At 33.0% G+C, this 192,994-nt stretch carries 196 protein-coding genes, 1 tRNA gene, 5 pseudogenes and 1 riboswitch; of the genes and pseudogenes, 43 read left to right on the top strand and 159 right to left on the bottom strand.

The annotated features are described in order from the left end of the window. Positions 1-118 precede the first annotated feature (118 nt). The 30 genes from D9V42_RS09185 to D9V42_RS09045 form a co-directional block, all read right to left on the bottom strand. Positions 119-394 (bottom strand): holin, encoded by a 276-nt coding sequence (locus D9V42_RS09185; protein ID WP_122064616.1) that lies wholly within the window; start codon positions 392-394, stop codon positions 119-121. Between the two features lie 173 nt (positions 395-567). Continuing rightward, complete coding sequence (locus D9V42_RS09180; RefSeq protein ID WP_233665387.1) at positions 568-921, bottom strand: hypothetical protein; 354 nt, start codon at positions 919-921, stop codon at positions 568-570. A 33-nt stretch (positions 922-954) separates the two neighbouring features. Continuing rightward, a complete protein-coding gene (locus D9V42_RS09175) occupies positions 955-1,137 on the bottom strand; it encodes an XkdX family protein (RefSeq protein ID WP_411847817.1) in 183 nt (60 codons plus the stop codon). Next, positions 1,130-1,480 (bottom strand): DUF2977 domain-containing protein, encoded by a 351-nt coding sequence (locus D9V42_RS09170; protein ID WP_122064614.1) that lies wholly within the window; start codon positions 1,478-1,480, stop codon positions 1,130-1,132. The genes D9V42_RS09175 and D9V42_RS09170 overlap by 8 nt, the downstream gene beginning before the upstream one ends. Further along, positions 1,480-2,934 (bottom strand): BppU family phage baseplate upper protein, encoded by a 1,455-nt coding sequence (locus D9V42_RS09165; RefSeq protein WP_122064612.1) that lies wholly within the window; start codon positions 2,932-2,934, stop codon positions 1,480-1,482. Before D9V42_RS09165 ends, D9V42_RS09170 begins: the two co-directional genes overlap by 1 nt. Before the next feature lie 12 nt (positions 2,935-2,946). Then, positions 2,947-4,872: a phage baseplate protein gene (locus tag D9V42_RS09160; protein WP_122064610.1), complete on the bottom strand. Its 1,926-nt coding sequence runs from the start codon at positions 4,870-4,872 to the stop codon at positions 2,947-2,949. A 32-nt stretch (positions 4,873-4,904) separates the two neighbouring features. Next, positions 4,905-5,477: a hypothetical protein gene (locus tag D9V42_RS09155; protein ID WP_122064608.1), complete on the bottom strand. Its 573-nt coding sequence runs from the start codon at positions 5,475-5,477 to the stop codon at positions 4,905-4,907. Beyond that, positions 5,470-7,056 carry a prophage endopeptidase tail family protein gene (locus D9V42_RS09150; protein WP_122064606.1) on the bottom strand — a complete coding sequence of 529 codons (1,587 nt, stop codon included), beginning with the start codon at positions 7,054-7,056 and terminating at the stop codon, positions 5,470-5,472. The genes D9V42_RS09155 and D9V42_RS09150 overlap by 8 nt, the downstream gene beginning before the upstream one ends. Before the next feature lie 8 nt (positions 7,057-7,064). Beyond that, positions 7,065-7,889, bottom strand: coding sequence for a phage tail domain-containing protein (locus D9V42_RS09145; RefSeq protein ID WP_122064604.1), 825 nt, complete (start codon positions 7,887-7,889; stop codon positions 7,065-7,067). A 14-nt stretch (positions 7,890-7,903) separates the two neighbouring features. Further along, complete coding sequence (locus D9V42_RS09140) at positions 7,904-13,303, bottom strand: peptidoglycan DD-metalloendopeptidase family protein (protein ID WP_122064602.1); 5,400 nt, start codon at positions 13,301-13,303, stop codon at positions 7,904-7,906. 41 nt (positions 13,304-13,344) lie between these two features. Further along, the gene (locus D9V42_RS09135) at positions 13,345-13,545 is read right to left on the bottom strand and encodes a hypothetical protein (RefSeq protein ID WP_122064600.1); all 201 of its coding nucleotides are present in this window, start codon (positions 13,543-13,545) and stop codon (positions 13,345-13,347) included. 41 nt (positions 13,546-13,586) lie between these two features. Further along, positions 13,587-13,913 carry a phage tail assembly chaperone G gene (gene gpG / locus D9V42_RS09130; protein ID WP_122064598.1) on the bottom strand — a complete coding sequence of 109 codons (327 nt, stop codon included), beginning with the start codon at positions 13,911-13,913 and terminating at the stop codon, positions 13,587-13,589. A 107-nt stretch (positions 13,914-14,020) separates the two neighbouring features. Next, a complete protein-coding gene (locus D9V42_RS09125; protein WP_122064596.1) occupies positions 14,021-14,665 on the bottom strand; it encodes a major tail protein in 645 nt (214 codons plus the stop codon). 61 nt (positions 14,666-14,726) lie between these two features. Continuing rightward, on the bottom strand, positions 14,727-15,128 hold the full coding sequence (locus D9V42_RS09120) for a hypothetical protein (protein WP_244204782.1): 402 nt from the start codon (positions 15,126-15,128) through the stop codon (positions 14,727-14,729). 9 nt (positions 15,129-15,137) lie between these two features. Beyond that, complete coding sequence (locus D9V42_RS09115; RefSeq protein WP_122064592.1) at positions 15,138-15,533, bottom strand: hypothetical protein; 396 nt, start codon at positions 15,531-15,533, stop codon at positions 15,138-15,140. Next, positions 15,530-15,883 carry a phage head-tail adapter protein gene (locus D9V42_RS09110; RefSeq protein WP_122064590.1) on the bottom strand — a complete coding sequence of 118 codons (354 nt, stop codon included), beginning with the start codon at positions 15,881-15,883 and terminating at the stop codon, positions 15,530-15,532. The genes D9V42_RS09115 and D9V42_RS09110 overlap by 4 nt, the downstream gene beginning before the upstream one ends. After that, complete coding sequence (locus tag D9V42_RS09105; RefSeq protein ID WP_122064588.1) at positions 15,867-16,154, bottom strand: hypothetical protein; 288 nt, start codon at positions 16,152-16,154, stop codon at positions 15,867-15,869. The genes D9V42_RS09110 and D9V42_RS09105 overlap by 17 nt, the downstream gene beginning before the upstream one ends. A gap of 5 nt (positions 16,155-16,159) precedes the next feature. Further along, on the bottom strand, positions 16,160-16,330 hold the full coding sequence (locus tag D9V42_RS15295; RefSeq protein ID WP_167456100.1) for a hypothetical protein: 171 nt from the start codon (positions 16,328-16,330) through the stop codon (positions 16,160-16,162). 17 nt (positions 16,331-16,347) lie between these two features. Continuing rightward, entirely contained in the window at positions 16,348-17,565 is a 1,218-nt protein-coding gene (locus D9V42_RS09100; protein ID WP_233665399.1) for a phage major capsid protein, read from the bottom strand. Between the two features lie 14 nt (positions 17,566-17,579). Continuing rightward, complete coding sequence (locus D9V42_RS09095; RefSeq protein ID WP_122064584.1) at positions 17,580-18,365, bottom strand: head maturation protease, ClpP-related; 786 nt, start codon at positions 18,363-18,365, stop codon at positions 17,580-17,582. Then, complete coding sequence (locus D9V42_RS09090; protein ID WP_122064582.1) at positions 18,355-19,518, bottom strand: phage portal protein; 1,164 nt, start codon at positions 19,516-19,518, stop codon at positions 18,355-18,357. Before D9V42_RS09090 ends, D9V42_RS09095 begins: the two co-directional genes overlap by 11 nt. Before the next feature lie 11 nt (positions 19,519-19,529). After that, the gene (locus D9V42_RS09085) at positions 19,530-21,182 is read right to left on the bottom strand and encodes a terminase TerL endonuclease subunit (protein ID WP_122064580.1); all 1,653 of its coding nucleotides are present in this window, start codon (positions 21,180-21,182) and stop codon (positions 19,530-19,532) included. Then, positions 21,179-21,544, bottom strand: coding sequence for a hypothetical protein (locus D9V42_RS09080; RefSeq protein WP_122064578.1), 366 nt, complete (start codon positions 21,542-21,544; stop codon positions 21,179-21,181). Before D9V42_RS09080 ends, D9V42_RS09085 begins: the two co-directional genes overlap by 4 nt. A gap of 142 nt (positions 21,545-21,686) precedes the next feature. Next, the gene (locus D9V42_RS09075; protein ID WP_122064576.1) at positions 21,687-21,998 is read right to left on the bottom strand and encodes an HNH endonuclease; all 312 of its coding nucleotides are present in this window, start codon (positions 21,996-21,998) and stop codon (positions 21,687-21,689) included. Between the two features lie 264 nt (positions 21,999-22,262). Then, positions 22,263-22,682, bottom strand: coding sequence for a hypothetical protein (locus D9V42_RS09070; RefSeq protein ID WP_122064574.1), 420 nt, complete (start codon positions 22,680-22,682; stop codon positions 22,263-22,265). Positions 22,683-22,974: 292 nt separating this feature from the next. Then, on the bottom strand, positions 22,975-23,142 hold the full coding sequence (locus tag D9V42_RS09065) for a DUF1514 family protein (protein ID WP_158593188.1): 168 nt from the start codon (positions 23,140-23,142) through the stop codon (positions 22,975-22,977). 5 nt (positions 23,143-23,147) lie between these two features. Beyond that, positions 23,148-23,288, bottom strand: a complete 141-nt coding sequence (rinB, locus tag D9V42_RS09060) for a transcriptional activator RinB (protein WP_122064571.1) — start codon at positions 23,286-23,288, stop codon at positions 23,148-23,150. Then, the gene (locus tag D9V42_RS09055) at positions 23,285-23,479 is read right to left on the bottom strand and encodes a hypothetical protein (protein ID WP_158593187.1); all 195 of its coding nucleotides are present in this window, start codon (positions 23,477-23,479) and stop codon (positions 23,285-23,287) included. Before D9V42_RS09055 ends, rinB begins: the two co-directional genes overlap by 4 nt. Next, a complete protein-coding gene (locus D9V42_RS09050) occupies positions 23,476-23,742 on the bottom strand; it encodes a hypothetical protein (protein ID WP_122064567.1) in 267 nt (88 codons plus the stop codon). The genes D9V42_RS09055 and D9V42_RS09050 overlap by 4 nt, the downstream gene beginning before the upstream one ends. Before the next feature lie 43 nt (positions 23,743-23,785). Further along, a complete protein-coding gene (locus D9V42_RS09045; RefSeq protein WP_267920974.1) occupies positions 23,786-23,953 on the bottom strand; it encodes a DUF1381 domain-containing protein in 168 nt (55 codons plus the stop codon). A 113-nt stretch (positions 23,954-24,066) separates the two neighbouring features. On the opposite strand from D9V42_RS09045, the gene D9V42_RS09040 reads away from it, so the two are divergent. Continuing rightward, positions 24,067-24,822, top strand: coding sequence for a CPBP family intramembrane glutamic endopeptidase (locus D9V42_RS09040; RefSeq protein WP_122064563.1), 756 nt, complete (start codon positions 24,067-24,069; stop codon positions 24,820-24,822). Positions 24,823-24,876: 54 nt separating this feature from the next. Here the strand turns inward: D9V42_RS09040 and D9V42_RS09035 are convergent, their stop codons facing one another. Beyond that, the gene (locus D9V42_RS09035; RefSeq protein WP_107606929.1) at positions 24,877-25,176 is read right to left on the bottom strand and encodes a MazG-like family protein; all 300 of its coding nucleotides are present in this window, start codon (positions 25,174-25,176) and stop codon (positions 24,877-24,879) included. Positions 25,177-25,234: 58 nt separating this feature from the next. Here D9V42_RS09035 and D9V42_RS09030 point away from each other — a divergent pair, with 58 nt between their 5' ends. Then, entirely contained in the window at positions 25,235-25,594 is a 360-nt protein-coding gene (locus D9V42_RS09030) for a hypothetical protein (RefSeq protein ID WP_122064561.1), read from the top strand. Here the strand turns inward: D9V42_RS09030 and D9V42_RS09025 are convergent. The 17 genes and pseudogenes from D9V42_RS09025 to D9V42_RS08945 all read right to left on the bottom strand — a co-directional run bounded on the left by D9V42_RS09025 (position 25,578) and on the right by D9V42_RS08945 (position 34,182). Further along, complete coding sequence (locus D9V42_RS09025; RefSeq protein WP_122064559.1) at positions 25,578-25,796, bottom strand: Thoeris anti-defense Tad2 family protein; 219 nt, start codon at positions 25,794-25,796, stop codon at positions 25,578-25,580. The genes D9V42_RS09030 and D9V42_RS09025 overlap by 17 nt on opposite strands. Beyond that, positions 25,797-26,225: a hypothetical protein gene (locus D9V42_RS09020; RefSeq protein ID WP_122064548.1), complete on the bottom strand. Its 429-nt coding sequence runs from the start codon at positions 26,223-26,225 to the stop codon at positions 25,797-25,799. Then, a pseudogene (locus D9V42_RS09015) lies at positions 26,222-26,446 on the bottom strand (DUF3310 domain-containing protein); the annotation flags it as partial. The gene D9V42_RS09020 and the pseudogene D9V42_RS09015, both read right to left, overlap by 4 nt. A gap of 432 nt (positions 26,447-26,878) precedes the next feature. Continuing rightward, positions 26,879-27,400: a hypothetical protein gene (locus tag D9V42_RS09010; protein WP_122064546.1), complete on the bottom strand. Its 522-nt coding sequence runs from the start codon at positions 27,398-27,400 to the stop codon at positions 26,879-26,881. Positions 27,401-27,413: 13 nt separating this feature from the next. Then, complete coding sequence (locus tag D9V42_RS09005; protein WP_122064544.1) at positions 27,414-27,602, bottom strand: hypothetical protein; 189 nt, start codon at positions 27,600-27,602, stop codon at positions 27,414-27,416. 49 nt (positions 27,603-27,651) lie between these two features. Beyond that, a complete protein-coding gene (locus tag D9V42_RS09000; protein WP_233665400.1) occupies positions 27,652-27,879 on the bottom strand; it encodes a pathogenicity island protein in 228 nt (75 codons plus the stop codon). 289 nt (positions 27,880-28,168) lie between these two features. Then, positions 28,169-29,497 carry a DNA primase family protein gene (locus tag D9V42_RS08995; protein WP_122064542.1) on the bottom strand — a complete coding sequence of 443 codons (1,329 nt, stop codon included), beginning with the start codon at positions 29,495-29,497 and terminating at the stop codon, positions 28,169-28,171. Between the two features lie 14 nt (positions 29,498-29,511). Then, positions 29,512-30,399, bottom strand: a complete 888-nt coding sequence (locus D9V42_RS08990; RefSeq protein WP_122064540.1) for a hypothetical protein — start codon at positions 30,397-30,399, stop codon at positions 29,512-29,514. Beyond that, entirely contained in the window at positions 30,389-30,589 is a 201-nt protein-coding gene (locus D9V42_RS08985) for a hypothetical protein (RefSeq protein WP_122064538.1), read from the bottom strand. The genes D9V42_RS08990 and D9V42_RS08985 overlap by 11 nt, the downstream gene beginning before the upstream one ends. Before the next feature lie 14 nt (positions 30,590-30,603). Beyond that, a complete protein-coding gene (locus tag D9V42_RS08980; RefSeq protein ID WP_122064536.1) occupies positions 30,604-31,005 on the bottom strand; it encodes a single-stranded DNA-binding protein in 402 nt (133 codons plus the stop codon). Beyond that, the gene (locus D9V42_RS08975; RefSeq protein ID WP_122064534.1) at positions 31,005-31,628 is read right to left on the bottom strand and encodes a Sak single strand annealing protein; all 624 of its coding nucleotides are present in this window, start codon (positions 31,626-31,628) and stop codon (positions 31,005-31,007) included. Before D9V42_RS08975 ends, D9V42_RS08980 begins: the two co-directional genes overlap by 1 nt. After that, on the bottom strand, positions 31,625-31,846 hold the full coding sequence (locus D9V42_RS08970) for a DUF2483 family protein (protein ID WP_122064532.1): 222 nt from the start codon (positions 31,844-31,846) through the stop codon (positions 31,625-31,627). The genes D9V42_RS08975 and D9V42_RS08970 overlap by 4 nt, the downstream gene beginning before the upstream one ends. After that, entirely contained in the window at positions 31,846-33,054 is a 1,209-nt protein-coding gene (locus D9V42_RS08965; RefSeq protein WP_122064530.1) for a helicase-related protein, read from the bottom strand. Before D9V42_RS08965 ends, D9V42_RS08970 begins: the two co-directional genes overlap by 1 nt. Then, on the bottom strand, positions 33,051-33,413 hold the full coding sequence (locus D9V42_RS08960) for a PDDEXK family nuclease (protein WP_158593186.1): 363 nt from the start codon (positions 33,411-33,413) through the stop codon (positions 33,051-33,053). Before D9V42_RS08960 ends, D9V42_RS08965 begins: the two co-directional genes overlap by 4 nt. 60 nt (positions 33,414-33,473) lie before the next feature. After that, complete coding sequence (locus D9V42_RS08955) at positions 33,474-33,653, bottom strand: hypothetical protein (RefSeq protein ID WP_122064526.1); 180 nt, start codon at positions 33,651-33,653, stop codon at positions 33,474-33,476. A gap of 11 nt (positions 33,654-33,664) precedes the next feature. After that, a complete protein-coding gene (locus D9V42_RS08950; protein WP_122064524.1) occupies positions 33,665-33,928 on the bottom strand; it encodes a helix-turn-helix domain-containing protein in 264 nt (87 codons plus the stop codon). 14 nt (positions 33,929-33,942) lie between these two features. After that, entirely contained in the window at positions 33,943-34,182 is a 240-nt protein-coding gene (locus D9V42_RS08945; RefSeq protein WP_122064522.1) for a helix-turn-helix domain-containing protein, read from the bottom strand. Between the two features lie 175 nt (positions 34,183-34,357). Between D9V42_RS08945 and D9V42_RS08940 the strand changes: the two genes are divergently transcribed. The 4 genes from D9V42_RS08940 (at position 34,358) to D9V42_RS08925 (ending at position 36,967) form a co-directional block, all read left to right on the top strand. Next, complete coding sequence (locus tag D9V42_RS08940) at positions 34,358-34,699, top strand: helix-turn-helix domain-containing protein (RefSeq protein WP_122064520.1); 342 nt, start codon at positions 34,358-34,360, stop codon at positions 34,697-34,699. A gap of 4 nt (positions 34,700-34,703) precedes the next feature. Then, complete coding sequence (locus D9V42_RS08935) at positions 34,704-35,168, top strand: ImmA/IrrE family metallo-endopeptidase (protein WP_122064518.1); 465 nt, start codon at positions 34,704-34,706, stop codon at positions 35,166-35,168. A 13-nt stretch (positions 35,169-35,181) separates the two neighbouring features. Beyond that, positions 35,182-35,679, top strand: a complete 498-nt coding sequence (locus tag D9V42_RS15460) for a hypothetical protein (protein WP_233665403.1) — start codon at positions 35,182-35,184, stop codon at positions 35,677-35,679. 82 nt (positions 35,680-35,761) lie between these two features. Continuing rightward, on the top strand, positions 35,762-36,967 hold the full coding sequence (locus D9V42_RS08925) for a tyrosine-type recombinase/integrase (protein ID WP_122064516.1): 1,206 nt from the start codon (positions 35,762-35,764) through the stop codon (positions 36,965-36,967). An 89-nt stretch (positions 36,968-37,056) separates the two neighbouring features. Here D9V42_RS08925 and priA read toward each other — a convergent pair whose 3' ends face one another. From priA to gmk, 4 genes are all read right to left on the bottom strand, one after another. Continuing rightward, positions 37,057-39,465, bottom strand: coding sequence for a primosomal protein N' (priA, locus tag D9V42_RS08920; protein ID WP_122064514.1), 2,409 nt, complete (start codon positions 39,463-39,465; stop codon positions 37,057-37,059). A 1-nt stretch (position 39,466) separates the two neighbouring features. Then, positions 39,467-40,675 carry a bifunctional phosphopantothenoylcysteine decarboxylase/phosphopantothenate--cysteine ligase CoaBC gene (coaBC, locus tag D9V42_RS08915; protein ID WP_122064512.1) on the bottom strand — a complete coding sequence of 403 codons (1,209 nt, stop codon included), beginning with the start codon at positions 40,673-40,675 and terminating at the stop codon, positions 39,467-39,469. Positions 40,676-41,131: 456 nt separating this feature from the next. After that, entirely contained in the window at positions 41,132-41,344 is a 213-nt protein-coding gene (gene rpoZ, locus D9V42_RS08910) for a DNA-directed RNA polymerase subunit omega (RefSeq protein WP_029377521.1), read from the bottom strand. Continuing rightward, the gene (gene gmk / locus D9V42_RS08905; protein ID WP_017724241.1) at positions 41,344-41,967 is read right to left on the bottom strand and encodes a guanylate kinase; all 624 of its coding nucleotides are present in this window, start codon (positions 41,965-41,967) and stop codon (positions 41,344-41,346) included. The genes rpoZ and gmk overlap by 1 nt, the downstream gene beginning before the upstream one ends. A gap of 159 nt (positions 41,968-42,126) precedes the next feature. Here gmk and D9V42_RS08900 point away from each other — a divergent pair, with 159 nt between their 5' ends. Continuing rightward, a complete protein-coding gene (locus D9V42_RS08900; RefSeq protein ID WP_122064510.1) occupies positions 42,127-43,824 on the top strand; it encodes an Rqc2 family fibronectin-binding protein in 1,698 nt (565 codons plus the stop codon). Positions 43,825-44,176: 352 nt separating this feature from the next. Further along, positions 44,177-44,334, top strand: a pseudogene (locus tag D9V42_RS15290) (IS5/IS1182 family transposase); the annotation flags it as partial. Between the two features lie 24 nt (positions 44,335-44,358). Here D9V42_RS15290 and D9V42_RS08890 read toward each other — a convergent pair. Together D9V42_RS08890 and D9V42_RS08885 are read right to left on the bottom strand one after the other, a co-directional pair. Then, positions 44,359-44,766 carry a VOC family protein gene (locus D9V42_RS08890; RefSeq protein ID WP_107555775.1) on the bottom strand — a complete coding sequence of 136 codons (408 nt, stop codon included), beginning with the start codon at positions 44,764-44,766 and terminating at the stop codon, positions 44,359-44,361. Between the two features lie 149 nt (positions 44,767-44,915). Next, positions 44,916-45,770, bottom strand: coding sequence for a YitT family protein (locus D9V42_RS08885; RefSeq protein WP_122064508.1), 855 nt, complete (start codon positions 45,768-45,770; stop codon positions 44,916-44,918). A gap of 822 nt (positions 45,771-46,592) precedes the next feature. On the opposite strand from D9V42_RS08885, the gene D9V42_RS08880 reads away from it, so the two are divergent. Beyond that, the gene (locus D9V42_RS08880; RefSeq protein WP_122064506.1) at positions 46,593-47,492 is read left to right on the top strand and encodes an Mph(C) family macrolide 2'-phosphotransferase; all 900 of its coding nucleotides are present in this window, start codon (positions 46,593-46,595) and stop codon (positions 47,490-47,492) included. A 400-nt stretch (positions 47,493-47,892) separates the two neighbouring features. Here the strand turns inward: D9V42_RS08880 and D9V42_RS08875 are convergent, their stop codons facing one another. The 29 genes from D9V42_RS08875 to bshC form a co-directional block, all read right to left on the bottom strand. Next, a complete protein-coding gene (locus D9V42_RS08875; RefSeq protein ID WP_122064504.1) occupies positions 47,893-48,075 on the bottom strand; it encodes a hypothetical protein in 183 nt (60 codons plus the stop codon). A 22-nt stretch (positions 48,076-48,097) separates the two neighbouring features. Then, positions 48,098-48,709: an orotate phosphoribosyltransferase gene (pyrE, locus tag D9V42_RS08870; RefSeq protein ID WP_122064502.1), complete on the bottom strand. Its 612-nt coding sequence runs from the start codon at positions 48,707-48,709 to the stop codon at positions 48,098-48,100. 1 nt (position 48,710) lies between these two features. After that, complete coding sequence (gene pyrF / locus D9V42_RS08865; RefSeq protein ID WP_122064500.1) at positions 48,711-49,403, bottom strand: orotidine-5'-phosphate decarboxylase; 693 nt, start codon at positions 49,401-49,403, stop codon at positions 48,711-48,713. 104 nt (positions 49,404-49,507) lie between these two features. Next, entirely contained in the window at positions 49,508-52,681 is a 3,174-nt protein-coding gene (carB, locus tag D9V42_RS08860) for a carbamoyl-phosphate synthase large subunit (RefSeq protein WP_107531320.1), read from the bottom strand. Continuing rightward, positions 52,674-53,774, bottom strand: a complete 1,101-nt coding sequence (locus D9V42_RS08855) for a carbamoyl phosphate synthase small subunit (protein WP_122064498.1) — start codon at positions 53,772-53,774, stop codon at positions 52,674-52,676. The genes carB and D9V42_RS08855 overlap by 8 nt, the downstream gene beginning before the upstream one ends. Then, entirely contained in the window at positions 53,774-55,048 is a 1,275-nt protein-coding gene (locus D9V42_RS08850) for a dihydroorotase (protein ID WP_122064496.1), read from the bottom strand. The genes D9V42_RS08855 and D9V42_RS08850 overlap by 1 nt, the downstream gene beginning before the upstream one ends. Continuing rightward, positions 55,045-55,947, bottom strand: coding sequence for an aspartate carbamoyltransferase catalytic subunit (locus D9V42_RS08845; protein WP_119613796.1), 903 nt, complete (start codon positions 55,945-55,947; stop codon positions 55,045-55,047). The genes D9V42_RS08850 and D9V42_RS08845 overlap by 4 nt, the downstream gene beginning before the upstream one ends. Before the next feature lie 31 nt (positions 55,948-55,978). Beyond that, the gene (locus tag D9V42_RS08840; protein ID WP_107555844.1) at positions 55,979-57,283 is read right to left on the bottom strand and encodes a uracil-xanthine permease family protein; all 1,305 of its coding nucleotides are present in this window, start codon (positions 57,281-57,283) and stop codon (positions 55,979-55,981) included. Between the two features lie 278 nt (positions 57,284-57,561). Beyond that, entirely contained in the window at positions 57,562-58,089 is a 528-nt protein-coding gene (gene pyrR / locus D9V42_RS08835; protein ID WP_122064494.1) for a bifunctional pyr operon transcriptional regulator/uracil phosphoribosyltransferase PyrR, read from the bottom strand. Between the two features lie 601 nt (positions 58,090-58,690). Further along, a complete protein-coding gene (locus D9V42_RS08830) occupies positions 58,691-59,608 on the bottom strand; it encodes an RluA family pseudouridine synthase (RefSeq protein WP_107555842.1) in 918 nt (305 codons plus the stop codon). Between the two features lie 12 nt (positions 59,609-59,620). Next, a complete protein-coding gene (gene lspA, locus D9V42_RS08825; RefSeq protein WP_122064492.1) occupies positions 59,621-60,097 on the bottom strand; it encodes a signal peptidase II in 477 nt (158 codons plus the stop codon). Positions 60,098-60,308: 211 nt separating this feature from the next. Next, entirely contained in the window at positions 60,309-61,103 is a 795-nt protein-coding gene (locus D9V42_RS08820; RefSeq protein ID WP_122064490.1) for a VOC family protein, read from the bottom strand. Positions 61,104-61,349: 246 nt separating this feature from the next. Continuing rightward, positions 61,350-64,100: an isoleucine--tRNA ligase gene (ileS, locus tag D9V42_RS08815; protein WP_122064488.1), complete on the bottom strand. Its 2,751-nt coding sequence runs from the start codon at positions 64,098-64,100 to the stop codon at positions 61,350-61,352. A 249-nt stretch (positions 64,101-64,349) separates the two neighbouring features. Beyond that, complete coding sequence (locus D9V42_RS08810; RefSeq protein WP_122064486.1) at positions 64,350-64,967, bottom strand: DivIVA domain-containing protein; 618 nt, start codon at positions 64,965-64,967, stop codon at positions 64,350-64,352. 153 nt (positions 64,968-65,120) lie between these two features. After that, positions 65,121-65,900 (bottom strand): YlmH family RNA-binding protein, encoded by a 780-nt coding sequence (locus D9V42_RS08805; RefSeq protein ID WP_122064485.1) that lies wholly within the window; start codon positions 65,898-65,900, stop codon positions 65,121-65,123. Positions 65,901-65,989: 89 nt separating this feature from the next. Beyond that, positions 65,990-66,280 carry a YggT family protein gene (locus tag D9V42_RS08800; RefSeq protein WP_070050310.1) on the bottom strand — a complete coding sequence of 97 codons (291 nt, stop codon included), beginning with the start codon at positions 66,278-66,280 and terminating at the stop codon, positions 65,990-65,992. A 12-nt stretch (positions 66,281-66,292) separates the two neighbouring features. Further along, complete coding sequence (locus D9V42_RS08795; RefSeq protein WP_017724219.1) at positions 66,293-66,892, bottom strand: cell division protein SepF; 600 nt, start codon at positions 66,890-66,892, stop codon at positions 66,293-66,295. A gap of 5 nt (positions 66,893-66,897) precedes the next feature. Then, positions 66,898-67,572 (bottom strand): YggS family pyridoxal phosphate-dependent enzyme, encoded by a 675-nt coding sequence (locus D9V42_RS08790; RefSeq protein WP_122064483.1) that lies wholly within the window; start codon positions 67,570-67,572, stop codon positions 66,898-66,900. 17 nt (positions 67,573-67,589) lie between these two features. Then, positions 67,590-68,378 carry a peptidoglycan editing factor PgeF gene (gene pgeF, locus D9V42_RS08785; RefSeq protein ID WP_122064481.1) on the bottom strand — a complete coding sequence of 263 codons (789 nt, stop codon included), beginning with the start codon at positions 68,376-68,378 and terminating at the stop codon, positions 67,590-67,592. Between the two features lie 125 nt (positions 68,379-68,503). After that, on the bottom strand, positions 68,504-69,679 hold the full coding sequence (gene ftsZ, locus D9V42_RS08780) for a cell division protein FtsZ (RefSeq protein ID WP_017724216.1): 1,176 nt from the start codon (positions 69,677-69,679) through the stop codon (positions 68,504-68,506). A gap of 29 nt (positions 69,680-69,708) precedes the next feature. Continuing rightward, positions 69,709-71,136 (bottom strand): cell division protein FtsA, encoded by a 1,428-nt coding sequence (gene ftsA / locus D9V42_RS08775; RefSeq protein WP_122064479.1) that lies wholly within the window; start codon positions 71,134-71,136, stop codon positions 69,709-69,711. 105 nt (positions 71,137-71,241) lie between these two features. Beyond that, the gene (locus D9V42_RS08770; protein WP_122064477.1) at positions 71,242-72,129 is read right to left on the bottom strand and encodes a cell division protein FtsQ/DivIB; all 888 of its coding nucleotides are present in this window, start codon (positions 72,127-72,129) and stop codon (positions 71,242-71,244) included. A gap of 15 nt (positions 72,130-72,144) precedes the next feature. Beyond that, complete coding sequence (gene murD, locus D9V42_RS08765) at positions 72,145-73,494, bottom strand: UDP-N-acetylmuramoyl-L-alanine--D-glutamate ligase (RefSeq protein ID WP_122064475.1); 1,350 nt, start codon at positions 73,492-73,494, stop codon at positions 72,145-72,147. Between the two features lies 1 nt (position 73,495). Then, entirely contained in the window at positions 73,496-74,461 is a 966-nt protein-coding gene (mraY, locus tag D9V42_RS08760) for a phospho-N-acetylmuramoyl-pentapeptide-transferase (protein ID WP_107555798.1), read from the bottom strand. Positions 74,462-74,671: 210 nt separating this feature from the next. After that, entirely contained in the window at positions 74,672-76,987 is a 2,316-nt protein-coding gene (locus tag D9V42_RS08755) for a penicillin-binding protein (protein ID WP_122064473.1), read from the bottom strand. Continuing rightward, positions 76,968-77,360, bottom strand: a complete 393-nt coding sequence (ftsL, locus tag D9V42_RS08750) for a cell division protein FtsL (protein WP_017724210.1) — start codon at positions 77,358-77,360, stop codon at positions 76,968-76,970. Before ftsL ends, D9V42_RS08755 begins: the two co-directional genes overlap by 20 nt. 14 nt (positions 77,361-77,374) lie before the next feature. Continuing rightward, entirely contained in the window at positions 77,375-78,310 is a 936-nt protein-coding gene (rsmH, locus tag D9V42_RS08745; RefSeq protein WP_107531865.1) for a 16S rRNA (cytosine(1402)-N(4))-methyltransferase RsmH, read from the bottom strand. A 15-nt stretch (positions 78,311-78,325) separates the two neighbouring features. Further along, positions 78,326-78,757 (bottom strand): division/cell wall cluster transcriptional repressor MraZ, encoded by a 432-nt coding sequence (mraZ, locus tag D9V42_RS08740; protein ID WP_017724208.1) that lies wholly within the window; start codon positions 78,755-78,757, stop codon positions 78,326-78,328. A 148-nt stretch (positions 78,758-78,905) separates the two neighbouring features. Then, the gene (gene bshC / locus D9V42_RS08735) at positions 78,906-80,519 is read right to left on the bottom strand and encodes a bacillithiol biosynthesis cysteine-adding enzyme BshC (protein WP_122064472.1); all 1,614 of its coding nucleotides are present in this window, start codon (positions 80,517-80,519) and stop codon (positions 78,906-78,908) included. Positions 80,520-80,791: 272 nt separating this feature from the next. Between bshC and D9V42_RS08730 the strand changes: the two genes are divergently transcribed. Continuing rightward, entirely contained in the window at positions 80,792-81,238 is a 447-nt protein-coding gene (locus D9V42_RS08730) for an N-acetyltransferase (RefSeq protein ID WP_107555794.1), read from the top strand. A gap of 135 nt (positions 81,239-81,373) precedes the next feature. On the opposite strand, the gene D9V42_RS08725 is transcribed toward D9V42_RS08730, so the two are convergent. The 9 genes from D9V42_RS08725 to D9V42_RS08685 all read right to left on the bottom strand — a co-directional run bounded on the left by D9V42_RS08725 (position 81,374) and on the right by D9V42_RS08685 (position 87,182). Beyond that, on the bottom strand, positions 81,374-82,060 hold the full coding sequence (locus D9V42_RS08725) for a YjjG family noncanonical pyrimidine nucleotidase (protein WP_107555793.1): 687 nt from the start codon (positions 82,058-82,060) through the stop codon (positions 81,374-81,376). 115 nt (positions 82,061-82,175) lie between these two features. Beyond that, the gene (locus D9V42_RS08720; protein WP_107531955.1) at positions 82,176-82,310 is read right to left on the bottom strand and encodes a beta-class phenol-soluble modulin; all 135 of its coding nucleotides are present in this window, start codon (positions 82,308-82,310) and stop codon (positions 82,176-82,178) included. 44 nt (positions 82,311-82,354) lie between these two features. After that, complete coding sequence (locus tag D9V42_RS08715; RefSeq protein ID WP_037556990.1) at positions 82,355-82,489, bottom strand: beta-class phenol-soluble modulin; 135 nt, start codon at positions 82,487-82,489, stop codon at positions 82,355-82,357. A gap of 51 nt (positions 82,490-82,540) precedes the next feature. After that, positions 82,541-82,675, bottom strand: a complete 135-nt coding sequence (locus D9V42_RS08710; protein WP_107531955.1) for a beta-class phenol-soluble modulin — start codon at positions 82,673-82,675, stop codon at positions 82,541-82,543. 44 nt (positions 82,676-82,719) lie between these two features. Beyond that, complete coding sequence (locus D9V42_RS08705) at positions 82,720-82,854, bottom strand: beta-class phenol-soluble modulin (RefSeq protein ID WP_037556990.1); 135 nt, start codon at positions 82,852-82,854, stop codon at positions 82,720-82,722. Between the two features lie 46 nt (positions 82,855-82,900). Beyond that, on the bottom strand, positions 82,901-83,035 hold the full coding sequence (locus tag D9V42_RS08700; protein WP_039066869.1) for a beta-class phenol-soluble modulin: 135 nt from the start codon (positions 83,033-83,035) through the stop codon (positions 82,901-82,903). Between the two features lie 657 nt (positions 83,036-83,692). Continuing rightward, the gene (locus D9V42_RS08695; RefSeq protein WP_122064470.1) at positions 83,693-85,576 is read right to left on the bottom strand and encodes a DUF5776 domain-containing protein; all 1,884 of its coding nucleotides are present in this window, start codon (positions 85,574-85,576) and stop codon (positions 83,693-83,695) included. A gap of 757 nt (positions 85,577-86,333) precedes the next feature. Continuing rightward, complete coding sequence (locus D9V42_RS08690) at positions 86,334-86,582, bottom strand: GlsB/YeaQ/YmgE family stress response membrane protein (RefSeq protein WP_122064468.1); 249 nt, start codon at positions 86,580-86,582, stop codon at positions 86,334-86,336. A 492-nt stretch (positions 86,583-87,074) separates the two neighbouring features. Continuing rightward, positions 87,075-87,182 (bottom strand): putative holin-like toxin, encoded by a 108-nt coding sequence (locus tag D9V42_RS08685; RefSeq protein WP_081325011.1) that lies wholly within the window; start codon positions 87,180-87,182, stop codon positions 87,075-87,077. A 704-nt stretch (positions 87,183-87,886) separates the two neighbouring features. Between D9V42_RS08685 and D9V42_RS08680 the strand changes: the two genes are divergently transcribed. The 3 genes and pseudogenes from D9V42_RS08680 (at position 87,887) to D9V42_RS08670 (ending at position 89,672) form a co-directional block, all read left to right on the top strand. Beyond that, on the top strand, positions 87,887-88,414 hold the full coding sequence (locus tag D9V42_RS08680; protein WP_122064466.1) for an Ltp family lipoprotein: 528 nt from the start codon (positions 87,887-87,889) through the stop codon (positions 88,412-88,414). A gap of 12 nt (positions 88,415-88,426) precedes the next feature. After that, positions 88,427-89,059 carry a hypothetical protein gene (locus D9V42_RS08675; RefSeq protein WP_122064464.1) on the top strand — a complete coding sequence of 211 codons (633 nt, stop codon included), beginning with the start codon at positions 88,427-88,429 and terminating at the stop codon, positions 89,057-89,059. 59 nt (positions 89,060-89,118) lie between these two features. Beyond that, positions 89,119-89,672, top strand: a pseudogene (locus tag D9V42_RS08670) (site-specific integrase). Between the two features lie 52 nt (positions 89,673-89,724). Here D9V42_RS08670 and D9V42_RS08665 read toward each other — a convergent pair. From D9V42_RS08665 to zapA, 13 genes are all read right to left on the bottom strand, one after another. Beyond that, a tRNA-Arg gene (locus tag D9V42_RS08665) sits at positions 89,725-89,798 on the bottom strand. Positions 89,799-90,118: 320 nt separating this feature from the next. After that, on the bottom strand, positions 90,119-90,628 hold the full coding sequence (locus D9V42_RS08660) for a YfcE family phosphodiesterase (protein ID WP_107555953.1): 510 nt from the start codon (positions 90,626-90,628) through the stop codon (positions 90,119-90,121). Continuing rightward, positions 90,628-91,209, bottom strand: coding sequence for an XTP/dITP diphosphatase (locus tag D9V42_RS08655; protein WP_122064462.1), 582 nt, complete (start codon positions 91,207-91,209; stop codon positions 90,628-90,630). Before D9V42_RS08655 ends, D9V42_RS08660 begins: the two co-directional genes overlap by 1 nt. 11 nt (positions 91,210-91,220) lie before the next feature. Further along, on the bottom strand, positions 91,221-92,021 hold the full coding sequence (gene racE, locus D9V42_RS08650; RefSeq protein WP_122064460.1) for a glutamate racemase: 801 nt from the start codon (positions 92,019-92,021) through the stop codon (positions 91,221-91,223). Between the two features lie 209 nt (positions 92,022-92,230). Next, a complete protein-coding gene (sdhB, locus tag D9V42_RS08645) occupies positions 92,231-93,043 on the bottom strand; it encodes a succinate dehydrogenase iron-sulfur subunit (protein ID WP_029379029.1) in 813 nt (270 codons plus the stop codon). Between the two features lie 2 nt (positions 93,044-93,045). Beyond that, entirely contained in the window at positions 93,046-94,809 is a 1,764-nt protein-coding gene (gene sdhA / locus D9V42_RS08640) for a succinate dehydrogenase flavoprotein subunit (RefSeq protein ID WP_122064458.1), read from the bottom strand. A 45-nt stretch (positions 94,810-94,854) separates the two neighbouring features. Then, positions 94,855-95,466: a succinate dehydrogenase cytochrome b558 subunit gene (locus D9V42_RS08635; RefSeq protein ID WP_122064456.1), complete on the bottom strand. Its 612-nt coding sequence runs from the start codon at positions 95,464-95,466 to the stop codon at positions 94,855-94,857. Positions 95,467-95,795: 329 nt separating this feature from the next. Continuing rightward, positions 95,796-97,583, bottom strand: a complete 1,788-nt coding sequence (gene uvrC, locus D9V42_RS08630; protein WP_122064454.1) for an excinuclease ABC subunit UvrC — start codon at positions 97,581-97,583, stop codon at positions 95,796-95,798. Between the two features lie 333 nt (positions 97,584-97,916). Further along, positions 97,917-98,231 carry a thioredoxin gene (gene trxA, locus D9V42_RS08625; protein ID WP_017724191.1) on the bottom strand — a complete coding sequence of 105 codons (315 nt, stop codon included), beginning with the start codon at positions 98,229-98,231 and terminating at the stop codon, positions 97,917-97,919. 81 nt (positions 98,232-98,312) lie between these two features. Next, positions 98,313-100,661: an endonuclease MutS2 gene (locus tag D9V42_RS08620; protein ID WP_122064452.1), complete on the bottom strand. Its 2,349-nt coding sequence runs from the start codon at positions 100,659-100,661 to the stop codon at positions 98,313-98,315. Positions 100,662-100,670: 9 nt separating this feature from the next. Next, a complete protein-coding gene (gene polX, locus D9V42_RS08615) occupies positions 100,671-102,383 on the bottom strand; it encodes a DNA polymerase/3'-5' exonuclease PolX (protein ID WP_122064450.1) in 1,713 nt (570 codons plus the stop codon). A 116-nt stretch (positions 102,384-102,499) separates the two neighbouring features. Further along, positions 102,500-103,021: a CvpA family protein gene (locus tag D9V42_RS08610; protein WP_122064448.1), complete on the bottom strand. Its 522-nt coding sequence runs from the start codon at positions 103,019-103,021 to the stop codon at positions 102,500-102,502. Beyond that, entirely contained in the window at positions 103,021-103,287 is a 267-nt protein-coding gene (gene zapA / locus D9V42_RS08605; RefSeq protein ID WP_017724187.1) for a cell division protein ZapA, read from the bottom strand. Before zapA ends, D9V42_RS08610 begins: the two co-directional genes overlap by 1 nt. A 310-nt stretch (positions 103,288-103,597) precedes the next feature. Here zapA and rnhC point away from each other — a divergent pair, with 310 nt between their 5' ends. Continuing rightward, positions 103,598-104,527 (top strand): ribonuclease HIII, encoded by a 930-nt coding sequence (rnhC, locus tag D9V42_RS08600; protein ID WP_122064446.1) that lies wholly within the window; start codon positions 103,598-103,600, stop codon positions 104,525-104,527. A 311-nt stretch (positions 104,528-104,838) separates the two neighbouring features. On the opposite strand, the gene pheT is transcribed toward rnhC, so the two are convergent. The 6 genes from pheT to D9V42_RS08570 form a co-directional block, all read right to left on the bottom strand. Continuing rightward, entirely contained in the window at positions 104,839-107,241 is a 2,403-nt protein-coding gene (pheT, locus tag D9V42_RS08595) for a phenylalanine--tRNA ligase subunit beta (RefSeq protein WP_122064444.1), read from the bottom strand. Next, positions 107,241-108,299, bottom strand: coding sequence for a phenylalanine--tRNA ligase subunit alpha (pheS, locus tag D9V42_RS08590; protein ID WP_017724184.1), 1,059 nt, complete (start codon positions 108,297-108,299; stop codon positions 107,241-107,243). The genes pheT and pheS overlap by 1 nt, the downstream gene beginning before the upstream one ends. Before the next feature lie 329 nt (positions 108,300-108,628). After that, the gene (locus tag D9V42_RS08585) at positions 108,629-109,369 is read right to left on the bottom strand and encodes a TrmH family RNA methyltransferase (protein ID WP_122064442.1); all 741 of its coding nucleotides are present in this window, start codon (positions 109,367-109,369) and stop codon (positions 108,629-108,631) included. A 26-nt stretch (positions 109,370-109,395) separates the two neighbouring features. Continuing rightward, a complete protein-coding gene (locus D9V42_RS08580) occupies positions 109,396-110,340 on the bottom strand; it encodes a M23 family metallopeptidase (protein WP_233665374.1) in 945 nt (314 codons plus the stop codon). Between the two features lie 129 nt (positions 110,341-110,469). Continuing rightward, positions 110,470-110,643, bottom strand: coding sequence for a 50S ribosomal protein L32 (gene rpmF / locus D9V42_RS08575; protein WP_017724181.1), 174 nt, complete (start codon positions 110,641-110,643; stop codon positions 110,470-110,472). A gap of 80 nt (positions 110,644-110,723) precedes the next feature. Next, positions 110,724-111,272, bottom strand: coding sequence for a YceD family protein (locus D9V42_RS08570; RefSeq protein ID WP_017724180.1), 549 nt, complete (start codon positions 111,270-111,272; stop codon positions 110,724-110,726). 126 nt (positions 111,273-111,398) lie between these two features. Here D9V42_RS08570 and D9V42_RS08565 point away from each other — a divergent pair, with 126 nt between their 5' ends. Continuing rightward, a complete protein-coding gene (locus D9V42_RS08565; RefSeq protein ID WP_122064440.1) occupies positions 111,399-112,532 on the top strand; it encodes a nucleotidyltransferase in 1,134 nt (377 codons plus the stop codon). A 118-nt stretch (positions 112,533-112,650) separates the two neighbouring features. On the opposite strand, the gene coaD is transcribed toward D9V42_RS08565, so the two are convergent. Together coaD and rsmD are read right to left on the bottom strand one after the other, a co-directional pair. Next, entirely contained in the window at positions 112,651-113,136 is a 486-nt protein-coding gene (coaD, locus tag D9V42_RS08560) for a pantetheine-phosphate adenylyltransferase (protein WP_107529717.1), read from the bottom strand. Position 113,137: 1 nt separating this feature from the next. After that, on the bottom strand, positions 113,138-113,680 hold the full coding sequence (gene rsmD, locus D9V42_RS08555) for a 16S rRNA (guanine(966)-N(2))-methyltransferase RsmD (RefSeq protein WP_107555868.1): 543 nt from the start codon (positions 113,678-113,680) through the stop codon (positions 113,138-113,140). Positions 113,681-113,752: 72 nt separating this feature from the next. Here rsmD and D9V42_RS08550 point away from each other — a divergent pair, with 72 nt between their 5' ends. Further along, positions 113,753-114,142, top strand: coding sequence for a DUF7147 family protein (locus D9V42_RS08550; RefSeq protein ID WP_107529719.1), 390 nt, complete (start codon positions 113,753-113,755; stop codon positions 114,140-114,142). Positions 114,143-114,261: 119 nt separating this feature from the next. On the opposite strand, the gene D9V42_RS08545 is transcribed toward D9V42_RS08550, so the two are convergent. Next, entirely contained in the window at positions 114,262-114,513 is a 252-nt protein-coding gene (locus D9V42_RS08545; RefSeq protein ID WP_107555870.1) for a YlbG family protein, read from the bottom strand. A 184-nt stretch (positions 114,514-114,697) separates the two neighbouring features. Between D9V42_RS08545 and D9V42_RS08540 the strand changes: the two genes are divergently transcribed. After that, positions 114,698-115,564 (top strand): glycerophosphodiester phosphodiesterase family protein, encoded by an 867-nt coding sequence (locus tag D9V42_RS08540; protein ID WP_244204783.1) that lies wholly within the window; start codon positions 114,698-114,700, stop codon positions 115,562-115,564. 59 nt (positions 115,565-115,623) lie between these two features. Here the strand turns inward: D9V42_RS08540 and D9V42_RS08535 are convergent, their stop codons facing one another. Beyond that, positions 115,624-116,058: a YlbF/YmcA family competence regulator gene (locus D9V42_RS08535; RefSeq protein ID WP_122064436.1), complete on the bottom strand. Its 435-nt coding sequence runs from the start codon at positions 116,056-116,058 to the stop codon at positions 115,624-115,626. Between the two features lie 17 nt (positions 116,059-116,075). Further along, entirely contained in the window at positions 116,076-117,125 is a 1,050-nt protein-coding gene (locus tag D9V42_RS08530; protein ID WP_122064434.1) for a CAP-associated domain-containing protein, read from the bottom strand. A gap of 187 nt (positions 117,126-117,312) precedes the next feature. Between D9V42_RS08530 and D9V42_RS08525 the strand changes: the two are divergent. Further along, positions 117,313-119,570 (top strand): annotated as a pseudogene (locus tag D9V42_RS08525) (ATP-binding cassette domain-containing protein). A gap of 383 nt (positions 119,571-119,953) precedes the next feature. On the opposite strand, the gene D9V42_RS08520 reads toward D9V42_RS08525, so the two are convergent. Further along, positions 119,954-120,415 (bottom strand): DUF420 domain-containing protein, encoded by a 462-nt coding sequence (locus tag D9V42_RS08520; protein WP_039066909.1) that lies wholly within the window; start codon positions 120,413-120,415, stop codon positions 119,954-119,956. 24 nt (positions 120,416-120,439) lie between these two features. Beyond that, entirely contained in the window at positions 120,440-121,351 is a 912-nt protein-coding gene (gene cyoE, locus D9V42_RS08515) for a heme o synthase (RefSeq protein ID WP_017724168.1), read from the bottom strand. A gap of 286 nt (positions 121,352-121,637) precedes the next feature. Here cyoE and D9V42_RS08510 point away from each other — a divergent pair, with 286 nt between their 5' ends. Next, positions 121,638-122,546 (top strand): COX15/CtaA family protein, encoded by a 909-nt coding sequence (locus D9V42_RS08510; RefSeq protein WP_122064432.1) that lies wholly within the window; start codon positions 121,638-121,640, stop codon positions 122,544-122,546. A gap of 665 nt (positions 122,547-123,211) precedes the next feature. Here D9V42_RS08510 and D9V42_RS08505 read toward each other — a convergent pair. The 3 genes from D9V42_RS08505 to D9V42_RS08495 form a co-directional block, all read right to left on the bottom strand. Beyond that, the gene (locus tag D9V42_RS08505; RefSeq protein WP_167456099.1) at positions 123,212-126,667 is read right to left on the bottom strand and encodes a pyruvate carboxylase; all 3,456 of its coding nucleotides are present in this window, start codon (positions 126,665-126,667) and stop codon (positions 123,212-123,214) included. 360 nt (positions 126,668-127,027) lie between these two features. Continuing rightward, on the bottom strand, positions 127,028-128,263 hold the full coding sequence (gene ftsW / locus D9V42_RS08500; RefSeq protein WP_122064428.1) for a cell division peptidoglycan polymerase FtsW: 1,236 nt from the start codon (positions 128,261-128,263) through the stop codon (positions 127,028-127,030). Between the two features lie 370 nt (positions 128,264-128,633). Beyond that, entirely contained in the window at positions 128,634-128,909 is a 276-nt protein-coding gene (locus D9V42_RS08495; protein ID WP_017724164.1) for an Fpa/YlaN family protein, read from the bottom strand. Between the two features lie 349 nt (positions 128,910-129,258). Between D9V42_RS08495 and D9V42_RS08490 the strand changes: the two genes are divergently transcribed. Then, the gene (locus tag D9V42_RS08490; protein WP_119613209.1) at positions 129,259-129,741 is read left to right on the top strand and encodes a hypothetical protein; all 483 of its coding nucleotides are present in this window, start codon (positions 129,259-129,261) and stop codon (positions 129,739-129,741) included. A 1-nt stretch (position 129,742) separates the two neighbouring features. Then, a complete protein-coding gene (locus D9V42_RS08485; RefSeq protein WP_017724162.1) occupies positions 129,743-129,916 on the top strand; it encodes a DUF2197 domain-containing protein in 174 nt (57 codons plus the stop codon). Between the two features lie 369 nt (positions 129,917-130,285). Here the strand turns inward: D9V42_RS08485 and typA are convergent, their stop codons facing one another. Beyond that, entirely contained in the window at positions 130,286-132,133 is a 1,848-nt protein-coding gene (typA, locus tag D9V42_RS08480) for a translational GTPase TypA (RefSeq protein WP_107555788.1), read from the bottom strand. Between the two features lie 99 nt (positions 132,134-132,232). Between typA and D9V42_RS08475 the strand changes: the two genes are divergently transcribed. After that, entirely contained in the window at positions 132,233-132,424 is a 192-nt protein-coding gene (locus tag D9V42_RS08475; RefSeq protein ID WP_017724160.1) for a DUF5325 family protein, read from the top strand. 102 nt (positions 132,425-132,526) lie between these two features. Here D9V42_RS08475 and D9V42_RS08470 read toward each other — a convergent pair whose 3' ends face one another. Continuing rightward, positions 132,527-133,342, bottom strand: a complete 816-nt coding sequence (locus tag D9V42_RS08470; RefSeq protein ID WP_122064426.1) for an inositol monophosphatase family protein — start codon at positions 133,340-133,342, stop codon at positions 132,527-132,529. A gap of 266 nt (positions 133,343-133,608) precedes the next feature. Between D9V42_RS08470 and D9V42_RS08465 the strand changes: the two genes are divergently transcribed. After that, a complete protein-coding gene (locus tag D9V42_RS08465) occupies positions 133,609-134,220 on the top strand; it encodes a YktB family protein (protein ID WP_107555786.1) in 612 nt (203 codons plus the stop codon). A gap of 617 nt (positions 134,221-134,837) precedes the next feature. Here D9V42_RS08465 and D9V42_RS08460 read toward each other — a convergent pair. Then, positions 134,838-135,347, bottom strand: coding sequence for a DUF4064 domain-containing protein (locus tag D9V42_RS08460; protein WP_107555785.1), 510 nt, complete (start codon positions 135,345-135,347; stop codon positions 134,838-134,840). Positions 135,348-135,550: 203 nt separating this feature from the next. Here D9V42_RS08460 and D9V42_RS08455 point away from each other — a divergent pair, with 203 nt between their 5' ends. Beyond that, a complete protein-coding gene (locus D9V42_RS08455; RefSeq protein WP_122064424.1) occupies positions 135,551-136,906 on the top strand; it encodes an Nramp family divalent metal transporter in 1,356 nt (451 codons plus the stop codon). A gap of 97 nt (positions 136,907-137,003) precedes the next feature. On the opposite strand, the gene auxB is transcribed toward D9V42_RS08455, so the two are convergent. From auxB to D9V42_RS08395, 12 genes are all read right to left on the bottom strand, one after another. Then, positions 137,004-138,194, bottom strand: coding sequence for a lipoteichoic acid stability factor AuxB (gene auxB, locus D9V42_RS08450; protein WP_122064422.1), 1,191 nt, complete (start codon positions 138,192-138,194; stop codon positions 137,004-137,006). A gap of 72 nt (positions 138,195-138,266) precedes the next feature. Further along, complete coding sequence (locus tag D9V42_RS08445) at positions 138,267-139,340, bottom strand: ABC transporter substrate-binding protein (RefSeq protein WP_122064420.1); 1,074 nt, start codon at positions 139,338-139,340, stop codon at positions 138,267-138,269. After that, a complete protein-coding gene (locus D9V42_RS08440) occupies positions 139,337-140,149 on the bottom strand; it encodes an ABC transporter permease (protein ID WP_122064418.1) in 813 nt (270 codons plus the stop codon). The genes D9V42_RS08445 and D9V42_RS08440 overlap by 4 nt, the downstream gene beginning before the upstream one ends. A 5-nt stretch (positions 140,150-140,154) precedes the next feature. Next, entirely contained in the window at positions 140,155-140,958 is an 804-nt protein-coding gene (locus tag D9V42_RS08435; RefSeq protein ID WP_107555780.1) for an ABC transporter permease, read from the bottom strand. Continuing rightward, positions 140,951-142,045 carry an ABC transporter ATP-binding protein gene (locus D9V42_RS08430; RefSeq protein WP_122064416.1) on the bottom strand — a complete coding sequence of 365 codons (1,095 nt, stop codon included), beginning with the start codon at positions 142,043-142,045 and terminating at the stop codon, positions 140,951-140,953. The genes D9V42_RS08435 and D9V42_RS08430 overlap by 8 nt, the downstream gene beginning before the upstream one ends. Before the next feature lie 12 nt (positions 142,046-142,057). Beyond that, on the bottom strand, positions 142,058-142,597 hold the full coding sequence (locus D9V42_RS08425) for a helix-turn-helix domain-containing protein (protein ID WP_122064414.1): 540 nt from the start codon (positions 142,595-142,597) through the stop codon (positions 142,058-142,060). Between the two features lie 167 nt (positions 142,598-142,764). Beyond that, complete coding sequence (locus D9V42_RS08420) at positions 142,765-143,037, bottom strand: UPF0223 family protein (protein ID WP_017724149.1); 273 nt, start codon at positions 143,035-143,037, stop codon at positions 142,765-142,767. Between the two features lie 261 nt (positions 143,038-143,298). Further along, positions 143,299-144,705 (bottom strand): dihydrolipoyl dehydrogenase, encoded by a 1,407-nt coding sequence (gene lpdA / locus D9V42_RS08415; RefSeq protein WP_107529741.1) that lies wholly within the window; start codon positions 144,703-144,705, stop codon positions 143,299-143,301. A 3-nt stretch (positions 144,706-144,708) separates the two neighbouring features. After that, positions 144,709-146,007 carry a dihydrolipoamide acetyltransferase family protein gene (locus D9V42_RS08410; protein WP_107555853.1) on the bottom strand — a complete coding sequence of 433 codons (1,299 nt, stop codon included), beginning with the start codon at positions 146,005-146,007 and terminating at the stop codon, positions 144,709-144,711. A 133-nt stretch (positions 146,008-146,140) separates the two neighbouring features. After that, positions 146,141-147,118 carry an alpha-ketoacid dehydrogenase subunit beta gene (locus tag D9V42_RS08405; protein ID WP_017724146.1) on the bottom strand — a complete coding sequence of 326 codons (978 nt, stop codon included), beginning with the start codon at positions 147,116-147,118 and terminating at the stop codon, positions 146,141-146,143. Between the two features lie 3 nt (positions 147,119-147,121). Beyond that, positions 147,122-148,234, bottom strand: coding sequence for a pyruvate dehydrogenase (acetyl-transferring) E1 component subunit alpha (gene pdhA / locus D9V42_RS08400; protein ID WP_107555854.1), 1,113 nt, complete (start codon positions 148,232-148,234; stop codon positions 147,122-147,124). Between the two features lie 266 nt (positions 148,235-148,500). After that, a complete protein-coding gene (locus D9V42_RS08395; RefSeq protein ID WP_122064412.1) occupies positions 148,501-149,127 on the bottom strand; it encodes a YkyA family protein in 627 nt (208 codons plus the stop codon). Positions 149,128-149,250: 123 nt separating this feature from the next. Here D9V42_RS08395 and def point away from each other — a divergent pair, with 123 nt between their 5' ends. Next, entirely contained in the window at positions 149,251-149,802 is a 552-nt protein-coding gene (gene def, locus D9V42_RS08390; RefSeq protein WP_107555856.1) for a peptide deformylase, read from the top strand. 62 nt (positions 149,803-149,864) lie between these two features. Here the strand turns inward: def and D9V42_RS08385 are convergent, their stop codons facing one another. Then, positions 149,865-150,137 (bottom strand): hypothetical protein, encoded by a 273-nt coding sequence (locus tag D9V42_RS08385; RefSeq protein ID WP_107529746.1) that lies wholly within the window; start codon positions 150,135-150,137, stop codon positions 149,865-149,867. A 503-nt stretch (positions 150,138-150,640) separates the two neighbouring features. Here D9V42_RS08385 and D9V42_RS08380 point away from each other — a divergent pair. Both D9V42_RS08380 and rnjA read left to right on the top strand, forming a co-directional pair. Further along, on the top strand, positions 150,641-150,856 hold the full coding sequence (locus D9V42_RS08380) for a DNA-dependent RNA polymerase subunit epsilon (RefSeq protein WP_017724141.1): 216 nt from the start codon (positions 150,641-150,643) through the stop codon (positions 150,854-150,856). After that, positions 150,856-152,724 (top strand): ribonuclease J1, encoded by a 1,869-nt coding sequence (gene rnjA / locus D9V42_RS08375; RefSeq protein WP_107555857.1) that lies wholly within the window; start codon positions 150,856-150,858, stop codon positions 152,722-152,724. The genes D9V42_RS08380 and rnjA overlap by 1 nt, the downstream gene beginning before the upstream one ends. Positions 152,725-153,028: 304 nt before the next feature. Here the strand turns inward: rnjA and D9V42_RS08370 are convergent, their stop codons facing one another. The 3 genes from D9V42_RS08370 to D9V42_RS08360 all read right to left on the bottom strand — a co-directional run bounded on the left by D9V42_RS08370 (position 153,029) and on the right by D9V42_RS08360 (position 156,154). After that, the gene (locus D9V42_RS08370) at positions 153,029-153,688 is read right to left on the bottom strand and encodes a potassium channel family protein (protein WP_017724139.1); all 660 of its coding nucleotides are present in this window, start codon (positions 153,686-153,688) and stop codon (positions 153,029-153,031) included. Positions 153,689-153,785: 97 nt separating this feature from the next. After that, complete coding sequence (locus D9V42_RS08365; protein WP_107555858.1) at positions 153,786-154,802, bottom strand: cytochrome d ubiquinol oxidase subunit II; 1,017 nt, start codon at positions 154,800-154,802, stop codon at positions 153,786-153,788. After that, positions 154,799-156,154, bottom strand: coding sequence for a cytochrome ubiquinol oxidase subunit I (locus D9V42_RS08360; RefSeq protein ID WP_107555863.1), 1,356 nt, complete (start codon positions 156,152-156,154; stop codon positions 154,799-154,801). Before D9V42_RS08360 ends, D9V42_RS08365 begins: the two co-directional genes overlap by 4 nt. A 198-nt stretch (positions 156,155-156,352) precedes the next feature. On the opposite strand from D9V42_RS08360, the gene D9V42_RS08355 reads away from it, so the two are divergent. Next, positions 156,353-156,583, top strand: coding sequence for a glutaredoxin family protein (locus D9V42_RS08355; protein ID WP_107555859.1), 231 nt, complete (start codon positions 156,353-156,355; stop codon positions 156,581-156,583). Between the two features lie 203 nt (positions 156,584-156,786). On the opposite strand, the gene ptsP is transcribed toward D9V42_RS08355, so the two are convergent. From ptsP to auxA, 5 genes are all read right to left on the bottom strand, one after another. Further along, positions 156,787-158,502, bottom strand: a complete 1,716-nt coding sequence (gene ptsP / locus D9V42_RS08350; RefSeq protein ID WP_122064410.1) for a phosphoenolpyruvate--protein phosphotransferase — start codon at positions 158,500-158,502, stop codon at positions 156,787-156,789. A 2-nt stretch (positions 158,503-158,504) separates the two neighbouring features. Beyond that, positions 158,505-158,771 carry a phosphocarrier protein HPr gene (locus D9V42_RS08345; protein ID WP_017724134.1) on the bottom strand — a complete coding sequence of 89 codons (267 nt, stop codon included), beginning with the start codon at positions 158,769-158,771 and terminating at the stop codon, positions 158,505-158,507. Between the two features lie 164 nt (positions 158,772-158,935). Further along, a complete protein-coding gene (locus tag D9V42_RS08340; RefSeq protein ID WP_122064408.1) occupies positions 158,936-159,478 on the bottom strand; it encodes a DUF697 domain-containing protein in 543 nt (180 codons plus the stop codon). A gap of 59 nt (positions 159,479-159,537) precedes the next feature. Continuing rightward, positions 159,538-160,707 (bottom strand): class I SAM-dependent rRNA methyltransferase, encoded by a 1,170-nt coding sequence (locus D9V42_RS08335; RefSeq protein ID WP_122064406.1) that lies wholly within the window; start codon positions 160,705-160,707, stop codon positions 159,538-159,540. Between the two features lie 313 nt (positions 160,708-161,020). After that, positions 161,021-162,322 carry a lipoteichoic acid stability factor AuxA gene (auxA, locus tag D9V42_RS08330; RefSeq protein WP_122064404.1) on the bottom strand — a complete coding sequence of 434 codons (1,302 nt, stop codon included), beginning with the start codon at positions 162,320-162,322 and terminating at the stop codon, positions 161,021-161,023. 242 nt (positions 162,323-162,564) lie between these two features. Between auxA and graF the strand changes: the two genes are divergently transcribed. From graF to D9V42_RS08315, 4 genes are all read left to right on the top strand, one after another. Then, on the top strand, positions 162,565-162,699 hold the full coding sequence (gene graF / locus D9V42_RS15340) for a glycopeptide resistance-associated protein GraF (RefSeq protein ID WP_017724130.1): 135 nt from the start codon (positions 162,565-162,567) through the stop codon (positions 162,697-162,699). Between the two features lie 370 nt (positions 162,700-163,069). Then, positions 163,070-163,171: riboswitch (TPP riboswitch) on the top strand. A gap of 79 nt (positions 163,172-163,250) precedes the next feature. After that, positions 163,251-163,826: an ECF transporter S component gene (locus D9V42_RS08325; RefSeq protein WP_107555427.1), complete on the top strand. Its 576-nt coding sequence runs from the start codon at positions 163,251-163,253 to the stop codon at positions 163,824-163,826. Positions 163,827-163,838: 12 nt separating this feature from the next. Further along, a complete protein-coding gene (locus D9V42_RS08320; RefSeq protein ID WP_122064402.1) occupies positions 163,839-165,248 on the top strand; it encodes an ABC transporter ATP-binding protein in 1,410 nt (469 codons plus the stop codon). Next, positions 165,241-166,047: an energy-coupling factor transporter transmembrane component T family protein gene (locus tag D9V42_RS08315; protein WP_107555429.1), complete on the top strand. Its 807-nt coding sequence runs from the start codon at positions 165,241-165,243 to the stop codon at positions 166,045-166,047. The genes D9V42_RS08320 and D9V42_RS08315 overlap by 8 nt, the downstream gene beginning before the upstream one ends. A 109-nt stretch (positions 166,048-166,156) precedes the next feature. On the opposite strand, the gene purD is transcribed toward D9V42_RS08315, so the two are convergent. Genes purD through purE form a run of 11 tightly spaced genes read right to left on the bottom strand, consistent with a single transcriptional unit; the run spans position 166,157 to position 177,385 of the window. Then, on the bottom strand, positions 166,157-167,395 hold the full coding sequence (gene purD / locus D9V42_RS08310; RefSeq protein ID WP_122064399.1) for a phosphoribosylamine--glycine ligase: 1,239 nt from the start codon (positions 167,393-167,395) through the stop codon (positions 166,157-166,159). 20 nt (positions 167,396-167,415) lie between these two features. Then, positions 167,416-168,894 carry a bifunctional phosphoribosylaminoimidazolecarboxamide formyltransferase/IMP cyclohydrolase gene (gene purH / locus D9V42_RS08305; protein WP_122064397.1) on the bottom strand — a complete coding sequence of 493 codons (1,479 nt, stop codon included), beginning with the start codon at positions 168,892-168,894 and terminating at the stop codon, positions 167,416-167,418. 15 nt (positions 168,895-168,909) lie between these two features. Continuing rightward, on the bottom strand, positions 168,910-169,476 hold the full coding sequence (gene purN, locus D9V42_RS08300) for a phosphoribosylglycinamide formyltransferase (RefSeq protein ID WP_017724124.1): 567 nt from the start codon (positions 169,474-169,476) through the stop codon (positions 168,910-168,912). Between the two features lie 2 nt (positions 169,477-169,478). Then, entirely contained in the window at positions 169,479-170,507 is a 1,029-nt protein-coding gene (purM, locus tag D9V42_RS08295; RefSeq protein WP_122064395.1) for a phosphoribosylformylglycinamidine cyclo-ligase, read from the bottom strand. After that, positions 170,500-171,987, bottom strand: coding sequence for an amidophosphoribosyltransferase (purF, locus tag D9V42_RS08290; protein WP_107555421.1), 1,488 nt, complete (start codon positions 171,985-171,987; stop codon positions 170,500-170,502). The genes purM and purF overlap by 8 nt, the downstream gene beginning before the upstream one ends. After that, a complete protein-coding gene (purL, locus tag D9V42_RS08285) occupies positions 171,966-174,155 on the bottom strand; it encodes a phosphoribosylformylglycinamidine synthase subunit PurL (RefSeq protein ID WP_122064393.1) in 2,190 nt (729 codons plus the stop codon). The genes purF and purL overlap by 22 nt, the downstream gene beginning before the upstream one ends. Next, on the bottom strand, positions 174,148-174,819 hold the full coding sequence (gene purQ / locus D9V42_RS08280; RefSeq protein ID WP_107555419.1) for a phosphoribosylformylglycinamidine synthase I: 672 nt from the start codon (positions 174,817-174,819) through the stop codon (positions 174,148-174,150). Before purQ ends, purL begins: the two co-directional genes overlap by 8 nt. Next, positions 174,819-175,079, bottom strand: a complete 261-nt coding sequence (gene purS, locus D9V42_RS08275; protein WP_122064391.1) for a phosphoribosylformylglycinamidine synthase subunit PurS — start codon at positions 175,077-175,079, stop codon at positions 174,819-174,821. Before purS ends, purQ begins: the two co-directional genes overlap by 1 nt. Before the next feature lie 2 nt (positions 175,080-175,081). Continuing rightward, positions 175,082-175,783, bottom strand: coding sequence for a phosphoribosylaminoimidazolesuccinocarboxamide synthase (gene purC, locus D9V42_RS08270; protein WP_122064389.1), 702 nt, complete (start codon positions 175,781-175,783; stop codon positions 175,082-175,084). Then, the gene (purK, locus tag D9V42_RS08265) at positions 175,783-176,916 is read right to left on the bottom strand and encodes a 5-(carboxyamino)imidazole ribonucleotide synthase (protein ID WP_122064386.1); all 1,134 of its coding nucleotides are present in this window, start codon (positions 176,914-176,916) and stop codon (positions 175,783-175,785) included. The genes purC and purK overlap by 1 nt, the downstream gene beginning before the upstream one ends. Next, positions 176,903-177,385: a 5-(carboxyamino)imidazole ribonucleotide mutase gene (gene purE, locus D9V42_RS08260; RefSeq protein ID WP_029379097.1), complete on the bottom strand. Its 483-nt coding sequence runs from the start codon at positions 177,383-177,385 to the stop codon at positions 176,903-176,905. Before purE ends, purK begins: the two co-directional genes overlap by 14 nt. 202 nt (positions 177,386-177,587) lie before the next feature. Between purE and folD the strand changes: the two genes are divergently transcribed. Beyond that, positions 177,588-178,445, top strand: coding sequence for a bifunctional methylenetetrahydrofolate dehydrogenase/methenyltetrahydrofolate cyclohydrolase FolD (folD, locus tag D9V42_RS08255; protein WP_122064385.1), 858 nt, complete (start codon positions 177,588-177,590; stop codon positions 178,443-178,445). 465 nt (positions 178,446-178,910) lie between these two features. Here folD and D9V42_RS08250 read toward each other — a convergent pair whose 3' ends face one another. After that, positions 178,911-180,056, bottom strand: a complete 1,146-nt coding sequence (locus tag D9V42_RS08250; RefSeq protein ID WP_122064383.1) for a globin domain-containing protein — start codon at positions 180,054-180,056, stop codon at positions 178,911-178,913. Positions 180,057-180,298: 242 nt separating this feature from the next. Here D9V42_RS08250 and D9V42_RS08245 point away from each other — a divergent pair, with 242 nt between their 5' ends. The 6 genes from D9V42_RS08245 to rihC all read left to right on the top strand — a co-directional run bounded on the left by D9V42_RS08245 (position 180,299) and on the right by rihC (position 185,953). Beyond that, positions 180,299-180,616 (top strand): immunoglobulin-like domain-containing protein, encoded by a 318-nt coding sequence (locus D9V42_RS08245; RefSeq protein WP_017724113.1) that lies wholly within the window; start codon positions 180,299-180,301, stop codon positions 180,614-180,616. A gap of 265 nt (positions 180,617-180,881) precedes the next feature. Then, positions 180,882-182,003, top strand: a complete 1,122-nt coding sequence (qoxA, locus tag D9V42_RS08240; RefSeq protein ID WP_107529769.1) for a cytochrome aa3 quinol oxidase subunit II — start codon at positions 180,882-180,884, stop codon at positions 182,001-182,003. Continuing rightward, positions 182,003-183,991, top strand: a complete 1,989-nt coding sequence (qoxB, locus tag D9V42_RS08235; protein WP_107555414.1) for a cytochrome aa3 quinol oxidase subunit I — start codon at positions 182,003-182,005, stop codon at positions 183,989-183,991. Before qoxA ends, qoxB begins: the two co-directional genes overlap by 1 nt. Continuing rightward, a complete protein-coding gene (qoxC, locus tag D9V42_RS08230; protein ID WP_107555413.1) occupies positions 183,981-184,586 on the top strand; it encodes a cytochrome aa3 quinol oxidase subunit III in 606 nt (201 codons plus the stop codon). Before qoxB ends, qoxC begins: the two co-directional genes overlap by 11 nt. Next, entirely contained in the window at positions 184,583-184,873 is a 291-nt protein-coding gene (gene qoxD / locus D9V42_RS08225) for a cytochrome aa3 quinol oxidase subunit IV (protein ID WP_017724109.1), read from the top strand. The genes qoxC and qoxD overlap by 4 nt, the downstream gene beginning before the upstream one ends. 171 nt (positions 184,874-185,044) lie before the next feature. Then, positions 185,045-185,953, top strand: coding sequence for a ribonucleoside hydrolase RihC (gene rihC / locus D9V42_RS08220; RefSeq protein ID WP_107555412.1), 909 nt, complete (start codon positions 185,045-185,047; stop codon positions 185,951-185,953). A 106-nt stretch (positions 185,954-186,059) separates the two neighbouring features. Here rihC and D9V42_RS08215 read toward each other — a convergent pair whose 3' ends face one another. Further along, positions 186,060-187,235: a serine hydrolase domain-containing protein gene (locus D9V42_RS08215; RefSeq protein ID WP_122064381.1), complete on the bottom strand. Its 1,176-nt coding sequence runs from the start codon at positions 187,233-187,235 to the stop codon at positions 186,060-186,062. Between the two features lie 19 nt (positions 187,236-187,254). Continuing rightward, on the bottom strand, positions 187,255-188,916 hold the full coding sequence (locus D9V42_RS08210; protein ID WP_122064379.1) for a phospho-sugar mutase: 1,662 nt from the start codon (positions 188,914-188,916) through the stop codon (positions 187,255-187,257). A 454-nt stretch (positions 188,917-189,370) separates the two neighbouring features. Between D9V42_RS08210 and D9V42_RS08205 the strand changes: the two genes are divergently transcribed. From D9V42_RS08205 to D9V42_RS08190, 4 genes and pseudogenes are all read left to right on the top strand, one after another. Continuing rightward, positions 189,371-190,690 carry an LCP family protein gene (locus tag D9V42_RS08205; protein ID WP_107556272.1) on the top strand — a complete coding sequence of 440 codons (1,320 nt, stop codon included), beginning with the start codon at positions 189,371-189,373 and terminating at the stop codon, positions 190,688-190,690. Positions 190,691-190,711: 21 nt separating this feature from the next. Continuing rightward, positions 190,712-191,182: a DUF2538 family protein gene (locus tag D9V42_RS08200; RefSeq protein ID WP_017724104.1), complete on the top strand. Its 471-nt coding sequence runs from the start codon at positions 190,712-190,714 to the stop codon at positions 191,180-191,182. A gap of 70 nt (positions 191,183-191,252) precedes the next feature. After that, on the top strand, positions 191,253-191,675 hold the full coding sequence (locus D9V42_RS08195; RefSeq protein WP_107556270.1) for a GNAT family N-acetyltransferase: 423 nt from the start codon (positions 191,253-191,255) through the stop codon (positions 191,673-191,675). A gap of 233 nt (positions 191,676-191,908) precedes the next feature. Then, positions 191,909-192,994: pseudogene (locus D9V42_RS08190) on the top strand (GW dipeptide domain-containing protein); the annotation flags it as partial.

Below are 192,994 nucleotides of genomic sequence, written 5' to 3'. Positions count from 1 at the left end.
TCTTGTACCAATTGTTAGTAATTGATATCTAACTGGTACGCCTTTCCATGTCTCTACCATACTAAATTCCTCCAAATATAATTTATGGCCATGACTGCTCTATCATGACCACGTTGGATTATTGATTTGATTGTTTATTATTTTTATTCTTGAACGTTTCCCAAATACCTGTGGCCATGAGTCCACTTATTAACCCTGCTAGCAAACGACCAGCTACCGATAATTCACTTACAATTTCTGGTATAAATATTGTTATGCCGCCTATGACTATTCCAATTACCATTGAAACAATTGGTATAAAGTTCTTAGGTATTGTCTTCGTTCTTTTAATAACTTCCGTTAATGCGATTGTGATAACTGAGATAATCCCAGCAAATGCGATAATTTGTTCCATTTATAATTCCTCCTAATTAATATAAAAAGCCGACCCGAAGGTCGACTTTTAAAAATCTAATTATTACTTACATACTCCAAACCAAAAACACGTCCAAAAATCAGCTCCTAATGTAAAACTAGTTAAAAGTTCTAGCATAATGTTTCACCTCCCCTCAATATAATGAGATTAATTTATAATCCTAACCACATTCTTATGGCAGCATAAACAATTGAGGTTACAATAGTGAAAATCCCACTTATGATTAGCCACGTTAATTTGTTAAGTAATTTTTTATTATCTTCTCTTTCTTTATTGATAGAGTCTAAAGTAAAATCCATTTTTTGATTTGTTAATTCCTGTGTATGTTGTCCTCTCTCTATTTCTTTCAAGGAATCATACAGTTTTTCAATTGAATTTTGAAAATTTTTTCTATCTTCTTTTTGGGCTTCTTCTATCTTTCGAAGACGCTTATCATTGTATCTATCTTTATCTTCTAAGATACCTACACGTCGTTCTATATCTTTTGTTCCGTCCGCACTCAACATGACACCCACTTTCTATATAATAAAAGTCACAAGCTATTCAGCCTGTGACTCTGGATATTTTTCATTTGTTATTAATGCATAATCCTCTCGATCAATAGCTAGCATATCTACATACCATTTAATATCTTCGTTTGTTAAACAATTCCAATCATACATTTGTTTTATTTCTTTAACTGTGGGCGAAATCAATGCATCCATTTTATTTTTATCACTCATTAGCTCCCACCTCTTTATTAAGTTTTTCTTCTAATTCTTTAAATTTATTTTCTAAAGAAACAATTTTTAAGTTACTTTGGACACTTTGTTTTTGTAATGTAGCAACCATTATTCGAAGGCTGTCTATATCTTGTGGTGGATTATCGATAACCATTGTTTCACTTTCTTCTTTGTAACTTGTATTTACTTTTATTTCTCCGTCTCTATATAAATAGTATCCAGGTTTAAAAGTTTCCACAAAATTACTTGGCAAACCTTCATCGCTGATTTCAATATCTCCATCAAAACCACCAACGATAGCAAACGCAATAATGATGTCAGAGCTATTTACTAATATTCTCATTATTTCCACCCCTCTATACGTTGGATAATATAGGCATTCCTATTTGCACCTGAACTAGTTCCTGAAACACTATCGAAAGAAACGTCATTCGCTAATTTTAATGTTGTCCCATTTGTAACATCAATCTTTAACTCATATGTTCCTAATAATAATCCGTCACTATCTCGTAAATTATCACGTTGTATCACTATATTTTTATCTATAGATCCTGTTAATACTACTTCGTTAAATGTACCTCCTGGATATATCCCTGAGATAATAATCATACTGTAATCATATAAATCACCTAATAAGTTAAAATCACTCCCTACAGTAGAAACTGTTCCGATATACAAAACTCCATGTTGAGAGGATATTTTATCATCTGTATAACTATTAGCATTAGACTCTGCTGTGTTTGCTTTGTTTTGAGAACCTTGTTTTGACTCCAAATCCAACAATGCATTTTCCCAATCATTCCACTCATTGTAATATCTCATTACATATGTGTTGTTAGAATTATATGGTTTGAATGTAATACGTTTCACAGTTTCGTCACGTTGCTCAACAATCGTAAATCCTGCTGTGGAACTTGCTCCTGTAATAGGAGTGTTTGTTGTATAATAAAAACCAGGTTTCAATTCTCTTAATTTATTTAAATCATTCCCTAATGAAACTTGTGTATGATTTCCTGTATCACTAGTCAATTTATATTTCTGCCAATTCTCCGATTCACCCTGAGTCACAATGTCACTATCAACTAATTTTTGTTCAAATTCTTCTACTTTCGTATCTATATATGATTTATCTTCGCTGAACTGTGTGGTGTAATTATCTCCTGTTGTTGTCATTTCATTTAACTTTTCAGTGTGATTTGAGTTGTACTCTGTTAACTTATCATCTGATAATTTATTAAGTTGATTGACTCCGTCTGTAGCTGCTTGATTAACCATAGTTACGTAATCTTGCATATTCGCAAAATCTTCATTCAATTTTGCCATTGTGTCTGAAACTTCATCACGTAATTGTGCAAAAAGCTTTATTTCTCTTAATTTCTCAGAAGCAGGAATTGCACTTAATAAATCTTCTGCTACTTCAAAACTAAACTTTCGTTGTACCACTACTTCTTCACGATCTTTAGTAGCTACATATACTTGACCTGCCACAGTCTTAGCAACTGTCATAAATTCTGTAGGGATTGTATAGCTTACAACCCCGTTTAATTCATCAATAATTTCAAAACTACCATCAACAACTTCCGTACTATCTACAATATAATTAACCCCTGATTCAAGCTTAATAAAAACTTCCACATTCTCTTTACTTAAAGATAACGGGAAGTCATTTCGTGTAATTTTAAATTGTAATACTGCTGTATTTTTGTCTTGATTCCAAAATTGAACATTTAAATTTGATAGACTTTGGTATTGCGCAGTTGTTTCTAAATTTACATTTACTATTTTATCCATAGACATAAAGTTAACCTCCTAAATTGATTTACCATCCATTAACGTCCACGGTGATGTACGTTCGTTTTTACTATTGCTGAAATAAGCTATATATATTTGCACCGAAGCTGTAGTTGTAACACGTGTTAATGTTACTCTAAAAACATAAGGGCTAATGTTTTCAACTAAAGCTGTCATTCCTACTCCTGTAATTGGTAAACCTAGTAATTCTTTACTTCTTGAAGCTGAAATATACCATGTTTTATCACTAATAATTCCAATTTGATTTATATTAGTAATGTGGTCTGGTACATATTCAAAAGGTCCACCCATTGAGCGAGTACCGATATGATTCCAATTTGTAGCATCATTTGAATTTGAAAACTTATTAATAGAAACAATTCTTGTAAACTGCATTATATCTCGAACGAATGTACTTCTTGTTAACGTTTGTTTTACTTGCCCAGCTTGGTTTGGAGCAGAAACTGTTAGCCAATATCCTGCATCTCTCATTTCCTTTGGTAAAGGGAAATCAGTTAAATTTTTAATATCCACTGTATATAAGTAATATTCACCAGCTTCAATAATATCTGATAACTTTGTAAAATTATGGACTGGTAAGGTTTTTGTACGCCCTCCTGTTTCCATTAATGATTGTGGTGTAGCTTGTGCAGTAAGCTTATCGTACACATCACGCATAAAAATACCGTGAATCTCATGTGAACGATAATTCCCAGCGCCAACTGTCACGCCTACTAATAATGCTTTCTTCCCTGTTCCTTCATCATAATATAATTGCATACCCTCTGCTTCTTGGAAATCACCTGGATAAAGGTTACCAGTTTTGCCAATATTTGCTTCTTTTTGATATTTCTGTTTACCTGTTTTAAGGTCAAACACGGTTAAGAAATTGGGATTCTCTGGTTTAGAATCCCCAGTATATAAATACAATTCTCCTTCTCCAAATTCTATACCTTGCATAGGTTGTGAACCATCACCACCACCCGTCAATTGTCTAGGTAAGTCGAATTTATATAAAACATTATCAATTCTGTTATCTACATCTTCCAAACTTCTTATTTCAACGTAATTAGATGCATTTCTTGCGTCCCATTCACTAGATGGGTATTGAATACGATATAAAATCAAACCTTCTTGCTGATTAATTACAGGTGTAATATAAGGTAATTCAGGGTGTCCTGTGAAAACTTCTTCCATATCATAATCGCCATAACCAATAGTTATATCTGGTCTAAAACTGAAACGTACAACTTTTCCAAAACCTTCGTGATCATTAATATAAGAATAAATCCAAAATTTATCATCTTTCCATCTATATCCGTTGTGGGTACCATGTCCTCCACCTTCAATATACATTTGTGATATAAACTGACCATTAGATTTTAGCTTTGAAATCTTATAACCTTCGCTATAAACTTGCGTCATATAAATCAACCCAGTTTGATTATCTAAGTAAAAGCTCTGCATTACTGAGTTTGTCCATGGGGATAAATTAGTTAAATACTGCCAATTCTGTTTTGGAATATCAAAAGCAAATTCTTGTGCTAAAACTTGTTCTTTTGCATCGTTTACTGACTTTAATACTTCTTCTTTATCTATTTCAAATCTAGTCGAATCTGATTGTAGTCTATCAAACAATGTAGTGTGGCTAACACCTTCGTTATCTAATCTAGCGTCTTTAACTTCTTGTAAACTATTCTTGCCTTTACTTAAAACCAAATTATTATAACGTTTATTAATAATATCTAATCCACGTTCTACGGTTTTAAATCTTTTATCTGTTATTTGTTGCGAACCGTGCGCATTGACTTCATCTGTTTTATGATAGATGAATTGATTATAAAATTCATTTACAAATGTTTCTGTTCTTAAAAAATTGGTATGCAGTTGTTGCCTAAAGTCTTTGCCCAAAGTTAACTCAAGGCTTTTTTGAAGTCTTAGCATTCCCATTACTCCCATCTTATTTTAAATTTACATCACAAAATAAAAGTATGATGTAGTGGATACCATTGCGTTGATGTAGGTGAATCAATAGAGGAATTTTGCATAGTAATTATTCCACTTGTATTTATGCTCATTCTTGTAAAATTTGGTTTTCCTGAAACAATAGAAGTGTTTTGTACAAAATATAGATTTGTACTTATTTTGCTAGATATAAAAGAATTTAACGAACCTATCGTTACACCACTCGATGAGGTGATTCCTTTTACAGCTCCTTTTACAGATAAAAAACTAGTATTATTTAAAGTTATAAGCCTAGCTTGAGGAACTGTACCACTACTATAAATTTCAATTCCTGTAGCTAAAGTTATATCTTTCCAACCTGTATCACTAACAGTTGGTATATTAGCTACTAAGTCTTTTAAACTATTTAATTGTATCTGTAGATCATTTACATTCGTACTTACACCAGAAATATCGTCTTTTATTCCATCAATATTTAAATCAGTTAATCCATCCGGTACACCTTGCAACCCTTCGATATGACAAAGTGGATAAAAATTAACATCATTATCATCTTTCATAAATATAATTGGTTCATTAGCCATCAGATAACACACTCCCCACTACATCAGTAAAATAATTACTTGTAACATTCTTGTTTACGTTCCAATTACCTTTAGCAATTGAACTTGTAGCTCTTTTCATTCTCATATCTATTTGATTTTGAATATCAATAATATCTTTTTTAGCATTACTAAATTCCACTTCTACAGGTTGTTGTATGAGTGGATGGAATCTTGTTATTTTCACTATTTTTAAATCAACATTAAATTTAAGTGGTTTATGGATGAATCTAACAATGTTATTTTCTTTTAGATCATCATTTCCTATATACATCCTATCGTTATCATTCCCTAAATAGTTAGTTGTCAGTTCAATAGTCGGTTCATCATTTAACTGTTCTATTAAAGATTTTCTCAATTGTTCTTTTGTAGTTGCATTTTCATCAAAAACTGTAGGAGCAGTCATTTTACCGAAAGACTCATACGTATTTGGTGAAATATATTCATCCCATGTGTAGTAAACATCTTTACCTTTTAACGCAGCTGTTAAATTTAGTACATTAGATTTTTCAGTACCTACATACATAACTGGTTTTGTTTTATAACTTACTTCAGGGTCAGCACCTTTAAATACTGCCTTAAATGTATGCTTGCCTTTTTCTAAATCCTTAGCAATTACAATTTGAGTGGTTCTTGATGTTTTACTGTAACAACTATAAGTGCCTATTTTTCTATCATCAAAGTAGACATCAATTAACCCACCACGGGACATTTTTTTAAGTCCCCATGTCAGAGTTTCATTCCCCCATTTACATTCAAATGTTTTTGTATAATAACTACCTGGTGTATCTACTCGCCAAGTACCTTCTTTATGAAAGTTTCCTTTATAAGTTAAATTAGGTGGTTTAATTGGATTATAATTATTTGTTTCAGACTTAGTTTTTTTCTTACCATAACCTTTTATATGTGTTTTCATATCAGTTGTGGTTATACTAGCTGTAAGTTCATCATTATTTCCACCATATATAATAGGTATATCTGAATATTCATAAAAAGAATCAGGTTGATAAAAATAGATTTTTTTATTATCTGCAAAATATATATAATTGAAATATTCAGCGCCCGAAACAATAAATTCCATGCCGTTTTGTCCACCTAGTTCAGATACAGGTGCAACATCACTAAAGTGACCAATGATTTCATACTCAAAACCAAGTTCGTTATTATTGAAACCAAAATCCAAGTATTGTTTCAAGGTGTAATTAGGGGCGTTTTCTTCATCAGTAACATCTATATTCAATTCTTCACTCTCTATATCTTTATCAACAAAATGATTTTGAAACTCCATAAAAATATGCTTAGCGACAATGTCGTTAAGCACAGTTTGACTATCGTATTTTAATGAAGTTGATTTAATAACATAATATTGTCCCTCATAAATAATGTAATTTTCATTTACCAGCATATCGAAAATATCTTCTTTGCCACTTGCTTTAAAGGCAGTGAAAGAGATGGAACGTTCATTGTTTATTTCATATTCATATTTAAATGAACCTAAATCATAGTCTGTTAACATTTCACCATAATTACCGAATCTGTTCATTAATATTAATTCCTTCATCTTTTCACCTACCTATATATAAAATCAAATTGAAATTCTGTAGTTATTTTTGTTAGTCCATTACCTTCTATTTCAATGTTATTGAAACCAGGTAATAGCTCTATCCATTCCCAATTAGTGTTAATACCGACACGTTCACTATCAAGAATCGGATGAACACCATTTATAGTTAATATTTGATATTCTTTCAACGCGCCACTATATATAAAAGTTTGTCCAGTCATATGATTTGTCATTTTAAATCCATTTGGAGCATTAGCTTTGATTCTTATAATTAACTTATGATGCAACGGATCTATTTTGTCGTAACTTCCATTCCATATTTCAAATCTTTTATTAGTATGTTTGTAACTAATTTCTCTATCAGTTATTAATCCACCTTCAAATTGCCAGTAGTCAGTAAGAAAATTAACATCTAACGTATCTCTTAACGATTCTGAAAACCCTTTATAAACATTAAATGTCACTTCAAATTCACCCGCTTTAGTACCCACATCGGTTATAGCATTACCTTCACACTGTACAGCGTACTTTTTTCCTGGCATAAAAGAATGGACAATATAATAAGGCTCCCTTCTAAAAAGGAGCCCTCTCATTTTTTCTTTCATTAAGTTATAATCATTTAAATCATGACCTTTATAATAAAATCGAAGTATTAATTTAAATGGACCAAAAGTGCTAGGCCCCACCAATACACCATCGCGACCTTTAATTTCCAGTGTGTTAGTTCGAACATCAACATCTTCTTCTTTATAATCGAACACTTTTAGGTACGGCAAATCAGTTATCATATAATCAAAATTATCATTGAACATACGTACAGTTTGCTTCAAGTATAAACACCTCCCTAAATACCATAGTTATAACTTCTCATTCTTTGTTTTGTACCCATAGCTTGTGCGACATCATCCGTGTTAAATCCTTTAGGCTGTTGCTCAATATTTTGTGTACTAGAGACCAATTGCGCTAAATAATTAATTGCTTGTTGCATTTGGTTAATTTGTTCATCTTGACGTTCAACAACTTTTCTAAGCATTGTATCATCATTTGATGTATTAGGCGTTTTCATAGAGTTAGGTCGCTTGTTACCTGTTGTTGATTTACCGCCTTGGATATCTTGTGCAGCTAAAGCTAATAATTTCATAGCATCATTACGTTTACTTGGGTCAGTAGGAATTATCCACTCAGGGTGACCCGCTTCAGCGATATTATACCAACCTGAATCTTTTATTAATCCACCAGTAGCAAATCTACGAGCACCAGATGGACCCCAACCACTTTTTCCGTATGGTAAGTCTCTGCGCCAATTTTTATTATTGAAGAAAGCAAGTAATTGATCATAACCTGATTTAATATTCGTATGACCTTTCATAGCGTATGACTTAAATGTACTAGGAACATACTGTAATAAACCTTGTGCAGGTGTTCCTCTTAAGTTATTAATATCTCCAATATTCCCCTGAGTTACTCCTGCATCTCCGTTTGACTCACGTTGAATTTGTGCAATAATTCCGTTTCTCTCTCGATTGCTAAGTTTCACTTTCATTTTCTTGGCAGCCTTGTCTATTGTACTTCCCCATGCTGAAGGTTTTTTCTTACCTCCACCACCAAGTCCTTTTAGCCATTCAAGAACATTAGATTGGGGAACTCCTTTTTTATTAAGTTGGAAGTGAAGATGTCCACTACCTGCAGTGAAATTACCTGTGTTACCTGACTTAGCTATTAAATCACCAACACCGACTCTTTGACCTTTCTTAACAAGTTGTTTAGATAAATGCATATATTGATTGGTTAATCCTTTACCAATATCTATTTCTATGGATTTACCGCCACCGTAATCATTCCATACTTTTGAAACCTTACCACCAGCGACAGCTTTAACATTAGTTCCAGGAGTCATACCAAAGTCAACACCATAGTGTTTACCGCCATTGAACCCTAAACCACCAGTATAATTACCAAACTTTTGCCATATATCATGTTTTAATAACCAAGCTGCGTCACCTTCGCCACCTGCTGCGTCTTCCATCCACCCTTTAATTAGGCTTTTTGCAGCATCTTTTAATTTGCCAAACATACCTTTCATCATATCGAATGGTAAACTAGCATCTTTAGAAATACCAAATGCATTCATATTCACACCAAAAGCATCAAGTATATTATTTAATAATTTTCCTGGTTTACCTACCCAGTCCATAACATCTCCGACTTTATCGCCCAGCCATTTTTTGCCTTTACCAATGGCTTTAGCGGATGCCTCTAATGCTTTTTGTGTATTTTCTTTAATACCATGTGCTGTGTCAGAAACACCTTCGCCAAAATCACCAGCTATATTTTTAGTTTTGTCCCAAAGATTTTCATCTTTCTTCTTAGTTCCATTTGCAAATCTAGGTAAAGTTCCATTTGCAAATGCTGGATTACTGTTACTTAACATAGAGTGCGTTTGAGCTCCATTATATACGGTTGACCCTTGAGGAAGGTATGTTGTTGTATCTCTATTTGGTGTGATGGCTGTTTTACCGTTACGATATTTAATCATTTCATGACGGAATCCACCTGGTCCGTTACCTTGACCTTTATCGCCTACAGTTGCAAGAGTATCCCTTGCTATTTTTCCATTTTTAACAACATTTTTAGTAGCATTAGTATGTTCAGTACCTGTGTGGAGTTTAATTTTAGGTAACTTATCCATACCAAGTTTTCCACCGACCCAGTTGACACCATCAATTAGTTTATTAAGACCTTTTTTCACGGCATCTACCATGCCGGTAATGTGTCCTTTAATTTTATCAATAATACCTTTTAGTCCGTTCTTCATATTATTGAAAGTCTTCTTAACAGAACCCCATAGTTTGGAAGCTATATCAGTTACTTTACCTTTGATAGATTCCCAAGAGTCAATCAAATTATTTTTCACTTTACTTATTATGCTTTTTATACCATTACGCATATTGTTAAAAGTATTTCTTACGCTATTCCATAAAGTTTTTGCTAAAGAAATAACTTTATTTTTAATAGCTGTCCATACATCGTATAAGAATTTCCTTATACTTCTCGTAATAGAATTCACACTATTTTTTAAGTTATTGAACATACTTTTAACGCCGTTCCACAAAGCTTTAGCTCTTGAAACAACGCCATTTTTTATATTTGTCCATAGTTTTAAAGCAAAGTTTTTAATTGCATTAAAAATTGAAACTACACTACTCCTTAAGGAGTTAAACGCAGCTTTAACACCATTCCATAAGGACTTAGCTCTAGAAATTACAGCATTTTTTACAGTAGTCCATACTTTGATTGAGAAGTTTTTAACAGCATTAAAAATTGAAATTACACCGTTTTTCAGTGCGTTAAACGTTGTTTTAACTCCTGCCCAAAGTAATTTAACTGCTTTTACTACACCATTTTTTATAGCGTTCCATACAGCAATTGAAAATTTCTTCACTGCATTAAAGACAGTCATAACGACAGTTTTAATTAAATTTATATATAGTTTCATTGCTGTAATCCAAAGTTTAACGATATTAATTACACCTGTTTTTATCGCATTCCAAACCCATAGTGCAGCCGCTTTAATTCCATTCCATATTGCAGACAAAATATTTTTTAATGTCTGTATTGGATTTTGTATAGCAAACTTAATACCATTCCATGTAGCAATGGCTGCTGTTTTCAACCCATTCCAAACTGCAATACTTACCGTTTTAATTCCATTCCATATTCCAATAATATAAGGTTTTAAGAAACCAAACACCGATATGGCAGTAGCTTTAATTTGATTCCAAGCATTAATAACGAAATTACGGAAAGTTTCGTTGTTCTTCCACAGATATACAATACCTGCAACTAGTGCAGTAATCGCAGTAATAACTAATCCTATAGGACCTGTCATAAATTTAATAGCTAAACCTAAACCTCTGGTTGCTAAAGTTGCTGCTTTTGTAACACTTGTCCACACGACAGTTGCTGCTGCAGCGACTTTTGACTTGACTGCTTGTCCCATTTGAGCAACGGTTAAGCCTTTAGTAGCATACATATATGCTAAGGCGGTTGTTTGTGCTGCACTCATAACACCACGGTATACTACTGTTGCTGCTCTTGCTACACCAGTGGCTATAGATACACCACCCATTACAGTTCTATATACACCCCACATGGGAATAATAGCTGCTAATGCTCCACCTACAGCAGTTAATATACCTGTCATCATACCCATAGTATTATTAGCTGTAGCACCTTTAGCGATAAATCCAGTAATAGCAGTTGTAATACTAAGCATCACTGATCCAACTGGAGCCATACCTTTAACTAAACCAACAATAATGTTTCCAATGTTTTTAAGTAACTGCCAAACTTTAGGACCATTTTCATTTAAATACGCTATAAAGTTTTTAAATCCCTCAGTAGAAGATAAATTAGCTGCCCAATCTTTAAACGTCTTAGTCACGCCTGCCATTCCTTGCATTACCGTTTGTGAATGACCACTAAAAGCTTGAAAAAGACTTATTATACCGCTAAATACATTACCAAATATTTGCCCTACAATCGGTAAATTCGTTTTTGTATATTGAATGAACTGTGCAATTCCTTTATCTGTGCTAGCACTATTTGCCCATGCATTGAATTTATTAGCTAAACTTTCTATACCTTTACCAGTCCATGTAAATAGGGGTCCAAATTGTGTGAACATATTTGTAAGTCCATCACCTACACGCATTGCAGCATTTAATAAATTTTGAAATATTGGAGGGCCGATATTATTAATGAGTTTGAAGGCATTTTGAGCATTTTCTGAAGATGTAACCCAATTACGCATTTCTTTGGATGCACTAGCTATCTTATTTGTAGTTTGTGTAATAAATGGTGTTAATTTTGTTAAGGCAATTCTCGCAATATTAATACCGTTTGCCATTGTATTAAATATAGCTGCTTGATTTGCTTTAACTAAATCTTTCCATTGGTTTTGCAAACCACTTAATACACTTTGATAGTTTCTAACTTCATTTGTAACGCGTATTTCGCCATCTTCTAACATCTTTAATGCTGTTGTAGCTTGACCACTGAATGCCATAACGCCACCCAAAGCAACACCATATGCACCACCTAAACCAATTGCACCACCAGCAGCTGCAGTTGCAGCACCACCGATACCAGCGATAGCACTTACTGCGCTACCAGCAATAGGAATAATTGTAGAAATATTTGCGACTAAACCACCCATGGTAATGCCTTTAACGACATATCCAACATTTCTAAAACTATTACCGATTTTATTAATTTTAGCATTAACTTCTTCCCAACGCTGACCCATTGCACTTGCTGCTACACCAATACCACCAATAATAGTTTGTTTACGTTGTAACTCTGACAATTCATCATTAGTTTCATTAATACGGTTCTGTAATACGTTATATGCTAAAGCATTTTCATAAACTTCTTTTTCTGCTTTATCTAACTTAGCTGGTAACTGACCAACTTCACGATTCAATGATGCATATGATTTTTCGGCATTAGTTGCTTCTTTTTTAGCTTCAGTCATTGCAGTTTTAGCACTAACCATAGCATCATTATTTGCATCACTGAATTTTTGCAGTTCATTCTTTGCATTAGCTGTGGCAACTTTAGATTCGTTTAAATCTTTTTTAGCACTGTCTACTGCTTTAGAAAGATTATTGTAGTTAACCTTTGCCTTAGTTAATTGATTGCTTAAAGAAGTTAATTCTTGTTTAGATGCTTTACCTGACTCACTCAATTCTTTGAATTCTTGTTCTAATTCGTCTACAGAACTTTTAGCATTTTTCATTTTAGCACCCAGTGCTGTAACAGTGTTTTGCATTTGTTTCTGAGCATTTTGTGCGGATTTAACATTAGTTTGATGTTCTTTTAACTCATTATTCATCTTATCGTATGAGTCGCTTAAAGAATCATATCGTTTCTTAGCGTTTTGAGCATTTACAGCTGACTCTTTTAATTTGTCTGACATGTTTTCTTGTGCGCTTCTCAGTTTGTCCAATTTCTTTTGAGATTGCTCACTTGCACGCCCTTGTTGGGTTAACTTTTTGTTTAAACCTTCAAGTTCTGTCCCATATTTATCTACTGATTTTTCAGCTTTGTCAAAAGTAGAGAGATTAGCTTTCATTTGAGCATCTGCTGTTTTTAATTTACGTTGTAAATTAGCCATTCCACGATCTATATCACTCGTATCAATACCCAAGTCAATCGTAAAACCTTGTATATCTCCTGCCATGTCTTCACTCTCCTTTCATTTTAGATATAAAAAAAGAGCCGTTAACTGGAAGCTCTAGGGTCTTTCCCAGTTATTGCTCCTATCAACGACTCACTTGCGCTAACTTTTTTAACTTTACTTTCTTTCTTGTTTTTATTATTTAAGATACGAAGCATTTCGAATATTTCAGCATCGTCTATTTCTGACATTTTCCAACCAGCTTCTAACAAATCCTGATAAACAACCTCAACGTTTTTAGCCATCTTTTCAAAAGTTAAGTCTTCTTTTGTTAGCGAATCATCATTTATTTTTTCTTTCCCGTGTCTTCATTAGCGCCGCTTACTTCAGTAATAATTGTTTCAAAGTATTTTTCGCCATCAACACCGTCTTGTAGTTCATCCACAGTAAATTGATTGTTATATAAATCTTCTACAATCATTTTTTCTATTTGATCTAAAGTTTCTTCGAATTTGTCTGCTTGTTCAATACTTAATCCTTCAGGATTGGTACTTAAAGCACTCATTCTCATAGATAAACGTGTACCTTTACGTGCTTGCTTACCAGTAAATCCACCTTGTTTATAAAACTTTTTCTCTTCACCATTGATATTTAATACTAATGCGTTTGACATAATTTATTACTCCTTTTTCATCGGGTTTTCTGTTCGACCGATTATTTTTTATTATTTTTTATTATTTTTGTATACAAAAATAGGCGACCGAAGTCGCCTTAAATCATTTATGCAATTGGTTCATCTGCAGGTTGTTCTTCAGAAGGTTGTTCAGTTCCTGTATTATTTCCAGTCTTTCCAAAAATAGATTGAAAAACAGTATCCTTACCTTCACTTGAACCTTTTGGTTCATATGCCATCATTACTGCTAAATCTTCATCAAATCCACCAACACTACGTTCCATGAATTGACCTTCAATTTCATCAGAACCGAATTCTACACCATCTTCTTTAGTCTGACCTTCTTTATTTGGACGTGTAAATACCCCTTTGGATAAACCAAACCATTCCATAGACCCGTCTTCCATAGTTCTTGGTATTGCTACGGCTGTGTAAGTAATACCACTAGAATTACCAAAACCATATACATTTGTATTTGTTTCATGTTCAATTAAACCTAACAAATCTTTTTGAACATCAATTGGTAATTTATGGAAAGTAAGAGACAATGTTGTTTCTCCAGCTGATTTAGCAATCTCAGCTACTTTATTTGAACCATATGCTCTTTCTAATTCTTCACCGAATTCTAGTGACATCTCTTGAACGTAATCTACGTCTTTGATGTCTCCAATTTGTATTGAGCCATCTGGTTGCTCAGTTAAAACTGCGTAATACATTTTTCCTAAACCTGTTGCAGCATTATATCTACCCATTTAAAATTCCTCCTTAAATTTAGGCATAAAAAATAGCCCTCCGTATTTACGAAAGGCTTGCCTATTCAATTAAATCTTTATCTATGTGTCTTAAGTGCTCAATTGTATATGGATTACCACGATACCTTCGGGCATCCATATAAATTTTTATATCTTTATCATATTGATCTATACCGTCTTGTTGGCGAAAACCAATTTCCCATAAAGTTTTACGAATTTCTTCCTGTATTAATTTTACTTGGTCATAATTAGAACCACGTACATCAATTTGATATAAATACTCAGTTGATAAATTAGTATCACTTGCATAAGTCGATGGTTGAGGCGCAATTAATGGACTGATTAAGATATAGGTGTTAGTTGTATCTGCTGTTTCATCATAATGATACGCTCGAACACGACCTGTACAATGCTGAGCAATTGTTGCGTTTTTTAATAAATATTTTTGTAAAGTTTTCAACATATCAAACATTTACAGTTCACCTTCTAACGTTTCTTTAATTATTTGTTGATATGGTTTCTCTGTCATAAACATAGTTCGAGCAATTGCACCTTTACCTTTAGGGTTAGGTTGTTTAACAGAACCATATTCATTAAGATGAATAATAGCGTAACGATTCATTGAACCTTCCCAATGTATTTTCACCATACGAACTTTCCCGTGGATATAATAAGGGTCAGTGACACTTATTTCATCTATACTTGCTCCAGTATCTTTAAATATTTGGAAATTATCTTTCATAACTCCTACAAAATATTTAGAACCTAGCTTTAACGCTTTATCTTGCGCTTTTATCATTTGTGCCTCTCCATATTGTTCTTTAATCTTTCGTAGTAAGTTATGAGTGCCTCTTATCTCTACACTCATGATGTAATATATTCACCGATAATTTTTATATTTGCGTGAGATTCAGTGTCATCATCAACTTGTATAATATTGAATTTCTTCCCTTTATATCTTGGTAATTCGATTTCAAAATACATATCATCTGTTATTTCATATTCCATTGCATACCATGTAATCATCGTTATTGTTGCTTTATTATCTGTCATGTCCAAATCTTTTTGAGAAGGAGGATAAACATTCGCAAAACATTGGTAATAAACTTCTTCCACACTTTCACCTGGAAAAAAGTCATCACTAGGTTTTGCTATATAAAAAATAACCGGTGTGCGCATTTCGCCACCAGTTACCAATTGTCTACGTGATTGCGCCATCTTCAGGCACCTCCATATTCATAATTTGAAATTGGACTATACTAGATAAAAAGTTATCATGAAATTCTTCTAATTTATCATTTAATACATACCTTGTACGCTCATATACTAATTCACGACCAAGTGAGTATTCTTCTATATTAAAATTGCCACACTTAGCTTTTATATCGCTAAAGGAAAGCTCTAAATCAATTTTTATTCTATCGTCTTCCATGTTATAGAATATACGATTACGTTTTTTAAATTCTTCTACATGAGTGTCAGTAATCAATTACATCACTTCTTTTCTTGAATGCGTTTTAAAAAAGGACCATCAAAACCTTTATCAGATAAAGTTTTTTCAACTTCATCTGAACGTTTAACAGTCATTTCTACTTCTTCATCCTTTTTCAATTTCTTACCAATTTGTGTATCTTGATAAGGCTTTACAACTTTAAATTTCGCCATTGTTAAACTCTCCTTTCTTATGCTTCAGGTGTTGGTGTTTCAGTACCACCATCAGTTGGTGCACCATGTGATGAGAAGTCTACATCATAAACAAAAGATGTTTTATTATCATCAGGTTCAGCATATAAGAATTGTTTCGCCGTATATAAATCCATATCTTCTAAAGCAAGTGTTTGGTCAAATTCACGTACAATAACTTCACTACCTGCGTAGAAATGATAACGTGATTTATCGTAAGCAACTGCTTTACCTTTAGGTACAAATTCACTTTGTTCAAACGTTACATTAAATGGAATAGGACTAACAAATGCTCCGTTGTGTACTTGCATGAAAGCAACACCAGTATAAATGTAATCCACTGGGTTTAATCCAATAACAACATTGTTTAAAACATTTGCACCTTTCGTTCTTTTAACATTACCGTCTTTATCATAATATTCTTTAATGGATAAATTGCTAATGATATTCCCAATTTCTTTAATAGCAATTTCAGGCGTTTCTAATGTTAATTTACCTGCACTTGCCTTAGCTGACACTGCACCGTTTGTACGGTTGATTTCATTTAATAAACCGACTGGTTGGTCTTTAGCTTTACCTTCACCTTGAATCGCTGTTTTTTCAATAGCTACAGCAAAAGCTTCTTTAATTTGTGCACGTACAAAACGGTCTACCCACTGTACACCAGCATCTTTTAAATCTTTAGGTACTACTACGAAAGCAGTGGCTTTACCTAGAGAAATATCTTGTTCATAGAATGACGCCTCTAATTGACCACGAATTTCTCCAAAGATTTTGCCCCAAACAACTTGTCCTTCAGTTACCGAACGAATGACACGTGTTTTTAAACCCGTACGCTCAATATTAATATGTTTCAATAATGGGTGGTCAGTTTCAATGTCTTCAAAAATACGATCTACAACCGTCTCAGGTAATAGCTCTCCATCTTTCCAGTTTGTATCAGTATTAACATGGTCTTCAGTTACTAACGCGTTATAGAATTTCTTTTCTTCGTTCGTTAAACGATTCACATTACGTGAATTCAATACCGCATTATCTCCTGTTTCGTTTTTAATATCTTTTCGAATTGTATTAGCCAATTCCTCACTATATGCATTCATATACTCGGTATATTTAGCTTTAACTTCCTCATCTGTTGCTTCTGGATTCATATTTGAAAACTCTTGTAAAAGTTTTTGTGAATTTTCGAATCCTGGTTTGTTTTCAAGATTAATCATAATTTTACTCTCCTTTATTTTGTATTCATGTTAAATAGCCTTGCAAAACTATTTTGTGGTGGTTCTGGTTGTTTAGGTTCATTAGGCTCTTTTGTATCTTCACCTTCATTACCTTTTTTAACTTCTTCTAAAATTTCTTCAAGTTTATCCATTACATCTTCCACAGTGAAGTCTTTAGATTGTTTTTCCGGTTCCTGAGGTTCTCCAGGTCCTGCATTTCTGTGACGTCTAGTCATTTGATTGTCACCTCCTAATAAAACTGATGTAGCTGCCGCTGCAACTCTTGTGTTTTTAGTAATATTATCTATAAGGCCAATACTTTCTGCTTCTTTAGCTGTAAACCATGTTTCTTCATCCATATATTGTCGAAGAAGCGCATGATCTATGTCTGGGTTCTTATCAACATAGCTATTAAATACAACTGAATTAATTCTTTCTAATGAATCAGCTTGTTTCTTAAATTCATTAGAATCTCCAGTAACATTTGTCCACGCATTATGAATCATTAGGACAGCATTGTTAGGCATATTAATAGTATCTCCAGCCATTGCAATCACTGAAGCAATACTTGCTGCTAAACCGTCTACATTCACAGTAATATGGGCATTGTGACGCCTTAGCATGTTATAAATAGCTACGCCACTGAATACATCACCACCATTTGAATTTATATTTATAATAATCTCTTCTTCATCGCTCATTTCTTTCAATTGGTCTTTAATTGTTTGTGGGCTAACAGTCATGCCTTCAACAGTCACATTGTCGATAAAACCATAAATATCGATTTCGTTATTGCTCATCTATATCACCTCCTTCGTTATCTGTAGACTCTTCATCTATAGTTTGATAGTTTTTAGTGATTATGAATTTCTGCATTTCTTCACTACCTATAGGTTCATAACCTGTAAGTTCACGAATTTCATCCCTATTAAAAGAACCACTAGCAATGAGTTTGTCGACTGCTTCACTCACTTCTAATGGTCCTTTTTGATCTATTGAAATTGCTTTAATTCGTTTACCTTCTTTATAACCGCGTTCACTAAATAATTTTGCATTTAGTTCATCTGTAATCTTTTCAATGATTGGTTTGATACAAAATTTCATATAATTATTCGTCATCGCTTCTATATCAGCAGTTTCTCCGTTAATCAAACCAACTGGTATACCAAGATTTCGTGCAACGTAACTAAGTAACTGGTTAGGCACCTTGGCTAAATCATCAATTTGAGATGAGTTTTTAGCATTACTAGATGTATGTTCTTCGTATTTATAACCTTTTTGAACAGGTACAACTGCAATATCATTACTTTCGAAAGCTTTATAAGCATTATTTATAAACCTCTGCATGTCATCATTACTAGCGTTAGTTAATGGAGTGTTCGCATCCATACTTATAGTCGCTCGTATTTGATTATTCATTAAATTAGACTTAATTAATCGACCAAATATATCGCCATAATCACTAAACAATCCGTATAACATTTCAGTTATTGAATCATTATTGTATTCAAGATATATAACATCACTCATTTTAAAAGTACGTTCAAATTCATATTCTCCTACAACGACATGTTCAAATATGTCATCGTATAAAGCATATTCTTCTCTGTGGAAGTCGTCAGCAATGATTAAATCTTTTTTATCCGTAACCACAATTAATACTTCGTTGTCATAAATTAACTTCCTAATAACCTTTTGCCAAAATGTAGCAGCACTTTCATCGGTATTAGGACGGACATTTAACTTATAATGTGTTGTTGAATTTGAATCCTTTTTACCATTCTCGATTATCTCGAATTTTGTTTGACTAATTGTTCTAGCAATATGATTAATGCATGTATCTAACGCCCAACGCTTTATATAAGCTTTATGTGAAGTTTCTCTTAATAATTCAAAATCATAACTAGATTCAATTGCTTCATTACGTCCCATTATCCTATCGAATATACTCAATTTATCACCTCCTAAAAGCTAATATCTGCCATAATAAATGGTTGATCATATTCTAATATTTCATCTGCACGATATAACGCATGCAGCATGGCATGGAATCCATCAGTTTTACGTCTTACCTCATCTTTTTTGATATATTTCTTACTACCATCTGGTTGCATTTTTACCGCAACATTATTAGTAAACCAACGCATTAAAGGATTATCTCCAAAAGTAATCTGTTTTTTTGCAAACATCGTATCTATACGTGGTGCTAATAAACCATGTATAGCAGTTGGATTCTTAATAACTTCTAAAGGTATACCAGCATCTTCAAATGGTCTACGTACAATGTCTGTTCTAAAGTTATCTGATATGACTTTAGTAAGGTTATAGTATTGTTGCTGTTCTTGAAACCAACTTACAATGTATGAAATGTCAATAACATCATCGTCCACAATAGTTAAAAGCCCATCATCCGCCCATTGTTCTATAGGTGGCTCTAAATGTGTTGTTTCTAAGAATTCACGACGTATAAATGAATGTGTCTTCCAATAGTATTGGTCATTCTCTCTAAACAACAAGCCCACACTGGCAAAGTCTCTAACTAATGCATAGTCAAGACCACCAATGCAGGCTTTATTTTGCAATTCAGGAAACGATTTATTTGTCGCTTTAATTTCTTCCCAAGGTGCAACCACACTTTCAGGATCTTGCTCAGGCAAGTTCATTCTTTTAGTTACAAATTCTGGTTTGTTTGAACGGTTAGTATTTAAAATGTTGTATTCTTCTTTAATTTTACGTTTTAAATTTTTAGCATAGCCAGTAAGTGGTGGATGTAACATTGGATTTGATTTCTCCCACATTAATTCATCATCTATTTCTTTAGCATCATCTAATTTACAGTAAAACGGAAAAATTCTATCCTCACTATTTTTACCAGCCAATACCTCTAACACTCTATCTTTCATTCCATCCATAAAACCTTCACGTACATAACCATCAGTAGAAATATAAAACGTTCTATCATGTGGCACTTTACCGAGACCACCACGTTTTACATTTACCATATCAGAAGTTTCATATACGGCTATCTCATCAAAAATAACACAACCTTCACGACCGCCATCTTTGGTTTTAGTGTTAGATGTGTTGTATTTAATAATAGAACTAGTTGCTCTATTTTTTATTTCTGTTTTACTAACTTCATATGGCGCTTTAGGTCTTTCACCTGTTTTATTGCGTTTATTTTCAAGTAACACGTCATATATTTCATTAAATGATGTTTTAGCTTGGTCTTCACTGTTAGCAACGATAGATATATCGTATTTTTTAATTCCATGTATGGGTGTAGTCATGAAATCACTAATAGCACTGATAAATCCATTCTTACCAGCACCGCGTCCCATGAATAATGCAAATTCTGTAAAATATGGTGTATCACTTTCATCATCCATTAAAAATATAAAAGCAATAATAAACTTTTGAAATGGCTGTACTGGAAAGTACCATTTATTAATGAACTTAATACATTTATCAATTTTTTCATTATCAAAATGAATATTATCTTTTGTAAGAACTTCATTCTCTAAATAATTTACTAAATCAATACGTTCTTGATTAAATACAATCTCACCGTTTCGCCATTGTTGAATATATTCATCTACATATTTATTTTTAATCATACATAATCATCAACAGGTTCATCTGTTTCAACCGGCCTAGCTTCTTTAGGTAATAAGTCAGTTAATTGTTTAATGGCACGCTGATAAGATTGGTCACGCGTATTATATAACCTTGCAACAGGTCTCTCGCGCTCATAAGCCGGTACATTTTGAGATTGTTGAAACAAATCATATTCGCCATTTTCTTGTATGTCGTCCCACATGTAATTGAGCATGACTCTATTCCTTGCTGCTTGCTTAATCAGACCTTGTGCAACTTTTAATTTCTCATTAGGTAAGTCTTTGTATACCTCGAGAAGTCTTTTTTCTTCTTTTTTAACCAATCTCTCTCGTTCATGTCGCTGTTCTTCAGTTAATTCCATATTTTCACTCCTTTCTGCTAATAGAGGTAGGGGGTATGGGTTATATGTGTAGTTTTGTGAAAAATTCACAAAGTCGAGCCCACTCGCCGTTCTCCCATTCAGGAAATAATCGGGAAATGAATTTACCGGGGGGCGTGTTTATTTACCACAATTCATCTTCCCATTTATTTTCTTTAGGTTTAAATTGATTACCTCCGTATTGAAATCGTGTATGTCTTTTGTTATGACATGCTTTACATAATGTTCTTAAATTATCTGGTTCAAGTTTCAGGTCTGGTCTATCTTGTAATTCTTCTATATGATCTATCTCTAAACCTTCAGTAGTCACCTTACCTTCTTCTTTACACCAACAGCATTCATAATTATCACGTTTCAATACATATATACGAACATCTTCCCATGCTTTGCTATTATAGAAACGTTTACGTTCTTTGTATTCATTATAGTCAATCATAAGGTTAAGCTCCTTAGTGTGAGTTATGTATGTTAACTCATATGAGTACATCCTCATGACTGTTAACTTAAAGGGGAAAGTATAATTGATTCATGTGATGATACTCATATCAGTAAGCATATAAAGAAAGACACACCACTAAGTGATGTGCCTACTTATAACATAGTATTGATAGGTACTGGAACGATGAGTACTTATCCCATATGGATATTATATACCGAAGTATATTCATATACCTAATAGTGTCAGAAGTGTCCTAATATGTCATAACTGTCCTGATGTGTCACAACTGTCATTTTGCATATAATATAACTTATCAATGATTTCCTTACGTCTATCTCCATAAGTATTCTTATTCATCTCAGCTTCTGGTAATATCTCGTGGCGCTTATATCCTTTCATTACTTCTAGAAATATAAAGTCATCCTCATTCAACTTATCTTGACAGTTATTAATAAATGCTATCTTATCCATCTTACTTTGCACGTGCCTATGAGCTTTCTCTCTAGCAAGTACAACTGATTCCACCTTACTACTATTCATTCCTTGTGGCTTAGGTAGTGTAGCTTCTATACCATACTGCGCTATACTATTGCTATCTACATCAGGTAGTATCATAGCCAATGTATTACATGTACTTCTAAAGTTATCAATCATATCTCTTATCTGTTCCTTTGTATACATATGTTACCTCCCAATTTATACAGAAAATATATTATCTTTACTATCAACAACTACAACCTCATAAACACCTATATATTCGTATGTGTCTACAGTGTCATCAATTCTATCTTTAGTAACCTTTCTACCTGGAATAATGAATGCTACTTTATTTTTAGAATCAATTGATATCTTAATCTTTTTTTTCGTATCTATATTTTCTAGTAAAAGTTGGGATTACATTAAATAGTATTAAAGAAAACAACACTACGATAATTAATATATTTATAAATAATTCCATTACAATTCCTCCTAGTTATCCTTTAAATCTCTTCCACTCTTGCATAGCCTTCTCAATATCTTCATCACTTGCCATATAAACGATTGTGTATTTTAACGCTGCTATTTGGTCATTCTTAACACTGTTTGATATGAGTAATAGTATTGTAATGACACCCAATATTATTGATGTGATTATCCACATACGCATTACCTCCACTTACTTATTTCGTAATCCATAGGTACTTTATCGACTGCATCATTAGCAGTGAGTTTGATTAGTATTTTTTCTGTAACGTATTTGCTTAGTTCGTATAGAGTAATGATTAGTAATGTTTTAACTATTCTCATTGTTTGTCCTCCCAAATAGATATAGCTTCTATTTCGCTAATTTTAAGTAATGTCTTTTTATCCCATGTACCAATTACTTTTATATAATCACTGTCTGTTGTATCAAGCCAAGCAGTGAAATCGCTTATACTTGCCATCCAATCTATGTCATATGTGCTTTTTGATTTACTTGTTATTTTTAGTTTCATCATTCGTCCTCCCTAGTTAATTCAGTAGTAAGTTTGTATCCACTATCTTTACAACTTCTAACAATAATTACTGGAACATTATTTCCATACGCTGTTTCTCTCTCAACATTCAAACTCTTACATCTAGGACATTGAAAGAATGTATTGTGTTCAAAATAATCATTGTATTGAATAAAGTGTTTCTTATCTCTGTCTACTGTGAAGATACCGTTTGTCATTAGCATTTGGTCTTTAGTTAACGTTTGTGTTTTATATTCGAAGTTCATCACTAACTGTCCTTTCTGATTTCTTGCAAAACTTTATTATTTTCTAAAAAGTGTTTGATATTTCTAAAGCTCTACCTACTCGATACTTCATTAACGCCTCTTCTTTACTCTCTGCCTCAACCACAGTAAAGGTTTCATTCTCTCGTGCTTGTGTAACGTGAGTGAAGGTGTGACCAGTTGAATCTGTTAGTCTTCGTATTAGGTGTTGCATGATGTCACCATCCTTATAACAAAATTGTTATATTATTTAATTAATATTTACGAAAATACATTTATTTGATAATATTCTTATTAAATAAATATAATTTAAAGGGAGGCTGTTCCATGTATAAGTTATATGATAAATACCCAGTTTTAATATCATCAGTATTTACGCTTTTAATAGTACTTATTCTAAATTCATTAATGAAAATTCTACCGTTCACAAATAATATCAATACCATTATTACTGAATTATTATTAATCTCATTATTGATATTTGTGACCAAAAAATTGAACTTGATTTATATTTTTAAATTTACTTTTTCCTCATTTATTAACGGATTGATTAAAGGCTGGTATGTTATATTATTAGCTTTGTTCTTACTAATACTAGGCTCTGATAGTTTTATTTCTAATAATTTTTCTTTTAAAACGCTCCTGTTAATAATTATTTCAAATTTAATAGTTGGTATATTTGAAGAGTTACTTTGTAGAGGGATTTTATTTAATAAATTCCTTAAATTTTATACACCTTTTAAAGCAGCTATTTTTTCTTCATTAATTTTTGCCTTTGCCCATTTCATAAATTACTTTGACAGTACATCCATTATAGAAGTGACATCACAAATCATTTATGCTTTCTTTCTAGGAGTATTTTTTGCAGCTATATATTACTTCACTCAAAACATTTGGTCAGTAATGCTATTGCATGCTTTGATTGATATAGTTTACGGATTAACCGAAAGTAATAATTTAAACATGGATTTAGCAAGTAGTATAGTGAGTTCTTTTATTGCAATAATTATAGTATCTCCAGCGTTTTTTATAGGCAAAAGAATGTTTAGAATAAATAATAAAACTACAAAGAGCACAAAATAAGTGCTCTTTTTTCATTTCCTCAACACCTCTTTAACTTTCTGTAGTATGTCTTTACTACAAGTCTGATTCTTTGATGAACGTTCCATTGATTGTTTTTCCTTTTCTTCCTTTGATTTCGTCATACGCGTACTGTAAACACTCCTCTAATGTCATTCCATGTTGTTGTGCCAATATAATTAATGTAACGACTGTATCGCCTATACCGTCTTTTAAATCGTCTAATTTGTTACGTGATAATGCTGCACCAACTTCGCCAGCTTCTTCATAGAATTTCAATGCCTGTCTATCTGGATTACCTTTGTCTAGGTTTTTGTCTATACTCCATTGCTCTACTTGTTTGATTAATTCGTTCATATTAATTAGCTCCTATTCTGGTATAATTTATTTATCTATATGTAAAGAGGTGAAAATTATGGAAAATATCGAATTTGAAGAACTTACAAAAGATCAACAATATATTTTGTCAGTAATGTATAAAAAATATCTTGAATGCGTAAAATCAGGTTCAGTTAAGTTGAAATGCAATAATTTTAATGATGCCAAATCACTACATAAAAATTATTTTTCTGAGCTTCATTTTGAAGATGTAGAAAATGATTTAAAAAAACTTAAAAAACAAAATTTTTTACATGGTGTATATGCAGACAACACTATTTTTAATATAACGATGGAAGACAAAACTATTGTTTATTTCGAAAATAAGTTCAAAAATGATATGAAAAAATTAATAGATAGCATTTCTAAAATAGCAAGTATCATCCCTGGTTTATAACTTTCCAATCGTTAGCCATTAAGTCATCGGCAGAAGGTTCCCAATACCTCGTGATATTTTTTCCGTTACTTCCGGTAACGATACATTGTAAAAAACTATCATTTGTAGGCAAAATTTCTGTTCGATGACTTGTTTCCCATTCACTTCTTGTCATAGTAACTAAATGTTTTGTCGCTAACTTAGTTGCATCTTGTATATTCATTTATTCCTTCCTCTCCAATCTATCAATGTAGTTAACCAAATCTATATAGCGACTTACCCCTGGATTGATTTCTGCTTTCAAACGTATGTGGTCGGTTAGGGTAGTATATTGTTTGCTCAACTTTTCAATTACAAAATCTGATTCATCTTGGTTTAGTTCTTCTGTAAATAAATCATTTTGTAATCTAACATTCTCATGCACTAACTCTGACACTCGTTTTTCCAACCTACTAATATTAGCTTTTAACACTGCTATATCATCGATTAGTGTGTCGCGTTCTGCTTTGTATTGGTCGCGTTGTTCTTTAAATATTTTACTCGTACATCTAAAATGTCTGATAGCACTCTCTGTATCAGTAATAGAATCAACTTTTTCTGGTCCGTGTTTTCTCATAAAATCTAATAATTCTTCTTTTGTCGGTTCACTCACTCGCCATCACTCTCCCACTTCTTAATAGCTCTATCCAAATACCAAACAGCCTTTTTCAAATCCTCGACCCCGTTCTTGAAAGGCGCTCGACTTATGTACTTCAAAGCGTTGCCAATGCTGAATGCAATTTTAACGGGATATGTTGCAGTGACTTGCTCAACTATTTCAATGATTTCTATCTTTCCATATGTGTAGTGTGATGGTTTGTTCACGATGTCGTTGGGTTCTTCATTTCCACTCACCAACTTACGCATATCGTTAGGTGTTATTTCATCAAGTTTCACACCTAAATGTTCGCCACGCTTACGTTGTTGTACGTCGTTGGATTGAAGAATATTTCTTCTGAGTTCATCAATTCCTTTTTCCTTTGCTTCCTCTAAAAGTTTTTCATCAACAGTAAATCCACTTAACCCTTTAGAATCATTCAAACGCTCCGTCTTATCTTCGATACTCTTACTCCACAAATCAAAGTAGTTATTATCATCAAAATGGTAAAAGTTACCAAGTGAATCAATGCCTGCTTCATTCTTATCATCTTCGTTAAATATAATTTCATCCACACGTCCAACAACTGTCATACCTTCGTTATGTTCACTTTTACCAATGTCATATACAATGACGTAATCATCTAAATTTAAATCTCTAATTTTCATCTACCTAACCACCTTTGGGAAAATGTCGTTCTCTGCTAAATGCTCAAACCATTTACTTCTACACTTCGCATTCTCAATCATTTGCAGTCGTTCTTGCTCCTTACGCTGTTTAGCTTCTATTCTTGCTAACCTGCGTTCTTCACGTTCTCTGTCTTCACGAGCAAGTCTAATTAATGCAGTGTCATATAGTTCACCCACATCTTTGAGTAAGTTAGTTCCCTTTCTCAATCTGCGATCTAAATCTCTAAATGTTAACCCCTGTTCAAACATTTGCTTTATACCATCTTCACTTAAGAATGCAACCTTACCGTTTGCACTAATACGGGCTTTAAATTCCCCACCCTTGATTACATATCTTTTGTTCAATCTAATAGCGTCTTTAATATCCCAGCCAGTATCTACTCTATTTTGTACTACATGTAATGGCGTACCTTCATCTTTCATTACTTGAACATCTTCATCAGTTAATTGGTAACTACCATTTTGGGTATAAATATATTTATCTATTCCGACTTTAACCATTGTTATCGTCCTCCTAATATCCTCTACTTATTATTTTCGGTTCTTCAAACTCTAGTGGCTTAGCGTCCATGTATTCATCTTTGTTCGTCCACATCTGATTGCTTAACTTTTCAGTTGCTGTGTTGTCATCTTCGTTCTGATTAACGTACACACGCTTTTCTACGTATACGTTGTATCTGATTGTTACGATTTCCTCACTCATTGGAATCACTTCGCTTTCTGATTATTCTGAATAAATTCAAGATAACCTTTTACTCTTTGAATAACTTCTTCAATTCACCATGTGCTATTCGTTTGTAACTTCTACATTTGCTACTATTTAATAGATAAGTTTCTCTCCAGGCTATCCATCTTGTATCTATCCACTCAACATATACTGTGGATGTTTTACTAATAGCACAGAAATATATTTCGTTAGGTATGCCTATTATTAATCCAGCATCTTTAGCTTTTAGGTCATAGTTTTCATTGTGCGACATCGTTTTCCCTTTCTTGCCAAAAACTTGCCAAGATTTTCCAATTTCACTTTATTTTTGGAAATCATAAACCTTTACTCTCCGTTGACTTTACACCCTGAAACAGCATTTCATTTCCAAGATTTCCAAGATTTTGAACTCGTCGCTCATATAATATTTATATGGCTATTGTTATTATATTTTTACTAACTTGAAATTCTTGGAAAAGTTGGAAAGTTTGGAAAGAACGCCGTCATATCAAGGTTTGTTATTTTCGTTTTTGGAAACCTTTTGGAAAGTTTTGGAAATAGAATTACTCAACTTTACTCTTTGATACAAAACACCACTGTGGGTATTCATAATTTTCTACTAATATTTTTCTATCTGTGTAATCTCTGTCGAATATTTTCTTTTTAAATTCTTTTCTAATTAGTGGATTTTTATATCCTTCAAAGTTTGACCAATCTCTGTAATCTTCGTAAGCATCAGTTATTCTAACGCCTTCTATTTCATAATTTTCTAAGAATGCTGCTAATGGATCATTGCTTTTTTTGAAATCTTCCATTTCACTTTGAACGACAGATGGTAAGAAAATGCCATTGTTCTTTAATACTTTTTGTAACCCTTGTAACGCAATGTTAAATAAATACGACTTGGCTTCTTCGGTCGTTACCTTTTCGGGAAGATGTGGGTCTTCTTTTGATGTACCTCTAATACGTGCATTGAATGGTACGATGATTAATCTGTCAAAGACACCATTACTATTCTCATACCAACGTGGAATGCCGTTTGCACTGAATACAAGTTTTGCATAGTTATTAAATGCAAACACGTCTTGTCCTTTGAATGCTGCAAGAACTGGTTCACCTGTTGATAACTTCTTAAAGTTTGATGCATCATCTACACTCTTAAGTGGTATGTCGTCTCCAGCGTTCAATAACTTATGGTGTAAAGAAGAAACATTAAATTGTTCAGTTAAAGCTTGGAGTGAGACGCTTGAAGTGTTTTCATTACCAACTAATGCCTGCATCATTCTTAAAAGTAATGACTTCCCATTTCCTCCACTACCTACAAAGAGAAATGACTTACCTAAAAAGTTTTGTTTGAATAATAAGTAACCAAATATTTGAGTGAACATTTCAACCACTTCGCTATCTTCATTACCGATTGTGAATAAAGTTTCTGTTACAATTTCTGACTTAGCTTCAGCATCATAATTAACATTAAAACAGGCTGTGAATATTAACTTCGGTGTGTGTGGTAACAATTGTTCATTTTTAATATCATAAACACCGTTCTTTAACGGAATGAGATATGGCGTTTCTTCTTCTTTTTCCGGCGCCATTGTTCTTAGGTACTCTAAAACTTCTGATTGCTGCACGCGTCTTAACTTAGGAATCTGAGTCACCATTACGCGTTTAATTAATCTTTCATCATCTAAATAGATACCATCGTTATATATGTGAAGGCGATTGTTTATATTTACTACATAAAATTTGCTCATAATATATTCGGCGAACTCATCATGATGGAATTTAGGTTGCTTATTATCTTCTTTTCTGAAGAATTTCTCTTCGTTTTCTTTTATGGTTTTATCTGTTAACTTTTCTGCAAAGTCATAAATGCTTGTGTCATCTTCCATAATATCCTCCTTCCTCACTTGATAGGGGTATATTGAATGCTATTGTTATTACAATGCGTTTTATATATACCGTTAAAATGATGTAATAATTTTTCCTCATTTAAAGGTGGATGGTTTTGTAAGTTCCACATAGCTAATAATTCATAGGCCACATCTCTACTAAATTTATTTATAAATAAACCTGCAATAGCTTCAGTAGCATGTGTACGCTGGCCATCACCGACACCTTGTAATAGTTGAATCCATTCATCATCTTCTTTGTTTCGTTTATATGTGCCATTCTTACGCATTGTCTCTTGCTGTTCCTCTATGCGTTTCGCATGTTCAACTAGTGGTTGTGGATCTAACAATTCTTCATCACGATAATATATTTTGTATTCTGTTCCATCACTACTTGTAGTAGGTAAATTCATTGCATGACACTGAGATAAACTTGCTGGGTCATAGAATACAATTGATTTACTATCTCCATACTTCTTCTTATCAAGTTCACTTTTCATCTTCAAGAATTTGAGAATGAACAACGTTACTTGTTTATAATGTTCTGATGCTATTTCTTGCTTAAATGGAATACATAATCTATACCGTTGTTCGCTTGCCTTGTGACTATGTGTTGGGTAAATGACATATGAAAATTGAAATCTATCACTTATAAATGTTGGAAAGTTTATTGTATTTGGTATATCATCTACATCAATTGTTATCATGCTTCTAGTTTTAGTTTGTTCATTGTTTCTATACGTGGCATAACCAGCCACCATTACACCTGCACTACCTTTTTCTGAATTCGATTTAACATTTGAAAGTGTATTAATTATTTCTGAGAAAGTTAGTTGATAATGTAATGGGTTGGCTACGTCACTATGGTTCTTAAAATATGTGATGGTATGTTTAACAGTCATCTGAATCAATCACTTTTGTATTACCAGTTTCGTCGAAAACTTTTTCGCAGTCATCACGTAAATCTACTATGTGCCATTTATCGAGATATACTTCTTCTGCTGTTTCTTCTGAAGGTAAGTAATCATAAATATCATCATATATCTGTATAATTTCATTTAATTTTTTAGTTACATAATCTTTATGAGTCATTTGATTCTCCTCCTTTAGAAAGGTAATTCACCTTGTAGGTCATCTGTACCATTAGCAAATGGGTTTGGCTTATTTTGCTTGCTCGATTGATTATTAGATTGTCCCTTGCGTTCAACGAATGTAACCTGATTAACTACTACATCAGTAGTAAATACTTTCTTACCGTCTTTTCCATCGAAACTACCTGTTTGAATAGAACCATTAATCCCCATTTTTTGACCTTTGCTAAAGTTATTAGCTATAATTTCTGCTGTTTTACCAAACGCTTTGCATGTTAAGAAATCTGTTTCATATTCGTCTGTTTGTTTGTTTTTAAAAGGACGTTGTATAGCTAGTCTAAAGTTTGCTACATTGTTGTTCTGTCCTTTAAGTTCTACATCTGCCACTAAGTTTCCTACGCCGTTAAATTGATTCATTATTTATCATCCTTTTCATTCTTTTTGTAATATTGAATTCCATTGTCTAAGCGAACAATCGCTTCTTCTGCATCTGTTGTTGATAGTTTGTTAGGTATATTCATTTTATTTTTCAGTTGTGATTCTGTGACTTTCATAAGTGGTGCTAATATCTTAACTTTTTCGTCTACTTCTTTAATTTCGGAATCACTAGCTGCTTCAAATGGTTGTTCTGGCATTACATCACCGTTGTAGATATATAAACCTAATCCATGTAATGCTGCTGCTTTAACGAAACACCGTTTATATGTTTTGTTAATTTGAAACATATCAGCTTGTTTGTATGGTACTGATTTATTTTTAAAATCTAATACTGGTAATGTTTCAGTTTCAGTCTGACCTTTTATTGTTATAGATACAGTCACACTATATCCCTCTGGAGTAGCTAAATAAGGGACAAAGTATTGTTCAGTTGTTATTTCTGGATGTGGATATTCGTGAACCTTTACTGTGTAATTAGGGTCTACTTTCTTTAATTCTTGATGAGCGTATGACCAAGAAAGGTAAGATAAACCGTTCTTTTTATCTACGTGATCGTTAACATTTAATTGATTCAATTGCTCAAATAATGATTGTTCACTCATTCATAATTCAACTCCTCATATTCAGTTGATTCTTTGACTATTTTTTTAACCGCTACGTGATAATCCATATTTATAGTCGCTTCTTCCATACCATTAAATTCTCTAGCACGTTGTCTGTTAGTTGAATAACTAACTTCCGGATTATTTTCAGTAGGTTTATTTGTGATATATATCGGTATATCTCTATGACGTATGAGATATGTTATTGTTTCTTTCATCACTTAACCTCCTCGAGTAAATATAATTTTTCGTCAAAATCTTGTTTTAGTTCTAAAGCTTTCCACACTTGTGTTTCAATAGTTCCTTTAGTTTTAAATTTGATAATCTCAACTCTGTCATGTCCGCCGTGTCTTATACAACGACCACGTGATTGCTGATATTGTGTGTAGCTATAAGTTGGACAGTAATATATAACTTGGCTAGCATACTTCAATTCGATAGCCGCACTACCAGCTTGAATTTGTACTAATGTGACACTGTTAGTTAAAGTTAATCGTTCTTCTTGTGTTGGTAATTCAAAAGTTTGACCACTAACTTCATAAATTTTCTTGTCTAATTTGTTTATCATTTGTAGTAAGTTATTTTTTTCTTTTGTGAATTGATAAAAGATAACTACATTGTCGTTTGTGCTTTCTAACAATTCTTTTGTATAATCAACTTTTGCTTTTTGGTTAGTTAGGTATCTCAATGTTGCAGCTAGTTTAGGTGGGCTATCCAAAATGACTTGCTCACCATCCACTTTAATAACTCTATCTTTCTCTGCTTTTGTGTATAAGGTAGACTTATTAAATTCAACAAAGCGTTCTGTTACCTGTGGTAAATCAACAAAGTATGATGTTTCTTTCATAGTTGATATGTTTTGCCATAACCTCTCTAATAAATATGTTTTTTGAAAATCTACAATTTGTTTGATTGATCTACCACCAAAATGTTTTGTTTCATATATCGCATGTTTTTTTAAAAACTCTGTTTTGTTCTTATAAAAATCAAAGATGATTAAATAATTCATGAACTTCTCCCAGTTTTCACCAGGAGTTGCAGATAACATTGAAAAGTTTGTAGATGCTTTGCATAGTTTTTGCGCTGCTTTACCTCTATTACTAGTTGGATTCATGAAATAATGAGCTTCATCTAGTATCACAAAGTAGTTTTTATAGTTTTGATATTCTTTAGCAAGCATTGATGATGCTATAATTTCATATTCGATTTCTATATTTTCGTGTTCTTCAACTTTTTTTATTTCGTAATCCCATTCATTACTTTTCTTTTTAGTTGGAGGGCAAACTATAAGTAACGGCTCATTATTTCTGTGTTTCAAGTAGTGGTAAATAGAAATTAATGATTTACCAGAGCTTGTACCTAGCGCAAAGAAATGAGAGGGTTTAGCTTCGTTCAACACTTTTTCTTGTGTTGAATATAAAATCATTGTTTAACTCCCATTTCGTTAGCCATATCAATAGCAGTTTGAATATTTTTCCATGCGCCCTCAGTGATTAATGTGTCGATAGTTTCAATTAAATCTTCTACATAAGAAACATCGTTAGCAACAATCGCTATCGTGCCATGTTGCTTTAATGAATCGATTTGGGCTATTTGAATCGGTTTAACTCTTCCGCCCTTTTCACGTTTAACTTCGATAAATAACGCAATTCCTCTATAGATTGAAAACAAGTCAGGTATGCCCACTGGAACGCCAGGACTTCCACCATGCGTTTTCATAACAAAAGCTCCGTTGTCCTCTAAGAATTTGCGTATTTTGTTCTCAACTTTTTTCTCTGGTCCCAATTGCAAACCTCCCAAGTATGTTATATACTTAATTTGTTAATTTTATTAAATCTTCGACTGTTAAGCGTTGGCGCGCTTAGCGGTCTTTTTTATTGCCTTAAAAAACTCTGGCCAGAACCAACAGTATGCTATGAAGAATGTTGCAAAGTAGATAACTGTTAAATGAGCGAAGTCGTTAGTAAATACTAATGAAAGCATCATTACTAAAACGCCTGTTAAAATTGCTAAAGCTACATTCATGCTATCCCTCCTTATAAATGTTTTTTGTGTCTAGTTTTCAAATATGCTACGAACTTTTCAATATCAATCAGACACATTGTTCCAGAGTAACTAATGTATAGATCTTCAATCCCTTGATTATCTTCGTCATAATCTCGCAAAATGTTATAAGTTGTAGATTGACTAAAATCAAAGAGTTTATGAATGTTAGTAGCTCTTGCGTATAACGGTCTGACAAACACCTCATTACCTGTTAAAGTATTTTCCTGCGTCGGTGGTATTATAACTTTGGGCATTTTGATCACTCCTATTAATTCAATTGTTTTCGTTTCATTTTTGAGACGTTATGATTAAAAAAATATTCATCCATGCTAATATCTAACACTTCACAAATTGCACTAGCCTCATCAATAGTAAAATTACTTTTATTCCGATTGATTTTTTGACTAAATCTAGCGGGGTTCATTCCTATCAAATCAGCAACTTCCTTGTGTCTAATACCTTCTCTTTCAAGCAACACTCTCAATGCTTTGTATCTCTGATGACTCATTATATAACCTCCTTTCGTCTCATTTATGAGATTACACCATGAATAATACACGCTAATTTTTTCGGTGTCAACAAATAAATTTCATTTTTGAGAAAAAAGTTTGTAAAAAGTGTTGCAAATTTGAGAACAAACTTATATAATAAGTTTGTAAAATACAAATCAAGGAGAAATTTATATGACAACTTTCGCAGAAAATTTATTCAAACTTAGAAAATCACACGACCTATCACTAAAAGAATTAAGTGACAGACTTAACAATAAATATGAATTGAAATTTTCTAAAGCATCTATTGATAGATGGGAAAAAGGAATTACAAGCCCATCAATGGATCACGCAAGTGCGTTAGCTGATTATTTTAATATTTCTCTTGATGAATTAAGTGGACGTAAAGACTTACACGTTGAACAACCACAAACAATGGCTGCACACTTAAATGGGGAATTACACAACGAAGAAGATATCAAATACATTATGGGGTTAATCGAGAGATTAAAACGCGAAGATAAAGGGGAATAATTTTATGTCGCAATATGAAAATTTGATGATAAAACACAATTATTTAGAAATTAAAGATACTCACAAATTACCTAAAGGGTACGATGGCTTTTACTCAGATGGTTTTGTACTTATTGATAAATCGTTACCTCAAAATAAGAGGTTGCAAATACTTGCCGAAGAAGTCGCCCACCATAAATTAACTTGGGGAGATATTACTGACCAATCAATATTCAATAACAGAAAATTCGAAGGATATGCTAGACGCCATGCAATGGAACAAATTATTCCACTGGGTGGTATAGTTGATGCATTTAAGCATAATTGCCATAACTTATACGAGATGGCTAATTTTTTTGAGGTTTCGGAAAGTTTTGTACAACAATGTATTGATAACTACAAAAAGAGGTATGGTTTATCCACACTTCATGATGGTTACTTAATCCATTTTGAACCATTACGTGTGTTTGAATATAAAAATATTAAATAAAGGAGAGTATTTAATGACTGAAAAATTAGGTTTTAGAGAAAGTATGACCGATGCAGAAATACAAGCATTGTTTAGAAAAAATCCAGATGCTAAAGATTTTTGGGAAAATCTAGAAATTGATACTAAAAAGGAACTAATTAAAATTTATAAATTAAATAAAAGAGAGTTTCATGAAAATATTCAAGTGAAAATGCAAGAAATAAATCCAGATTATCAAGACGAAAATTTAATTAAAGATAAAGAAGTTCTAGATAAATTTTTTGCTACGCAAGGTATTTATAATCCAAGTAGAACCACGACAGATGCCTTTACTAAGCAAAATATTATGGCTAACTTTGATAAATTTTATCATGCGTTAGGTGCATTCACTTTAAATATGGAAAAACAAGCAATGTATAACTATTATCAAACTCAGCAAAATCAAAACTTTATACAAATTGCTCAAAATGATAAATTAATCAAACAAAACGATGAAATTATTGAACTATTAAAACAAATAGCTAATAAGTAATTTCAGGGCACCCTACTGTGCCCTATATATTTTTTTACTTTTTAACCGAACATAAGTTCTAAAATAAAAGGAGAAATCAATTATGTGGACGGAACAATTCAAAGATAAGGAAGGTAAAATTAAATACCGCTTCTACGAGAAGTATAAGGACCCATATACAGACAAATGGCGCAGAGTTAGTGTTGTAATGAATAAAGATACTAAAGCTTCTCAGAAAGAGGCTATGTTTCAATTAGACGATAAAATAAACGCTAAGTTAGCTAATAATTACAATACTAAATTAGATAGACTAACAATTCATGATTTATTAGACGAATGGTTTGTATATCATAAAAAAACATCAGGTCTTAAGCTTACCACTTTGATTAATTTAGAAGTGAGGATTAGAAATATAAAAAAATATATAGATAAGTCAGTACTTGTAATAAAATTAGATTCAAAATACCTTCAAAACTTTATAAATGAGCTTTCTGAGAACTTTTCTGAAAATCAAATAAGACGTCAATTAAATGATCTAAAAAAAGCTTTAAATTACGCAACGAAATATTACAGTTATACAAACAAACATGTTTTAGATGATATTGATATACCTAAAAAAGCTAAAACACTTGAGGATATAAAAAAAGAAGAACAAAAAATGTATAACTATTTAGAAATGGAACAAGTACTACAAATACGAGATTTCATATTGAATAAAAAGCACTCAGATAAAAGGTTAAATTTTTTAGTTGCTAGTATAATAGAATTGCAAGCGTTAACAGGAATGAGGATTGGAGAACTTCAAGCCTTACAAGAAAATGATGTTGATTTTAAAAATAAAGTTATTCATATAAATGGAACGATACATTGGCTTAAATATGAAAACGGATATGGTTATAAAGATACAACAAAAACAAAGGGCTCAAAAAGACAAATTACAATAAATGAACGTTCTATAAATATTTTAAAGAAAGTTATATTAGAAAACAAAAAACTATTGCAATGGAATGATAGTTATATAAATCGAGGATTCATATTTACTACAAGAACTGGTAATCCCATGTATACCCATAAAATTAATAAGCAGTTAGCAGATGCTGCAGAATCATTAAAAATAAACAAAAAAGTCACATCGCATACTTTTAGACACACGCATATTAGTTTATTAGTAGAAATGAATGTTTCATTAAAAGCAATTATGAAAAGAGTTGGACATACAGATGAAAAAACTACTATTCAGATATACACTCATGTAACAGAAAAAATGGACAAACAGTTAACCGAGAAATTAGAAAACATCCCAAGTTAAACTATCTGCCCTTTTTCTGCCCTTAGTTAATTTTTAACAACCTAACAAATCCTTATAAACACTGGTATTAAGCCAATTATAGCAATATTTCACATCATCATTTGCGGATTTATATCAATCTTTAAGGATAATTTCTCTTTTAAGTATTGATCATGATAATAATCGTCTAAATATTTTAGTGCTTCATGTAATGCAGGTTCGCTTTTATATTTTACTAAAATTTGAAAACGGTATTCATTGTTGATACGAGATAAAGCTGCTGGTGATGGACCAAGTACTAATGCTTTATCCGTTAAATGTTGTAACAAAATTTTATGAATATGTTTCGATGCTTCCATAACTTTTTTCATCTCTTTATGAGCAATGGTAAAATTGATTAAAAAGAAATAAGGTGGATATTTACCCATTTTACGATAATTCATTTCCTTATTAAAAAAAGCTGTATAATCGTTAGCTTGAACATCTTTAATAGCATAATGTTCTGGATTATATGTCTGGATGATAACTTCCCCTTCTTTTTCATGTCTACCAGCTCGACCGGAAACTTGAGTTAATAACTGATACGTTCTTTCACTAGCTCTAAAATCAGGAAGATTCAACATAGTATCAGCATTTAAAACGCCTACTAATGTAATATTAGGAAAATCTAAACCTTTAGCAATCATTTGTGTACCAAGTAAAATATCTCCTTTACCTGCTCCAAAATCATCTAAAAGTTTTTCATGTGCGCCTTTTCTTGAAGTTGTATCCACATCCATACGTATAATACGAGCTTCCTGGAACGCTTCTTGTAATAACTCTTCGACGCGTTGCGTGCCTGTACCTACTTGCCTAATGTGCTCACTTTCACAGTTCGGGCATTTATTGGGAGGCACTTCTTGATGTCCACAGTAATGACATTTAAGTTGATCTGTTGATTTATGATAAGTAAGTGATATATCACAATTTGGACATTGTGGCACATGACCACAATCCCTACATAACATAAATGAAGCATATCCTCTTCGATTCAGGAATAACACGATTTGTTCGTTTTTATCTAATCTTTGTTGTATAGATTTGCGTAATTGCTCAGAAAACATCGAACGATTACCAGAGCTAAGTTCAGTTCTCATATCGACAATTTCAATTTCTGGCAATGCTTGTTGATTTACCCTATTGGGTAGAGATAACAATTCATAAACGCCTTTTTCTGCCCTTGCATATGTTTCAAGACTTGGTGTTGCACTCCCTAAAATTAATGGGCATTGATGATACTGACTGCGCCATTGGGCTATGTCTCTTGCCTGATACCTAGGGTAATCTTCTTGTTTGTATGAAGACTCATGTTCTTCATCAATTATAATCATCCCTAAGTTTTTAAAGGGCGCGAAAACACTTGACCTTGCACCTACGCTTACACTCGCTTTACCGTCTCTAATTTTCTGCCATTCATCATAGCGTTCACCCTTAGACAAACCAGAATGTAATACTGCTACTTCGTCACCGAATCTTCTTTTAAACCTTAAGACCATTTGAGGTGTCAAAGCAATTTCTGGTACTAACATCATCGCTTGTCTTCCTAATTTCAATACTTCTTCAATCGTTTGTAAATAAACCTCGGTCTTTCCTGATCCAGTGACACCATGAAGTAAATAAGTACGTTGTTGGTGCGCCTGAATACTTTCAAGTATAGATTTATAAGCTTCTTGTTGATCATCTGTGAGTTGTTGTTTTTGATCTTGTTCAAAAACACGTGTTTCAAAGGGATCGCGTTCCACAATGGCGTCATATTTTTCTACAAAACCTTTACGCATTAAAGTATCAATACTCGATTTAGAAAAGCCCATCTCTTCTAAATCTTTTAATAGTACCGTATGGTGACGTTCATCTAATAAATAAGCATAGAGATCGTACTGTTTTTTAGATTTTTCCAATGAACCTAAGATGCTATCATAGTCGAACCCCTCAATAATGCTAACGGCACGTTGCTTCTTTTTACTCACATTTTGAGATAAAAGTGTCACTTCAGATACTATACCTTGCTTGAGCAATGGTACTATCTGGCCTAAATCATCATTATACTGAGCTTCTTTATAAGGGTATTGGCCATCCTTATCGAACTTAACTAAAAGTGATTCAGGAACAGCGTCAGCATCTACAATTGAAAAAACTTTTGTATATTTTGCCTTTATAGCACTTGGCAACATTACTTCTAACATTGAAATTCGTTTAGTAACGAAGTAATTATTATACCATTCAGTTAATTGGATTAGTTCTTCTGTTAATTCTGGTTTGATATCTTGTATTTCTTTAATTTCTTTTAATTTTGCGATATCTATATTGCCATCAGGTTGCTCAGTGACTTGCATAACATAACCTTGAATGGTTCTTGGCCCAAATGGAACAATAACTCGCATACCAACCTGAACCATTGACTGTAATCTCGTAGGAATTATATAGTCGAATGTAAAGTCAACGCTCTTGGAAGGTATATCAACAATTACCTTAGCTATCATATTATTGCCACCTTGTTTCTAAACTATTCAGTATGTGCTCCGCTAATTCGACTTTTTTATGTTTTCCTAACGCTACCGTATCACCTGTTTTATAGTACATTGTGTAGTCATTATCATCTGAACTAAAACCAATGGTTCTATCGCCTACATTGTTTGCAATGACTACATCAGCATTTTTATTTTTTAGTTTCTTTTGAGCATATTCTGCTATATTTTGTGTTTCTGCTGCAAATCCTACTAAAAATTGATGTGTTTTATGCTCACCTAAATGCTTTAAAATATCAGGGGTACGTTTAAATGAAACTGACAGTGTACCTTCTTGTTTTTTCAATTTATGTTCAAGTGTATCTACAGGCGCATAGTCTGATACTGCTGCTGCTTTAAACACAATGTCTTGATTTTCGAAACGTGCTTTTACTGCATGGAACATGTCCTCTGCACTTTGAACTTGAACTACTTCTACATTTGCTGGCGGTGTTAAATGAGTTGGTCCTGTAACAAGTGTAACTATAGCACCGCGTTTTGTAAGTGATTCTGCTAACGCATAACCGATTTTACCTGAAGCGCGATTAGATAAATAACGCACAGGATCTAGTTCTTCGACTGTAGGGCCAGCAGTAATCAGCGCACGTTTGCCTTCAAAGCGGCTATTTTTATAAATCGGATTTTGCGTCGCTTCATTAAAATATTGATTCAATCGCTCTACGATTTGTAACGGTTCTTCCATTCTACCTTTTGCAACATAACCACATGCCAAAAAGCCTTCACCCGGTTCTAGGAAATAGTAACCATCTGAACTCAAAGTCGCTAAATTTTGTTGAGTTCTACGATTTTCATACATATGCACATTCATAGCTGGCGCAATGAACTTTGGTGTCTCAGTAGCTAATAATGTAGAAGTCACCATGTCATCAGCAATGCCATTAGCTAATTTTGCAATTGTATTTGCAGTAGCTGGAGCAACAACAATGGCATCAGCCCAATCTCCTAGCGCAACATGTTGTATTTCCTCTGGATTCTGTTCTTTAAAAGTACTTGTATAAACTGGATTTCTACCAATTGCTTGAAACGCTAGTGGTGTAACAAACTCTTGCGCATGATCAGTAAGCATTACTCTTACATCATAATTTGCTTGTGTTAATTTACTAGTTAAATCGATCGCTTTATATGCCGCAATACCACCTGTAACAGCGAGTAATATTCGTTTCATATTATTGTCATTCTCCTTCAAATGAATTAAATATGACTTTTTAAGTCAACATTTTATGTGAAAGCCCAAATTTAAATTTAATGTTTAAGCTTTTAAGAATACTTTAATTACTCATCATTATACACAAATTAATAACTAAATTAAAAAGAGTGAGACGGAAATCTTATTTTCCCAGAATAATTTCGTTACCACACCTGTAAAAGGATGAATCATAGTTAAAAAGTTTTACTTGAAAATAGCAGTTTAAACTAATACTCAAGTATAAGTGCCGCTAGCTCGATAATTAGATAGAGGCTACGCACTAAATCTCTTGCACAAGAAAATTAGCAGTGCTTTATTTAGCGTTTCGGCCTTATCATTAAAAAACCTGAGACATTTGTTAATGTCTCAGGCTCACTTTAAAATTCCACTTTCAAAATGCATATGTTCTATACTCGTATCTCAAGTCTGTTATTTTTAGAAAGATTTTAGGAATAGTTCGTCAGGAAAAACTTCACCGTCAGCAATTTCTTCTAAAGCTTTACCTACAGGTTTTTTTGAAATATATTTATTTAATAATGCAGTTTCAGGTTTTTCATCCAATTCACGTGCACGTTTTGCAGCAGTAGTTGCTACTAAGTATTTTGAGTTTATTTTATCTGTTAATTGGTTTAATGGTGGTTGTAACATTATTTTTTTGCCTCCAGTATCATTTTTCTATATTTTGCTTCAATACGTTCCCTCTTCAAGTGTTCAGCTTCTACTATTGATTGAATACGTTGTTTCGCTAAATCTACTTCATCATTAACAACAACATAGTCGTACAAGTTCATCATTTCAACTTCTCGACGCGCTTCATGCACTCGGCTTTGAATCTTCTCACTGGATTCTGTTCCACGACCTACAAGTCGTTCACGCAAATGATCTAAACTTGGTGGCGCAAGAAAAATAAATAGTGCATCTGGGAATTTTTTGCGCACTTGTTTAGCACCTTCTACTTCAATTTCTAAAAACACATCATTGCCTTGATCCATTGTGTCTTTAACGTATTGTACAGGTGTACCATAATAATTCCCAACAAACTCAGCATATTCTATAAATTGATCTTGTTTAATCAATTCTTCAAATTCTGATTTTGCTTTGAAGAAATAATCAACACCATCGACTTCACCTTCACGCTTATCACGTGTTGTCATCGAAATAGAATACTTATAAGATGTGGACGGATCATCAAATATTTTTTTTCTAACTGTACCTTTTCCAACGCCAGAAGGTCCAGATAGTACAATCAACAAACCTTTCTCATTTTCCATGACTTACTACCTCTCTAAACTGTTCTACTATTATTAGACAATGATACCACAATCTCTAATTAGTTGTATAGCATAGCAAAGGACAAACTTTGACCATGAAGATTTCTTATTGCCATGTTACAATATGATGAATGACTAAAAATAAGGTGGCTGATAGTAATGGCATATGATGGTTTATTCACTAGAAAAATAGTGGAATCTCTTCAATTTCTAGTAGATGGAAGAATTCATAAAATAAATCAACCCGAAAACGACACGATGTTAGTCGTTATTCGACAAAATCGTAAAAATCATCAGCTTCTACTTTCTATCCATCCTAGTTTTACTAGAATGCATTTAACAAATAAAAAATATGATAATCCATTTGACCCACCAATGTTTGCCCGTGTTTTTCGTAAACACATCGAAGGTGGTATTGTTAAAGCAGTAAGACAAATTGGTAATGATAGACGTGTAGAAATAGATGTTCAAAGTAAGGACGAAATCGGTGATACAATTTACCGTACAATCATTTTAGAAATTATGGGCAAACACAGTAATTTAATATTAGTAGATGACAATCGTAAAATTATTGAAGGGTTTAAGCATTTAACACCAAATACTAATCAATATCGTACAGTTATGCCTGGCTTTCAATATGAAGCACCTCCAACTCAAAATAAAATTAATCCTTTTGAAATTTCTGGTGCTGAAGCGTTAAAATATATCGATTTTAATAGTGGAAAAATTGCGAGACAATTGCTCAATCATTTCGAAGGTTTTAGCCCGCTGATAACAAATGAGATTGCAAACCGTAGACAATTTATGACGACACAAACTTTACCGGAAGCTTTTGATGAAGTACTCGAGGAAATTCAAGGTGAGCCCACACCTGTTTTCCATAAAAATCATGAATCTGGAAAAGAAGATTTCTATTTCATGAAATTAGACCAGTTCTATGATGACATAGTACTTTACGACTCACTTCATGATTTATTAGATCGCTATTATGATGCGCGTGGAGAAAGAGAACGTGTTAAACAGCGTGCCAACGACTTAGTAAAATTTGTTCAACAACAACTTCACAAGTCTCAAAATAAATTAAGTAAGTTAATAGATGAACGTGAAGGTACCAAAGAAAAAGAGCAGCAACAATTATTTGGCGAACTTATAACTGCTAATATCTATCGTATTAAGCAGGGAGATGAATCACTTACTGCGCTTAATTATTATAATGGCGAAGAAGTGACGATACCACTTAATCCTACAAAATCACCTGCTGTTAACGCACAAAATTATTATAAAAAATATAATAAATTAAAAACGCGTGAACACGAATTACAACATCAAATTCAATTAACTAAAGAAAATATTACGTACTTTGAAAGTATCGAACAACAACTTACACATATTTCTGTCGATGAAATTGATGATATTCGTGACGAGTTAGCTGATCAAGGATTTATGAAGCAGCGTAAACAAAGCAAGAAGAAAAAGAAACAAACAATGCAAATCCAAGCATATACATCTACAGATGGCGATACAATCTTGGTTGGTAAAAACAATAAACAAAACGATTATTTAACTAATAAACAAGCTAAAAAACATCATCTTTGGTTCCACACTAAAGATATCCCTGGTTCACACGTTGTCATTCTAAGCGATGATCCAAGTGAAGAAACAATTAAAGAAGCTGCAATGTTATCAGCATACTTTTCAAAAGCTGGTAGTTCTGCACAAGTACCAGTTGATTACACTGAAATCAAACATGTTCACAAACCTTCAGGTGCTAAACCTGGTTTCGTAACATACGACAATCAAAAAACACTTTACGCTACCCCAGATTATGATCACATTCAACAATTAAAAGATAAATAGCATAATGGGTCTGGGACATAAATACCCATTCTCAAAATAAAGGACTAATCCGTTTTAAAAAAACGGATTAGTCCCAGACTGTCGACAAAGTCTCCGACTTTGTTGGCAGTTTTTTTGTGCACGCTTTCCAAGGGCACTGCCTTAGCCTGTAGTCTTCGGCTAGCGCTCTTCCCGCAGGAGTCGGCACGTTACAAAATCGTTAAAAATTATGTGTTTTAGTAAAAAATAAGGCCCTTGCGATTAATTTAATAAACACTGCTAAACTAAATTAACGAGGCACCTTTTATATAAAGATGATAATACGATTCAATTTACACTATCAATGGAAACTTCAGTTCTCACTCTCACAACACAAATGATGTGGCTATCACAAAATCAAACACCTTCTTATAAGACGATTAATCATTTTAAAGTAAATCTTAAAGTAGATGCCCTATCAAAATCTTTATTTATTTTCACAGTCAGTGTCTGAAACAAAATCTTAAAAATGATAAGACTATTTTTATAGAATCACTGATTCACTTATGTTTATGATTATTTATTTTCTGGCAGTGCCAATTGGAAATTCACACCAAATTTATCTTGTATCCACGCAAATTCTCTAAAAGGTGGCATTTCTGTTTTAGGCATTAAAATTGCACCGCCACTTTTCAATTTATTAAATAATCTTTCCATTTCAATTGGGTTATCCACAGTTACATATAAAGACATTGCTGGATTCATTTCAATATCTACGCCATTCATGTTGTCAATTGCCATAAACACTTGATCTTTCAATCTAAAAATTGCATGTTGCACTGCCCCAGTGGGCTCATTATCACTTTCACTATAACGGACCAATGCTAATATTTCAGCATCTTCAAAAGTATTTACATATAAATTTATTGCTTCTTCTGCGTTACCGTTAAACATTAAAAAAGTTGTGATTTTTGGTATTGCCATTATTTTACCCCCTATATACTTCTTATCATTAGCATAAAGGATATTTCATAAAAAATCGACAAAGCAAAACAAAAATCAAAAGATTAAATATGCTTTTATAGTCATATCAATAACATAATTCACTAGCGTATCTTAAAAAATATTATCATTTAAGATAAGTTGATAAAGCCATTTCCTAGCACATCCCGTACATCGTGAATAACTAAAAAGGCATTTTCATCTTCTTCATTTACTAATTTTTTTACTCTTGTTACTTGTGATTGAGGAACAACGACATATAACATACTCGTTTCATGCTTACCGTAACCACCTTTACCATTTAATAAAGTAGAGCCTCTACCCGTAAAACTATTAATTCTGTCACTGATGACTTCATTTTTACTAGAAATAACTGTAACTGCTTTTTTAGGATTAAATCCTTCAATTATAAATGAAGTCGCTCTTTCTGTAACAAATAGCATTATGATAGTAAATAGCACATTTATAAGTGGTAACACAAAAAGAAAAGATAGTACGACTAAACCATCTAATACGAAAATAGCTTGGGCTGTTTTTATATCTAAATATTTATTTAACATTTTTGCGATTACAGATGTTCCACCAATGACACCGCCTGCAGCAATAACTAATCCAATACCAACACCGACTAAAACACCACCGAATGTTGCATTTATAACAAAATTATCTATTCCTGTATTAAAGTTTTTAGTTAAATCTAAAAAGATAGAGATAGCTGTATTCGCTATAAATGTATAAACTGCAGTACGTGTACTTAAAAACCTCCAACCAACAATAATAACAATTGTGTTAATAATCAATGATGTAAGTGCAGGTGACCACCCAAACGCATATTTTAATGCGAGCGATATACCGACTGTTCCACCGTCACCTAAATTAGATCCTAATATAAAGCAATTGACCGCTAGAGCACTTACAAACGCCCCTAATATACAAATGATAATATTTTTTGTGTGATCTTTTAACAACTGTTCCAACATTTTCATATAAGTCCCCCTCTTTTAAAATAACTTTTCATAAATAACAACGTGTTTTATAAATTAATTTAAAATGATTGTGCATCAATCTTCAAAAATTATCTTTTATATTGTAAGGCCAAATGTACCACAACCCATAAAGCCTTACTACCTTTAATCGCACACAACTTTTATAATATCATTTAAAGCATTACACCTTAATGACTATTATTGTTATACTTTATTTATCACCATAACGCTTTTACTTTTTACGTTTCACAGTTAAAATATAAATAAAATTGCTGGAGGTATTTTCATGTCTTATTATATTATTCCATTACTTATAGCTGCCTTAGTAATATTAGTGGGCTATATTATTATTAAAATAATGATACGCTAGTTTTAAAATTAAAATGTGAGTTTTAATTAGCTCATTTATTTTAACAACATAAATCAATGCCTCCGTTTAAAATAATGGAGGGTTCTGAACACAAGTAAACCCTATGCCTTAATTTGTATAGGGTTTATTTTTGATATAACTTAAAAGTTGTACCTTAATTTATGTTGAATGATTTTTTAAAGTATTATAATAAAGTAAATAGCATTTATCCATTTTTATAAAGTATGTGATAATAAGATTCTTCACCAAAACTATGTACAATGAATTTAATATCTTTAGTAGATTATATAATGCCAGAAAGTACAATCATTTATAATATAAGAACATAAATCATTTCATACTTTTATATACCAAACTCGTGTAGTCAGTTATCGTTTGCAGATTACGTTAATTTATACCAAGAAGAAAATACGTTTATAAGAAAAATATAATAAAAATAAGGAGACAATAAAATGACTCAACATAATGAAATTATTAAATGTGCAGAAAGACATCAATTACACATCCAACCTAGAACGATTTCATTGAATGAATCAGGCCTTGATTTCCAAGTTGCATTTGGAAAAGATGAACATGGTATAGAATGGGTTTTAAGACTACCGAGAAGACCTGACGTTTATAAACGAACAAAAGCCGAAAAACAAATGGTAGACTTTTTACAGAATAATGTTTCATTTGAAATACCGAAGTGGAAAGTACATGCAAAAGATCTTATTGCTTACCCAAAACTTACAGGTAAACCTGCAGCCACTATAGACCCAGAAATACAAAATTATATCTGGGAAATTGAACACAAACCAGTACCAGAAAACTTTATTAATACATTAGCCGAAACACTGGTAGATTTACACAATATACCAGAAGAAAACATTACCGCAGAGCATATAAAAGTTAAAACTATACAAGAAATTAAAAATGACTTTCAAAGAAGAATGAATAAAGTTAAAGAAACTTATGGCGTAGCAAATGAATTATGGCACAGATGGAAACAATGGCTAGGAAACGACGAACTATGGCCTCGACATACGGCTATCATACATGGAGACTTGCATCCAGGTCATATAATGGTTGATAACCAAGCAAATGTCACGGGCCTTATAGACTGGACTGAAGCAACTCACTCTGACCCATCAATGGACTTTATGGGACACCATCGTGTATTCGGGGAAGAAGGATTAGATCAACTTATAACTGCATACGGTAAAGCTGGTGGTGAAATATGGCCACGAATGAAAGAACATATATTAGAACTTAATGCAGTATTTCCAATGTTTATTGCTGAGTTTGCTATGAAATCAGGAGAAGCAGCATTTGAGAAAATGGCATTGAAAGCGTTAGGTATAGAGGAATAAGAGTTTTAAAATAAGACATATAATTTTATTAAAAATTCAAGCATAGATTGCATAAGTTGTCTCAACGTTGTAAAAGTAATGTAATCGATAATTATCAGAAGTTCATTCACATAAAAACACTGGGCGCAAACTAGATCTTAAGTCATTGCCCGAAGAAAACTTATAAAAAACTGTCGATATTTTGAACCCTTGATTCTGTTAAAAGGGATTTTTCCATGTACTATTTAGTTATTACTATTTAAAGTAGAACTATTATGATGGTTTGTCGTGTATAAACAAGAATGAGACAGAAATTTAATTATTAAAAATTAAATTTCTGTCTCATTCTTTTTATTTCTAAATGCTCAAATATGATGTTAAACCACATTAAAGCGATATAGAAGTCACATTGAGTTCGTTACTATATGTGTCCTTTTTGTTTAATAGTTGATTTAGATTTTTTATAAATATTTTCTTCAGCTGTTTGCATTGAACCGACTTTGTCATAGACTGCATTATCTTGATGTCTATAATCTTGCTCTTTTTTTAAAAATTTGTTTAAGTGTGCGAAATGATTATAAGCTTCTTTCGGGTCATTTGCCATAACATCCCCTCCACTTAGTATATTATGATAAGTTGTCTCTCCAATCAACTAATCTACTAATATCATTGTCAGAAATTTCTCCATTTTCTTTCGCGACTTCTATAAGTTCATTATAATCGCTTAAAGTGTAAAATGGTACTCCAACGTTTTGAAACACTTCATCAGCTTTTTTTAGACCATAAGTAAATATAGCAACCACACCGATAACCTCTGCGCCTGCTTCTCTAAGCGCATTAACAGCAGTAATTGATGAACCACCAGTAGAAATTAAATCTTCTATAACTACAACTTTTTTACCTTGACTTAATGCACCCTCAATTTGGTTTTGCTTACCATGACTTTTACTTTTTGAACGTACATAATTCATCGGTAAATTAAGTACTTCAGATACATAAGCCGCATGCGGAATACCTGCAGTTGCAGTACCAGAAAGTATTTCAACATCTTCAAAATTTGTTTTAATCAATTCACTTAAACCATCTCTAATGTCGCGTCTTACATCTGGATAACCAAGCGTTACGCGATTATCACAATAAATAGGAGATTTAATTCCTGAACTCCACGTAAATGGATCGTTTGGAGATAATGAAACTGCTTTAATATCTAATAATGATTTTGCAATTGCTTTTGCCATTTTACTTCAACCAACTTTCTTTAATTTTATGATAACTTTCGACTGGATTACTACTTTTAGTAATTGGGCGACCTACGACAATATGTGTCGCTCCCATTTCTTTAGCATCTTCAGGTGTTGTTACTCTTTGTTGATCATCTTTTGTCGATTCTAATGGTCTGATACCTGGCGTTACTTTTAAAAACGCTTCTCCTAGTTCACGTTTGAGCAATTCTGCTTCAAGTGGTGAACATACTACACCATCCAATCCAGATGATTGTGCCAACTGGGCATAATTAAGTACCGCGTCTTCAATCGAGCTTTGAATATTTTGTTCATCTCTCAACATTCTTTCAGTTGTAGAAGTCAGCTGTGTTACTGCTATCAGTTTAATGTCAGGGTTATGCTTTTTAAGTCCTGCTAAAGCACTATTCATCATTTCAGTTCCACCGGCAGCATGCACATTTACTAAATCAACATTCAATTTACTTAATCCTTCCATCGCTTTTCCAACAGTGTTTGGAATATCATGCAATTTTAAATCTAAAAAAATATCATGACCACGATCTTTAATCGATGATATCAATTGTGGACCAGTTTGATAAAAAAGTTCCATACCAACTTTTACAAATAATGGTTCTTCAAATCGATCTAAGAATGCATCTACCGCTTCCACAGAATCAAAGTCTAATGCAATAATAGGTAAGTTTCTCATTTTATTTACACCCCAACACTTTAAATTTCTTTATTTACTTATTTAAAAGGTAAAATAGTAATTTATTCAAACACTATTTTACCTTAGATTATTTTAATGCTGTATTACATGTTTTTCATTGTGAAAGTCATACTTTCAAGGACACTTGTTAGTGCGTCTACTGTATCTAACGATGTTAGACAAGGTACACCATTTTCAACAGATGCACGTCTGATTTGGAAGCCATCACGTTCAACTTCTTTTCCTTTTGTCATTGTATTAACGACGATTTGAACTTCACCATTTTGAATGCGAGTTAATAGATCATCTTCGCCACCAATTTTGCCAACGACTTCTGAAGGAATTTGATTTTCAGCTAATTTCTGTGCAGTACCTTCTGTCGCTAAAATTTTATAGCCGACTTCATTTAAGCGATGTGCGATAGATACAATTTCATCTTTATCTTTATCACTTACTGTCATTAACACTGTCCCGTGGTCACTGACTTCCATACCACTGGCAGTTAATCCTTTGTAAAGCGCCTTTTCCATTGTAGAATCTTTCCCCATAACTTCACCCGTTGATTTCATTTCAGGTCCAAGCGTAATATCTACGTTTTTCAATTTATTAAAACTGAAGACCGGTGCTTTGACAAACACGCCATTTGCGTAAGGTTGGATTCCAGCTTCATAACCTAAATTGACAAGTTTTTCTCCCATAATGGAACGCATTGCCAATTGTGCCATTTGAATATCAGTAATCTTACTTAAGAATGGCACCGTACGACTAGCACGTGGATTTACTTCTAAAACATATACACCATCGTGTGCGATAACAAATTGAATATTAATTAATCCGACTATATTTAAACCTTTTGCCAATTTAATAGTAAAGTCTTCTAGCGTATCCATTTCCTCTTGAGTTAATGTTTGTGGTGGGTAAACCGCAATAGAGTCACCTGAGTGAACGCCTGCTCTTTCGATATGCTCCATGATACCTGGAATAATTACAGTCTCTCCATCACATATAGCATCAACTTCAATTTCTTTACCTGTTAAGTATCTATCTACTAATACAGGATGATCTGGGCTAGCTTTAACAGCTTGATTCATGTAGTCTTCTAATTCTGCATCACTATTAACAATCTCCATCGCGCGCCCACCTAATACATAAGATGGTCTTACAACGACTGGATAACCAATGTTCCTTGCATTTTCTAGTGCTTCTTGAGGTGATGTAGCCGTCTTACCATTTGGTTGTGGCACCCCAATTTTATGCAATAACGCTTCAAACTCTTTACGATCTTCTGCTCTATTTAAATCTTCTAATGATGTTCCTAGAATTTGAACGTCATGTTTTGCTAGTTTATCAGCTAAGTTAATCGCTGTTTGACCACCAAATTGAACGACTACCCCTTTAGGTTGTTCTAAATCGATAATATTCATGACATCTTCTTCAGTTAGTGGTTCAAAGTATAATTTATCTGATATTGAAAAGTCAGTTGATACAGTTTCTGGATTATTGTTTACAATAATTGCTTCATAGCCAGCTTGTTGAATCGCCCATACAGCGTGCACCGTTGCATAATCAAATTCAACACCTTGACCAATACGTATTGGACCTGATCCTAGCACTAGAATTTTCTCTTTTTCTGTAACGATAGATTCATTTTCGTATTCGTATGTTCCATAATAATAAGGTGTAGCTGACTCAAATTCTGCAGCGCATGTATCTACCATTTTATATACTGGTGTAATACCGTTTGCTACTCTTAAATCGTGAACTTCAGTTTCTGTCATGTCGAAACGATGCGCAATGACACGGTCGCTAAAGCCATAATTTTTAGCAAATTTCAGGTAATTTATATCACCTTTATTAGCCTTTAAATCATGCTCTATATTAATAATATGTTGGAATTTGTTTAAGAAGAAATAATCTATTTTTGTCATTTCATGAATTTCTTCTAATGTCGTACCTCTGCGGATTGCTTCTCCTATAAAGAATAGACGTTCATCATCTTGGTCTTTGATACGTGATTTAATATAATCTAAATCGAACGTTTCACCATTTGGTAAGCCTAAATGATGTACACCATATTCTAAAGAACGAATCGCTTTAAGTAAGGACTCTTCATATGTTCTTCCGATTGCCATTACTTCTCCTGTTGCTTTCATTTGTGTACCTAGAACACGTTCACCTTTTTCAAATTTATCAAATGGGAAACGTGGAATCTTAGAAATCACGTAGTCTAATGTGGGCTCAAAGGCAGCGTATGACGTTTCAGTAATCGGATTCAACATTTCATCCAACGTCAATCCTACTGCAATTTTGGCAGCTAATTTGGCAATTGGATAACCTGTTGCTTTGGACGCCAACGCAGATGAACGAGATACACGAGGATTCACCTCGATGATATAGTAATCCATAGAATATGGATCCAGTGCAAGTTGTACATTACAACCACCTTCAATACCTAATGCACGTATCACTTTTAATGATACATCACGTAACATTTGATATTCCACATCTGACAACGTTTGACTAGGTGCTACTACGATTGAGTCACCTGTATGTATACCCACAGGGTCAATATTTTCCATATTACAGACAACGATAGCATTGTCATTTTTATCACGCATCACTTCATATTCAATTTCTTTATAGCCCGCGATTGATTTTTCAATTAAACACTGTGTGGCCGGACTATAATGTAAACCATTACCTACGATTTCTTTAAATTCTTCATCGTTATAACAAATGCCACCGCCTGTACCGCCCATTGTAAATGCCGGTCTGACGATTAACGGATAACCAACTTCTTCTTTAAAAGCAAATGCTTGTTCAACTGTATTGACGATATCACTTTCAGGAACCGGTACATTTAGTTCATTCATCAATGTTCTAAATAATTCTCTATCTTCAGCTTGTTGAATCGACTGCAATTCTGTACCTAATAGCTGTACATTATTAGCTTCTAGCTCTCCACTATCATGTAATTGGATTGCCATATTTAATCCTGTTTGACCACCTAATGTAGGTAGGAGTGCATCTGGTTGCTCTTTACGGATAATACGTGCAATAAAATCATGCGTTAATGGTTCAATATACACTTTATCGGCAATTTCAGTATCCGTCATGATTGTAGCGGGATTTGAGTTAACTAATATTACACGATAGCCCTCTTCTTTTAATGCCAAACATGCTTGAGTACCTGCATAATCGAACTCTGCAGCTTGACCGATGATAATTGGTCCTGATCCTATAACTAAAATCGTTTCTATATCTTGACGTTTAGGCATTGATTGTACACTCCTTTGATTTATATTCGTTCATCATATCGATAAATTCATCAAATAAATAATTAGAATCTGATGGTCCCGGACATGCTTCAGGGTGATATTGTACTGAAAAGGCTGGTAATGATTTATGTTTCAAGCCTTCAACTGTGCCATCATTAATAGCAATATGTGTAATTTCTAAATCTGTATTTATTAAAGAATCTTTATCAATTGCATAACCGTGATTTTGACTCGTTAAAGCAATTTTTCCAGTTTTTAAGTCTTTGACTGGATGATTAGCGCCTCTATGACCAAACTTCATTTTGAAAGAAGTCGCGCCTTGAGCTAGTGCAAATAATTGGTGTCCTAGACAAATACCGAAAAATGGAACCTGGCCTAAGATGCCTTGAATCATTTCCACTGCTGTTTCAACCGCTTCAGGGTCACCAGGTCCATTAGATAACATCACACCATCAGGTGACATTCTAATAATTTCTTCTGCAGTGGTGTCATATGGCACTACGGTTACATTACAACCACGTGCATTAAGTTCTCTTACAATATTTTGTTTTTTACCAAAATCAACTAAGACAACACTTAAGCCATAGCCAGTAGATACATAAGGAGATTTTGTAGATACAGTTGTCACTTCATTACGTGGTAATTCTTTTGTTTTTAATTGCGTAACTATTTGCTCAATATCGGCTTTATTATCTGTAAACGCAGCTTTTAGCACGCCGTGTTTTCTAATTTTTCTTGTAATACTTCGTGTATCGACGCCCGAAATGCCTGGTATATCATACTCTACAAGTACTTCGTCAAATGTTTTTTGTTTTCTAAAATTACTTGGTTGGCTGCTGACTTCTTTTACTACAACACCGTTTAAAGTAGGAACTAGTGATTCAAAATCATCTCTATTTATACCGTAATTCCCTATTAAAGGGTAAGTAAATGTAATAATTTGACCGGTATACGAAGGATCTGAAATCGTTTCTTGATAACCTGTCATTGCCGTATTAAAGACAATTTCACCTAGTGTTAAATTATCGGAGCCTATTGCGTATCCTTCATAGTATGAACCATCTTCTAAAACAAGATAACGTTGCTTTAACATTATTTTTCCTCCTTAAATTTAACTTCACCTTCAACCATTGTTAATACTGGTGTTCCATAAACGTTATACCCTATAAATGGCGTGTTACGTCCTTTAGACGCAAAGTCATCTGCGTTGATTTCAGTTTCTTTGTCTAAATTGATAACTGCTAAATCAGCTAAGCCACCTTCTTCTAATTTTCCGTATGGTAAATCAAATGTCTGGGCTGGTTTAATTGTTAAATAATCAACTAATTGTTGTAATGTCCACTTACCATTTTTAACAAAGTGTGTATAAAGTAATGGGAATGCTGTTTCACTACCTACGATACCAAATGGTGCTTTAGTCATTGGTTGATCCTTTTCCTCAGCTGCGTGTGGAGCATGATCTGTTGCGATACAATCAATCGTTCCATCTAGTAAACCTTCAAGCAATGCGTCTCTATCCTCTTTACTTCTTAAAGGAGGATTCATTTTATAAATCGCATCATCTCCTGGAACATCGTCTTCAGTCAATAATAAGTGATGTGGGGTAACTTCAGCAGTTACATGTATGCCTGCTTTTTTAGCATCGCGTATCGCTCTAACACTTTCTTTAGTAGATACATGACAAACGTGATAATGTGCGCCTGCTGCTTCTGCTAATAACACATCTCTGGCTATTTGTACTGCTTCGCAAATATTTGGAATACCTGGTATACCTAAAGATTTGCTACGTTCTCCTTCGTGCATGGCACCACCATAAATCAAGCTGTTATCTTCACAATGTGCTACGACAGCTTTATTAACTTTTGCAGCTTCTTGCATAGCTTCGTACATCATATTTGCTTGCTGCACCCCTACACCATCATCGGTAAAAGCAAATGCACCATTTTGTGCAAGCGTAGAGAAATCAACATGTTCCTTACCTGCTTGTCTCACTGTTATAGCAGCATATGGCAAGACTCTAACCTGCGCATTATCTGCTATCAATTGATTTAAATGATTAAGATTTTCTTCAGAATCTGGTACTGGACGTGTATTTGGCATAGGACAAACTGTAGTGAAACCACCTCTAGCTGCTGCCTTTGTTCCTGTCTCAATCGTTTCTTTATGTTCTCCACCCGGCTCACGTAAATGAACATGAACATCGACTAATCCTGGTGAAACAAATTGTCCTTTGAGGTCGATTTCTTCTGTGTCTGCATCAACATCTATTTGAGGTGCGATTTTCTTAATATATTTCCCATCTATTAAGATTGATACCTTTGTTAGTTCACCGTCTTGTAATATTTGCGCATTTGTTAATAATTTCATTTTGCTGTTGCCCCTTCCATTTGTAAGATATAGTCAATAATTGCCATGCGGATATACATACCATTTTCCATTTGTTTAAAAATACGAGACTTAGGTGCTTCTACAAGCGTATCTTCTATTTCTACGCCTCGATTGACCGGAGCTGGATGCATAATAATCGCTCGATCATTTAGCTTGTTATATCGTTGTTGTGTAAGTCCAAACTGTTCATGGTATTGCGTTGTTTCAAAACTAGCTATTTCACTATCGCCATGTCTCTCGTGTTGTACCCTAAGTAGCATCACGATGTCTATTGAATCAATCACTTCATCTATTTCTACATACGGTGCTTCTAATGTTTCATCTTTCCATGACTCTGGACTTGAAAACATTACATTGGCACCTAAAGCACTTAGACTTTGAAAGTTACTTTTGGCTACACGTGAATTTTTAATATCTCCACAAATTAAAATATTTAAGTTCTCAAATGTTTTGTATTCTTCGTAGATTGTCATAATATCTAATAAACTTTGAGTGGGATGTTGTCCACTTCCGTCACCAGCGTTGATAATTGGGATGTTTAACTTTTCTAACTCATCATAATAATTTGTTTGTGGATGTCGAATTACTAACACATCTGCACCTACTTGTTCTAATGTCTTACAAGTATCATATAGCGATTCACCTTTTTGAACAGAAGATGTATCTGTTTCAAAATCAATTAATTTTAACCCTAATTTTTGTTCGGCTACTAAAAAACTACTTTTCGTGCGTGTGGAATTTTCAAAGAATAAATTTGCTACGAATTTATCATCAAAACAACATGGTTTCACGTCACCATTTTTAAAAGCGCTCGCGCGTTGTATCAATTCATAAATTTCAGTCGTATTTAAGTGTTCCATTGTTAGTAAATTATCCATATTTTTCAGCTCCTTATTATGACAATTTTAATTAATCTACTGGTGTTTCTTTCGGTAAAATCAAATTCAGTGTTATGCCTGCTAAAGCAGCTAATGCCATGCCTTCAATTTCTAAATTAATACCTAGTCCGTTTAAATTAAATACAAGGTTCCCTATTCCTATGACTAAAATGACAGAAGCAATAACCAAATTTCTGTTACTCGCGAAATCCACTTCACTTTCGACTAGCATCCTCAATCCACTAGCGGCGATAATACCAAAGAGTAAAATGGATACTCCACCCATCACTGGCGTTGGTATGGATGAAACCAGTGCGGTGAATTTCCCGACAAATCCTAAAATAATTGCAATTGTTGCAGCGCCACCAATAACATATACACTATATATTTTAGTTATTGCTAGTACACCAATATTTTCCCCATAAGTTGTACTTGGGGGGCCACCAATGATGCTCGCAAACATCGTTGATACACCATCACCGATGATGGACTTATCTAAACCTGGATCTTTAAAAAAGTTGCGGCCTACTATTTTGTTAATTACCATTTGATGTCCAATATGTTCACTAACAGTCACAAACACAATGGGGATTAATACCAATACTAACCCTAAGTGAAATGAAGGTGTGTAATCTTTAAATGGTATGTATACTTCTGGAAATTGTAACCATTTGGCCTCAGCGATGGGCGCAAAGTTTACTAATCCCATAGCAATTGAAACAATATAGCCAGTTACTATGCCGATGAGTACCGGAATTAAAGATAAGAAACCTTTAAAGTAACCTTGCACTATAATCGTTACCAGTAATGTAATCATTGCTACTGCTAAATAACTTAAGTTATAACCTTTCATATCTCCCGAGTTCTCAAACATTGCCATATTGACAGCGGTTGGTGCTAAACTTAAGCCGATAACCATAATAACCGGACCAACAACTACTGGGGGTAATAAGTTCATTAACCAATTTGTCCCACTGATTTTAATTGCTATACCAATCAGAACATACATGACACCACTCATAAAAAGTGCCACAAGCATGTCGCCTAAGCTATGTGAATTTAACCCTGTAATGATTGGCGTTATAAAGGCAAAGCTTGATCCAAGATAAGCAGGTATTTTTGCTTTAGTAATTAAGATATATAACAATGTCCCGATGCCTGATGCTAAAAGTGCCGATGATATGGGTAATCCAGTTAAAAATGGCACAAGTACTGTGGAGCCAAACATTGCAAATAAATGTTGCGTACTCAAGAATGCCCATTGTCCAATTTTAGGTCTATCACCTACATCTAATACTGGTTTGACTGTTCGTTCAAACATTGTTTCATTTTCCATGTTTATGCTTCCTCTCATAAAAAAATCTCTTTACATTGAATTCATGTAAAGAGACTAAAAAGTATATATTATCTGTTTTGATTATAGAAAACTAAGCGTTATTCGTAAGTTAAAACGATAGCTCAATATAATATAATCAAGATAATATGAAGAGGTGTTTGTTTTAAGCACGTAGCTTATTTTTCTAAAAGTCTATAAAAATCCCGTTCAAACAGTCATTTTTTATAGTGACTTTTACCTCTTCCCTTTTTCAGTCTCTCGTACTGAATTAAAAGGTGCTATTCAATTACAACTGCATTTCTATCATCTATTTCTTGGAGAAATACTGATACATCTTCTTCTTTTGCTGTAGGAATATTTTTTCCTACGAAGTCTGCGCGAATCGGTAATTCTCTATGACCTCTGTCTACTAAAGTAGCTAAGCCAATTTTTTGGGGCCTCGCGTACTGTAGAACAGCGTCTAATGAAGCACGCACTGTTCGCCCTGTGTATAAAACATCATCGATTATAACAACAACTTGATTTGTGATATTTACATCTATTTCATACGCTTTATCATCAACTTGATTTATTGTTTGCTCTAAATCATCTCTGAATTGCGTAATATCTATGGTTCCAGTTGGTACAGCTACCTCTTCTATTTGTTCGATCTTTTGTTGTATACGTCTCGCTAAAAATGCACCACGTGTCTTAATGCCTAATAAGATTAAATTATCAGTACCTTTGTTATATTCTAAAATTTCATGTGCAATACGTGTGACTGTTCTTTGTATTGCTGCCTCATCCATAATAACGCGTTCTGACATTTTAAACACCTGCCTTAAATTAAGTGATGATATAAAGAAAACCTCATGTCTTTATTAGACATGAGGTTTAGTTAAAAAGTCTACAAACTTCAAGAGACATCACTCAATAACACGAGATGCTTTCTCTTCCATAGTTAAAAATGATACTATGGCTACTATTGCGTTAAGAAACGATAACTACAACAGTGTTTCTTCATACTTATGAACAAACAGTAAGTTTATAATCTTTTTTATTAAATACATGTCTTCGGAGCCTCTCTGGACTCTCAATTAAAGACGTTCGCTCTTTATTAAACTGTCATCATAATACCATGAATCATATTACCTTGCAAGTCGGTAAACATGAAAATAACAAGTATCCTATAGTAATTGTTACTTCAATTCATCATAAAAGAACAATAAAATTCTTAAGACATAGACTTCATATTCAATATAAAAAACTAATATTTATGATGGTATGCTCACTTCAAAATAGAGACTTCATAGTGGACACTTAAAAATGTAAACTTCAATAGACAAAGAAAAGGTCAATTTCTATATAATCTCAATAGAAATTGACCTTTATTCTTTAGTCGGAGATATTTATATCAAAAGCTTATAATTACTTTTCGCTTCTGCGTAATTCAGTTAATAATTGTTCAAAATCATCTGGTAATGCGGCTGATTTTTCAATATTTTCATGTGTCATTGGATGTTCAAATCCTATTACACCAGCATGTAATGCTTGGCCACCTATATCCATCGTTTTTTTCGGTCCATATTTTGGATCACCAACTAACGGGAAACCAATATATTTCATATGCACACGAATTTGGTGTGTACGGCCGGTTTCTAGAATACACTCGATTAAAGTATATTTATCAAAATGCTCTAATACATTAAAATGTGTAATCGCATCTTTACCATCATCTACAACATCCATAGACTGACGATCGTTCTTATTTCTGCCAATTGGTGCATCAATTGTGCCATAATCATGTGGAATATTACCATGAACCAATGCGACATATTTACGAGTAACTGACTTATTAACTAATTGGTCTACTAAACTACGGTGTGCTATATCATTTTTAGCAACCATTAATAATCCTGATGTATCTTTATCAATACGGTGTACAATACCTGGACGAATTTCACCATTAATTCCTGATAAATTCTTCATTTGATACATCAGACCATTAACTAAAGTACCTGTGTAATGACCTGCTGATGGGTGAACTACCATTCCTTTAGGTTTATATACTATAGCTACATCATCATCTTCATAAAAAATATCTAAATTTAAATTTTCTGGTTGAATATCCGCTTCTACAATTTCTTTTTCAGTCACAACTATATGGTCATTTAACTTTGTCTTGTAGTTAGACTTAATAACTTTATCATTAACTTTTACAAGATTCTCTTTTATCCAATCTTGGATTTGAGTGCGTGACCAATCTGAATTATATTCAGGTAATAACTTATCAATACGTTGACCTGTATCGTTCTGGTCTTCTATCTTAAACTCATGTATTTCCATACGATATCTCTCCTATTCTTCTTTCTTCATATCTGTTAACAAAGCGATTACTATTAACAACACGCCTATGGTCAAACTAGAATCTGCTACATTAAATATCGGGAAATTGTAACCAAAAATATTTGTATCAACAAAATCTACAACTTCTCCATGTAACACACGATCAATAAAATTACCTAATGCTCCTGCAAATAATAAACTAATAGCTACTTGCATTAATAAATGCTGTTTCGCTTCTTTAATGTAAAAAATAATTAATACAACAAGAATTATAATTGTAATAATATAGAAAAAACTCATTTTCCCACTCAATATACCCCAAGCTGCACCATTATTTCGGTGAGAAGTTATATTTAAAAAATTAGGAATTACGTTAAAAGAATCTCCAACTCTCATAGAACTGGCAATAATAAATTTTGTGATTTGATCTAATAATAATATAACGATTGTTATGAATAAAGAAATACTAATGTAGTACTGACGTTTCATGTCTGTACCTCCTATTCTGCGCTCAGTCGCTTTTACAACATCTTTCATTATATCCTAATCAAACTTATAAAAAAAGTTACAGTTTGATTATATATATAAAACTTAATAATTCATAATCAACCATTGATTTAATGCTATATTTTTACATAACATTGATTTAATAAATTTTCTAGTATCATAGTAAAATAGTTTTGTCTTTACTCCACATTAATTACATTACTTTATAAAAATTAAAACGAAACAGTATACCATCTGGTCCTGTAATATGCTTGTGAGTCGTCTCAGGATAGTGATAATCTACACACGCCAACCCATAAGTTTTATGGTTTTCAATACGCTTAATTCGAGAAAACCAATTATTAACTACTATATGTTGGTGATAACCATTAGAAGATAAATACAATGCTGTGTTTGTTTCTAAGGAAGAGGCTTCTAAACCAAAGAAATTTTTATAATACGAAATCACACGCTTTAACTCTATCGTTTTAAGATTAACATATCCAATTATAGTTTCATCAGGAATGCCTTGCCATTTTTCATTTGAAACATAAGTTAATAAATTAGGAACATTGATTGGTTGTGTTTCTAAAACAACCTTGTCATCTTCAAATACCCAATCTTCAATGGGATGATCTACATAAAATTCTAAGCCATTGCCTTCAGGATCCTCTAGAAATAATGACGTTGTAATATCATGCTCTCCACCATTTATAGGTAATTCATACTCACTCAATTGAACGAGCAAATCCGCCAAATCTCTTTTCGATGGTAATCTAATTGCTAAATGAAATAATCCGGCTTCCGAAGTTAATGGTTCTCTACCATAATTGATTTGCTTTAAGGTTAGAAAATGATTTGAATTACCAATTTCATAATGGACAATCGAATATGATTCATTGACTACATTAAGCCCTAAGATATGTTCATAAAATTGTTTCATAGCTTCTTTATCTCTTACATTTAATGTTATGCCATTTACAAAATGTGCACTTTGGTTATGAAACATAAAAAACACCCTTCTAAAATCAAGTTTTACTTAAGTTCTTCTAAATTAGTTTGTCCTGTTCTATTATCAATGTACGCCATCAAAAATAAAGGAAAGGAATCGGAAATATTGAGCGGTAATGACTTTATTTTTTATAACACAAGTTTTAGTATCATACCACTCTAGCAAAGATGAGGCTAAGACATTTAATTATGCCCCAGCCTCATCCAAATCAATATATTCAATTAATAACAACTAGTGTCTCAATTATACTAGTGTTTTGACAACTTCTTGACAACGTGGACACAAGTTATTTAGTTCACCTACAGAACCTAATGATTCACTGTAATTCCAGCAACGCTCACATTTTTCACCATGTGCATGCTCAATGCGAATATCTCCATATTGATATGGTATGCCATCTTCTACATGATCGACTACTTCTGCTTGAGAAGTAATAAATAATTGTTGTAAATCAGCAAATTGTTGTAAGAATGATGTCGCGTCAAAGTTATCATTGCTTCCAATCACAACTTTAGCTTCTAATGATTTACCAATTACTTTTTCGTTACGTGCAACTTCTAATGCACGGTTAACATCATCACGTAATTTCATAAATGTATTCCATCTATCTACAAATTCACGGTCTACTTCAACACGTTCTGGCATATTCGTTAGGTGTACACTTTCTTCCTCAACATGAGGAATATGCGACCAAACCTCTTCAGATGTATGCACTAAGATAGGCGCTAATAATTTCGTCATATCAACTACGATTTGATATAAAACTGTTTGCATACTACGACGTTTATGAGAATCACGTTCTTCAATATAAAGAATATCTTTACCATAATCTAAGTAGAAGTTACTAAGTTCTACATTAATAAAGTTTTGAACTTCTTGGAAGATATCTAAATAGTCATAGTTATCATAGTGGTCTAACGTATTCGCAGTAAACTCACGTAATCTGTTCAATAAATATTTATCCACTTCTAATAAATTAGCTTCAGCGATTGCATCTGTAGCAGGATTATAATCATTTACGTTACCTAACATAAACCTTAAAGTATTTCTAATTTTTCTGTAAACGTCAGAAGTTTGTTTTAAGATTTCGTCTGAAATACGTACGTCTGCTAGATAATCCACACTACTTACCCATAGACGTGCAATATCTGCACCTTTTTGTTTAACAATTTGATCTGGCACAATCACATTGCCTAATGATTTACTCATTTTCTTACCTTCTCCATCCATTACAAAACCATGTGATAATAACATTTTATATGGAGATTGGCCTCTAGTAGCCACGGAAGTCGTAATTGATGAGTTGAACCAACCACGATATTGGTCACTACCTTCAAGATATAAATCAGCTGGATATGATAATTCCGGACGTGCCTCTAGCACACCACGGTGTGATGAACCTGAGTCAAACCAAACATCCATGATATCAGTTTCTTTTGTAAATACACCATTAGGGCTACCTGGATGTGTGAAGCCTTCAGGAAGTAAGTCTTTCGCATCACGCTCAAACCAGATGTTTGAACCATTTGCTTCAAATAAATCAGCCACATGATTAACTGTTTCTGATGTCATGATAATATCACCATTTTCAGCATAAAATACTGGTAATGGTACTCCCCATACACGTTGACGTGAAATTACCCATTCGCCACGGTCACGAATCATGTTATAGATACGTGTTTTACCCCAGTCAACTTTGAATTGTGTCTCATCGATAGCACCTAAAATATCTTGACGTACTTTATCTATAGATGCAAACCATTGTGGTGTCGCTCTAAAGATAACTGGTTTTTTCGTACGCCAGTCATGAGGATAACTATGTGTAATAAATTCTAAATGTAGTAATGCACCATTTTCTTTTAGTAGATCTGTGATTTCTTTGTTCGCTTTATCATAAAACATGCCTTCAAATTGACCAGCTTCATCAGTGAATACACCTTTATCATCTACTGGGCTAATCACAGGTAAATTATATTTTTGACCAACAATATAGTCATCTTCACCATGTCCAGGTGCAGTGTGTACACATCCAGTACCCGCATCAGTAGTGACATGTAAACCGTTAATTACTAATGACTCACGCTCAAAGAATGGATGTTGTGCTTCAACATATTCTAAATCTTTACCTTTAAATTCTTTTTCTAATACTAAAGTATCTTCGTCCCATCCTAAGGCTTCCACAACATCACTCGCTAAATCTTTACCAATGATGTATTTTTGACCATTTACATTGTATTGACCGTAAGTTAAATCAGGATGCACCGTAATCGCCACATTTGATGGCAATGTCCATGGTGTTGTAGTCCAGATAATAAATTTTGCATCTGGATCGACAATACCTTTACCATCTTTAACATCAAATGCTACATAAATAGATGGTGAACGTTTATCTTGATATTCAATTTCCGCTTCTGCTAATGAAGATTCACTTGATGGTGACCAATATACTGGTTTTTTACCTTTATAGATTAAACCTTTATCTGCCATTTCTCCAAATAAACGAATTTGAGCTGCTTCATATTCTGGTTTTAAAGTAATATAAGGGTCATTGAAATCGCCTTTAATACCTAAACGCTTGAAATCTTTTTTCTGATTTTCAATTTGTTCTAATGCAAATGCTTCACATTTTTTTCTGAATTCTGCTACTGACAATTCTTTGCGTTTAACACCTTTTTTAGTTAACGCTTGTTCGATTGGCAAACCATGTGTATCCCAACCTGGCACGTATGGTGCATAGTACCCACGCATTGATTTATAACGTGTGATGATATCTTTTAAAATTTTGTTTAACGCATGTCCCATGTGTAAGTTTCCATTCGCATATGGCGGGCCATCATGTAGAATGTATGATGGATTTCCTTCGTTTTTATCTAATACTTTTTGATAGATGTTTTTTTCATCCCATTCTTCTTGTATCTTAGGCTCTTTATTTGGCAAACCGCCACGCATTGGGAAATCTGTTTTTGGCATTAATAATGTGTCTTTATAGTCCATTTCTATACACTCCTCGTTCGATTTTCATACTTTATTCATTTTAAATAATAAAAAGAACTCTAAGTTCAATTAACAGGGACGATGTATACCGCGTTACCACCCTGATTAACTCAACTTAGAGTTCTCTCATTATCTTTATTACTTTTTGATGACATAACAGTGATATAAGAAACTAACATATGAAAGGCTCCCACTATCCCTAACTCGCTGCGATATGTTTAATGTTTCAAACGCGTCTGTTATCTAATATTATTTATTTTCTGAATCAGCAGCTGATGTTTGGTCGCTAGCACTGGCATGGTTATCTGCTTCTGCTCTAGCTTTCATAGCTTTTTCTTCTTCAGTCAATTCGTTATCGTTTAAATGATTAATGTTTTCTTCAGTAACTTGTTCAGAATCAAGATCGTAATTTAATAAATAATCCCAATCTTCATTTTTAAGTAAATCTAATTGTGCTTCAACCAACATACGGAAACGTGATCTGAAAATTTTGGATTGACGTTTCATATCTTCAGTTTGGAAAGAAAGTCTACGTGCTTTTTCAACTGCATCGTTAACAATTCTATCTGCTTCTGCTTTCGCTTTAGAAACTGTTGCTTCAGCATCTTTTGTCGCAGCTGCCTTAGTTTCTTCTCCTGCTTGTTTGGCGTGAATTAACGCGTCACTTACAGATTGATGTACCTCTTTATATGATTGAATATTACTTTCTTTGTCTTCAATCACTTTTTCCAATTGTACTTTGTCTTCTTTCAAACGTTCAATTTCATTACTAAGTTGTTCTAAATAACTTTCAACTTCTGTAGGCTCAAAACCATTTCTTGCATTTGTAAAAGTTTTATTCTTAATTTCATTTGGTGTAAAAGGCATAAATATCCTCCTTCTATAATACACTATTTTCTCCATTGGTTAAATAACAGAAATAGTGTTTTATCTACAATATGTTTTTATAATATATCATTTACTAAATTGTGCAAAGCGTTAAAGATGTAGTCTCAAATTATATGATAGCTTATTATACCACTATTTGAATAACGTTTTGTAAGAAATTCTAATTTTATCCTTTTTAGTTTTACTGCCTATGTCAGTAATCATAGCTCTACCGAATCCTTGTATTGACAACAAGTCGCCACTATCAAGTTGAAAGTCTGCGGCATCAACCACTGTATGATTTACTTTAACACGTTTTTTGTCTATTAATTGTTTTGCAATAGTTCGAGATTTTCGTATCATATCTTTTAATACAACATCTAACCTTAAGCCACTTACTGTTGTATCAAATGTTTGCCAATTCTCTTTTGATTGTATCATATCTTTTATAGGAATAGAATTAAGTTTAACTGTTGCACCTTTGATTTTATTTAATTCTAATATAATATAAGATTCAAGTTGCTTTGTCAAAGTAAATTGAATCTTATCTGATACAACAATGTCACCTAACTGCTCTCTCTCAATTCCAAGCGACATAATTGTGCCTAAAATATGCTGATGTTGTAGTGTTACAAATTTTTTTGGGTAATCAACTTCAATCAATACAATTTCGAATTCTTCTTTAGTTGGTTCAAAGTAACTTGGCGCAATAAAAGCCCTTTTTCTTTCTGCGTATGGCCCACCATAAAATGTAACGTTCAAATCATCAAAGCTACCTGCAACAACCTCCATTATAAATTGACCACGTGGATCAAGAAATGTTGTCAATACAGGCGCATATTGATCATTGGCACGATTACATTTATCAATAAGTTGATCTATTAAATCATGTTCTTCTTTTCTGAAATGTTGGTAAATATCGATTTGTATCACTCCAAATACAATACAAAGCACCTCTCGTTATTTAACGTTAGGTGCTTGTCATTTATTTTATGTTAGTTCGTTAAGTTTTATACAATCCGTTACATTAGATTCCTTAAAATCAAGTCAAATATGTTTGCTAAACCTCTTTGGAATAGTACAAGTACTACTATTGCAACGATTGATGAAATGTCGATCATCCCAATTGGTGGTATAATTTTACGGAATTGTTCTAAAAACGGCTCATATAACTTTGCTAAAAATTGACCGAATTTATTTTCACGTGCATTGGGAATCCATGACATAACAAAGTATACAATCATCCCATAATAATATATCTGAACCAAGAATAAAATAAAATTAAATATGTTTGCTAATAAACCAATATCCATCTATTTTTACCTCTATTCACCTTGGTATTCCATATTTTCTATTTGATCAGTGATACTTCCTGCAACTTCAACATTGTCAGGTGTACATAAGAATATATCTGATCCAACGCGTTGAATATCTCCGCCAATTGCATAAACAGTACCACTTAAAAAGTCTATAATACGTTTAGCAGAAACTTTATCAATGCGTTGTAAATTTACTAATGTAGCACGACGATTCTTAAGTTCGTCTGCAATATCTTGTGTATCTGAAAAAACACGGGGTTCAAATAAACACATCTTAGAACTTTCTTGTGCAAAATCAAATTGATCTTGTTCTTGATTATTCATATTCACAACGTTCCTTGTATTATTTTTAGATGAACTGTTATTCATTTGATACTTCCTTTCTCCCGATGATTGCTGTAATCTTGTTGATTGTTTCTTGGGAACGGACTGTATTGATCTTGGTTTTTCTGTATAACCATTGTTTGATTGTTCATTAAAGTTGCTTTGAGACTGTGCTTGTTGTTTGTTTTGGTTTCTATTTTGTTCTTCTTCATGCGGCGCTTCTAATTCGTCATCTTCCTCTTCTACAACGAAAAATCCATTAAATAAATCTTTTAAAGCCACGGGGCTCACTCCTCTTTTCCTACAAGTTTAGTCCCAATTCTCACAAACGATGCACCTGCTTCAACGGCTAAATGATAATCATTACTCATTCCCATAGATAGCTCAGTACAAGGTGCATAATTTAAATTGAGCGCTTTAATTTCATCTCTTTTTGTTTTTAATAATTGAAACAAGCTTTTTATATATGGCTCATCTTCAGTTAAAGGAGCCATCGTCATAAGACCAACGATTTCTATATTTTCATATTGCTTTAACGCTTCGATAAAAGTGTTAACCTCTGATAATGAAACACCTTGTTTAGATGATTCACCAGATACATTCACTTGTACAAAACATTTAATTTTATGTTCAGCTCTTTTATCAATTTCTTTTGCTAATTTCAAACGATCTAATGCGTGGAAATAATCAACTTCATTGATAATTTCTTTAACTTTTCTAGTTTGTAAAGAACCTATAAAATGCATTACGGCGTCCTTGGGTAGGGCTGCTTTCTTTTGCTGAAACCCTTCCAAACGATTCTCACCGAAATGTCTAATTCCTGCATTATATGCATCATTAGCTCGGTCTATTGTAACATACTTTGTCACTGCAATCACGTTTGGCATTGTTGAAATATTACCCTTTTCGCAATGTGTTTGTATTTGTTCACTTATACATTTTAAATTATATTGTACGTCCAATTCTATCCACCTCTTCGTTATTGACCAATAAATGCTAACATTCGACCCGTATCTCCTTTTTCTACTCTGTAAGAAAAGAATAATGATAAATCTTCAGATGTCGCATAGTCTGTTATATAAATATTATCTTTAGGAACACCTGCTTTTTCCAGCAATAATGCATTTGCAAGTTTTAAATCAATACCATGTCTATCTGCACCTCTAGTTTTTATATATTGATTAATATCTATCGGTAATTCTTCAAATTTAGACTTTATATCATCGTTAATTTCATAAGAAGTAGACGTTGCTGGCCCAATGACAACATTTAAATCACATAACTCAAAATCTATATGTGACACCATTTCGATGACGATTTGACCAACAGTCCCTCTCCAACCAGCATGTGCAAGACCTATAAAATGATGCTTTTCGCTATAAAAGTAAATAGGTACACAGTCAGCATAACACATTGTAAGCAGAATATTTTCATCATATGTGTACAAACCATCTACACCATGCAAGCGTTCTGTCAGTGAATCAATATTAGTACCTCTATCTTGTTCAGTTACTTCTACAACATGATTTTCATGAGTTTGAATCGGAAAAACCCATTGCTCTCTAGGAAAATCAATTGCAGCAGCGAGCATTTCTTGATGTTGAGTGATACTCTGTTGATTATCATCAATATATCTTGCCATATTAAAGGCGTTTCGAGGGAAAGGACTCAAACCATCTTCTCTTGTTGTTATACCCAATTTTACTTTTTTTAAATAATTGTCCTCATAGTCTAATATATGATGCTTTTTAATAAATTTTTCTTGCATGACCACAAACCTCCATAGGATATATAAAAGCAACATTTTATTATTACTTAAATTTAAAAAAGTCATCAGATCTACTGACCTGATGACACTTTATTATTTAATTTAGTCTACAAAAATTGTTGCGACTAACGTCTAGTTCTTCTTGAACGTCTTTCTTCTCTATTTCTGATGAAACTTGGAATATCATCTTCGTTAGTTGTGTGGGCTCTACTTTCACTCGCACTATCTGATGATGCTTGTGAAGCACCTACTGAACTTGAAGAAATTGTGTCTTCTTTAGTAGTACTTCCGCTTGTTGCACTATTACCAAAACCTGTGTTCGAAGCTTTACGACCTTGTGATGAAGGTTTGTCTTCAAAACCAGTTGCAATAACTGTTACAACGATTTCATCTTGTAATTCTGGGTTAATTACTGTACCAAAAATCATATTCACATCTTCGTCTGCTGCATCTTGCACGATATCAGCTGCTTCTTGCGCTTCGAAAAGTGATAATGATTCTCCACCTGTAATATTCATAAGTACACCTTGCGCACCTACAATAGAAGTTTCTAATAATGGTGAAGAAATTGCTTTTTTAGCAGCTTCTACTGCACGATTTTCACCTGAAGAAACACCAATACCCATTAAAGCTGAACCTTGGTTAGACATAATTGTTTTAACGTCTGCAAAGTCTAAGTTAACTTCACCAGATACAGCGATTAAGTCAGAGATACCTTGAACACCTTGACGTAATACGTTATCTGCTTCTTTGAACGCTTCCATCATTGGTGTTGATTTATCAACGATGTCTAATAAACGATCATTAGGGATAACGATTAATGTATCAACAGCAGCTTTCATTGCTTCAACACCTGCTGCAGCTTGTGTTTGACGTTTACGACCTTCAAAACCAAACGGACGTGTTACAACGCCTACTGTTAATGCGCCCATTTCTTTAGCAATTTTTGCTACAACTGGAGCAGCACCTGTACCAGTACCGCCACCCATACCAGCAGTTACGAATACCATATCTGCGCCTTGGATAGCATCTTCAATTTGTTCACGTGACTCTTCAGCAGCTTTTTTACCAATTTCAGGGTTTGCACCAGCACCTAAACCACGTGTTAATTTTTCACCAATTTGGATTTTAGACTCAGCTTTTGATAAATTTAAAGCTTGTCCATCCGTATTAATTGAAATAAATTCAACATTATTCATACCATGGTCAATCATACGGTTTACAGCGTTATTACCGCCGCCCCCTACACCGATGACTTTTAACGTCGCTAAATGATTAAATCCTTGTTCAAATTCTAACATTTATATTTCCTCCTAGTTTTAATGGCCAATCAATCGAATAGAGATTTCATAAGTTTTTTGAATTTACCTTCTTCTTTGTCTTGAGGTTTACGTTCTTCATCATGATCGATGTTTACTTCGTTATCGTACACCTCTGGCTCTTCTTCTGCTTCAACAGCATTAGTTGCTTCTCTTGACTCAGTTGATGACGTTTGAGGTTCTTCATGTTTGTTCGATTTTTTCTTAAACCAATCAAATCCACTTGATTTTGTACTATGTTCTCTTTCATCAGATTCGATGACTTCTTCCTCGAATTCTTCACTGTCATGATTACTAATTGTAACATAATCTAGTAATTCGTCGAAAGTAATGCTACTAGAAATTGTTGAAATTGCTGATGAGAACTCAGGTTTTCTAATTCCCATTTGTGATGGTGTGTGAATTCTCACTTTCTCACTCACCATATCTTGAAGCAATTCCTTAACTCCTAATAAGTTTGCAGAACCACCTGTGATGACAAAACCACCATTTACTTTTGTAAGTCCTAATTCTTGTAACACTTCAAACACATTAAAGAAAATATCTTCGACGCGTGCTTCAATTATGTCTGCTAAATCTTTTTGGGTAAATTCCGCTTCTTCGTCACTATTGACTTGTTCAACGGTAAACACATCATGATCAGAAGCAGAGTCAAAGAAAGCGTGTCCATATTGATGTTTAATTTTTTCAGCAGTCTCATATGAAGTGTTTAAGCCTGTAGCTATATCTTCAGTAATATCTCGACCTGCCATTTCTAATGCATCTGCATCAACTAATTCACCACGCTCGTAAAATGCAAGTTGCGTGATATCTTCTCCGATATCGATGACACATGCGCCTAATTCTTTTTCAGTAGCTGAAAGCACTGAGCCATAGTTATATGCATCTGAATATACATCAAGTACATCCACACCACATGATTCAACACATTTAATCATATTAATTAATATTGATTTCTGTATTGCAATAACGCCAGCTTCAACTTTCAGACTATGTCTAGCAATCAATTCTTTTGGATCAGAAACTTCATTCTCGCCATCAACAATAAATTTAATTGGGAAAGCGTTAATGATTTCAGTTTCTGGTACGTCATTTTTATCTCGAATACTTTCAAGTACACTTTCAATATGTGTACCATCTAATTCTGTATCTTCATAAAATTCTATTTCATTGGATTCATCAAATACCTCTGTTCCGATAATAGGTAGTTTTAAAAATACTTCCTTAATATCTACTCCTGAAGCAATAGAGGCTTTCTTGATTGTATCTTTAATTGCTTGTTTAGCAATATCGAAATCATCAATAAGACCATTTTTAATCCCACTTGTGTAGGTCTGTCCTGTACCTATCACATTTATACCGTTGTGAAATTTCTCGCCTACTATCGTTTTAACGCTCGATGAACCGATATCTATACTTACGTAATAATGCTCTTCCATAGATAGGCACCTCCTGACAATAACTTATTCAAATTCACACTATTAATAGTTTACAATAGGTTTTGATGCTTGTGAACTATAAAGATAAGTATTTGTCGAAATTTTTTAATTATTTTTGTCCGTTTTCTCATTAATCTTATTTAATGCACTTTGAAGCTCGTCTTTTGCCTTATCTTCTTCTGTTGTACCCTTATCCACATTTTGGTCACTTGAAGATTTTGTAGTGCTACCACCACTATATGGAATAAACGATGCACCTACTGATAAATCAATATATCCCGCTTTTTTTAATTCTCCAGATTCATCACGTTCTAATGATTGTGACATTTGCGGATAGTATTTCATTTTTTTACCAATTGTATTTAAATTGCCAAGAATTTGAATATCATCTGTTGTGAATAATTTGATTTGATTTTGTGCATTTTCTTGAGGGTCAAATTTAATTTCTGCTATCATCCCTCTCACCTTTGCAGGCATTTCAGAAAGCGCTTGTATAATCTTTTCTTTTTTATCTTTTTCAAATCCTTCAAGAATTGGTCCATTATCAGTAGCGTTACCATCATAATCTTCTAACTCTGTACCGTCTTCTAAAACAGGTACATATTTATCTTTCTTTTTAGTTAGAGCTACAATTTGCTTTTCTGACACTTTCACAGTTAACTTATTCGGAAAATGTTTTTTTACTTCTGCATTTTTAATGAGTGTACTTTCTTCAAGTTTGTTTTGAGCTTTCGTGGTGCTATAAGTGTACATTCTCGAATTGTCTTTTACGTTTATAGCTTTATTAATTTGATTCTTAGATATATTATCATTCCCGCTAATCTCTACACTACTAATCTTACTCAAAGGTGTAAACATATAAATCAATATTAAAATAATTATAAATAATAAAACACCAAATACTGAATATTGAATTTGCTTTTGTCTTTTACGTCTTTTTGCTCGTTTCTCTTTTAAGTAATCAGAGTCAAATTCACTAACTTTGTCAGACATTTAATATCACACCCTTTAAAAAGAAGGTAAATTAGCTTGGAAACTCTTAATAAATTTATTTCCACGCTCTTCAAAAGTATTGTACTGATCCCAACTTGCACATGCTGGCGATAATAATACCACGTCATTTGGTTCTATGACAGACTGTATCTTATCTACAGCATCTTGCACATCAGAAGCTGTAATGACGTACTTACCTTGACTTTCACCTAACTTCACGAATTTTTCTTTTGTCTCACCGAAAGTTACCATAACTCTTACATTTTTCATATGTGGAATAAGTTCATCAAAGTCATTGCCACGATCTAGCCCACCACATAACCAAATGATTGGTTGTTTAAATGAATTTAATGCAAATTGTGTAGCCAATGTATTCGTAGCTTTTGAATCATTGTAGTACTTATTCGTTTTATTCGTTCCAATATATTGTAAGCGGTGTTCAATACCTGAGAATGATGTCAAACTATCAATAATTGCTTTAACAGAAACTCCAGAAAGTAATGCAGCCAATACTGCTGCAAGGATATTTTCCAAATTATGTTCACCAGGTAGTACAAGATCATCTATATGAATGATTCTAAATCCTTTAAATACGATGTAGCCACCCTCAACATAAATTCCATCTACTTCTTGATGTGTTGAAAAATAATATGTTTTTGCTTTCAATGACTCAGATTCGATTAAGTGACGTTGATGATAATTACAAATTAAGTAATCATTTTCGGTTTGATTAATATATATTTTTTTCTTAGCATTTTGATAATTTTCTAGTGATTCATGATAGTCAAGATGCGCTGAATATATATTCGTAATTATAGCGATATGAGGTTTATACTTGTCGATACCAAGTAATTGGAAAGACGATAACTCCGTAACCAAATAGTCATCAGCTGTGACTTCTTGCGCTACTTTTGAAGCCACATAACCAATGTTACCTGACAGCTTACCCGTTACCCTACTTTTTTGAAACATATCTCCAATTAATGAAGTGACTGTTGTTTTACCATTTGTACCTGTCACACCGATAATTGGTGCTTCTGATATTAAATAACTTAGTTCTACTTCTGTTAATATTTTCAATCCTTTTTCAGTTGCTGCTTCTATCAGCGGAACATTATATGGAATGCCCGGGTTTTTAAAAATAATCGGGTTACTATCTAACAAGGAAAGTGGGTGTTCTCCACCAATTACAGTAATTCCCATATTTTCTAAATCTATTGCATGTGCATCTTGACTCAAATCTTTACCGTCATTGACGATTACATTTGCACCAAGTTTTTTTAATAATTTCGCAGCTTCATAACCACTTTTCGCTAATCCAATAACTAATACATTTTTATTTTCTAATTCTGTATATTTCAGCAATTTAGTTCACTCCAATCCATAAACCGATGAGTCCTGTAATCAAGCCTACTGTCCAGAATACTGTCGTAACTTTCTTCTCATTCCAACCAATTAATTCGAAATGATGATGCAATGGCGACATTTTGAAAATACGTTTTCCAGTCAATTTGAATGAAGTTACCTGTATCATAACGGATAAGGTTTCTGCCACAAATACAAAACCAATGAAAATCAGTGACAATTCTTGGTTTAGCATAATAGAAATCGTAGCAAATATCCCACCCAAAGCTAAACTGCCTGTGTCTCCCATGAAGACTTTAGCCGGATTTAAATTGAATGGTAAGAAACCAATCAATGCAAAAATCATAATAACACAGAACAATCCGATAGATGTTGCACCTTGTAAGTAAGCCATAATTGCATACATTACAAAGCCAATGATAGATAATCCTGTTGCTAATCCATCTAATCCATCTGTTAAATTAACAGCATTTGAAAACCCTACTTGCCAAAAGACTATGAAAATTACATATGCAATGGAAAGTGGTACTTCAATATTTGTAAATGGCAAATGAATGCCAGTAGAAAAATCAGTTAAGTTAAACACTTGGCTTAAAATAAAGAAGATAACTGCAATACCTATTTGAGCTAAGAATTTTTGCTTACTTGTTAAACCTTCATTGTTTTTCTTTACAACGATGATGTAATCATCAATAAATCCAATCAAACCAAAACCTACTGTTACAAATAATAACAAGATTATAGGATTAGAATTATCCATAAAAATGATTGCTAAAATTGAAGTTACAATAATACTAATCAGAAAAGTTAATCCACCCATTGTAGGTGTACCTGTTTTCTTCATGTGGCTCTGTGGGCCTTCTTCTCTAATGCTTTGTCCAAATTTCATTCGTTTCAACGTTGGTATTAGCACTGGAACTAATATAAACGTGATTAACAGTGCGATAATTGCGAGTAAATAAACCATATTGTGCTCCTTTATTTAATTGGATTAAGTCGTTATGCTTGTCGGTTAGCCTTATGTATTGAGGTTCGTAGCTAATCAATTGAAAGTGTTGCTACTTTATTGCAACGCTCAATGATTAGCCTACTTCTAATTCACACCTCAAAATTGATTACATAATAAGTTTTAAATTCTAATGAAAGCTCTCATTTAGAATAACCAACTTAGCTCAGCCTACGATTCATTGTCTTTTGAATCTTTATTTTCATCTGAGTCTTTGTTTTCTTCTTTATCTTTTGAATCCTTATTGTCTTTAGCGTCTTTTTGGTCATCTGAATCTTTATTCGAATCAGATTCAGCTTTTGAATTTTGACCGTTAACATCTTCCGATGATAACGTTACTTCAATTTTATCTTTGCTGCTTATTTTTTGTCCTTTAGTTACTGATTGGTTCGATACAAATCCGCTACCTTTTGTCGTTACTTTAGTCTTAGTAAGTAACTCAAATGCGACAACCTCTTCTTTCGACCAACCTGTCATATCAGGCATTGTAATATCACTGTCTGTCAGTAATAATACTTTACTGTTAGGCAATACTTCTTTATTAGCGCTCACAGATTGCTTAGTAACTTTTTCTCCATTACCAATAACTATTGGTTTTAAAGACTTACCATTTATTTTATCTTGCGCTTTTTGAGTTTCTTGTCCTTCAACGTTAGGAACTTTACTATATTTCACATCTGAGTTGTCTTTAGAATTTTTATCTCCAACATTTAGATATTTCAGTGTATTTTCCATAATAGGTTTAAATGCTTTACTGACACCCATTTCATAGGCTTCTTGGTCATTTTTCTGGGCTAAACTCATACCAGCATAAACGATTACCTCAGGATCATCTTTGGGTGCATCACCTATAAAGCTAACAAAATATGGGTTTTCACCTTCTGCATAACCACCGTTGTCTGGATCCGCAACTTGTGCTGTACCTGTTTTACCTGCAACATCATAACCATCAATTTGATAGTTTTTAGCATGGCTATCCTCACTATTTACAACTTTATCTAGTTCCGTACGTACTTTTTTAGCAGTATCTTTCGTTATAGGTTTACCATCATATTCTTTCTTACCTTTATAAAAAGTATCTTTGCTAACAGGATTCGTTACGTTATCAACGTACCAAGGCTTAATCATATTACCACCGTTAACGAAGGCAGATTGCGCTTTAAGCATTTGCACTGGTGTTACCGTAGTAGATTGACCAAATGAAGAAGTTTTCTGTTGCGCTTCATTATCCCAAGCGATACCGCCAGTAGCTTCACCATCAAACATGCCGTTGGTAGATTGGCCGAAACCAAATTTCTCATACCAGTCTTTCATTTTATCTGCGCCAACTAAATCTTGCAGGTGCATCATTAATGTGTTAGATGAATATGTGAATCCTAGTGACATTGGAATTTCTCCCCAACCGACTTTGTTCCAGTCAGAAATTTTTGATCCCATGACTTCTCTAGGTTCAGCTGTATATTTTTTATCTGGGTCAAATTTACCTTCTTGAATAGCTGCTGCTAAGCCATAAGATTTAAAGGTTGAACCAGGTTCATACGTGTTTTGATATAAATCATTCGCCCATTTCTTACCAAAGTCTTTTCCTGTTTCTGGATTAAATGTAGGTCGCTGACTAAACGCTAATATTTCACCAGTATGTGCATCCATTACCACAGCGAATAAATCTTTCGGTTTATAATGTTCTACCATGCCATCCAATGCTTCTTCAACAAATACTTGAATATTAGAATCTAGTGTTAAATGTACATCATCGCCACGTTGAGGTGTTTTTTCTTTCTTAGTATTAGGTGCAATATAGCCCCAAATATCATGGATATAAGATAATGCTCCTTTTTGTCCAGATAAATAACTATCAAAAATTTTCTCAACACCCATAGCGCCTTTTAAATCACCGCTATCTGGATCTTTTTGAGCCATTCCAATTAGATGTGATGCAAAGTTGCCATTAGGATAAAAACGTTCAGTCTCTGGATAAAGTGTTACACCAGGTAACTTCATTTTTTCAATCTTTTCTTTTTCTTGATATGTTAAATCAGTTCCTTTTTGTCCAAATTCAACTTGGAACGCTTTTTTATTATCTAATTTGTCTTCAATTTCTTTTGCTGACATATCGATGACTGTTGCTAATTTCTTAGCTGTTTCTTTCTTATCTGTAACGTGTTTTGGCTTATCGCTACCTTCACTTGCTTTTTTATCAACAATAGCAACGACTTTATACCGTTCTACATCTTCTGCCAAAATTTTTCCGTTCCGGTCATAGATTTTTCCACGTTCAGGTTGTTGCTGGCTATTAACTAAATACTTTTCGTTTGCCTTCATGATTAAATCTTCGCCTGAAGAATGTCCAGTTAACATTATATATGAGTATCTTAAAACCAACGTAAAAAAGAGCAGTCCGAATCCAAGAATGAGTAGGACTGCCCCTATTTTACTTTGTTTAATAAGAAACTTGGGTTTTTTTAATCTAATTTTTCGCTTCGCCATTATTACGCACTACCTTTACATTGTCGTTCTTAAGGCTCATTCCTTCGTTTTTGGCCTTATCGTAAATGCGTTCATATGAAGAGTTCTTTTTAATTTCAGATTCTATTGCGCTATTTTCACTTGATTGTTTTTCGATTTTTGTATCTAAATCTGCAATTTTTCCTCGAGTATCATACGCATCCATTTTTAAAGATAGCATATAAATACTTATCAATGCAATTACTGTTATAAGTCCTATGTATAACATTTTCTCAAATTTTGTAAGTTTAACTACGACTTTGCGTTTTACGGTTTTGGGCTGGGTCGACGGTTGCGACTCAGGAATTTGTGTTTCTGGTTCATTATAAGGTTGATATATCTTTTCTACTGCCACTCAACATTCACTCCTTATTTTAATATTTCTGCAACACGTAACTTCGCACTACGCGCTCTATTATTATTTTCTAAATCTTCATCAGTAGCGGTAATAGGTTTACGGTTAACGCGTTTCAATTTAGGTGTGTATGCTTCGGGTATGACTGGCAATCCCCTTGGTACATCTGGCCCCTTTTCGTACTCTTGAAACATTTGCTTGCATAAACGATCTTCCAACGAATGGAAGGTTATGACTGAAATTCTACCATCTACTTTTACTAAATCTATCGCTTGTTCTAATGAGTCTTCAAATGATGATAATTCATCATTTACCGCTATTCTAATTGCTTGGAAAATTCTTTTTGCTGGATGCCCACCTTTTCGCCTTGCTTTGGCAGGTATACCTTCTTTTATGACATCAACAAGTTCTAATGTCGTTTCGATTGGCTGTTGTTCTCTGTTTTGTTCAATGCGTCGGGCAATTTGTTTAGCAAACTTCTCTTCGCCGTAGCGATGGAAAATTTTCACTAATTTTTCAAACTCCCAATCATTAACGACTTCATAGGCTGATAATGATTGGGATTGGTCCATACGCATATCCAACTTCGCATCGTGATGATAACTAAAACCACGCTCAGGAACGTCTAGCTGTGGGCTAGAGACACCTAAGTCGTAATAAATACCATCAACTTTTTCAATATTCAAATCATTTAAAATTTCAGTTAATTTTCTAAAGTTGTTATGGACAAAGGTTACTTTATGCAAATGATCTTTTAAAACTTCTTTTGCATTTTCAATAGCCGTAGTATCTTGATCTATTGCTATCAGTCTTCCTTTGTCACCCAGTTGATTTATTAAATATAGTGCATGACCTGCTCCACCTAATGTACAGTCGACATACACGCCATCTTCTTTTATATTCAAATAATCAATGGTCTCTTTGAGCATTACGCTGACATGATGAAACAAAATAACGCCTCCATATTAAAAATCAAAGTCAATTAAGTCTTCAGCAATATCTTCAAAACTATCTTCAGATTCATCATAGAAGCTGTTCCAAGTTTCTCTATCCCAAATTTCTATTCTATTTGAGACACCTATTACTGTACATTCCTTACTTAAGTTTGCATATTGGCGTAAGTTCTGCGGAATGTTAATACGCCCTTGTTTATCAAGTTCTACTTCAACAGCACCAGAAAAGAACATACGCATAAATTTACGTGCATCTTTCTTAGTCATTGGTAAGGTTTTCATTTTTTCTTCAATAACTTGCCATTCTTCCAAAGTATAACCAAACAAACATTTATCAAGGCCACGAGTGATTATAAAACGCTCATTTAAGTCATAACGAAATTTTGATGGAACAATCATGCGTCCTTTTGTATCCAACTGATGTTCGTATTCTCCCATGAACATTTATAATCACCTCACCTTCTCATATATATAATTTACCACATCTCACCACTATCCTCCACTAATTATACAATATTCACCAAAATTTATCGTTTTACATAAAAAAATGCCCGATTCATCTTTTAGACGAATCGGGCTAAAGCTTGCTGCTCTAAGGTTTAACGATAATATGATCAAAAGTGTAAGAAAGTGGTGGATAGGTGGAGGGATTGAACACATCCATCCCAAAATCATTCATAATTTGTAGCGGATTCCAGATTCTTTCTTGTAATCCTCCCATTGGATGGAGCACTTCACTTAATTCTTTAAAATGTTTAATGCTAATTTCATTTTCTCGTTCAATATTTAATAAATATCTGTTAATTAAATAATCATATTGCTTCTGGTGTATTTCATTATTTTTATCCAATAATTGTTTATTATCATTGTTATCAGCTACTTCAGCTTGCAATGTTTGATATAACTGATCTTGTTGTTCTTTCAAACGTTCTATTTGATTTATAAACTCTTGTGAAGCTTGTGCGCGCACGAACTGCGCTTTGTCATCTTCAATACCTTTTTCGATAATTGAAGTTTTATCCAATTGATATTGTTTAATCAGTTTTTCAGTTCTCTCATATAAATAGCTAATACGTAAACGTGGTAATACAATCGGCATCGTTACATCTAAAGTTTTAAATACACCACTTAATTCAGTCCAATATTTAATTTCACTTGGTCCTCCGACAAAAGCAACTGTATTAAACAACCATTCTTCCATAACTGGTCTAGTAACAACATTATTTGAAAAGCGCTGCGGGTCAGAATCTACTATTTTTAACAATTCCTCTTTTGAAAAATATTTATCTGATTTATTCAAATAAAATTTATCATCTTTAAAAGTTAATAATTGTCTCATATTGTCATCATGCATGAATATATGGACATTCGTATCTGTTTGGATCATTTGTTCTAATCCACTTGCTATGGTTTGCTGTTGTGTCTTTCTAAATGCTTCATCTACTTCACTATGATGTTCAATCATATGCTTTATAAATGGTTGTTCCAAACTTCTTAAATTAGCATCATTTGCATCGATAATTAACAAACCATAAAACTTAAATACTTCGTGTAACAAAGCTTTAAACATATCTGTCCAACTGTCATTCTCTTCAATAATGTCATTACACATTTTTAATAATGGTTTAGAGTGTGCTGTTTCGGTCATTTGTTTAAAAAACTGTTCTAAAGTTTCTTTTAATTGTGCTTTATCGGGATAATACCTAGAAACACTAGTTTCAGGAGGTGTCATTGTATGATATTTTATTTTTTGCAATTTAGCATATTGTGTATTATAGGCATAAGTATGGTTAACTTCATCAAAATCATGGTCTTCCCCAGCAATCCAAAAAACAGGGACCACGTTTTTATCATATTCATTCGATAACTTCTCACTTAATGTAATAATAGAAAAGATTTTATGGAAAGTATATAATGGTCCACCGAACAAACCGGCTTGTTGCCCTCCAATAATCACCTTCGCACCTTCACTTAATAATGCAATATTTCTTTCTTGTTGTTCAGTTAAAGATAAATCACTCATATATTCTTTTATGATATTAGCTAATTCAACTTCTCTACCATTATTAGAAGCTGTTAAGCGTTCATCATAACTCTTTTCATCCATGGCATCTAAGTTATAAAACTGCCTTAGCGTTGAATCACTTTTTTTTAGTTTTGATATAAATTGATCTTTTTCATTGAGTTTTGTCGTCATACAATCCATGCGTAATTCTCCTTATGTTACTCTATTCCTAATCAGTATAAAGTTTATATCCAATATTGACAATTATACGGCTTATAAATATCAAATTTTCAAAATAGAGACTTATTCAATATACCTAAACATTAATGTTGCAACTGTTCAAATTTTTTATGTTTAGATAGATTTAAAAAAGATAATAAATTAACAAAATAGAGTTTCAAGCAGTCATTTTTGTGAAAAAAGTCATAAAATAAGGTATAATAATACTTAATAATACAAAGGGGGAAGATGCGATGACTAGTGTAAAGCGTCTTGATATTAATTACAGAACTGACGAATTATTCGAAGATTTTAGGAACTTTGGCAATGGAGACTTATATTTAGTTGATGAGCTTCGCGGTGAGATGATTGATGCAAGTTCAGATTCACCATTTTATGGCGTTTATGTCGGTGATCGATTAGGTGCAAGGATGGCACTATATCGTAAAGGTGATGTAGAAGAGACACACTTCCCTAATTTCGACGATTATAATGTATTGTGGAAGTTAGAGGTTTTACGTGATTTCCAAAATCGAGGTTACGGTAAAGCATTATTAGATTTCGCTAAGGATCAAGGATTACCAATTAAAGTAATTGCACGTAATCAATCAAAACCATTTTTCATCAAACATGGTTTCACCGATTTAGAAGAAACCAACAAAGAAGGACATGATGTTTTAGTGTGGTCACCAAATCAATAATTTAAATTTATTATAATAAGCGTATACTCTATTAACCACTGTGCACTCATTATAATTCTTTAGAAATACAGAGCAATATAAAAAAGCGGGTCTATGAAATCAATTTTTAAACTTATGATTTCTATCCCGCCTTTTTTATTGAATATGAGCCACTATTTCATCTAATGCAGAAATTGTATAATCAGGTCTTATTGTTGTCTCGTTCACCTTTTTTCGAGGGTTAAACCAGCAAGTTACTATTTCAGCATTTTTGCCTCCTAATATATCAGAAGTCACTGAATCACCGATAATCATTGATTCTTCACGTTTTTCTTCACCAATTTTATCAAATACATAATCAAAAAATTCTGGCATTGGTTTTTGATATCCTGTTTGTTCTGATACAAACACACCCTTAAACCAATGACCGATGTTAGTTTTCTCAATTCTACGTTCCTGTGTTTCTAAAACACCATTAGTGACTATATACAAATCATAATTATCTTTTAGTATATCTAGTGTTTCAACCGTATTTGTAAAATGTTTAATAGGCGCATTAGCTAACTCATCTCTAAATATATAATCTGCTTCTGAACCATCTATTACTAAACCATGTAACTTAAAGTACGCTTCAAACCTTTTACTTAACACTTCATCTTTAGTAAGCTCATTTTTTTGAAATGCATCCCAATGTGCTTGGTTAACTTTCATAAAAACTTCTAAATCTGCTTTATTGGTTTTTAAATTATAATTTTTTGTCAGTTTATCAAATGCGTAAGCTTCAGCATCATGAAAATCTACTAATGTATCATCAAAATCTATCAGCAAATTTTTGATTGTCATTTGAATCCTCCTCCATTCACCACTATTTGTCTTTAATCATTTCAGTATACACATTTTTTACACATAAAAAAATGGCCAAGGTTATCACCCTGACCATTGTATATATTTTGAAAAACTAGAATCCGAATAATTTTGAAACTAAGCCTACACCGTTTTCTACGATGCTTACGATGCTTGTTCCTAATTTAGCGCCGTCTCCTGCGACACCTGCTTGTACTGTTTCTTTGATTGCTTCAAATAATCCTGCCATAATTAATTACCCCTTTAATTTGTATTTTTTTATTTATAAAAGACTTATAGTCCGAATAATTTTCCTACTAAGCTTGCACCGCTTGATACGATATCTACAATGCTTGAACCTAAATCTGCACCACTACCTGATTTTGCTGCTTCTACTGTGTTTGCAATTGCTTCTGCTAATTTAGTCATTTAACATTTCTCCTTTATGAGTTATTAGTATAATTTATTTGAAATTAAAGACTAGAATCCGAATAATTTTGAAACTAAGCCTACACCATTTTCTACGATGCTTACGATGCTTGTTCCTAATTTAGCGCCGTCTCCTGCGACACCTGCTTGTACTGTTTCTTTGATTGCTTCAAATAATCCTGCCATAATTAATTACCCCTTTAATTTGTATTTTTTTATTTATAAAAGACTTATAGTCCGAATAATTTTCCTACTAAGCTTGCACCGCTTGATACGATATCTACAATACTTGAACCTAAATCTGCACCACTACCTGATTTTGCTGCTTCTACTGTGTTTGCAATTGCTTCTGCTAATTTAGTCATTTAAATATCTCCTTTATGAGTTAATTGATTTATATTAAATTAAAATCTAGAATCCGAATAATTTTGATGCTAAACCTACACCATTTTCTACGATACTTACAATGCTTGTCCCTAATTTAGCGCCATCTCCTGCGACACCAGCTTGAACTGTGTTTTTGATTGCTTCGAATAAACCTTCCATTGTAAACACTCCTCGTTAAATTTTAATTATTATGACTGTTTTTATGTTGAAAACGATGCTTTCAATTAATTATTTTGTTTAGCTATCGTTCCTTACATTTACTATAAGATAATACGTAATTAAATTGTCTGTTTTTTCTTACTTAACTATAAATTTGCTTTATCTGTTAATTTATTTGATTTTCGAAACAGTTTTGAATTCCTAAGTGTATTATGCACAATTAAATCAACTACAATTGTGTAAATATTATATTAAAACAGCATTTAGAATTCTTTAATAATATTAGATAATTCAAAAAACCTACTTATGGTGGACCTTTATTTTTAAAAATAGCAATGACCTTTCAAGCATAAGTTGCTCGCTTTAACAATTGCTTTATTCAACATAATAAATGCCACCACCGTTAAATTTAAATATTATAATCTTTTCAGTTAAATATTGGCAGATATTAGGCTCGACTACTGCGTGAAGATCACTAGCCCAAAGACAACAGACTAAGGCAATACCCTCGTAAAACGTGCACAAAAAAACTGCCAACAAAATCAGAGACTTTGTCGACAGTCTAAAGCTATGAAGATATCTATACAGATATCTTCATAGCTTCATTTCCATTCTTAATATTCTATAAATGATTATTGGTCAAATATCTGTGAAAATTTATGTTTCTGTTACAAATTCAAGATTTGCCGTAATAAAGGTGCCACGGTTAGTTTTGAGTCTCGGCGTACCTTTAGACGATAAAACTATTTTTTGAACTTCTAAATTATCACCTGAATTTAAAATATTAACTGGTTCGCCCTCAAAATTTCTATTTTTGTACTCTTTACACTTCTTCAAAACAGTAACATCATTAGGTTTACAATATATATACTTATCTTTCTTGTCTTTATCAACAGGGTATACATTCTTTTTATTAGCAGTTAAATAGTAACCATCAGATGTAATAAACCTTGGAGTGCCTTTAGCAGTTTTCACAACATCCGCAATATCAACCAATTCTCCAATTTCTAAAGTTTCTTTAGCAAGTTGTTTAAATTCAACATCTTCATATAAATTCGCTTTTTTAACAAGCGATACCGAATTCGGTTTATATGTTAAATATTCATTTAAACTATTAGCTTTATTTCTAGACTTTGTCGCTGATACAAACTCGGCTTTAAAGTTTTGTCTGTTTAAACTTGCCCTTTGACTTGCATTAGGTAAATTCATATTCACATAAATTGATTTATATCCATCATAGATTAGAGATATATTGAATGCGAAATCACATTGGTTCAAATCTTCCGTATCGATATAAATATAATTACTATTTATTTCAAAATCGATAGTCACATCATGTATTTCATTATTTATTTCATTCAGCATTACTTTATCAATAATTGTTTGATCATCTTTATATACACGAATTACATCTTTAAAAGCTCCCTCTATTAAATGCGTGCCTTCATATACAGCAAATACTGGATCTTTGATTGGTAAAGCATCACTTAAAGTTTCTGGCATTAAGAAGTGGACTCGATTATTTTCAACAAACTTATTTGCTTTACCACCTTGTTGTAGCATAGTTATCAATTCTATTAATTTTTGATATTCTTTGTTTTTCAAGAATTGATAAATATTTTTAAATGTATCAGTTAGTAAATAATCTTCAATATTTTTACCGTATGATGCTAACATTAGTACCATTTCATCAAATAATTTATAAAATACGGGTTTATTTTCAGCTTTTAAAAACCGATTATTTTTAAATAATCGCGACATATAATCAACTTCGACAATTCGACTAATCGCTTGAAATTCTGCATTACTTGGAAGTTCAAGTTTCAGAACTTCATCTAAAACTGTTAAATTTAATTTAGTTTTTTCAATTATATCCGTTTGTCCAACTAATGATTGATTATAAGTATAACGGTTCACGTGATAGGTCGGTTTAGGATTCATTGAAGCTGTTTGACATTTAGATATTGCTTCTATAAAAAATAATTTATCTTCGCCGTACTTCATATGTTTAAAATAAATTTTGTTATCAATGATAATATCGCGCTTAATTATTTTGCCTGGTGGACCAACTGCTCTGAATATTTTTTCGATTTCGTATGGAACCAAGTGATTATCATTTTTATAAGAACTAAATCTTCCAATTTTCTTTATAGCTTTTTCTGTATGTTTAACGCTTTGGCCAAAAGCTACATCAGAATGATGATCTTTTGCTTGATTTAATAATGTTGGGAGCCCTTCTGGATCTAACCAATCATCAGCATCTAAAAAAGTTATATATTCACCTGTAGCATTCTTCATTCCTACATTTCTAGGTTCAGATGGGCTACCTGTATTTTCAGCTAATTGTATTACCTTTATAAAATCATATTTAGTAGCAAATGATTCAACAATTTCTAATGAATTATCACTTGAACGATCATCAACAAAAATCGCTTCTATTTTATCTTTATTGATATTAAGTTTATTGATAGATTCTATACACGTTTCTAGAAAATACGCTTTGTTGTAAACAGGTACTATGATAGATAGTAATTTTTCCAATTCAATAATCTCCTTCTATATCGTTTTTGTATTAAAACTGTTTATATTGATTATCAAAATATGTATTTCCTTTCGCATTTGAACTACTCAATATGGAGATATGTTTTATACAAACACTTAATTATTTTTTTAAATAAAGCGCCCTAATAAGATAACATAATTTAATCACTTGCAACACAAATAACCTATTTGATATAAATTTAAAATCAAAGTTCTTACTATTAAATCTATTTACACTTTTCAATTTATTTTTAAACAAACATTTTGAGAAAATTACATAAAAAATAACCACCTTCCAAGGGAGAAGGTGGCTCAAAAAGAATGAAGTAATGGAGTACTTCATAACACTATTTTATTACGCACAACAAAATTGTTCAATGCTTTTTACAATAACTTAACATTTCTCTTTTAAAAATCATTAAAATTGATGAGATACAGTAGGAAAGTATTGAACTATATTAAAAATATAAATATGGGGTATTATTTTTTTATAATAAAAACGACGACCTGAGTATAATAAATAATGCTTAGTAAGCAGAGACATAAGTAACGACAAACATCTTATTTCAAGAATATCATTTAAGATTAAACTAAGACTTGTACATTTCCAATTCTTCTTTAACACTAAATTAACCATTTCGTTTAATTCACATTAAAATACAATATTGTAAATAGACAATATTGTTTCACCACTAAAATAAAAAAAGTAAATTATTCCCTCCTAAGAGGCGATTAATTTACTTTTATAAAACATAATTTATTTTCTAATAGCTTTCATCACTAATGAAACAATTAAAATTAAAACAATTGCTCCAATTAAAGCTGGTAAGATTGGCACACCACCTAATACAGGTCCCCATGTACCTAGTAAGCGACTTCCTATTGCAGAACTAATTAATCCCGCAATAATATTCCCAATAATTCCTCCCGGGACGTCTTTGCCTAAAATAATACCAGCAAGCCATCCTATTACGCCACCTACAATAATCATTAATACAAATCCCATAAAAACACTCCTTTTATTTGCTAGACAAATCAATAGACAACTTATAGTTACCTATTTTAATAGTTTTAAAACACGACAAACTCAATAATGACTTGATTTATAAAATAATTTTATACTTAAGTATTCACAATAAACCAATGCTATTAGTTTAATCAAACAGAAAACTTTATTGCCAGCTATCATTTAATACCCCAATAGTGTTTACCAAAACATTTTGTAGCACCCAAGAAATATATACAGTTAATTATACTTTTAGATATAGAAAGTGATATTACCATCTTTAATAGAAAAAGGACATTCATGAGTAGAATAAACAGCCAACATAATGTACAGAATAATAGAATTGATTATATTGTTATACTGTGTTAATTTATAAATAGAAAAAGGGCGACACACTTACGTGTGTCGCCCTAGTAAGCCCGTTAAAAAGACGGTGGCTAGAATTTAATAATGATTAAATAATCATCTCATCCTCGCCAAAGTTAGAGATGGTTATTTTTTATGGCTTGATTTAACAATTGCGATTACTAAACCTAATAAGGTAACGATGAAAGTACCGAAACCTAACATTAAGTGTAGCACTTCTACAATTGAAACCACACAAGGCGTATCCTTTCTAAAGATTTTGTCAGTACTTTCATAAGCACCACCTCACTTTATTCTGAGATTAGCCACCATCTATCCAACTTGCTCATCTTTATATTTTATCATAGAAGTAATATCTCTACTAACGAATTATAGTTTTATTTTATATCATAAAAAAATTATACGTCCACTCATTCTAACTATAGTTTGTTGCTAAATTCCATCTCCCCTAGCTGCAGAAACACTACAAAATCAATATATGCGTTTCTCGTATTTAGAAATAATTTAACTAATAATCTTTATTAAATTGCACACATAATTATATTGCGCTATTTTATAATTTAATTAAAATAATCTGTACAATTAATGCTATAATATTCAATAGGTCAACATCAAAAAATTTATAATTAAAAGTTTTGTAAAATACAAATAATGAAAAATACTTGTATGAACTGAATTACACTAAATCTGAGAAACTATGTATTATATCAATCTCTGAAAAGACTTCATTAAATAACCGTATTGAAATATTTAAAAGTGCCTGCCAAAACATATATGAGTCGGCTATTTTTTTGAGGTTTCGAAAGGTTTTTCACAACAATGTATTGCAAACTATAAAAAATGGTATGGTTTATCCACACTTCACAATGGTTACTTAATTCATTTTTAACCATTAAGTGTGTTTGAATATAAAAAAATTAAATAAAGGGGTATGTAGCATGACAGAAGAACAAAATACAAATGAGCAATGGCAAAAGTTTCAAGAGCATCAAAATCAACAAAAAATGAGCAAAACTAAAAAAGGTTGGTTATGGGGTTGTGGTTCAGGTTGTGGATGTCTAGTTTTGTTAATAATACTTATAATTGGTATAACAGCTTGTACAGCTAATTTCAGTTCAGATAACTCTAATTCTAACTTTAGTAATAGTGATAATAATGCAACATCACAAGAAAAGGCTGCTTTAAATAAAGCTAAGATTTATTCTGATACGATGCATATGTCAAAGCAAGGCATCTATGATCAATTAACCTCAGATTCTGGTGAAAAATTCACAGAAGGAGATGCAGATTATGCGATGAAACATCTAAAAGCTAACTTTAAAGAAAATGCTAAGAAAAAAGCGAAAGATTATGCCGAACAGCAAAGCATGTCACAGGACGCAGTCTATGATCAATTAGTTTCTTCTTATGGCGAAAAATTCACAGAAGAAGAAGCGCAATATGCAGTGGATAATTTAGAAAAATAAGGGGTATGTAGAATGAAAAAAGTTTTAGGTTTATTATTAGCTAGTACATTAGTATTGGGAGCATGTGGGAACAAGGAAGAAAGTAAAGAAGAACCTAAGAAAGAAGCAAAAGCACCCGAGAAAGACAAGAAAAAAGAGAAGAAGAACAATAAACAAAAGAATACTGATAAAAAATCTACTTCTAGTTCAAATGAAGAAAGCGATGAAAATAAGCAAAAAAGTAATACTGAGCACGAAAACACACAAGAAAATAACAGTGAGAATAATCAACAAGCTAATGATGATAAAAATACAAATAACGCTGAAAATCCAAAGCAAGAACAATCTAACAATTCAGAACAAAATATCAGCGATAATCAACAAAGTAGTAATAACCAACAAACTAAACCATCAAATAGCAACAACAGTCAAATGACTGAATCTGAAATATCTGAATGGAATCGAACTAAGCCAACTACACATGATGAATCTCAAATGGGCTATGGCAAAGGTGATTATGAAGTAGCTAGAGAACAAAGCAAACAAGCATGGGATGACCCCAACGCTCACGTAAGTGGACCTGGTTGGGTTGGTAAAAATGAAGGTTATGATAGTTGGGCAAAACGTCAACAAGCAGTACAAGAAACGGCACCACAAAAAAAATAATTAGGGTAGTACGCCTACCCTAATTATTTTTTTACCCCTTTTTAGGAAAACTTAGCCAAATGGCGACATTTACAATCACAAAACGAAAAAAATAAAACTTCTACATCATGGCAGTATGATGTAGAACATCCTAATTTTAAAACTGGTAAAAAAAGTCTGGATTCAAAACTAAAGCAGAAGCACCTAATGCAGCACAACAATTAATCTGGGATTTGGAAGATGGAAATAAAATTGAAGATGCTAAAAAATTCGAAGAATACTTCAAAGATTGGATAATATCAAATGGAAAGGATAAACTTTCAGAAAAGTAACAATATTGGCATTCACACACTTTAGATTTATTTTTAGATCATTTCAGACAAGTGTAATGATTATAAATATTATAAGAAACAAATATCAAAAATTTATATCTAATTACTCCAAATGACAAAATCACCCCTATTCTTTAAGACAAAAACATGCTAGTTATCTTATTAGTAAAGAAATATCAATTGAATATATTAGTAAAAGGTTAGGACATACAAGCATATCTATAACACTTAAGGTTTATAGGTATTTACTTGAAGAACACAAAAAAGAGCAAGGTCAACGCGTCAGAGAATTATTCTCTTGACCCGTATTTGACACTTGCTCTCTCGAAACGTTGATATATCAACGTGTTATAGTGTCCTGGGAGGGATTCGAACCCCCGACCGATGGCTTAGAAGGCCATTGCTCTATCCAGCTGAGCTACCAGGACATATTCTTTTTGAACACAAGAATTATTATATCTAACTTATCGCTATAAAGCAATACTCCAAGCATTAAAAATAAATATGATTTTTCACTTTAATAGACTTTTTATCATCTTTTTTAAATTTCATTAAAAAATTAACTAATTTTAGCATTTTACTAGGATAAAATAGCTTAATAATTTAATGATTTTAGGAGCGAAAGTGAAATCAAACTACATTAATCGCCCCTAAAAAGTGCTATCGTCACCAATATTACTTTATTATTCCAATAACTACACATTATTTAACATAAATTATGTAATTGCTAACTATATTTTTTTAATCATTATAGACTGAACGTTTCACTATCAATGATTTGATGATTACGATTATAAAAATTTAATTTTACATCTTTTTCAATTTCATCAATCAACAATTCGGCATAGGTCTCTTCTATGTTACTTCTCGATTGTGAAATGCTCCCAGGGTTTATGACATGAACATCACCGATGTGCTCATGTTTAGCCACGTGCGTATGACCATAGAAAGCAAATTGACATCCTGATGCTTTGGCTTGTTCAGCAAGTTGCATACGTGTACGATTCACATTGTATAAATGACCGTGTGTATAAAATGCTTTAATACCATTTACTGCTATAATTTCTTCATTTGGAAATTCAGGATAAAAATCCGTGTTCCCTTTAACTCTATAAAAATGGCTTAATTCGCTGTCATGATACTCAAATTCGGAATCACCTAGGTGAATCGCAACATCAATATCATTATGGTGGCTTATTACGTCAAAAAGAATACCTTGTTCTGTGTGATTATCACTTACTATAATCCATTTCAACATTATTGTTCACCTTCTAAATATTGTTGTAACTTTTCAATTGCTTTACCTCTATGACTTACCTCGCTTTTTTCTTCAGCTGTAAGTTGAGCCATCGTTTTATTTTTATCATCTAAATAAAATATAGGATCATAACCAAAGCCTTGTTCCCCTATTTTACTTAAAGTAATTTCACCTTCAACGGTGCCTTTAAATTGAACGGTTTCTTCTCCAGGTGCACTCATACTAATCACACACACAAATTGTGCAGCACGGTTTGTTTCATCACCTAGATTGGTTAGCAATTTTTCTATGTTAGCATTATCATCTTTTTCAGTTCCAGCGTAACGTGCAGAAAATATACCAGGTTCTCCACCTAAGGCAAATACTTCAAGGCCACTGTCATCGGCAATCACTCGTTTATTTAATGCCTTAGCCGCAGCTTCTGATTTCAACTTCGCATTTGCTTCAAATGTATCTCCTGTTTCTTCTACATCAAAATCCTCAATTAATTCTGCGATGCCTATTACATTATAGTCAGGAAATATGACTTTAAAATCATTTATTTTACCTTTATTGTTTGATGCAATTACTATATCTTCCATCGTTTCGTCTCCTATTCTTGTATTTCAATTTTTTCAACTTTCACTTTCATTTTTAACCATTCTTCAATAATTAATTCTATATGTTCAGTTTCTCCGGTAGCAAAAAATTTATGTTCGGGTTGTCGTTTATATCCTGCATGTTCATTACTAAAAGTTAACAATGCGCTAACCTCACGTGCAGTTTCTAATCCTGAGGAAATCACTACTTTTTCCCCACCAAAATAATCATTTATTGGTTGATATAACAGTGGATAATGCGTACAGCCTAAAATCACTGTATCAGCATTACTATTTCTCCAATGTTTTAATGTTTGGTGAATAATAATACTTGTGATGGTAGGGTCTTGGTAGCGCATCTGTTCAACTAAAGGTACAAAACCAGGACATGCTATCCCAGATACTTCAACATTTGGGTTTATATTTTTAATATGATGTCTATAGGCTTCAGATTTAATTGTACCTTCTGTACCTAAAATCAAAACATCATTGTTTTTGGTAGTCATAATTGCTGTTCTTGCACCAGGCTCTATTACTCCAATTACTGGTATTGGCAATATGCTTTGCAAATGTTTTAACGCTACTGCTGTAGCCGTATTGCAAGCAATCACTAACATTTTAATATCAAATGCCATCAATTTCTGTGCTAATTCTGTAGTGAATTCCCTAACCTGCGAGCCCTCTCTTGGGCCATAAGGGCAACGCTTAATATCACCTAAATAATATATTGTTTCGTTTGGAAGTTGGCGCATAATTTCTTTGGCAACTGTTAAACCACCAACTCCAGAGTCAATTACACCTATCGGTTTGTCCATATTCAATTACATCCTTATTTATTATCTTGTACTTTATTGTAGCATAGTCTTGTTTTCAAAATCATTAATCATGCTAATAGTTAAGTCTTCATCCATAATATATACAATATGTATTTACCCTGTTCAACTTTAAAATAATTATCTAATTTTATAAAAAAAAGACTTAACATTTGTTATTTAAATGTTAAGTCTTTAATAATATTGTTCAATTAGTGTACTTGATGATCTGAACCAAAGAATGATTTGAACATGTGGAATGACGTTTCTCTATTTAAAGCGGCAATAGATGTAGTCAATGGTATACCTTTAGGACATGCGTTTACACAGTTTTGTGAGTTACCACATTCTTGTAAACCTCCGCCGCCCATTAACGCTTCCAAACGTTCGTCTTTTGTCATTGAACCTGTTGGATGTAGATTAAATAGTCTAACTTGCGAAATCGCTTGAGCACCAACAAAGTCGTTTTTGCTCGTTACGTTTGGACAAACTTCTAAACAAACACCACAAGTCATACATTTGGAAAGTTCATAAGCAGTTTGACGTTTTTTCTCAGGCATACGTGGACCTGGACCTAAATCATACGTACCATCGATTGGGACCCATGCTTTCATTCGTTTCAAGTTATCGAACATTCTAGTACGATCAACTTGTAAATCACGAATAACTGGGAACGTGCTCATTGGTTCTAATTTGATAGGTTGTTCTAATTGATCAACAATTGCAGAACATGATTGTCTTGCTTGTCCATTGATGACCATTGAACATGCGCCACAAACTTCTTCTAAACAGTTCATATCCCAAATAACAGGTGTTGTTTTTTCGCCTTTACTATTAACTGGGTTACGTCTAATTTCCATTAAACATGCTATAACGTTTAGGTTCTCTCTATAAGGAATTTCAAATTCTTCATTATATGGTGTAGATTTGTCGTTGTCTTGACGTTTTATAATTAATTTAATTGTTTTTTGGCTAGGTTGTTCGTTTTGTGCAGGAGTTTCATTAACTTCTTTTGTTTCTACCATCATTATTTACCTCCCTTTGACGCCTTAGAGTAATCACGTTTACGTGGTGGTATTAAACTAATATCAACTGGTTCATAAGTAAACTTAGGTGCTTCTGTTTTGCCTTGATACGTAGCTAATGTTGTTTTCAACCATTCTTCATCATTTCTTTCTGGGAATTCTGGTTTATAATGCGCGCCACGTGATTCATTTCTATTATAAGCACCAATCGTGATTACACGTGCAAGTACTAACATATTCCATAATTGACGTGTAAAGAATACAGCTTGGTTACTCCAAGTTTGAGTATCTTCAATATCGATATCTTTATAACGTTCCATCAATTCTACAATCTTCTTGTCTGTTTCTAATAACGATTTATTTTCACGCACAACTGTAACATTTGCAGTCATGATTTCTCCTAATTCTCTATGAAGTTTATAAGCATTTTCAGTGCCCTTCATATTTAATAGGTGATCAAATTTTTCTTGTTGATCTTTAACGTGTTTTTCGTAAATGCGCTCATCTAAATCTGTATATGAATCTTCGATATTTGAAATATAATCTACAGCATTTGGACCAGCAACAGTACCACCGTAAATTGCAGATAGTAATGAGTTAGCACCTAAGCGGTTACCACCATGTTGTGAAAAGTCACATTCACCAGCTGCAAATAAACCTTTAATATTTGTCATTTGATCATAATCTACGTATAAACCACCCATTGAGTAATGTACTGCTGGGAAGATTTTCATTGGTACTTTACGAGGGTCATCACCAGTGAATTTTTCGTAAATCTCGATGATTCCACCTAATTTAATATCCAATTCATGTGGATCTTTATGAGATAAATCTAGATATACCATGTTTTCACCGTTGATACCTAATTTTTGATTCACACATACATCAAAAATTTCACGTGTCGCGATATCACGCGGAACTAAGTTACCATAATCTGGGTATTTTTCTTCTAAGAAATACCATGGTTTACCGTCTTTATATGTCCAAATACGGCCACCTTCACCACGGGCTGATTCACTCATTAATCTAAGTTTATCATCGCCAGGGATAGCGGTTGGGTGAATCTGAATAAATTCACCGTTCGCATACATTGCACCTTGTTGGTATACGATTGAAGCAGCTGAGCCAGTATTAATCATTGAATTTGTTGTTTTACCAAAGATTATACCAGGACCACCAGTTGCCATAATCACAGCATCTGAACCAAATGATTGAATTTCAGCAGTTGTCATATCTTGAGCAACGATTCCTCTTGCCATATTATCATCATCTTTAACTATACCTAAGAATTCCCAGCCTTCATATTTTGTAACTAATCCGTCAACCTCATAGCTACGCACTTGTTCATCTAATGCATAGAGTAATTGTTGACCTGTAGTAGCACCGGCATATGCAGTTCTGTGATACATCGTACCACCGAAGCGTCTAAAGTCTAATAGACCTTCTTTAGTTCTATTAAACATTACGCCCATACGGTCAAGTAAATGAATAATTTTAGGTGCTGCATCAGTCATTGCTTTTACAGGTGGTTGGTTTGCTAAGAAGTCTCCACCATAAACAGTATCATCTAAATGCACTGACGGAGAATCTCCTTCACCTTTCGTATTTACCGCTCCGTTAATGCCACCTTGTGCACAAACAGAGTGTGAACGTTTAACAGGAACAAGTGAGAACAGGTCTACATGCGCACCCTGCTCTGCTGCTTTAATTGTTGACATTAGACCAGCTAGTCCACCACCGACAACAATAATTTTCTTCTCTGCCATAAATTGTCACTCCCTCAAATATATGTGAAACTTTATTTTGTAATTTTATAAAAATGCTAATATTGCGCTAATACCGATGTATGAAACAACTAGGAATACAACAAGTGAAACCCATGTAAAGATTTGTTGTGATTTTTTAGATTGTAATACACCCCAAGTAACTAGGAATGACCATAGACCATTCGCAAAGTGGAATGTTACGGCTAATAAACATACAATGTAGAAAATCAACCAAAATGGATTAGTTACAATGTCGTGTACCATATCAAAGTTCACTTCATGTCCTAATGCACGTTGTATTCTTGTCTGCCATAAATGAATAGCTATAAACACGAAAGTTATGATACCTGTCAAACGTTGTAACAAGAACATCCAGTTTCTAAACGCTGAATAGTGCCCCACGTTCTCTTTTGCCGTAAAGGCAATATGTACACCGTATACTGCATGATAAAGAATTGGAATGTAGATAACAGCAAATTCCAACACAATTAAAAAAGGTAATGATTCCATAAATCCAGCTGCCTTGTTGAACGCTTCAGCGCCTTTAGTTGCCTGATGGTTAACAAGTAAATGGACTAATAAGAATCCACCTATTGGTATTACACCTAGTAAAGAATGTAATCGTCTTAAATAGAATTGATTTTTCGAGTATGCCAAAAGGAAGTCCCCCCTGTGAAACAATTAATTTTTTAGATTTCTTTTTTTGATGTGAAAGTAATTGGAATTTCTATATAACTCCTGAGCACAATAACTTTCCTAGCATTGTATGTTTGTTACAACACAATATTATTGCACATTTTTAAATATAGAAGTATTATACAAAGTCTATTTTTATACATAATTTAAAATACAGTGTCAGTGAGAATATTCTCAATTAGAAAACGCTTCCACATACATGTAAAAAAAGAATTCCTGTTATTTGCTATTGTAACACTAATTAAATAGAAAATGGGCATGAGAATGATTCTCATGCCACAAAGTTTTCACTACTTTTTGTCGTATAACGCTTGATGAAGATTCTCAGCAACATTTTGTGGGAGTCCTGATTTTTTTAAATCTTCTAAGCTCGCTTCTTTCATTTTCTTAATAGAACCAAATGTACGTAATAATTTGGTCTTTCTTTTAGCTCCAATTCCATCTACAGTATCTAACACAGATTGTAATCCAGTCTTCTGTCTTGTTTGTCTATGGAATGTGATTGCAAATCTATGCACTTCGTCTTGTATTCTTTGAAGTAAATAAAATGGCTGACTATTTTTCTTCATAGGAACAACTTCGGCATTTTCACCATAAAGAATTTCTGATGTTTGGTGCTTTTCATTTTTACGCAACCCTGCCACTGGTATATCAAGCCCTAATTCATTTTCAAGGACATCAAGCACGCCACTCATATGCCCTTTACCACCATCTACAATAATCAAATCTGGTAATGGACTGCCTTCGTTAAGTACTCGCGTATAACGTCGACGCACAACTTCACGCATAGATTTATAATCATCTGGACCAACAACTGTCTTTATCTTATATTTGCGATACCCTTTTTTATTAGGTTTACCATCCACAAATGATACCATTGCCGAAACAGGATTCACGCCTTGAATATTTGAATTATCAAAGGCCTCTATACGAATTGGTGTTTGAATGCCCATCACATCACCAAGCTCTTCTATTGCTTTAACTGTACGTGATTCATCTTTAGCAATTAACTCAAATTTATTTTCAAGTGTAATCTCCGCATTGTGGTTAGCTAAATCTACCATATCTTTCTTCTTACCTTTTAGAGGCTGAACAATTTTAGTATCTACAACTGATTGGATGATATCTTTATCAAGATGCTTTGGAATGTGTACTTCTTTGGGTAAAATATGTTGATTCAAATCATAAAACTGACCAATAAAAGTATAAAACTCTTCTTCTTCGGTCTGTTGAATTGGTATCATTGTAGCATCTCTTTTAATCATATTTCCTTGTCTTATAAAGAAGACTTGAATACACATCCACCCTTTTGAAACGCTGTAGCCGAATACATCTCTAACAGTACTGTCAGAGGAAGTAACTTTTTGCTTTTTATTTAAATTGTGTATATGTTGAATTAAATCTCGATACTCTTTTGCGCGTTCAAAATCTAATGATTCACTGGATTCTTGCATTTTTTGTTCTAAATTATGCAAAATGGTTTTATCTTCACCGTTTAAAAAATCTGTAATTTCTTTGGTCATCTCTGCATACTTTTCTAAATCAACCGGATAAACACAAGGTCCTAAACATTGTCCTATATGATAATAAAGGCATAATTTATCAGGCATTTTATCACATTTCCTAAAAGGATAAATACGGTCTAATAATTTTTTAGTTTCTTGTGCTGAATAAGCGTTAGGGTATGGACCAAAATATTTACCGCTTCCCTTTTTAACTGTACGTGTAACAATTAGTCTTGGGTATTTTTCTTTAGTTATTTTAATAAAAGGATAGCTTTTATCATCTTTTAATAAAATATTGTATCGCGGTTGGTATTGTTTGATTAGATTCAATTCTAACAATAAGGACTCTGTTTCACTCGATGTTACTATAAATTCAAAATTACGAATTTCACTGACTAAGCGTGTCGTTTTAGCATCATGCGCTCCTGTAAAATAAGACCTTAATCTATTTCTTAACTTCTTGGCCTTACCAACATAAATGATTTGGTTGTTACGATCTTTCATTAAATAACAACCTGGTTCAGTAGGTACCACTGTAAGTTTCTGTTTAATGTCTTTTTGATATGTTTCCATAATTCGAGCAGCCTCCTTTCTTTATCAATTACATATCGATTATGTGTAGTTTATAAAGTCATAACAATTACTATTAAACATCTATATCTATACTATTATAAAATAGCTTAGCTGTATTACACAATTTATTGTAATTTTCACGCTTTAACTCTATGAATAATTATATAACATAACTGCCATAAATTAAGCTATACTAGCCCCTAAAAATAGGCTGTTTAAACTTATACTCGTTTGTAAGATTAAATCGTTCTTATCCTTCAAATAAACTATTTTCTAGCTGATTAAAAAATCCAGGACATTGATATGTCCCGGACTTGGTAGTTCTTTAGTATATTATAAGTGTTTTTCGATTACTTCAGCTAAGTTTTCTTTAGGTTGGAAACCTACAACTTTATCTACTGGTTCGCCATCTTTAAATACGATTAAAGTTGGGATACTCATAACTTCAAATTTAGCAGCTGTTGATGGATTTTCATCTACATCAAGTTTTAAAATATTAGCCTTACCTTCAAAATCACCAGCTAAATCTTCTAATACTGGAGCAATCATCTTACAAGGGCCACACCAAGTTGCCCAAAAATCTACTAAATTTACCCCTGATTGAATATTTTCATCAAAGTTTGAATCCGTTACTTTTACGATTGCCATAACTGCCAATCCTCCTTAAATTTCAAATGATGAAGAAATTATAACAGACTTTATGATATTCTGCATACCTCTTGCTCACGATTATTTTAATTCTACTACGGTTACGCCGAATCCGCCTTCACTTGGCATGCCGTTTCTATATGATGACACACTTTTATGTCGTTTCAAATGATTTTGCACACCTTTTTGTAAAGCACCTGTACCTTTACCATGAATAATATAAACTTGTTCATAATTACTCAGTACAGCCTGATCTAAATATTGATCTACAGCAACCATTGCTTCGTCATAGCGGTAGCCACGTAAATCAAGTTCCATTTTAATACTTTGTCTATTTTCACGTTTGATCATTTTAGTAGGTTCTTCTTTAGTTTTCTTAATTTTTTCCAAGTCCTCTAAAGGTAGTTTCATCTTAATGATACCCATCTGTACTACTGCTTCATTATTATCGATTAGTTCTAAGACTTCACCTTTTTGACCATAAGTCAATACTTTAACTTCGTCACCAGCTTTAATGGTATCCCATTTTTTCTTCTCAACATTTTGCTTAATTGATTTAGCTTCATACTGATCGTCCAGTTGTTTCTTCTTGTCAATTAGTTCATGTTCTTTTACATCTGCACCTTTTTTATCTCTCAATTCACGTAATTCTTTTAAGATTTCATCCGCTTCATTAGTAGCTGATTTCACACGTTGATTTGCTTTTTCTTTCGCTTCATTCATGAGTTGCTTTTCGTGATTTTGATATTGTTCATATTGTTTTGCTAAAGCATCATGTGTATCTTGAGCTTCTCTAAGCAGGTGGTCTAACTCGATACGTTGCTCATCGACACGTTTTGAATTTGTTTCAAGCGAAGCTATCATTTCATTAATTTCTTGTTCGTCTTGGCCAATCATAGATTTAGCTTTTTGAATAACTTGAATGTTTAGTCCTAGTTTTTTTGAAATGTCAAAAGCATTTGAACGTCCTGGGACGCCCATCAACAATTTGTAAGTTGGGCTCAATGTATTAACATCAAACTCTACACTCGCATTCATAACACCGTCTCTATTATAACTATATGCTTTTAATTCTGGATAGTGTGTGGTTGCCATTACTAAAGAACCAATATCATGTACATAATCTAAAATACTCATTGCTAGTGCGGCACCTTCACTTGGATCTGTACCTGCCCCTAATTCATCAAATAAAATCAAACTATGTTTTGTAGTTTCTTGTAAAATTTCAACAATATTTTTCATATGTGAAGAAAATGTAGAAAGAGACTGTTCAATAGATTGTTCATCGCCGATGTCACAGAACACATTTTCAAATACACTCAATTTGCTGCCATCAAGTGTAGGTATCAACATACCTGATTGTGCCATCATAATAATTAAACCAAGTGTTTTTAACGTAACAGTCTTACCACCTGTATTAGGTCCAGTAATAATAACCGTCTCAATATCTTGTGCAAATTCAATCGTATTAGCTACAACAGTATCTCTGTCCAATAAAGGATGATAAGCTTTTGGTAAATATACTGTTCTTTCAACGGTAAATTCCGGTTTAGTTCCTTTAATTGAACTTGCATAACGTGCTTTAGCAGTTAGAAAATCAATTTGCCCCATTATAGATTCTGACATCAAACAAGCTTCAGCTTCTTCAGCTACATAGCCTGTGAGTTCCGATAGAATCCTTTCTTTTTCAACGGCTTCGTCATTACGTAAACGGCTAATTTGATTACTCATTTCTACTATTGATGATGGCTCAATATATAACGTTTGTCCTGAAGCCGATTGGTCGTGGACAATACCATTAAAATCTTGTCTATATTCCGCTTTAACCGGGATAACATTACGCTCATTTCGTACAGTTACAATTGCATCGGATAATTTTTTCTGATTACCTTGACTTTTAACAATTTTATCCAAGTTTTGTTTGATTCGCTGTGTCGTACTGGAAATTTTACTTCTAATACCTTGTAATTCATAACTGGCATTGTCATATAAATCATAAGCATCGCATTTTTCATGTATACTTTGATATAAATCAGTCAAGATAGGTAACTGTTCCATTCTGTCATTGAGAATTGGATAGTTAATCGTCTCTTCTTCGTTAATAAGATTGTTGTAAAATGTCTTATATTGATTTTGTATTTGTATAAGACGTTTAATCACATTTAATTCACTCACATTCAGCACACCACCAATACTAGCTCTATGGATAAATGCTGAAACTTTTGCTAATCCGCTCAAACTAGGCATACGATGCTTATTGTAAATCTGTGCAATTTCATCGGTCTCATTCATTTGAAATTCTACAGTTTCTAAATCAGTTGCAGGTGCCATTGCGACAACTTTTTCTTTTCCTAAATCACTAATTGCTTCATTTTCAACTAACAATTTGATTTTATCGAATTCTAAGACATCTAATGATTTCTGTCTCATCTAATCCCTCTATTTCTTCAATTTAATATTATTTTCTATTAGCGATTTAAAATCTTCGCGAGACATTGTATTAATAACTCTGTCTTTTTTCACAAATCCTTTTTGTGCAGTTGCAATACCATATTTCATAAATTCTAAATGATCTACATGGTGTGCGTCTGTATTAATTGTTAATTTAACATTCGGATTTTTTTTAACGGTTTCTGCATTTAAATCTAAACGTTTAGGATTTGCGTTAATTTCTAAAATTGTGTTTGTTTCAGCTGCTATCTCACATAATCTGTCAATATCCGGTTCATAACCAGGGCGTTTCCCTATGATTCGTCCCGTCGGATGCGCAATGTGTCTAACATAAGGATTACGACATGCATTTTCCAAACGTTGCATAATTTCATCTTGTGATTGATTAAAACTTTGATGTATTGCAGCTATAACATAATCTAATTGTGCTAAGACTTCATCATCATAATCTAATCGTCCATCTGGTAATATATCCATCTCTATTCCTGAATAAATATCAATTTCATCATATTTCTCATTTAAAGCTTTTATTTCTTCATTCTGGCGTAATAACCTTTCTACAGACAAACCATTTGCGACTTTCAAACTTTGTGAATGGTCTGTAATCACCATAAATTGATATCCTTTTGCGATATTAGCTTTGACCATTTCTTCTAAACTAAATGCACCATCACTATATGTTGTATGCATATGAATATCTCCTTGGATATCATCTAATTTTATAATTTCTGATAAGTCTTTATCAAACTCACTGCCATCTTCTCTAATTGCAGGTTCAATCCAATTAACACCAAAATGTTCGTAAATCTCTTTTTCACTTTGGTATTGAATGAGGTTTCCGTCTGCTTGTTCAATTCCATATTCGCTCACTTTTTCATCTTGTTCTTTTGCTAATTGGCGTATGCGAATATTATGATCTTTGGAACCTGTAAAGTGCTGTAATGTATGATAAAACGCTGATGGTTCAATTAGCCTAAAATCAACACCAATGGTTTCATCATCAAAACTTAGTTCTAATGATACCTTTGTTTGACCAACGGCAACGTCTTTAACTTTATTCGGAATATTTAATAATGCTTGTTGCACATTGGCTGGTTCATCTGTACTAATTATACAATCCAAATCCTTACTCATTTCTTTATATCTTCTAAAACTTCCAGCAACTTCATATTGTACAATGGCGTCAATTTGTGACAAATATGCATCTATCATTTTATTTAATCCACGCATTTGGTCAATAGGATAATTATCTTTTTTAGCGCCTAATGCTTTTACAGCTTCCAATATATTTTGTTCTGTCTTTTTAGCAAAACCATTTAATTCGCTTACTAATCCTTGTTCACATGCAGCTTGTAATGATTCTTTCCCATCAATATTCAACACTTTATACAGTTTAGCTATTTTTTTACTACCTAAACCTTGAATTTTCAATAATGGAATAAGACCTTCTGGTACTTCTTGCTTCAAGGATTCTAATGTCGATGAAGTGCCATTTTTACGGTATTCATCTATTACTTCACCTACGCCTTTGCCGATACCTTTTAATTGAGTCACATCTTCTATTTGTTCTATTGGACGTTCGTCAATTTCAAGGCTTTGTGCGGCTTTTCTATATGCCGATACTTTAAATGTATTTTCACCTTTTAATTCCATATAAGTAGCTATTTTTTCTAATAATTGAATAATATCTTTTTTTGTCATTATTTTCACTCCATAGAAAAAGGTCAAGACAGATTACTGTTTTAAATTCAGTAAATTGATTATGTCCTGACCTCCTATATTTTATAAAACCTTATATGTTTATATTCTAAAACACCCTATATATTTAGTACATATGACGATATGAATGGCGCATGAATTATAAAGTATTCAGCCAAATGCCCTTCCATCAACTGTTGTTGTATGAATTCAAGCGGGTATATTGAAATCATATAAAACAAAGTAGCACAAATAATAGTCGAAGAAATCACACTCATTATTACACCTAACGCACGACTTATCCAATTAGGTTGTCTAGATGTTATTACATTATCAAATAGAACGACAATACCATAGCAAAATATTTTCGTAACAGTTGCTATCATTAAAAATGCTACGATATGATCAAAACGTTGCTGTAGGTTATCAAATTGGAACGCATAGTTCAAATCATATGCACGCGTTTTAGGAAACGGCACAAATAACTCTAATCGTTGTGAAATTTGTGAATGTAAACGATGAGCCACCCAAAGTGAGAACACAGTTGAACCTAAATGTAATGAACTTAACCAAGTGCCCCTTCTAAATCCAATCATGCCTATGTAAAGGAAAATAATTACGATTATTAAATCAATAATCATTATTCTTCTCTATTTTTTAATTGTTTTATTTCTTGTTGTAAACGGTAATTTTCTTCTTCTAACTGTACTTTTTCATGCATTATATTTACAGCTGTAAGAATAGCTTTTCTAGTAGTATCAAGGCCTGCGCTTTTACTAGCTAGAGTTTTCAGCCTCTCATCTACTAAATGCGCTACATAACGGATATGCTCAGGGTTGTCCTCTCCGACGATTGTATAATGTTGATCATTTATAGTTACGTTAATCCGATTTTTAAACTCACCCATATAATAACTCCTGACTTTGAATGTAAATTTCCGAACTTATTCTTTCATTAGTTTCATTAAGTATGTAATCTAGTCATTTAGAATATTTATCACGAACTATTATACACGACATAATATTATTTTGTAAGTGGTGAGATTTGTTATATTAAAAATTCTTGTGATTTATTTTAATTTTGTCTATATTGATAAAAATTTTCTTCAACTTATACATATGTAATCCGTACAATCTGTTCTCAAATTTCACACATGTGATATGATGTTAAATGTCTAAAATTTAATTCAGTTATTTATATAAAGTGAGGTCAATAATATGTCTAATGTTGTACACAAATTAACTAAACAACAGATCGACCAATTAATGTCGAAAATATCTTTTGATACTACAAATGTATCTCAGGGTATGAAAGCTAAAACAAAATATAAAAACACATCTATTTCTGTATATAATTCGAATAAAGTTATGTTTCAAGGTAAAGATGCTGAATCCATCGCATCACAATTATTACCAAATGTCGTTCCAGCTAAGAAAAATTCAGGCAAATCGGCAAATTCACAGCAAACAATACAATATAATCGTTATAATTGTATTGGTAGTGATGAAGCAGGCAGTGGTGACTACTTTGGGCCACTTACGGTATGTGCGGCTTATGTTTCTAAAAAAAATGTGCAAATCTTAAAAACATTAGGTGTAGATGACTCTAAAAGGTTAACCGACGCTAAGATTGTTGAATTAGCAGAACAACTTGTAACTTTCATCCCTCACTCGTTGTTAACAATGAACAATGATAAATATAACGAAAAACAAAAAGCAGGTTGGTCTCAAGTGAAAATGAAAGCCGTTTTACACAATGAAGCTATTAAAAATGTGACGCAAAAAATTGATACAGAAGCATTAGATTATATTGTCATTGACCAATTCGCTGAACCTGGTGTATACAAGCGTTATGCGTTGAGTGAACTACCCTTTAGCAGCAAAACTAAATTCGAAACTAAAGGAGAATCAAAATCCATTGCTATTGCAGCTGCAAGTATCATCTCAAGATACGCATTTGTAAAACATATGGATAATTTATCGCGTTCAGCAAAAATGGAAATTCCTAAAGGTGCAAGTAACAAAGTGGATTTAACCGCCGCTAAATTAATTGAGCGTAAAGGCATAGCCTATCTTGATAGTATTTCAAAAAAACATTTTGCAAATAGGCAAAAGGCTGAAAACTTAGTACAAAAAAAGCATAAATAAGCGTGTATCTCTAACTTCAATACTAACATTTACCATGCTCTTCTATTTGTACTGTAACCTGCACTAAACTGTTTTTCTAGTCACACTGTAAATCCAGTATGTCATAATTAATACATCAAATAATTTTGGTATAAATGTAAAACACACCTCCAAGTTTGAAATTGTAGTGCTCCCCAAAAGTTGGACTAAAAATCTAACTTTTGGGAGCACGTCAAATGGAGGTGTGTTTTTTATTGGTTTGTTTAAATCACTTTCAATTGTATGCCTTACTTTTTATAGCATTAAAAGCATCTATCACAATTTAAATCTGACTATCTGATTGTAGCGCCTTCTGCTTGTAAAGCAGTCAATATTGCTTCATGTACCGCATTTACTTTATCATCCGTAAGCGTATCTTCAGTGTCTAAATATGATAAACGAATTGCTATAGATTTTTCATCTTCAGCGACATGTTCACCTTCATAAACATCAAATACTTCAGCTTCTTGTAATATATCGCCACCGTTTTGCTGAATTGTATTTACTAATTTTGCTGAAGGCATATCACGGTTAATAACTAATGCAATATCTCTTGATACGCCTGGGAATCTAGGTATTGGTTGATAATTAATATAACCTACAGATACTGCCATTAATTCATCATAATTCAACTCGAATACGTAAGTACGTTTTAAATCATTGTCTTTTTCAATTTGTGGATGCAATTCTCCTACAAATCCAATAACTTTTCCATTTAATTTCACGTAAGCCGTTCTACCTGGGTGTAAACCGTTAATTTCACCAGCTTCATATTCAAATTGTATATCTAACTTCTCAGCCACTCGATCTACAATTCCTTTAGCTACGAAAAAGTCGATTTCTTCTTTTTTACCTTGCCAAGCGTTCACAGTGTAATCACCCGTTAAGATACCACTTAAATATTCAACCTCGTCTGGTAATTCACCTTCACCGTTACCAAAGAAGACACGACCAAGCTCATATAAGCGCACTTGGGAATTTTTACGTGCTACATTGTATGCAACAGCATCAATTAAATGTGGAATCAAACTTTGACGCAACGTAGAGTGAGCTTCACTCATTGGCATTAACAACGCGACTGTTTCACGGTTTTGCAATGCAAAGTGATTAGCTCGTTCTTTATCGACAAGTGAATAGTTAATGGCTTGGTTTAAACCTGCACCTTCTAAAGATGCTTTGACAATACGAGACTTAGACTGTCTATCCGTTAACGAACCATGTGTAACATGTTCGAATACTGGTAGTGTTGAAGGAATTTCATCATAACCATATATACGTGCGATTTCTTCAATTAAATCTTCTTTAATTGTGATGTCTTTACGACGTGAAGGCACCATAACAGTTAGTACATCATCAGTGTTCGTTGTTTCAAAACCAAGTTGCACGAAGATAGCTTCAATATCTTTTGCAGCTAGTTCAAAACCGATTGTTTGATTAATTTTTGCTACTGAAATATCAATTGGTGTTACAAACTCGCCTAAATTACCTTCAGCAACACGTCCTTGTGTGACAGTACCACCTGCATATGTTTGAAGTAAATAACAAGCACGATCAACCGCTTCATCTACAAATTCTGTAGCAATTCCTTTTTCAAAACGGCTAGAAGCTTCACTTCTTAAATTCAAACGTCTTGATGTATGGCGAATTGATACTGGATCAAAGATAGCACCTTCAATAACAACATTTGTTGTCGCTTCAGTTACTTCTGAGAAATCTCCACCCATCACACCAGCAATAGCGATTGGTGAATCGCCGTTTGTGATTACGATATCAGACGCTACTAATTTACGTTCTTGATCATCTAATGTTGTTATAACTTCATCTTCTTTTGCTTGACGAACTTCGATTTGTTTAGAACCAATTTGGTCTTTATCAAACATGTGTAATGGTTGACCATATTCGATTAAAACATAATTTGAAATATCAACAACATTATTAATTGGACGAATACCTGCTTTAATCAAACGCATTTGCATCCATTCTGGTGAAGGTTCGATTGTCACATCATTTACAACACGTGCACTATAATAAGGTACCTTATCGCCATTTTGAATGGTTACACTGATTTCATCTTTAGTTTGTTCATCATTCTCATTACTTTGTGTTTCTGGTTTTGTCATTGGCGCGTTATATAATGCCGCTGTCTCATAAGCTGTACCAATCATGCTCAATGCATCAGCTCTATTTGGTGTAAGATCAAATTCCATAACTTGATCATTTAAGTATAATGCACTTAACGCATCAGTTCCTGGAGTTACTTCTGATGAAAATACATAGATACCGTCCTCGAATTGTTTAGGGACTAAGTTAGTTGGTACACCAATTTCTTGAAGTGAACAAATCATGCCTTCTGAACGTTCTCCACGTAATTTTGCACGTTTAATTTTCACTCCACCTGGCAACCTACCTCCTACTGTTGCAACAATAACTGTTTGGCCTGTGTCTACATTAGGTGCGCCACAAACGATTTGGACTGGTTCTGCTTCACCTATATCAACTTGACAAATATTGAGCTTATCAGCGTCAGGGTGCGCTGCTTTTGATTGTACATAACCTACAACTAGGTTTTTAATATCTTTTGTATAATCAATGATATCGTCTACTTCTATACCAGTTCGTGTAATACGTTCAGCAAGTACGTTAACAGGTTGATTAACCTCAACATATGATTCTAACCATTCTTTTGAAATAAACATTATTTTTCACCTCTATCTTCTACTGCTTTAAATTGACTTAAGAAACGTACATCATTGGTATAGAAATGTCTTATATCTTCAATACCATATTTCAACATTGCAATACGGTCTGGCCCCATTCCAAATGCGAAACCAGAATATTTAGTTGAATCAAATCCTGCCATTTCAAGTACGTTAGGATGCACCATTCCAGCTCCTAAAATTTCAATCCAACCAGTGTGTTTACATACATTACAACCTTCTCCTTTACACTTGAAGCAAGATACATCTACTTCGACTGAAGGTTCTGTGAATGGGAAATAGCTAGGGCGTAAACGAATCTCTCTATCTTCACCGAATAATTGTTTTGCCAATAATTCTAATGTCCCTTTTAAGTCACTCATTTTAATATTTTCATCTACAACTAATCCTTCAATTTGTGTAAATTGATGGCTGTGTGTAGCATCATCTGAGTCACGACGATAAACTTTACCCGGACATAAAATTTTAACCGGCCCTTGTCCATTACGCTTTTCCATAGTTCTTGCTTGAACTGGAGATGTGTGTGTACGCATTAATATTTCATCAGTTATGTAAAAACTGTCTTGCATATCCCTAGCTGGATGAGATTTTGGTAAATTTAATGCTTCAAAATTATAATAATCTTGCTCTACTTCAAAACCATCGACAATTTCGTAACCCAGACCTAAAAATAAATCTTCAATTTCTTCGATAGTGCGTGTTAATGGATGCTTTGCACCATTAGCAATTTTACGGCTAGGTAATGTCACATCGATTTGTTCTTCTTTAAGTTGTTGTTCTAATTGTTCGTTTGCTAACAATTCACGGCGTGAGTCAATTTCACCTTCAATTGTCTGTCTCACTTCATTTACTTGTTGACCGTAAGCAGGCTTTTCTTCATTCGGTAAGTCTTTCATATGCTTCATTAAACCAGTAACCGAACCTTTTTTTCCTAAATACTTAACCTTTACATCTTGTAATTCTTTTTCATTTTGAGCTTCATTGATATCGACTAATGCTTGTTGTTTTATTTCTGACATAGCTTCTGTTTGTGTCATCCTTAGCCCTCCTATTTTTAAAATATGATCGAGTTATTTAAATTAAAAAACACAAAAAAGACTTTCATCCCTTGAAACTGGGACGAAAGCCTTCCGTGGTACCACCCAAATTTATGCATAAGCATACACTTGTTGTCATTGATAACGGAAATGATATCCGACTTAAATTTCTTTAAGTAACCAAAAAGGTGAAAAAAACTAAATACAGTGGATTATCTTTCAGTCTTGAACAATCTCCCTTATACATCTGTAGGATATAGTTTACGTCTTTTTATCGGTAATTATTTAAATTTCATTGTCTTTATTATATACGATGATTCACAAAGGGGTCAACCTTTCAAGTGATACATTACGATACTTCCTGCAATAGCAACATTTAAACTTTCAGCCTTACCATAAATTGGAATTATTAAATTTTGCGTTGTTTGTTCTAATAATTTCGAATTTACACCATCGCCTTCATTACCTAGTAATAATGCAAAAGCATCTTGACTTGAAACTTGATGGTAATCTACTGCGTTTTCTAATGCTGTACCATATACTTCGCCTTCAAAGTTGTCAATAAACTCACTTAAATCTTTTGTGACAATAGGTAAGTGGAATACACTCCCTTGGCTTGCACGTAATACTTTATCCTGATAAGGATCTGCAGTACCCTTTTCAAGCACTATTAAATCTAATCCTGCAGCGTCTGCAGTACGGATTAAAGTACCTAAGTTGCCTGGATCTTGTATACAATCTATAAGCAACACTTGTTTGGCAGAAGTTATTTCATATTCAGGCTTTTCAATAACAGCGAAAAAACCTTGTGGTGTCACCGTACCCGATAACACTTCCGCAACTTTCAGATTAATTTCAAACACTTCTTGTGCATATTGCTTTAAGTTGTCATCCAATCTTTCTGCATCAACAACATATAATTGTTGAATTATCAAATTGCTTTTATATGCTTCTTCGATTAAGTGGTAGCCTTCAATAAGTGCTAATCCAGTTTTATCTCTTTCGCGTTTCTTTTTTAATTTATTCGCGCTTTTAACTTTACTATTTTGTGCTGAAGTAATCATTTCCATAGCATAGCCTCTTTATCATTTTATTTTCAACCTTTGAATAAGTGTGTAATATTTGTATGAATATTTTTTGCGATTTTAGAAAACGGTTGTTCTTTTTCTATTAATATACTATCACCATTATATGTTATTTCATCTCCTTTAACAGGAGCAATATCATTATGGAATTGGATTTTCAATGTTTGTGTTACTTGCAAGTTTTTATCATTCATTACTTGAAAATGAATATGCGGTTCTGATGAATTGCCGGAATTACCAACATTAGCTATATGTTGACCACGTAATAATTCGTCACCTTTTTCAATTTTAAATGAATGTGGTTTAATGTGTGCAATCAAACTATATTCTTTATGACCATGTTTTATAACTATATAATTACCTTCAGGATGAACTGTATTCATCTCACCCGGTATACTATCTGAAATTCCATCGACAATTTCTTCAACAACACCATTTGCTGGTGCAACAATGGGCAAATCATAAATATGATAATTTTCACATTGATTTGAATCACCATGATATGTGCATCCGTCTTCAACCTTTATAAGGTCCATTGCTAGTCTCTGATTTTTATATTGATAGTGATAATTGATTAACTCATTGTCACCGCCCCAATAGACAAAACATTTGGATTTAATTGGTATTGTGTAATATTGCTTTGATTGTTTCATACCACGTATATGTTTAATCGGTACCAACGTCATCCCAATAATTTCCTGATATTTATTCAGAAATACACTTACACCTGTAGCCATTTTATTATCAAACCAAATGTATTCTTGGTGGCGATTTATATGTAAGTGTCTATATAAATGATTCTGACCTCTAATGGCGTTATAATGACTTAATATTTGTTCCAAGTCCTTTATAGATGTGACATCTTGAAAATATTCACTAAAGTGATCATATAGCCATTGAACTTCATTGTTTTCTATTTTATTTATAATAATTTGCGCATTTATCGTTTCCATCATTTTTACACAACCCATCAGTTGATAATAAAAGAATTCTACCTCTAAAATAAAAAATCGTCCAAAAATTATCAAGTGAATAATTAATGAACGATTCGATTAGGTTATAACATAACCTTTAAATTATTGAAATTATTTTGATACAACTTCTTCGCCATTGTATGAACCACAGTTCTTACATACACGGTGAGATAATTTGTATTCTCCACAATTTGGGCATTCTGTCATACCAGGTACTGAAATTTTTAAATGCGTACGACGTTTATTTTTTCTTGTTTTTGACGTTCTTCTTTTTGGTACTGCCATGATAATCCTCCTTATATTCAAACACTAAATAGATATTTTTAGATTCAATAATCCATTATACTATAGATTAGTTAAATCCGCTATTGCTCTTCGTCATATAATTGTTGTAGTTTTTGAAGCCTAGGATCGATTTGCTCTGATTCGGAAGATTCCTTCTCTTGTGCAAGTTCAATCGCTTGTTCTTCGTCAATAACTTCCCAACCATTACCTTCTCGTAACATCTGATCGCTTTCATTTGAAAAAGCACGCATTGGCTTTTCAATAATAACTAATTCTTCAGCAATATCCTTTAGATTTATCATACCGTCTGTTGCATCATGGTAATGTTCATCATCTTCTTCATCGTTGCCATACTGCTCATATCCCTCTAAATCAAAAATCTCTTGAGATTTAATATCTAAAGGAACTTCAACTGGAACCAATGTACGTGCACACGCCATTGTGTATGTTCCTGTTATATGCATATCTGCAATGACTTCATTTGATCTGACGGTTAATTCACCCTCAACATCAATATCAGATAGATCTATTAAATCTAATGATTTTACTAAATGATCAAAATTAACCGTTTGATGGAACTCAAATGGTTTATCTTGGAATTTTCTTAATTGTGTTATTGACCATTTCATATGGCTTCACCTCTATCAAGCACAAAATTTATTTTAACTTTATAGACATAAGTTGTCAAGATTTTTTCTTAACACAATTATATCTGTTACAATAACTATAATGAATTCTGAAAGGAAGAATTGCAAATGAAAAGTGTTGCACTAGTCACTGAATATAATCCTTTCCACAATGGTCACTTATATCATGCTCAGCAATCAAAGTCAATAACCGGCTCTGAAGTTTCTGTCGCAATAATGAGTGGAAGCTTTGTGATGAGAGGACAACCAGCAATTTATAATAAATTTAAACGCACGCGTATGGCATTAAGTGCGGTCGACTTAGTAATTGAACTTCCGATCTTTGCATCGTTATCGGCAGGACAATATTTTGCTGAATTAGCCGTAAAAGTTGCTGATTATTTAAATATTGATCATTTATCTTTTGGTAGTGAGTCTGGAAACATTGATGCTTTTCTAACATTAGCAGAAGACATCTCAAATGCAGAACAATCCATACAATTTGCCGAAAAAACAAAAGAAGGTAAGAGTTATCCTAGAATACTAAGTGAACTCATAACTAACAATGAATTACTATCTTCACCCAATAACACATTAGGTATTTCTTATATCAGAGCAATTCAAAAATGGGCGCCAACCATACAACCATGGACTATATCACGTTTACAAAGTGCACATCATGACAAAGAAATAGCGAACTTAGGTTTTGCGAGCGGTACTTCAATTCGCAAATCACTTCAAAATGCTAATACACAATGGAAGCAAGTAGTTCCTGAGTCTGTTCACCCCTACTATACTGTCCCAAATGTTTCAGTTGATGACACATTTCACTATTTAAAATACGCAATATTAAGCCAAGATACAGATGACTTAAACCAAATCTATACCATGAGTGAAGGATTCGAAAATCGAGTCATTCAATTTATTGACCAAGCAGAGAATTTCGAACAGTTGATGACACTATTAAAAACGAAACGATTTACCTATACACATATTCAACGATTATTAATGAATATTTTATTGAATTTCAAACAACAACAAAAGCCTGAAGCAATACATGCTGTTAGGGTCTTAGGCATGACTCAAAAAGGACAGCAATATTTAAAAGAATTGAAACGTGTTTTCCCTGAACGCAATTATATTACTCAAGTCAATAAACAAAATGCACATTTTTTCAAACATGAAATACAAGCAACAAAAATTTATAACCTTATTTCAGGTGAAACTGCCAATGACTTCAATACACATGTCATACGTGTTTAAAGTATATCTGTATAACATAAACGCATATACTTTGTTAACCTTACTATTTGTTTATAAATCCAAAAAGAGTGGTTCAATAATCAAAATCTCTAATTAGATTATTGAACCACTCTTTTTGTTATTTCTTGAATTTTTCATTTAAAGCTTTTTCAACATGTACAGGTACAAAATCTGACACATTAGCTTTATATGCTGCTACTTCTTTTACGACACTGGAACTTATAAAAGAATAATTTGTACTTGTCATCATATACATTGTTTCTACATTGCTGTTAAGTTTTTTATTCATAGATGTTAGTCTTAACTCATATTCAAAGTCACTCACAGCTCTTAATCCTCTGATTATTGTTTGTGCGCCGATTTCGTCACAAAAATCAACCAATAACCCATTAAAATGATGTACTGTCACATTATTTAAATGTTTTACTGATTCCTCAATTAACGCAATACGTTCTTCAATAGAAAAAGTACCTGCTTTGTTACTGTTTTTCAAAACACAAATGTGTAACTCATCAAAGCGATCCGCACTTCTATCTATAATATCAATATGCCCATATGTAATTGGATCAAAACTCCCTGGAATGACTGCTTTAGTTGTAGACATTTTAATCTCCTTTTTCTAATAACAAAGTATCTGTCAATCCATAATGATAGCGTTTTATCACATGGAATGGCTCAGTTTTTATTTTCTCGTGATGATGGAACTCACAAACGATAATACCATTTTCTTTTAACAAATTAAACTTTGCGATACCTTCAAGTGCTTCATCTATCAAACCTTTTTCATAAGGAGGATCCAAAAATATCACATCAAATTGTATATCTCGTTTGGATAATGCTTTTAACGCGCGGTCGGCACTGTTTTTATATACTTCTGCTTGCGCTTCAATATTTAATGTTTTTAAATTTGCTTTAATCACTTTCACAGCTTTAAAATTTTGATCGACAAAAATCATTTGATCCATACCACGTGACAACGCTTCGATTCCTAAAGCACCGCTTCCAGCAAATAAATCCAAACCTATACCTGAAACTTCATGCAAACTATTAAAGATACCTTCTTTAACTTTATCCATTGTTGGTCTCGTATTGCGCCCTTCCATACTCTCTAACGCTTTACTTTTATGTACACCAGATATTACTCTCATATAATAGACACTTCCATTCTTAAAATAAATTTTATATAATGCTTAATGCACAATTAAGGAGGAACAATATTAATGAAACAATCATTTATAAAATTAGGTGAGGGCCTAACAGATTTGTTTGAGTTTAATACATTAATCGAATACAATTTCGAAAGAATCGATCACCTTGTTTATTTCCATTCACCTAAATCTGAAAATCAACGTTCATCTGTCGCTCTAATTATGAAACCAACTAGTGGACAGCATTTTCAAGCAATGTATATTATGCTTAACGCACTTAATTATCCATATCCAAATTCAAACAAAAAATTTGAAATGATTAACGATCAAGCAGCTAAATATAATATAGACGTAAAAGCCATTGAAGTTCAACCACTCGAATTATTCCACGAAACTGAGCTATATTTCAATTATTTAACTAGTGTCTTAAGATTACAAAGATGGATACCACCTTTACAATAAAGAAAAAACAAGCCACATTAGACATATGTTGTACTATTGTGGCTTCCATATATTCATCCGTTGATGAAACTATTATTTATACACTATTACTGTGTAAAAAGTTGTGACCTATAGAAAACTTACATGATTTCATGTTGCTCTTTCTCATAAGTTTTCTTCAAATACTTATAAGGTGAACCTTCTACATGTTTTACATATTTAAGTTTCATCAATTTGTTAACAATATCATCCGCTTCTGTCTCATTAATATACATAACTACAAAACGACCTTGTCTATTTGTACTTACAATATGACCAAATTTTCTTATCTGTCTTTCGTGTTTCATGTGTTTCAAATATATAATCAAACTTGTTCTAGGTATCATATTCATATGCTTATCACTCCAATTATTAGCCATTATATAATATCATGTCTTTTTCAATTTATAAATAACAATTATTTTGAACTCTCCTGTACTTTTGCTATATTACTTTATATACACAACTTGAGGAGGAATGTTCGTGACAAAATTCAACAAACTAATTAAAGGTGGATTTTTAGGTACTGTAGGTTTAATGGGTAGTATTTTCTTTTTTACTAAATACAACACTAAACCACATAACCAAAGTATACCACCTTTCTTTTCTAAACCTGCACCATATTTTTTTGCACATCGCGGTGGTATGGCGGTTAGACCTGAACAAACTAAATTAGCTTTTGATAACGCGGTTGCCCACGAAATAGATGGCTTTGAAACAGATGTTAGATTAACAAAAGATCATGAACTTGTTGTTTTTTATGATAATGATGTCGATCGCACTACAAATGGTTCCGGAAAAATATCAGAACATACGTTAGCAGAACTTAAACAATTGGATGCTGGCTACCACTTTACTGATATTAATGGTGTCCAGCCTTATCGTGGCCATGAAGATGCAAAAATTTTAACATTTGATGAATTATTAAAAACGTATCCAAATCAACTTATAAGTGTTAATTTACAAGATGATCCAAAAAGTGAACAAGGCCAGCTTGCCCCTGAAATCATCTATGAAATTATCGTTGCTAGTAATGCACAACAACGCGTTTTAGTATCAAGTTTCTATAGCAAACAAATTGAGCGCTTTAATATAATAAGTAATGGAACTGTAGCTATTGGTGCAAGTCAAAATGAAGTAGCAGAAGGATTGTTGAAATTTTATACCGGCCTAGGCAACACTTTTCAACCACGTGCTAATACTTTTCAAATGTTTGTATCATTCAAAGGTATAACGTTAACTTCACCTAAGTTTATCAAATGGTTAAATGAGCGTAACATTGTCCCAGGTTATTGTGGCGTAAATAACATCGATTTAATGAACGATTTGGTTTTTCACGGCGCACACACATTAGTAACTGACAGACCTGATTTAGCACAACGATTTAAAAATACTTATCATTAAAATTAAAAAGCAGGGCAACGATACCAAAATATATTTTTGATTTCGTTGCCCTGTTTTATTTATAATGAACAGCTACATGATCCACCTGTTGCACAACCACCTGCGTCTTTTTGAAAAAATGGGTTACCTGCTTCAATTTTTACATTTTCAGAAACAGCATATGCAATTTTCACAATCACTTGATCAATCAATTCTTGTAATGCGACTTCTTTTTGTTTGTGATCCATAACGACTGGTAACATTTCATAAGCTCTTTTACGTTTACGCGTATCTAACATCACGTTCTGATAATCTGGGTGGTACTTACCAAAACGCATAATTTCATCATATTTATCTTTTGACTTTAAAAAAGCTTGATACAAGAGATGTGCTTCGTCATTATCAGCAAGTGCTTGTTCTGCTTCTCTATATGCTTGATACAAACGAGATTCTAAAATTTTATCGCTTAAGGCTTCTATTTCGTCGAGTACGGTCAGCGTTTCTTCAGTTATCATAATCAACTAACTCCTATCTATTTATCTTCTACAAAAATAAGCGTATAGTAACCGTTCGTTACTTCCCCACCCATTTCATTATATTTTGAGTTCAACATTCTAGATCTATGAATATCCGAATTTAACCAACTATGAATAAGTGTTGGCACTTCGTTGAAATCATAACCCACGTTTTGACTCGTTGATACAAATGGTATCTCTTGCTCATTTAATTGCTGTTTTAGAGCATCTTCAGTAAATTCAACACTATCAGTCCCAATTGCTTCATACAAGTTAAATGATGCAATATGTGCTAAATCATTATTTATACGCAAAGGTTTAGCATCTTTTAATTTTCTCATTTCATTAGTAATTTCATATAATGTCATCAATTGATTTGCATTTTGCTCATATGGTAAGTCTTTTTGTTTACGCGCAACTTCTCCATCTTCTTCGTCACTTAACATTTGATAAGGTTTAAACGCTGCTAATGCGTCGCTATCTAAATATCTTACTGCAACAATTTTATTAGCTTGTTGATCAATATAGATTTGAGCATAAATGTCTTTAAATTTTATAAGTGTTTGCGTTTTCATATCTGAATCAGAAATTTCTAACTCATATTTTTTCCCATTTGCATTGATTGTTGGTTCTGGATTTATGCTGAATTTCTCAAATACATTTGAGGCATTATCAGATATTTTAACTGGATTTACTTTTGCTTCTTTTCCAGTAGCATATACAGATTTAATTATATTATTTTTAGTTGTAACTAAATAATATTGATCCTTTTCTTTGAATACATAATTTTTAAAATCACCTTTATATGAATACACTCTTTCAGCTTGTCCATATGTATCTGTAAGTTTTTTTAGATTTTGGCCAATCCAAGTTCCTATCCCTTCCTTAGGCATTGGATTTTCAACATTTTTCTCGTTTTCTTGAAAGTCTTTTTTTTGAGTTGTTTTTGTCGAATTTTTATTTGGATTTTCCAAAACGTCAAACTTCAAACGTGGCGAGTAAAAAAGATATATCAAGAAAGAAATCAATAATAGTACACCAATAACTTTTATTATTAGTTTTTTCATCACTCACCCACCTATAGTTATCTTTTGTTTATTGTACATGTTTCAATATATCACAAGCAAGGTATGTCATTATATAATGACGAATTATTAAAATATATGCGTTTTCCTAATAGCATATATTTTCCTAACCAATTTAAGTATTACACAACGATTTAAGGGTATACTGTCTTATAAGAGGTGAATGACAATGTCAATGATTCGCGTACATGGCGCTAAACAAAATAACTTAAAAAAACATTTCAATCGATATACCTAAACATCAAATAACCGTATTTACAGGGCGTTCTGGATCTGGAAAATCTTCTTTGGTTTTTAGTACGATTGCTGCAGAATCTGAACGTTTATTAAACGAAACTTATTCAACATACATACAACATCAGTTGGCTCAATTTTCAAAACCCAATGTAGATTTAATTGATCATTTACCAGTAGCAATGATTATTAACCAAAAAAGATTAGGTGGTAATTCACGTTCTACAGTAGGTACAATTTCAGATATTTATGCCTCTGTCAGATTACTATGGTCACGTATTGGAGTACCATTTGTTGGTTACTCAGACATATTTTCCTTTAATAACCCTAAGGGTATGTGTCCTGAATGTTCAGGCTTAGGTTATGTAGAAGATATCGATTTAGACGAATTGTTAAATTATGATAAATCACTCAACGAAGATGCAATTCAATTCCCATCATTCAGACCGGATAGTTGGCGTGGTAAGCGCTATTTATATTCAGGGCTTTTTGATAATGATAAAAAATTAAAAGATTATTCTGAAGATGAATTCAATACTTTACTTTATACAAAACCAACTAAATTAAAAAACCCTCCAGAGAATTGGCCGAAAACAGCAAAATTTGAAGGCTTAATCCATCGGTTTAGGCGCTCTTTCCTACTAAATGATAACTTTGAAAAAAATAGATTTAAAGAAGCTATCGATCGCGTAGTCACATCTAAAAAATGTCCAACATGTCTCGGTAAAAGACTTAATCCAGATGTATTACAATGTAAAATTAATGATTTAGACATTGCAGACTTTACTAATTTATCCATAGACGAAGCATTAAATTTCATAAGACGTATCAATTCACCAAAAGCAAAAGTTATCATCGAACCATTGCAACAACAGCTATCTTCTTTAAGCTATATTGGATTAAATTATTTAACGCTTTCCCGAGAAACAACTACATTATCCGGCGGTGAATCACAGCGTATTAAATTAATAAGACACCTAAATAGTGCACTAAGCGATCTCGTCTATATTATAGATGAACCAAGTATCGGGTTACATCCTGATGATATACAACGAATTAACGAAATCATTCAATCATTAAAAGATAAAGGCAACACAGTTTTAGTAATTGAACATGATCCTGACGTTATAAGCATAGCTGATCACATCATTGATTTAGGTCCTCTAGCTGGTAAAAACGGAGGAGAAGTTACTTTTACAGGAAGTTACAAAACTTTGTTGAAATCATCTACACGTACAGGTTTAGCCTTACGGAAACAACATAAGTTAAAACCAAATCCTAGAACACCTCATGATTTTATCTACTTAGAACACATTGATAAAAATAATTTAAAAGACGTTTCTGTTAAATTGCCTAAACAGACAATGACTGTTGTTACAGGTGTTGCTGGTTCTGGAAAAGTTCACTGATACACGCAGGTTTAAAGCAAGAACCTAATACAATTTTTATAGATCAAAAACCCGTACATGCATCAAGTCGCTCAAATTTACTCACTTATTTAAATATATTTGATGATGTAAGAACTTATTTTAGTGAAGAAACTCATTTAAAAAAAGCCATGTTCAGCTACAACTCCGAAGGTGCATGCCCTGAATGTCATGGTAAAGGTATCATCAAACAGAATTAGCCTTTATGCCAGACTTTACTCAAACTTGTGATTTGTGTCATGGAAAGTGTTATAAACCTGAAGTATTAAATGCAAAAATAGAAGGATATAATATTGCAGATATTTTAGCATTAACAGTAGATGAAGCAATTTCATTTTTTCAAGAAAAGAAAAATATTGCTCAGCATTTAGAAGCGTTAAAATCTACTGGCCTGGATTATATGACTTTAGGACAAACGCTCGACACATTATCTGGCGGTGAAATACAACGCGTTAAACTTAGTAAATATTTAACACAAACTGTCCACCAACATATTTTCGTATTTGATGAACCAACTACAGGATTACATGAAGATGATATCCCTATTTTATTAGACTGTTTTGAAAGTCTAATAAATGATAAAAACACAGTAGTTATTATCGAACATAACTTAACTATGATGACTCATGCTGACTGGATTATTAATATCGGTCCATTTGCCGGAGAAAAAGGTGGCAGGCTACTTTATCAAGGAACACCTCAAGTATTGTTGGCTGTAGCTGATTCTGTAACGGCTAAACATTTACAAAGATATATCGGAAACTAGCAATATACTATATCAATGACCAAGTGGTAACAGGAGTATATCAGTAGTTAGTATTAGATAAATTGAGTTATATAACAAATTCATTTAAATCAAAACTGTTTCCCACTCTGCTCTTTTATTTAAATAGTACTATCTACCACTCTTATAAATTATAATTAAAAAAATAGCTACGAAGCAATCTACCACGCTGGATAGATAGCTTCATAGCTATTTTTAATGAGTTGCTTATAAGTATTACTTATCGAATTAGTAAATACATTTTATGTTTGCTAATTGTGAATAATGGAAACGGGCTATCGAACCTGTTTATAAAACAAATTCCTGCCCGCTGCCCTTTCCATATTCCCTAGTTCAAATAAAAGACTAACATTTTTCAATGTTAATTATAAACCGAATGTCGCTTTAATTAATGACGTTGTTTCTCCGCCTGGATAAAATACATAAAGTAATAAATACACAGCTACACCTGTTATTGCTGTGAAGAACCAAATTATAGAAGCAATTGGTCCGACAAATCTATGTACTTTGAACTTATCTTTAAAAGCAGTAATAATTTGTAAAAGTCCTAAAACTCCACCAATTGTTGCTAAATTTATGTGGAAGACTAAGAAAATTGTATAATAAAGTTTAACTGAGTCTGGACCACCAAATGCCGTATTACCAATAAAAATAGTCCTTGATGCGTAAATAATAAAGAATGCTAGTGCAAAACCAGCAGCAGCTAACATTACTTTTTTATGGCTTTCAATTTTTCTCAGCCAAATTTTGCGCCAACCTATAGCGACAAGGATTGCACTAATTACAATAAAGCTTGTACTGATTGTAGGTAAGATAGGTAAATTCATATATTACATCCTTATTTATAATTATTAAAACATTTGAATTAATGAGACGACAACGACGAGTACAAAGAAAACCACTAAGTAGTTTAATGAGTATATAAACATTTTTGTTGCCCATTTTGTTTGATCTGAATCCTTTTTAAAGCTTGTTAATCCTAAATATAACCATCCTAAATTTAATAATGTAGCCAACACTATAAATGTTGTCCCTAAACTACTTAATAAGAATGGAAGTGGTAATAAGAATACTAGCCATAAAAACATACTTACTCTCGTACGTTTAAACCCTTTTACTGATGGTAACATTGGAATATTCGCTAATGAATACTCATCTTTACGTTTAATTGCTAAAGCGTAAAAATGGATAGGTTGCCAACAGAAAATCACTAAAAATAGTGCTACTGCTACCAAGCTGATATTTCCTTCAATTGCTGTCCACCCAATTAAAGGCGGTACTGCACCTGGAAAACTACCAATCACTGTATTCCATACCGTATGACGTTTAGACCAAATTGAGTAAAATGATACATAACCCACTATACCTAGCAGTCCGATTACACCTGAAGGTATGTTTAACGCAAATAGTAATGCTTCCCCTATTAGCATCATTCCAAAGCTGAGCATTAATAAATTTCTATTCGAAATTCTGTCATTAACTGTTGGTCTCTGTTGTTTACTTGGCATGATACTGTCAATATCTTGATCGTAGTAATTATTTAAAGCACATGCGCCCCCCATAATTAACGTAGAGCCCACCAACATCATTAAGATTTGTGGTATTGACGAGAGGAAGGAATGATTTGCCAACACAATCGCTAACCATGATCCAGCAAATGCAGGGATCAAATTACCTTGTACCAATCCCATCTTGATAATTTGCTGCAACTCTTTAAAAGTCACACGACTAGAATTATGCGACAAAGTTTGTTCTTTGTTCATAATTTCCCTCCTAATTTTTCCATATAATACAATGATATATTAAATTTGTATCATTGACTACATTTATGTAAACTTATTTGTGACACTTTAACGACATTACTAAAAAGTCATTTTTGTGACACAATTAAAATAGTTTTTATTGTTATAATTATATGTGAGATTTATTAAAATAACTTTAAATGTATCATTACGGAATAAAATAATTACAGTGACAATAACTATATATTGAATAACGATTTGTAATTTAGTTTCTCAACTGTTTTATTTTTATGTGGGGGGTTAATTCTTGTTTAGCAAAAAAAACCTAAAATGGTTATCCGTGTTGGCAGCTGTAATTATGGCTTTTGTTCAATTAGGTGGCGCATTAGTTACTAAAACTGGATCAGCAGATGGATGTGGGTCCGATTGGCCTCTATGTCATGGCGCATTTTTACCTGAGAACTTACCAATACAAACGATTATTGAATTAAGTCATCGTGCTGTTTCCGGCTTATCTTTAATCATTGTCCTCTGGCTAGTCATCGTTGCTTGGAAACACATTGGTTACATTAAAGAAGTTAAACCATTATGTATCATTAGTGTCGGTTTCTTACTAATACAAGCACTTGTAGGTGCTGCAGCAGTGATGTGGCAACAAAATGCTTATGTTTTAGCGCTACATTTTGGGATTTCACTCATTTCATTTTCTTCAGTATTTGTATTAACTTTAATTATTTTTGAAATTGATCGTAAATATGAAGCAGATGAATTATTTATTAGAAAGCCATTGAGAATTTACACATGGATAATGGCAATTATCGTTTATTTAACAATTTATACTGGCGCATTAGTCAGACATAAAGAAGCTAGTTTAGCATATGGTCAATGGCCATTACCTTTTAATGATTTGATGCCTCACAATGTCCAAGATTGGGTAAACCTTACTCACAGAGGCATGGCATTAATCGCTTTTATATGGATAATGATTACATTCATTCATGCAGTAAATAATTACAAAGATAACCGTACAATACGTTACGGCTACACAGCTGCATTTATATTAGTTATCCTGCAAGTAATTACTGGCGCATTATCTATTATTACAGAAGTTAATTTATTTATCGCCTTATTACACGCTTTATTTATTACATTACTCTTTGGTTTAATAGCCTACTTCATTGTGTTGATGTTACGGACGATCAGAAGTGGTGGCTAAGTAAAACATCGAATATGTTATATCAATAAAAAACTGTCAACGAACTTTTTATGTTGTTGACAGTTTTTTTATTGCATATTTTCCTATACACATTCTCTAAATAACCTTTTACATTAGATTCATAATGCAGCCTTGAAAATTTTCTAACAATATTATAATATCCATATTTTTTGAATAATTTCCAATATATTCTAGCTTAATTTAACGTTATTCTACAAGAATATAAAAAGACGTGGTTGAGACATAAATCCCATAAAAATAGCACTCAGATGATTTAATTTGATGTGCACCCCAAAAGTTGGACTAAAAATCTAACTTTTGAGGTTCAGTACAATTCAATTCATCTGAGTGCTTCTTTTTTATTCCATACTTCGTATTGTTGGCTCACTTTTTTAAGGGACAACTTCAGCCTGTAATCTTCAGCTTGTATTGTTACCTCAAGAACCTCTCCAAAATACGGTGCATCCACATGTAATTTCACATTATAATACTTAAAAAATTAAGTCCTTTACGTATAATTTAATAAACACTACTAAACTAAACAATAATGAAAAAGACATTTTCTATATTATTTCAGTAGCAATTGCCTTTTTACACTTGTCCAAGAACTTTATGTCCTAGAGTCGTTCCAATTAAAAATTTTATAATTCATTTGACTATAAAATTTAATCTACAGGCTCTTTTTCAATTTCTATTAATAAATCACCTGTTTCAATTGCTTCGCCACTTTGGACAGTCACTTGCTTCACAACACCGTCGAACGGAGCTTGAATCGTTGTTTCCATCTTCATAGCTTCAGTTATTAATAATGCTTGCCCACTTGTAACTGTTTCGCCTACTGAAGTTTTAACTTCGGTAACAGAACCTGGCATTTGGGCACCGATATGGTTTGGATTTAATTTATCTGCTTTCGGTTTAACACTTTCATTTGCTTTTACATTTTCATCTTGAATGAATATACGTCTCGCTTGTCCATTCATATCATAGAAAATTGTTCGAATTCCTTTTTCATCTGGTTCCGTAATCGTCTTCAATGTAATGATTAGACGTTTACCTGTATCTATTTCTATTTCCACTGTTTCATTTGAACGCATTCCAAAGAAGAATGTAGGTGTATCTAACAGCGATACATTTCCAAACTGTTCTTGCGTAGCAATGAATTGCTCATAAACTTTAGGATATAAGACATAACTTATGATATCTTGTTCTGTTACTTCTCTCTCTTGTTTTTCTTCTAATTCTTCTCTTACCGCTTCAAAATCAACAGGCTCTAAATATTCACCAGGACGATCTGTAATTGCTGCTTGTCCCTTTAGAATTACTTTTTGTAATGCTTTATTAAAGCCATTCACTGGTTGTCCAATATCACCTTTGAAGAATGAAACAACCGATTCAGGGAAATCTAATTTATAACCATCTTTTATCACTGTTTCTTCATCTAGATCATTTTGTACCATATATAACGCCATGTCACCAACAACTTTTGAGGAAGGCGTCACTTTAACAATGTCACCAAACAAGAAGTTTACACGCTGATACATTTCTTTAACTTCATTAAATCTATTACCTAATCCTAAGCTCTTCGCTTGTTGGCTAAGATTTGAGTATTGTCCACCTGGCATTTCGTGTTTATAAATTTCAGTATTTGGTGATTTAATATCACTTTCAAAGTCATTATAATATTGACGTACAGTGCCCCAATAATGTGATAATGCTTCCATTCCATCAACATCGGCACGCATATTTCTGTCAAAGCCATTTAATGCGTAATATAGTGAATTACCACTAGGTTGACTTGTTAAACCACTCATTGAAGCAACAGCTGTGTCAATAACATCTACACCTGCATCTATAGCTTCTTTATAAACTAATAAACCATTACCACTTGTATCATGTGTGTGTAAATGAATTGGTAGGTCGACAGCTGCTTTTAATTCACCAATCAATTCATTTGCTGCTTTAGGTTTCAACAGACCTGCCATATCTTTAATTGCTAATATATGGAAGCCTTCACGTTCAAGTGTTTTAGCCATATTTACGTAATACTCTAATGTATAAATATCCGAGCGATTCGGATTTAGAATATCGCCTGTATAACAAATAGTACCTTCTGATATTTTACCAGCTTTTAATACGGCTTCATTTGCTACTTTCATTTGATCTACCCAGTTTAATGAATCAAAAATTCTGAAGACATCAATACCGGCTTCCGCACTTTCTTTCACAAATTTTTCAATGACATTATCTGGATAGTTCTTATAACCGACAGCATTAGATGCACGAAGTAACATTTGGAATAATACGTTTGGAATTGCTTTTCTAAGTCTTTCTAAGCGTTCCCAAGGGTTCTCTTTCAAGAAGTTATACGCTACATCAAATGTAGCACCTCCCCACATTTCTAAAGAGAAACTATCTTTCATTACTTCTGCTGTTTTCGAAGCAATGTTCATCATATCTTTCGTTCTAACACGTGTTGCTAGTAACGATTGATGCGCATCTCTAAATGTAGTATCGGTTATTAAAACGTCATCTTGCTGTTTTAGCCATTCAGCTACAGCTTTTGGTCCCTTACTATCTAATAGTTGTTTGGTACCTTCTAATGCTGCAACTTCTTTTTTAGAGACTTGTGGTATAGGTGATGTTTCATAAATAGGTTTTGGTCGTTTTTCTACGTTTGGAAAACCATTAATTGACACGTTACCAATATATTCTAATGTTTTTGTACCTCTATCAAGTGTTGGTGCAATATCAAAAAGTTCCGGTGTTTTTTCAATAAATTTAGTTGTGTAATCACCTGTTTTAAATTGTTCGTTTCTCATAACATTAATTAAAAATGGAACATTGGTTTTAACACCACGAATTCTCATTTCTTGTAATGAGCGGTCCATTTTTTCATTCGCTTGTTTGAATGACATTGCATGCGTTGATAATTTCACTAATAAAGAATCATAATAAGGTGATATTTCAGCACCTTGGAATCCATCACCAGCATCTAATCTAACTCCAAAACCACCACTTGAACGATAAGCAATGATTCTACCACTATCAGGCATGAAATCATTTGTCGGATCTTCAGTAGTAATACGACATTGGATCGCATAACCTAGCGTTTGAATATTTTGTTGTTGTGGCATACTGATTGCTTCATCATATAAATTCTCGCCATCAGCAACTAATATTTGTGTCTTAACGATATCTACACCTGTAATCATTTCAGTTATAGTATGTTCAACTTGTACACGTGGATTTACTTCAATGAAATAAAATTCATCGCCAGAAACTAAGAATTCTACAGTACCAGCATTCACATACTCAATATTTTCCATTAATTGAATTGCAGCAGCACATATACGTTCTCTTAATTCATCTTCAAGCGCTACTGAAGGTGCTACTTCAACAACTTTTTGATGACGTCTTTGTACTGAACAATCACGTTCGTATAAATGTACTATATTCCCATGTTCATCACCGATGACTTGAACCTCTATATGTTTGGGATTATCGATATATTTTTCTATATAAACTTCACTATTACCAAAAGATTTTTCAGCTTCAGATTTAGCACGATGGAACGCATCTTCTAGCTCATCTTCAGAACGAACGATACGCATACCTTTACCGCCACCACCGCTAGTCGCTTTAATCATCAATGGATAACCAGCTTCATTCGCAAATGCAATTGCATCTGATTGATTATCTATTGGACCGTCCGTACCTGGTATAACCGTCAGATTTGCATTAATTGCTGTTGCCCTAGCTTTTACTTTATCGCCAAACATATCTAAATGTTCAACACGAGGCCCTATAAACTTAATGCCTTCTTCCTGACATCTTTTTGCAAAAGTTTCATTCTCACTTAAAAAACCATATCCTGGATGAATTGCGTCTACATCTGCTTGTTTAGCAACATCTATGATGCGTTCAATGTCCAAATAAGATTCAGCAGGTCCTAAATCCTCACCTACTAGGTATGATTCATCCGCTTTATATCTATGTAAAGACCCTTTATCTTCATTTGAATAAATAGCAACTGTTTTAACATCTAACTCTGTTGCTGCTCTAAAAATCCTTATTGCAATTTCACCACGATTGGCTACCAAAAGCTTGTTTATTTGTTTCACATCATGGTCCCCCTTAAATTTAGAATTTTCAAAAAAGTTTGATATAAAAATCATTATAGCAAAATCCGAACAATGTAGACAGTAAAAAATATATAGCCATTATTTTAAAACAGCTCAAAATACACATGTCACTCACTGACGAATAGGTAACGACCATCACATTACAAACTACATAAATCCTTGATACCATCACTTTCTTACAAAATTATATCATAAGAATTCCATAATAAAAAGTTATTAATTACGATAACTTTTAGTTATCATAATTATACTTTGATAAAAGTTTTTCAAAATCACTTTAAAAATATAAAAAAATAAGCAAACGTTTTCAATACATTTGTATCAAAACGTTTGCCTTTATTAAGAATATCTGGTCGGGCTAATGTTTGTTCTATTTTTTCTTGTTTTTTTATATTTTGCTTGTTCGATTTTAATTTGTTTTGCTGTTATTAATAATAAGCCCATCGCTATACTTAAACTAATCATCGAAGAACCACCAAAACTGATGAATGGTAAAGGCACACCCGTTAATGGAATCGTTCCAGAAATACCACCTAAATTAACGAAAGTTTGGCTACCGATATAACTTGCTACTCCTACACAAACTAACTTATAAAAATAAGAATTTGTTTTACTTGCGAGTTCAAAAGCTCTATAAACAATAAAAAAGAGTAAACATATAACGAACAAACCACCTAATAAACCTAATTCTTCACAAATAATAGAAAAAATAAAGTCTGTATGTGGTTCAGGTAAATACCCTAATTTCATAATACTATTGCCTAAACCTCTACCTAGTAAGCCACCATTACCAATTGCAATCAACGAATTTGAAATATGGTATCCTGTACCAGATTCTTGACTAAATGGATTCGTTAACGTACTGAATCTTGCTGTTAAATAATCCGGAACCAATCCAACTAGTAAGAACAGCGAACCAATAATTACTACCCCTACTATAATCAACAGCCCGTATTTGATTGATTTTTGAACACCAATACCTGCATAAAATAATATTGCAAAGAAAATAATCATAATAAGTAACGTTTGACCGACGTCTCGTTGCAACAACACAAGGCCTATACATATGCCTGCTAAAACGATAGGATATGTTAGTAATTTAGGTTCTTTGAATACTTTAGGCCGTTTCTTTTCAATCATATAAGGGATATATAAAATGATGCCAATTTTCAATAACTCGGAAGCTTGTAAATTCATAAAGCCTAAATTAATCCAACTTTTTGAACCATTGATATTACTACCAATCAATAACGTCGCAACCAATAATATAACGATGCCAAGCATCATGCCTTTTTGAAACCTGCTTGTTTCAAGAAATTTGACATTCATAAAGAAAGCCATAAAAAATACAATAATCAAACTCATAATTACATACATTAACTGTCTAGTATAAAAGTATGTTCCAGCTACTGATATACCGCCAGTTAATGATCCTTTAGTAGCAGCAACCATACTTGCACTGTAAACCATTACCAAACCTATCAAACATAGTAATAAGTAGGTAATGACTAACGGATAATCAATATATTTTGCATTTCGACCTATATATCGAAAAAATTGTTTCACATTATTCATTTGACATATCATCCAATTCTCATTATTTATTATCACTAACTAAATATTTTGTATTAATTCGACTTATGTTCAATACCTCAGTTGTCTTTAAAAATTTTTCAACGTTATGTAAAATAAATTGTACTTCAAACATTATAACAAACATTCTATCAATTTTTCGAATAAATATAACAAAATATTCTTTTTTAGATACTCATATATTTCACTTTTAAACATGACAAAAGTGGCTAAGATATAATCAACAATTATTGATATCCTAGCCACCCGTAGTATACTTATGTAGTTTGATAATGAACACCATATAAGTTTTTATATTTTTTGAACATGGAAAACAAGTTTCCCAGTTATAAAACTATTTTATTTAACCCAATTAAACATTTGTAAATGCATCATGCAATTTAGAAAGTTCTTTTTCTAATCGAAGCATTAAATCTTTGCCCACTTCTCTATCAACTAAACCAAGTTGTACAGCGAAATCTACTTCTTTTTGTAATCCAAACATTTGTGTATCAAGTACTTCTTCATACAATGGGCATTGAGGTAATGTAAGATTATCCATTTGTACTTTAATAAGTTGGAGAATCCTATCAGCATCTTTATTCAACTGGTCATATGCCACATTACTAATATTTTGATTTTTCACCAAGACATACTCCCCCTATCAATTGTAACTTTATATGACGAGTTTATCTTAATGCATACCAAAAAGCAAGTGAATTCAGGAATATACGTAATACTAGTATTTGTGATAAAATTGTAATTAACAATTATTTATTTTAATTGAATTTATAACGATACTAAGTGTCAGACGAGCAATGCCAATATATAAGCTAATTTTTGTCAGAATATTTTGCTTTAATAATAAGCTATACATTTTATTTCAAACATGTATTTGTTCACAAAAAAGTCAGATTCAATGTAATATATTAATGTTGTGAGTGATTACTTAATAGCGTTTTAATTTAGAAACAAGATATGCAAATAGGAGTGGGATTATGATTCAAATTAAGGGTGAAGTTAAATTTCCAATTACTTTAGATAGTACAACTTGGATTTTTGATGACAGAAAAGTTCAAATAGAAGATTTAGAGCAAGGTATATTCGACGGTACCAAACCAATCAATTTTGATGATAATCGTGAATGGAATAGAGCAATTTTAGAAGGTCAAACTAATCCACCAACGTTAAATTCTGAAATTAAATATAAAAAAAGAGCTGTTTTAGAAAATTCGTTTGTCATTAATATGTCTCCATTTTTCAAAAATGCTGAACCGTTTGATCACGCAAAAACAATTCGTTTATTTAATGATAACGAGTCAATAGAAGTACCTATCGACTTATTACCATATCTTTTTTTCCAATTTGCAAAAGACGGCAAAAAATTATATGACGATTATTCAGTAGATAGTTTTGTATATATTCCAGAAGAAGGTTATTCATACGAATTTAAGTATGTCACTCATATCGAGGTGATTTAATATGAAAAAAGTTCAATGCATAATTTGCGATACTGAAGTATTTATAGATCAAAATACTTTAGAAGCTAAAAGATTACGCAATGATCCAATGCATACTTTTATGTGTGATGAATGTAAAAGTAGACTTGATACACCTAAACAACGTAATCAAATTACTACTTATGATCATCGTTAATATAAATCAGTACCTCCTTTTTTTGCGATGGGATGATTTTAAACTGTCGACAATGTTTCTGACTTTGTAGGCAGTTTTTTTATGCATGCTTTACGTGGACACTGTCTAGCTTGTAGTCTTCGACTAACGCGCTTCACACAGGAGTCGGCTCAAATAACTGACTAAATTACACTAAAAAGATTATAATATATAAATAAGCAAACCTTAGGCGAACGATCACCTAAGGTTTGCTTATTTTCTGAGCCATTATTTTTACAATCTGGCTTATTTACTAATATCGTATTATCACGCTATCGCTTTAATAATAAATAGAGCTGAGACGTTAATTTCCCAGCTCCACAATCATACTAAATTAAATTTAGTAGACTTTTATTCATCTTCTTGCATTAATTGTTTAATACGTTTTGCTTCTTTTTCACGAGCATTTTTTTCTAATACTGTTTTTCTAATACGGATATTTTCTGGTGTAGCTTCTACAAGTTCGTCGTCATTAATAAATTGTAACGCTTCTTCAAGCGTTAAAGTTCTAGGACGTTTCATAGTTACTGTTTGGTCTTTGTTTGAAGAACGTACGTTAGTTTGGTTTTTCTCTTTCGTAACATTGACTGTTAAGTCATTTTCACGATTATGTTCACCAACAACCATACCTTCATAAACTTCAGTACCTGGTTCCATGAAGTTAATACCACGGTCTTCTAAGCCCATAAGTGCATATGAACTTGCTTTACCAGTGTCTAATGATACTAATGCACCATTTCTTCTACCGCCAATACGACCTTTAACACGAGGTTTAAATTCTTCAAATGTGTGGTTTATAATACCATAACCACGCGTTTGAGACATAAATTCAGTAGTATAACCAATTAATCCACGTGCTGGTACCATAAAGATAATACGTGTTAAGCCATTATCTGTAGTTACCATATCTAACATTTCACCTTTACGTTGGCCTAATGATTCAATAACAGCACCTGTGTATTCTTGTGGTACTTCACATTGTACACGTTCAAATGGTTCACATTTTACGCCATCAATTTCTCTTAAAATAACTTGTGGTTTAGAAACTTGTAATTCGAAACCTTCACGTCTCATATTTTCAATTAAAATAGATAAGTGTAATTCACCACGACCGGCAACAATCCATTTATCTGGTGAATCAGTTTCTGTAACTTTTAATGACACATCTGTTTCTAATTGTTGATCTAAACGTTCTTGAATTTGACGAGATGTTACATAATCACCTTCACGACCAGCGAATGGAGAATTGTTTACTCTGAACGTCATTTCTAACGTTGGTTCGTCAATTCTTAATACAGGTAAAGCATCTCTATTATCTATTGGCGTAACAGTTTCACCAACGTTGATGTCTTCCATTCCTGATACAGCAATTAAGTCACCTGCATGTGCTTCATTAACTTCTTCACGTTTCAAGCCAAAGTAACCAAAGATCTTAGTTACACGGAAATTTTTAACTGTACCATCTAATTTAATTAGTGAAACGTTATCACCTACACGCATTGTTCCTCTAAACACACGTCCAACACCAATACGACCTAAATAATCACTATAATCTAGTAACGCCGTTTGGAATTGTAATGGCTCATCTCTATTATCAACAGGAGCAGGAACATAATCAATAATCGTTTCGTATAATGATTGCATGTTTTCGTCTTGTTTCTCTGGATCTAAGCTTGCTGTACCATTAACAGCTGAAGCATAGACAACTGGGAAATCTAATTGCTCATCATTTGCTTCTAATTCGATAAACAAGTCTAATACTTCATCAACGACACCTTCAGCTCTAGCTTCAGGTTTATCAATTTTATTAACTACAACTACTGGTTTTAAGTTTTGTTCTAAAGCTTTTTTCAATACGAAACGAGTTTGTGGCATTGTTCCTTCGTATGCGTCAACTACTAAGACAACACCATCAACCATTTTCATGATACGCTCAACTTCACCACCAAAATCGGCGTGACCTGGTGTATCTAAAATATTAATACGATTATCTTTATAATTTACTGCTGTATTTTTAGCAAGGATTGTAATACCACGTTCTCTTTCGATATCATTTGAATCCATTGCTCTTTCATCTACATGCTCATTCTCACGGAAAATTCCTGATTGTTTTAATAATTCATCTACAAGTGTCGTTTTACCATGGTCAACGTGAGCGATGATTGCTATATTACGCACATCTTCTCTTAATTTAGTCATTTTATACAATTTCCTTTCTCGAGTAAATTCCCACTTTTCTTTGCAACTTTTTTATTATATCATATAATTGGTTAAAGAAAACTATAAAGGTGTGGTATAATGCAACAAAAAAAATCCAAATCAATTTTCTGGGTACTCGCTATAGTAGCTATTGTCTTTTTACTATTATTCAGCTTTAGTATAGCTGCTACAAATGTTCCATTCATGATTTTAACATTTATATTATTCATTGCAACATTTGGTTACGGTTTCACATTAAAAAAGAAATATCGTGAAAATGATTGGCTGTAATTAAATGATTTTGACTATATTTAATAACTGAGTGTCCCATTCCTTCAAAACAGGATTGAGACGCTTTTTTTATAAGTTTATTTACAAAATATACACTAATGCTTAGTTTTTTAATCGCTGCTGTAATAATTCAATAATTTCGTTATTTTTTTGAAAATGATGTTCGATTAATTCAGAATGTAACTGTGCATTGGCCATAATAATTGAATTAGGTTCATAAATCGATAATGTATCGCCCATCAAATTTGTACCAAGCCCCCCTACTTCATTTAAAATAATCAAACCACCTGCGAAATCCCAAGGTTGTAATCTGGGGGTGACATAACCACCCAATTTTCCTGTCGCGACATGTATAATTTCTAAAGCTGCAGAACCATATGCTCGTGCACTCCTGGCTTCCTCTACTATAGGTTTGAACACTTCTCCTAGTCTCGGCTTTGTTAGCCAATTTGGATTAATTCCAATAATACTTGTCTTTAAAGGCGTGTTCTCGATTTTAGGTAACAATGTACCATTTTCATACGCACCTTCACCAGTTTTAGCATGATACAACACATCATTCATAACGTCATAGACAAAGCCAGCATATGGGTTCCCGTTATTATAAATACCAATAGATATTGCAAAATTTTCTTTTTGATGTACAAAATTTAACGTACCATCTATTGGATCGATGACCCAAACTACACCTGTTTCATCTTTTAAGTCATGCCCATGACCTTCTTCTCCAATCACTAAATGATTAGGATAAGTTTCTGTTATATTATCAAAAAGGTATTTTTCTGTAGCTTTATCGACATTTGTCACTAAATCGTTAGGATTAGATTTAGTTTCTACTTTTATATCTTCTTTCATTATTTTTCTAACATTAATTCCTGCTTCTAATATAAGTCCTTTGGCAAATTCATAGACAGTCATCGTATCAGCTCCTTATTCATTCTTCATTATACATTAACTAACTTTCAAAAAGATATTAACCAACCTTTATTATTTCAATCATTATACGAATTTAGAATAAGGTGAATTTAAGATTATTCAATATAGTTTATCTTTACCCTGTTCAAACATAGTGTACACAATGCGTAACAAATCATTTTCTATCTAAAAATAAGAAGCATGTAAAATGTCTATCTGAGTATAATGTGCTACAATACATACGAAAATAATGATTATAGGAGGCACAAATGACTCAATATACATTTAAACCTAAAGACTTCAAAGTATTTACAGTAGATGGCTTAGATGCCAGAATGGAAGCACTTAATAACCATATTAGACCACAATTGCACGCTTTAGGTGATTATTTCTCACAATATTTAGAAACTGCTACAGGTGAAGTTTTCTATCCACACGTAGCGAAACACGCTCGTCGAAGTGTTAATCCACCTAAAGATACCTGGGTAGCATTCGCAACTAATAAGCGCGGTTATAAAATGCAGCCTCATTTTCAAATAGGACTATTTGAAAATCAATTATTTATTATGTATGGTGTTATGCATGAGGCAAAAGATAAAGCACAACAAGTTATAGCTTTCGAAAATCAATTTGAAACATTAAAAAATCTTCCAAATGATTTTAGTATAAGCTTAGACCATATGAGCCAAGAAAAGACATACATACACGAAATGACCGATGAAGATATATACAAAGCGTTTAAACGTGTTAAAGAAGTTAAAAAAGGTGAATTTTTCGTAGCTCGTACGTTAGCTCCAGGCTCTGAAGTACTTAAGAGTGATAAATCATTTTTAGAATTTTTAGAAGACACCTTTGAATATCTATTGAAATTTTACAAATAAGTAAATAAAAGCGAAAGTATGATGATAGTCATTTTCTCTAAAATACTTGCACTATATTATTTTATTGTAAATAATTATTACATTAGAAGATTTTTGGACATAAATCCTCAAAAATAGCACTCAGATGATTCAATTCATCCGAGTGCTTCTTTTTTATTCAATGTTCGTATTGTTGACCCGCTTTCTTAGGGTATCAGCTTCATCCTGTATTCTGCAGCTTGTACCATCCCCTCAAGCATCTTGCCAAACTACATCACATTTATGTGTAATTTCACATTTTAAAAATAAGACCTTTACGTATAATTTAATAAACACTACTAAACTAAATTAACGAGGTGTCTTATGTATAAAGTTTATAACATGACTCAAATTACGCTATCAGTAGAAACTTCAATATTTCATACAATCAAAAAACATCAATTTCTATGTATACTCAGTAGAAATTGATGTTTATACTTTAGTCGGTGATAATTATGTCCCATCCCCAATCTTTATATTGGAATTGGCTTGAGCTTTCACTTTTTTAAAGGCCACTTCTAAATTTAGTGAGTTAGTGGTCATTATACGAGAGCACAAAATTTTGTAAATTGACTAAACATCATCTTGTCTAAAGTATTTTAGTAAATATATGGGTCATCCTCTTTTTTCTTTTTCATTTCATTTTCTGGGTTAATTTCTGCTTGTTTACGCTGATTATTTTGATTATCAAAATTCTGTTGAGAAAATGCTCTATCATTTTGATTGTCCCCATCATGTGGACCTTTTCTTACAAACAGCATGATCGCAACAACAAACCATAAAATCAGTGCAATAAAGTTTCCTGCAAATATACCAGTAATCGCTGCAATAATTAAAATACAGCCTGCTAATATACGATTTCCTTTAATAGTCAATGTCCCAATAATACCTAGTATCGTTGAAATAATTAAAAAGCTACCTTGGAAAATCATGGAAGTTTTAAATGCTTCAATCGACATTTCTACACCTTGTTGCTGATTCATCTCTTTAAATGTTTCTTGAAATTCTGGCACATTTAGGAAAGAAAATACAAGGATCATAAGTAACAAAAATAGTATGCTTAGACCATTTGCTATCCAGGCTGTGATTCTTTCAGCTTTTCTTTTCATCATCTTCCTCCTATTTTTTATTAATTCTATCATAGCAAATTTATATTAAGTAAAAAATCATCACGCCCTAATTGCTACGTATTTTTATTATATATGTTTAAATATAATAATTAATTCAGTAAAAATAAAATACCTTTTATCACACTATTTAGGTTGACCTAATATTTTTTTTGGAGTAATCTATGAAATATTAATAAATGTATATGGAGGTGAGGGTATTGAGCAAAACGATTCAATCCCATAATAAGAGTTTAGATGAAATCAATAATACGGTTTCAGTCAATACTCACGGCAAGTTTAGCCAAAAACTTTTTTCTTATTTAGGACCCGGCCTACTCGTAGCTGTAGGATATATGGACCCTGGTAACTGGATTACATCTATGCAAGGTGGTGCACAGTTCGGCTACATTTTGCTATTCGTGATTTTACTTTCAAGTCTTTCAGCCATGTTATTGCAAAGTATGACAGTGAGGTTAGGAATAGCAACAGGTATGGACTTAGCACAAGCAACAAAACACTATTTAAATAAACCGATTGCTTTTATATTTTGGATTATTGCAGAGTTAGCCATTATTGCAACAGATATAGCTGAAGTAATAGGTAGTGCAATCGCACTTGATTTACTCTTTGACATCCCTTTATTGGTGGGTGCATTAATCACTGTGTTAGATGTTTTTCTATTATTGTTCATAATGAAATTTGGCTTTAGAAAAATTGAAGCTATTGTAGGTACACTCATTTTTACTGTACTTGCTATATTTATCTTTGAAGTCTTTGTAGCTTCCCCACATGTATCAGAAGTTTTAAATGGGTTCTTACCTAGTAAGACAATTATCACAGATAACAGTGCACTCTTTATTGCTTTAGGTATAATTGGAGCGACAATCATGCCTCACAACTTATATTTACACTCATCCATTGTTCAATCAAGAATGTATGATCGTAAGAGCACTCAATCTAAAGCGCAAGCAATTAAATATGCAATTATAGATTCAAACATTCAATTGTCCATTGCTTTTGTGGTAAACTGCTTACTTTTAGTACTAGGCGCTGCGCTGTTCTTTGGTGTCAATTCTGATCAACTCGGTGGATTTTATGACTTATTCAATGCTTTACAAAATCAACCTATATTAGGCGCTTCATTAGGAGCAATTATGAGTACGCTGTTTGCTGTCGCATTACTAGCTTCTGGTCAAAATTCTACAATAACAGGGACAATGGCTGGTCAAATTGTGATGGAAGGTTTTATAAATTTAAAAATACCCAATTGGTTACGTAGATTGATTACTCGTTCAATTGCAATACTGCCAATCATATTATGTTTAATTATCTTTAAAGGCAATGAAGCAAAAATGGAACAATTACTAGTATTCTCACAAGTATTTTTAAGTTTAGCTCTACCCTTCTCTTTGATTCCCTTACAACTTTCAACAAATGATCATAGTTTAATGGGACAATTCATAAATAAATCATGGGTTAATATCATATCTTGGATCTTAATCATTATTTTAAGTTTATTAAATATATACTTAATTATACAGACTTTCCAAGAACTATAAACGAAATACAAAAAAGGAGCGAGACATCAGTCTCGTTCCTTTTTTAAGTTTCAAATGAACTAGCAAATCGCATAGCACATTCTAAAATATTTATATCTTATTTGTTGTTTTCTGAGTTGTCCGATTCAGGTGTTCCTTTACTATCATGTTCAGCTGTATCATCAACAGTTTGTGAAGTCATTTTTTTACGTTCTTCAAAATTTTGTCTGCGTTGATTTACTGCACTTGGTTGTTGTTTACGTCTTTCTTTCTCACGTTTTCTACGTTCTTTCTTTTCTTCTTTAATACGAGCTTTTTCTTCTGCTTTCTCTTGTTTCAATCTTGCCGCTTCTTCTGCTTGAGCTTGCTTACGACGTTGTTCTTCTTCGTACGCTTCTTGCTTTCTTCGTTGCTCTTCTTCATACGCTTCTTGTCTTCTCTGTGCAGCTTCTGCTTGAGCCTGTTCATCATACTCTGTTATTGTATCATCAACTTCAGTTTGACTTTGATTTGAAACTGCCTCTCCATTTTCATCATAAACATCACTTACTGGACCAAATTCATCTGTTGGTTGTTGATCATCTTCAGTTTGCTTTTTATGTTTATAATTGTATTTCGCTTGTCTCGAAAGTACTTGAGGTCCTTCATGTGCCTCTTGTGTATCAGCGTTTACTTTTTCTGCTACTTCAGAAGAATAGCCACCTCTTCTTAGCTGATTCTCTGTTCTCGTTTGTTGTTCAACGTCAGAAGTATGTTCCCTCTCACTATATTGCGGTGTTGGTTCAGCTTGTTGTTCATATTCTGAATAACGACCTTGGTACCCTTCACCATAATAAGTAGGCACCGTTTCCACCTTATCTTTACGCGCAAACATCATAACTGCTACGATTAAAAACAAGATTGGAATAATCAGCGGCACAAATAATAACACTAACGGCAACGTAACTATTGTAGCTAAGAGGAATAAAAATCCTGACAGCATTCTAATATTCATTGAGATAAGTGCTAAGAATGATAATAATAAACACACAATAAAGTAAACAATAATCGCCCACACACCATTTTGTAACCAAATCACAAATTGCGTCGTATTCAAACTGTTATTAGCTAAAATTTGCTGAACAAAATCATTCCCATTTAATGTAGTTTCTAAATTTTGTATTGATGTCTCACTACTAAAAGATACTAGTGCAATAAACATCGTAATAATGGTTAGTAATAATAAAAATACCCAGCTTAACCAACCTAATACTTTTTCTGCTAGTCGACTCACAGGACGTCTAACTTGAGTATATTGCTCTCCTGACATGTCTATACAACTCCTTATAATGCTTTCAAACTATTATAGCGAAAATACGCTAAAATAACTACTAACTTAGATTTATTTTAATGACATTTTAAAATTTAAAAATCTTTCGTTATATTCACTCAATGTTTCTTTTCCTAAATCTCTGTAAACTTCTAAGTTTTCTTGTGACGCTTGTGATGGATAAAAACGTTCATCATTTTTCACTTCATCTGGAAGTAAATGTCTTGCTGCTTTATTTGGTGTTGCATAACCAACCCATTCTGTATTTTGCTTATTATTTTGTGCGTCTAATAAGAAATTCATAAACTTATATGCGCCTGCTTTATTTTGAGCAGTTTTAGGTATTACCATATTATCAAACCATAAATTCGAACCTTCTTTAGGCACAACGTAATCAAATTCATCACTACCTTGAACCATAGGAGCAGCAACACCACTCCACACAACAGCAACATTCGCTTCATGTTGTTCTAGCATCATAGTAATTTCATCACCTACGACACCTTTAACGTTTGGACCTAAATGTCTTAAATTTTGTTCCGCTTTTTCTAGGTGTTGTGAATTCGTATCATTTAAACTGTATCCTAATTTGTTCAATGCTAAACCTATGACTTCTCTTGCACCATCTACTAATAATACATCATTACTATACTTTTTATTATATAATTGATTCCAAGAATCAAAATTGTCATTTGGGTATGCTTTTTTATTATAGATAATTCCTACAGTTCCAAAAAAATATGGCAATGAGTATTGATTATTTTTATCAAAAGACATATTCATGTAATCTGAATCTAAATTTTTGATATTAGGAATCTTATCATGATTTATTGGTAATAACATGTTTTGTCTTTTTAATTTTTGAACAGTGTATTCACTAGGAAAAGCGACGTCATAATGTGTACCACCGTTGCGTATTTTTGCTTCCATAGCTTCATTAGAATCAAAAGTTTCATAGATTACTTCAATACCTGTTTCCTTTTGGAATTTTTTAATTAAACTAGGGTCAATATATTCTCCCCAATTATAAACATAAATTTTTTCGCCATTTTTTGAATGGTCTTTCGCTGTAAACTTATGACTGATAAACAGACATATTAATCCAACAACAATTGAAACTATGATTAATTGTAAGAATCGCTTCATTGCTGTATACCTCGTTTCACTTGCTTTTTATGTTTCATCATATTTTGGATGATATAATAACCAAGAACACCTAACATAATGACTACGAATAATATTGTAGAAATAGCATTGATTTCCATGCTAATACCTTTTCTAGCCATAGCGTAAACTTCTACTGATAATACACTAAATCCATTACCAGTCACAAAGAAACTGACAGTAAAGTCATCTAGTGAATACGTGAGAGCCATAAAAAAACCACCAATGATTGCAGGCATCAGATGCGGTAACATTACTTTATTTAATACTTGGAATTCAGTTGCGCCTAAATCACGTGCTGCATTTAGTGTGTAATCATTCATTTCATAAAGTTTAGGTAAAACAATGATGACAACGATTGGTATACAGAATGCAATATGAGAAATTAACACAGTCTTGAATCCAAGCCCTAGACCTGTAAAATGACCAATAGCCGTAAACATAATTAAAAACGACGCACCGATAACAACATCTGACGAAACCATCAACACATTATTTAATGTTAACAATGAAACTTTTAATTTTTTATTTCTCAGATGAAATAAAGCAATGGCCCCCATCGTACCAATCACCGTTGCAAAGGCTGCGGCTAATAAAGCAACAGCAATTGTATTAAAAATAACTGCCATGAGACGTTCATTATTAAATAAAGATTGGTAATGTTCTAATGTAAATCCTTCAAAATGAATCATGTTACCCGCAGAATTAAAGGAATAAAGCATTAAAAATAAAATCGGGATATACAATACTGCCGTTAATATGTAGATATATAACTTACCATACCATTTCACTTGTTTCACCCTCTTCCATTCGAAGATTTAGTATTAGTAATAATCAAGACTAGCGCCATAAATATAATAAGGCATAGCGCAATCGTTGAACCCATCCCATAATTTTGAATTACAAGAAATTGCTCTTCAATCGCAGTTCCTATATTGATTACTTTATTTCCTGCAATTAATCTCGTTATCATAAACAATGATAATGCAGGAATGAACGTTACTTGAATACCTGTTAATATGCCTTGCTTAGTCAATGGAAGTATTACTTTTCTAAAAGTAGTAAACGGACTTGCACCTAAGTCACTAGATGCCTGTAATATATTATTAGGAATGTCTTTCATACTATTAAAAATAGGTAAAATCATAAATGGAATATAAATATAACTTGCTACAATTAAAAATGCAGGAACAGTAAACAATAAATCCATTTCAGGTAAATGTAATAATTTTAACATTTGATTGATAATACCATCATGACTCAATAACCCAATAAATGCATAGGTCTTCAGTAGTAAATTAATCCATGTAGGTATGATTAATATCAATAACCACAAATTTTGGAATTTTGAGGACCTAATAAAATAAGCTGCTGGATAACTGACTAACAATGTAATGAGTGTGATAACAGCTGCAAAAACTACTGAATCCCAAATCATACGAAAATATTTCCATGTTAGAATTTGCTTATAATTGTCAAAACTGAAATGCCCGTGTAAATCAAATAAGGAGAAGTACACAAGCAAAAGTACAGGAACTATAATAAATAGTATCATCCATAACACATAAGGAATGAATAAGAATTTGTTTATTTTACGCATGGTTATGCTCCTCATAACTTTCGATACGTTGATCAAATTCTGCTTCAGTTTCTCCTGGCACCATAATATGAATCGCTTCAGGATCAAAATATAAGCCAACTTTACTTCCTATTTCTGCTTTTTTAGTAGAATGAATCATCCATTCATAGCCTTTTCTGTCTATACAATTAATTTCATAGTGAACACCTCTAAATAACATCGAATCAACAGTGACCTCAAATAAACCATCTGCAGCTGCTATTAAACTAATATCTTCTGGTCTTATAACAACCTCAACCTTTTTCTGAGAATCTATGCCCATATCAACACAGTCAAAATCTTGACCATAAATGTTAACTAAGTAGTCATCAATCATTGTACCCTCAACGATATTAGATTCTCCTATAAAATCTGCCACAAAGCGATTGACTGGTTCATCATAAATATCAGTTGGTGTGCCGAATTGTTGAATTTTACCATCTTTCATAACAAAGATATAATCACTAAGTGCTAAGGCTTCCTCTTGATCATGAGTTACAAAAATAAACGTTATTCCTAATCTGGATTGTATCTCTCTTAACTCATATTGCATTTGTGTACGTAATTTTAAATCCAGCGCAGACAGCGACTCGTCTAATAAGAGTATTTCAGGCTCATTAACTATAGCTCGTGCAATTGCTATGCGTTGTTTTTGACCGCCACTCATACCGTCAATTGTGCGTGTCTCATACCCCGTTAATTTTACAAGCTGTAAAGCTTCTTGAACTTTCCTTTTAATTTCAGACTTACTCATTTTTTTAAGTTTTAATCCAAAAGCTATATTGTCATAAACATTAAGGTGTGGAAATAACGCATAATCCTGAAAGACTGTATTTACTTTACGTTTATTTGGCGGTGTTTGGTTTATTTTCTTGTTTTGATAAATAATCTCTCCATTATCTGCAGTTTCAAAGCCAGCAATGAGTTTTAATATGGTAGTTTTACCACAACCCGATGGTCCAAGCAGTGTATAAAAATGACCTGACTCTATATCAATATCAATCTTGTCTAAAATCTGTAAATCATCATAACTTTTACTTACAGATTTGAAAGATAATAAAGGTTTCATGTATATATCCTCCTATAAATAAGAAGCAGTAGCGACTATCATCACTTGCGCTTCTTCTGATGTTGGGTTTATTAATCTATGTAGCTGGTTAGCCTTAAAATAAAGCGCATCTCCTTCTACAGCATGGTGATCATCATCACCTAATTTCAAAGTAATTTGCCCTTTTAAACAATAGATAAAAGTATCTGATTCTGAAGGTTCAAAGTTTTTATATGAGGCGTTTCCTTTCAACGTTAGTAATAATGGTTCCATTTCAAATTCGTTAGACTGTGTAACCGGCCAATTTAATATATATCCTTTATCATATTCATCATAAGTAACTTGTGATGCCTTTTTATATAACACTTTTTCTGTTCGTGGTGCTTTGAAAAAATCACTTGGCGTCGTGCCCAATACTTCTAATATGTTCAAAAAGGTTTCCATACTTGGCGATGCATGTTGACTTTCTATTTGTGATATATAACCCTTTGATAAGTCAGTACGTTCTGCTAATTCTTCTTGTGTTAAATGTTTTATGATACGTAAATTCTTAATTTTTTTACCTATATCCATTAATTTCACCTTTTCAAAAAATTATAGTGAAAAAATTTTATTTTCATCATAACTATCATTTATGACCTTAAAAAAATAAAAAGCCATATTCTGTTTACTTTTATCAAACATTTTGTTTAATGCTTAATAAAAATATCAGAATATAGCTATTATGACAATAGTTATTTTTATTTTGCTGAAAAATATCTTTGTTCTGGTGAAGTTTGCACTGCTTTAACTACTTGATAACTGTTATAACCACTACTATTTTCAAATTCTTTAAAAATCTGTTTCTCTTCAGCTTTGCCGGGTACAATTTCTTTAAATTGCTTATAGCGATCTAGTACGCGTTGCCCTTCAACTTTAGATTCATAATAAGCTTCAACAGCATTGAAAAATGACACGACTTGCATCATCTCATCATTTGTCCAATCTAAATCTATTGGATATTGATATTCCATTATTCTTTACCTCCCATTCAACTGACCTATCTTCATTATATTTTAAACCAATACTTTGTATCATCTAAATGGTATATACAGAAAAAAATCCGAGACATCTATTTATGTCCCGGACTCAATTGTCATATTGGCAATACGTGATTACAATGAGCATAACTTAATTTAAGCTATGCTCAATCGCAAACGTTTTTACCAGAGTGTGATAACAAATACTTGTTATGTCACATTCTTTTTTTAACTTTAGTATGAAATTCTAAGAAATTACATTGTATGGATAGGTAATCCTAATGCTTTTTCAGCAGCTTCCATAGACATTTCACCTAATGTTGGGTGCGCATGAATAGTTAAAGATAAGTCTTCAGCATTCATACCTGCTTCAATTGCTAAACCTAATTCAGAAATAATATCTGAAGCACCAGTACCAACTACTTGAGCACCTACTAATGTATTATCTTCTTTAAGTGTTAACAATTTAACAAATCCAGTTGTATCATCTAATGATAAAGCACGACCATTAGCTGCATAAGGGAATTTAGAAGCTGTAACTGCTAAACCTTCTTCTTTAGCTTGAGCTTCAGTGTAACCTACAGTAGCAAGTTCTGGTTCAGTGAAACATACAGCAGGCATACCAATGTAGTCTACTTCAGATGCTTCTCCAGCGATTACTTCAGCAGCAACTTTAGCTTCATAGCTAGCTTTATGCGCAAGTGGTAAACCAGGAACGATATCACCAATTGCAAAAATGTTTTCAGCTGAAGTACGGCTTTGTTTGTCTACTTCTAATAATCCACGATCTGCAAATTTAAGGCCTAACTCTTCTAAGCCTAATTCGTCAGTGTTAGGACGACGTCCTACCGTAACTAATACGTAATCAGCATCGATTGTTTGTTCTTCGCCTTTTACTTCATAAGTTATTTTAACACCGTTTTCAGTTTCTTCAGCAGATTTAGCCATTGCTTCAGTTACAATTTCAACGCCTTTTTCTTTCATACCTTTTTTAACAGGTTGCGTCATTTGTTTTTCGAAACCGCCTAAGATGTCTTTTGCACCTTCTAAGATAGTAACTTCTGAACCAAAGTTAGCAAAAGCAGTTCCTAATTCTGAACCAATATAGCCACCACCAACGACAACTAATTTACCAGGAACTTCCTGTAAATTTAGAGCGCCAGTAGAATCGATTACGCGGTTACCAAATTTGAAGTTAGGGATTTCAATTGGTCTAGAACCAGTTGCAATAATCGCGTTTTTGAAGTTATAAGTTTGCGCACTTTTATCATCCATAACACGTAGGCTATTGTTATCAACAAAGTAAGCTTCACCTTTTACGATTTCAACTTTATTACCTTTTAATAATCCTTCAACACCACCAGTTAATTTCTTAACAACTGATTGTTTGAATTCTTGAACTTTATCAAATTTTAGTGAAACACTTTCAGCGATTACACCTAAATTTTCAGAGTTCTTAGTTTCGTCATAACGATGCGAAGCGTGTAATAACGCTTTTGAAGGAATACATCCTACGTTTAGACATACGCCACCAAGTTCGCCTTTTTCTACGATTGTTACTTTTTGACCTAATTGTGCTGCACGAATTGCCGCAACATATCCACCAGGTCCTGCTCCGATTACAATAGTATCTGTTTCAATTGGGAAATCTCCAACTACCATGTTTTACCCCTCCATTAATAATAATTCTGGATTATTTAATAAACGTTTAATATGATTCATAGCATTTTGTCCAGTAGCACCATCAATTTGTCTGTGGTCAAAGCTTAATGATAATGATAATACTGGAGCTGCAACAATTTCGCCATCTTTAACGATAGGTTTTTGTGCGATGCGTCCGATACCTAAGATTGCAACTTCTGGGTTGTTGATAACTGGTGTGAACCATTGTCCACCAGCTGAACCGATGTTACTGATTGTACAAGTAGCACCTTTCATTTCATCAGCTGCTAATTTACCGTCACGAGCTTTAACAGCAAGTTCGTTAATTTCATCTGAAATTGCAAACATAGATTTGCGATCAGCATTTTTAACTACTGGTACTAATAAACCTCTATCTGTATCAGCTGCTATACCAATATTCCAGTAATGTTTGTGCACGATTTCGCCAGCTTCTTCGTTGAATTCTGTGTTAAGTGCTGGATATTTTTTAAGTGCAGAAACAAGTGCTTTTACAACGTAAGGTAAGAAAGTTAATTTAGTACCTTGCTCAGCTGCAACTTCTTTGAATTTTTTACGGTGATCCCATAATTCTTGAACATCAATTTCATCCATTAATGTTACGTGTGGTGCAGTATGTTTTGAGTTAACCATTGCTTTAGCAATTGCCTTACGCATTGCAGGTATTTTTTCAGTAGTTTCTGGGTATTCACCTTCAGTTGAAACTGCTGCTGGTTGTGAAGCGCTTGTGCTAGTTGTTTCTTCGCTAGCAGCTGCTGCACTTTCGTTTGAAGCAGTTGATTGACCGCCATTTAAGTAAGCGTCAACGTCTTCTTTAGTAGTACGTCCGTTTTTACCTGAACCTGAAACAGCTTTAATGTTAACGCCTTTTTCACGTGCATATTTACGAACTGAAGGCATCGCTTTAACGCGTTTGCTTTCATCTACTTCTTCATCATTTGAAGATTGTGCAGGTGCTTCTGGTGTACTTTCTTCTGCTGGCGCCTCTGTTTCTTCGCTAGCAGCTTCGTCACTTTCGCTACCTTTAAATTGCATGTCTTCTGCATCTGGTGAATCGATTTTAACAATTGTATCACCAACAACTGCTACAGTACCTTCGTCTACTAAAACTTCTTCAACAGTACCTGAAACAGGAGATGGAATTTCTACAACTGATTTATCGTTTTGCACTTCAGCTAATACATCATCTTCTTCAATTGTATCTCCAGCTTTAACAAACCATTTTACAATTTCACCTTCGTGGATACCTTCACCAATGTCGGGTAATTTAAATTCAAATGCCACGTTATTATCCTCCTAAAAATTCATATTAAGTCAAAAATTAGAAAACAGGTTGAGATATACTACTCATACCTTCTTTGTTGTATATATAAACTTGAATGGAGTATCGTATACGCTACTCCATTCAATGAGTATATTAAAATTCTAATGTTTCTTTTGCTTTTTCAATGATATCGTTTTTGTTTGGTAACCAAACATTTTCAGCTTGTGTAAACGGATAGACAGTGTCAGCCGCTGCAACTCTTGCAATAGGAGCTTCTAATGAAAGAATTGAACGCTCAGCTAATTCAGATGCAACTGTTGCACCAACCCCTGCTTGACGTTGCGCTTCTTGAACTACTACCGCACGACCAGTTTTTTCAACTGAAGCGACAAGTGTTTCAATATCAATTGGTTGAACAGTACGTAAATCAATGACTTCTACTGAGTAACCTTCTTTTTCTAATTCTTCTGCTGCTTTTAATGACTCTTGTACCATTGCACCGTATGCAATCAGTGTGATGTCATTACCTTCTTGTTTTACGCTAGCTTTTCCGATTTCAATTGTGTACTCTTCTTCAGGTACTTCGTCACGGAAAGAACGATATAATTTCATGTGCTCTAAATATACAACTGGGTCATTACTTCTAATTGCAGAAATTAATAATCCTTTAGCGTCGTATGGATTTGAAGGGATTACCACGTGTAAACCAGGTGATTGAGCTAAAATACCTTCTAAGTTATCCGCGTGTAATTCTGGTGTATGCACGCCGCCACCAAATGGTGCACGAATTGTAACTGGAGCTTGTTTAGAGTTACCAGAACGGAAACGCGTACGCGCGATTTGTCCTGCTACAGAGTCGAATACTTCAAATACAAATCCTAAGAATTGTATTTCCATAACTGGACGGTATCCTTGTGTAGTTAACCCTAGAGCTAAACCACCAATACCAGATTCCGCTAAAGGTGTATCGAATACACGATCTTCTCCGAATTCTTTTTGTAAACCTTCAGTTACACGGAAAACACCACCGTTAACACCGACGTCTTCACCGAAAAGTAAGACATTTTCATCATTTTGTAATTCGGTTTTAAGCGCATTATTAATCGCTTGAACCATTGTCATTTGTGCCATCGGTTACTTCGACTCCTTCTCTTTATAAATTTCATATTGCTCAGCTAAATTTTGAGGCATTTCATCGTACATATTTTCCATCAAGTCAACAACTGTTTGTTTTTCAGTGTTGTCTGCTTCTTTAATCGCAGCTTTGATTTCAGATTTAGCACGTTCAATAACTTCGTTTTCTTTTTCTTCAGTCCATAAGTCTTTATTTTCAAGGAATTTTCTGAAGCGTACTAATGGATCCTTTTTCTCCCATTCAGAATCTTCATCAGATGTTCTGTATTTAGTTGGGTCGTCACCAGCCATTGTATGAGGACCATAACGATATGTCATTGTTTCAATTAAAGTTGGACCTTCACCATTTACAGCACGGTCACGCGCTTCTTTAGTTGCTTGATATACTGCTAATGCATCCATACCATCAACTTGGATACCAGGAATACCAACTGAGATTGCTTTTTGAGCTAATGTTGTAGCTGCTGTTTGTTTACTACGTGGTGTAGAAATCGCATAGTTGTTATTTTGAATAACGAAAATTGCAGGTGCTTTATAAGCAGAAGCAAAGTTAATACCTTCATAGAAATCACCTTGTGACGAACCACCATCACCAGTGTAAGTGATTGCTACAGCTTGTTTACCACGTTTTTTAATACCTAATGCAACACCAGCTGTTTGAACATACTGTGCACCGATAATAATTTGTGGACTTAGAGCGTTAACTCCTTCAGGCATTCTATTTCCTTTAAAGTGACCTCTTGAGAATAAGAAAGCTTCTGTTAAAGGTAAACCTTGCCAGATTAATTGTGGTACATCACGATAACCTGGTAAAATAAAGTCTTCTTGCTCTAAAGCATATTGTGAAGCTAATTGTGAAGCTTCTTGTCCTGCTGTTGGAGCATAGAAACCTAGTCTCCCTTGTCTATTTAATGAAATAGAACGTTGGTCAAGGATACGTGTCCATACCATTCTTTCCATTAATTCAACTAATTGCTCGTCTGACAATTCTGGTAATAAATCTTCATTAACAACATTGCCATCTTCATTCAAAATTTGAATCATTTCAAATTTAGATTCAGTATCATTCAATACCTTCTCTGCATCGAATTGGGCTTTTAATTTCTGAGCCATTCAATTCACCAAACCTTTCCCGTATAGTAGAAATTCATTTTATCCTATCACATTGTACCACAAAACTGTTACACTGTTAAACAATTTGAAAAAGTTCTGTAATACTCAAAATGGATACAGTTTTTCAATCTGTACTAATGAAAATTATAACACTGTACTACTAAAATTCTGTGGTTATTTCTAAAATCTTCCATTTAAATGTAAGCGCACCCAATTATTATGCTATAATCAATTAACACAAATTTCAAATGTATTGCATTCAATTTTTACGCAAGACTATCAACATCTTCTTTTTCTTGATTAACTTTGTTCATTGCATTTGAATATTTTTTAAACGCTTTATTCATATCTTTATATGATTTTGATACTGCTTCTGACTTTTTATCAATTTCAGATTGATCCACTTGATCACCTGAAGTGTACTTGAACATATCTTTTTCTTTAGTCAAAATATTTTTATAAGCTTTAGAATAATTGTCGTGCGCTTTGTACTTATCTTTAAGTGCATTATTCAATTCTTCAACTTCTTTTTTCTTTTGTTTATCACTTATGTTGTCGACATGCTCTTGTGCTTTTTTAAATTCTTTTTCAGAGTCATTAAGCGCTTTTTCTTCTTTTTTAAACTCTTTTTCTCTTTCTTCGACGTTATCCACTACTTTTTTTGAAGTTTTTTTAACTTCTTGCTGATCTTTTCCGTTTATTTCTTTTACTAATTTTTGTTTTTCTTGCTCAAGGCTATTTAATTTTTTACCTACTGATGAAACAGGTTTCTCTTCATCAAATGCTTTTTGTACTTTTTCATTGTAGTCTTTAATTTCACCTTTATCAGTTGTACAACCTGCGACTAACATTGTAGAAGCAATTACTGCACCGATGCCATATTTTAATTTCATTTTGAGAAATCCTCCTTTATTTGTATGATATATTATATAATATTTTATGATAAATCAAATCTATCACTGTATTTTTCCTATTAAGTTTTGGTATATTTTATATTAAGGAAGGTGTATGAACAAATGTTAACAATGAAAGATATTATCCGTGATGGACATCCAACACTTCGACAAAAAGCACAAGACGTGCCGTTACCGATTTCTGATGAAAATCGCAATATATTGAAATCAATGAGAGAGTTTTTAATTAATAGTCAAGATGAGGAAACTGCTAATAAATATGGACTGCGTTCAGGCGTTGGACTAGCGGCCCCTCAAATCAATGTTCCTAAAAAAATGATAGCTGTATACTTACCAGATGATGGTAGTGGTAAAAGCTATGACCTTATGTTAGTTAATCCAAAAGTGATAAGTCATAGTATTCAAGAAGCTTATTTACCTACTGGCGAGGGATGCTTAAGCGTAGACGAAAATATTCCCGGACTCGTCCATCGTAAAAATAGAATTACAGTAAAAGCGACTGACATTGATGGTAAAGAAGTTAAATTACGTTTAAAAGGTTACCCAGCGATTGTGGTTCAACATGAAATTGACCATATCAATGGTGTTATGTTCTATGATCACATTGATCAAAACAATCCACTTCAACCACACGATGATGCAGTAGAAGTCTAACTTACATCAAGGTTAAAAAATACCGTTAGCAATTTGATAATTTCAAGTTGCTAACGGTATTTTTACATAAAGTCATCTCTACGTTCATGATAAGGAATTTCTAATTCTTTTAATTCTGATTTCAATACATTTAACTCCTGAATGTCTATAAACTCTGGATCATGATTATGTTTTACATAAATTTGATTTCCATTTACGTTATCAATAATTTCATTATAATTAAAAAACATGATTACTTGTTCAGCACGCACCTCAAAAGTTACATCTTGAAATATTTTATCAGTTCGCTTTTTTTCAACTTTTACATCTTCCACAATTCTCTTTACTTGATCCATCTCTATCACCCTCAACATCACTTTCACTACGATAATCTACTGATTTTGCAATGATAATAATTTTTCCTTCTCATATTATCTTATAATAACTTTCATTTCTTACTCAAGCTTAAACTTATTTTTTTACAAATTTTCTGAAAAAACAAGAAGTTAATTTTACATTCTTTATAAAATATAAGCATAATTGTTCGTATTAATGGCACGCAACAAGATAAAACTGCTTTATTTATTCTACTACATCATGTAAAATGAGAGATAACTGAAAACATACAAGTAATTATATTTGTGTTTTTCTAATCGAACGAAATTAAGAAAATCGCCCTAGCAGCATACTGGGATGACTAGTATGTTTTATTTATATAATGGTAGCTAAACATCACGTTTCTGAAAATAATGATGATATATTATAATCCTCATCATTTTCATCCCACTTATAACACTAGGGTTTTTACAATAAAATAAAAAGAAAATCAATAGATGATTTTTAGGAGGAAAATAATAAAATGGCAGTATTTAAAGTATTTTATCAACATAACAGTGAAGAAGTAATCGTACGTGAAAACACACAAACGATTTATGTTGAAGGACAAACAGAAGAACAAGTTAGAAGATATCTAAAAAACCGTAATTTTAATATTGAATTTATAACTAAACTAGAGGGCGCACATTTAGAGTATGAAAAACAATCAGATCATTTCAACGTGGAGCAAGCTGAATAATGAAACAAATTCATAAAAATGAAGTTGCGGTTTATGCACTTGGTGGCTTAGGTGAAATTGGTAAAAACACTTATGCCGTTGAGTATCAAGATGAAATCGTTATTATCGATGCTGGGATTAAATTTCCTGATGACAATTTATTAGGTATCGATTACGTTATTCCTGATATTACTTACCTAGAGCAGAACCAAGATAAAATCGTTGGGTTGTTTATTACTCATGGACACGAAGACCATATAGGTGGTGTGCCCTACCTATTAAAGAAAATTAATGTTCCTATTTATGGTGGACCATTAGCTCTAGGCCTAATTAGAAATAAATTAGAAGAACATCACTTGTTAAGAACTACGGAACTTATTGAAATTGAAGAAAGTAGTGTAATTAAATCAAAACACTTTGAGGTTTCATTCTATTTAACTACACACAGTATTCCAGAATCATATGGTGTCATTGTAAATACACCTGAAGGTAATATTGTGCATACAGGAGATTTCAAATTTGATTTAACTCCAGTTGGTGAGCCCGCTAACATAGCTAAAATGGCTAGACTTGGTGAAGAAGGCGTTCTGTGCTTACTCTCTGACTCAACTAACTCGCTAGTACCTGACTTCACATTAAGTGAACGCGAAGTTGGTCAAAACGTCGAAAAAATATTCAGAAATTGTAATGGCAGAATTATATTTGCTACATTCGCTTCTAATATTTACCGTGTGCAACAAGCGGTAGAAGCTGCAATCAAGCATAATCGTAAGATTGTAACTTTTGGTCGTTCGATGGAAAATAATATCAAAATTGGTATGGAATTAGGTTATATCAAAGCACCACCAGAAACATTTGTTGAACCTAATAAAATCAATACAGTTCCTAAACATGAACTCTTGATTTTATGTACTGGTTCACAAGGTGAGCCAATGGCTGCACTTTCAAGAATCGCTAATGGTACACACAAACAAATTAAAATAATTCCTGAAGATACGGTTGTCTTTAGTTCATCACCTATCCCAGGTAATACGAAGAGCATCAACCGTACGATCAACTCACTATATCGTGCTGGTGCAGAAGTTATTCATAATAAAGTATCAAATATTCATACTTCTGGACATGGTTCAAAAGGTGATCAACAATTGATGTTACGTTTATTACGTCCTAAGTTCTTCTTACCAATCCATGGTGAATACCGTATGCTGAAAGCACACGGTCAATCCGGAATTGAATGTGGTGTTGAACCCGATAATGTCTTTATATTTGATATAGGTGATGTATTAGCTTTAACACGAGATACAGCGCGTAAAGCTGGTAGAATTCCTTCAGGTAACGTACTTGTCGATGGTAGTGGCATTGGAGATATTGGTAATGTAGTTATTCGCGATAGAAAACTATTGTCTGAAGAAGGCTTAGTAATCGTTGTAGTAAGTATAGACTTTAATACGAACACACTGTTATCAGGTCCAGACCTTATTTCCAGAGGTTTCGTATATATGCGAGAATCAGGACAACTGATTTATGATGCGCAACGTAGAATCAAAACAGATGTAATTGGTAAATTAAATCAAAATCCAGAGATTCAATGGCATCAAATTAAATCATCAATTATCGAAACGTTGCAACCTTATCTATTTGAGAAAACTGCACGTAAACCAATGATATTACCAGTTATTATGAAAGTTAATGAAGATGATAATCAATCATTTTCTAAAAAACCTAATAATAATCAGCCTAAACCCAAGAAAAACAACACGAAGGCACCCGCTAAATCTAAAAAACCAACAGATAAGCATAATAAAAAGGTTAATAATAAAAAACCGAAACAAAATGTTAATAAGAAGCAATCAACAGATTCATCAGATACGCCATCAAACAAAGCATAGTGCGTCGTTGTACAAAATGTTGATTTGCGATAGCAAACCTAATCAGAATTAAAAGTAAATTAATAGCCATTCGTTTAGTAAGTGCTAATAAAAAGATGAAGTTGAGACTTTAAATGACGTCCCAACTTCATCTTTTTTATTGAATATTAAACGACCACTTCTTAAATAACTATTAAAAAATGCATTTAAAAGTAGCTATACTATATGTGTCTACTTTTAAGCGCATTTTCTATGATTAACTTATATGAAATATACAATTATTATAACTATTCATAAATTACTAACTTAAATAATCTAATAATGATTATCTCACTACTTTTTTCTCAAAACGATTTAAATCGTTATCGTGTCCTATCATTATTAAAATATCGCCAATCTCTATACTTAAATTAGGATCTGGAGATACTAAGATTTCTCTACCACGTTTAATCGCAATAATACTAATGCCAAATTGTGCACGAATATCCAACTGTATAATTGTTTGCCCTGCCATTTTCTCACTTGCTTTGATTTCAACGATGGAATGTTCATCTGCCAATTCTAAATAATCTAACACACTTGCACTAGCAACATTATGCGCAATTCTTCTACCCATATCTCTTTCTGGGTGTACGACGGTATCAGCGCCAATTTTATTTAAAATTTTAGCATGATAATCGTTTTGTGCTTTTGCCGTTACTTTCTTCACACCTAACTCTTTTAAAATTAAAGTCGTTAAGGTACTAGATTGAATATTCTCTCCAATTGCAACAATAACATGATCAAAATTTCTGATGCCTAAACTTTTCATTACAGCTTCATCCGTTGTATCTGCAACAACAGCGTGTGTTGCAATATCACTGTATTCATTTACTCGGGCTTCATTCATATCTATTGCCATAACATCCATGTCTAATGCATTTAATTCTCTTACTATACTGCCACCGAATCGACCTAGGCCGATTACCACATATTCTTTATCCATATGCGTCCTCCAATTTAAAAATTGTGGTATATTAATCGAAACTTTACTTCAAGAAGTATTGCTTTCAATTAATATAACCACATTTGAAAATATTAAGTTATTTTTTGCCTTCCACATATTTTTTGTCGAAAACAAATAATCTTAATAATAATATTAACGATGGAATGAGTAAAAGTAAACCTAAAATAAACACAATAATTAAGGCTATTGCCATGCTACTATTTACGACGCCTTCATCTATGCGAATGTACGGATACAATATATACGGCAATTTACTTGCGCCATAACCAAAGAATGCAAAGCCCATTTGTAAAATCACTAACGCAAAAGCATAACCATGCCCTTTTTTCATAAGTGTTAATACCATTGCACCAACAAAACATATAAAGCTTAGTAGGAACATCCACCAATAATTTGTTACTGCATTCAAGAAGTGCCCTTCATTTTGTAAACGCAATGACAAGAATACAAATAATGATACAGCAATCATAGGTGCTCCCCAAATTAAGAACCAATATCTCAATAAATCGTATGCTAGCTTATCTTTTGCTTTAGAAGCGTAAAATGTAAGAAAACCTGACGAAATGTAAAGTACTGAAATAATCGCTAAAAATACTACCGACCAAGAATATGGACTAAGCAATAGTTCTAACCAATTTAAATCTAAATGATTCTCTGTGCCAGTAATATATCCGCCTTCAGATATTGTTAACGTTGTAGCTAGCGCAGCCGGAATCAATAATCCAGCGATGCCGTACATCGCTAACCATGGTAACTTAGTATCTGGGCCATAGTTTTCAAACGCATAAAAGCCACCTCTAATCGAAAGTAAAATTAACGCGATTGACGCTGGCAATAATAACACTGTGCCAAAATACTTGGCTGTATCAGGGAAGAATCCAACCATTCCTACGAAGAAAAATACAAAGAACACATTTGTTACTTCCCATACTGGATTAAGATAACGAGCGATTAAATGATTAATTTTCTTATCTTGCTTCGTAATTTTTGCATGTAGTGTAAAAAAGCCTGCACCAAAATCAATTGAGGCGATAATGATGTAACAGAATAAGAAAATCCAAAGCACTGAAATACCAATGTAAGCAAATATCATTCTGCTTCACCTCTTTCTGAAGCTAATGCTTCAACGTCTTTATATGCTGGTTTATGTCTAAACATACGAATCAATACATAAGCAGAAGTAACCATAAGTACGATATAAAGTAACCCAAATAATATCGTCACGAGTGTAAGTCCACCTGCTTGTGTTGCCGCATCAGCTACTTTTAGATAGCCACGAACAATCCATGGTTGACGACCTTGTTCTGTTAAGAACCAACCAAACTCAATTGCCAACATTGCCGCTGGTCCGGTCAATAAAGCACCATATAACATCGGTTTAGAATGTGTGAATTTCCGTAATTTTTTAAAGACAAGCGTCAACACATATGCGCCTGATACTATAAGGCAAAATACACCCATAGAAACCATTAAGTCAAAATAATAATGTACAATCATAGGCGGATGTAATTCCTCAGGGAAATCATTTAAACCTTTTACTTCTGTATTTGTATTATTATCTGCTAAGAAGCTTAAAATACCAGGAATTTTAATTGCACCTGAAACTTCTTGTGTTTTTTCATCTAGCGAGCCAAATAATACTAAATCTGCATTCGATTCTGTATCAAAATGCCATTCATATGCTGCTAGTTTTTCTGGTTGCTCTTGATGTAAGAATTTCGCTGACAAGTCTCCAGCTAGCATTGATCCCAAGGTAAATACTACACCTAAAATCATAGTTAATTTAAGTGCTTTCTTATGATACTCAGTATCTTTTTTAAATTTATTTTTTAACAATTTAAATGCTGCAATAGCAGCTAATACAAATGCCATCGTCATTAATGCAGTGGCTACAACGTGAAATGAACGTATTAAAAATGAATCATTAAACATTGCTGCTAGTGGCTCTACATTTACCATTTTTCCATTTTTCATTTCAAATCCAGCAGGTGTATTCATAAATGAATTAACTGCTGTGATAAAGAATGCGGAAAATGACCCACCTAATATAACTGGAATGCTTATAAGAAAATGTGTCCACTTCCCTTTAAAACGATCCCATGTATATAAGTAAATACTCAAGAAAATTGCTTCAAAGAAGAAAGCAAAAGTTTCCATAAATAACGGTAATGCTATAACATGACCACCCATTTGCATAAAGGTTGGCCAAAGTAGCGACAATTGTAAACCAATTATAGTACCGGTAACAACACCAACTGCCACTGTAATGGTATATCCTTTGGACCATCTTTTAGCCATAGCTGTATACGATGGATCATTTTTCTTAATCCCTAAAAATTCAGCAACAGCAAACATGACCGGTACACCTACTCCGATTGTTGCAAAAATTATATGAACTGCGAGTGTCATCGCAGTTAGAAAGCGTGCTAATTCAACTGAATCCATAATATCACCTTTTTTATTTATTTGTGACAAAAATCACAACGTCCATTCATTATAAACTGCTTTACATTTTTTTGAAATAAATTGCGCTCAAAATAAAGTGACAAATTAATGACCAATAGCATGTATTTTTTAAACTTGAAATATTTATTAAAGTTTTTTATATTTAAGTAAATTATGATGAAGAAAGGACAAAGTACTATGACTGAAATTATTATTTACACCCAAAACGATTGCCCACCTTGTACATTTATCAAAAATTACTTATCAGATAAAGCAATTGACTATACTGAAAAACATATTAGCAATTCAAAATTCAGAAACGAAATGATGGATTATGATGCATTTGCTACACCATTTATCTTAATAGATGGCGAACCAATGTATCAAATTGATATGGATAAAATCAATCAACGTTTGAATATAAATTAGTTACCCTTCGCCATCCCATTAACTTATATATCAAACCTAACTCAGAAAGTTGCATTTTACAATAATTGTGTATTAAAAGATTTGAATAATCAAAAAAACTGTTCACAAAGTTATTTAACTCTGTGAACAGTTTTTTAAATGTAGCGAAGCATTAAAGTAATTCAATACTTATATGCATTCGCTTACAAAATTATTCAAAAATTTTATTTCGCGTATTGTTCAACCAATTCTTGTACTTCTTCTGAAGTCGCACAATTAATTGCTCTATTCGCTAGTTCTTCCATTTCATTTTGACTTAAACCTTTGATTTGTCGACGTGCTTTCAATATAGATGTCGCACTCATTGAAAACTCATCTAAACCTAGACCTAGTAGCAATGGAATAGCAGTTTCGTCTCCAGCCATTTCTCCGCACATACCAGTCCATTTACCTTCATTATGTGAAGCTTCAATCACTTGTTTTACCAAACGTAAAATTGAAGGATTGTATGGTTGATACAAGTAAGAAACACGTTCAGACATACGATCAGCAGCCATTGTATATTGAATCAAGTCATTTGTACCAATACTAAAGAAATCAACTTCTTTAGCAAATACATCTGCTAAAGCAGCAGTAGATGGTATCTCTACCATAATACCTAATTCAATATCATCAGATACTTCAATGCCTTCGTTAGTTAAATTCTCTTTTTCTTCTAATAACAATGCTTTGGCATCGCGGAACTCTTTGATTGTGGCAACCATTGGGAACATGATATTTAATTTTCCGTAAGTAGATGCACGTAATAATGCTCTTAATTGCGGTCTAAAAATATCTGGTTGATCTAAACATAAACGAATTGCACGATATCCTAAGAATGGATTCATTTCTTCAGGTAAGTTTAAATACGGTAACTCTTTGTCGCCACCGATATCTAAAGTACGTACAACAACACGCTTATCTTCCATTGTTTCCAACACTTTTTTATAAGCCTCAAATTGTTCATCTTCAGTTGGCATTTCATTTCTACCCATATATAAGAACTCAGTACGGTATAATCCAATACCTTCTGCGCCATTTTCGATAACACCTTTTAAATCATCTGGTGTACCTATATTAGCAGCAAGCTCTACATGCGTTCCATCAGCTGTTGTTGATGGTTCATCACGTAATTGTTGCAACGCTTGCTTATCTTCAAAGAAACGTTCACGTTTATTTTGATACGCTATAACTTCATCTTCAGTAGGGTCAATAATTACTTCACCAGTTAAACCATCAACGATAATCATATCGCCTTGTTTTACTTCCTTAGTAATTGACTTAGTACCCACGACTGCAGCAATTTCTAATGAACGACTCATAATTGCAGAATGTGATGTTCTACCACCAATATTTGTAACAAATCCTTGTACAAATTCTTTGTTTAACTGAGCAGTATCTGAAGGTGTTAAATCATTTCCGATTATAACAACGCTTTCATCAATCATACTAGGATTCGGTAATTCTACACCTAAGATGTGTGCTAACACACGTTTTGAAACGTCTCTAATATCAGCAGCACGCTCTTTCATGTATTCATTATCCATTGATTCGAATATTGTGATAAATTGTCCAGTTACATCAGATAATGCAGTTGGTGCGTTAACTTGTTCGTTTTTAATTTTTTCTTCAATCGGTTGAATTAATTCAGGATCATCTAAAACTAATAAATGTGCATCAAAAATTGCTGCCTTATCGGCACCTAAATTCTCTTCTGCATTATTTCTAATCTTAGTTAATTCAACTTTAGATGTTTCGATAGCATGATTAAACTTTGCAATTTCAGCGTCGACATCTGTTACCTTTTCACTATCAAATGAAAGGTCAGGTTCAACTAATAAATATGCTTTAGCAATAGCTACACCATCAGATGCAGCTATGCCATTAATATAATTAGACATAATTATTTAGTTAATCCTTCTTTAGATAAGATATCTGTTATTGCTTCAATTGCGTCAGTTTCATCGCTACCATCAGCGTAGATAGTGATTTCAGCATCTTTACCTACACCTAAACTCATAACACCCATGATTGATTTCAAGTTAACTTTTTTACCGTTATATTCTAATTGAATATCTGAGTCGAATTTTGAAGCAGTTTGAACAAGCATTGTCGCTGGACGAGCGTGGATACCTGTTTCGTCAATAATTACATATGATTTTTGTTCCATAATATGATATCTCCTTCGTATAGTTAGAATCGTTAGTTTATTATAAAACCTAGCACAGTTTTATATAATAACATTACCAAATTATACATATAAATTCAATTCGTTGCACCCATGATATGACAATATTCAACGAATTTTAATCATTTTGTGAAAACGCTATAGTTTTAAATAAGTGTTTTTACAACTTTTTCACATTTTTGAATATGTTCTTCCCCTATTTTCTTCATGAAGTAATAGCTTATTGAAGCTGAAATTGCTTGACCAAGAATAGGGAACCATTTAGTTTGTTTTGCCGCTACTCGTTTGGCAACATCTCGGATAACCACTTTCAATATTGCATTGGATACTTTTTTACCTATAAATTGACTTCCTTGAATTGCCGCCGCTGCAAAAACACGTTCTTTCATATCGTCTCCCATATTATTAACCTGTTTATGGTCAAGACCATATATCTTGTTAACATCTTCAATAATATCTCTCATAAGCTTAATATCTACACCAAAGTCTAAACCTGGAATTGGCACAACACTTACACTTGAAGATAAAACCGATTTTTTTCTAACAAGTGCTTGTGCCCTTTCACGACGTTCCTCAATCTCAATATTTGTTGTAGGTATATTACTTTTTTGTTTAATATCCTCAATTTTCAGTACTTTATTGCCTACTTTATTTGTAAATTTATTTGTTATTTTATTTTTAAAGCTCATCTCGTTCACTCCTTAAGTAAATTCATTCACATTAAAAATAATACCCTTTTTTCAAAGTTTTACTTTATTTTTACAAAAATAGCTTTTAGATATTTAGATGGTTTGTAATGAGGATGTGTTTTAAAGTCTTTAGGCAAGCCCATTACATCAACAATTTCATAATCTACATTTTCAGCCTTTAATGTTGTATTCACTACATTTTTAAATGCTTTTAATGAAAATGCACTATTATTTGTACACAATAGTAGTGTACCATCTGGTCCAAGTATATCGAGTGCACCTAAAATTAACTTATCGTAATCTTTTTGTACAGAAAACGTTTTTTTCTTATTTCTAGAAAAACTTGGCGGATCTATGACAATCGTGTCATAAAATAAATCATGACGACGTGCATAATTATAAAAATCAAATGTATCCATTACATAAATATATTGAGATTTAGGATCAATACTATTTAATCCAAAATTTTCTTCTGTTAAAGGACGAGAACGGTTTGCTAAGTCTACACTTGTCGTCATTTCAGCCTTTTCTGCTGCAACTACTGAAAATGCACCTGTATAACTAAAAACATTTAACACTTCTTTATCTTCTGCGTATTGATCTTTTAATTTTTTACGTACTTCTTTCTGATCTAAAAAGATGCCAGTCATTGGTCCATCATCTAAGTGCACATTGTAGAAAGTATAGTTTTCTTCAATTACTATTGGGAATTCTGGTGCGTCCCCATCAACAAAGCCACCTTTAATTTCTGCATCTTTGAATCGCATTTTCTCGTATATTGAAGTATAAGGAAATACAGCTTTTAAGGCTGATAGTACATTATAACGGAATTTATAAATCCCTTTTGAATACCATTGAATTAAGAAATGGCCATCATAGTTGTCTATTGTCAGACCTCCAACACCATCGCCTTCACCATTAAACACTCTAAAAGCGTTTGTTCCATCGATATTATAAAAATATGTTCTTTCAGATTTTGCTGTTTCAAATAATCTCTCAAAAAATTGCGTGTTAATCACTTCATTTTTATCGTAACTTAAAACCCAGCCAATTCCTTTATGTTGCTTACCGACATATGCAGTAGCAATATATTGTTCCTGGTTATTAACTAAATAAAATAAATCTCCTTCTTTTAAATGATCGTGTGAGTAAATATCATCTTCGTCTATCAATGGATATTCATTTAAGTACTTTGTTTCTTTACCTCTATTTAATGTGGCAGTTTTCATAAAATTATGTCAGCCTTTCTGCTTTTTATATTTATAATTTTTCTTCGCTTACTCATTCTATCATCTCAACCTTATCGTAACATCAATTATCTTTAAATCACTACATTATTGTTAGTAAAAATTAAAGGCCGAGACAACAAATATTTGTCTCAGCCTTTAAAAAATAATATTGGTAAAACCTGACTAACATAGAAAGTGCGCTTATCATAAAATTTATGCTTTGATAGTCAACTTTAACGGAGCCAGTCGATATAACCTTATTTATTCATTAAGATCTAATCCTACGCTTTATCCGCTTCATTATTTTAGTCAATTAATATTTACTTGGTTCACGCAATTTCATTACAAAGGCTACAACAATAGCAATTAACATAATTAGTAATATTGGCGTTATGAAAATTGATAGTAATAAGCCATGTACCATAATATTCATGAATTCAGTAAGTAATTTGAAGAATAATAGACTAACCATAAATAATTGTAAATAGTAAAATCTATCTTTTAAGAAATTCGTTAATGTCGTTAATATATAAATAATGATAATGAACATTAAGATTAGCAATGTTATCCATTCAATTACATACTGCGTTTGAGAAATCTCCCAATTGCCAGAAACAAACAATGAATTTCTATTGTTAAATTCAATTAAAGTGAAAAATAGTAGCACTGCGCCGCAAAATAATTCTACATACGCTGATTTCACCCATTTTGGTATCTTCATCCAATTAGGAATATCATCCTCTTGGATGTCTATTTTATCTTTCCACTTTGTAATGAATTTATCTTTTTTATCTCTTACTTTTTGAATATCTACACTTCTACGTGTTTTTCTAGTAAATTCTGTTGTTTTATCTTGTAAGTTTTTCCAAGTTTCTTTCGTTTGATTCGTTACTGTGCCTTTACTTGTTCTTGATAATTCCGGTTCTTCTTCACCAAGTTCTTGCTTAGTTAATGGAAGAGATCTTCTTAAGAATAAGAAGTTCCAAATTGACATTTGACCTAGCAACCACATAATTATGAAAAATGTGTTCACACTTAAAATATCAATCGGTATAATTTCATCACTATCAATTCTCCCATATAGCACAATTTGCGTAATTAAATAACTAAAACCATAACTGAAAATAATCCAAAGATAATGATATTTTCTATGATCTGTATTTAACTCATCTTTATAAACGATATAACCAATGTGAATTGCAAATGGTATTACGAAAATAATAGCAAAGAAGCTATAAACTTGAGTCATTAAAATTAACGTGATAATAAAGAACAATATACCAACAACTAAAAAGAATATTGAAATATCATAGTCGTATTTTGTTGTTCTAAATAGAGTAAAACCAAGCAAAACAACACCAATACCAAATAAAATGATTATAATGGCACTAAATACTGGGAAATTCCCAATATAATTGCTTATCACCCTAATTATTTCACCAAAAAATGCGTTTATAAAATCCCATACATTATGAATATGTAGATCAATTTTCCCCTTGTTATTTAATTTATCAATTAAAGGTAAATTGATTAAAATGATGAGACCTGTGAAAAGCGAAACGATGCCTATAATATAACTATATAATATCTCAGCGTGTTTCTTCAAAAAAGACATACCATTCACCTCAAAAGTTATTATATATTAACATTTAGTTCTTGTCTTTAACAATTTAATAAATACGTCCATAGTATGATATAAATCGATGTATAGTCAACTTTCCACTTATACCATTCAATTAAACAATAAATTGATTATAACTAAGACAAAAATCTAAATCACTAGTTTTGTTTGATTTTTTTATGTTGTGGTATATATATTTTATAGAAGCCATATACTTTAAAAGGAGTGTTTAATCTATGAGCAAAGAAGAATTAAACAAAAAAGCCGCAGAACAAGCAAAAGAAGCAGAAGATAAATTAAAAGATAAGAAGGAAACTGCTGAAGATAGTACAGAAGAAACTAAAAAGAATGTACAAGATTCATTAGACTAAATGTTTCAATAATATAGGTATCACATGCTTTAAAATATAAATGTAAATCCGACAAGTGAGACTGGGTCATAATAAATGTCCCAGTCTCATCTTTAATGTCATTTTTTATTGCCCTTACATTAGATAGGTATTATATGTGTTAGGACAATATCTTTAGATATATACCGTGTACATGGTGATGTAATGCAATTAAGGTGAATATAAATAAAATAGCTCACCTCCTTTTTGTATAGACAAGTTTTAGTTTGGTTAAAGCGAAATAATGATTAATCTATATGGAAGTAAAGTACATATGTCATATATTAAATTTAAGAGGCAGTCTTGACATTATCCCTTAAAAGTCATACATTATAGTTAAATTTAAATTAATCATTCGCACTAGGGGTGTTTTGTGACTGAGATGAGGTATACCCTCAAACCCTTTGAACCTGATCTAGATGAAACTAGCGTAGGAAAGTGTACTAATCACCTATTTTCAGGTATTTGTATGCCTATATGTTAACGCGCAACTTTCTAGAAGGTTGTGCGTTTTTATATTAGGAGGATTTTTTATGTCAAAAGGATTAAAGCTTTCAGAAATTCTAGTAACTGTGTTAATTGCAGTTGTTTTTGCAGTTATTTACAACATTTGGAATTTTGTGTATAAAGCGTTACAAGTTACAGGGCTACATTTTGAAGAATTAACATATGGTGCTTGGTTCATGGCTGCTATCGTCGCATACCTTATTATCCCTAAAGCTGGTATTGCAATATTAGCCGAATTTGCTGCTGGTGCCGGAGAAACTATTGTCATGGGTCGTTTTGATATTGCAACTATGGTCTATGCCTTATTACAAGGTTTAGCATGTGAAATTATATTTGCTATTTTCAGATATAAATCTCGTTCAGCAATGGTCGCAATGCTCGCTGGTCTCTTAGCTTCTATTTCAACATTGCCTTTAGACTTTGCTTATGGTTATTTAGGTGAAGTTGTCGGTTGGAATCTAGCGTTATATATCGGCTTCAGACTTATAAGCGGAATCGTCGTTGCTGGCCTAATCTCCTACTATATAGTAAAAGCATTGGATCAAACGGGTGTAACCAAATTGTTCAGACCTGCCACAGAAAGTGACTATGATAATTTATAAGGAGCAATCACGTTGATAGCTACAAAAAATTTACGATTAAAATATCCAAACGGTAAGAAAAAGATATTTGATCATTTAACACTCCAAATCAAAGAAAACGAAAAAGTACTATTATTAGGACCATCAGGTTCTGGCAAAAGCACTTTATTAAATGTATTAAGTGGTATTGTACCAAATCTTATTGATTTACCTATCAAATATGATGAATTGCTTATCGATGATTCCAGTAGCGTTATCTTTCAAGATCCAGATAGTCAATTTTGTATGCCTAAAGTTGACGAAGAATTAGCATTTGTTTTAGAAAATCAACAAATCCCTCGTCACGAAATGGATGAACGTATAGATCATGCATTAAAAGCCGTCGATTTAAAAGTGGATAAAAATCAATACATTAATCAGCTAAGTGGCGGTATGAAACAGAAATTAGCAATTGCCGAAACGATATTACAACAGTCGAAAACCTTGTTTTTAGATGAACCTACTGCAATGTTGGATGTTGAATCGACTGCAGAACTATGGGGTAAAATTAAATCCCTTTGGCAAGATAAAACAGTGGTCATTGTCGAACATAAAGTAAATCATATATGGCAACATATGGATCGTGTCATCTTATTAAATTATGAAGGGGACATTATTGCTGATAACACGCCCGATGAAATTTTGAATGAACATGAAGATTTGTTAACAGAGTATGGTGTTTGGCACCCTAATGCATGGCAATATGCCCCACCAACTATGCATTTCAATAGCAGCAGCTCAAACTTAGACCTTGAATTTGATCATGTAACCATAAAACGTGGTAAACGTCATCTTATTAATATCCCTCAATTAAATGTAGGTACTGGAGAATGGATTACAATTACAGGTGCGAATGGCTCTGGAAAAACATCATTACTCGAATCAATGATGCAATTAATTAAATATGAAGGACGTATGTTATTGAATCATCGTTCTTTCAATAAAATTAAAGTAGCTGCTAAATATATGTATTTAGTTTATCAAAATCCAGAATTACAATTCATTACCTCTTCCGTTTATGATGAAGTTCATATTCAATATAAAAATAAATTTAATTCTAAACAAGAAGCTACTACTCAGACTGAATCAATGTTGAAAACACTTAATTTGCTATCCGTAAAATCTCAACATCCTTATGAACTTTCAATTGGTCAAAAGAGACGCTTAAGTGTTGCAATTGCACTAAGTTCATCATCTGAATTCATATTACTTGATGAACCTACATTTGGTCTCGATAGCCATAATACATTTAATTTAATAAAATTATTTCAACAACGTGTAGCAAGTGGTCAAACTATTATTATGGTGACACATGATTCAGAAATCATATCTCGTTATCCTACACGAAGACTCCATTTATCACAACACGCCATAGAAGAAATGGCTGGTGATTATTATGTTTGATCTTTGGAAGAAACATTATACTTTTGTAGATGATGTAAATATAATTACTAAATTAGCAATCGCTGTCATTTTATTTTTCTTTGTTATACTTGTTCATCAGTTTGATTTCATGCTCTACATTACATGTCTAATGCTGCTATTTTTATTAGCTTTTAATGGTTTGCAATTAAAAATCACCTTAACTTTTGTTATTTTAACGATGCTATTCAGTCTCATATCTGCGTTGTTTATGATTTTTTATGGCGATGGTACGCACACACTATTCCAATTCGGCTTTGTCCATATTACTTCAGAAAGTTTATATCGTGGCTTACATTTAGCCATGCGTACGACTACCATTTCATTTTTCGGGATTTTAATTGCTTTCACTTCTCAGATTGTTTTAGTGTTTTACAGTCTAATGCAGCACTTAAAAGTAAAACCTAAAGTTGCTTATGCATTCATGGCAGCAATTCGTATGGTCCCATTGATGTTCATTTCATTAATACAACTTAGAAAATCACTAAAAATGCGTTATCAATTAATTAACGCACAAAATTATCGTGGCTTTAAAAAATTAAAACACTTATTAATTCCTTTATTAAGCCAAAACATCCGTAAAGCACATCAGCTTTCTGTAGCAATGGAAAAAAATGGATTTAAAGATGGTCCAAGAACGTACTATTATTATGCACCTTTCTCGTATAAAGATTTTCTATTAATTTTAGTAATGGGTATGATTTTATTAAGTGCTTATTTATTAGCTCAATACATCCCTATTACCGGCATTGAAGATATACGTGTAACAAATATTTATTAAAAAGATTAACCAACTTTTTAAGTAGACATATTATCCAAAAAGAAAAGCGATTGGACAAAACTTAAACCACTTTGTCCAATCGCTTTTTAAATTTATGATAATCTTTCAACTATTTTATCGCTTTATTACTAATATCTTTACGATAGAAAAGTCCATCGCTTTCTATGTTATCGACCGCTTCATATGCATTAAATTTAGCTTCAGCAATATCTTCACCTTCGCCTAATGCTAATATGACACGACCGCCCGAAGTAACATACAGATCATTTTCTTTCTTTAAACCACTTATAAAGTAATCGCCATTTAAATTAAAACCTGTTACTTGGTGTCCTTTTTCATATTGTCCTGGGTAACCTTTTGAAGCTAACATAACGCCTACAACCGCATGATCTTTCCATTCGAAATTGATAGGTGCTTTCGCTTCTAAATCAATGATATGTTGCATCAAGTCGCTCTCCATACGTGTGAGTAGCACTTGTGCTTCAGGGTCACCAAAACGAGCATTAAATTCTATTACTTTTGGTCCGTCTGCGGTAATAATGGCTCCTATATAAAGTACACCAAAGAATGAGTACCCTTCTTTGACCATAGCTTGGGCAATTGGCTGAGCAATTTCGTCGTTAGTCTGTTTCAAGATTGACTCATCAATATGAGGTACTGGACAATAAGCACCCATACCGCCTGTATTTGGTCCTTTGTCATTATCATATGCACGTTTATGATCTTGCGCAATACAATCAAATGGCACTGCATAGTCACCATTAACCATCGTCATAAGTGAAAATTCTTCGCCTTCAAGGAATTGTTCAAATACAACAACGCCATCTTCCTCAGGATATAACGTTTCTATACCTGCTTGTGCTTCTTCATAATTATTTGCAATAATAACACCTTTACCAGCAGCCAATCCATCTTTCTTTAATACAACAGGATATTCACAAGATGCAATATATTGTAAGGCACTCTGTTTATTAGTAATTTCTTTGTATTCTGCCGTCGGTATTTTATATTTTTCCATTAATTGCTTTGCAAATAGTTTTGAACCTTCTATTTGTGCTGCAGCTTGATTTGGACCAAACACTTTAACATCTGCTGCCTGTAATTTATCTGTTAAACCTTCTGTAAGTGGTTGTTCTGGCCCAATAATTGCCCATGCTATTTCATGTTGTCGCGCAAATGCTACTATTTTTTCATGATCCGTTTCAGCTATTTCCGTATGGATTATTGCTACGTCTGCCATTGCATCGTTACCTGGAATAGCATGTATTTCATTAACGAGAGGTGATTGATTTAACTTATGTGCTAAAACATGTTCTCTACCACCTGCACCAATTACAAGTACTTTCATATAATATATGGCCTCCATTATTAATGTTTAAAGTGTCTAACGCCCGTAGTTACCATAGCAATACCATGTTTGTTTGCCATATCAATAGATGCTTGATCCTTAATTGAACCACCTGGTTGAATAATCGCTTTAATTCCTGACTTGGCAGCTAGCTCGACAGTATCATCCATTGGGAAGAACCCGTCAGAAACCATTACTACATCGTCATTTATTTCGATTGCACGATCAATAGCGATTTGTGCTGAACCAACACGATTCATTTGTCCTGCACCTATGCCGACAGTTTGTTTGGCATTACTTAATATGATTGCATTACTTTTAACTGAAGCAACTACTTTCCACCCTAATAACATTGCATCCCATTGTGCTTCTGTAGGTTCAACATCAGTTACAACATTCATTTCTTCACGTTTCAAAGCTACATTGTCTTTATCTTGTACTAAGTAGCCGCCTGAAACGGATACAACTTCTTGTTCACTATTATCAATAGTCATATCAATTTCTAATAATCTAATATTTTTCTTTTGACTTAAAACATCTAAAGCTTCTTGCGTAAATTTTGGTGCAATAATAACTTCTAAGAAAATACCGTGTAATGTTTCAGCTAATGATTTTTCAACTGTTCTATTTAAAGCAACAATACCACCAAAGATAGATTGACTATCAGCTTCAAAGGCATATTGATAAGCTTCATCAATTGAATCAGCTACACCAACACCACAAGGATTCATATGCTTCACAGCAACTGCTGCTGGTTGTTCAAACTGTTTAACAAGTGACAAGGCAGCATCAGCATCTTTAATGTTATTATAACTTAATTGTTTACCGTGTAATTGCTTAGCACCAGCTAGTGTATGTGATGCATCCGAAGTACGTACAAAATACGCAGACTGCTGTGGGTTTTCCCCATAGCGTAAACTTTCTTTGTTGTCTTTGAAATAATCGACAATCGCAGCATCATATTCATTTGTATGTTCAAATACTTTAATCATTAATGATTTACGATAAGCTTCATCTAATTGGCCATCTTTTAATCTGTTTATGATTTCATTATAATCAGCAGGATGAACTACCGTTGTTACATGTTTAAAGTTTTTAGCTGCTGCACGCAACATGGTAGGACCGCCAATATCAATATTTTCAATTGCGTCACCTTCTGTTACATCTGGGTTAGCAACCGTTTCTTTAAACGGATAAAGATTCACAACGACCATATCTATTAAATCAATATGTTGTTCTTTTAATTGTTCTAAATGTTCAGGTTTATCACGATCTGCTAAAATACCACCATGTACAGATGGATGTAATGTCTTAACTCTACCACCCATAATTTCTTCAAATTGCGTTAAGTCAGAAATAGACTTTACAGGTACACCTGCTTCAGCAATTGCACGCATTGTTCCACCTGTTGAATATAATTCATAACCATTTTCTATTAGTGATTGCGCAAACGCTACAATCCCTGTTTTATTAGACACACTTAAAATTGCTTTCTTCATTATTACTTGCACCTCTTATTGAATGATTTTTGAAATGACTGCTGGGTATAATTCATGTTCTAATGCTTTTATTCTCTCTTCTAAATCAGCTTTAGTATCGTCCGGGTATATATCACATGTTCTTTGTTCGATAATTTCTCCTGTATCCATCCCACTATCGACATAATGTACCGTTGTACCCGTTATGTCATCACCACTTGCTAACGCTTGTCCCACCGCATCTTTACCTTTGTACTTAGGTAATAAGGATGGGTGAATATTTAAAATCCTTTTATCATAGGCTCTCAAAATATTTTCGCCAATTAATTTCATATAGCCTGCTAAGACTATCCATTCAACTTTTTCTGAAGTAAGCCACTCTATAATTTTTCGTTCGTAGTCTGCTTTAGAATCAAAGTTTTTCAATTCATTAATATGTACATCTAGATTGTATTTCCTAGCGCGTTCAATACAATATGCACTAACTTGGTCTGTATACAATGCTGTCACTTCAATATGAGGAAGATTACCTTGCTCAATTTGTGTCATTATGCTTTCAAAATTACTACCTGACCCTGACGCAAAAATAGCTATTTTGGTCACTTTTATACCCCCGTTAATTGAATTGGTTCTTCGCCTTCAACGATTTCTCCAATTGCATAAGCATTTACATTTTGTTTGTTTAGTATATCTAAAGTTGTTTGTACTTGAACCTCATCTACTACAATTGTAAAACCAATACCCATATTAAATATGTTGTACATTTCTTCGGTTTCAATTTGTCCTTGTTGTTGCAACCAATCAAAAATTGGTAATGTTGGGAATTTAGTTACATCTATTTTAGCAGTCACACCTTCGGGTAATGCTCTAGGGATATTTTCATAAAATCCACCACCTGTAATGTGTGTCATGGCATGAATCTTAACCGCTTCTTTAACAGCTAATATTGGACTAACATATAATCTCGTTGGTTCTAAAAACGCTTCTAAATATGTTTGTTCATCATTATAGTTAGCTTGTAAATCAATCTTAGATTTTTCGATTAATTTTCTAACTAAGCTATATCCATTTGAATGAATTCCACTAGATTCAAGCCCTATGATAACTTGACCTGGCTTTACTGAAGAACCATCAATATATTCACTCTTTTCAACAGCACCAACAGCAAATCCTGCCAAGTCATATTCACCTTCGTGATACATATCACCCATCTCTGCAGTTTCTCCACCAATTAAAGCAGTATGTGTCTCTTCACAACCGTCACTTACCCCTTTGACAATTTGTTCGATGACTTCTGGGACAACTTTATGTGTTGCAATATAATCTAAGAAATACAGTGGCTCTGCACCTGTAGTTAAAATATCATTGACGCACATGGCAACGGCATCAATACCAATTGTGTCGTGTTTATCGTGATCGATTGCTAATTTCAGTTTTGTACCTACACCGTCTGTACCAGAAACAAGTAATGGTTCTTTCATGTTTAATTGTGATAGATCAAATGTTGCCCCAAAACCACCTAAACCACCAAGTACTTCTTTGCGCATTGTTCTCTTAACGTGACTAGACATACGATTTACTGCTTCATAACCTGCATTAATATCTACACCGGCTTGTTGATATGCTTTAGACATTTAAATTACCCTCTCTATCAAAGAATTGTTTATGATCTGCTATATATGCTTTTTGGCGATCGCTTAGATGCGCTATATAATCTTCTTCATAGTCATAAAGTCCTGCTGGATAGTCACCAGTAAAACTTTCTACGCACAATCCACTGTATGGTGCATCTACATCAAGTCCAATGGAATCAATCAATCCATCAACTGATAGATAAGCTAAAGAATCTGCGCCAATATGTTCGCTTATTTCTTCTGGTGATTTGTTAGCAGAAATAAGTTCCGCTGTTGTCGAAACGTCAATGCCATAAAAACTTGGGAACATAAACTCAGGCGACGCGATACGTACGTGTACTTCTCTGGCTCCAGCATCTTTTAACATTTGCACGATGCGTCTACTAGTTGTACCTCGGACAATTGAATCATCTACAAGCACAATGTTTTTATCCTGTACAATATCCTTAACCGCTGATAATTTTACGCGTACACCTTGTTCACGTAGTTCTTGGGTCGGTTGAATAAATGTTCGTGCAACGTATTGGTTTTTAACTAAGCCCATTTCATAAGGCAAGCCGCTTTCTTCTGCGTAACCAGAAGCAGCAGATAATGAAGAATTCGGCACTCCGATGACCATATCTGCACTTTCAGCTGGGCTTTCTTTAGCTAGTTGCTTACCAGATTGCTTTCTAACTGCATGTACATTTTTACCAGCAATTGTAGAATCAGGTCTAGCAAAGTAAATATATTCCATCGCAGAAATAGCTGTCGTCGTGTGTCTCGTGTATGACTCTACTCTAATACCTTCGTCATTAATCACAACATATTCTCCTGCATGAATATCGCGCACAAATTCAGCACCTAAGACATCAATCGCACATGTTTCACTCGCAATCATGTAAGAGCCGTTTTTCATTTTACCTACAGCCAATGGTCTAATTGCATTAGGGTCAACTGCACCGTATAGTGCATCTTTAGTCAAAATAGCAAAAGTAAATCCACCCTTTATCTTTCTCAAACTTTCTTGGAATGCATCTTCAAAGGTTGGTGCTTTACTTCTTCTAATTAAATGCATGATGACTTCTGTGTCCGATGATGAATGAAAAATAGAACCTTGATGTTCCAATGAACGCTTTAAACTTTGTGCATTTATAAGGTTTCCATTATGACAAACTGCAACACTCATATCGTAAAAGTGATATAAAAATGGTTGGATATTTTCAATACCTTTATTACCGGATGTTGCATATCTCACATGACCAATAGCGTGTTGGTATGATTTGAAAGTTTCAAGTTGAATATCCGATATTGCTTCTGTTAACAAACCCAAACCACGTTCACCAATTAACTTTTCACCATTAGAGCACACTATACCAGCGCCTTCTTGCCCACGATGTTGTAAACTGTGTAACCCCATATAAGTTAATTGTGCAGATTCGGGATGGTCCCAAATACCAAATACACCACATTCTTCATTTAGTCCGTTGCTGTCATACATTTAGGTATTGCTCCTTCCCATATATCAGTAAGGTTTTGAACATCACGTGTTACTTGAACCTCATTATTAGCTACTTTAAATTGACCGTCATTTGTTAATTGACCAATTTCCACAGCATTTTCAATTTCTAACGTTTGTCCTTCTTTTACTGCAACAATATAGCGCCCTTGTGTTTCACTAAATAATTGCGCGTTCGTTACGTTTAATTGTACGTTTAATCCAAGTTGGTAATGTGCGCTCATACGTGCTAACGTCAACAATAAGCCGCCTTTTCCAACGGTTTGAACATGTGATGCAACACCATTACGAATTACTTGTTTAATAGATTCACCCTTTTGTACTTCATTAGATAAATCGATTGCTTCAAATTCATGATTTACTTTCTTATATAGTAACTTCTCAACTTGGCTACCACCAAAGTCATCTTTTGTGTCACCTACTACATATAAAGTGTCGCCAACACTCGGTTGGAAATCATTTAAATAATCGATGTCTTCGATTAACCCAACCATGCCTACAACCGGTGTAGGGAAGATAGATGTTTCTCTAGTTTCATTATAAAGTGATACATTACCTGATACGACTGGTGTATTTAATACTTCACACGCTTCTGACATACCTTTCGTTGAATCCGCTAACTGTTGATAAATTTCTTTCTTTTCTGGTGATCCATAGTTTAGGCAGTCAGTCATTGCTAATGGCGTAGCACCTACGGAAATCAAATTACGGTACGCTTCTGCTACAACCATTTTCCCACCTTCATAAGGGTTGTTAAATACATAACGTGCTTCACCGTCAATCGTAGATGCGATTGCTTTATTCGTACCTTCTACTCGAACTACAGATGATTGTAATCCTGGTTTCACAATTGTATTAGCACCAACTTGTTGGTCATATTGTTCATATAAATAACGTTTAGATGCAATAGTTGGATGTTGTAATAGTTCATCAAACACAGACTCTACATCCACTTTGCTATAATCATTTTTACGCTCATTATAGTTTGGCGCTTCACCTTCTAATACATAAACAGGCGCTTCATCAGATAAAGGTTGCACAGGAATGTCCGCAAACACTTCGTCTTCATACGTTAATACAAAACGATCTGTATCCGTTACTTCACCAATCACAGCACTATCTAATTCGTGTTTATCAAATAAGTCTAAGAATTTTTGTTCTGTGCCTTTTTCAACAACAAGTAACATACGCTCTTGTGTTTCTGATAACATCATTTCATATGGTGATATTCCTTTTTCTCTAGTTGGGACTTGTTCTAAACGTAAATGTAAACCACTGCCACCTTTTGCAGCCATCTCTGAAGAAGATGAAGTAAGCCCTGCAGCTCCCATATCTTGTATACCTACCAGTTCATCAAACGTAATCGCTTCTAATGTTGCTTCCATAAGTTTCTTACCAACAAATGGGTCACCAATTTGTACTGATGGTCGTTTACTTTCACTATCTTCGCTTAATTCTTCAGAAGCAAATGTAGCGCCATGAATACCATCACGTCCAGTTTTTAATCCTACGTAAATGACTGAATTACCTACACCTTTTGCTGTACCTTTTTGAACCATATCATGATCGATGATACCCACACACATAGCATTTACTAAAGGATTTCCATCATATCTATCATCAAACTCTATCTCACCGGCAGTAGTTGGAATGCCTATACAGTTACCATAACCACCGATACCAGCAACCACACCACGTAATAAACGGCGATTTTGTTTTTCAGTAAGTTCGCCGAAGCGTAGGCTGTTTAATAAATTAATAGGTCTTGCGCCAATAGAAACGATATCTCTAATAATACCGCCGACACCAGTTGCCGCACCTTGATAAGGTTCTACAGCAGATGGATGGTTATGGGATTCTACTTTGAATACAACAGCTTGATTATCACCTATATCCACAACACCGGCGCCTTCACCCGGTCCCATTAATACATGCTCTCCAGAAGTTGGAAATTGTGTTAAGAATGGCTTAGAGTGTTTATAAGAACAGTGCTCGCTCCACATTACTGAGAAGATACCTATTTCTGTAAAATTAGGTTCTTTACCTAAAATTTCGCAAACTTTTTCATATTCTTTATCACTTAAACCCATATCTTTATACAATTGCTCTAATTTAATTTCTTCTGCACTTGGTTCAATAAACTTAGACATTTTGTTCCCTCCAACTATTTACCATCGCTTCAAATAACTTCACACCACTGTCAGTACCTAAAATGGATTCAATTGCGCGTTCTGGGTGTGGCATCATACCACAAACATTTCCCTGTTCATTTACAATACCGGCAATATCATTAAATGAACCATTTGGGTTATCAACATATTTTAAAATAATTTGATTGTTTTGATCTAAAGCTTTGTATGTTTCCGGCGTGCAGTAGTAGTGTCCTTCACCATGTGCAACTGGGTAAACTACCACTTCATTTTCATCATATAAATTTGTAAATGCTGTTTGATTATTAACAACTCTTAAAGACTCATTACGACTGACAAACAAGTGCGAATCATTATGTAATAACGCACCAGGTAATAGTCCTATTTCTGTTAATATCTGAAATCCATTACAAACTCCTAATACTGGTTTACCTTCTGAAGCAAATCTTTTCACTTCTTCAGTAATCGGTGCCACACTAGCCATTGCACCTGAACGTAAATAATCACCAAATGAGAAACCTCCTGGAATTAACACGCCATCAAAACCATCTAAAGAAGTATTTCGATAATCAACATATTCTGCTTGTACACCAGACTTTATAGCCGCATTATACATATCTCTATCACAATTGGAGCCTGGAAATTTTAGCACTGCAAATTTCATTATGCTTTCTCTCCTTCTTCCAATACTTTATAGCTATATTCTTCAATGACAGTATTAGCAAATAGTTTTTCACTTAATGTCGTAACCACATTGTGTACTTCAGCATCTGTAGCTTCATCTACTGTCATATATAAAACTTTTCCAACACGGATATCGTTAACTTGTTTATAGCCTAAATCGTGAACTGCACGGTTTAATGTTTGTCCTTGTGTATCTAATACTTGTGGTTGTAATGTGATGTGTAATTCAATTGTTTTCATTTTTATAAAGCCTCCAGTTTATTTAAAAAAGTTTGATATGTTTCAATGATTGATCCTCTATCTTCTCTATATACATCTTTATCAAAATTTGTATCGCTATCTTTATCCCAAATACGGCATGTATCAGGAGAAATTTCATCAGCGAGTAAAATTTGTCCATCATTTGTACGGCCAAACTCTATTTTGAAATCTACTAATCTTAAGTTCATTTCATTCATCAATTGAACTAATTCTGCATTTACTTCCTTTGCCGCTTCTTTTAATGTATTAATTTCGTTATCTTCAGCTAAATGTAGTAACTTAATATGATCTTCAGTTATTAACGGATCGTTTAGGTCATCATTTTTATAGAAAAACTCAACAAGTGGTTCGTCAAATTCATGTCCTTTATCAAAACCAAGTCTTTTAGTTATAGATCCTGCAGCAATATTCCTTACCACTACTTCTAAAGGTATAATTTCAACGGATTGTACTAGTTGTTCCGTTTCAGATATCTGCTCGATAAAATGGCTTTTCACGCCTTTTTCTTTTAAGTAATTAAAAATGCGAGAAGTGATTTGGTTATTTAAACGTCCTTTACCTTCTATTAAATCTTTTTTAGCACCATTTCCTGCAGTAACTTCATCTTTATATTCAACGCGTAATACATCATTTTCACCAGTTGAAAATATTCTTTTTGCTTTACCTTCATATAATAAAGACATTATTCAGATCTCCCTTCAAATTTACCAAGTAGCGTTTGTTCACATCTATTTATGTCAGTAGTCAACACTGTTAAATGGCCCATTTTTCTATTTGATTTTCTAGATGTTTTACCATATATATGTACATGCCATTCAGCATGCTCGCTAAATTGATCCTCTAATAAATCTAAATCTTTACCTAATAAATTCATCATGATTGCGGGTTTTAACAATTCAATTTGTTTTGGTAATTTTTGGCCAGTAATCGCTAAGATATGTGTATCAAATTGTGAAAAATCACAGGCTTCTATTGAGTAATGACCAGAATTATGTGGTCTAGGTGCGATTTCATTTACGTATAAACGATTGTCACCATCTATAAAGAACTCCACAGTAAAAGTACCTACGAAATGTATTTTTTTGGTTATTTTATCAACTTCATTTCTAGCTTCTGCTTCTTTTTCATGTTCTGTACGTGCAGGTACGACTGTTTTAAAGAGAATTTGATTCTGATGTTCATTTTCTTGCAGTGGAAAATATGTGATCTGATTATCACTACCAATGGTTACTGTTAGAGATACTTCTTTCTCTAATTGCAAATATTGTTCAGCAACACATTCTTGTTTTTCTACAAGTGTCATTGCTTCATCTATGTCTGATGTTGAATTAACTAATATTTGACCTTTACCATCATAGCCACCAAATCTTGTTTTCACGATAAAAGGATAACCGATTGTTTCTATTGCAATGTCCAAATCATCCGGCTTGGATAATTGTACAAATGATGCAATTTTGCAATTTGCATCTTGTAATGTTTGCTTTTCAGTCAATCGGTCCTGAAGTAGTTGTATAGCTTGATACCCTTGAGGAATATTATATTTTGAGACAAGTGTCTTTAATTGATTTGCTGATATATTTTCAAATTCATAAGTGATGACATCAGATAACTCACCTAGTTGTTCCAACGCTTCTTGATCATCATAGTCAGCATTGATAAATTCATGTGCGACATGTTGGCATGGGCATGATTTGTCAGGATCGAGCACGATTACTTTATACCCCATCTTTTGAGCTGATTGTGCCATCATCTTTCCTAACTGACCGCCACCAATAATGCCGATTGTCGAACCGAACTTTAATTTATTGAAGTTCATCTTGCATTTCACTCACTTTCTGAACCAATGATTTTTCATAATTTTCCAAATTCTTTTGGATTGATTGATTACCAATACTTAGTATTCTTGCAGCTAATACACCTGCATTTTTAGCACCAGCTTTACCTATAGCTGTAGTCGCAACAGGAATGCCTCCTGGCATTTGGACAATTGATAATAACGAATCTAAGCCTTTTAAACTTTTTGACTCAATTGGTACACCAATTACTGGTAATGTTGTCATCGATGCAACCATACCTGGTAAATGAGCGGCGCCACCTGCACCTGCAATTATGACATCATAACCATTCGCTCTTGCTTCTTTAGAAAAATCAACCATTAATTGTGGCGTACGATGTGCTGAAACAACTTTCTTATCATACGGAATTTCCAATTGGTCTAACATAGAACAACTTTCTTTCATTGTTTCCCAATCTGACGAACTACCCATTATGACTACCACTTTCAAAACGAACACCCTTTCAGAAATTTGAAATGTTACTACTATTAGATGTATATTACAGATATAGCATAACAATTAAACCATGCTTTTTCAATCAAAAATCGAACTTTAAATGCAAAAAATTTAATAATTTACGTCTTTTGGTTGTTAATCGCTGTCGTTTTTATGTTAATGTTAAGTAAAGTTCATACATACAAGGAGGATTTTTATGGTTGCAAAGATTTTAGATGGAAAACAAATTGCTAAAGATTACAGACAAGGGCTCAAAGATCAAGTTGAAGCTTTACAATCTAAAGGTTACACACCTAAATTATCTGTGATTTTAGTGGGTAATGATGGTGCTAGCCAAAGTTATGTCAATTCAAAAAAGAAAGCTGCTGAAAAAATTGGTATGATTTCTGAAATTGTACATTTAGATGAGTCAACTTCTGAAGAAGAGGTATTGCAAGAACTTAAACGCTTAAACGAAGATGATAGTGTTAGTGGTATATTAGTTCAAGTGCCATTACCTGAACAAGTAAGCGAACAAAAAATATTGGAATCTATAAATCCTGTTAAAGATGTGGATGGTTTTCATCCAGAAAACATCGGTAAGTTATATATTGACCAACAAACATTTGTACCATGTACACCACTTGGAATCATGGAACTTCTAAATCATGCTGATATTGAATTAGAAGGTAAAGATGCCGTTGTAATTGGCAGAAGTCATATTGTAGGTCAACCTGTTTCTAAATTATTACTTCAAAAAAACGCAACTGTTACAATCTTACATTCTAGAACAAAAGATATGCATAGCCATTTAAAAAATGCTGATATTATTGTAAGTGCAGTCGGACGTCCAGGCCTAGTAACTAAAGACGACGTTAAAGAAGGTGCCGTTGTAATAGATGTCGGTAATACACCGGATGAAAATGGTAAATTAAAAGGTGATATCGCTTATGATGAAGTTAAAGAAGTCGCAGGCGCAATTACACCAGTTCCAGGTGGCGTTGGTCCAATGACAATTACTATGGTATTAAATAATACACTTATAGCCGAAAAAATGCGTAGAGGCATAGAATAGTCGAATAAATAACGACTGTTCAGCGCTTAATGAGTTTAGAATAGCAGTATGTATTCTCATATTAAAACAAGATGAACAAACGCACTGCAGTAGCAATAATGACTAATTGTCAAGTACTTGTAATAAACGCGTTCACTCGCCTTACCTTGACTTTCTACTATTGCTAATACAAAAACTACGAGGTTAAAACATTAAGCGTTTTCTACCTATAAAATAAACGTCAATTTCTATTGGAATCATTTAGAAATTGACGTTTATTTGTTTTATGATTTTTACGACATACGAAATCCAGATAAATAATGAGCAAACTACAGGATCAGACCACATAATCCTTTGGTAATCTATATACAATTAAAACAATAAGATTATAAATATAAATGAGAGCTAGCCACATAAGCTAGCTCTCATATTTTTTTAAAACTGATAAAGGTATTTTTCATCAGTAAAGGGAGCAATTGTTTACAGTTAAACGCCCACACTTAATCTAGGAATAAATGATTCGAAATGTATACGTTGTGTTTCAATACCGATTTCTTTTAATGTAGTAATAATTGATTGAAGGAATTTAACGCCGCCACAAACGTAAATTTCAGTATCTGTTGAAATAAACTGACTTAGATATGTTGCGTCCATATATCCACTTTTTTGTTTATCGTGAATAATATACGACGCATTATCACTATTATTTGCAATGTGTTCTATTCTACTGTTAAAAGGTATTTCTTGTACACTTTCAACATTTTGAATAAAATCTACTTTTACATTTGATTTTGCAATGTCATTAAACATTGGAATTAATGGCGTTACACCGATACCTGAACCGATAAACAACTGAGGCGCTATGTCATTTACTATTCCAAATCCTCCTACAGGAGCAGATAAATCTATCGTACGACCGACTTCCATCTCATCATGTAAAATGGTTGATACTTCTCCCTCGTGTGAATCTGTCACATCTCTCTTCACTGCAAAAGTTAATGTATGTTTGTCACCTTCAATAATTGAATAGTGACGTTTGGCACGATATTCCAATTTATCACTTTCTACATCTACAGTAATATATTGTCCAGCCTCAAATTTACTTAGGTCATATTCATCTGACTTAACAGTAAACATTTTTATATCTGAAGTTATTGCCTCTATATGAGTAATTTCAAAAGGTTTAAAGCCGTCCCAAGCCATATCGTTATAAATTTCTTTTTCTACATTAATAAATACGGAAGCTATTTCACCGTATGCTTTCGCCCACGTAGCAATAATCACATCATCTTCTGGTAAGTCTAATACATTTTGAATAGCTGCCAATAAATTTTCCCCTACTATATCATACCCAGCTTCTGGTACTTGTAGCGCACAGTGTTTATAAGCAATTTCTTTAACAACTGGCATGATGCGCGTTAAATCATCAATATTAACTGCAGCAGCTAATACACTTTGTGCTAACGCAGTAGATTGCAAACCTTTTTTCTGATTGGTCTGATTGAACATATTTTTCAACTCAGGATGTCTCGTAAACATTCTATTATAAAAATACGAAGTGATTTCTTCTCCCTTTTGTTGTAATACAGGAACCGTCTCTTTAATTATATCTCGTTCTTTTTCATTCAACATTTAATCCACCCCTAATTTTATTTTATTGCTTTTTGCATTTTTATCTTATTACAAAATTAGATGTTACAAAAGACTTTTGTGATAAAATTCACAAAAAGTTCAATTTACATACTTTTAACCGGAAATTACAATGAAATTTATAGAAATAAGATATATTAGGACTATAGTATGATGTATAATATAGCAAATTAAAGTATAGTAAGATTTAATAAAATTAATGTTTTGCGTTCGGAGGTTACGTAATGAATAAATTAATACAATCTTTGTCTGCATTAGGTGTATCTGCTACGCTTGTATCACCTAATTTAAGCGCAGAAGCTACTGACAATTCAATTCCAGAACTTAAAGGGATTAATGATACCATTATCGATAAAGGCGACGACTACAATATTTTAAACGGCGTGCGTGCTTATGATAAAGAAGATGGAGATCTGACACATAAAATCACAGTTGACGGTAATATTAATACTGAAAAAACTGGTAAATATAAGATTGAATATAAAGTTGAAGATTCAGATGGCGCAACTAATAAATCTATTCGTTATATAGAAGTAAAATAATTTTATAAATTTAATACATATACCCCCTAAATGATAATGTTTATCACTATTTTGTGTGTGATTTTGGTTTATTGTCTTAAATATGACACTTTTCACAAAATGTACACATAATTTTAACAAATCTTTGAAAGCCCACCAGACGTTGAGTTTGTTGGGTTTCTTTTAATTTTACAATATTTTTTTTCGCACAAACACTTGTAAATATTGCGTAATATCTTAAAATTGATGGTAAGCCCTACATTTGTAGTATTAGGAGGTCAAAAAAGTGTCAAAATTTAAGTCTTTGCTTCTACTCTTTGGCTCGCTAATTTTGCTTAGTGGTTGTTCTAACGTAGAAGTTTTAAACCCAAAAGGGCCGATGGCAAGCGATACGAAGTTTTTGATTATGTATTCAATCATCTTCATGCTTGTTATTATTGCCGCTGTTGTTATTTTATTCACAGTTTTCCTATATAAATATAGAATAGGAAATACTAAAGAATCAGGAAAGATGCACCACAATTCTTTAATGGAAACAATTTGGTTTATTATTCCTGTAATTATTGTAATTGCTTTAGCCATCCCAACGGTTAATTCGCTTTACAGTTATGAGGAAAAACCACAGAAAGAAGACGATCCACTTGTTGTTTATGCGACAAGCGCTGGTTATAAGTGGTTCTTCAGTTATCCTGAACAAAAAATCGAAACAGTTAATCATTTAACTATTCCGAAAGATCGCCCTGTTGTCTTCAAACTCCAATCAATGGATATGATGACAAGTTTCTGGATTCCACAATTAGGTGGCCAAAAATATGCGATGACAGGTATGACAATGGACTGGACATTAACAGCTAGTGAGGAAGGTACGTTCAGAGGACGTAACTCAAACTTCAATGGTGAAGGCTTCGAACGTCAAACATTTGATGTTAATTCTGTAAGCCAAAGTAAATTTGAGGATTGGGTAAAAGATGCGCAAAGCAAAAAAGTATTGGACCAAGATACATTTGATAAGCAACTTTTACCAACTACTGAAAATAAAAACTTAACTTTCAGTGGTACGCATTTAGCATTTGTTGATCCTGCAGCTGATCCTGAGTATATTTTCTATGCTTACGATCGTTACAATTATGTGCAGAAAGATCCAAACTTTAATACACCTGAAGAAATTAAAGAAGATGTATTAGATAAACCAGATAAACCTGCACGTAAGCCGCAAATCACAAATGCAAACTATGAACGCCATGGAATGAAAGCCATGATTCTAGGCAATAATGAACCATATGATAGTGAATTCAAAGATGAAGAATCACATAATATGGATGAAATGGAAAAAATCTCTGAAGGTGTTAAAGATGATAAAGCATCTAAAATAGAGAAAAAAGACCATGAAAATGGAGGTGGACATTAATGAATTTTCCATGGGATCAATTACTCGTTCAAGGTAACTGGATGATAACGATGGCACAAATTGGTGCACCGTTTGCAGTCATAGCTGTGATCGCAGTAATTAGTTATTTTAAATTATGGAAATATCTATACAGAGAATGGTTCACATCTATTGACCATAAAAAAATTGGTGCGATGTACTTAATCTGTGCGGTATTAATGTTCGTACGTGGTGGTATTGATGCACTAATGATGCGTACACAATTAGCAATTCCAGATAACACATTTTTAGAAGGAAACCATTATAATGAGGTCTTTAGTACGCACGGTGTAATAATGATCATCTTTATGGCAATGCCTTTCATCTTTGGTTTATGGAATGTCGTAGTACCATTACAAATTGGTGCACGCGATGTTGCATTCCCTGTATTAAATAACGTAAGTTTCTGGTTATTCTTCTCAGGTATGATTTTATTCAACCTTTCATTTATAATCGGAGGTTCACCTGCAGCTGGTTGGACAAACTATGCACCGCTTGCAGGCGAATTCAGCCCAGGACCTGGGGTTAACTATTACTTAATAGCAATACAAATTTCTGGTATCGGTACATTAATGACCGGTATTAACTTCTTTGTTACTATACTTAGATGTAAAACACCAACTATGAAATTCATGGAAATGCCAATGTTCACGGTTACTACTTTCATCACATCATTAATCGTTATCTTGGCTTTCCCTGTTTTAACAGTTGCATTAGCACTATTTACGACTGATAGAATATTCGACACTGCATTCTTCTCTGTCGCAAATGGTGGTATGCCGATGCTATGGGCTAACTTCTTCTGGGTATGGGGGCACCCTGAAGTGTATATCGTTATCTTGCCAGCATTTGGTATTTACTCTGAAATTATTCCGACATTTGCACGTAAACGTCTATTCGGTCATCAAAGCATGGTCTGGGCAACTGCAGGTATCGCATTCTTAAGTTTCTTAGTTTGGGTTCACCATTTCTTCACAATGGGTAATGGTGCATTAATCAACTCATTCTTCTCAATCTCAACCATGCTGATTGGTATACCAACTGGTGTTAAAATCTTTAACTGGTTGTTTACGCTTTATCAAGGCCGTATCACCTTTGAATCACCAATGCTATTCGCATTAGGTTTCATACCTAACTTCTTAATAGGTGGTGTGACTGGTGTAATGCTCTCTATGGCAGCAGCAGATTACCAATACCATAATACGTACTTCTTAGTAGCGCATTTCCACTACACATTAGTGGCTGGTGTTGTATTTGCTTGTCTAGGTGCTTTAATTTTCTGGTGGCCTAAGATGACTGGATTTAAGTTAAACGAAACATTAAACAAATGGTGTTTCTGGTTATTCATAATCGGATTTAACATTTGTTTCATACCACAATTCATTCTTGGTTTAGATGGTATGCCTCGTCGTTTATATACTTATATGCCAGAAGATGGTTGGTGGTTACTAAACGTAATTTCAACTGTCGGTGCCCTAATGATGGCATTAGGCTTTATGTTCTTAGTTGCAAGTATCGTATACAGCTTCTTCAAAGCACCACGTGAAGCTACTGGCGATAACTGGGATGGTTTAGGTCGTACTTTAGAATGGGCAACTGCAGGCGCAATGCCACCTAAATACAACTTTGCTATCACTCCTGATTGGAATGACTATGACACATTTGTAGATATGAAAGAACATGGTCGTCATTATTTAGATAACCATAATTATACTGATATTCATATGCCAAATAACACACCTGTTGGTTTCTGGATGGGAATTTTCTTCACTATTGGTGGATTCTTCCTTATCTTCGAAACAATTATCCCAGCAGTCATTTGTTTATTAGGTATCTTCGGTACTATGATTTATCGTAGTTTCCAAATAGACCATGGTTACCATATACCAGCGTCTGAAGTAGCAGAAACTGAAAAACGTTTACGTGATGCACGTATTAAAGAAAGGGAGGCTGTAAGTCATGAGTCATGATGCAAACACAATTGATCAACGTTCGCATGAAGGTAATTTAAATAGACTTGGCTTTTGGATTTTCCTTACAGCAGAATTCTCATTATTCGGTACGTTGTTTGCGGCATTATTAACACTTCAACACGGCGGCGATTATGCTGGCAAAATGACTACTGAATTATTTGAATTACCACTTATATTAATAATGACATTTGCATTATTAATTAGTTCTTACACTTGTGGTATAGCAATATACTATATGAGAAAAGAAAAAGAAAAGTTAATGATGATCTGGATGATTATCACAGTACTTCTAGGTGCAGTATTCGTAGGATTTGAAATTTATGAGTTCGCGCATTATGTACACGAAGGTGTTAATCTAACTATTGGTTCTTATTGGTCTAGCTTCTTTGTTCTATTAGGAACACATGGTGCCCACGTATCATTAGGTATTGTTTGGATTATTTGTTTATTAATTCAAGTTGCAATGCGAGGATTAAATAAAGACAATGCTCCTAAATTATTTATAGTAAGTTTATATTGGCACTTTTTAGATGTTGTATGGATTTTCATCTTTACTGCCGTATATATGATAGGGATGGTGTTTAGCGGATGAATACAATTGTAAAACATACTGTAGGTTTTATTGCCTCAATCGTTCTAACAATCTTAGCAGTATTCGTAACCTTATACACATCTATGGCACTCAATGCTAAGATTACCATCATCTTTGGTTTCGCTTTTATACAAGCTGCAGTTCAATTATTAATGTTCATGCACTTAACTGAAGGTAAAGATGGGAATTTACAAGGATTCAAAGTTGTATTTGCGATTATCATTACTTTAATTACTGTTATTGGTACTTATTGGGTAATGCAAGGTGGACACTCAAGCCACTTATAATCCTAGAAAAGACTTCTCTTCGGAGGAGTCTTTTTTTTATTATTATTAAAACCTCACTCCCAGCATCCCCCTATTGTTATTTTTACTATGTTCAATACGTTTTTTAAGCATTTAAACTACAAAAATTGTAAAATAAATACATACCCTATTTTTAAAGGAGGTTAAATAAAAATGAAACAACCTATAATTATAGACACTGATCCCGGTATCGATGATGCAGCGGCAATCAGTATTGCTTTAAATCACCCTGCGTTTGATTTAAGAATGATTACTACTGTCAACGGAAACGTAGGAATTGAAAAAACAACAGCAAATGCATTGAAACTTAAACAGTTTTTCAAGAGTAATATCCCTATACATAGAGGCGCTTCACAGCCCTTACTTTCAAACATAGTAGACGCGAGTATAGTCCACGGAGAATCAGGTATGAACGGATATGATTTTCCTGAACCTAACTATAATGATTTAGCTTCAGTACATGCTGTGGAAGCCATGTATAAAGAATTAAAAACGAATGAAGAACCCGTAACACTCATTCCTATTGGCCCATTAACAAACATTGCTTTATTAATATCTACTTATCCTGAAGCGAAAGATTATATTGAAGAAATTGTCTTAATGGGTGGTTCTGCTGGTCGTGGTAACATAACGCCATCTGCAGAATTTAATATTTACTGTGATCCAGAAGCTGCCCAGATCGTATTCAATTCAGATTTACCTTTGACTATGGTTGGTCTTGATGTTGCAAGAAGTTCTACATTGAGTCATCGTACAGTAAATGAACTTCAGACCTTAAACCAAACTGGAGATATGCTACATCACCTTTTTAAACATTATAAAGGTGATGATTTTGAAAAAGGTATTAATGTTTATGATGTATATACTGTGCTTTATCTGCTTCATCCTGAAAAGTTTGATGTACAAGAAGCAAATGTTCAAGTTGAGACTAATGATACATTGACAAAAGGTGCAACGGTTACAGATTTTAAATCTTCTTTCCCTAATTGTAGTGTAGTCATGTCTATTGAACCTAAGGTATTTAAAGAGATTTTTATAGATGCACTTAAGTATTGTAAATAACTAATAGTTTATTAATGCATAAAAAGACACTCCTTTTATGCTATTTAATCGGTAAGTTTTAAACTTTGATTAAATAGTAAAGGAGTGCTTATATATGTCTTTTACTTTAATATTTTTGATCGACAATATTATATGGCCCGTCTTGTTTTAAGATATCATAATAAATGTGTTTGATTTTCTGTTCATTATTAGTCTTACTATTTTCATAATTAGTACCTAAGACTACTATATATTTGTCATTAAAATAAGCTGTAAATACTTGGCCAAAAAATCCACCATTTATTCTATTTTTATCTGGAAGTGAATAAAAACCATATCTATAAGGTTCAGGATACTGCGATGTTAAACTCTCATGTAAAAGTGGTTGCGTTATTTTACTATCGAAAATTTTGTTTTTTTGTAAGCTTAATATTAATTGCCCCATATCGTATGGCGCCATAAAAAGATTACCCGCACCATAATACTGATCTAATATATTGGGTGTTTGTTTTACTGGATTACTGGACGTTTTATCTTTTTTATAACCAATTGCCATATTCTTTTGATAATCTAAATCATTGAAGAATGCTGTGAAATTCAAATTATATGGATTTGCAAGTCTATCTTCAAAGTTTTTTACATAGGATTTACTAGTCACCTCTTCTATCACGCGTGATAATACTAGGTAATTCGCATCGTTATATCTATTTTTATTATAATATTTTGCTTCTATTCCTTTTTCCTGTATAGCATGAACAGCTTCATCTAAATTTTTATATTGAGGTGAAGCTTTATATTTGTATAAACCACTTTTATGCTGCATCAATTGATTTAATGTAATCGGTTGCGCTGTTTTAAACCAAGGTACGTATTTTGTGACTGGATCATTCATATTGATCTTCTTTTCATTTACCAGTTGTTTTAGCATTAAACCAGTAGTGAATTTTTGAGAAGAACCAATTAAATATAATGTATCCGCCTTGTTCTTTTCATCTTCTTTAAAATTTTTCATACCATAGCCTTTATTTAGTTTTAATTGACCATTTTCAAATACAGCAGCTGTACCATTAAAGTTGATCTGTTCTAAGTATCTATTAACTTCTACTATATCAGGATTATTTTCATCAACAATGGTATTTAATTCACCTGTTTTTTTATGACCTTTCGATGCATCTTCATAAGTTTTAGTATCATTATATTCTTGGTTGTAACGTTGATAATGCTTATATACAATCAAGAATGTTATTGCTACAAGAAGTATAGTTAAAATAATCGTTATTCGTTTTAGTTTTTTCGTAGTCATCTTTTTGCCTCTATTTTACTCAATCTATATGATTAATATAGTCTTTTTCAAATTGATCTGTTATGGCATCAATGTTATCTACATTAAGCGAGAAATACAGTTTGATTTTGGGTTCTGTTCCAGATGGTCTCAGAGCAATAAAACCATTGTCAAATATGAATCTAATTAAGTTTGTACTAGGTAATGATAATGGTTCAGTCGTCCCCTCTTTCACATTCTTAATTTCTCCAATTTGGTAATCTTCAATTTGTTTAACATCCATGCCACAAATTGAAAGAATATCTTTATTTCTAAACTGACTCATTATTTTAGAAATTTTTTCATTACCTTTTGAGCCTTCAAAGCTTGGTGCGATTGTTCTATCTTTAAATTCACCAATATTTTGATAAATATCATGAATTGTATCTTTAAATGTTAAACCGTTTTTATTTAATAAGTTTTTATATTTAATTAACAGTGGTACCATTTGAATTGCATCTTTATCTCTGGATATTGGTTTTGCTAAGTATCCATGACTTTCTTCAAATGCTAACAACAATTGCTTATTTGTTGCGTTGTGATTTTGTTCGATTAAGTCAGAAATAAATTTAAACCCAGTTAAAACGTTCGCCACTTCAACGTCTAATGATTTAGCTAATCTTTCTGCTAACTCACTCGTAACGATTGACTTTATAATATATTGTGGCTTATTAGATTCTACTAAATCTTGAAATCTCAATTTCATAAATAATAAACCTATTTCATTACCATTAAAATATCTATAGTCGTTATCTCCATAGCGTTCAATAAATCCTAATCTATCAGCATCCGGGTCTGTGGCAATGATGAGTTGTGCATCTGTTTCATCTGCCAATTTTTTCCCCAGTGCAAACGCATCTTCGTCCTCTGGGTTAGCAATTGCAATCGTCGGAAATTGACCATCTGGTTTTGATTGCGCTTCTTCTATTACATAATTACGATAATACAACTCTGACAATATATCTGACATTAATGGTAAACTCGTACCATGTAAACTCGTAAGTACAACTTTGGCATCCTTTTCTTCAATCGTACCTACTAATGATTTAACTTCAGCTTTGTATTTTTCTGTCACTTCATTAGCCATAAATTGAATTTTCTCTTCATTTAATAATGTCTCAAAATCACCTTTTTCAATTAACAATGGTGATTCAATTGAATTGATATAAGAACTTAACGTTTCTGATGCTTCTGGTAATAGTTGACCACCATGATGATCATAAATTTTTATACCGTTATAGTTTTTAGGATTATGACTAGCAGTTATCATGACGCCAGCACTTACATTTAATTCTCTTACCGCAAAAGATAACTCTGGTGTAGATTTATAATTTTCTGATATAATCGTATGCACACCATTTTCAGCTAAAACACTTGCCATTTCTCTAGAAAATGCTTTTGATAATAGTCTAGTATCAAAATGGATAACCACGGATGAATCGCTACTAACTGTATTTTTTAAATATTGTGCTAATCCTAATGCAACTTTTCGAACAGTAAAGGCATTTAATCTTCCAGGACCTAAGCCAAAAGTACTTCTTATACCTGCAGTACCGAAAGTTAAAGTAGTTTCAAAACCTTCATTTCTTTCTTCTTCTGTTTGTAATTGATAAAATGCTTTAACTAAACTTTCATCAATTCTCTCTAACCAAGCTTGTTTCACGTCGATGTTTCCTCCTTATATCTTTCAGAATAAAGATATATTTAATTTTAGTTTCATTTTAAAAGCTAATTCTCAATAAATCATCCCATACATTCTGCTATCCAAATAGAATCTATTAATTATTCATTAGAATTGATATTGTCTACAAGTTTATATTTCCAATGTATATTATATCCTATGTTTTAAAATAAATCATTTTTAATCAAATGACATAAATGTAACATCTATATCTAAACCTTGACTGTTCCAGTCCTAAGTATCACAAATATCTTGAATTTTTATCTCAAACTCGTAAATAACATATTGATAGTTGATATTTTTTAATTATAGTAATAAAATTATAAGTTATAGTACATTTTCTTCTTTACAAATATTTAACAAAGTTAAAAAGTTTAACAACTTCAACAAAATGATAGTTACATGTACCAAATCTTATACATGGGGAGCTCCAAACATGAATAAATTTTTAAAATATTTTTTAATATTTCTATCTTTACTTCTTGTGGTTGTTCCAGTGATATTTGCCGTTATACTATTAAAATCTTCTCAAGGTGCTTTTGAACATTCATACAATGATCAAGATTCAGCGAGGCAATCTAACATCCGCGAATCAAAAGTTGACCCTTCAAAAGATCCTATCTCTATCTTATTCTTAGGTATTGATGATAATAGTGGTCGTGAAAAAAACGGACAAAGTACTGAACAATCAAGATCAGATGCAATGATTTTCTCTACACTTAACACCGAGAAAGAACAAATAAGAATGTTAAGTATCCCACGTGATACTATTAGTTTTATCCCTAAAGTGGGTTATTACGATAAAATTGCACATGCTCATGCTTATGGAGGTCCTAAATCATCAATGGACTCTGTAGAAGCTACTTTAAATGTGCCAGTCGATTACTATGTAAGAATTAATATGGAAGCTTTTGTCGATGCTGTTAATGAACTGGGCGGTATCGAATACGATGTCCCTTATGACATTAATGAACCAAATACGGATGATTCTGGAAAAATAAAAGTTAAAAAGGGTCACCAAAATTTAAATGGCGATGAAGCATTAGCCGTTGCGAGAACAAGACATCAAGACTCTGATTTAAAACGTGGTCAACGTCAAATGGATTTAATAAAAAAACTGTTTGCTAAAGCTCAAAAAGCAGATTCAATTAGTAAATTAGATGATGTTGTTGAAATTGTTGGTAAAAATGCCAAACACAATTTAAGTTATAAAGAAATCAAAGTACTTGCAACATCATATTTAAAAGATGATATTGATATCAAGAGTACACAACTAGAAGGTAAAGACGACTACTTAAATGGTATATATTATTACAATCCTGATATAAAAAACATTCAAGATACGTCAAATCTTTTGCGTGATGATCTAGAATTACCTAAAATAAAAGATAAGTTAGAATTTTTAAACCAACGTGTTATTGATTTTTATGGTACACTCATACCACAAACAGAGATAGATAGTTCATTGCTAAGAAAGTCTCAAAACGATAGTACGAGTAATGATGAAAATGATGAAAATCAATCATCAGATAATAATTCTACAGATTCAGATATTCAAGAAAATAACGATAATGACAATAATCAACAATCTGACGCTAATCAATATGAAACTCAACAAGACGATCCGAATCAACAAAATAGCGATCAAAATACGCAACAACAAGTTGATCCAAATCAGCAACAACCTGATGAAAATCAACAACCTGATGAAAATCAACAACCAAATGCACAAGAAATACCTACAAATCAATATTAACTTTAGAGAGGAGCTCACTGTATGTCACGTAAAACATATGACAAACTCAACCAAATAAATGGTATGTTTAATGTATTAGAACAACAATTGATTCACAGCAAAGACATGGCACTTTTCAGGAATGAATTTTTCTACGTCAATCATGAACATCGGGAGAATTATGAGGCACTACGAATTTATTATAAAGATAGTGACAATAATCCAATTGTTGATGGCGCGTGTTATATTGTTGCGCTTCCAGAAATTTTTGAAAAAGTTGATGTGTTTGAATCAGAACTCCCCTTCACATGGGTTTATGACCAAAATGGCATTACAGAAACAATGAAGCAAATCAGTGTGCCTATTCAGTATCTAATTGCAGCTGCATTAGAAGTGACTGATGTCAACTTATTTAAACCTTCAGGCTTTGCCATGGGGATGAATAATTGGAACATTGCACAAATGCGTATTTTTTGGCAATACACTGCAATTATTAGAAAAGAAGCGTTATAAATATACTGCCCTACCATATAATTTATGGTAGGGTATTTTTAATACTAAAAATTGAAATGAGGCATCTTTAATGTTCAAAATTGTTACAACTCAAAATATGATAGCAGAAGCTCACAGTATACGTAAAAAGGTCTTCGTTGAAGAACAAGGTGTACCTTTAGAAAATGAAATAGATCAATATGAAACGATTGCGACACATGTAATTGGCTATGATCAAAATGCTGTGCCATTTGCTACTGGTAGACTTCGCCCTATAGTTAATGGCGTAAAAGTAGAAAGAGTGGCTATTTTAGCATCGCATCGCAATAAAGGTTATGGAAAATTACTAATGGACTTTTTAGAAAACGTAGCAAAAAATAAAGGCGATAAAAAGTTAATGCTTAATGCACAATGTCATGCGCAATCATTTTATGAATCGCTTGGATATGAACCTTTCGGAGAAATTTTTATGGAGGAAAACATCAAACACATTGCAATGTCAAAAACAATTTAAAATTATTTGTCATATTTTTACAGTAATATTTCATCTAAATTTTGTAATATTCTTTGGTGTGTATTTTTTCAATATATTGTGAATAAGGCGTTATAACGCTTTAAATCGTATGTTAAATCTTTTCCAAAATTTAATAAGATTAATTTTATATTACAAATCGGTGAAAAATAAGTCACTCGATCCTTAGACGTATTATAATGAATTTAAATTTATAAAGTTAAAGGGGCAGTTTAATGGCTAAGAATAAAAACACTTATAAGGTACCTTCAATTATAGCACTTACATTAGCGGGTACAGCTTTGACAACTCATCACGCACAGGCGGCAGATAAAACACAAGATCAATCGCCTAATAAGAATATTTTAAATGATGATAAAGCACTTAACCAAAGTGAAGAAATTAAATCTGAAATTAGTAAACCAACAGCTAACATTTCAGGTACACAAGTCTACCAAGACCCTACACAAATCAAACAGGCATCTACTGATAATAACTCAAACTATGATGCTCAAATTGATGAGTTGAACAATCAAACTTCTGATCAAACACCAACTCAAGATACATATAACCAAAAAGGTCAAGATCAAGAAGCGCAACAAAATGATAATCAAGATTTAGAAACAAATCAAGACGCTCTTGAAAGTAATGTTACTTCTAATGAAACAGCTAACAATGAAAACACATCAGAACAAGATACTGACGCTGTTCAAGATGATAGCGCTAGTACTGATAATGAAGAAGTTGCTTCTGAAGACAAACAAGTTGAATCTAAGGATAGCGTGAATTCGGATGCTTCTTCTACTGAACAAGATACTGACACTGTTCAAGATGATAGCGCTAGTACTGATAATGAAGAAGTTACTTCTGAAGACAAACAAGTTGAATTTAAGGATAGCGTGAATTCGGATGCTTCTTCTACTGAACAAGATACTGACGCTGTTCAAGATAATAGCGCTAGTACTGATAATGAAGAACTTGCTTCTGAAGACAAACAAGTTGAATCTAAGGATAGCGTGAATTCGGATGCTTCTTCTACTGAACAAGATACTTACGCTGTTCAAAATGATAGCGCTAGTACTGATAATGAAGTAGTTGCTTCTGAAGATAAACAAGTTGAATCTAAGGATAGCGTGAATTCGTATGCTTCTTCTACTGAACAAGATACTGACACTGTTCAAAATGATAGCGCTAGTACTGATAATGAAGAAGTTACTTCTGAAGTCAAACAAGTTGAATCTAAGGATAGCGTGAATTCGGATGCTTTTTCTACTGAACAAGATACTGACACTGTTCAAAATGATAGCGCTAGTACTGATAAT

The sequence above is a fragment of the Staphylococcus pseudoxylosus genome, from assembly GCF_003697915.1.
GTDB lineage: Bacteria > Bacillota > Bacilli > Staphylococcales > Staphylococcaceae > Staphylococcus > Staphylococcus pseudoxylosus.
This window is presented reverse-complemented; position numbering and strand designations above follow the sequence as displayed.

What these genes read in the sequence shown, in the direction of transcription:
- purD (WP_122064399.1), bottom strand. Translation starts at nt 167,395, where the DNA reads ATGAAAGTACTTGTAATTGGTGCAGGTGGTAGAGAACATGTTTTAGCA.
- D9V42_RS09000 (WP_233665400.1), bottom strand. Translation starts at nt 27,879, where the DNA reads ATGTCGCACAATGAAAACTATGACCTAAAAGCTAAAGATGCTGGATTA.
- D9V42_RS09155 (WP_122064608.1), bottom strand. Translation starts at nt 5,477, where the DNA reads ATGGCTAATGAACCAATTATATTTATGAAAGATGATAATGATGTTAAT.
- D9V42_RS08385 (WP_107529746.1), bottom strand. Translation starts at nt 150,137, where the DNA reads ATGGATCAAGTAAAGAGAATTGTGGAAGATGTAAAAGTTGAAAAAAAG.
- D9V42_RS08940 (WP_122064520.1), top strand. Translation starts at nt 34,358, where the DNA reads ATGACAACTTTCGCAGAAAATTTATTCAAACTTAGAAAATCACACGAC.
- graF (WP_017724130.1), top strand. Translation starts at nt 162,565, where the DNA reads ATGAGCAAAGAAGAATTAAACAAAAAAGCCGCAGAACAAGCAAAAGAA.
- D9V42_RS08610 (WP_122064448.1), bottom strand. Translation starts at nt 103,021, where the DNA reads ATGATTATTGATTTAATAATCGTAATTATTTTCCTTTACATAGGCATG.
- D9V42_RS15295 (WP_167456100.1), bottom strand. Translation starts at nt 16,330, where the DNA reads ATGGCGAAATTTAAAGTTGTAAAGCCTTATCAAGATACACAAATTGGT.
- D9V42_RS08980 (WP_122064536.1), bottom strand. Translation starts at nt 31,005, where the DNA reads ATGAATCAATTTAACGGCGTAGGAAACTTAGTGGCAGATGTAGAACTT.
- D9V42_RS08470 (WP_122064426.1), bottom strand. Translation starts at nt 133,342, where the DNA reads ATGACTGTCTATGAATTTGCCAAAGGACTTATATTAGAAGCAGGAATT.
- D9V42_RS08485 (WP_017724162.1), top strand. Translation starts at nt 129,743, where the DNA reads ATGAAAAAAGTTCAATGCATAATTTGCGATACTGAAGTATTTATAGAT.
- D9V42_RS08340 (WP_122064408.1), bottom strand. Translation starts at nt 159,478, where the DNA reads ATGAGCTTTAAAAATAAAATAACAAATAAATTTACAAATAAAGTAGGC.
- D9V42_RS08585 (WP_122064442.1), bottom strand. Translation starts at nt 109,369, where the DNA reads ATGGAAATGATTACTTCAGCACAAAATAGTAAAGTTAAAAGCGCGAAT.
- lspA (WP_122064492.1), bottom strand. Translation starts at nt 60,097, where the DNA reads ATGAAACGTCAGTACTACATTAGTATTTCTTTATTCATAACAATCGTT.
- pheS (WP_017724184.1), bottom strand. Translation starts at nt 108,299, where the DNA reads ATGACACAAACAGAAGCTATGTCAGAAATAAAACAACAAGCATTAGTC.
- D9V42_RS08475 (WP_017724160.1), top strand. Translation starts at nt 132,233, where the DNA reads ATGCAACAAAAAAAATCCAAATCAATTTTCTGGGTACTCGCTATAGTA.
- D9V42_RS08355 (WP_107555859.1), top strand. Translation starts at nt 156,353, where the DNA reads ATGACTGAAATTATTATTTACACCCAAAACGATTGCCCACCTTGTACA.
- D9V42_RS08620 (WP_122064452.1), bottom strand. Translation starts at nt 100,661, where the DNA reads ATGAGACAGAAATCATTAGATGTCTTAGAATTCGATAAAATCAAATTG.
- D9V42_RS09025 (WP_122064559.1), bottom strand. Translation starts at nt 25,796, where the DNA reads ATGAATATACAAGATGCAACTAAGTTAGCGACAAAACATTTAGTTACT.
- D9V42_RS08345 (WP_017724134.1), bottom strand. Translation starts at nt 158,771, where the DNA reads ATGGAACAAAAATCATATGTAATTATTGACGAAACAGGTATCCACGCT.
- D9V42_RS08200 (WP_017724104.1), top strand. Translation starts at nt 190,712, where the DNA reads ATGTCACGTAAAACATATGACAAACTCAACCAAATAAATGGTATGTTT.
- D9V42_RS08215 (WP_122064381.1), bottom strand. Translation starts at nt 187,235, where the DNA reads ATGACTACGAAAAAACTAAAACGAATAACGATTATTTTAACTATACTT.
- D9V42_RS08730 (WP_107555794.1), top strand. Translation starts at nt 80,792, where the DNA reads ATGACTAGTGTAAAGCGTCTTGATATTAATTACAGAACTGACGAATTA.
- D9V42_RS08800 (WP_070050310.1), bottom strand. Translation starts at nt 66,280, where the DNA reads ATGGATATTGGTTTATTAGCAAACATATTTAATTTTATTTTATTCTTG.
- zapA (WP_017724187.1), bottom strand. Translation starts at nt 103,287, where the DNA reads ATGGGTGAGTTTAAAAATCGGATTAACGTAACTATAAATGATCAACAT.
- D9V42_RS08420 (WP_017724149.1), bottom strand. Translation starts at nt 143,037, where the DNA reads ATGGAATATCAATATCCAATAGATTTAGATTGGACAAATGATGAGATG.
- D9V42_RS08245 (WP_017724113.1), top strand. Translation starts at nt 180,299, where the DNA reads ATGAATAAATTAATACAATCTTTGTCTGCATTAGGTGTATCTGCTACG.
- bshC (WP_122064472.1), bottom strand. Translation starts at nt 80,519, where the DNA reads ATGGATTGTATGACGACAAAACTCAATGAAAAAGATCAATTTATATCA.
- D9V42_RS08445 (WP_122064420.1), bottom strand. Translation starts at nt 139,340, where the DNA reads ATGAAGCGATTCTTACAATTAATCATAGTTTCAATTGTTGTTGGATTA.
- D9V42_RS09085 (WP_122064580.1), bottom strand. Translation starts at nt 21,182, where the DNA reads ATGATTAAAAATAAATATGTAGATGAATATATTCAACAATGGCGAAAC.
- D9V42_RS08315 (WP_107555429.1), top strand. Translation starts at nt 165,241, where the DNA reads ATGTTTGATCTTTGGAAGAAACATTATACTTTTGTAGATGATGTAAAT.
- pheT (WP_122064444.1), bottom strand. Translation starts at nt 107,241, where the DNA reads ATGTTTATTTCAAAAGAATGGTTAGAATCATATGTTGAGGTTAATCAA.
- D9V42_RS09125 (WP_122064596.1), bottom strand. Translation starts at nt 14,665, where the DNA reads ATGGGTAGATATAATGCTGCAACAGGTTTAGGAAAAATGTATTACGCA.
- D9V42_RS08820 (WP_122064490.1), bottom strand. Translation starts at nt 61,103, where the DNA reads ATGTTTCATAACCAAAGTGCACATTTTGTAAATGGCATAACATTAAAT.
- auxA (WP_122064404.1), bottom strand. Translation starts at nt 162,322, where the DNA reads ATGTCTTTTTTGAAGAAACACGCTGAGATATTATATAGTTATATTATA.
- coaD (WP_107529717.1), bottom strand. Translation starts at nt 113,136, where the DNA reads ATGTCTACAACTAAAGCAGTCATTCCAGGGAGTTTTGATCCAATTACA.
- purK (WP_122064386.1), bottom strand. Translation starts at nt 176,916, where the DNA reads ATGAACTTCAATAAATTAAAGTTCGGTTCGACAATCGGCATTATTGGT.
- D9V42_RS08360 (WP_107555863.1), bottom strand. Translation starts at nt 156,154, where the DNA reads ATGGATTCAGTTGAATTAGCACGCTTTCTAACTGCGATGACACTCGCA.
- rnjA (WP_107555857.1), top strand. Translation starts at nt 150,856, where the DNA reads ATGAAACAAATTCATAAAAATGAAGTTGCGGTTTATGCACTTGGTGGC.
- D9V42_RS08985 (WP_122064538.1), bottom strand. Translation starts at nt 30,589, where the DNA reads ATGACTCATAAAGATTATGTAACTAAAAAATTAAATGAAATTATACAG.
- D9V42_RS09160 (WP_122064610.1), bottom strand. Translation starts at nt 4,872, where the DNA reads ATGCTAAGACTTCAAAAAAGCCTTGAGTTAACTTTGGGCAAAGACTTT.
- D9V42_RS08970 (WP_122064532.1), bottom strand. Translation starts at nt 31,846, where the DNA reads ATGAAAGAAACAATAACATATCTCATACGTCATAGAGATATACCGATA.
- pyrF (WP_122064500.1), bottom strand. Translation starts at nt 49,403, where the DNA reads ATGAGAAACTTACCTATTATTGCATTAGACTTTGATTCTGTGGAAGCG.
- racE (WP_122064460.1), bottom strand. Translation starts at nt 92,021, where the DNA reads ATGGACAAACCGATAGGTGTAATTGACTCTGGAGTTGGTGGTTTAACA.
- D9V42_RS09180 (WP_233665387.1), bottom strand. Translation starts at nt 921, where the DNA reads ATGTTGAGTGCGGACGGAACAAAAGATATAGAACGACGTGTAGGTATC.
- qoxC (WP_107555413.1), top strand. Translation starts at nt 183,981, where the DNA reads ATGAGTCATGATGCAAACACAATTGATCAACGTTCGCATGAAGGTAAT.
- D9V42_RS09135 (WP_122064600.1), bottom strand. Translation starts at nt 13,545, where the DNA reads ATGGCTAAAAACGTTGAGGTTGTTTATCAGGATTTGTTAGAAGCTGGT.
- D9V42_RS08875 (WP_122064504.1), bottom strand. Translation starts at nt 48,075, where the DNA reads ATGGCAAATGACCCGAAAGAAGCTTATAATCATTTCGCACACTTAAAC.
- purL (WP_122064393.1), bottom strand. Translation starts at nt 174,155, where the DNA reads ATGTCTAAGTTTATTGAACCAAGTGCAGAAGAAATTAAATTAGAGCAA.
- D9V42_RS08660 (WP_107555953.1), bottom strand. Translation starts at nt 90,628, where the DNA reads ATGTTGAAATGGATTATAGTAAGTGATAATCACACAGAACAAGGTATT.
- D9V42_RS08425 (WP_122064414.1), bottom strand. Translation starts at nt 142,597, where the DNA reads ATGGATATAGGTAAAAAAATTAAGAATTTACGTATCATAAAACATTTA.
- D9V42_RS08490 (WP_119613209.1), top strand. Translation starts at nt 129,259, where the DNA reads ATGATTCAAATTAAGGGTGAAGTTAAATTTCCAATTACTTTAGATAGT.
- D9V42_RS08675 (WP_122064464.1), top strand. Translation starts at nt 88,427, where the DNA reads ATGAAAAAAGTTTTAGGTTTATTATTAGCTAGTACATTAGTATTGGGA.
- rpmF (WP_017724181.1), bottom strand. Translation starts at nt 110,643, where the DNA reads ATGGCAGTACCAAAAAGAAGAACGTCAAAAACAAGAAAAAATAAACGT.
- gpG (WP_122064598.1), bottom strand. Translation starts at nt 13,913, where the DNA reads ATGTCAAACGCATTAGTATTAAATATCAATGGTGAAGAGAAAAAGTTT.
- D9V42_RS09040 (WP_122064563.1), top strand. Translation starts at nt 24,067, where the DNA reads ATGTATAAGTTATATGATAAATACCCAGTTTTAATATCATCAGTATTT.
- D9V42_RS08250 (WP_122064383.1), bottom strand. Translation starts at nt 180,056, where the DNA reads ATGTTGAATGAAAAAGAACGAGATATAATTAAAGAGACGGTTCCTGTA.
- D9V42_RS08715 (WP_037556990.1), bottom strand. Translation starts at nt 82,489, where the DNA reads ATGACTAAATTAGCAGAAGCAATTGCAAACACAGTAGAAGCAGCAAAA.
- D9V42_RS08205 (WP_107556272.1), top strand. Translation starts at nt 189,371, where the DNA reads ATGAATAAATTTTTAAAATATTTTTTAATATTTCTATCTTTACTTCTT.
- D9V42_RS08570 (WP_017724180.1), bottom strand. Translation starts at nt 111,272, where the DNA reads ATGAAATGGTCAATAACACAATTAAGAAAATTCCAAGATAAACCATTT.
- D9V42_RS08965 (WP_122064530.1), bottom strand. Translation starts at nt 33,054, where the DNA reads ATGATTTTATATTCAACACAAGAAAAAGTGTTGAACGAAGCTAAACCC.
- D9V42_RS08855 (WP_122064498.1), bottom strand. Translation starts at nt 53,774, where the DNA reads ATGTTAAAGCAACGTTATCTTGTTTTAGAAGATGGTTCATACTATGAA.
- D9V42_RS09035 (WP_107606929.1), bottom strand. Translation starts at nt 25,176, where the DNA reads ATGAACGAATTAATCAAACAAGTAGAGCAATGGAGTATAGACAAAAAC.
- D9V42_RS08580 (WP_233665374.1), bottom strand. Translation starts at nt 110,340, where the DNA reads ATGATGGAAACGATAAATGCGCAAATTATTATAAATAAAATAGAAAAC.
- D9V42_RS08365 (WP_107555858.1), bottom strand. Translation starts at nt 154,802, where the DNA reads ATGATATTTGCTTACATTGGTATTTCAGTGCTTTGGATTTTCTTATTC.
- D9V42_RS09140 (WP_122064602.1), bottom strand. Translation starts at nt 13,303, where the DNA reads ATGGCAGGAGATATACAAGGTTTTACGATTGACTTGGGTATTGATACG.
- D9V42_RS08520 (WP_039066909.1), bottom strand. Translation starts at nt 120,415, where the DNA reads ATGAATTTACCTATCTTACCTACAATCAGTACAAGCTTTATTGTAATT.
- D9V42_RS08655 (WP_122064462.1), bottom strand. Translation starts at nt 91,209, where the DNA reads ATGGAAGATATAGTAATTGCATCAAACAATAAAGGTAAAATAAATGAT.
- priA (WP_122064514.1), bottom strand. Translation starts at nt 39,465, where the DNA reads ATGATAGCTAAGGTAATTGTTGATATACCTTCCAAGAGCGTTGACTTT.
- D9V42_RS08540 (WP_244204783.1), top strand. Translation starts at nt 114,698, where the DNA reads ATGGGTAGTATTTTCTTTTTTACTAAATACAACACTAAACCACATAAC.
- D9V42_RS08925 (WP_122064516.1), top strand. Translation starts at nt 35,762, where the DNA reads ATGTGGACGGAACAATTCAAAGATAAGGAAGGTAAAATTAAATACCGC.
- D9V42_RS08830 (WP_107555842.1), bottom strand. Translation starts at nt 59,608, where the DNA reads ATGGAAATACATGAGTTTAAGATAGAAGACCAGAACGATACAGGTCAA.
- coaBC (WP_122064512.1), bottom strand. Translation starts at nt 40,675, where the DNA reads ATGAAACGAATATTACTCGCTGTTACAGGTGGTATTGCGGCATATAAA.
- ptsP (WP_122064410.1), bottom strand. Translation starts at nt 158,502, where the DNA reads ATGTCTAATTATATTAATGGCATAGCTGCATCTGATGGTGTAGCTATT.
- D9V42_RS09095 (WP_122064584.1), bottom strand. Translation starts at nt 18,365, where the DNA reads ATGAGCAATAACGAAATCGATATTTATGGTTTTATCGACAATGTGACT.
- gmk (WP_017724241.1), bottom strand. Translation starts at nt 41,967, where the DNA reads ATGGAAAATGAGAAAGGTTTGTTGATTGTACTATCTGGACCTTCTGGC.
- D9V42_RS09165 (WP_122064612.1), bottom strand. Translation starts at nt 2,934, where the DNA reads ATGTCTATGGATAAAATAGTAAATGTAAATTTAGAAACAACTGCGCAA.
- D9V42_RS09120 (WP_244204782.1), bottom strand. Translation starts at nt 15,128, where the DNA reads ATGTTGAAAACTTTACAAAAATATTTATTAAAAAACGCAACAATTGCT.
- rsmD (WP_107555868.1), bottom strand. Translation starts at nt 113,680, where the DNA reads ATGAGAGTAATATCTGGTGTACATAAAAGTAAAGCGTTAGAGAGTATG.
- rnhC (WP_122064446.1), top strand. Translation starts at nt 103,598, where the DNA reads ATGTCTAATGTTGTACACAAATTAACTAAACAACAGATCGACCAATTA.
- qoxB (WP_107555414.1), top strand. Translation starts at nt 182,003, where the DNA reads ATGAATTTTCCATGGGATCAATTACTCGTTCAAGGTAACTGGATGATA.
- D9V42_RS08890 (WP_107555775.1), bottom strand. Translation starts at nt 44,766, where the DNA reads ATGGCAATACCAAAAATCACAACTTTTTTAATGTTTAACGGTAACGCA.
- D9V42_RS08380 (WP_017724141.1), top strand. Translation starts at nt 150,641, where the DNA reads ATGGCAGTATTTAAAGTATTTTATCAACATAACAGTGAAGAAGTAATC.
- D9V42_RS09030 (WP_122064561.1), top strand. Translation starts at nt 25,235, where the DNA reads ATGGAAAATATCGAATTTGAAGAACTTACAAAAGATCAACAATATATT.
- D9V42_RS09080 (WP_122064578.1), bottom strand. Translation starts at nt 21,544, where the DNA reads ATGGAATTAACTGAAGAACAGCGACATGAACGAGAGAGATTGGTTAAA.
- D9V42_RS09175 (WP_411847817.1), bottom strand. Translation starts at nt 1,137, where the DNA reads ATGAGTGATAAAAATAAAATGGATGCATTGATTTCGCCCACAGTTAAA.
- D9V42_RS08770 (WP_122064477.1), bottom strand. Translation starts at nt 72,129, where the DNA reads ATGTCTGACAAAGTTAGTGAATTTGACTCTGATTACTTAAAAGAGAAA.
- D9V42_RS08810 (WP_122064486.1), bottom strand. Translation starts at nt 64,967, where the DNA reads ATGCCTTTTACACCAAATGAAATTAAGAATAAAACTTTTACAAATGCA.
- D9V42_RS09075 (WP_122064576.1), bottom strand. Translation starts at nt 21,998, where the DNA reads ATGATTGACTATAATGAATACAAAGAACGTAAACGTTTCTATAATAGC.
- D9V42_RS08755 (WP_122064473.1), bottom strand. Translation starts at nt 76,987, where the DNA reads ATGGCGAAGCGAAAAATTAGATTAAAAAAACCCAAGTTTCTTATTAAA.
- sdhB (WP_029379029.1), bottom strand. Translation starts at nt 93,043, where the DNA reads ATGGTAGAAACAAAAGAAGTTAATGAAACTCCTGCACAAAACGAACAA.
- rinB (WP_122064571.1), bottom strand. Translation starts at nt 23,288, where the DNA reads ATGAGAATAGTTAAAACATTACTAATCATTACTCTATACGAACTAAGC.
- D9V42_RS08395 (WP_122064412.1), bottom strand. Translation starts at nt 149,127, where the DNA reads ATGAAATTAAAATATGGCATCGGTGCAGTAATTGCTTCTACAATGTTA.
- purM (WP_122064395.1), bottom strand. Translation starts at nt 170,507, where the DNA reads ATGTCTAAAGCATATCAACAAGCCGGTGTAGATATTAATGCAGGTTAT.
- D9V42_RS08935 (WP_122064518.1), top strand. Translation starts at nt 34,704, where the DNA reads ATGTCGCAATATGAAAATTTGATGATAAAACACAATTATTTAGAAATT.
- cyoE (WP_017724168.1), bottom strand. Translation starts at nt 121,351, where the DNA reads ATGAACAAAGAACAAACTTTGTCGCATAATTCTAGTCGTGTGACTTTT.
- auxB (WP_122064422.1), bottom strand. Translation starts at nt 138,194, where the DNA reads ATGTCAGGAGAGCAATATACTCAAGTTAGACGTCCTGTGAGTCGACTA.
- polX (WP_122064450.1), bottom strand. Translation starts at nt 102,383, where the DNA reads ATGACAAAAAAAGATATTATTCAATTATTAGAAAAAATAGCTACTTAT.
- purC (WP_122064389.1), bottom strand. Translation starts at nt 175,783, where the DNA reads ATGTCTTTATTATATGAAGGTAAAGCAAAAAGAATATTTTCAACTGGT.
- def (WP_107555856.1), top strand. Translation starts at nt 149,251, where the DNA reads ATGTTAACAATGAAAGATATTATCCGTGATGGACATCCAACACTTCGA.
- D9V42_RS09100 (WP_233665399.1), bottom strand. Translation starts at nt 17,565, where the DNA reads ATGATTAATCTTGAAAACAAACCAGGATTCGAAAATTCACAAAAACTT.
- D9V42_RS08460 (WP_107555785.1), bottom strand. Translation starts at nt 135,347, where the DNA reads ATGAAAAGAAAAGCTGAAAGAATCACAGCCTGGATAGCAAATGGTCTA.
- D9V42_RS08945 (WP_122064522.1), bottom strand. Translation starts at nt 34,182, where the DNA reads ATGAGTCATCAGAGATACAAAGCATTGAGAGTGTTGCTTGAAAGAGAA.
- pgeF (WP_122064481.1), bottom strand. Translation starts at nt 68,378, where the DNA reads ATGCAAGAAAAATTTATTAAAAAGCATCATATATTAGACTATGAGGAC.
- ileS (WP_122064488.1), bottom strand. Translation starts at nt 64,100, where the DNA reads ATGGACTATAAAGACACATTATTAATGCCAAAAACAGATTTCCCAATG.
- D9V42_RS09110 (WP_122064590.1), bottom strand. Translation starts at nt 15,883, where the DNA reads ATGGCGCAATCACGTAGACAATTGGTAACTGGTGGCGAAATGCGCACA.
- D9V42_RS09065 (WP_158593188.1), bottom strand. Translation starts at nt 23,142, where the DNA reads ATGTGGATAATCACATCAATAATATTGGGTGTCATTACAATACTATTA.
- D9V42_RS08840 (WP_107555844.1), bottom strand. Translation starts at nt 57,283, where the DNA reads ATGGAAAATGAAACAATGTTTGAACGAACAGTCAAACCAGTATTAGAT.
- D9V42_RS08370 (WP_017724139.1), bottom strand. Translation starts at nt 153,688, where the DNA reads ATGGATAAAGAATATGTGGTAATCGGCCTAGGTCGATTCGGTGGCAGT.
- D9V42_RS08335 (WP_122064406.1), bottom strand. Translation starts at nt 160,707, where the DNA reads ATGAAAACTGCCACATTAAATAGAGGTAAAGAAACAAAGTACTTAAAT.
- typA (WP_107555788.1), bottom strand. Translation starts at nt 132,133, where the DNA reads ATGACTAAATTAAGAGAAGATGTGCGTAATATAGCAATCATCGCTCAC.
- D9V42_RS08195 (WP_107556270.1), top strand. Translation starts at nt 191,253, where the DNA reads ATGTTCAAAATTGTTACAACTCAAAATATGATAGCAGAAGCTCACAGT.
- D9V42_RS08845 (WP_119613796.1), bottom strand. Translation starts at nt 55,947, where the DNA reads ATGGATAATTTACTAACAATGGAACACTTAAATACGACTGAAATTTAT.
- purH (WP_122064397.1), bottom strand. Translation starts at nt 168,894, where the DNA reads ATGAAGAAAGCAATTTTAAGTGTGTCTAATAAAACAGGGATTGTAGCG.
- D9V42_RS08465 (WP_107555786.1), top strand. Translation starts at nt 133,609, where the DNA reads ATGACTCAATATACATTTAAACCTAAAGACTTCAAAGTATTTACAGTA.
- D9V42_RS08545 (WP_107555870.1), bottom strand. Translation starts at nt 114,513, where the DNA reads ATGAATATGATACCTAGAACAAGTTTGATTATATATTTGAAACACATG.
- rpoZ (WP_029377521.1), bottom strand. Translation starts at nt 41,344, where the DNA reads ATGTTACAACCACCATTAAACCAATTAACAGATAAAATAAACTCAAAA.
- D9V42_RS08455 (WP_122064424.1), top strand. Translation starts at nt 135,551, where the DNA reads ATGGAGGTGAGGGTATTGAGCAAAACGATTCAATCCCATAATAAGAGT.
- purQ (WP_107555419.1), bottom strand. Translation starts at nt 174,819, where the DNA reads ATGAAATTTGCAGTGCTAAAATTTCCAGGCTCCAATTGTGATAGAGAT.
- pdhA (WP_107555854.1), bottom strand. Translation starts at nt 148,234, where the DNA reads ATGGCTCAGAAATTAAAAGCCCAATTCGATGCAGAGAAGGTATTGAAT.
- D9V42_RS09005 (WP_122064544.1), bottom strand. Translation starts at nt 27,602, where the DNA reads ATGAGTGAGGAAATCGTAACAATCAGATACAACGTATACGTAGAAAAG.
- D9V42_RS08880 (WP_122064506.1), top strand. Translation starts at nt 46,593, where the DNA reads ATGACTCAACATAATGAAATTATTAAATGTGCAGAAAGACATCAATTA.
- D9V42_RS09150 (WP_122064606.1), bottom strand. Translation starts at nt 7,056, where the DNA reads ATGAAGGAATTAATATTAATGAACAGATTCGGTAATTATGGTGAAATG.
- D9V42_RS09045 (WP_267920974.1), bottom strand. Translation starts at nt 23,953, where the DNA reads ATGCAACACCTAATACGAAGACTAACAGATTCAACTGGTCACACCTTC.
- D9V42_RS09050 (WP_122064567.1), bottom strand. Translation starts at nt 23,742, where the DNA reads ATGAACTTCGAATATAAAACACAAACGTTAACTAAAGACCAAATGCTA.
- D9V42_RS08535 (WP_122064436.1), bottom strand. Translation starts at nt 116,058, where the DNA reads ATGATAACTGAAGAAACGCTGACCGTACTCGACGAAATAGAAGCCTTA.
- D9V42_RS08430 (WP_122064416.1), bottom strand. Translation starts at nt 142,045, where the DNA reads ATGAAACCTTTATTATCTTTCAAATCTGTAAGTAAAAGTTATGATGAT.
- D9V42_RS09070 (WP_122064574.1), bottom strand. Translation starts at nt 22,682, where the DNA reads ATGTATACAAAGGAACAGATAAGAGATATGATTGATAACTTTAGAAGT.
- D9V42_RS09115 (WP_122064592.1), bottom strand. Translation starts at nt 15,533, where the DNA reads ATGAGTGTAGAGATAAGAGGCACTCATAACTTACTACGAAAGATTAAA.
- D9V42_RS15460 (WP_233665403.1), top strand. Translation starts at nt 35,182, where the DNA reads ATGACTGAAAAATTAGGTTTTAGAGAAAGTATGACCGATGCAGAAATA.
- D9V42_RS08690 (WP_122064468.1), bottom strand. Translation starts at nt 86,582, where the DNA reads ATGGGATTTGTATTAATGATTATTGTAGGTGGCGTAATAGGATGGCTT.
- ftsA (WP_122064479.1), bottom strand. Translation starts at nt 71,136, where the DNA reads ATGGAAGAGCATTATTACGTAAGTATAGATATCGGTTCATCGAGCGTT.
- D9V42_RS08550 (WP_107529719.1), top strand. Translation starts at nt 113,753, where the DNA reads ATGAAACAATCATTTATAAAATTAGGTGAGGGCCTAACAGATTTGTTT.
- D9V42_RS08955 (WP_122064526.1), bottom strand. Translation starts at nt 33,653, where the DNA reads ATGAATGTAGCTTTAGCAATTTTAACAGGCGTTTTAGTAATGATGCTT.
- uvrC (WP_122064454.1), bottom strand. Translation starts at nt 97,583, where the DNA reads ATGGAAACATATCAAAAAGACATTAAACAGAAACTTACAGTGGTACCT.
- mraZ (WP_017724208.1), bottom strand. Translation starts at nt 78,757, where the DNA reads ATGTTCATGGGAGAATACGAACATCAGTTGGATACAAAAGGACGCATG.
- D9V42_RS08950 (WP_122064524.1), bottom strand. Translation starts at nt 33,928, where the DNA reads ATGCCCAAAGTTATAATACCACCGACGCAGGAAAATACTTTAACAGGT.
- D9V42_RS08530 (WP_122064434.1), bottom strand. Translation starts at nt 117,125, where the DNA reads ATGAAAAAACTAATAATAAAAGTTATTGGTGTACTATTATTGATTTCT.
- mraY (WP_107555798.1), bottom strand. Translation starts at nt 74,461, where the DNA reads ATGGTTTATTTACTCGCAATTATCGCACTGTTAATCACGTTTATATTA.
- D9V42_RS08990 (WP_122064540.1), bottom strand. Translation starts at nt 30,399, where the DNA reads ATGACTGTTAAACATACCATCACATATTTTAAGAACCATAGTGACGTA.
- D9V42_RS08720 (WP_107531955.1), bottom strand. Translation starts at nt 82,310, where the DNA reads ATGGCAGGATTATTTGAAGCAATCAAAGAAACAGTACAAGCAGGTGTC.
- D9V42_RS08995 (WP_122064542.1), bottom strand. Translation starts at nt 29,497, where the DNA reads ATGGAAGATGACACAAGCATTTATGACTTTGCAGAAAAGTTAACAGAT.
- purS (WP_122064391.1), bottom strand. Translation starts at nt 175,079, where the DNA reads ATGAAAACAATTGAATTACACATCACATTACAACCACAAGTATTAGAT.
- sdhA (WP_122064458.1), bottom strand. Translation starts at nt 94,809, where the DNA reads ATGGCAGAGAAGAAAATTATTGTTGTCGGTGGTGGACTAGCTGGTCTA.
- rihC (WP_107555412.1), top strand. Translation starts at nt 185,045, where the DNA reads ATGAAACAACCTATAATTATAGACACTGATCCCGGTATCGATGATGCA.
- D9V42_RS08565 (WP_122064440.1), top strand. Translation starts at nt 111,399, where the DNA reads ATGAAAAGTGTTGCACTAGTCACTGAATATAATCCTTTCCACAATGGT.
- D9V42_RS08435 (WP_107555780.1), bottom strand. Translation starts at nt 140,958, where the DNA reads ATGCGTAAAATAAACAAATTCTTATTCATTCCTTATGTGTTATGGATG.
- D9V42_RS09170 (WP_122064614.1), bottom strand. Translation starts at nt 1,480, where the DNA reads ATGAGAATATTAGTAAATAGCTCTGACATCATTATTGCGTTTGCTATC.
- folD (WP_122064385.1), top strand. Translation starts at nt 177,588, where the DNA reads ATGGTTGCAAAGATTTTAGATGGAAAACAAATTGCTAAAGATTACAGA.
- D9V42_RS08705 (WP_037556990.1), bottom strand. Translation starts at nt 82,854, where the DNA reads ATGACTAAATTAGCAGAAGCAATTGCAAACACAGTAGAAGCAGCAAAA.
- pyrR (WP_122064494.1), bottom strand. Translation starts at nt 58,089, where the DNA reads ATGTCAGAACGCGTTATTATGGATGAGGCAGCAATACAAAGAACAGTC.
- D9V42_RS08975 (WP_122064534.1), bottom strand. Translation starts at nt 31,628, where the DNA reads ATGAGTGAACAATCATTATTTGAGCAATTGAATCAATTAAATGTTAAC.
- purF (WP_107555421.1), bottom strand. Translation starts at nt 171,987, where the DNA reads ATGTATGACAGCAACGGACTAAATGAAGAATGTGGTGTATTTGGTATT.
- D9V42_RS08710 (WP_107531955.1), bottom strand. Translation starts at nt 82,675, where the DNA reads ATGGCAGGATTATTTGAAGCAATCAAAGAAACAGTACAAGCAGGTGTC.
- ftsW (WP_122064428.1), bottom strand. Translation starts at nt 128,263, where the DNA reads ATGAATAATGTGAAACAATTTTTTCGATATATAGGTCGAAATGCAAAA.
- D9V42_RS08850 (WP_122064496.1), bottom strand. Translation starts at nt 55,048, where the DNA reads ATGAAATTATTAACAAATGCGCAAATATTACAAGACGGTGAACTAACA.
- ftsZ (WP_017724216.1), bottom strand. Translation starts at nt 69,679, where the DNA reads ATGTTAGAATTTGAACAAGGATTTAATCATTTAGCGACGTTAAAAGTC.
- carB (WP_107531320.1), bottom strand. Translation starts at nt 52,681, where the DNA reads ATGCCTAAACGTCAAGATATAGAAACGATTTTAGTTATAGGATCAGGA.
- qoxD (WP_017724109.1), top strand. Translation starts at nt 184,583, where the DNA reads ATGAATACAATTGTAAAACATACTGTAGGTTTTATTGCCTCAATCGTT.
- D9V42_RS08900 (WP_122064510.1), top strand. Translation starts at nt 42,127, where the DNA reads ATGGCATATGATGGTTTATTCACTAGAAAAATAGTGGAATCTCTTCAA.
- D9V42_RS08405 (WP_017724146.1), bottom strand. Translation starts at nt 147,118, where the DNA reads ATGGCACAAATGACAATGGTTCAAGCGATTAATAATGCGCTTAAAACC.
- lpdA (WP_107529741.1), bottom strand. Translation starts at nt 144,705, where the DNA reads ATGGTAGTTGGAGATTTCCCAATTGAAACAGATACTATTGTAATCGGA.
- D9V42_RS09185 (WP_122064616.1), bottom strand. Translation starts at nt 394, where the DNA reads ATGGAACAAATTATCGCATTTGCTGGGATTATCTCAGTTATCACAATC.
- D9V42_RS08885 (WP_122064508.1), bottom strand. Translation starts at nt 45,770, where the DNA reads ATGAAAATGTTGGAACAGTTGTTAAAAGATCACACAAAAAATATTATC.
- D9V42_RS08680 (WP_122064466.1), top strand. Translation starts at nt 87,887, where the DNA reads ATGACAGAAGAACAAAATACAAATGAGCAATGGCAAAAGTTTCAAGAG.
- trxA (WP_017724191.1), bottom strand. Translation starts at nt 98,231, where the DNA reads ATGGCAATCGTAAAAGTAACGGATTCAAACTTTGATGAAAATATTCAA.
- D9V42_RS08725 (WP_107555793.1), bottom strand. Translation starts at nt 82,060, where the DNA reads ATGACAATCAAAAATTTGCTGATAGATTTTGATGATACATTAGTAGAT.
- D9V42_RS08325 (WP_107555427.1), top strand. Translation starts at nt 163,251, where the DNA reads ATGTCAAAAGGATTAAAGCTTTCAGAAATTCTAGTAACTGTGTTAATT.
- D9V42_RS08700 (WP_039066869.1), bottom strand. Translation starts at nt 83,035, where the DNA reads ATGGAAGGTTTATTCGAAGCAATCAAAAACACAGTTCAAGCTGGTGTC.
- D9V42_RS09010 (WP_122064546.1), bottom strand. Translation starts at nt 27,400, where the DNA reads ATGGTTAAAGTCGGAATAGATAAATATATTTATACCCAAAATGGTAGT.
- pyrE (WP_122064502.1), bottom strand. Translation starts at nt 48,709, where the DNA reads ATGGCAAAAGCAATTGCAAAATCATTATTAGATATTAAAGCAGTTTCA.
- D9V42_RS09055 (WP_158593187.1), bottom strand. Translation starts at nt 23,479, where the DNA reads ATGATGAAACTAAAAATAACAAGTAAATCAAAAAGCACATATGACATA.